Source organism: Streptomyces chlorus (genome assembly GCF_042655885.1).
Classification (GTDB): domain Bacteria; phylum Actinomycetota; class Actinomycetes; order Streptomycetales; family Streptomycetaceae; genus Streptomyces; species Streptomyces chlorus.
On record NZ_JBHSOA010000009.1, the window covers coordinates 1 to 226,993 of the forward strand.

A 226,993-nucleotide genomic window follows, 5' to 3' on the forward strand; every position below is an offset into this window, starting at 1 on the left:
GGACGCCGCCGAACAATTCTTACAGGAAAGCCCCGTGCCCATGGCACGGGGCTTTCCGCGTTTAGGGTCGGGGTCATGCGCTATGACCTGGTTATTTTTGACAACGACGGTGTTCTCGTCGACAGCGAGCCCCTTTCCAACCGGCTCCTGGCCGGCTATCTCACCGAGCTCGGGCATCCGACGTCGTACGACGACTCCATCCGTGACTACATGGGGTCCGCCATGCATCGGGTGCACGACCTGGTGGAGGAGCGGACCGGGCAGCGGTTGCCGGACGACTTCGACGATGTCTTCCATGCCCGTGTCTTCGCCGCGTTCGAGCGGGAGTTGAAGCCGGTGGCCGGTGCTGTCGAGGTGCTGGAGACGCTGGCGGCTGATGGGGTGCCGTACTGCGTGGCCTCGTCCGGGAGCCATGAGCGGATCCGGGTGGGGCACCGTACGACCGGGCTCGACCGGTGGTTCGACGACGAACGGATCTTCAGCTCCCAGGACGTCGGGCGAGGCAAGCCGGCACCGGACCTGTTCCTGTACGCGGCCGAGCGGATGGGCGTCGCGCCGGAGCGGTGTGCCGTGGTGGAGGACAGTCCACTGGGCGTACAGGCGGCGGTCGCGGCAGGGATGGATGTGTACGGGTTCGCCTCGATGACACCGGCCGACAAGCTGGCGGAGGCCACGCAACTCTTCGCGGATCTGCGTGAGGTGCCGGGACTGCTGCGACGGAACTGAGCGGAATTCATCTTTGGCCGGAGCTACCCACCAGTACGCCGGGGCCCTACGCTCGCCGCCATGACTGATGTGCTGCGACGCGGCAGGGCCTCGCTGGCGTTCGGCTTCCTGGTCCAGGGTGTCGCGTTCGCTCTGCTCGTGACGCGGATCCCGGCCATCCAGGACCGGTACGGGGTCTCCGATGCGCTGTTGCCCGCCTTCCTCGCCGCGGTGCCGGTGCTCGCCGGTATCGGGAGTGTGGCGACGGAGCGGCTGGTGGAGGTGGTGCCGCCGAGCCGGGTGCTGCGGTGGTCGCAGCCGGTCGTGCTGCTGGCGCTGCTCGGGGTCGGGGCGGGGCGCCACATGGCCGGGCTGGCCGTGGCGCTGGCCGTGTTCGGGCTGGCCGTGGGGGCGCTGGACGCCTCGATGAACATGCTCGGGGTGAGTCTCCAACGGGCGTACGAGCGCAGCATCATGCTGAGTTTCCACGCCGCCTACAGTCTGGGCGGAATCGTCGGGGCGTCGCTCGCGTGGGTGGGGGCGCATTGGCAGCTGGCGCTGTGGGTGTCGTATCTGCCGGTCGTGCTGGTGCTGATGCCGGCGGCGCTGATCGGGAGCCGGTGGTACGTGGACCAGGAGCAGCAGGAGGGCCGGGGCAAGGGCCGGCATCAGGACCATGCTTCCGGGCCGGCCGCCGAGAGTGCGGACAGGACCGGGTCCGTCGCCTTCAAGCTGTTGCTGCCGTTGTGTCTGGTGATGACGGTGGCGTACATCGGGGACTCGACGGTCTCGAACTGGAGCGCGAAGTACCTTCAGGATGTGCTGGGGAGCTCGGAGCAGATGGCGACCGTTCCGTACAACGTCTACATGGTCACCACGTTGCTGGGGCGGACGATCGGGGACTTCGGGGTGCGGCGCTTCGGCGCTGTGGCGGTGGTGCGGGCCGGGGCACTGGTGGCGGCGGCGGGGTTCGCCGTGCTCTCCGGGGCGCCGGGGGAGTGGGTGGGGATGCTGGGGTTCACGCTGCTGGGGCTGGGGCTCTGTGTGCTGGTGCCGCAGACTTTCGCGGCGGCGGGGCGGCTGTTCCCGGGGGCGTCGGACGCGGCCGTCGCGCGGCTCAACGTCTTCAACTATGTGGGGTTCCTGATCGGCTCCCCACTGGTCGGGGTGCTCGGGGACGTCTGGAGCTATCGCGGGGCGATGCTTGTGCCGATGGTGTTGGTGCTGGTGACACTCGTGTACGCCAGGTCGTTCGCTCCTGAACCGGACCGATACGGTGGCGGGCATGAGCGGCCGCACACAGCTGATGTGGGACGAGGCAGTCACGGGCTATGACTTCGGCCGGGGCCATCCAATGGACCCGGTCCGGCTCGTGCTGACCCGGAGCCTGGTGGGAGCCCTGGGGCTGGACCGCGAGGTCACGGTGGTCGCCGCGAAGACGGCTGGTGAGTCGACGCTGCGGCTGGTGCACCGCGAGGACTACATCGGCGCGGTCCGGGCGGCGTCGGCGGACCCGGCGGCAGCGGACCAGTCGTACGGGCTGGGGACGACGGACGATCCCGCCTTCGCCGGGATGCACGAGGCGTCGGCGCTGATCGCGGGGCAGTCGGTGGGCGCGGCGGAGGCCGTGTGGCGCGGCGAGGCGCTGCACGCGGTGAACTTCGCGGGCGGGCTGCACCACGCGATGCCGGGGGCGGCCTCGGGGTTCTGCGTGTACAACGACGCGGCGCTGGCCATCGCCCGGCTGCTGGAGCTGGGTGCCGAACGCGTCGCGTACATCGACGTCGACGTGCATCACGGGGACGGGGTGCAGGCGGCGTTCTGGGAGGACCCGCGGGTCCTCACGGTGTCGCTGCACGAGCATCCCCGGACCCTGTTCCCGCAGACCGGGTGGCCGGAGGAGACCGGGGCGGACAGCGCGCAGGGCAGCGCGGTCAATGTCGCCCTGCCGGCCGGGACCGGGGACGAGGGATGGCTTCGGGCGTTCCACGCCGTGGTGCCGGAGCTGCTCGCCGACTTCCGGCCGCAGGTGCTGGTGACGCAGCACGGTGCCGACACGCACTTCGAGGATCCGCTGGCACATCTGGCGGTGTCGCTGGACGCGCAGCGCGCGGTGCAGGTGGCGTGCCACGAGCTGGCGCACGAGTACGCCGACGGCCGGTGGGTGGCGCTGGGCGGCGGCGGTTACGCGGTGGTGGAGGTCGTCCCGCGGTCCTGGACGCATCTGGTGGGGATCGCGGCCGAGAAGCCGGTGGATCCGGTGACGATGATCCCCGAGAGCTGGCGGCAGGAGGTGTACGCCCGGACCCGGCAGCTGGGGCCGATGCGGATGACCGACGGCCGGTGGCCCGTGTCCTGGGCCTCCTGGGAGGACGGCTACGACCCGGCGGACCGGCTGGACCAGGCGGTACTGGCGACCCGGCGCGCGGTGTTCCCGCTGCGGGGGCTGCTGGCCTAGTGCCTCGCAGGCAACGTCTGCCCGTCAAGGAGCGGCGTCATGGGGGTGCCCCCTGCTCATGGGGGTCCCCCCGCTCGAGCGAAGCCGAGAGCTTGGAGGAGCGTGCCGGGCGTCGCGACGGGGCGAACGTTGCCTGTTGCGGCACCAGCTCGGCGGCCGTGGCTGTATCGCGGCCCTGCGGGGTCGGCCTGCCCTGTTGTCCCGGCGTGGTTACGCCGACCGTGCGGTGTTTCCCGGGTTCCCGGGGTGGGCCGGGGCAGGATCGCGCACCATCGCTGCCGTGCCGACCACGACCGACCCTCCCACCGCCCCTCCCACCGGCCTATCCACCGGTCTATCCGCCGACCCTCCCGCCGATCCTCCCGCCGATTCGCACGCCGCCCCTCCCACCGGTCTATCCACCGGTCTATCCACCGGTCTATCCACCGGTCTATCCGCCGACCCTCCCGCCGATTCGCACGCCGCCCCTCCCACCGGTCTATCCACCGGTCTATCCGCCGACCCTCCCGCCGACCCTCCCGCCGATTCGCACGCCGCCCCTCCCACCGGCCTATCCACCGGTCTATCCGCCGATCCTCCCGCCGGTCTATCCGCCGATCCGCACGCCGGCCCGAGCGTCGCCGGTCTTCGTGCGCATCTGCTGGCCGCCCGGCTGTCCGGGACCGTGGCCACCACGAGGGAGGAGAGCCTGCGGAGCTACCGGCTCTTCGCCGCCCGGGACCCGCGCGCACTGATCGGCCTCGACCCGGAAGGGATATGGGGGCAGCGGGAACTGATCGAGTTGATGTCGGTCAGGTGTGGTGTTTCGGCCGATCCTCATCACGTTTCCGGGCATGATGTGATCGCCCCGGAGCGGACTCTGGCCGCCCTGGATGCCTATGCGGAGCGGATCGCGGCCGCGGCCCGGAGCGGTGCGCCCGTGCTGCTCGGCACCGGTCACCCGCACCGGCTGCTCGGTTTCTACGGAGCTCTGGCAGACGCTCTGTCGGCGGCGGGATGTGAGGTCCTCACCCCCGCGCAGGGTCGCTGTGTCGACATAACGACCCGGTTCGGTCTACGCACGCACCACCTCGACTACGTACGAGGAGTCGCGCTGGTCCGGGGCGCACGTCCCGAACGCCCCGGTGGTGAACCCGGCGCACATACGCACTCCCCGCTCCCGGTTCGGACCGCGCTCGCCGCGGCCGCCGAGGCCGGCGGGCCGCTTCCCGGGCTGGTGATCGGAGATCACGGCTGGGCCTGCGGGGCAGGTCAGCTGGGGTTCGAGGCCATCGCGCTGGCCGATGTGAACGACCCCGCCCCGTTCGTGGGGGAGGCCGAGGGGTGCCTCTCGGTGGTCGTTCCACTTGAGGACGGCGCGCGGTCCGCTTACTACCTGCCGCTGACCCGCTACGTACTCAATCGAGCGTGTCTGTCACAGTAGGCCGCCGATGGGTGCACCTCTTCCCCACTCGCATCACCCGCCCCTACATTGGGGAGTGAGCACGCAACGACGAAGAGTCACCGGAAGGGGAAGCCGGTGCCCGTCGAGTGCGGAAGGTTCAGGTGTGTCATGGCTGCAGCTGGCGAGAGGCCTCTGAACGAGGTCCAATTCCTTACCGTGGCGGAAGTCGCCTCGGTGATGCGAGTGTCGAAGATGACCGTGTACCGCCTGGTGCACAGTGGTCATCTGCCCGCGATCCGGGTGGGGCGGTCCTTCCGCGTCCCGGAGCAAGCGGTTCACGAGTACCTCCGCGAGAGTTATGTGGGGGTGGAAACGGCCTGACGGTGAGCCGGGGAGATCCGAGCAAGGCACTCACGGGCCTCCCCGGCCGCCTCGATTACGACCTCAGCGCTCGGGCGGGTAGGCTGGCCCCTCGTAGGTCGTGTGGGCCCATGGCGCCCAAACACCGAGTGATGAGAAGTGAGCGAGGGTAGTCGTGGGCTCTGTTATCAAGAAGCGGCGCAAGCGGATGGCCAAGAAGAAGCACCGCAAGCTGCTCAAGCGCACGCGCGTTCAGCGTCGCAACAAGAAGTAAGCGACGACGCGGAAGCGTGTTCAGTGGCCCCCCACCGCATCGGTGGGGGGCCACTGTCATCACATGGGTCGGACTCGTGGCGAAGGCAAGAGGAAGGCGCTGTCGTGGGGAAAGTCGTGCTGGTGACCGGAGTGGCCCGTCCGCTGGGGGGCCGTTTTGTCCGGCGGATCCAGCGTGATCCGGACGTGGACCGGGTCGTCGCCGTGGACGCGGTCCGGCCCGCGCACCACCTCGGCGGCGCCGACTTCGTCCAGACCGACATCCGGCAGCCCACCGTCGCGCGCGTGCTCGCCGAGGCCGGCGCCGACACCGTCGTGCATCTCGACGTCACGGGCACGCCGCTCGGCAACGGCAGCAGCCGGACAGCGCTCAAGGAGACCAACGTCATCGGCACCATGCAGCTGCTCGGTGCCTGCCAGAAGTCCCCGACCGTCAAGCGGCTGGTCGTGAAGTCCAGTACGAACGTCTACGGCTCCGCGCCCCGCGACCCGGCGGTCTTCACCGAGACGACCGGGCCCAAGTCCCTGCCCAGCGGTGGCTTCGCGAAGGACGCCGTCGAGGTCGAGGGCTATGTGCGCGGCTTCGCGCGCCGCCGCCCGGATGTCGCCGTGTGTGTGCTCAGGTTCGCCAACATCCTGGGCCCCGCCGCGGACAGCCCGCTCGCCGCGTACTTCTCGCTGCCGGTCCTGCCGACCGTGTTCGGCTACGACCCGCGTCTGCAGTTCGTGCACGAGGACGATGTGATCGACGTCCTGCGCCTCGCCTCGTACGAACCCCGGCGCTCCACGCTCAACAGCGGCACCTTCAACATCGCCGGGGACGGCGTCCTGCTGCTGTCCCAGTGCTCGAGGCGGCTCGGCCGGCCGACCGTGCCCCTGCTCCTCCCGGCGGTCACCTGGGCGGGCTCGCTGGTGCGTACGCTGGGGATGTCGGACTTCTCACCCGAGCAGATCCGGCTGCTCACGCACGGCCGGGTGGTGGCGACGGACCAGATGCGCGAGACGCTGGGCTTCACGGCGAAGTACACGACAGCAGAAACGTTCGCGGACTTCGTGCGCAGCCGCGGCCCCGGGCTGCTTCCGCCGGAGGCCCTCGCGGGGGCCGTCGACCGGATCGCCGCGCTGTCCCTGCCGGGCACGGGCAGCGGTCACCCCCCGAAGCAGAGTGCCAACTGAGGAGCGCAGCAACGATGGCGGACGCCAAGGTCATTCCGTTCGACGACGACCGCTCCCGTGGGGGAGCAGGGGGCGTGGGGGGCGCCGCGCAGCGCCCGTCGCGCCGCCGGGGTGCGGGAAGCCGGCGCCAGGGCGCGGGGGCTGCCGCGATGGGCGACGTCCAGCCCCTGCCGGGGCGGGCGTCCGTCGGGGACGATGCTCCGGTGTCCCGTGAGTCCCGTGCAGAGCGTGACGGCGGTGCCGCCGCATCCGGCACTGCCCCTGGTGCAGAATCCGGTTCCGGGGACGAAGCCGACGGCCTGGAGCAGCGGGTCGCGAGCGGGCTGGCCTTCCTGCGCCGCCGGCTCACCGGGGACTACGCGGTGGACGACTTCGGCTACGACGAGGAACTCACCGACCAGGTCCTGATGTCCCTGCTGCGCCCGGTGTACGAGAAGTACTTCCGGGTCGAGGTGAAGGGCATCGAGAACATCCCCTCCGAGGGCGGTGCCCTGATCGTCGCCAACCACTCCGGGACGCTGCCGCTGGACGGTTTGATGATGCAGGTCGCCGTCCACGACCACCACCCCGCCGACCGGCATCTGCGACTGCTCGCGGCGGACCTGGTGTTCATGCTGCCGGTGGTCAACGAACTCGCCCGCAAGCTCGGTCACACCCTGGCCTGCGCCGAGGACGCGGCACGGCTGCTGGAGCAGGGGGAACTGGTGGGGGTGATGCCGGAGGGCTTCAAGGGCCTCGGCAAGCCCTTCGCCGACCGCTACAAGCTGCAGCGCTTCGGCCGTGGCGGCTTCGTGTCCACGGCGCTGCGCACGCGGACGCCGATCATTCCGTGCTCGATCGTCGGGGCAGAGGAGATCTACCCGATGATCGGCAACGGCAGGACCATCGCGCGGCTGCTCGGGTTCCCGTACTTCCCGCTGACGCCGACGTTCCCGTGGCTCGGCCCGCTCGGCGCGATCCCGCTGCCGACGAAGTGGACCATCCAGTTCGGCGAGCCGATCCACACGGAGAGCTACCCGCCGGAGGCGGCCGAGGACCCGATGCTGATGTTCAACCTGACCGACCAGGTCCGGGAACAGATCCAGCACACCCTCTACAAGCTGCTGGTGCAGCGACGGTCGGTGTTCTTCTAGGAAGCCCTGTACGTGGTGTTGGCGGGTCCCCCAGCGACTGGGGGACCCGCCAACACCACCGTACGGCTCTACAGCTTCCTGCTCGACGTCCTCACTCCGCGTCCTCGCTGTCGATGCCCAGTCCCGGGAGCAGGCCGGGGAGGAGGGGCGGGAGGGTGACGTCGGGCGGGGCCGGTGCGGTCGCGCCGCCGCCGGCCGGCGGGGAGGTGCCGGCGGCGCCGCTCTCTGCCGGCGGGTCGAGCAGCCCACCGGTGTTGCCGCCGAGCAGGCCCTCGCTCTTGTCACCGGAGTCGGCGGACCCGCTGGGGGCGCTGCTGCCGGTGTGGTCCTCGTCCGCGGTGCCGTCGGTGCCGGTGCTGGGCATCTGGGAGCGGTCCGTACCGGACGGGCCGCTCGGGGTGGAACCGGAGTCGCCGCGCCGTCCCCTGCCGTCGCCGCCGCCCTCCCTGGACGAGGGCTCGGGGAGCAGGGACTGCAGCGGGGCGACGTCCTCGTCTATGGCGTCGAACACCGACGAGACCTGTTCGCTGACGTCACCGAGCTGCGGGGGCAGCCGGTCGCGGAGGGAGCCCCAGACCTGCCGGTGCGCGTCCGAGAAGGAGGAGAGGGCCTGCATGGGGCGCAGGGAGCCCGGGTCGTGCCGGTACGCCTCGCGCAGCAGTCGATGGCCCTCGGACGCGTCGTGCCGCATGCCGGACAGGGCACGGCGGATCTCGCCGAGGGATTCGTGGTCGAGGTGGCCGCTGCGGCCGCGCTCCATCAGCCGGCGGGCCTCGCCGAGGCGGGTGGAGGCGTGGTCGAGGAAGACGCGGCCCCGCTCGTTGTTGCCGTCGGCCAGGCCGAGCTTGACGTCCTCTATGCCGCGCTTGAGACCGTAGAGCGAGTCGCCGGGCAGGGCGTCGGAGCTGGCGGCGGCGACTCCGCCGAAGGCGCCCGCGGCCACGGTGATGCCGAGTCCGCCCGCGGTGAGGCCCTTGGCCAGGCGCGAGCGCGGTCTCAGCTTCCCCAACGGGGTTGCCCGGTGTGCGCCCCGGGCGCGGCGTGAACGCTGATCGGGTACGGACGAATCCGCTGCCTCGCCCGCGGCGGTGCCTTCTTGGAGCATGGCCTCGAACGCGGCCACCAGTCGGGCCCGCTGGACGACCTTGACCTCGGGATCCAGCTCCGGCTTGGGCAGCTCGCCGAGACCGGCGGCCAGCGTGAGCAGCCGCGCCTGTTCGGTCTCCGCGGCGGCCGGGGCCGATCCTTCGGACTGCTCGGCCGCCGTGCCCCGATCGGACTGCTCCTCCAAGGCCTGGGCGAAGGCGTTCGCCCGCCTGTGCGCCGATACGTTTGCGATCACTGGCGGCACCTCCTCTCATCATGACGGTCGACTCCCCAGGGGATCCTGAGGGTTCCACCCCCTGACCATGTCCACACGATCGGGTGATCGGAGTCGATCGGGGATTGACCACAGGGAGCCTGCATCCCGCACAACGAGCGGCACGGCACTTGGGTTACGCGCGCCGGTGGGCCGGTTCGGGAAGTCAACGGAGTGTCACTCAAAGTGTGTCGGATGTCACTGATAGTGACGCGTTGGTAGCGGGTCCGCTCCGTTCGGTGGGCCGCTCAACGCGTGTCCTCGGGGAGGAGCCGGGCGAGGGTACGGACGGCCCGGTACTGGAGGGTCTTGATCGCTCCCTCGTTCTTGCCCATCACGCGGGCGGTCTCCGCGACGGAGAGACCCTGGAGGAATCGGAGCGTGACGCATTCGCGCTGTTGGGGGTTGAGACGTTGTACGGCGTCGAGGAGGGCGGCATTGGACAGGTATTCGAGGACGGAGTCCTCGGGGGACCGCGCGACCTCGTTGGCGTCGAGCATCTCCCCGGTGGTGACCTCGAGGCGGAAGCGGCTGGACTTGAAGTGGTCGGCTACGAGATTGCGGGCGATGGTGACGAGCCAGGCGCCGAAGTCGCGCCCCTGCCAGGTGAAGGTGCCGATGCGGCGCAGTGCCCGCAGGAAGGTCTCGCTGGTGAGGTCCTCGGCGGTCGCCTTGCTGCCCACCCGGTAGTAGATGTAGCGGTACACGGTGTCGCTGTACTGGTCGTAGAGCCGTCCGAAGGCGTCGGCCTCGCCCGCCTGGGCGCGCTCCACGAGCTCCATCATCCTGGCGCTGTCACTGTCCGCGGCGGGACGGCGGGTGGTGGTGGCGGTGCCGGAGGAGCGTCCGCGTCTGCCCACAGCGGTGCTGTCCTCCGCGAGGGCGTAGCAAGGGCCGACGGGCGTGTCGGCGGCGGTGGGGCAGGGGTCGGCGGACGCGGTGGCGTAGGCGGGGGCGGTGTGTGCGGGGACGGCGTATGCGGGGACGGCGTATGCGGTGGGGACGAAGCCGCGCAGCAACTCCCGGGCCGCCGTGACTGCTGTGCGCAGTGCGGTCAGGCCCGGGTCGTCAACCCCGACGTGTGGGTACACGGGACTCCCAGAGGCAGAGCTTCCATCACGTGCAGTGCGGAACCTTTCACCCGTCGTGGCGACGGAGGGGCACCGGTTTGCGTCTGAGGAGAATAACGCTTCGTGCGGACCCTGCTACGCCGAGTTGCCAAAATCATCGATTACGTCGTTTCCGTGACCTATTGACGATTGGTCAAGCACCCGGCGGTGACCGAATGTTGACCGAAATGCTTCGCATTTCGGTTCGGTACGGGACGTGTTGTGGCCGTGTGCAGCCAAGAGGACTGGACAGCGGGGTTGTGGGGTGAGGCAGTTGGATTGGCCGGGTTTAGGGGTGGGGCGCCACTTCTGTTCCCCGTTGATCGGACCGGCGGCCGTACGGGTGTCCGTCGCCGCGGAGTTGACCGGTCGGCCGGGGGTGGCCGGGTCGGCCGGGGGTGGCCGGGTCGGCCGGGGGTGGCCGGCACCGGCACCCGGGCCGTGCCGCGCGCCGGATTCGGCGCCGGATTCAGCGCCGGCGTCGGTGCATCGCGATGGCGGCCGCCGTGCCGCCGGCCACCGCGCCCACACCCGCCGCCGCGGGAATGCCGACCTTCGCGGCCTTGCGCCCTGTGCGGTAGTCCCGCAGGCGCCAGTCCATGGCGCGGGCGTGCTTACGCAGCTTGGAGTCCGGGTTGATCGCGTACGGGTGCCCGACCAGCGAGAGCATCGGGATGTCGTTGTGGGAGTCGCTGTAGGCCGCGCAGCGGCTCAGGTCCAGGTTCTCCGCGGCCGCCAGTGCGCGCACGGCCTCGGCCTTCGCCGGGCCGTGCAGCGGCTCGCCCACCAGTTTGCCGGTGTACACGCCACCGAGGGACTCGGCCACCGTCCCGAGCGCCCCGGTCAGGTCCAGCCGGCGCGCGATCACCTGGGCGATCTCCACCGGCGCCGCCGTGACCAGCCACACCCGTTGGCCCGCGTCCAGGTGCGCCTGCGCCAGCGCCCGCGTGCCCGGCCAGATCCGCTCGGCCATGTATTCGTCGTAGATCTCCTCGCCGATGGACTTCAGCTCGGAGACCTGGTGGCCCTTGACGATGGAGAGCGCGGAGTCGCGCGCGTCCTGCATGTGCTCGGGGTCCTCGACGCCGGCCAGCCGGAACCACGCCTGCTGCCATGCGAAGCGGGCGAGGTCGCGGGTCTCGAAGAACTTCCGCTTGTACAGGCCTTTGCCGAAGTGGAACAGGGCCGCGCCCTGCATCACGGTGTTGTCCAGGTCGAAGAACGCGGCAGCCCGTTCGTCGCCGTGAACCGGGAACTCCGGTTCGCGGTCGGAAACTTCCTGGGTGGACTTGCGAGCGGCCTCCGCCGAGGCCTCGCCTGCCAACACGCTCCGCGCCGTGGCGGAGCGCCTACGGGGGGTGAGCCATCCGAGAGCGGCCATGGCGCGAGCATAACCAGTCCGCCCGGCAGTTCCGGAGTCGAGAGGTTTGGACACCGTGAACTCTGCACGTCCGTGTCGTTAAAGCACACCTCCCGGCCCACCGGGACCGCATCGTGGGAGCCGGTCCGTACAGCACTTCATACGCCGCTTCGCGTGCCGCTTCGTGCGCCGTTCCGGACGCCGGCGGGCACGCCCTCGTACACCGCTTTGCGTCCCGGTGGTCGCAGGGGGGTTCCCCTGTCCCGTCGCGGGGCGAGAATGGCTGACATGAGTCCGCTCTTTGGCCGCAAGGCTCCGCAGGATCGTCTCGTCACCCTCGTCCGCAAGCCCGGCTGTCATCTGTGTGACGACGCCCAGGCCGTGGTGGAGAAGGTGTGCGGTGACCTCGGGGTCGCATGGGAGGGGAAGGACATCACTCAGGACCCGGAACTGCACGAGCAGTACTGGGAGCAGATTCCCGTCGTTCTCGTCGACGGCCGTCAGCACACGTTCTGGCGCGTTGACGAGGTCCGCCTCCGCAAGGCCCTGGCCGACTGAGGGTGTGACTGACCGGCCAGTACAAAGCGGCTGGAAAGTCGCTTAGGATCGATGGTGGCTAGGTCTCGGGGGCGGGATACACAGAGGAGAGTGTGCGGTTTTGCCCCCAGAACAAAGGGAGCGATGGTGCTCGCGCGCCGGTTCCGTATGCGTGCGCCGGGGGCGCGTGACCCCGGTCACTTTGGGTGGACAAAACGGACACCATCTTTGTGCACGCGTTCACAAAGACATAGCCTGCATGCGACGGGGCGGTCCGGGGACGTGTGACCGCCTGAAGCCCCGCTCTACCCGCAGGAGCACCGTGGCAACTGGCCGAACTCACCGACCGGCGACCCGTAGCCGAGGGATTCCCGAGGCCACCGTCGCCAGGCTTCCGCTGTACCTCCGCGCCCTCACCGCGCTGTCCGAGCGCTCGGTTCCCACGGTCTCCTCGGAGGAGCTGGCGGCTGCCGCGGGCGTCAACTCCGCGAAGCTGCGCAAGGACTTCTCCTACCTGGGTTCCTACGGGACCCGGGGCGTCGGCTACGACGTCGAGTATCTCGTGTACCAGATCTCCCGTGAACTCGGCCTGACCCAGGACTGGCCGGTTGTGATCGTCGGTGTCGGTAACCTCGGTGCCGCGCTCGCCAACTACGGCGGGTTCGCCTCCCGCGGATTCCGGGTCGCCGCGCTCATAGACGCCGATCCCGCGATGGCCGGAAAGCCCGTCGCCGGGATCCCGGTGCAGCACACCGACGAACTCGAGAAGATCGTCCAGGACGAGGGCGTGTCGATCGGCGTCATCGCGACGCCCGCCGGTGCCGCCCAGCAGGTCTGCGAGCGTCTCGTGGCCGCGGGGGTCACCTCCATTCTGAACTTCGCGCCGACCGTGCTGTCCGTCCCGGACGGTGTCGACGTGCGCAAGGTGGATCTCTCCATCGAGCTGCAGATCCTCGCCTTCCACGAGCAGCGCAAGGCCGGGGAGCTGGCCGCCGCCGGGACCGTCGTCCCGGCCGCCGCCTCCCACCAGGGGCCCGCTGTCGCGCGCCGTGCGGCGGACCAGGAGCCCGTCACCGACCAGGGACCCGATGGGGACGTGCCCGCCGTGATGCCGACATGAGTCTCCTCGTCGTCGGACTGAGCCACCGCAGCGCGCCGGTCAGTGTGCTGGACCGGGCCTCGCTGAGCATGGAAGCGCAGACCAAGCTGCTGCAGGACACGGTCGCCGCCGAGCCGGCCACCGAGGCCGCGGTGCTCGCCACCTGCAACCGCATCGAGCTGTACGCCGACGTGGACAAGTTCCACGCCGGTGTCGCCGAGCTGTCCACGCTGCTGGCCCAGCACAGCGGGGTCGGCCTGGAGGAGCTCACTCCCTATCTCTATGTGCACTATGAGGACCGAGCCGTCCACCACATGTTCTCGGTGGCCTGCGGATTGGACTCGATGGTGGTGGGCGAGGGGCAGATCCTCGGCCAGATCAAGGACTCGCTGGCGCGTGCGCAGGGACTGCACAGCGCAGGCCGGCTGATGAACGACCTGTTCCAGCAGTCGCTCCGGGTCGGCAAGCGTGCTCACTCGGAGACCGGCATCGACCGCGCCGGGCAGTCCCTGGTCACCTTCGGCCTGGAGCAGCTGGCCCTCGGCACGCCCGTCGCGACCTGGGCGCAGGGCAAGAAGGCCCTGGTCATCGGCGCCGGTTCGATGTCGTCGCTGGCCGCGGCCACGCTCGCGCGGGCCGGTGTCTCCGAGATCGTGATCGCCAACCGCACCGCCGACCGTGCCGAGCGCCTCGCCGACCTGCTCGGAGAGCAGTATGGGCAACGCCTGGCCGAGGACGACGACACGGACGTGCTGGCCCGCGCGGTACCGATGGGATCGGTGCAGTTCGAGCTGACACGTGCCGACGTCGTTGTTTCCTGCACGGGCGCGACCGGGCTCGTCCTCACCGCCGACGCGCTCGCCGCCGGTGTCGAGGACCGGGTCGGGGCGCAGCCGGACACCGTGCGCGGCGAGGTGCCGGAGGCGCGGACGGCCCCCCTGCCTCCCGTGAGCACCGGTACCGACGAGGACTGCCCGCTGGACCTGGCCTCCGTGCCGCCCGGCTTCTCCGTGATGGGCGAGGCGGCCGTCGCCGGCATGGACGCGGCGACACTGGAGCAGCACGCGACGTGGGCCGCGGGCAGCGCCGTCGACCGCCACCAGAGCGGCCGGCGCGGCGTCGACGCGGACGGGACGGCCCAGGCGGACCCCGAGCTGATCGGCGCGCTGGCCGCGACCGCGGCGAGCGTCGGCCGGATCCCCGAGCGGCGCCGTCCGGAGCCGGTGGCCGAGCCGCCGCGCCCGGAGCCCGTGCTGCACCTGCTCGACCTCGCGATGCCCCGCGACATCGACGCTGCCGCGCACCGCCTCGCAGGGGTGCGGCTGGTCGACATCGAGACGCTCGCCCAGGCGTCCGCGGACGCTCCGATGGCTGCCGATGTGGACCAGGTCCGGCGTATCGTTTCCGACGAGGTGGCGGCATTCGGGGCGGCACAGCGGGCCGCGCACATCACGCCGACCGTGGTCGCCCTGCGCACCATGGCCGCGGATGTGGTGTCCGGCGAGATCGCCCGCCTCGAGGGCCGGTTGCCCGGCCTGGACGACAAGCACCGCGCGGAGATCACCCAGGCCGTACGGCGGGTGGTCGACAAGCTGTTGCACGCGCCGACCGTGCGGGTCAAACAGCTCGCGGCCGAACCCGGCGGCGCCGGGTACGCGGACGCGTTGCGCACCCTGTTCGACCTCGAGCCCGAGACGGTGGCCTCCGTCTCCCGAGCCGAGGAAAGTACCGAGAAGAACGCGACGAACGCGACGAACGCGAACATCGCAGAGAACCGAGGGCCGGCATGACTGGAAAGGCACTGAGGCTCGGGACCAGGCGGAGCAAGCTCGCCATGGCCCAGTCCGGGCAGGTGGCGGATGCCGTGAGCCAGGTGACCGGACGGCCTGTCGAGCTCGTCCCGATCACCACGTACGGTGACACGTCGCGCGAGCATCTGGCGCAGATCGGCGGTACGGGCGTCTTCGTGGCCGCGCTGCGTGACGCCCTGGTGCGCGGCGAGGTGGACTTCGCGGTGCACTCGCTCAAGGACCTGCCGACCACGCCGCACGACGAGCTGGTCCTGGCCGCCGTACCGGTGCGCGAGGACCCGCGGGACGTGATGATCGCCCGGGACGCGCTCAAGCTCACCGACCTCCCGCGCGGCGCCCGCATCGGCACCGGCTCGGCGCGTCGGATGGCCCAGCTGAACGCGTACGCGGCCGGCCACGGCCTGGAGTTCGAGACGGTGCCGATCCGCGGGAACGTCGACACCCGGATCGGGTACGTCACCAGCGGTGAGCTGGACGCCGTCGTGCTGGCCGCCGCCGGACTGAACCGGGTCGGACGCAGCGACGAGGTGACCGACTTCCTGTCGGTCGACACTGTTTTGCCCGCCCCCGGCCAGGGGGCCCTGGCGGTCGAGTGTTCCGTGCGCGACACGGAGCTGATCGCCGCGCTCGCCGAGCTCGACGACCCGTTCACACGGGCCGCCGTGACGGCCGAGCGGTCTCTGCTCGCCGCTCTGGAGGCCGGCTGCACCGCCCCTGTGGGGGCGCTCGCCGACCTGCTGACGGACGGGCCGATTGTCAAGGAAATGCGCCTGCGGGGCGTCGTCGGCACGACCGACGGCACCACGCTGGTGCAGTTGTCCACCACCGGTCCCGTGCCTGAGACGCATGAGGCGGCGATGGCGCTCGGTCGCGAACTCGCCACCGAGATGCTCGCGCAGGGCGCGGCCGGTCTGATGGGGGAGCGAGCACAGTGAGCCCCACCACCCTTCCACCTCCTCCGGAACACGGGCACGTCACCTTCCTCGGTGCCGGACCCGGGGATCCGGGGCTGCTGACTCTGCGCGCCGTCGAAGCGCTGGCGAACGCGGACGTTCTCGTCGCCGGGCACGAGGTGCTCGACGTCGTACGACGGCATGCCAGGCAGGGCGTCGCCGAGGTGCCCACGGAAACGGACTCGGCGGGTTCCTCCGCGCTGTCCGCTCCGGGCACAGGCACGCCTCAGCTCACGGTTGTTGACGGCGCGTCAACAACCGTAGGCGCACCCGCGGTGCGGGATGCGGCACATCTTGTCATGGAGGCCGCACGGGGCGGCAGGCGGGTCGTCCGTGCGGTGCCCGGTGATCCCGGCCTCGACGCATACGCCACCGAGGAGATGCTGGCGTGCGTGGCGGCCGGGGTGCCCTTCGAGGTCGTCCCCGGTATCGCGGCCGCGGTCGGCGTACCCGCGTACGCCGGTGTGCCGCTGCGGGACGCGCACGGCGCGGACGTACGGTTCGTGGACGCGCGCACCGCGTCCGACCGGTGCTGGACCGAGGTCGGGGCGTCGGACGGCACGGTGGTCGTCTCCACGACGCTCGACTCGGTGGGCGCGACGGCGGGCGAACTGGTGTCCGCCGGTCGCAAGCCCGACACCCCGCTGACGGTGACCGTCGCGGGCACGACGACCCGGCAGCGCACCTGGACGGCGACGCTCGGCACGATCGCGCAGACGCTGAAGCAGGCGAAGGTGCTGCCGTCGCCCGAGGGCGGCCGGCCGGTCATAGCCGTGGTCGGTGAGCGTTCCGCCCCCGCCCAGCGCGACCGGCTGTCGTGGTTCGAGTCCAAGCCGATGTTCGGCTGGAAGGTGCTCGTGCCGCGGACGAGGGAGCAGGCGGCGTCGCTCTCCGACCAACTGCGCTCCTACGGAGCGGTGCCGCACGAGGTGCCGACCATCGCCGTCGAACCCCCGCGTACCCCGCAGCAGATGGAACGCGCGGTCAAGGGCCTGGTCACGGGCCGCTACGAGTGGATCGCCTTCACCTCGGTCAACGCGGTCAAGGCGGTGCGGGAGAAGTTCGAGGAATACGGTCTCGACGCCCGTGCGTTCGCCGGGATCAAGGTCGCCGCGGTGGGCGACCAGACCGCCAAGGCGCTGATCGCCTTCGGCGTGAAGCCGGACCTGGTGCCGAGCGGCGAGCAGTCGGCCGCGGGGCTGCTGGACGACTGGCCGCCGTACGACCCGGTCTTCGACCCGATCGACAGGGTTTTCCTGCCGCGCGCCGACATCGCCACCGAGACACTGGTGGCCGGTCTCATCGACCTGGGCTGGGAGGTCGACGACGTCACCGCCTACCGCACGGTGCGCGCCTCGCCCCCGCCCGCGGAGACCCGCGAGGCGATCAAGGGCGGCGGCTTCGACGCGGTGCTCTTCACCTCGTCGTCGACGGTACGGAACCTGGTCGGCATCGCGGGCAAGCCGCACAACGTGACGGTCATCGCCTGTATCGGCCCGGCGACCGCGAAGACGGCCGAGGAACACGGGCTGCGGGTCGACGTCATGGCCCCGGAGCCGTCGGTGCACAAGCTGGCGGAGGCCCTGGCCGACTTCGGCGCCCGCCGCCGGCTGGCCGCACTGGAGGCCGGCGACCCGGTGACCCGGCCGAGCGAACGGCGCCCGGGGGCGCGCAGGCGCCGGTCGACGACCTGACGTTTCACCCGTGGTGACTCCGTGCCCCGGGAACTGCCGTCCGGCAGTTCCCGGGGCACGGAGTCGTTTCTCCGCAGCCCGCAGCCCGCAGCCCGCAGCCCGCAGCCCGCAGCCCGCAGCCCGCAGCCCGCAGCCCGTCCGGCATCTGCTCGCTTTCGACAGCCGTGGTCCCGGACTGGTCACCGAGATCCTCGGCGACCTCGCGCACGCCGACCGCGTCGCCGTCCTGGTCCCCGGTTCCGACACCACCGGCCTCGACGCCTTCGGCCGGTTCCGCCGTGGTGCGGAGGGGCGCGCGGGCTCGGCGTCCGGCCCCGTGGGGTCCGTCACCGGCACGGAGTACCAGCAACCGCTCGACGGCGTGGTGCCGTTCCGTCGTGCCGGGAACGCCGGGAACAGGCGTCCGGGCAGGGCCCGCGTGGCCATTCGGGCCCTGCCCGTCCCGGGATGGCCGAATATCAGGCGCGAAGCAGTGTCGTGCGATGCCGTTCGGTTGAGTACCTTTCAAGTGATCAGTCCGAAAAATCATGTGTGCCCCCTCTGGCGGAGGGTTCCGGGGCTGGGGTGTCCGCTTCATCCGTGAACGGCCGGCTCGTGGGCAGAGCCGATTCTTGAGAGAGCAGGCCAACGTGAGCGGCGGCTACGAGCTCCAACGAACCGACGCCAAGGGTGAAGGCGTGTTCGCCACCCGGTTCTTTCAGGCAGGCGAGACGGTGATGGTCGGCACCATCGACCATGAGCTGGACCACAACCATGCACACGCCTCCCAGGTCAGCGAGGGACGGTTCGTGCTGCACGGCGGGCTCATCCCCAAGGTGAACCACTCGTGCGAGCCGAACTGCGGAATCCGCCTCAACGCCGACGGTGCGCACGACCTCGTCGCGCGCCGGCCCATCCCGGCAGAACACGAGATCACGTTCGACTACGCCATGCGGAATTACTCGGTCGATCACTTCGCCGCCCACTGCCGGTGCGGCTCACCACGCTGTCGTGACCGCATCACCGGCTGGAAGGATCTCCCCGCCGAGCGCAAGGCGGCTTACCTGGGTTTCACCGCCCCGTATCTCACCGACTACGACAGCCGCCGCGCCACCGAGTCCGCCGGCCGACTCGCGCGGACCGCCGGGGCCGGTACCGACCGGCCACCACTGGCCGAGGTGGCCAACCACGATTGAGATCGTCGACGGCTCCCGCCAGCGCGGTCGCGCCGGTGCGGCGGGCGCCTGCCGCGAAAGAGCTCCGAGCCCTGCCGCTCACCCGAGACCTGCCCCGAACCGCCGGGTAGTGGCGGTTCGGGGCAGGTCTCGGGTGTTGGTAGTCCTTGCGGAATCGATGACACTTGCCACTCAACTGTTGGTTGTGCGCACATATGAGCGGGATGTGCACAAGGTGAGGCAAAGTGCTCACGCCGAACGAGGTGAGGGTGTCGGGGAGCCACTTGAGTTCGTTGGCGACCGCCGAACCCGGTCGGCCCGGTCGGCGGGACGTCGCCCGCAGCCGGGACTCTCATACGCCGGAGTCCGGAAGACGGTGCCGCGACTGCCGTAGCGCCGCAGTCGCGGCCGACATCAGTAGCTCGTTTCGCTCCGTCAGTGCCCGGAGGCGTACGGCAGGAAGGTCGCCCAGGTGGTGGGGGTGAGGATGAGCCGGGGGCCGCTGGGGTTCTTGGAGTCGCGGACGAGGATGTGGTCGGGGACGGCCGCGACCTCGACGCAGGACGGACCGTCCGCTGTGCTGTAGCTGCTCTTTATCCACTCCAGCTCGGTGATGTTTCCACCAGAGGGCTTGAGGGTCATGTCTCTCCCCGGATTTTCTCGATGAGGGCCAGCGACTCTTGAGGCGTGAGAGCTTGAGCCCGGATGATTCCGTAGCGCATGTCGAGGACAGTGGTCTCCTTGGGGTTACAGAAGACGCGGCTTGTGAGTGGCGCTTCGCTGAGTCCCACAGTGGCCCCGTCCTTGAGGTTGAGCAGTCGGAACGAGCCGTCGATCCCCGAGTTCTCCTCCCGGTTGAGGGGCAGGACCTGAAGATCGACGTTGCGCAACCGGGCCACCTCCAAAAGGCGTTCGAGTTGCCCACGCATCACCATCTTGCCCCCGATCAAACGGCGTAGCGTCGCTTCACACAGCACAAAACTGAAAAGCGGGCGTGCCGTTGCGGTGCCGAGGATCTCCTGACGAGCCAGCCGCGCAGTCACTTGCTGCTCCAACTCCTCCTCTGTGAACGGCGGGCGTCGGGAGCTGAACACGGCCCGCGCGTACTCCTTGGTCTGCAACAACCCGTCGATGACCGAGTTGTTGTAGGAGCAGATCTCGACGGCTTCCGCCTCCAGGCGCTTCACATCCCGCACCTTTTTCGGGTAGCGGGCTTCCGCCACGTCCCCCTTCATCGCAGCGATCTTGCCGCCCGCGCCCAACACCTCGTCCGCCGCGGCCAAGTACTCCGGCCGAGGAATCCGCCGCCCCCGTTCCACCGAGGACACCAGTTCCTCCCCGTACCCGATGGCCGTCCCGAACTCCGCCTGGGTGAGGCCGACCGACTCTCGCCACAGCTTCAACTGCCGTGTAACGGTGCGCATCACGGCGCCGGCCTCTTCGTCGTCCAGTCCCGCTTCCCACCCGTTCATGCCTGTCGCCCTTCCGCCACGCGCCCTTCCCCGGACCAACTCCGGACGCCCGCGCCCGGTCACCCCGTGCAGCCCGGACGGAACCGGACACCCCACGGACAGCCACCGGCCGTACGAGCTGTCAGGCTTCACAGATTACGCACGAGTGAACACACTCAGTGATGTGAATCAAGGAATCGCCGCACCGCGCACTGGTCGGGGTGGCAGCGAGCCGCCGATTTCGCTTATAGGGCAGCCACTCGGCTGCCTGCTCCCGCATCAGAGAAGGGACACCGCATGACACCGCTCGTTTCCGAGGCTCCGTGGGCGATGCGCCTGGTCACCGACCGGCTTCCGGTCGGTCCGCCGCCGTACGCGACGGTGACGCTCGACCCCGCCACGCAGACCGCCCGCTACGCCGACACGGCCGGGCGGCCGGTCAAGATGGGCAAGCACGGCACGTCGAAGACGACGGGCACCGCGTCGGTGTCCGGGGGCGGTGACGGGAACGGTCCGCAGCCCCAGAAGCAGGACGACAGCACCACCGACTACGAGTCGGACTGACCGATGGCCTCCACCGTCCTGGTCGTCACCGCGCTGGAGGACGTCACCGCGGACTGGGTGATCACCGCGCTGAACGAGCGTACGGTGCCCGTCGTGCGCGTCGACCCGGCCGACATCGGGCCCGCCCTGACGTTCGGCTTCCGCATCGGCGCGGACGGCCCGACGTGGAGCGGGCGGTTGCGTACGGCGAGCCGGGAGGTGGAGCCGGGGGAGGTGGCGGCGGTCTACTACCGCCGCCCCACTCCGTACGGCGCCCGGTTCGCGCACCTCCCCTGTCAGCAGCGGGACTTCGCCGCCGCCGAGGCGAGGCACGGGCTCGGCGGGGTCCTGAACGACCTGCCCGGCGCCCTGTACGTCAACCACCCGGCCGCCGTGGCCCGTGCGGACTTCAAGCCCGCCCAGCTCCGGACGTTCGCCCGACTCGGCCTGAGGATCCCGCCGACGCTGATCACCAACGACGTCAAGGCGGCGGAGGAGTTCGCCGCCGACCACGGCCCCGTCGTCTGCAAGACGTTCCGTGGTCTGCCCGGTGACGACGACGGGCACACCGGGGCGATCTGGACCCAGCGCGTCGCCCCGGAGACCTTCGACGACACGCTCGCCGTGACCGCGCACCTGTTCCAGGCCGAGATCCCCAAAACCGGTGACGTACGGGTGACCGTGGTCGGCCGTCGTGTCTTCGCCCAGCAGGTTGCCGCACCGGACGGCGCGCTGGACTGGCGTCGGGGCGACTGGGACGCCCTGCTCCACGCCCCCATCGTCGTGCCGTCTCCCGTCGAGGCGGCGCTGCACAGCTACCTGGCCTCGTTCGGTCTGGTCTTCGGCTGTTTCGACTTCGCGCTCACCGGCGACGGGGACGACCCGGAACACTGGACGGCGATCGAGTGCAATCCGAACGGACAGTGGGGCTGGCTTCCCGACGCCCCGGCCATCACCGAGGCGTTCGCCGACATCCTGGACATGGAAGGAGAGGATAGATCATGACGATGCCCGTCGATCCCGAGACCGATGCCGCGCGGATGCGCGGGGCCATGGCGGAGGACCTCGCCGCACGCGGGTTCCTGGACGACGATCCGGCCTGGCGTGCGGCGGTGGAGACGGTGCCCCGGCACCGGTTCGTGCCGGGCTTCTACCTGCCCGCCGACGAGCGCGACGGACGGGGGCTGACCGTGTGGCGGCCCGTCACCGCCCAGCTCGACCACGGGCGCTGGCTGGCCGCCGCGTACTCCGACACCACGCTCATCACCCAGTTCGACGGTGACGAACCCGACTGGAAGAACCCGGCCGAGCGCTGCGGAGGGGCCCCGACCTCGTCCTCCACCCTGCCGTCGCTCGTGCTGAGGATGTGGGCCGACGCCGACCTCCGGGAAGGGCACACGGTGCTGGAGATCGGCACGGGGACGGGTTACTCGACCGCGCTCGCCTGCGAGCGCCTCGGTTCCGCCGGCATCACGAGCATCGACGTGGACGCGCACCGGCTGGAGCAGGCCGCGAGCGCGTTGCACGCCTGCGGCTACACACCGACTCTCGCGGTCGCGGACGGGCTGTACGGATACTGGCCCGAGGCCTCGTTCGACCGGATCGTGGCGGCCTGCTCCTTCCGGGCCGTGCCGCCGGCCCTGGTCGCCCAGACCCGGCCGGGAGGCACGATCCTCCTGACGCTCTCGGGCTGGCTCTACGGGTACGCCCGCGTCCTGCTCACGGTCGCCGAGGACGGCACCGCCGAGGGCCGCCTGCTGGGCGGCACGGTCTCCTTCATGTCGGCGCGTACGCACGCGGCGCCGGCCTTCGGCAACCCCGGCCACTGGGCCGCGGAGCTGCCGGGCAAGCCGCGGGCCGGCCGGCACGGTCCCGAGCGGATCACCGCCGCGACCGAGGAAGCCTTTCACCTGCGTTTCCTCGTGCAGAGCGCCGTACCCGACGCACAACTGGTCACGGTCGGCGACGTCGTGCACGTGGTCGACGTGGTGAGCGGGTCGGCCGCCACCCTGACCCCGGACGACGGCGGTTGGCAGGTGCGGGAGAGAGGCCCGGTGGGACTGTGGGAACGCGTCGAGCGGGTCCTCGACGCCTACGACACGGCCGGACGGCCGGGACCGGAGACCTTCACCCTGTGCATCCACGAAGGCGGGCAGCACCTGCGGCACCCGCAGTTGCCCTGTCTGTCGCTGCCGTCGATCTGACGGGTCGAGGTTCTCACCTACAGATCTCCCTCGTGCTCAGCGACGGAGGGCGGTGCGACCTCGATGATCACGGCCGCGCCGACAACCGGCCTGCCCTCGTGCATGGTGATCACGTCCCCGGGCTCGACATGGCGCCATTGTTCGGGGCTGAGGGGAGCCAAGCGAACCGTCGCACTCTCTCCCGGGGCCAGCCCGGGCACGCCCTCCACCCACAGCCGCGCAATGCTCACCGCCTGCCCGCCATCGGGTGCTCGGTTACCGATGTCCCAGAGCGGCCGCAGCTGCCCCTGCCCGGAGAACGCGGTCCGGCGTCCACCCTCCTCCGTGCTCAGGAGACTCAACCTGGCCCGGAAGGTGCCGTGCTGCAACTCCCAGGCCCGCCAATCGCACCAGCAGGCGCTGTGCTCCAGCATCATCTGGCGGGCAGCGTCCGCGAGTAGCGACCAGAACCGTAAGGGAACAAGGTGCTCATCCCCGATCTCCATCAAGAGGTCGAGGACGAGCTCCCACTCTTGGTGCCGCTGGTAGTCGCGCACATCGTCGACCATCATGCCGTTTTCGGCCCGGGCACCCTCGGAGAGCAGATCAGTCGCTCGTCGAAGGAGCGTGAAAGCGTCGTCCATGAGGGCATTGTCCAAGGCCCCGCCAACATCCTTGTCGGGCACCTTGGCGAGATCGGCCTCAGCGACATGCCCGAAGGCCGCTGATCCTCAAGAATTCCGACCGCTACTCTCGGCGACCGCTTCAGCGGACGGACGGCCCCGGGCGGTCAGGTTGCCAAGTTCGGACAAGGCCAGATCGGTGCACTCGGCCTGGTCTTCAGCGCCGTCGTACTGTGGAACACCCGCTACCTGGACGCCGCCGTCACCCAGCTCCGCGCCGACGGCTTCGAGGTTCGCGACGAGGGCTTCCCCGTCTCTCCCCGTTCGTCTGTCACCACGTCAACATGCTCGGCCGATACTCCTCCCAACTCCCCGACCTGCCCGGCGGAATGCGGTCTTTGAGCGCCCCGGACGCCGACGAATGGTGATCTACACCTTGGAACGGGGCGGGCGGCAGCCGCTTCCACCGCATGCCCTGCAGCGGGGATCAGAGGCACACGTGGAGACCACCACGCCCTATGCCGGCGAAGCGCGGTCGGTTGACGGGCTCAATCCGGATGCGATGACAGATCACGCTCAGGCACACTGCGCGGATGAGCGCTGACACGCCCCGGCCATCGCAAGAGCGAGCCCTGCGTCATGTCCAGGCCTTGTCGTCGGGAAAGCCGCTCGACGCTCACCTGCGTGTGACGCTGAACTTTCATCCTGATCGACTGATCGGCGGCCTACCGATCCTTGCAAAGCTCGCGGACGATGGCGTCTACGTATCGCAGTTCGTCACGGGAACCAGCAACGGAGGGATGACAGCGCACCCGGGTGGAGACCGGTGGCGCTGGGAGAGCCGCATCTTCGGCGGCGCATATGACTGCGCACCCGCCCACGAGCGCCCTGTCTACGGAGCGCTGAATTTTCGACGAAAGCCCGTCGGTGCGGCTCCCCGATTCGGATCCGCCCACTTCCGGCTGGCTGCGGACACTCTTCCACGCTCCACATTCTGCTACCCGGACAGCTTCTTCGAGCCGTCCGCCTTCGGCGTCGCATCCCGCATGGCACTCATCGAGCTGGCCGAGGACGACTGCCAGGACGCGTTGGACGATTACATAGAAACCCAAGTGCACGGACCGGTCCGGCTCGATCGTGATGTGGAAGCTCTGGTGCTGGACCCGAGCTATCGGGGCACAGCCGTGGAAGCTGCGGCTCATCGGTTCCCGTGCCTCATCGAATGGCATGCCGGATTCCGGCTCACCACCGAGCACTTGCGACGCCATCCGGACTACCGCGGACAGCAGTACGTGGACCTGGGCACCGAGATAGCCGAGAGCGGGCGCCTCGATCCCAGGGTCATAGGAGAAGCGGCCTGTACAGGACGCTATGACCCGCAGGCGCTCAAGAAGGTGTGGCACTACCTGGCGCGATTCGGCTCGGTGGCCTCGGCCGAGGCGCCGACTGCGATCAGCGCCCGCCGTTCCCAGGAGCCGGCAAGCTCGTGAGCTCGGCGGTCTTGCCGACCCCGATCCCGTAGTTCCGGACCGTGTTCGGGTTGCCGAGCGAGTCGAGGAACACGTCGGCCGCCGCCCGGACGGTCAACGCCTTCCCGGTCGGCAGTTGCACGACGGTGGACACCACTTCCCCCTTTCCCCCTTGCCGCAGATAACAGGGGCGCTTCACCCCCAGACCGCGCTGGAGGAGTTCGCCGCGATCTTGCCGCCCGCGCCCAGGACCTCGTCCGCCGCGTCCAGGTACTCGGGGCGGGGGATGCGGCGGCCCCGTTCCACGGAGGAGACGAGTTCCTGGCCGTAGCCGATCGCCGTGCCGAACTCCGCCTGGGTCATGCCGGCGGCCTCGCGCCAGAGCTTCAACTGCCGGATGACCGCCCGCATCACGGCACCGGCCTCTTCGTCCTCCGGGTCCGTGTTCCACTCGCTCACGTCCCTCACCGCCCTTCGCCGAACCTGTATGTCCAACTTCGGCCGTACGCGGACCGTCACCACGGACGGACCGGACGGAAACCGGGCCGGGCCCGGACGGTCGCGCTCCGCACGGACACGGGTGCTTCACAGGCTAGGCATACGCGAACACGCTGGGTGACATGAGTGGAGAAATCACCCGAACCGAAAGTTCCGTTACGGGCCCCGCATTTTTTGGGCCGCGCTTCACGGTTCCGCTGTCCGCCACCCGGCGCGGGGCCCGGCTGGCGAGGCTGCTGGCGACGGAGCAACTTCGGTCATGGGGCATGCCGGTGGATCCGGCCCGGCTGATCGTGGCCGAACTCGCGACGAACGCCGCCCTGCACGGCCGTGTACCCGGCCGTAGTTTTCGGCTCACCCTCGCCATCGCGCCCGGCACGCCGATCGTGCTCCGCGTCGAGCTGACGGACACCCGGGGAGACCGTTGGCCGGAGCGCGGGGAGAAGGGCGACGACGAGGCGCCCCGCGAGTCCGGCTACGGACTGTTGCTGGTCGAGGAAATGGCCGATCGCTGGGGCGTGTGCGACGGCCCGGTGCCCTCCAAGACGGTGTGGGCGGAGTTGGATCTGAGTAGATGACCTCCCACGTCGTCATGTGGCGGAGTCATCACCGATCGGGCGTTCGTTCACCCACTGCTGTGCTGCGGTGAGGTCGTCGGCTGCCCCGACCACCTGATGGGTAAAGCCGTCCCATTCCTCCAGGGCGCGCGGCTCGTCGGGCCGACGGTGGCCGGCGCCGTCGTGTACGGGACGGTGACGGCGGTACTGGTCCATCGGCGGCCGGCGTCGCTTGTCGAACGCGGCGAGCGGGGCGTTGGCGTCAATGTGAGGGACGGCGCGGGACGGCTGGTTCGGAGGTCCGGGGCGGTGGTGTTTGCCCATGGGCTCGATGGTCTCAGGCGGCGATCGTGGTCAGTCGTGCGGCGGCGAGATCACGTGCCCTGTTGTGTACGTCTTCCACTGCTGACGTCTTGTACGGGTAGGCCGACCGGAACCTCTACGACGCGAAGGAGGCGTTGAGGTGAGCTCGGGCGCGGGTTCGTCACCCCAAGTGTCCGAGAACCGACAGTCCAGGTCCTTCAGCTGGATCGGCACTGGCGTGTGTGCGGTCGTGCTCGCTCTGGACCCTGGTGACGGGCTATGTCGTGCTCATGGCTCACGTGGTCGAGCCGGATGGTCCCTGGGATGAGCAAGCCGTCACCCATTTCGGTTTCGCGGCCGGCTTCGGCTTGGCGTTCTCCGTCGTGATGGCGCTGCTGACATGGGTGTTCGTCAAGGCTGAGTGGCTGCGCAGGTGGTGGTAAGCCATCCCCGTGGTGCCGGCCGTCGCCGCGTTGCTGAGGCTTACCCTGCTCGCACCGGTGCTCCGCCCCTCACGGCTCAGCGGCAGAGTTCCTCGATGTTGTGGGTGAAGGTCGGGAATTCGGCACGGGCCTCGGTGATGATGTCCTGGGCCGGACGGCGCGGGGTGGTGGCGTGTCGCTCGGCGCGCCGGGTGAGGCTCGCGTCCGGACGTGACTCGTGCTCCTCGTACAGCACGGACTCCAGCGGTCCGATGCCGTCGGCCGGCACCCACCGGAAGTCGGACAGATTGCCGGCCACCACGCCGCACTCACCCTCCGACCCCATGAACACCACCGGCTGTTCGGCCAGAGGACGACCGGGCCGTCCGTACCAGACGGCCGCGAGACCGCCGGTGCCGTCCTGCCCGAACAGCCGGTAGGCGTCGCCGTCGAGTTCGGGGTTTCCGGTCCATTGGCGTAGCCGGTCGGTGGTTTCCTCGGCCGTGTCGAAGGCGCCGTAGGGCTCGAAGTCGATCCCGTCACCGTCGGCGTAGTCGAACTCGACGCGGGCCACGTCGGCGAGGGCGGGCGGAAGGCGGCGGTCGTCGCCGGTCATCTCGGTCACGGGCGTACCGTAGCTGCCCGCACTGACGTTCGGCCTTCGCGTCGGCGTGCCGGGCAGGCGGCCCATCGGCGCCGGGAAACGCAGGCTGACGAGCCGTCCCCGGCCGTGGCGACTCCGCGTCGGCGAGTGCTGGTGCGCCCCTGGGACACGCCGCGGCCCGTCCTCTTTCCGAGGGGCAGGCCACGCGTGTGGTGGAAAGAGGTGTCAGCCGAGGCGGCGGATGGGTGCGCCGGCCAGGTAGGCCTCGATGTCCTCGACGGCCTGGCCGTAGTAGGTGCGGTAGTTGAGCTGCGAGACGTAGCCGAGGTGCGGGGTGGCCAGCAGTCGGGGTGCGGTGCGCAGGGGGTGGTCCGCGGGCAGCGGCTCGATGTCGAAGACGTCGACGCCCGCGCCGGCGATCCGGCCCTCGTGCAGCGCGGTGAGCAGGGCGTCCTGGTCGACGAGCGCCGAGCGGGAGGTGTTGATCAGGTACGCGGTCGGTTTCATCATGGCCAGTTCGGCGGCGCCCAGCAGGCCCCGGGTGCTCTCCCCGAGTACGAGGTGGACCGAGATGAAGTCATTGCTGTGCAGCAACTCCTCCTTGGAGGAGGCCAGTTCGACGCCCACCTCGTTTGTGCGCTCCTTGGTCAGATGCCGGCTCCAGGCGGTGACCTCCATACCGAAGGCGAGCCCGACCCGTGCCACCCCGCTGCCCACCTTTCCCAGGCCGAGCAGGCCGAGGCGGCTGCCGTGCAGATCGGCGCCGACGGTCGACTGCCAAGGACCACCCGTGCGCAGGGCGCTGTTCTCGGTGACGAGGCCACGGGCGAGGCCGAGCAGGAGCGCCCAGGTCAGCTCCACCGGCGGGGTGGAGGAGCTCTGGGTGCCGCAGACGGTGACTCCGTTGCGCTCGGCGGCCGCGTAGTCGATGACCGAGTTGCGCATGCCGGAAGCGATGAGCAGCCTGAGTCGGGGGAGCCGGTCGAGCAGGGAGGCGCGGAACGGGATGCGCTCCCGCAGCGTCACGGCGATGTCGAAGTCGGCCAACGCCGCGACCAGTTCGTCCTCCGAAGCGAAGTGCTCGGTGAAGCCGACGACCTCCACCCGGTCATGGACAGGGCTCCAGTCGACGATGCTGGTGGCGATGTTCTGGAAGTCGTCGAGCACGGCGCAGCGAAGCCGCATGTCGTTCCTCTCCGTGGATTCTGTGGGCGGGCGCGGACGGGGGGATCCGGGTCAGCCGGTGAAGCCCTGGTCGCTCAGCGCCTTCTCTATGCGGGCGCGGTGGTTCTCCTCCCAGGCGTCGAGGGATTCCTCGGCCTCCTTGGTGAGCCTGGACCGAGCGGCCTCGAGGACTTCCTCTTCGCGCGCGGCGGGGACGACGACGATGCCCTCCTCGTCGGCGACCACGATGTCCCCGGGGTGCACCAGGACACCGCCGACCCGGGCCGGCTCACCGAGCGCGCCGATCTTCTTCTTGGTGCCGGGGATCGGGATGACGCCGCGCGAGAAGACCGGGAAGCCGGCCTCGCGCACCTCGCCGAGGTCGCGTATGACGCCGTCGACCACGAAGGCCGCGATGCCCCGGCGCTGGGCGACGGCACAGACGTTGCCGCCGGCGAGCGCGTGGTCCGCGTCGCCCGACTCCACGACGATGACCGAGCCCGGTTCGGCCCGGTAGATCGCGGCGTGCAGCATCAGGTTGTCGCCGGGTTCGCACCGCACCGTGTACGCGGGTCCTGCGACGCGCGGTGAGTCCCACAGCGGGCGGATGCCGATGTCCATGACCTGCGCGCGGCCCAGCAGGTCGGCGAGGGTGGTGGGGGGAACGTGCGTGAATGCGTGGTCCATTGCTTCCTCTGTTTCAAAGACGCCGCGGTCAGGGAACGGAGCATTCGGAGCGTACGGGAACTGGTTACGGCGTTAGGTGAGGACGACCAGTTGCTGGGTCGCCCGGGTCATCGCCACGTAGCGGTCGACCGCCCCCTCGATGCCCTTGCCGAACCTCTCCGGGTCGACGAGGACCACCAGGTCGAACTCCAGGCCCTTCGACAGTTCCGGGGTCAGTGACCGGACGCGGGACGTGCCCCGGAACGTGGGGTCGCCGATGACGCAGGCGATTCCGTTGCCGTCGGAGTGCTCGGCGAGCCAGGTGTCGAGGATCGTCTCCAGGTCGGAGACCGGGCCGTGGACGACGGGGAGGCCGCCTGCGCGGATGGAGGTCGGGACGTTGGCGTCCGGGAGGGCGGCGCGGATGACCGGCTCGGCCTCCGTCATCACCTCCTGCGGGGTGCGGTAGTTGATGTTCAGGGTGGCGACATCGATCCGGTCGAGGCCGATCCGCTCGAGCCGTTCCCGCCACGACTCCGTGAAGCCGTGCCGGGCCTGGGCACGGTCCCCGACGATGGTGAAGCTGCGGGACGGGCAGCGCAGGAGCAGCATCTGCCACTGGGCGTCGGTGAGTTCCTGGGCCTCGTCCACGACGACGTGGGCGAACGGGCCCGCGAGCACGTCCGGTTCGGCCGTGGGCAGGGCACTCCTGTCGATCAGGCTGTCCCGCAGGTCCTGGCCGTGCAGCATCGTCACCGCGCCCTCGCCGTCGTCGTCGGAGGCGATGACGTTGTCGATGACGCCGGCCATGCGTTCGCGCTGGGCGGCGACGGAGGCGTCGTGGCGGAGCTTGCGCAGGGACGCCTTCGGGTCGCCGAGCCGCTGCCGGGCCGCGTCCAGGAGCGGGAGGTCGGACACCGTCCAGACCTGGGCGTCCTCGCCCACGCGCCGCAGGCGCTCGACCTCGTCGGGGCCGAGCCAGGGGGCACACATGCGCAGGTAGGCGGGGACCGACCAGAGGTCGGAGACGACGTCGGTGGGTTCGAGGAGCGGCCAGGCGTTGTTGAGGGTGGTGACCAGTTCGTGGTTGCTTCGCAGGGCTCGCCGGAACAGGTTCGGCGGGACCTCGCCGTCGTGCTTGTCCCCGAGGATCGTGACCAGCTCGTCCCAGATCTGGGCGCGTGCCTCGTTGTGCGGGGTGCCCGGTTCCGCCGCCTGGAAGGCCTCGGCCCAGTCCTCGGCGGTCAGGGGGACGGAGGCCCAGGGGGTGGTCACCGTCATGCCCCGGGCGGGCGGGTCCTCGTAGAACCGTACGGCCGTCTCGATCGCCTTCACCATGTCGGCGGACGACTTCAGGCGGGCCACCTCGGGGTCGGTCTCGGCCACCGCCCCGGCCCCCTCGGGGACGAGGTCGCGCAGTGTGCAGGTCTGCACGCCCTCCTCGCCGAGGCTGGGGAGGACGTCGGCGACGTACGCCAGGTACGGCTGGTGCGGGCCGACGAACAGCACGCCGCCCCGACGGTGACCGAGGCGGGGGTCGGAGTAGAGCAGGTACGCGGAGCGGTGCAGGGCGACGACGGTCTTGCCCGTACCCGGGCCGCCGTCGACGACCAGGGCGCCGCGCGAGCCCGCGCGGATGATGGCGTCCTGGTCGGCCTGGATGGTGCCGAGCACGTCCCGCATCCGGGCCGACCGGTCGCCGCCCAGGCTGGCGACGAAGGCGGAATGGTCGTCGAGCGCGGCGGCGTGATCCTCGAGTCCGTCGGCGGTGAACACCTCGTCCCAGTAGTCGCTGATCCGGCCGCCGGTCCAGCGGTACCGGCGGCGACTCGCCAGACCCATCGGGTCGGCGTGGGTGGCCGCGAAGAACGGCTCCGCCGCGGGGGAGCGCCAGTCGAGCAGGAGGCGGCGGCCTGTGCTGTCGGTGAGGCCGAGCCGTCCGATGTATACGGGCTCGGGGTCGTCCGCGCTCACGATGTGCCCCAGGCACAGGTCCAGGCCGAAGCGGCGCAGGGCACGCAGGCGGGCGGACAGCCGGTGCACCTCCAGGTCCCGGTCCATCGCCTCCCGCCCCACGCCGCCGGGTGCCCTGAGCGTGGCGTCCCGGAGGTCGGACAGCTCGGCGATCGCCTGCTCCAGGCTCTCCGCGATGGCCGTGAAGTGCACCTCGTCGCCGGAGATCAGCTTCGGGTCGGCCTTGGCGGAAAGACGCTCGGGGAGATCGAACACGCTGGTAGGGCTGATGGTCGGGTGGTTAATCGGCTTCACGAGGATCGATTCTGCGCCATGCCGGGGGCCTTGCCGCAAGCCCCCCGGTGCGCTATACGTTGAGAGTGGCAAGGAGTGGGTTCGCCTCCTTGCCTTCTTGCAGCCCTTTCGCAGGGCTCCCTCGCCGGCCCTCCTCACCGCCTCGATCGTCACCGCGGGTGGGCAAGCCCTCCTCGCCGTGGCGCGGTGCCTCGGGCGTGCCTCCTGCGCTCACGTCCTTCAGCGCTCATTCGATGTCTCCGGACACGGCGCGCTCTTCGGCACCGGGGCCGCAGCCCGGGATCGGTCCGGCGACGCACGCCGTTCCTGTCCCTGCGGAACCGGGTGAAGGGAAGGCGTCCACCCCCCCGTGCCCCGCCGGCCTTGTTACCCACTTTCTGGTGAACGTCAAGGTGGCGCGCGCAGTGGCGCACCAGGGCGCGACCCTGGCTGAACGACGACGGACCCGCACAGGCCACGGGTCGATGCGTGGCGCATTGATTCGAACTCTGTATTCGAACGATATATGTGCATCTGGCAACCGAGTGTTGTGGATATGTCCGCATTCTGTCACCTGTAGGGGGGCTTCCTACGAAAGAACCTGCTACGGCGGCAGAGTGTGGGACCTCGGCAGTCAGCCGGGACGTACCACTCGGAGAGCGCCGCCCGTCCGTACGCTGGGTGGGCCGGCGCACGAATGCGAAGGGGACCACGTGTCTGCTTCTTCCGCCGCTCGCCGTCTGACCGCTGTCGCCCTGGTGACCGGTTCCGTCGTGGCGGCCGCCGCCCTGCCGGCGTCCGCCGCCCAGGACAGGGCCCCCGACCGTCAGCAGGTCGTCATCAGCGACGTCCAGTACAACGCTCCCGGCCCGGACACCCGCAGCAACCGTTCGCTGAACGGCGAGTGGGTGAACATCACCAACCGGTCCCGCCAGAGCGTCGACCTGAAGGGCTGGACCCTGCGCAACAGCGAGGGAGACAAGTACACCTTCCGCCACCTGCGGTTGGACGGCCGTTCGACGGTCAAGGTGCACACGGGATCCGGCCGTGACACCCGCCATGACGTCTACCAGGACCGTCGCGAGCACATCTGGGACAACCGCTCCGACCGGGCCACCCTGTCGAACCGCCGTGGCTCGGTCGTCGACACCGAGAGCTGGGGGCGTGACCGCGGCCACGACCGTGACCGTGGCAACGACCGTGACCGGGGCCACGACCGCGACCGTGACCGTGGCAACGACCGTGACCGGGGCCACGACCGCGACCGTGACCGTGGCAACGACCGTGACCGGGGCCACGACCGCGACCGTGACCGTGGCAACGACCGTGACAGGGGCCACGACCGCGACCGTGACCGCGGCAGCGACCGCGGCCACAACCAGCGCTGATTCACCGTCCCGAGGGCGTGTCACGGCAGCCGGCCGTGACACGCCCTCCGGCGTTCCTCGGGCCGCCCTGCGACGGGCCTACCCCGCACAGCGGGGGAAGCTCAGTGGCGCTACGAAGCACGGCCACGCACGTCGAACAGGCGCGATTACGGCGCTTCTCTTGGGACGTCTGCCCGTTGCGGGCCCGGGCCCACGGCTGACAGCCCGGCTAGGCCACCGTGCGGATCAGTTTCTTGTTGACGAACTCCTCGGTGCCCGGGCGGCCGAGTTCGCGGCCGAAGCCGGAGCGCTTGATGCCGCCGAAGGGGAGTTCCGCGCCCTCGGCGCCGACGCCGTTGACGAAGACCATGCCGGCCTCGATGCGGTCGGCGACGCGTTCGGCCTGGGCGGGGTCGTTGGTGAAGACGTAGGAGCCGAGACCGTAGGGGGTGTCGTTGGCGATGCGCACGGCGTCATCCTCGTCGGCGGCCGGGAAGACCATGGCGACGGGGCCGAAGAGTTCCTGGCGGGCGGCCGCGTGGTCGGTGGTGAGGCCCGTGAGGACACCGGCCGGGAAGTACGCGCCGTGGCGCTCGCCCTCGGAGTGCAGCGTGGCACCCTCGGCGACCGCCGCGTCGACCTGGCGGCCCAGGTTCTCGGCCGCCGCCACCGAGGACAGGGGCGCGCCGGTCGCGCCGGCCAGGAGGCGGGCGGTGAACTTCTCCACGAAGGCGTCGTAGAGGTCCTGGACGACGACGAACCGCTTGGCCGCGTTGCACGCCTGACCGGTGTTGTCGAGACGGGCGGCGACGGCGGAGTCGACGACCGCGTCCAGGTCGTCGGTGGACAGCACGAGGAACGGGTCGGAGCCGCCCAGCTCCAGGACGACCTTCTTCAGGTGGCGTCCGGCGATCTCGGCGACGGCCGAACCGGCCCGCTCCGAGCCGGTGAGCGAGACGCCCTGGACGCGCGGGTCGGCGATCACCTCGGCGATCTGCTCGTTGGTGGCGTACACGTTGACGTACGCGCCCTCCGGGAAGCCCGCCTTCGTGAACAGCCGCTCCAGCAGGGCCGCGGTGGCCGGGCACTGCGGGGCGTGCTTGAGCACGATGGTGTTGCCGATGGCGAGGTTCGGGGCGGCGAAACGGGCCACCTGGTAGGCGGGGAAGTTCCACGGCATGATGCCCAGCAGTACGCCCAGCGGGCTGCGCCGGATGACGGCGGTGCCGGGGCCCGAGGTGACGTCGAGCGGTTCGTCGGCGAGGAACTCCTCGACGTGGTCGGCGTAGTAGTGGTAGATGTCGGCGCAGAAGCCGACCTCGCCCTCGGCCTCCGCGAGCGGCTTGCCCATCTCGCGCACGATGCTCGCCGCCAGTTCGGCCTGGTGCTCCGTGTGGAGGTCGCCCAGTCGGCGCAGCAGGGTGGAGCGTTCGGCGACGGTGCTCGTACGGCCCCACGCGGTGGCGGCGTGGGCGGCGGTGAGGGCCGCCTCGACCTCGGCGTCACTGGCGGTCGGGTAGAGCTCGGCGACTTCGCCGGTGGTGGGGTCGGTGACGGCGTACATCAGCGCTCCGGAGAAAGTGGGGTGCGGGGGTGGCGTGGCAGCGGTGCTGTGGGGCGGCTGAGGCCACACATATTGGTGTATGCCCCATTGTTTTATTGGTCGCTTACTCAATAACATCTCCGGCATGACGTCAAGGGGTCCGGAAAAGCGTGTCCGCAAGGCGCCGGCCGAGCGCCGCAGCGAGATGGTCACCGCCGCCGCACGGGTCGGGCTCACCGAAGGGCTGGAGTGCGTCACCCTGCGCCGGGTCGCCGACGAGCTCGGCGTCCGGTCCGGGCTCGTCGGCCACTACTTCCCCGCGGCCGACAGGCTCGTCGCAGAGGCCTTCACCAACGCCACCATGGCGGAGCTCGACAGCCTGCTGCCGGAGATGTCCGCCGACCCCGGCCCCGGCGGTGCGGTGCGCGCGTTGCGGCGGCTCTTCTCGCTCACCTCGAGCGCCGACTTCGACAACGTCAGCAGGCTCTGGCTCAACGCCCGGCATCTGGCACGCTACCGGCCCGTGCTCCGTGATCACGTCGTCGAGCAGGACACGCTCTGGTGCCGGCGTATCGAGCGGGTCGTCGCCGCCGGGGTGGAGGCGCGGGACTTCCGCTGCGCCGACCCCTGGGCCGCGGCCGCGCGCATCCTCGTCGCGATCGACGGGACCAGCGCCTACGTCAACACCGGCGCCGGGCACCGTGCCGCCCCGATCGCCGGCATGGCCCGTACGTTCGCGGAGACCGAACTCGGCCTGCCGGTCGGCACGCTCGAGTCCTCCTGACGCGGTGTCAGTCAGGCTGACCGGCCCCTGACTCGGTTCTCCGCCCGGTGGGGATTTCACCCCTGTCGGGGCGTCCCGGCGGGCGGCTGCAGCTCGCTCGCCGGGCGGCGGCCCTCGTCACCCGGGTACGGGTTCCTTGCTGTCACATGCCTCCGCCCGGCTCTCCGGGGGCCGTTTTCGGCGAGCCCCGTTGTTCCGGCGAACCACTCCTCGGTCGACCTCTTGACACCCGGATCGGCGCTCAGGAGGATGTGAACCGTTGGTTCGCTTACTGAACCAAAGAGCCTGATCCTTGGAGGAGAGCCGTGCGCATTCGGGTCCGCAAGATCATCAAGCACATCGACGAGACGAGGCTGGAGAACGGCCGTGTCGTGGACCCGGTGCACCGGGTCGCGTTCGTCGGGGCCGTCATCGAGAACCCGTACCCCAGCGAGTACGTCCAGGACCTCGTCACCCTCGCCGACGAGCTGGGCGAGGAGATCGGCAAGCTGATCGGCCCCGCCTGTGTGGAGCTGCTGGGCGGCGAGGTCGAAGCGTTCGGCAAGGCCGCGCTCGTCGGCATCGAGGGGGAGGTCGAGCACGGTTCGGCGCTCATCCACAACCTGCGTTTCGGCAACGTCTTCCGTACCGCCGCCGGCGGCACCGAGCTGCTGCCGGCCGCCGAGAAGGTCGGCCTCCCGGGCAGCCCGATCGACATCCCGCTGAAGCACAAGACGGATGCCAAGACCCGTTCCCACCACCAGACGGTGACGCTCCAGGTCGCCGATGTCCCCCGGCCGCGCGAGATCTTCGTCGTCTGCGCCGCCGCGAACGCCGGCCGCCCTCTGGCCCGTCTCGCCGCCTTCGGCGCCGAGACGAAGAACCAGTAGCCGACCCGGTGCGCAGCAGCAGTCGACGAACGACGAGAACGACGAGGAGGGCAGTCCGTTGACCATCACCGAGACCGATACGTGGACCGGGCAGCGCGTCAAGGAAGCCGACACCGAATACGTCATCCACTCCTGGTCCGTCCAGGGCGCGCTCAACCCCATCCCGGTGGCCGGCGGTTCCGGGTCCTGGTTCTGGGACTACGAGGGGAACCGATACCTCGACTTCCAGTCCCAGCTCGTCAACCTCAACCTGGGCCACCAGCACCCGAAGCTGGTCGAGGCCATCCGCGAGCAGGCGGACAAGCTCTGCTACATCGGCCCCGGGTTCGCCGAACGCTCCCGCGCCGAACTGGCCGAGATGCTGGCCGGGCTCACCCCCGGTGACCTGAAGATGAGCTTCTTCACCACCGGCGGCGCCGCGGCCAACGAGAACGCGATCCGGCTCGCCCGCCATGTGACCGGACGCCACAAGGTGATCGCCCGCTACCGCTCCTACCACGGCGCCACCGCCGGGGCGATGTCGCTGACCGGCGACCCCCGCCGCTGGTCCGCCGAACCGGGCGGGATGCCCGGCGTGGTGCGGATGCTCGACCCGTACACCTACCGCTGCCCGGCCGGACACCCGGACCCGTGCCCGGTCTGCTCCGGGGGGCCGCACCTGGAGGAGATCCTCCAGTACGAGAACCCGAACACCGTCGCCGCCGTGATCGTCGAGCCGGTCACCGGGACCAACGGACTGCTCTACCCGCCCGACGGCTATCTGCGCTCGCTGCGCGAGGTCTGCGACCGGTACGGCATCCTGCTCATCTTCGACGAGGTCATGGCCGGCTTCGGCCGCACCGGTGAGTGGTTCGCCTGCAACCACTGGGACGTCACCCCCGACATCCTCACCACCGCCAAGGGCCTCAACTCGGGATACGTGCCGCTCGGTGCGATGACCGTCTCGGCCCGCGTCTCCGAGTGGCTCAGGGACAACATGTTCTGGGGCGGACTCACCTACGCCGGACATCCGCTGGCCTGCGCCTCCGGCGTCGCCTCCCTGCGCATCATGCAGGAGGAGAACATCGTGGAGAACGCGCGGGCGCGCGGCGAGCACCTCGGTGCCGGGCTGGCCAAGCTCGCCGAGAAGCACCCGAGCATCGGCGAGATCCGCGGGCGCGGCCTGTTCTACGGCGTCGAACTGGTGAAGAACCGGGAGACCCGCGAACCGCTGGTGCCGTTCAACGCGAAGGGCCCGGCCGCCGCCCCGGTCGGCCGGATCGTGAAGGAGGCCATGGCCCGCGGCCTCTACCTCACGGCCAACTTCAACGTGCTCCGGCTGACCCCTCCGCTCGTCATCACGGATTCCGAGATCGATGTCGCGCTCGGTGTGCTGGACGACGTCCTGAGCCTCGCCGACGAGCACTACGTAGGGTGAGGCGTAGTGGTCAGGAGCACGCAGAAGCGCTCTGGGAAGGGGAGGGCAGCATGGGGTCCACGCTGATCAAGGGCGGTACGGTCGTCAACGCCGACGCCGCCGTCCGGGCCGACGTACTGATCCGCGACGGGGTCGTCGCCGCGCTCGGCACGGGCACGGACGACTGGAGCGCCGACCGGGTGATCGACGCGGAGGGGATGCTCGTGATGCCCGGCGGCATCGACGCGCACACCCACCTCGAATATCCCATCGACGGCTTCACCACCCGCACCGCGGACGACTTCCACAGCGGGACGGTGGCCGCCGCCCACGGCGGGACGACCACGGTCCTGGACTTCGTGAAGAAGGAACCGGAGCGGAGCCTGCTCGACACCTACCGCTCCCGGCGCGACGTCGCCGCGGCCAAGGCGGTGGTCGACTTCGGGCTGCACGCGATCGTCCCGCCCCGCGAACAGCAGCCCGACGTCCTCGACGACCTGCGGAAGCTCGCCGGGGAGGGCGCCACGAGCTGGAAGTTCTTCATGGCCTACCCCGGCACCCAGATGGTGGACGACGGGGAGCTGCTGGAGGGTTTCGAACTCGCCCTGGAGCACGGCGTACTGCCGATGGTGCACGCCGAGAACGGCCACATGATCGCCCGGGAGACCCAGCGGCTGCTGGCCGACGGCCGCACCGCCGAGGTCTTCCACGCCACCGCCCACGGCCACGACGCCGAGGCGGAGGCCGTGCACCGCGCGGTGGTGCTCGCCGAGTCCGTCGGCGCCCCGCTCTACGTCGTGCACGTCTCCAGCGCCGCCGCGGCCGACGAGATCAGCCGGGCCAGGGCAGCCGGGGCCCGGGTGTGGGGCGAGACCTGCCCCCAGTACCTGGCCGTCGCCTACGAGGACTACGCCGAACTCGGCGAGAAGGCCGCCGCCTACCTCTGCTCGCCCCCGATCCGGGAGCGCGGCAACCAGGAGGGACTGTGGCGGTCCCTGGTCACCGGGGCGATGTCGACGGTGGCCACCGACCACGCCGGCTTCTGCCTCCACCAGCCCGAGGACCTGCCGCCGCAGAAGCTGCGCAGCCCCGGGTACTTCCCGAAGGTCCCCAACGGGGTCCCCGGGATCGAGGACCGGCTCATGGTGCTCTGGCAGACCGGGGTCGCGAGCGGCCGGTTCGACGCCTGCCGGTTCGTGGACCTGGTCTCCACCCGCCCGGCCAAACTGTTCGGGATGTTCCCGCACAAGGGCGCCGTCGCCGTGGGCGCCGACGCCGACCTGCTCGTGTGGGACCCGGCCGCCGACCATGTGATCACCGCGGCCGGCAGCCACATGCGCACCGACTACAACCTCTACGAGGGGATGCGCGTGACCGGCCGTCCGGTCCGCGTCTTCTCCCGGGGCGAGCAACTCGTGGGCCCCGACGGGTCCTTCGACGGGGCCGCGGGCCGAGGACGCTTCCTCACCCGGGGTAAGCCCCAGCTGCACTGAGAACACCCCCCCACACTCTTGACGCGTACGCCAACTGACACGTGTCCGTGGTTGCGGAATCCCCGGCAGGTGGGTTCCGCGCCCCGGCGCGCGTCACGCAACACGAACGGAACGGTGGCTCGATGAAACTCCCCCTGGGCATCCACGTCGGCGAACGGCTGAGCCTGGAGCAGACGTACTGGCAGGCCGAGCTGGCCGACCAGAACGGGTTCGAATCCGTGTGGGTCGCGGAGGGACGGCTGGCGCGCGACGGCATCGTCCCCGCCGCCGTCATCGCCAGCAAGACCCGCAACGTCAAGATCGGCACCGGCGTCGTCAACAACAAGAGCCGGAACGCCTCCCTGATGGCGGTCACCTTCAAGACCCTCGACGAGCTGGCCCCCGGCCGTGCCATCCTCGGCATCGGCGCCTGGTGGGAGCCGCTGGCCACCAAGGTCGGCCAGCCGCTGCGCAAGCCCGTCGCCTCGATGCGCGAGTACATCACCGTGCTGCAGACCTTCTTCCGTAACGAAGTCGTCTCCTTCGACGGCGAGTTCGTGCAGATGCAGGACGTGCGCTTCGACAGCATGTACCGGGAGAACAAGCCGGTCGACATCCCCATCTACATCGGAGCCGTCGGCCCGCGCATGCTGGAGCTGGCCGGTGAGATCAGCGACGGCGTGCACATGGACTTCCTGCTGCCGCCCTCGTACCTGGTGGGCGCGAAGGAGGCGATCGACAAGGGCATTGCCAAGCGGACCGACGGCAAGGACTCGATCGACCTCACGCAGATCGTCGCCTGCAGCGTCAACGACGACGACCCGCAGGAAGCGATCGACGCCTGCAAGGCGTTCCTCACCCTCTACCTCGCCCAGCAGCCGCACATCGCCGAGCACTGCGGCGTGGAACGCGAACTGGTGGACCGCATCCAGGAGCGGGCCGGCTGGCCCGCCACCCCCGAGGCGATCAAGAAGGCCATGCCACTGGTCCCCAACAGCCTGGTGCAGAACGTCACCGCCTGCGGCACCACGGACGAGGTATTCGCGAAGCTCATGGAGTACCACGAGGCCGGGGTCCGCTGCCCGGTCGTCTCCACCCTGGGCGACAAGGAGCAGACCCTGACCCGTATCGCCCAGGCTGCGAAGGGCTGAGGACGATGAGCGACTTCTCCTCCGCCGCGATCGCCGTGGTCGGGGGCACCGGCCCCCAGGGCAAGGGCCTGGCCTACCGGCTCGCCCGCGCCGGCCACCCGGTGGTGCTCGGTTCGCGCGACGCGGGCCGGGCTGCCGAGGCGGCCGAGGCGTTGCGCGCCCTGCCGGGTGTGGCCGCGCCGATCGAGGGGACCGGCAACGAGGACGCCGTCCGGCAGGCCGGAACCGTCCTGCTGGCCGTCCCCTACCAGGGCCACGCCGAACTGGTGACCTCGCTGGCCGACGGCCTCGCCGGCAAGGTGGTCATCTCCTGCGTCAACCCGTTGGGCTTCGACAAGGGCGGCCCCTACGGTCTGCCCGTCGCGGCCGGAAGCGCCGCCGAGGAGGCCGCCGGGATTGTCCCGTCCGCCACCCTCGTCGGCGCCTTCCACCACCTGGCCGCCCCGCTGCTGCTCGACCCCGAGGCCGATCTGCGCCATGAGGACGTCCTGGTCTGCGGGGACGACGCCGACGCGAAGGCCCGGGTGCTGGCCCTGGCCGCCGACGTCACCGGGGGCCGGGCGGTGGACGCGGGCCGGCTGCGGCTGGCCGCCCAGCTCGAACCGCTCACCGCGGTGCTGATCTCCGTCAACAAGCGCTACAAGACCAGGTCCGGTGTCGCCCTCACCGGCCTGGCCCCCGCCGCCGCCAAGGAGGAAGTGGCATGAAACTCGCCGCAGTCCAGCTTCGGGCCACCGACGACCGGGCCGAGACCGTCGAACGCGCCGGCGACCTGGTGGACGCCGCCGTCGACCAGGGCGCCGGGATCGTTCTGCTGCCCGAGCTGTTCGCCGTCCCGTTCGTCCAGCCCGACCCCGACCCGGAGTACTTCCGGCTCGCCGAGAGCATCGACGGACCGTCCAACACCATGGCGGCGGAACGTTCCCGCAGGGCCGGTATCACCGTCGTCTCCTCCATCTTCGAGGAGGGCGAGGTGCCCGGCGTCTACTACAACACCGCCTGCACCTACGTACGCGGCGAACTGAAGTCGGTCTACCGCAAGTCCCACCTGCCGTTCTCCAACGGCTTTCCCGAGAAGTTCTACTTCCGGCCCGGCGGGACCGAGCCCGAGGTTGTGGACACCGGCGAGACCGGCGTCGGCACGATCATCTGCTACGAACGGCACTTCCCCGAGCTGAGCCGGATCGTCGCCCTGCGCGGCGGCTCCGTGCTCTGCGTGCCGGTGGCCTCGGCGAGCGCGCCGATGCGCGAGGTGTTCCAGCTCGAACTGCGCGCCCACGCCGTCTTCAACGGGATGTTCGTCATCTGCTCCAACCGCGTCGGCACGGAGGGTGTCAAGGAGTACTTCGGGCTCAGTGCCGTCTACGGCCCCGACGGTGACGTCCTCGCCCAGGCCGCCGACGACCGCGACGACGTCGCCGTCGCCGAGGTCGACCTGGAGCGCGTGGCGGCCACCCGGCGCAGCCGCCCGTTCCTGCGCGACCGCCGCCCGGAACTGTACGGCCGACTGACCGGCATGGGCCCGGCGACGTCATGACCGTGCCGCGGACCGCGCCATGACCACCGAGTGGATCGCCCTCGTACCGACCAAGGCCTTCACCCGGGCCAAGAGCCGGTGTGTCGGGCTCACCCCCGACGCCCGGCGCCTGCTGGCCAGGGCCATGCTGACCGATACGGTGCGGCGGCTGCGTGCGGTGCCCGCTGTCCGCTCGGTCGTCGTGGTGACGACGGACCCCGAGGTGACGGGCCTGGCCCTCGCCGAGGGGGCCGCCGTCACCGGCTCGGGACGCTTCCCCGGACTCAACGGCGAGGCCGGGGAAGCCCTCGAGCTGATCGGCGGTACCGCCCCCGCTGCCGCGCTCGCCCTGATCATGGGCGACCTCGCGGGGGCGGGCACCGCCGACTACACGAGGGCCCTCACCCTGGCCGTCCGCCACCGGCGGGCGGTCGTCGGGGACGCCGACGGCACCGGGACGACCCTGCTCACCCTGCGCGAGGCGGCGGACTTCCGGCCGTTCCTCGGCCCCGGCTCCCTCGCCCGGTTCCACGCCGCCGGATACCACCACCTCGGCGTGGGACCCGCGTCCCCGCTGCGCCGGGACGTCGACACCGTCGACCACCTGCTGGCGCTGCCCCCGCACACGCTCGGTCCCGCCACCCGGGAATGGCTCGCCGCCTTCCGGCCCGGCGGACCCCAGCCGCGCACGACCGCGCACGAACGAAAGGTCGGAGCACTGTGAACGGCCTTCCCAGCCCCACCCGCTCAGCGATGAACCGGGCACTGCGCCGGGCCACCGACGCCGTGACGCTCGACGCCGCCGAGGCCGAGGTCCTGCTGCACGCCCGCGGCGCCGACCTCGACCGGCTCTGCGCCGCGGCGAGCCGGGTACGCGACGCCGGCCTCGAGGCCGCGGGCCGGCCGGGCGTGATCACCTACTCCCGCAAGGTGTTCATTCCGCTCACCCGGCTGTGCCGGGACCGCTGCCACTACTGCACCTTCGCCACCGTCCCGGGGCGGCTGGCCGCGCCCTACCTCAGCCCCGACGAGGTGCTGGACATCGCCCGTGCGGGAGCGGCGGCGGGGTGCAAGGAGGCGCTGTTCACCCTGGGCGACCGGCCCGAGGAACGCTGGCCCGCGGCCCGCGCCTGGCTGGACGCGCACGGCTACGACGACACGCTCAGCTACGTACGGGCCATGGCGATCCGGGTGCTGGAGGAGACCGGCCTGCTGCCGCACCTCAACCCCGGGGTGCTGTCCTGGACCGACCTCCAGCGGCTGAAGCCGGTCGCGCCCAGCATGGGCATGATGCTGGAGACCACGGCGACCCGGCTGTGGTCCGAGCCCGGAGGCCCGCACTACGGCTCACCCGACAAGGAGCCCGCCGTGCGGCTGCGGGTGCTCGAGGACGCGGGCCGCAGCAACGTGCCGTTCACCACCGGCATCCTCATCGGCATCGGGGAGACCCCCGCCGAACGGATCGACGCGCTCCGGGAGATCCGCCGGATCTCCCGGACGTACGGCGGGATCCAGGAAGTGATCGTGCAGAACTTCCGGGCCAAGCCGGACACGGCGATGCGCGACGCGCCCGATGCCGCCCCGTTCGAACTGGCCGCCGCCGTCGCGGTGGCGCGCCTGCTGCTCGGCCCTTCCGCCCGCATCCAGGCACCGCCGAACCTGGTGGGCGACGAGTTCGCCCTGATGCTGCGGGCCGGCATCGACGACTGGGGCGGGGTGTCCCCGGTGACCGACGACCACGTCAACCCCGAGCGGCCCTGGCCGGTGATCGAGGAACTGGCCGCACACACCGAGGCCGAGGGCTTCACCCTCCGCGAGCGGCTGACGGTCCACCCCGAGCACCTGCGGCGCGGTGAGCCCTGGCTCGACCCCCGGTTGGCTCCCCATGTGGCGGCGCTCGCCGATCCCGTGACCGGCCTGGCGGCCGAGGGAGTGCGGCCCCGCGGCCTGCCCTGGCAGGAACCGGAGACACCGCTCGTCGCCGCCGGCCGCACCGACCTGTTCGCCGCCATCGACACCGAGGGCCGCACCACCGACCGGCGGGCGGACTTCGACGCGGTGTACGGGGACTGGGCGGCGATCGCCCAGGCGGTGCCCGAGGCCGCGCGGGCCTCCGGACGGCCGGGCGGCGAGGACGGGCCCGTGCCGTCCCCGGCCGGCCGGCCGGAGCGGCTGCGTCCGGAGTTCGCGGGGGCGCTGCGGGCGGCGGAGGCCGATCCCGCGGGGCTCGCCTCCGCGTCCGCCCTGACCCTGCTCGGTGCCGCGCCGGGAGCGGAGATCGAGGCGCTGGCCGCGCTCGCGGACGCACTGCGGGCCGAGGCGGCCGGGAACGAGATCACCTATGTGGTCACCCGGAACATCAACTTCACCAACGTCTGTTACACCGGCTGCCGCTTCTGTGCCTTCGCCCAGCGCCGCACCGACGCCGACGCCTACACCCTCTCCCTGGAGCAGATCGGTGTGCGGGCCGAGGAGGCGTGGGCGGTCGGGGCGAGCGAGGTCTGCCTGCAGGGCGGCATCCACCCGGACCTGCCGGGCAGCGCGTACTTCGACATCGCCGCCGAGGTCAAACGGCGTACCCCGGACCTGCACGTGCACGCCTTCTCGCCGATGGAGGTCGTCAACGGCGCGACCCGGATGGACCTGTCGGTACGGGAGTGGCTCCAGACGGCTCGGGAAGCAGGTGTCGACTCGCTGCCCGGCACGGCTGCCGAGATCCTCGACGACGAGGTCCGCTGGGTGCTCACCAAGGGGAAACTCCCCGCGGCGCAGTGGATCGACGTGGTCACCACCGCCCACACGCTGGGCATTCCGACGACGGCGACGATGATGTACGGCCATGTGGACACTCCGCGCCACTGGGTGGACCACATCAAGCTGATCGGACGCCTGCAGGAGGAGACGGGGGGCTTCACCGAGTTCGTCCTGCTGCCGTTCGTCCATACCAACTCCCCGGTCTATCTGGCCGGAATCGCCCGGTCGGGGCCGACCGCCCTGGAGAACCGGGCGGTGCACGCCCTGGCGCGGATCCTCCTCCACGGCAGGATCCGCAACATCCAGACGAGCTGGGTGAAGCTGGCGCGCCACAGCGTCCTCGACGTCCTGCGGGGCGGGGTCAACGACCTCGGCGGAACGCTGATGGAGGAGACCATCAGCCGGATGGCGGGCTCGGAGCAGGGCAGTCACAAGAGCATCACCGACCTGGAGGCGCTGGCCCACGACGCCGGCCGCCCGGCCCGGATGAGGACGACCACCTATGGCACCGTCAGCGCGGAGCGAGAGGCGGTGGCCCGCACGCACGACGGAGTGTGGCGGCCGTCGAGGCCACCGCTGACCCTGCTGAATTCCTAGCGGACGGCCGTCCCGCTCAACTGCCGGGACGGCCGTGCTCCACCATGCGCCACGGAAATCGGGCAACCCCCGTGGATTCGCCCGGGTATCCCGGTGGATTCCCTTCGTCGACGCCCCGCGGATTCTCTGTGCATCGTCCTGCCCATTGTCCCTGGAACGGTGGCCGACACGTATGGCCGTGCCTTGATTCGACCGTGTTCCGAGGCTCCGGGAACGCGGGATTCAGTTCCTTGCAGAAACCGGTCGCGCATTTCGGCCAAACCGTTGACGGGGACCAGACCTGGCTCTAGCGTGAACCATCAGTTCACTCAGTGATCCAGTGGCTGAGTGCCCCGACAGGTTGGCAGGGCGACGTGGATCCCCTCCCTGGACGACACATCCGAAGGATTCGGAGAGTGCCTGAGCATGACTGCGACCAACATCTCTGCATCGCCCAGACCACCCGCGGCTCGTGAGGAGCAGGCGGATCCGGCGGCACTCCGTGGGCGGGGGCGCGGCGGCGCCCTCGCGCGTCGACTCGTCGATCCGCTCGGCGCGCTCCTTGTCGTGGTCGTCCTCGCCGGACTGTGGGAGGGGTATAAGGCGCTCGGCCGGGCCGTCGACGACCGGATCCTCGGGATCGGCCTGCCGGTCGCCACCGACGACCTGTCGATGCCGCACCTGTGGACGATCTTCGGCTCGCTCACCGCGCCGGCCCGCGCGGGCGACCCGACCTCGCTCGCGGTGTACCTCATCGGCGAGACCACCGTGACGCTCCGCGAAGCCCTCTACGGCCTGGCGGCCGGATCGCTCCTCGGTCTCGCGCTCGCGGTGCTCTTCCTTCATCTGGCACCGGTGAGCAGGGGCCTGATGCCCTGGCTGGTCGCCTCCCAGACGGTTCCGCTGGTCGCCATCGCCCCGATGATCGTGATCTGGGGCGGCAAGGCCGGTCTGCAGCCGTGGGTCGCGGTCACCGGCATCGCCGCGTACCTCGCGTTCTTCCCCGTCACCATCAACTCCCTGCGCGGACTGAAGTCCCCGCCGAAGGTGCAGCTCGAGTTCATGCGCAGCGTGGGCGCCGGGCGCGCCCGTGTGCTGTGGTCGCTCCGGTTCCCCGCGGCCCTTCCGTACGTCTTCGCCGGGCTGCGGCTCGCCGCCACCGCGAGCGTGGTGGGCGCCATCGTGGGTGAGTTGTCGGCCGGCACCGGCCGCGGTATCGGCCGCGCCATCCTCACCTCCGCCTACTACTACTCGAACGGCCCGGAGAAGCTGTACGCCGCCGTTCTCGTCGCCGCGATCGCCGGAATCCTCTTCGTGCAGGTCCTTGCCCTGCTGGAGCGGTTCGCGCTCCGCAACCGGCACGCCCGCTAGCCGAGCATCCACAATCTCTGGAGCCTCTGATGGCCGAGCATGCAATCATCTCCGTCCGCGGAGTCGACAAAGTCTTCAACGGCGGTTCCGACCGCGCGGTCACCGCTCTGCAGGACATCGACCTGACCATAGGGCGGGGCGAGTTCATCTCCCTGCTCGGGCCCAGCGGCTGCGGCAAGTCCACTCTGCTGCGGGTGATGGCGGACCTCACCGGACCCACGAGCGGCACCGTCACCGTCAACGGCAAGACGCCGGGTGCGGCCCGCGCCGGCCGCGACTACGGCATGGTCTTCCAGCAGGCCGGACTCTTCGAGTGGCGCAATGTGCTGCGCAACGTCGAACTGCCGCTCCAGGTGGCAGGGGTGAAGAAGGAGGTCCACCGGGCCAAGGCCCTGGAGATGCTGGAACTGGTCCGCCTCAGCGATTTCGCCGGGCACTATCCCTGGCAGCTCTCCGGCGGTATGCAGCAGCGCGTCGCGATTGCCCGTGCCCTCTCCGCAGACCCCGAGATCCTCTTCATGGACGAACCGCTCGGGGCCCTCGATGAGATGAACCGCGAACGGCTTCAGGGAGAGCTTCTGCGTATCTGGGGCGACACCCGCACGACCGTCGTGTTCGTCACGCACAGCATCTCCGAGGCCGTTTTCCTCTCCTCGCGGGTGGTGGTGATGTCCGCGCGGCCCGGCCGGGTCGCGGCCTGTATCGACGTGGACCTGCCCCACCCCAGGACCGCCGAGACCCGCACCACGCCGGAATTCTTCGAGAAAGTGAAGGAAGTCCGCCAGGCCCTCCACGGGGCTCCGAGTGAGCAGGCGGCGGCATGAGCACCGTCCGGCTCTCCCGCCCCGGCCGCCCCGCGCTCACGTCACGGGCCCTGCGGCTCACGCCGGTCGCGGTGACCGCCGTACTCCTGCTCGGTCTGTGGCAATCGGTCGTCGTGCTGTTCGACGTGCCCGTGTTCATCATGCCGAGCCCGGTCATGATCGCCGAAGCGTTCCAGCAGGACTTCGGGGTGATCATGTCCGCATCCCGGTCCACTGTCGAGGCCGTCCTGCTCGGACTCGTCCTGGGCTCCCTCGGGGGCGTCGCCGTGGCGCTCGTCGTCAGCCGCTTCCCCCGGATGTCGGGCCCGGTTCTCAACGCCGCCGTGCTGGTCAACTGCGCGCCCATCGTGGCCCTGGCCCCGATCTTCAACAACTGGTTCGGCGTGACCAGCATGCTCTCCAAGGCGGGGGTGGCCGCCGTCATGGTGTTCTTCCCGGTGTTCGTCAACACCACCCGGGGGCTCCTCCAGATCGCGCCCCTGCACGTGGAGATCATGGAGTCCCTCGCGGCCCGCCCGCGCCAGGTGGCCCTCCTGCTACGACTGCCCAATGCCCTCCCGTTCATCTTCAACGCACTGAAGCTCGGCACCACGCTCGCCGTCATTGGCGTGATCGTCAGCGAATACTTCGGTGGCAGCACCGAGGCGCTCGGTGTGTACATCGCCTATCAGGCGGCCCTTCCCCGTTTTGATTACGCCTGGGCCGGAATTCTGGTATCCGGTGCGCTCGGACTCGCCATGTTCGGAGCCGTGACTCTCCTGGAGCGATTCCTCATGCCCTGGCACGAATCCCTGCACGAAGAAGAATCCTGACCGCGGCAGCTGCATTCCCGATTCCCCTCTCTCCGTTCTTCCCATCCCTTCCTCTTTTCCTTCCCCTGCGGAGGTAACGTGTCCAGAAAACGAGCACCATTTCCCGGAACAGGCCGCCGTCGCGTCCGGGCGACCGCGGGTCTCTCCGCCGCCGTGCTGCTGCTCTCCGCCTGCGGGGGCATGTCCGAGCCGACCAGCGAGGCCGCTGCGGAGGCCGGCAAGGACTGCGAGTCCAGGACGAAGGTCCGAGTCGTCCTCCAGTGGGTCGCCCAGGCCCAGTTCGCTGGTTACTACGCGGCGAAGGAGAAAGGCTTCTACGACAAGGCGTGCCTGGACGTAACGATCCAGGAGGGTGGCGTGAACATCGTGCCCCAGCAGGTCCTGTCGGCCGGCAACGCCGAGTTCGCCGTCTCCCACGTCACCAAGACCATGGTGACCCGTGAGCAGGGCGCCGACCTGGTCAACATCGGCCAGGAGTTCCAGCGCGGCGCCTACCTCCAGGTCGCCTGGGCCGACTCCGGCATCAAGACCCTCGCCGACCTCAAGGGCAAGCGGGTCGGAAGCTGGGGCTACGGCAACGAACTGACCCTCTTCGCCGCGATGCAGGGCTCCGGCGTCGACCCGAAGAAGGATGCCGAGATCATCCAGCAGCCGTTCGACATGTCGCTGCTGCTCAAGCGCGAGGTCGACGCGGCCCAGGCCAAGACCTTCAACGAGTACGCGCAGCTCCTGGAGACCACGAACCCGAAGACCGGGAAGCTCTACCAGCCGTCGGACTTCGTCGCGATCAACCTCCAGGACGCCGGATACCAGACGCTGGAGGACGGCGTCTACGCCAAGGAGGACTGGCTGGCGAAGAAGGAGAACCAGGAGACCGCGGTCAGGTTCCTCAAGGCCACCTACGAGGGCTGGGGTTACTGCCGGGACGAACTCAAGGGCTGTGTCGACGTCGTGCTCAAGAACGGCAGCGCGCTCGGCGAGGGTCACCAGACCTGGATGCTCAACGAGGTCAACAAGGTCATCTGGCCCGCCAAGAACGGCATCGGGACGATGGACGAGGCCGCCTGGGACCAGACCATCGACATCGCGGTGAAGGCCGGCGTCCTCAAGGCACCGCCCACGGACGGGGCGTACCGCACCGACCTGACCGAGCGGGCGCTCAAGGAGCTGAAGGGCGAAGGGTTCGACATCACCGGTGAGTCCTACAAGCCGGAAACGGTCACCGTCACCCCGGGTGGCAAATAAGAGACGCCCCCGCCGCACGCCGGGTCCCGCGGCACACGGCAGCAGGGTCGGGCTTCCCTGCCAGGATGGTCGGACCGCCCGCAGTGATCTCGACGTGACAGACGGAGGAACAATGGCACCCAGTGAAGCAGGTCTCGTCCGAAGGACGATCTGGCTGCTACGTACGGTCGCGGCGCACCCGGACGGGGTCGGTCTCAGCGAGATCGCGCGGGAGTCCGGCATCCCCAAGGCCACCTGCTACCGGGTCCTCACCGTCCTCGAACGCGAGAGCTGGCTGAACCTGGACCCGGTCACCCGCCGTTACCGCGTCTCGCTGGGCCTGCTGTCCATCGTCGGCGGACTGCTGGACGGTGGCGGCGCCTACGGGCACATGCGGGACGTGCTGCGGGATCTGGCGAAGGAGACCAGGGAGACCGCCGGCTTCGACGTCTTGCTCGCCCCCAACGTCATGGTCGTCGCCCAGGTGCCGGGCCCGTCCCTGATCGGACAGACCCTCAAACCCGTACCGAGGACCCAGCCCGTCTGGGCCACCTCCACCGGCAAGGTCCTGCTCAGTGCGCTCGACCCGGCGCAAGTCCGCGCCGAGTTCGGCGAGGAGTTCGAGGCCAACGCGCCCGAACAACTCGGCGGGCTCGACGCGTTCATCGACTCCATGGCCGAGGTGCGGGCCCGCGGCTACGCCCTCGCCTACGACGAACTGGAGGTGGGTGCGGCCTCCGTCGCCGCCCCGGTCCGTGTCGGCGACGCCACCACCTATGCCGTGTGGATCGGTGGACCCACCTATCGGCTGACCCGCGCACGCATCGACGAGGTCGCCGAGTCCGTGATGAAGGCGGCCCGTCAGCTCAGCGAGCTGCTGAGCGTCACCGGCATCGAACTGCCCACGGGATTCACCGAGCACTAGGGCACCACAGAGAGCAACCACCGCCCAGCGCGGTGGCCCGATCAGGAGGAAGCGAATGGCGGCACTTCAGGAGCGGCTCCACGCCGCCCGAGCGGTCGTGGACCGGATACCCAAGGGCCTGCACGTCGACGGCGAATGGCGCCCGTCCCGCAGCGGTGCGACCGTCTCCGTCGAGGACCCGGGCACCGGAACGGTGATCGCCGAGGTCGCCGACGCCGGCCCGGCGGACGCCGTGGACGCCCTCGACGCCGCCGTACGGGCGCAGGCATCCTGGGCGGCGACGCCTCCCCGCGAGCGCGGCGAGGTGCTGCGCCGGGCCTTCGAGACGATCATGGCCCGCAAGGACGACCTGGCCCTGCTGATGACCCTGGAGATGGGCAAGCCCTTCGCCGAGTCCCAGGCCGAGGTGGCCTACGCGGCCGAGTTCCTGCGCTGGTTCGCCGAGGAGGCCGTCCGGATCGACGGCGGATACATGACCGCACCGGGCGGGGGCTCTCGGGTGGTGACGATGCGTCAGCCGGTGGGCCCCTGCCTGCTGATCACCCCGTGGAACTTCCCCATGGCGATGGGCACCCGCAAGATCGGTCCGGCGCTCGCGGCCGGCTGCACCGTCGTCGTCAAACCGGCCAAGCAGACCCCGCTGTCCATGCTGGCCCTGGTGGACATCCTGCGGGAGGCCGGGGCACCCGACGGCGTGGTGAACGTCTTCACCACCAACCGCTCGGGCGAGGTCACCGACCACCTGCTGAACGATTCCCGGCTGCGCAAGCTGTCCTTCACCGGGTCCACCGAGGTCGGCCGCGCGCTGCTCGCCGCGTCGTCGCGGAACGTGCTGCGTACCTCCATGGAACTCGGCGGCAACGCCCCCTTCCTGGTCTTTGCCGACGCCGACCTCGACGCGGCGGTGGAGGGCGCGTTCCAGGCGAAGATGCGCAACATCGGCGAGGCGTGCACGGCCGCCAACCGGTTCTACGTCCACTCCTCGGTCGCCGACGAGTTCGGGCGCCGCCTGGCCGAGCGGCTGGCCGCGCTGACGGTCGGGCACGGTCTCGACCCGGACAGCCACGTCGGCCCGCTGATCGACGCGAACGCGGTGAAGAACGTCACCGCCCTGGTCGCCGAGGCCACCGCCGCCGGTGCGACCGTGCTCACCGGGGACGGGCCGGTCCCCTCGGACGGTCACTTCTTCGCACCGACCGTGCTCGGCGGCGTGCCGCTCGGAGCCCGCACCCTCGCGGAGGAGATCTTCGGACCGGTCGCGCCGATCGTCACCTTCGACGACGAGGAGACGGCGGTGGCCCTGGCGAACGACTCCGAGTACGGACTGGCCGGCTATCTGTTCACCGAGAGCCTGAGCCGTGGCCTGCGGGTGAGTGAGCGGCTGGAATGCGGCATGGTCGGACTCAACCAGGGGGTCATCTCCAACCCCGCCGCTCCGTTCGGCGGGATCAAGCAGTCCGGGCTCGGCCGGGAGGGCGGAGCGGTGGGCATCGACGAGTACCTGAGCGTCAAGTACCTGGCGATCAAGGCGGACCGATGACGGGCTTCATTCTGGCGGGTCTCCAGTTCGAACCGGCCTTTCGCGATCCCGCGGCGAACATCGAGACGTCCTCGCGGCTCATTCGCGAGGCGGCGGCCGCCGGGGCCCGGCTGGTCGTCCTGCCCGAAGCCGCCTCGGCCGGATACATGTTCACCGACCGTGCGGACGCCCGCAGGAACGCCGAGCCCGTCCCCGGCGGTCCGGTCTGCTCGGCCTGGGCCGCGCTCGCCGCCGAACTGGATCTGTGGATCGTCGCCGGGATTATCGAGCTGGCGGGCGAGAAGGTGTACAACGCGGCGGTCCTGATCGGCCCCGAGGGGCACGTCGGCACCTTCCGCAAGGCGCACCTGTGGAACTTCGAGAAGGAGCTCTACGACCGTCAGGAGGACGGCTTCCCCGTCTTCCGCACCCCGCTCGGCAACATCGCCATCGGCATCTGTTACGACGCGTGGTTCCCGGAGACGTTCCGCAGTGCCGCGCTCGGCGGAGCCGACCTGCTGGCCCTCCCGTCGAACTGGGTGCCCGTACCCGGGCAGCCCGAGGACGCGCCGGTGATGGCCAACCTGATGTGCATGACCGCAGCGCACAGCAACCAGTTCTTCGTCGCCGGGGTCAGCCGTGTCGGCACCGAGCGCGACCAGCCCTTCATCGGCCGGTCGCTGATCGTGGGCCCGGACGGCTGGCCGCTGGCCGGACCGGCCGGCGGTGACGAGGAAGCCGTCGTCCTCGCGGAGGTGGACCTGATCGGTTCCCGCGGGGAGCGGCTGGGCAACCCCTTCAACCAGCCGCTCGGCGACCGGCGTACGGACGTCTACCAGACCGGCGACTTCGTCCCGGACCCCTCCCGCACCAGCGCCTGACGAACCGCCCCGCCCCCTCGGCGCGGGCTGTTCGGCCCTCTTCCGGGCGTCTCCTCACCCCATGGGGCCCCGGACGTCCTCCCGTGCCCGGAAACTCCCCGGCAGTCCTCGAGGCCCTGACACAGGCGTCCCGTAACACCCTCTTCCGCGTCCCTTGGTGGATACACCTACATCTCTTGACACGTTGGTGGTCCTACCAGAGACTCTTCCCACTCTCTGAACCCTTGGTTCACTCAATGGACCCAAAGGTGAAACGGCCTATGCGAGCGAACGAGCGCACCAGCGCACAGGTAGAGCTCTCCGACCCGAGTAGCATCGAGGGGAGCCCGCTCTACAACGAGGACCTGGCGCCCGTACCCCTCTCCCGCAGGACCTGGGGCACGTACAACTACGCGGCGCTGTGGATGGGCATCGCCCACGGCATCCCCACGTACTACCTGGCCAGTGGCCTCATCGGCCTCGGCATGAGCTGGTACCAGGCGGTCATGACGATCGCCCTGGGCAACCTGATCGTCCTGGGTCCCATCCTGCTCAACAGTCACGCCGGCACCAAGTACGGCATCCCCTACCCCGTCTTCGCCCGTGCCGCCTTCGGCACCCTCGGCGCCAACGTGCCCGCCCTGATGCGCGCCCTGTCCGCGTGCGGCTGGTTCGGCATCCAGACCTGGATCGGCGGCCAGGCCATCTACACCATCACCGGTGCCTTCGCCGGTGACGCGTGGCTCAACGCGGGCGAGGTGTGGGGCCACCCCAAGACCCTCTGGCTGTCCTTCGCGGTCTTCTGGCTGCTGCAGATCGCCCTCATCGTCCGCGGCATCGAATCCATCCGTCGCCTCGAGAACTGGTCCGCGCCGCTCATCCTGGTCGTTGCCGCGTTCCTACTGGTCTGGATGGTCCTCCAGGCCGACGGCTTCGGCCCGCTCGCCACCGAGCCGTCCAAGCTCGGCTGGGGCGCCGACTTCTGGCTGCTGTTCGCGCCCTCCCTGATGGGCATGATCGCGTACTTCGCCACCATGTCCGTCAACATCGCGGACTTCACCCGCTACTCCAAGGGGCAGCGGGAACAGATGATCGGCCAGTCGCTGGGCCTGCCCCCGACGATCACCCTGTTCTCCATGATCGGCGCCCTCACCACCTCGGCCACCATCGTCGTCTACGGACACGCGATCTGGGACCCCGTCGAGCTGGTCAGCCGCTTCTCCAACCCGGTCGTCGTCGTCTTCGCCCTGCTGTGCGTCATCGTGGCCACCATCGCCGTCAACGTCGCGGCGAACGTCGTGGGCCCCGCCTTCGACTTCTCCAACGCCCTCCCGCGCTTCATCAGCTTCCGCACCGGCGGCGTCATCGCCGGCGTCATCGGCATCCTGATGCAGCCCTGGCGGCTGCTGTCCTCGCCCGAGCTGTACATCTTCAGCTGGCTCGGTGTGACCGGCGCCGTCCTCGGCAGTGTCGCCGGGGTTCTCGCCGCCGAGTACTGGCTGCTGCGCAAGCGTCAGCTCGACCTCGCCGGGCTGTACACGCGCGGCGGACCGTACGAGTACGCCAAGGGCTTCAACTGGCGTCCCCTCCTCACGCTCGGGATCGTCCTGTTCCTGTCCCTCGCCGGCGCGTACTCCGAGAACGGGAACGGTCCCTTCCCCGCGGACGGATTCGTCCCCTTCCTCAAGCCGCTGTTCGACTACGGCTGGGCCGTCGCCTTCCTCGGCGGTATCGCCCTGCACACCGCGTTCAGCAGACTCTTCCCGCACCGTGCCGCTGTTCCGGCGGCGGTGGAGGAGGAAAAGGACCGGATCACGGTCTGATCCGACGGGGCAGGCCGGCGTGCGCCGGTCTGCCCCGTCCCGTCTGCCTTTCCCCGTCGTCTGTTCCACCGTTCTTTTCGTTGTGTACGTCCCTTTCACGGTGCCTACGCCGCCGTCTCCCCCTGGAGGGCCCCCGATGAAGACCCGTGCCGCCGTCATGACCGCCCCCGGCAAGGACTGGGAGATCACCGAACTCGAACTCGCCCCGCCCCGGGCGGGCGAGGTCCTGGTCCGCTTCACCCACGCCGGACTCTGCTACTCGGACGAGCACGTCCGCACCGGCAACATGGCCCCGCTGCCCATCATCGGCGGGCACGAGGGCTCCGGGATCGTCGAAGCCGTCGGTGAGGGCGTGTCCAAGCTCGCCCCCGGCGACCATGTGGCCGCCTCCTTCAAACCGTCCTGCGGGCACTGCCGCTGGTGCGCGGGAGGCCGGTCCAACCTGTGCGACGCCGCGGCCTTCGGCCCCGAGGGCAAACTCCCCGACGGCACCTACCGGTTCACCAGCCCCGACGGGCCCATCGGTGCCAACTGCTCGCTGGGCACCTTCGCCGAGCACTCCGTCGTCTCCCAGGACTCCCTGGTCCGGGTCGACCCCGACCTGCCGCTCTCGGTGGTCGCGCTGGTGAGCTGCGGCGTCCTCACCGGCTGGGGCGCAGCCGTGTATGCCGCTGATCCCGAGCCCGGTGACACCGTCATCGTCGTCGGCGCGGGCGGCGTGGGCATCAACGCCGTACAGGGAGCCCGGCTCTCCGGCGCCGGCAGCGTCATCCTGGTCGACCCCAACGAGGCCAAGCACGCCCTCGCCCGTGACCTCGGGGCCTCGCACGTCTGCCGCACCCTCGACGAGGCGGCGGCCCTCGCCGCCGAGCTCAACCCCAGTGCGATGGGAGCCGATTCCACCCTCGTCTGCACCGGCGAGACCACCGCCCCCATCGTCCGCGCCGCCTTCGAGGCCACCGGCAAGGGCGGCACGATCGTCCTCGCCGGCATGTCCGAGGACGTCCACGACATCAACATCCAGCTCCCCGGAACACAGCTCGTCTTCGCCGAGAAGCGCCTCCAGGGCACCATCTTCGGCTCGTGCAGCCCCATCCGGGACGTCCCCCGGGTGCTGTCCCTGTACCGCCAGGGCCTGATCAAGCTCGACGAGCTGGTCAGCCGCACCTACAGCCTCGACGAGATCAACCAGGGCTTCGAGGACCTGCGGTCCGGCCGCAACCTGCGCGGCATCGTCGCCCACGGCCCCGCGCAGTGAACCGGAGCCCGGAGCAACGAGAGCACCCCATGCGAGTACAGCAGGATCAGCGGCAAGAGCTGCACCTGAAGGAGCAGAAGGAGCACCCCGCCATGTCCCACGGGACCGACCGTGACACGCTCTACATCGACGGCGACTGGCGCACCCCCGCCACCGACCGCACGTTCACCGCGGTCAGCGCCGCCACCGAGGAGCCCTTCGGCGCCTTTCCCGAGGCCGACCGTGCCGATGTCGACGCCGCCGTCGCCGCCGCACGCCGCGCCCTGGGCGGCGTCCGCGGGTGGGGTTCGGCCGAGGAGCGGGCCGCCGCGATGGAACGCCTGGCCCTCGCCCTGGAGTCCCGCACCGAAGCCCTCGGCACCGTGATCGCCCAGGAGGTCGGCACGCCCCTGGCACGGGCGATCGAAGCCAACGTCGGCGCCGCGGCCGGACTGCTCCGCTTCTACGCCCCGCTCGCCGACGTCCTGTACGCGGAGGACCTGCGTCCCGCCGGGGTGGGCCACAGCCTGGTCCGCCGTGAGCCGGTCGGCGTGGTCGCCATGATCGCGCCGTGGAACTACCCGCTCAGCACCCTGTTCTTCAAACTGGCGCCCGCGCTGGCCATGGGCTGCACCGCCGTGATCAAGCCCTCACCCACCACCGGGCTCGACTCGTTCCTCGTCGCCGACGCGGTCCACGAGGCGGGATTCCCCCCGGGCGTGATCAACGTCCTGCCCGCCGAGCGGGAGGTGGGGGAGTACCTGGTCACCCACCCCGGAGTGGACAAGGTCGCCTTCACCGGCTCCACCGCGGCCGGACGCCGCCTCGGCGCGCTCTGCGGCGAACTGCTACGCCCGATCACCCTGGAACTGGGCGGCAAGTCCGCCGCGATCCTTCTGGAGGACGCGCCGCTTCCCCTCTTCCTCGACCACCTGCTCGGGCTGTCGTTCAACAACAACGGCCAGACCTGCACCAACAACACCCGGCTGCTGGTGCCCCGCTCGCGCTACGACGAGATCGTGGACGCCGTCACCGCGACGGTCGAGGGCTGGACGGTCGGCGACCCGCTGGATCCGTCCACGGTGATCGGCCCGGTCGCCGGGGCCGCGCACCGCGACCGGATCGAGGGCTACCTCCGCAAGGGCCGAGAGGAAGGGGCGCGCGTCACCACCGGCGGCGGCCGTCCCGCCGGCCTCGACCGGGGCTTCTACATCGAGCCCACGGTCTTCGCCGACGTGGACCCCGCGATGGTCGTCGCCCGGGAGGAGATCTTCGGCCCCGTCGTGACCATCTCCGCCTACGACGGCTCCGTCGAGGGCGCCGTCGTCATGGCCAACGACTCCGACTACGGCCTGGCCGGCAGCGTCTGGACGGCCGACGAGGCGCTGGGGCGCCAGGTGGCCCGCGCGGTGGACACCGGAACCTTCAGCGTCAACCACGCCAACTTCGACATCGGCGCACCCATGGGCGGGCGGAAGGACAGCGGTCTGGGCCTCGAACTGGGGCGCGAGGCGATCGAGGCGTACATCCAGTACAAGACGATCTTCGTGACCGAGCCGCCCACGGACAACGACGCACGGGCGGCCTAACGCACGGTCAGCACCGCACCCTCGGGCAGCAGCCGGCGCACGATCGGATGGGACAGCGAGATGCCCGGGATGCCCGGGTTCCAGCGAGCGCGGGAGAAGAAGGCGTGCGCACGGTCGTGGGACCAGGCCCTCGTCGACCCCGCGCCGGTGAGCACCCCGGTCACCGTGCACCGCCCGGTCTGCGCGATCAGCCCCGTGGCCAGCGCGGCGAAGGTGCGAAAGATCGGCGCGGTGAAGGTGCCCCGCACCAACTCCAGGACGGCGAGGGGTGAAGCGGGTACGGTCGGATCCGGAAGCATCGGCGGGTCCCTCACAGCAGGCGACGTAAGCACTGCCGATGCTTCTCTGCTGTCCACACCCCCCGCGGTCGGATGACGTCACATCACCCACCTGAGCGACCCCGACGGCGATCAACGAAAACGTCGAAAGCCGAGGATGGGCATGGGTGGTCGTGAATCCATGCTGACCAGGGACAAGTCCGTCTTGCCCTGGCGGGCGGCCTCGGCGATCAACCCCTCCAGCAGGGAGGTGAAGACACCGGCGTTCCGCCAGACCCGGAAGCGTCCGTAAACGGTCGACCAGGGCCCGAACTCTCCCGGTATCTCACGCCGCTGGGCGCCCGACCTGAACCGCCGGATCACCTCCTCGAGCTGATCCCGCAGTCGCTCGGGATGCGGGCCGTACTCGCCTATCGGCAGGTACGACTCGATCAACCTCCAGTTTTCATCGGCGAGTTGACGAAGCGCCAGGATTGACTTCCCGCCGGATCCGCCTTCCACGCGGATCCGGATCGGCAAGATTGATCACGCCTTCACACAGACCCTGGGCCCTGTCGTCGCAGCGGGGAAGCAGCAGGTGCGGGGCGGGTCGGGAGACCCGCCCCGCACCTTTCGTATGCCAAGACGCCTGTACGAGCGGTCCGTTGCCGGCCAACGCGGTGCCCGGATGCGTCCGACCGTGAGCGGAACCCGTCGGCCGGGGCGGCGGCGACCTTCCCCGTTCGGCGCCCGTCTTTCCGTGAAAGGAACTTCTTGTCCAAGGTCTTGACTCCCCGGGTAGCCGCCCGTACGGTCATCGCACATCGCGTGATAGAGCGTTATTACGCCTTGATAAGACGCCGCTCGACCGTTCCCCGGTTGCTCCCGGTGTGCAGGTAGGAGTTAGTGCATGGAAAACATGAGTATTTCTGCGCGTCATATCGGGATGCGTTTCGGGCGTCGCGGCTCGGAACAGACGGTCTTGGAGAGTCTCGATATCGACATTGCGCCCGGAAGTTTTGTGACTCTACTCGGGCCTTCCGGTTGTGGAAAAAGCACCCTGCTCAAGATCCTGGGCGGGATCCTTGCTCCCACCACGGGCGAGGTGCTCATCGGCGGGCAACCGGCGGCAGCCGCCGTCCGCCGCCGGCAGATCGGCCTGGTACCGCAGCGTCCGGCACTGCTGCCCTGGAAGTCTGCCCTGCAGAACGCGAGCATGCTGCGCCAACTCGCCACCGGCGAGCGGCTCGCCGACGCCGCTCCGGCCGCGGAACGCGCCCTTGAACTGGTAGGCCTCGTCGAGGCACGCGACAAACTGCCCCACGAACTGTCCGGCGGCATGGCCCAGCGCGTGTCCATCGCCCGGGCCCTCGCCATGGACCCGGCCATCCTGCTGATGGACGAGCCCTTCGGGGCACTGGACGCCATCACCCGCGACCAGATGAACGAGAACCTGGCCGAGATCTGGGCGGCCACGGGCAAGACCATCCTCTTCGTCACCCACTCGATCTCCGAGGCCATCTTCCTTTCCGACACGGTGCACGTGATGGGCGTCAAGCCCGGACGCATCGTGGAGACGCTGGAGATCGGCCTGGGCAGGCCGCGCACCCGCCAGGTCTTCGACGACCCCCTGTTCAGTGAGTACGCCGCTCGGTCACGCGAGCTTCTCGAACCGAAAGTGACGGTCTGACATGGCGACCGCACAGCAGACCCGCCCGAAGGCGGAGACCGCACCCAAGGGTCCCGGCGGCGAAGAGTTCCGCGCGTGGCTCTCCCGGACCTGGCCGAGCGTTCTGGTACTCATCGGCGCTTTGCTCGCCTGGGAACTGGCCGTGGAGATATTCAATGTCTCCAGCTTCGTGCTCGCCAAGCCGAGCGAGTTCATCGCCGCCACCATCGAACAGCACGAATTGCTGCTTGCGGCCACATGGGTGACGACCGAGGAAATCCTCTATGGATTCCTGTTGAGTGTTGTCGTCGGCGTCGTACTCGCCGTCGCAATCGCCCGGTTCCCGTGGCTGGAGCGCGCGGTCTACCCGTTGGTCGTCCTTTTCCAGGTCGTGCCGAAGGTCGCTCTGGCGCCCATCTTCATCCTCTGGTTCGGCTACGGACTCGCGCCCAAACTTCTGCTGATCGTGGTGATAGCGTTCTTCCCGATCACACTCAACATGATCGTGGGACTGAAGGCGGTCGACCAGGACCTGCTCCTGCTCATGAAGTCGGTGGGCTCCAGCCGCAACCAGATCATGGCCAGGATCCAGTTTCCCACCTCACTGCCCTACCTCTTCGCCGGCATGCGCATCGCCATCACCCTGGCCGTCATCGGCGCTGTGGTGGCGGAGTTCGCCGGAGCCAGGGACGGACTGGGCTACCTCATCCAGTTCGCCTCCACCCAGCTCGACACCCCGCTGATGTTCGCCGCGCTCACGCTCGTGTCTCTGCTCGGGCTCGTCCTGTACTACGGGATGTCTCTCCTGGAGTTCCTCCTGCGCAGGCGGTTCCCCCACATCAAGTCTCCCGAGAGCGCCTGACCGGCTGAGCCCTCTTCGCATCCACCCTCGAACACCAAGGAGCGCCCATGCCTTCGTCAAGCATGCCTTCAACAAGAAAGAAGAGAGCCGTCGCGTTCACCGCCGCAGCGATGCTGGCCCTTTCCGCCTGCGGCGGAGAGTCGGGAAGCGACGGCGAGTCCGCCTCGTCCGGCAAGCCCGACACCGTCACCGTCCAACTCGACTACCAGCTGCGCGGCAACCACGGAATCTTCCACGTTGCCAAGGAGATGGGCTACTTCGAGGACGAGGGCATCAAGGTTGAGGACATCGCCACCGGCACCGGCTCGCCGGATGCCCTGCGCATCGTCGGCGCGGGGAAGGCCGACTTCGGCTTCGGTGACCTTCCCTCGCTGGTGACCGCGCGTTCCCAGAACGTCCCGGTCAAGGCCTTGGCCGCCGTCAACCAGGTCTCGCCACTGGGCATGTGCTCGGTGAAGAAGCGGACCGAGCTGGGCAAGATCGACGACCTCAAGGGCAGGACGGTGGGTGTGCACCCCGCCGGTTCGACCTTCATCTTCTACCAGGCGCTGCTCGCCACGAACGGCATGAAGCGCAGTGACGTGGAAGAGGTCACGGTGACTCCGCCGTACGAGAACTACCTGGTCTCCGGCAAGGTCGACGCCGTCGTCTGCTACATCGACGCCGAGGTTCCGCTGCTGGAGGACGCTGCGGGCGGACCGGGATCGCTCAGTATCCTTCTCGGCTCGGACGCCGGCTACAACGCCTACGGCTCCGGCCTGTTCACCAGCGACAAAATGATCAAGGAGAGGCCGGACGTCGTCCAGCGCTTCACCAACGCCTACCTCAAGGCCTTCGACTACGTCCTGAAGAACCCGGACAAGACGGCTGACCTGCTCGCCAAGACCTCCCCGGAGTTGGCCAAGAAGGCACCGGTGTTCAAGCGCCAACTGCAGGCGGACGTCGATCACTCCTTCACCAGTGGCGCCACCGACAAGCAGGGGCTGGGCGCGATGGACGAAGCCCGGTGGAAGGCGACCATCGACGTCCTCGCCGACCAGGGAGTACTCAAGGGCGAGGCGCCCGCGACCAAGGACGTGTACGACCCGACCTTCGTCGAGAAGCGCAACACCGGCAAGTGACGGTGCATCAGCCGCAGCTGGAATACCGGGAGATAGCGAGAGCGAGAGAATGAGCAGCACGATTGACCGCAACGGGCGCCACGCCGAGATCTCGGGGGCGGGTTTCGCCGGCCTGACCGCCGCTGCCGCGCTGGCGCAGCGCGGCTGGACGGTACGGGTCCATGAGAAGGGCAAGGAGCTTCGGGAACAGGGCGCCGGCATCGTCCTGTGGCACAACAGCCTGCAGGTACTGAAGGCCATCGGCGCCTGGGACCGGGCCCTGGCCGACTCGATGGTCCCGCCGTTCTACGAGACGCGGGTGCAGGGCAGGACCGTCTCCCAGGAGGACTTCAGCGGTCTGCCCTGGCGCACAATGACGCGCCCCCACCTGCACAAGACACTGCTGGAGACGGCACTCGAGGCAGGGGTGGAGATCCGCACCGACTCGGAGGTCGTCTCGGCGGACCCGCGCGGCGAGGTCACCTTGGCCTCGGGCGAGATGCTGAAGGCGGATCTGGTCGTCGGTGCCGACGGGGTGAAGTCCGCGGTGCGCGAATCGATCGGGTTCGAGCAGGAGCGGTGGAAGTCACGGGACGGGATCACCCGGTTCCTGGTGCCCAGGTGCAAGGACGAGCTCGGGCCCGGCGAGTGGGACAACGTCATCGACTTCTGGAACCTGGAGCCCCGCTACCTGAGGGTGCTGTACGTCCCCTGCAATGAGCGCGAGCTGTACATCGCGCTGGGCGCGCCGCGGGACGACGAACAGGGCAGCCGCACGCCGATCGACCTCGACCTGTGGACCTCCGCCTTCCCGGAGCTGACCCCCGTTCTGAAGGAAGCCGCGGTGGCCGACGACCCCAAGTACTACGGCTACGAGACCACAGTGGTGAGCGAGTGGAGCCGGGGCCGAGTGGCCCTGGTGGGCGACTCGGCGCACGCGATGTGCCCGGCCCTGGCCCAGGGCGCCGGTACCGCGATGACCAACGCCTACACCCTCGCCGTAGCGGCCTCCGAGGCGGCCGACGCCGACTTCGAGGACGCGCTCACCCGGTGGTGGCACACCGAGAGGCCGATCACCGACCGCGTGCAGAAACGTTCCGCCGACTACGCGGCAACCCGCGGGATGTCCAAGGGCAACCAGTTCGACGAGGTGAACCTGGAGACCGCCCAGTACGACCCCACGGACATCAACCGCCACGCCACGGCATGAGAAACAGGAGTGAAGCGATGAACGCCGACGAAGCTGTTCGCAGCGCCTACCAGGTTCGCCGCTGGGTGGGCCTGGTCGAGGAGACCTATCACGAGGGAGGCGCGGTCGGAAACGAACCGCTGGTCAAGGCCGTCGCCGGCGTGGTCGTCAAGAACCCGTTCGCCGGCCGCTACGAGGCCGACCTGTCCCCGCTGATCGACCCGAGCCCGGCACTGGGCACCGCACTGGGCAAGCGGGCGGTCGCCCTGCTCGGCGGGCGCGAGGTCCAAAGCTACGGCAAGGCCGGGATCGCCGGCCTGGCCGGCGAGCAGGAGCACGTCGTGGCCTGCGTCACCACCGTCTTCGGCAACGCCTTCCGTGAGGCCGTGGGCGGCGCCGCCGCCTGGATCTCCTCGACCACCAAGACCGCCTCGGCCGGGGCGGGCATCGACATCCCGCTCGCCTTCAAGGACGAGGTCTACGTCCGCTCGCACTACGACGCGATCCACGTGGCCTTCCCCGACGTGCCGCGCCCTGACGAACTGTTCATCTGCGTGGCGGTCGCCAGCGGCGGCCGGCTCCACCACCGCGTCGGCGGGATGACCGTCGAAGAGACACACGCCGCCAAGGCCTGAGAGTCCACGGCACGTCCATCCGGGCGCCCGCCGCCGTCGGGCGCCCGTACAGCACACCACCACTGATCGCGAGAGGTTCCACGTGTCGGACAACGACAGCCTGTACCACCAGGACGAATCCATCGAGAACGTCCTCCACCACCTTGCCCGGGCCCACCGGATCCTGGAGCTCGAAGGTCACGGCGACATGTCGATGGGCCACCTGTCCTACCGCGACCCGCACGGGCGCGGTATCTGGCTCAAGCGCGGCAACCTGGCACTGCGCGAGGTCACCGCGGCGGACTTCATCCTCATCGACTTCGACGGCAACGTCCTGGAGGGACAGGGGCTGCGCCACCTGGAGTGGCCGCTGCACACCGAGATCATGCTCGCCCGCCCCGACGTCAACGTGGTGGGACACTCGCACCCCCACTACGCGACCGTCTTCGGCGCCACCAAGGCCGAGTTGGGCCCGTACAACAACCACGGCGTGTGGTTCGCCGACCACGGGGCCCCCCGGTTCGACTCCACCAGCCACATCATCACCACGCAGGACCTCGGCAAGGAGCTCGCCCTGACCCTCGGGTCCGCCTACGCGGTGCTGCAGGCCAACCACGGTGCCTCGTTCGTCGGCGCCGACGTCAAGGACGCACTGCTGTCCGGGATCTTCCTGGAGAAGGCGGCGAAGTTCCAGCTCGACCTGGCCTCCTCCGGCCTCGAACACGACCGGCCGGACCACGACGAGACCGTCGAGAAGAACCGCAGGATCTACCCCGAGCGGGCCCGGCAGAACTACTGGATGTATTTCAACCGCACGCTCGACGCCCACGAGGGCCGCGCCTGACGGCTCCTCGCGCTCTCCACGGCCGGCGGCGCGTCACCGCCGCGAGCGCGCCGCCGCCACCGCAAGCAGACCACCCAGAAGAAGAGGGATCAGTCATGAGCATTCCCAAGGTCGCTACCGTCATCGGTGCGGGAAGCATGGGACCGGGCATCGCCGCGCTGCTCGCACGCCACGGCTCCCAGGTCCGCATCAACGACATCAGCGAGGAAGTCCTCGCCCGAGCGGAGAAGATGGCCGCGGGTGCGAGTGCGACGCTGGACGAGCTGGACGTCCCGACGGTGCCCGGCGGCTCGGTCGCCTTCGAAGTCGACCAGGCCAAGGCGCTCGACGGCACCGAGCTGGTGATCGAGGCGATCCCGGAGAAGATCGAGCTGAAGAAGACCCTGCTGGCGCAGGTCGAGGCGGTCGTCGGCGACGACGTCATCATCGCCACCAACACCTCCGGCATCCCGATCTCGGACATGGGCAAGGAGATGGCCCATCCCGAGCGGCTGATCGGCATGCACTGGTCCAACCCGCCGCACCTGATCCCCATGATCGAGGTGATCAAGGGCGAGCACACCACCGACGCGGTGCAGGACAAGCTCATCGAGATCGTCAAGGCCTTCGGCTACGAGGCGGTCGTTGAGAAGGAGGTGCCCGGCTTCATCGAGAACCGGGTGCTGTACGCGATCATGCGCGAGTGCCTGTCCCTCATCGAGCAGGGCGTGGCCACCCAGCGGGACCTGGACACCTGCATCAAGTGGGGCATCGGCTACAAGCTCGCCGTCATCGGCCCGATGCGCCTGCTGGACATGGCCGGACTCGACATCTACGAGTCGGTGGCGAGCTACCTCAACCAGGACCTGTCGAACGAGTCCGGTGTCTCCACCCGAATCACCGAGCTGACCAGCCAGAAGAAGCTCGGCATGAAGACCGGGGAGGGCATGTACACCTACGGCGAGGGCGAGGTGGACACCAAGCGGGACGACATCGTCCGCGGCCTTGTCGCCACGCGCAAGGTGCTGTCCGAGATCAAGCCGGTCTGATCGGCATGACGACCGGCACCCCGGAGGAGGGGAGCATGCTGAACGGCCTTCGGCGTATCCGCGTGGGAGAGGCCGAGTTGTGCCTGCGCGACCGTGGATCAGGGCACGTGGTCGTCCTGCTCCATGGAACCACGGCGAATCTCGGGGTGTGGGACGCGGTCGTGGACCGGCTGGGCGACGGCGTCAGGACCATCGCCGTCGACCAGCGCGGCCACGGCCGCAGCTCCAAGCCCGCCTCCGGCTACGGCGCGGCCGAGTACTGCGGTGACGTCATGGCGCTGATCGAGGCGCTGGGATGCGGCCCGGTGGTCCTGGCCGGTCACTCGCTGGGAGCCCGCAACTCCGTGGTCGTCGGCGCGCGGCGGCCGGACCTGGTCACGGGCGTCGTGGCGGTGGACTACACCCCGTTCGTCGAACCCGAAGTCCTGGACGAACTGGGGACCAGGGTGCGCGGCGGGGACCGCACCTTCGCCTCGGCCGGCGAGATCGAGGAGTACCTGCGGGCCCGCTACCCCCTCATGCCCGCCGACGCCGTACGGCGCCGGACCGCCTACGGGTACGTCCGGGAGGGGGAGGCCTACCGACCGCTGGCCGACCCCAGGGCCATGGCGGGCACTGTCGAGGGCCTCAGGGCGGACTTCGACGGTGCCGCCCGGGACATCGGGGTGCCGGTCACCCTGGTCCGCGGCGAGCACAGCAGGATCGTTTCCGAGCGGGCGTTCGCCGCCACCGGGGAACTGCGCCCGGACTTCCGCGCCGTCACCGTCCTGGGCGCCGACCACTACGTACCCGAGGAGGCCCCGGACACCGTGGCCGACGAGATCGCCCGAATGCTCAAGCAGGTCGGCTGAGCACGCGACTGAGCGTGCGTCGCCGACCGTCCGTTCCACCCGTTGTGAAGTGAGGACAATGCCACTCAACATCAAGGACCTTGCGATCAAGGCCCGTGACTTCGGTACAGGAGAGCGCATCCCGGACCGGTACGCCGCCGACCACGGCAACCTGGTACCGGAGCTGGAGATCAGCGGAGTGCCCGAGGGCACGGTCGAACTCGCGCTGGTCGTGAACGACCCCGACGCCCCGCTGCCCAACGGTTTCACCCACTGGGTCGTCTACGGCATCGACCCTGCTGCCAAGACCATCGGAGGCCAGGCGCGGGGAACGTGGCGCGAGGGCCCCAACGGGATCGGGCAGAAGGCCTACACAGGTCCTCAACCGCCTGCGGGGCACGGCACCCATCACTACTATTTCTGGCTGTACGCGCTTGACACCTCCGTCTCCGGAGAACCCACACGGGAGGAGTTCCTGGCCGCGTACGGGAACAACATCATCGAGCAGAACAGGACAGTGGGTACCTTCTCCGCCTGACCCAGCGGGCCGGCCCGCAGACTCGGGCCGGCCCGCCGCCGTTCCGGCGCCCAGACAACGAGGAAACGAAGCGTGAAAGGCACAACGGAGCCCCGAGGCCGAACCCCCGGCGTGGACAGCGCCAGGCGGGTCCTCAAGATCCTCCTGCTGTTCTCCGAGGAACGGCCAGGGCTGAGTGTGGAGGAGATCGCCCAAGAGGTCGACATCTCCATCCCCTCCGCTTACCGCTTCCTGTCCCTGCTGCGCGAGATGGAGCTTGTCGAGGACAACGGCGACGGTACCTGTATCCTCTCGCCGAGGATCCTTCTGCTGGCCCGAAGCGCGGAGAAGGGCCTGCAGATCGGCAAGCCCCTGCGCCCGCTGATCGAACGGCTCACGCGGGCCACCGGTGAGGCGGCACTGGTGATCCAGCGAGTCGGTGACTACGCCACCTGCGTGGAGATATGCCAGACCGACAACCTCATCCGACTGTCCTTCACCCCCGGCCAGATCATGAGCCTGTACCGCGGCGCGGGACCGAAGGTCCTCCTCGCGGCCATGGGCGAAAGCTGGGCGCTGCGCTGCTTCGAGCGGCTCAACCCGTTCCCGCCGCAGCAGGAACGGGAAGCGTTCCTGGCGGAGATCGCCGCCATCACCGCACAGGGATGGTCGAAGAGCGCGGCCGAAGTCGACGAAGGCGTATGGGCCGTGGCGGCACCGATCAAGATCGCGGACAAGGTGGTGGCCGCCTTGTCGGTCGCCGGACCGCAGTTCCGCATCGACGAGCAGCGTGCCGACCACATCCTCAAAGAGGTGCTGTCGAGCGCCGCTGAAGCATCGCGGACCCTGACTACTCGGACCGGCTGATCCGCAAGCACATCCGCGGCGCCGACGGCAGGCCCTGGAGCGGGGACGACGGCACGGGGTGCCGGTGGCCATCCCGGGCCGACTCGCCGTCGGCAAAGGCAGGGGGCGGGCGGGCGTAGCGTGGGAGGTATGACGACGTACGGATCTTTTCCCGGCACCCGCCCCCGGCGTCTGCGGACCACCCCCGTCATGCGCCGGATGGTGGCCGAGACCCGGCTGCACCCCGCCGACTTCATCCTCCCCGCCTTCGTGCGCGAGGGGGTCGGTGAGCCGGTGCCGATCGAGGCGATGCCGGGCGTGGTGCAGCACACCCGGGACACCCTGAAGAAGGCGGCCGCGGAGGCCGTGGCGGCCGGGATCTCCGGGATCATGCTGTTCGGCGTGCCCGAGGAGTCCAAGAAGGACGCCCTGGGCACCCCCGGCACCGACCCGGACGGCATTCTCCAGGTCGCCCTGCGGGACGTACGGGCCGAGGTCGGGGACGACCTGCTCGTCATGTCCGACCTGTGTCTCGACGAGACGACGGAACACGGGCACTGCGGAGTCCTGGACGAGAAGGGTCGCGTCGACAACGACGCCACCCTCGAGCGGTACGCCGAGATGGCGCAGGTCCAAGCCGACGCGGGCGCCCATGTGGTCGGGCCCAGCGGGATGATGGACGGGCAGATCGGCGTCATCCGTGACGCTCTCGACCAGATCGGCCGCGAGGACGTCGCGATCCTCGCCTACACCGCCAAGTACGCCTCCGCCTTCTACGGGCCCTTCCGCGAGGCCGTCGGCTCGTCGCTCAAGGGCGACCGCAAGACGTATCAGCAGGACCCGGCCAACATCCGTGAGTCGATGCGCGAGCTGGCGCTCGACCTGGAGGAGGGTGCCGACATGGTGATGGTCAAGCCGGCCGGGCCCTACCTCGACATCCTCGCCAAGGTCGCCGACGCCGTGGACGTGCCCGTCGCCGCGTACCAGATCTCCGGCGAGTACGCGATGATCGAGGCCGCCGCCGAGAAGGGCTGGATCGACCGGGACCGTGCGGTCCTGGAGGCTCTGACCGGCATCAAGCGGGCCGGCGCGCAGAACATCCTCACCTACTGGGCCACCGAGTTCGCCCGGAAGCTCGACGTGTAGCGCGGAGGACGGAGGGCGGAGGGCAGGACGGCGGCGCGGGTCAGCGTACGGTCGCCTCGAAGCACTCCTCCCGCCGTGTCTGCCCGGCGGGGTGGAAGCAGGCCCGTACGAGAGTGCCCGGAGCCGTTCTCGTCATCGGGGTGTAGATGTACGCCTTCGCGTCCAGGGCGTCCGCGATCTCGGCGGAGCGGAGCGGGTCGGGCCGGCCGCGGTCGCCCACCCGGGTGCCCCGGACGCGGCCCCAACTCGTCCCGCACTTGGGGCTGTACCGCACTTGCAGGTGGGCGCCGGAGGCGGTGCGGTGCTCGAGGAGGGTGTCCAGAGGGATGCCGCAGAGCGTGTTCACCGGGTCCCTGCCCTCGCAGGCGGTTCCCTGGCAGCGGAGCGGGGCAGGGGTGGTCCCGGTCGCGGTTCCCGTGCCGGTTTCGGCTCCGGTCGTGGGTGGTGTCCGTGCTGCGTCGGGTGCCCGGTCCGATGGCAGGAGGAGGGCGGCCGCGGTCACGCCTTCGGCCGTCACCGCCGGCACGGCCGGCTAGGACGGACGCGGAGCGCCAGGGACGCCTGCGGGGCTCCGGCCCGTCTGCCGGATACGGGGCGGCCGGGTCAGGTGCCGGGGGTGCGGCCGCTGCCGGGGCACGGGCACGGGCCTGGGCCGCTCGGCCGCTGCTCTCCGACTCCGCGAGCTCCCACAGGGCCAGGCAGTGCGCGTCCGGTTCACCCGCCAGGCGGCACAGCTCCCGCACGGCATCTCGGGGCGGCAGCGTTTCGCCCTCAAGATAGCGGCCCCAGGAGGACTTGCTGAACGGCGTGTGTTCCTCCAGCCCGGTCAGGCTCAGGCCCGCGCGTTCCTTGAGGCCACGCAGGGCGGCGGTCAGCCGGGCGCGCTCCGGTGACGGCGTACTCGGCGTACTCGGCGTGCGCGGTGTACCCGGAGTACCTGGTGCGCCCGGCGGGCGCCGCGTGTCCCCGGAACCGTTCGGCGACCTCATCCCCGTAAGGCCCCCCAGGCGTACGGGCCGACGATGCCGTCCACGACCAACTCGGCGTCCTTTTACAGGCGTTTGACGGCGCGCTCGGTCAACGGGCCGAAAATGCCGTCGATGTCGCCCGGTGAGTGACCCGCTCGTTCCAGCAGGCACTGCACCTCGGCGACCTCCGGCCCGGCGTAGCCGTTCGCCAGGATCTTGTCCCGCGTATCGCTCTGGCCCGCGTACCAGAGGCCGTCGATCCGCTCCACCCGGCAGGTGTACGCGGGTACGGACCGCGGTGACGCCGCCGCCGGTGCGGCCGACGAGGCGAGCGGCGCGACGGCGCCGTGATCGCGGTCCGCGCCCGTCCTGGCGACCAGCCCCGCCACCGCCGACGAGGCCAGCGCGACGGCAACCACTCCAGCGGCGACCGCCACGTGGAAGGCCCGCCCGCGCGTCGGTTCAGCCGCGGGGGCGGCGGGACCGATCGGATCGGTGGGTTCGACGGGTTCCGTCCTGCCGGGTTCCGCCATGGATTCCGGAGCCTGAGTCTGAGCCCCGGCCGGAGCGGCAGCCGCGATCGGGCCCGGAGGCACCGTCGCCGTGCGGCCGCTCCATGCCTCCGCCGCGACCTCCCACACGGCCAGCAGCCGGGTCGGCTCCTCGCCGATGACCGACGCCAGCGCCTCGACAGCGTCCCGGGGCGGCAGCGACCTGCCGCCGAGGTAGCGCTCCCACGACGAAGAGCTGTACCCGGTCTTCGCCGTGAGCTGACGCAGACTCAGCCCGCTGTGGTCCTTCAGCCGCCGTAATCGCACCACCAAGTTCCGGACGCTCGGGTCGAGTTCCGCAGGCAGGCCCTTCCAACGCGACATGCTCCCCCCACTCGCGTGTGCTTGGTTCCGTACGCCTGTCGCATGGTGCGACAGCATTCACAGTGTGCCCGGTGATGCGGTTCTCGCACCCGCGTCGATTCGGCCATCGCTCGTCCCGCTCCGTCCCGCGGCACCGTCCCGGTGGGGCGAGGCCCCGCAGGTCGCGGGAGAGGGTGTCCCATGCCGTCGTCACTTCTGCGGCAATCATGGCCGGACCCGGCACCGACCCGGCAGTCTCGTTGCCGAACCGGCCGCTTCGGCCGGCACCGCCCATTCGAAGGGGGATAGGCATGCGAGCCATGACCAAGGCGCTCGTCAGTGTCACTACGGCCGTGGGGATCGCCGCCGGCGGCCTGGCCACCGCGGGCACCAGCTTCGCGGCTCCGACGCAGGACACCAAGGCCGTGGCGAGCGCCGAGGCGGTCGCTCCGCTCGCGGTGGTCAACCTCGGTCTGAACGCCACCCAGGCCAAGGGTGTCCAGCGCTGGCTGCGGGCGCACTGGAGCTACACCGACTCGATCGACGGCGAACTCGGCCCCAACAGCTGGAAGGCCTTCCAGCGCATGCTCAAGGCGCACCACGGCTACACCGGCGCCATCGACGGATCCGTCGGCAGCGGCACGGTCTCGGCGCTGCAGCGCTTCCTGAAGAACAACGGCTGGGGCTACACCGGCGCGATCGACGGAGTCGCCGGCTCGGGCACCCAGGCGGCGTTCAAGACCTTCGCCGACTGGTGCGTCAACACGTACTAGGCACCACCGGCACCGACGGCCGCGGCCCGTCCTCCCAGCGGGGGAGAGGACGGGCCGCGTGCGTGCGTGTGCGTCGTGCTTTCAGGGCGCTCAGAGCCGCTCGGGCGTCCTGATGCCCAGCAGTGCCATGCCCCGGTGCAGCGTGCGGGCCGTGATGTCGCACAGGAACAGGCGGTTGGCCACCTGGTCCGGCGACTCGGCCTTCAGCACCGGGCACTTGTCGTAGAACGACGTGTACAGGGACGCCAGTTGGTACAGGTACGCGGCCAGCTTGTGCGGGGCGTACTCGCGTGCCGCGTCCGCCACCGTCTCCGCGAACGCGTCCATGTGCAGGCCCAGCGCCCGCTCGGCCTCGTGCAGGGCCAACTCCGGGTGCGCGGAAGGGCGTACGCCTTCGGGAGCCTTGCGCAGGATCGACCGGATACGGGCGTAGGCGTACTGGAGGTACACCGACGTGTCGCCGTTCAGCGAGACCATCTGGTCGAGGTCGAACTTGTAGTCCCGGTTCGCCGACGTCGACAGGTCCGCGTACTTCACCGCGCCGACGCCCACCTGGGTGCCCCGCTCGGCGATCTCCTCCTCGGACAGGTCCTGCGCCTTCTCCCGGACCACCGCGGAGGCGCGGTCGATCGCCTCGTCGAGCAGGTCCACCAGCTTCACCGTCTCGCCCTCACGGGTCTTGAACGGCTTGCCGTCCTTGCCGAGGACCGTGCCGAACGCGAGCTGGACCGCCTTCACGTCCTCGCCGAGCCAGCCGGCCCGGCGCGCGGTCTCGAAGACCATCTTGAAGTGCAGCGCCTGCCGGGCGTCCACCACGTACAGCAGGGTGTCCGCCTTCAGGTGGAACACGCGGTCCCGGATCGCGGACAGGTCGGTCGCCGCGTAGCCGTAGCCGCCGTCCGACTTCTGGACGATCAACGGGACCTGCTTGCCGTCCGGGCCCAGGACGTCCTCGAAGAACACGCACAGCGCGCCCTCGGAGCGGACCGCGACACCCTTGTCCTCCAGCAGGCGGCAGGTCTCGGCGAGCATGTCGTTGTAGCCGGACTCGCCGACGATGTCCGCGTCCCGGATCTCCATGTCCAGCTTCTCGAAGACGGAGAAGAAGTAGATCTTCGACTCGTCGACGAACTTCTGCCAGATGGAGAGCGTGTGCGCATCGCCCGCCTGGAGGTCGACCACCCGGCGCCGGGAGCGCGTCTTGAACTCCTCGTCGGAGTCGAACAGCTTGCGCGCGGTCTTGTAGAGGCGGTCCAGGTTCGACATCGCCTCCTCGCCGGAGATCGCGCCGTCCTCGGAGGACTTGTGGTCCAACTCGTGCGGGTGCTCGTCCAGATACTGGATGAGCATGCCGAACTGGGTGCCCCAGTCGCCGATGTGGTGGCGGCGCACCACGGTCTCCCCGGTGAACTCCAGGAGTTGGACCACCGAGTCGCCGATCACCGCGGACCGCAGATGGCCGACGTGCATCTCCTTCGCCACGTTCGGCTGGGCGTAGTCGATCACCGTGGTGCCGGGGTTCGCGGCCACCGGCACGCCGAGGCGCTCGGGGTCCGCGTACCGCGCGGCGAGGTTCGCGGTGATCGCCCGGTCGGCGATCGTGATGTTGAGGAAGCCGGGGCCGGAGACCTCGACATCCTTGATCAGCTCGTCACCGGTGACGACGTGCGAGACGACCTCAGCCGCCAGTTCCCGCGGGTTCGCCTTCGCCTTCTTGGCCAGCGCCAGGATGCCGTTGGCCTGGTAGTCCGCCCGGTCGCTTCGGCGCAGCAGCGGGTCCGCGCCGGCGGCCTCCGGCCGGGTGGCCGAGAGCGCGGACGCGAGATGCTGCTGGACGGAGTCGCTGAGGGACGTGACCGAGGCCATGGAGTGGCTGCCGTTCTGCTCGGATTTCGGAGCTGTTGACTTCTACGGATGGTTACTACAGGTGACTACTACTGAAGCCGAGTATCCCACGCGGTGAAAAGCGGTTTTCGCAGATGCGGTCCGGACTGGGAGAATGGAGAGGCCAGCCGTGCGACCGTACCGGCTGCCCGAGCAGAAAGAAGGACGTGCCGATCGTGGCTCAGAGCACCGAGACCACCGACTGGGTCTCCCGTTTCGCGGACGAGGTCATCGCCGAGTCGGAGCAGCGTGCCCCGGGCAAACCTGTGGTCGTCGCGTCCGGACTGTCCCCGTCGGGCCCGATCCACCTGGGCAACCTCCGCGAGGTCATGACCCCGCACCTGGTCGCCGACGAGATCCGCCGCCGCGGCCACCAGGTCCGCCACCTGATCTCCTGGGACGACTACGACCGGTACCGCAAGGTCCCGGCCGGGGTCGAGGGTGTCGACGAGACGTGGTCCGAGCACATCGGCAAGCCGCTCACCTCGGTCCCCGCCCCCAAGGGCTCCCCGTACCCGAACTGGGCCGAGCACTTCAAGGCCACCATGGTCGAGTCGCTCGCCGAGCTGGGCGTGGAGTTCGACGGGATCAGTCAGACGGAGCAGTACACCTCCGGTGTCTACCGCGAGCAGATCCTGCACGCCATGAGGCACCGCGGCGACATCGACGCGATCCTCGACCAGTACCGCACCAAGAAGGCCCCGGCGAAGAAGCAGCAGCAGAAGGCGGTCGACGAGGCCGAGCTGGAGGCGGCGGAGGGCTCCGGCGCCGCGGCCGAGGACGACGGCAGCATCGGCTCCGCCGGCTACTTCCCGTACAAGCCCTACTGCGGCAACTGCGAGAAGGACCTCACCACCGTCACCTCCTACGACGACGACACCACCGAGCTGACCTACTCCTGCACCGCCTGCGGCTTCTCCGAGACGGTCCGGCTCAGCGAGTTCAACCGCGGCAAGCTGGTCTGGAAGGTCGACTGGCCGATGCGCTGGGCGTACGAGGGCGTGATCTTCGAGCCGAGCGGCGTCGACCACTCGTCGCCCGGCTCGTCGTTCCAGGTCGGCGGGCAGATCGTCGGCATCTTCGGCGGCAAGCAGCCCATCGGCCCCATGTACGCCTTCGTCGGCATCAGCGGCATGGCCAAGATGTCGTCCTCGCGCGGCGGCGTGCCCACGCCCGCCGACGCGCTGAAGATCATGGAACCCCAGCTGCTGCGCTGGCTGTACGCGCGGCGCCGGCCCAACCAGTCCTTCAAGGTCGCCTTCGACCAGGAGATCCAGCGCCTCTACGACGAGTGGGACCGGCTCGACGCCAAGGTCACCGAGGGTTCCGCACTGCCCGGCGACATCGCCGCGCACTCCCGCGCGGTGGGCACGGCGAGCGGTGCGCTGCCCAGGACGCCCCGGCCGCTGCCGTACCGCACCCTCGCCTCCATCGCCGACATCACCGGCGGGCACGCGGACCAGGCGCTGCGCATCCTCAGCGACCTCGACCCCGCCCGCCCGCTCGCCTCGCTCGACGAGGCCCGGCCGCGCTACGACAAGGCCGAGGCGTGGATCTCCCTCCACGTCCCGGTCGACCAGCGCACCATCGTGCGTACGGAACCGGACGAGGAACTGCTGAAGTCCCTGGACGAGCAGGGCCGCCGGTCGCTGCGACTGCTCCTCGACGGGCTGGCCGACCACTGGTCCCTGGACGGGCTCACCCACCACGTGTACGGCGTCCCCAAGGTCCAGGCCGGCTTCCCCGCCGACGCCACGCCCAAGGAGCTGCCGGCGGAGATCAAGACCGCGCAGCGGTCGTTCTTCGCGCTGCTCTACCACCTGCTGGTCGGGCGGGACACGGGCCCGCGTCTGCCCACCCTGCTGCTCGCGGTGGGCCAGGAGCGGGTGCGGCGGCTGCTCGGGGACTGACCGGCGTATCGACGCATACGACGGCGGGGCGCCCGGTGTTTCACCGGGCGCCCCGCCGTCGTCCTACTGCGCGCTCGTTCGCGTGCGGGTCACACGAACGTGGTCTTCCTTCAGCTCGGCGAAGTGTTTCTTCGGCGTTGTCACGTTGGCTGACCGGCCTGGGATGATCTTAGAGTTGGTCGTGCCGCGCAGCGGACCGCGCACGACTGGGCCGCCGTGCGGGGGCCGAGGGCCGGGTTCTGGGATCTGGTGCCGACGCTGTGCTTCGGCGCGGGCGCGGGCGCGGGCCTGGTGATGGGACTGCCTGTGTACGCCGCGGCGGTCAGGGTTCGGCGGCGGGCCCGGACTCCGGGGCTCGCCGTACGAGGCGGCCCCGACCGCTCCTACCTGTATCTCCCGCACCACGGCACGCAAGCCGGTCCGTATCGGCTCCGTTGGCCCGGGACAGGGCCAGCGCTGCCAGAGCCTCGGGAGCGCCCGACTGGCCCCGGATGCCGGGGAAGGCGTTGATGTCCACGATCAGTGGGGCGCCGTGGCCGCGGTCGATGATGTCCACGCCGTAGACGTCGAGGGAGAACACCTCTCCGACGCGGTGCACCAGGGCCGGCCATCCGGGCGGCAGGTCGTCGAGGCGGAGCGCTCGTGTGGGGCCGCGTCCCTCGGGGGAGAGTTCGGAGCGGCGCAGGCCGGCGAAGAGCCGGTCGCCGATCGCCCAGAGCTTGTAATCCCAGCCGTCGTTGGGGGCGAAATCCTGGACCACGACCGGCTCGTTCGGATGGGCGGCGGCCAAGTCCCGCAGGTGCGAGGGGCTGTCGACGCGGGCCACCACATCGTGCCGCCGGCTGTGGCGGCTCTTGACCACCGCGGGTCCGGACAGCGCCGGCCCGGACGCCAGCCGGGCGAGGGTGGTGAAGGTGCGCGTGGCCGCGAAGGGGAGGTCGGCACTCAGGGCCAGTGCGGCCATGGACGTGCGGTCCTGGCACAGCGCGGTCGCGGTGGCCGAGTTGATCACGCAGGCGCGACGTTGCTCCAGAACCCGGGCGAGTGCGAGAGCATGTGGCGTACGTGCCTTCAGCAGGTAGACGTCAGCGAGCGGTTCGGGGACGGGCAGCGGCGTACGCGGATCCAGCACATCCACGTGGTGGTCGGGCGCGAGCAGGGCCGTAGTGAGGCTCAGTAGCGGATGGCTGGGCTCGGACGTGATCAGGCCGATTCTCATGCCGTCTTGCCTGCCGTCATGGGGACCGGAACGGCGCCGAGCGGCGGCTGCGCGGCCGCGGTCGCCCCGCCCGCGCCGGCCGCCAGGGCGAGGACGGCTCTTGCCAGGCGTACCGGCGCGTCGGGGACCTGGCGGAAGCTGGGAAAGTCGTTCACGTCGACGACCACAGGGCCATTCGGTCCCAGGACCACGTCCACACCGTACAGATCGAGGCCGTAGACCACGCCGACCTGACCAGCAATCGCGGCGATCTCGGCCGACAGCGGCACGCGGCGCTCCCGTACAGCGTGGTCCGGGTGGAGCGGGGAACGGCGCTCGGTGGCGTACAGCTCGTCGCCGACGCTGTACACCTTGATGTCAACGCCAGAGTTGGGCACGTACGGTTGGGCAATAAGCATGCCCTCCCCCGCCAGTTCGGGGAGCATCTCGGCGAGCCGGCGCGGGGAGGACACCAAGTGCACGGCCCGGCCCGAACTGCCGTCAGCGGGCTTGACCACGATCGGATACTCCGACTCGGGTATCTCCACGAGCAGTTCGGGCAGCGCGGCCGCGTAGGTCGCAGGCAGGGGCAGCCCGCGGCTGAGGCCGATGGCGGCGGCCAGTGCCTTGTCCCTTACGCCTCGTATCGCCCGGGCGTTGTTGATCGTCGTCAGGCCGACCGAGGCCGCCGCTTCGAGAAGGGTGAGGCCCGGGCCGCCGGAGACCGTCTTGAGTACCCATGCGTCATGGATGCTCGTCTGTACGGCCTCTGTCAGGCGCAACAGGGAGCCGCCGGGGCGCAACACGTCCACTTGGTGTCCCCAGGAGGCGAGTTGGCGGATCACTCCGACGGGCATACCGTCGTGGCGATACTGCTCCTCCACCAGAAAGCAGAGTTTCATCGTTCTTCCCCGTCACCGCCGGGCGCCCGTCTTACCGCCTGTCGTCCGGCATTCCATAATGTCTTGTGGCGTTACAGGATGTCATGACCGGGCGTCCAGGAAGTCGTCTGCTGTCACGGAGGCACTGTCACGTTGGTGAGGGTGGGGTGTCTGATGATGTGTCGGGGTGTGGGTCGGCCTCGGGCGGCGGTCCGGGGCAGGCTGTTGTGGGCAGGGCGGCGGCGCCGGTGACCTGGTCCCAGATCGTGAATCGGGCGTTCATCTCGGTGCGGTACTCGGCGGCGGTCATCAGGTCGCGGCGGGGCCTGAAGTGGGGTGAGATGCCGCTGAACGCGGACAGGAAACTCTGTGCCCCGCAGACCGAGCGGAAGCCCTTCATCGCGCGTTCGCGCTGCCGAGTGGGCTGGTGGGAGTTCTCGGCCCGGTTGTTCAGGCCCTTGTGGGAGCGGTGCTCCACCGACGGCATCGCCTCGCGGTGGGCGGCGCCGTAGGAGCGGAGCTTGTCGGTGACGATCACTCGTGGCACCGACCGGGTGGCCTTCATCAGCTTCCTGAAGAACCGCTTGGCCGCGGGCCTTGGCACGGCGATTCTGCGCGAGTATGTCCAGCACGTTGCCATCGGCGTCCACCGCCCGCCCCGGGGCCTGTGCGGCGTATGGGGCGGTGGGTCGGAGGTACGGGCGGCGACGCGCACCCGGTTCGAAGCGAGGACGCGCCTCGGCCAGGTAGTGCTCCAGCACCTCCACGATCCAGTCCATCTCCGGGGACGGGGGTGCCCGGTGAGAACACCGGGCACCCCCTCGCCGTTCGCGTGCGGTCACGCGATGCGGCTCACGCGATGTGGTCTTCCTCCAGCTCCGCGGAGTGGCGGTTCTGGAAGTCCAGGACCAGGCGCTTGGCCTCGGCGTCCAGCAGGGTGTGGCCGTACGTCGCCCGGACGTTGTCGCCGAACTCGCGCGGAGTCGGGTAGCCGCTGCCGCTTATCGACTGTTTGAAGACCTGGTAGTAGGCCTCCTCGTCCGGGAGCGGGGCCTCCGGGGTGCCGCCGCCCTCGCCCAGCTCACGGGTGCGGCCCGGTCCGACCGGGATGGGGAAGGTGCCGGTGTCCTCCGGGGACGGCTCCTGCACCGGGGGCGCCTCCTCGAACTGCCCGCGGTACTGCTCGGCCCGCTCCTGTTCCGCGGCCCACTCGGCGTACTGAGGGTCGTTGGCGGGGTCGTAGGAGGGGTCGTAGCCGCCGTGGTACTCGACGGACTGCGGGTCCCGGGCGTGCAGCCACGAGCTCTGGTCCGGGTCGGGCGGCTGCTGCTCGTACGGCGCGTTCGGGTCGTGCTGCTCGTACGGGGGCATGAACTGCGCGTCCGGGACGTCCCGGGGGCCAGGGGCGTTGCGGGGGCCGCGGGCGTTGCGAAAGGCCCGGGGGTCCTGGGCGTCGCGGTGGTCGCCGTCGCGGTGGTCCTCGCCGTACGCGCCGCCGTCGTTCTCGTCGCCGAAGGCGCCGTGGTTACCGCGGCCGCCGTGGCTGCCCGTCAGCTCGGGGCGCTGTTCGGCGGGCGGGGCCGCCTTCTGCAGGGAGAGCGCCGGTGCCCCGGTGGCCGGGCCGTCCACGGTGGCCCGGTGCTCGGGGGCCGGCGGGATCAGCGCCGGTTCGATGCCGGCCGCCGCCAGACCCGCCGGGGCCGTCTCGGCGAGGGGGACGCCGAACTTGGCCAGGCGCAGCGGCATCAGGGACTCCACCGGGGCCTTGCGGCGCCAGCTCCGGCCGAAGCGGGAGCGCATCCGGGCCTGGTAGACGAGGCGTTCCTGCTCCAGCTTGATGACCTGCTCGTAGGACCGCAGTTCCCACAGCTTCATCCGCCGCCACAGCAGGAACGTGGGTATCGGCGAGAGCAGCCACCGGGTGAGGCGGACGCCCTCCATGTGCTTGTCGGCGGTGATGTCGGCGATCCGGCCGACCGCGTGCCGGGCGGCCTCCACGGACACCACGAACAGGATGGGGATCACGCTGTGCATCCCCACGCCGAGCGGATCCGGCCAGGCGGCCGCGCCGTTGAAGGCGATCGTCGCCGTCGTCAGCAGCCACGCCGTCTGACGCAGCAGCGGGAAGGGGATACGGATCCAGGTCAGCAGCAGATCCAGGGCGAGCAGGACGCAGATGCCCGCGTCGATGCCGATCGGGAACACGTAGCTGAAGTTCCCGAAGCCCTTCTGCAGGGCCAGTTCGCGGACGGCCGCGTACGACCCCGCGAAGCCGATGCCGGCGATGACCACGGCTCCGGCGACGACCACGCCGATGAGGACCCGGTGCGTCCGTGTCAGCTGAATGGGCTCGGCCACCCGTACTCCCCTCTTCAAGCGTGTTGTTGCGCGCAACAGAGTGGCACATGTGTGCGGAGAACGAGTGGCCGGTTCCGTATCGGGGCTTCACCGTCCGCCTTCAGGCCCCTCTTCGGGCCCGGCTTCGGGCCCGTCGCCGTGGCCGCCGGACCTCAGTCCTTCGCCGGCGCCGAGGAGGACGCCGGCTTCGACGGCGAACCGCTCCCGGCGGCCCCGCCGGAGCTCTTGCCGCCGTTGGACTCGTCGGTCACGGACTTCACCGCTTCCTTCGCCGCCTTCTTCGCGTCCTTCATCAGGTCGTCGGCGCTCGGCGCCTTGTCACCGGCGAGACCCGCCCCGTTGTAGTCGAGGGTGATGACCACGTTCTCGACGCGGGCCACGACCGTCTGCTGCTTGAAGGAGCCTTCCTTCTTCTTCAGGTCGTAGCGCACGGCCGTCGCCTCGTCGCCGGTGCCCGTGACGGGTTCGGACTTCGTGCCCGTGGCGTCCTCGGCGGCCTGGACGTCCTTGACCTGCTTGTCGTAGTAGCCCTTGGCCAGTTCGTCGCCCGCGCCACGCGTGGTGTCCGACTCGAAGCGCAGCATCGACACGCTCAGCCAGCGGAACTGCGAACCGTCCACACCGTTGTTGGCGAGGCTGTCCCAGGAACAGCCGGCGCGCGTCGAGATGTCGTCGGACAAGCTCTCCTTGCCCGGCTTCGCCTTCGGTACGAGGTCGTCCAGGGTCTTCTTCGACAGGACGTCGCACGCGTCCGGCAGGTCCTTGTACACCGCCGCCCGCACCGTCGGGGAGGGGCTCGCGGACGCGGACGCCGTCGCCGAGCTGTCGGCCGCCTTGTCCTTGCCGTCGTCGGAGCCGGAGTCCGAGGAGCAGCCGGCGACGATCAGCATCGCGGGGACGGCCGCCGCGCCGGCAAGGACGCGGTGGAGGCGCTTGGCTCTCCCCCACTGTCTGGACGACGTGGGTGGTGCCCCCATGTCTCGCTGTGCTCGTCGCTGCATGGTTCCTTCACTCATGACGCTTGTGTTCCCTGCGGTCAGAACGGGGTCCAGGGGGTCACGGTACGCGGTGAGCCATCCGGGTGGTCTTCCTTCGGATGCTTTGCGCAGGGCTGTGAAGGAGGCGCGTACGGGACTCAGCCGCCCAGCGAATCGGCCAGCAGGGAGGCCAGTTTCCGCGCCCTGTCCTGCATTTCCTTGCTGTCGGGGACGGTGCCGACGGTCGCCGGCTGCTCCGCGTACTCGATCGTCACGATCACGTTGGACGTGCGGAACGCCACAGTCACCGAGCGCTGCTTGACGGTCGATCCGGAGCTGCTCAGCTCGTCGTCGATGAAGGCCTCGTCACCGAATCCGTCCAGGATGCGGGGCTGGAGGTCGACGGGCGGGACGGACGGCGACGCGGGGGAGGACTCACCCTCGGACGGTGAGCCGGAGCCGGAGCCGGAGCCGGAGGGCTTGGTGACCGCCGCGGCGTCGGCACTGGAGGAACCGGAGGAACCGGAGGAACCGGAGGGTTCGGAGGGTTCGGAGGAACCGGAGGGGCGGGCCGAAGGGGACGAGGACGCGTCCGGATCGGTGGACGGGCTGCCGTCGTCCTTGTCGGCGTCGTCGTCCGTGTCCGTGGAACCGGACGCGGTGGCCGTCGGCTCCGGAAGGTCCGCCGCCGTCCGCTTCGTCGCGAAGAGCTCCTCGGCCTGGCTGTCGTCGCTGACGGAGTTGTCGTAGGAGACGACCCGTTCGAGGGCGATCACCAGGCGGTTGGTGGCGTCGGCCGACTCCACCTTCCAACTGCAGCCCACCTTGCGGTCGGTGTCGTAGGTGAGCGCCGCCTCGCCCACGTACGCCTTCTTCCGCTGGGCCTCGTCGGTCAACTCCCTGATGCCAGGGAGTAGTTCGTCGAGCGTCCTGGTGCTGACCACGCCGCAGGGCTCCGGGAGCGTGGCGTACCTGCCGGGCTGGGCCGCCTGTGAGGCCGTATCGGCGTTGCCCAGGTTGGAGTGGTCCGACTGGCTCCCGTCGTCCGAACTGCCGGTGCATCCGGCCAGCAGGGCCGCGAGGAGCGCGGCGACGCCGGGTACGTAGGCCCTCCGTTGCACGGCCGGGCTCCTCTCGACGGTGGGCGCGGGCCTCGGCCCGCCGGGTCTACCAGTGTCCCCGCTGGTTAATCGCTTGCCGCACGGGGGCACCCCAGGCAGACAATGTGTATCGCACGCACTGCCGTGAACGCCGGTCCGAAGTCCCTTTCGTCGATCCTGGCGCCGGTTTTTGCGCTTTTTGCACTTCTGCTGCTTTCCGGGGGAATGAGGAAGATATGTCGTACGTGGAAATGCCGGGTGCGAAGGTGCCGATCCGCATGTGGACGGACCCGGCGTCGGTGGAGGAGGTCGCCCTCCAGCAGCTGCGGAACGTGGCGACCCTGCCCTGGATCAAGGGCCTCGCCGTGATGCCGGACGTGCATTACGGCAAGGGGGCGACGGTCGGCTCGGTCATCGCGATGCGGGGTGCGGTGTGCCCGGCGGCGGTGGGGGTCGACATCGGCTGCGGGATGTCGGCGGTGAGGACGTCCCTGACGGCGAACGACCTGCCGGGCGACCTGTCCCGGCTGCGCTCGAAGGTCGAGCAGGTGATCCCGGTCGGGCGCGGGATGCACGACACCCCCGTGGACCCGGCCCGCCTGCACGGGTTCGCGACCGGCGGGTGGGACGACTTCTGGGGGCGGTTCGACGGGGTGGCGGAAGCGGTCAAGTTCCGTCAGGAGCGGGCCGGAAAGCAGATGGGAACGCTTGGATCCGGGAATCACTTCGTTGAGGTGTGCACGGATACGACCGGTGCTGTCTGGCTGATGCTGCACTCCGGTTCCCGGAACATCGGCAAGGAACTCGCCGAGCACCACATCGGTGTGGCCCAGAAGCTCCCGCACAACCAGGGCCTGGTCGACCGTGACCTCGCCGTCTTCGTGGCGGACACCCCGCAGATGGCGGCGTACCGCAACGACCTGTTCTGGGCGCAGGAGTACGCGAAGCGCAACCGTTCGATCATGATGGCGCTGCTGAAGGACGTCGTCCGCAAGGAGTTCAAGAAGGCGAAGCCGACCTTCGAGACGGAGATCAGCGCGCACCACAACTACGTGGCCGAGGAGCGCTACGACGGCATGGACCTGCTCGTCACCCGCAAGGGTGCGATCCGCGCGGGCTCCGGCGAGTTCGGGATCATCCCGGGCTCCATGGGCACGGGTTCGTACATCGTCAGGGGCCTCGGGAACGCCGCCTCCTTCAACTCGGCGTCCCACGGCGCCGGCCGCCGGATGAGCCGCAACGCGGCGAAGCGGCGTTTCTCGACCAAGGACCTGGAGGAGCAGACGCGGGGCGTGGAGTGCCGCAAGGACTCCGGTGTCGTGGACGAGATTCCGGGCGCGTACAAGCCGATCGAGCAGGTCATGGAGCAGCAGCGGGACCTCGTGGAGGTCGTGGCGAAGCTGAAGCAGGTCGTCTGTGTGAAGGGCTGAGCAGGCATCGGCGCTGCCCTCAGCGCTCCCGGTGGACCTTGCTGTTCGACGCCTGGGCGCGGGGGCGGACGACCAGCAGGTCGATGTTGACGTGACTGGGGCGGGTCACCGCCCAGGTGATGGTGTCGGCGACGTCCGCCGCGGTGAGGGGCTCGGCGACGCCCTCGTAGACCTTGGCGGCCTTCGCCTCGTCGCCGCCGAAGCGGGTCAGGGCGAACTCGTCGGTCTTCACCATGCCGGGCGCGATCTCGATGACGCGGACAGGCCGGCCGACGATCTCCAGGCGGAGGGTCTCGGCGAGGACGTGGGCGCCGTGCTTGGCGGCGACATAGCCGGCGCCGCCCTCGTAGGTGGCGTGCCCGGCGGTCGAGGACACGACGACGACCGTGCCGTCGCCGCTCGCCTCCAGCCTGGGCAGCAGGGCCTGGGTGAGGTGCAGGGTGCCGATGACGTTGGTCTCGTACATCGTGCGCCAGTCCTCCGGGTCGCCGGTCGCGACCGGGTCGGCGCCCAGCGCGCCGCCGGCGTTGTTGACCAGGACGCCGATGGTCTTGAACGCGGTGGCGAACTCGTCGACGGCCGCGCGGTCGGTGACGTCGAGCGGGTACGCGGTCGCCGTGTGGCCCGCCGCGTTCAGCTCCTCGGCGAGTACCTCGATCCGGTCCTTGCGGCGGGCGGTGAGGACGACGCGGTATCCGGCCTCGGCGAGTCCGCGTGCCGTGGCGGCCCCGATCCCGCTGCTCGCGCCGGTGACGACGGCGATACGCGACGCTGCGGACGGTGGTGCGGCGGCCATGGGGTTCCTCCATGCGGGCGACTGCGGTGCCGGGCCCGGCCAGGATATGCGGGAGCGGGCGGTCCGGCGGGGCGGCCCGGGCCCGCGCGGGCGCGGGTGCGTCGGGTGGTGCGGGTGCGTCGGGTGTGCGGGTGCGCGGGTGTGCCGGGTGTGCGGATGTGGGGGTGCGCGGGTGCGGTCGGGTGTGACTGTGTGAGGGCGGTGGCCGTGTGGGTGCGGCGGGTACGTGCGGGCGGCTGTGTGCGGTGGGCCTGTGGGGTCAGCCGTTGCGTGGGGTGGGTCCGTGGGGTCAGCCGTTGCGCGGGGCCCACATGATCACGGCCATTCCGGCCAGGCAGATCAGCGCGCCGGCGATGTCCCAGCGGTCCGGGCGGTAGCCGTCGGCGACCGCGCCCCACAGGAGCGAACCGGCGACGAAGATGCCCCCGTACGCGGCGAGGACCCGGCCGAAGTGCGCGTCGGGCTGGAAGGTCGCGACGAATCCGTACGCGCCGAGCGCGAGGACACCGCCGGCCGCCCACATCCAGCCGCGCTGGTCCCGTACGCCCTGCCAGACCAGCCAGGCGCCGCCGATCTCCAGGATCGCGGCGAGGACGAAGAGGGCGGCGGAGCGGGCGATCAGCATGCGGGCAGCTTCGCACGCGGGGTTTCGGAATAACGGGAGCAGGGGACCCGTTTACGGGTATAGTTGAACCGTCAACAACCTGGAAGGTGAGCGACCATGCAGTTCGGGATCTTCAGCGTCGGTGACGTCACGCCCGACCCGACCACGGGGCGTACCCCCACCGAGCGCGAGCGGATCAAGGCCATGGTCGCGATCGCGCTGAAGGCGGAAGAGGTGGGCCTGGACGTGTTCGCCACCGGCGAGCACCACAACCCGCCGTTCGTGCCGTCCTCGCCGACGACCATGCTCGGCTACATCGCCGCGCGCACGGAGAAGCTGATCCTCTCCACCTCGACCACCCTGATCACCACCAACGACCCGGTGAAGATCGCCGAGGACTTCGCGATGCTCCAGCACCTGGCCGACGGCCGGGTGGACGTGATGATGGGACGCGGCAACACCGGGCCGGTCTACCCCTGGTTCGGCAAGGACATCCGCGAGGGCATCAACCTCGCGGTCGAGAACTACGCCCTGCTGCACCGCCTGTGGCGCGAGGACGTCGTCAACTGGGAGGGCAAGTTCCGCACCCCGCTGCAGGGCTTCACCTCCACGCCCCGCCCGCTGGACGACGTACCGCCGTTCGTCTGGCACGGGTCGATCCGCTCGCCCGAGATCGCCGAGCAGGCCGCGTACTACGGTGACGGCTTCTTCCACAACAACATCTTCTGGCCGGCCGACCACACCAAGCGGATGATCGAGCTGTACCGGGCCCGGTACGCGCACTACGGGCACGGCACGCCCGAGCAGGCCATCGTCGGCCTCGGCGGCCAGGCGTTCATGCGGAAGAACTCGCAGGACGCGGTGCGCGAGTTCCGGCCGTACTTCGACGCCGCCCCCGTCTACGGGCACGGGCCCTCGCTGGAGGAGTTCACCCGGCAGACCCCGCTGACCGTGGGCTCCCCGCAGCAGGTCATCGAGAAGACGCTGTCCTTCCGCGACTACGCGGGCGACTACCAGCGCCAGCTGTTCCTCATGGACCACGCGGGCCTGCCGCTGAAGACCGTGCTCGAGCAGCTCGACCTGCTCGGCGAGGAAGTCGTGCCGGTGCTGCGCAAGGAGTTCGCCAAGGACCGCCCGGCCGACGTGCCGGACGCCCCGATCCACTCCTCGCTGCTGGCCGGCCGGGAAGTGAGCACGGTATGAACATCGTCGTCGTATCGGCCGGGCTGAGCGTGCCGTCGTCCACCCGGCTGCTCGGGGAGCGGCTGGCCGCCGCGGCCACCGGGCAGGCCCCGGCGGGCACGCGGGTGATCGAGCTGCGGGACCTCGCGGTCGACATCGCGCACAACTTCACCAGCGGTTTCCCGGCGCCGGCCCTCGCCGACGCGATGGACGCGGTGACCGGGGCGGACGGGCTGATCGTGGTCACGCCGGTGTTCTCGGGGTCGTACAGCGGGCTGTTCAAGTCGTTCTTCGACGTGCTCGGCGTACGGGACCGGGAGGCGCTGGCCGGCAAGCCGGTGCTGATCGCCGCGACCGGGGGCACGCCCCGGCACTCGCTGGTACTGGAGCACGCCCTGCGCCCCCTCTTCGCCCACCTGCGCGCGGTCGTCGTCCCCACGGCGGTGTACGCCGCGTCCCAGGACTGGGGCGACAAGGGCCTGGACACCCGGATCGAGCGGGCGGCGGGCGAGCTGGCCGCCCTGACGGGCGCACTGTCGGCCGCCTCCGGCGGTACGGACGGCGGTACGGATGCCAGTACGGGCGGCGGCCCGATCAGCGTCACGCGCGGGGGCGCGGCCGACGACAAGTTCGACGCGCGCAACGTGGTGCCGTTCGAGGAGCAGCTGGCCGCGCTGCGGTCGGCGGGCTGAGCGCACCAGGGCGCCCGACGCGCCCAACGCGCCGCAGATGCTGAAGGCGCCGAGTACAGGACTCCCGGCGGTCTTCCCTGGACAGTGGCCGTCGGGTGAGGCGACCGGTTCCGTCCGGTTCCGGTCGCTCGCGAGGATCCGGTCGCGGGCGGGGACGCCTGCGACCGGCCCGCGGGCAGGGCCGTACGTCGGACCGCGACCGGATCACGGGTCGTACGGCAGTCCGGGTGGAGGGCGACAGGGCCAGGAAGGCGGCGGTGTCCGGGCCACCGGCCGTTCGCCGCGGCGGCGGTCCTTGGCAGACTGGCACCGTGCCCCCTACCGCGTCCCACACCCCCACCGTGCTGCTCGCCGAGGACGACCGTGCCATCCGCAACGCCCTGGAGCGCGCCCTGACCCTGGAGGGCTACCGGGTCACCGCGGTCGCCGACGGCGTCGAGGCGCTGGCGCAGGCCCACCGCAGCCCACCCGACGTCCTCGTGCTGGACGTGATGATGCCCGGCATCGACGGGCTCCAGGTGTGCCGGGTGCTGCGTGCCGAGGGCGATCGCACCCCCGTACTGATGCTGACGGCGCTGGTGGAGACCGCCGACCGGATCGCGGGGCTGGACGCGGGCGCCGACGACTACGTCGTCAAGCCGTTCGACGTCGAGGAGGTCTTCGCCCGGCTGCGTGCCCTGCTGCGCCGGGTGGCACCCGAGCCCGTGCCCGTCGAGTCGTCGACGCGGGAGACGGCGCCCGAGACCCCTGAAACGCCCGGGAACTCCGGGACGCCCGGGAACTCCGGGACGCCCGGGAACTCCGGGACACCCAGGACGCCGGACGGGCGGCCGGACGACCCGGCGGCAGGGCGGTTCGTCGACGCGGCCGGGCTGCGCATGGACCCGCGGGCGCGCCGGGCCTGGCGGGGCCGGCGGGAGCTGGAGCTGACCCGGACCGAGTTCGAGCTGCTGGAGCTGCTGATCCGGCACGCGGACATCGTCCTCGACCACTCGACCATCTACGACCGCATCTGGGGCTACAACTTCGGCCCCGGCTCCAAGAACCTCGCCGTCTACGTCGGCTATCTGCGCCGCAAACTCGACGAACCCGGGGCGCCGCAGCTGATCCACACGGTGCGCGGGGTGGGTTACGTGCTGCGGGAGGACTGAGTGGCGCGCGACACCGCTGACGCCCCGGGCGCCTCACGTACCCCGGGCGCCTCACGCCCCTCGGGTACGTCGCGTACTCCGGGTACGTCGCGCGCTCTGGGTGCCCCGGCCGGACGGCGTCGGCTGCGGTTGCTGTCGCTCGGCACCAAGTTCGCGGTGGCCTTCGCCGCCGTGACGGCCACGGTCACCGTCCTGGTCGGCATCCTGTCGTACAGCACCGCCGCCCGGCTGCTGCGGGTGGACCAGCAGATGGTGTTCGACGAGGTCGTGCAGGACCTGCGGGGCGAGGTCCGGGCGAACCGGATGTCACCGGTCGACTTCTCCTCCGCCGCCCCCGGCCACGACCTGGTGCGGCCCGCCCGGACGGACGTCCAGGTGCTCGGGCCGGACGGCCGGATCGTCGACCCGGGCGACCCGGGGCTGCCGGTGGTCGCCGCCGACCGCGCGGTCGCGGGCGCCGCCACGGCCGGGCGGGTGGTCGAGCACGCGGAGGTCGACGTCGGCGACGACATCTATCGCGTCGCGACCGTCGCGCTGGGCGACGGCCGGGGCGCGGTACAGGTCGCGCAGGAGTTCAGCGACACCGAGGACCTGCTGCGGGCCCTCCAGCGGCGCACGCTCGGCCTGATGGCGGCGGTGGTGATCGCGGCCGGTCTCTTCGGCTGGTGGCTGGCCCGGCGGATCACCCGCCGTCTGGTCGTCCTCACCGCCGCCGCCGAGGACGTCGCCCGCACCCGCAGGCTCGGCATCCAGGTGCCCGTCACCGGTCACGACGAGGTGGGGCGGCTCGGCCGCGCCTTCGACCGGATGCTCGGCCGGCTCGCCCAGTCCGAGGACGACCAGCGCCGTCTCGTCCAGGACGCGGGCCACGAACTGCGCACCCCGCTCACCTCCCTGCGGACCAACATCTCCCTGCTGCGCCGTATCGACGAGCTCCCTCCCGACACCCGTGAGGAACTCGTCGCCGACCTCACCCAGGAGGCCCGTGAGCTGACCGACCTGGTCAACGAACTCGTCGAACTCGCGGCCGGCCAGTCCGGCACCGAACCGCCGTGCCGGGTCGACCTCGCCGACATCGCCGAGGACGTGGCCGAACTGGCCCGGCGCCGGGGCGGACGCGAGATCACCGTCCACGCGAGCGGCGACACCACGACCGACGGACGGCCCGGAATGCTGACACGGGCGGTGTCCAACCTGGTCGAGAACGCCGTCAAGTTCGACCGGAACGGCACCGCGCCCATCGACATCACGGTCGCGGGGCCCGCGCGGCCGGGCACGGTACGGGTGGAGGTCCGCGACCGGGGGCCCGGCATCGCCGCAGGTGATCTGATCCGTGTCTTCGACCGCTTCTTCCGCGCCGCCGACGCCCGTTCCCTCCCCGGTTCGGGCCTCGGCCTGTCCATCGTCCGCGAGGTGGCCCTGACCCACGGGGGTGCTCCGTACGCCGTCCGCCGGCCCGGCGGCGGAACGGTGATCGGTTTCACGGTGGGCGGCGGCCCGCTGACGGACCCCGCCGACGAGGCCCTGGGCCCCTGACACGCCGGTGCCGGTGCCGGTGACATGCCGCCCCCGTCGCCGCGTACGGACCGTCGAAGGTGAGCATGTATGCGAGCGGGGGCGCTCCGCACGCGCCCCGGAAGGGGAGGAGTGGCGACGTGCTGACCGATGAGGAGGCCGCCGCGCTGGCGGCGATCGACGAGGCGGCCCTGGGGCGGACCCTGCTGGAGCTGATCGGTGTGCCGAGCGTGACCGGGAGTGCCGCCGAGTCCGAACTCCAGCACCAGCTGGCCGGTCGGCTGGAGTGGCTGGGGATGGAGGTCGACCTGTGGTCCATGGACCTGCCCGCGCTGCGCGCCCACCCCGGCTTCCCGGGCATGGAGGTGCCCCGCGAGGAGGCGTGGGGCCTGGTCGGGACCACCCCCGGCGGCGGTGACGGGCCCACCCTGATCCTTCAGGGCCATGTCGACGTCGTACCGCCCGGCGACCTCGAGGCATGGGGGGACGGCGACCCGTTCGTACCGCGCGTGACCGGGGACGTCGTGCACGGGCGCGGTGCCTGCGACATGAAGGCGGGGCTCGCCGCGCACCTCGCCGCCCTCGCCGCGATACGGGCGGCCGGGATACGGCTGCGCGGCCGGGTCGCCGCCCACTTCGTCGTCGGCGAGGAGGACGGGGGCATCGGCGCGTTCGGCACCCTGGAGCGCGGACACGGGGGCGACGCCTGCGTCATCGCCGAGCCCACCGGATCCACCCTGATCACCGCGAACGCGGGCGCCCTGACGTTCCGGCTCGCGGTGCCCGGCAAGGCGGCGCACGGCAGTGCGCGGGAGCAGGGGGTGAGCGCGGTCGACGCGTATCTGCCCCTGCACCGGGCGCTGGCCGACCTGGAGGCCGAACGGAACAGGAACCCGTCCCCGCTGCTCGCCGAGTACCCGATCCCGTACGCGCTGTCGGTGGGCACCGTACGGTCCGGGGACTGGGCGAGCAGCGTGCCGGACCTGCTGGTCGCCGAGGGCCGGCTCGGCGTACGCCTCGGCGAGGCCCCGGCCGAGGCGCGCGCCGGTCTGGAGCGGTGCGTGGCGCGGGCCTGCGCCGCCGACCCCTGGCTGCGCGACCACCCGGCGACGGTGACCTGGCCGGGCGGCCAGTTCGCGAGCGGACGGCTGCCGGAGGGCCACCCGCTGCCGGACGTCGTCGGCGCCGCGTACACGGACGCGACGGGCGGCCCGGCCCCCCGGCAGCGCGGCGCGACGTACGGCAGCGACCTGCGGCACTACACCGGCGCGGGGATACCGACGCTGCAGTTCGGGCCGGGGGACATCGCGGTGGCGCACAGCGCGCGCGAGCAGGTGTCCCTGCGGGAGACGGTGGCGGCGGCCCGGACCCTGGTGCTCACGGTGCTGCGGACGGTGGGGATCAAGTAGGTGAGGACCAAGTAGCGGCGCGTCGAGCGGGTACGCCTGGAGCACACACGGCGACTCCTCGAAGACATGGCCGACGGTATCGGGCAGACCTCCCGCGCCTGCGGCTGTGGCACCCCGGAGGCGATGCGCCGCGCCTTCGTGAAAGCTCCGGGCCCTCGCATTTCCATCGGTCCTGTGGGCGCGTCAGGCCGGCGCTGCGTGCTCCAGGCGTACCCTTCGCGAAAAGCGTGAGCACTCAACCGATCAAGTGTTCACGCTTTTCGCAGGACGTGCCGACCCCGCACACCCTGCCCGAACTCCATGAGGCCCAGGTCAGGGCCACACCAGGCAGTACGGCTGATGCCCCGCCTCGTGCAGCCGGTGGCTGAGGTCCTGCCATTCGCGCAGCGATTGGAGGCATGCGGGAGCTGACCTGGAGTTTCTGGGCTAAAGGCGGGTTGACCTGCGAAAACATGTCTCCGCAGTTCTCACTGGTCGACGCTGTTTCCCAGGCGCATGTGCCCTGGATGTGCCCTCGCCGGCTGCTGATGTCGTCAGCCGGGCGGCGGTGGGCCGCTCAGTCGGCGGCCTGTTCGGCGATCCAGGTGATGCGTGGTGGCACGACCAGTGCACACCACGACCAGTGCACACCACGACCCGTGCACGCAGGGCGCCGTCGCGCGTCGGTCAGAGCAAGGCGGCCTACCGGCAAACCGATGTCTGCGGCTGCGTCGAGGACCTCCATGCGGGCCACAGTCGAGGCGGTGGAGCACTACCGTGGGTCCATGACGGCACCCCTGGACGTGCTGGTGGTCGGTGGGGGCCCCACAGGGCTCGCGCTCGCCGCGCAACTGCGCACCTACGGCACGTCTTTCCGGATCGTCGACCGCTCCTTGGACCGGGTCCGTGAGTCGCGCGCGTTGGCCATCCAGCCGCGCACGCTGGAGATGCTCGCCGGGTTCGGGGTGACGGACGAACTCATCGCATGCGGCAACCCTGCCGTGGAGCTCAGGATGCATCTGCCGCGGCGGGTGGTGCGGATGCCGTTGTTCGACATCGGGCTGGCCGATACCGCGTACCCCTTCCTGCTGTTCCTTTCCCAGGCGGAGACCGAGCGTATTCTTTCGGAGCATCTGGCGGGGCAGGGTGTGACCGTGGAGCGCGGTACCGAGCTGGCCCGTCTGGAGCGCACGGGTACGTCCGTCTCGTGTCGGCTTCGGAACATTGACGGCGCCGAGGAGACGGTGGTCGCACGGTACGTCGTGGGCTGCGACGGCGCGCACAGCACGGTGCGGGCCCAGGCGGGCATCGGTTTCCAGGGGTACAGCTATCCGCAGACGTTCCTGCTCGCCGACCTGGAGGTCGACGGGCTGGAACCCGGGGCCGTCCACACCTACATGTCCGGAGCCGGGATGCTGCTCTTCTTCCCGCTCGGCTCACCGGCCACCTGGCGGATGCTCGCGATGCGCCCACCGAACGCCCCGGACACCGAGGTAGGGCTGCGGCTCCTGCAGGACACCGCGGACGAGTACACCGAGGACCGGCTGGTATTGCGGGACCCGGTGTGGATGACCGACTTCCGGCTCCACAACCGCGGCGCCGCCCACTACCGCTCGGGACCTTTCTTCCTCGCCGGGGACGCAGCGCACATCCACAGCCCGGCCGGCGCGCAGGGCATGAACACCGGCATCCAGGACGCACTCAACCTGGGCTGGAAGCTCGCCCTCGTGTGTCGGGGCGCGGCACCTGAGAACTTGCTGGAGACGTACGAGGCCGAGCGCACTCCGGTCGGCCGCAGCGTGCTGCGCTTCACCGACCGCGCCTTCACCCTCGGTACCAGCGGCAACCCGGTCATCCGCTTCGCCCGCACCCGACTTGCGCCGCGCCTGGCTCCGTTGGCGCTGCGCGCGAGCGGCCCGCGTGGACGCGTCTTCCGTACGGTGTCGGAGCTGGGCATCCACTACCGGCGCAGCCCTGCCACGGTCGCAGGTCCGCAGCTGCCGAGACGCGGTCCGCGGGCGGGCGACCGGCTGCCGGACCTGCCGAGCGGGCTGCAAGCGCGGACAGCCGGTCCGGGCTGGCACCTGCTCCTGTCCGGGCCGCCCGCGCTGTGGAGCGGCGAGCTGCTCGCCTCAGTGGTGCGCGGACGGGACGACCTGATCAGCGTGCACCGCCTCGGCCAGGAGAGCCCGTGGCCCGCCGTGGCTCATGGACTCGTACGTCCCGACGGCTACCTCGGCTACGTCGCTCGGGGGGCAGACCTGGAAAGGCTGCGCGCGTATCTCGACCGCTGGCTGCCCCCACAACGCCGCTGACCTCGTGTACGCGTCGTGGTTCCAGCCCCGCCCAGGCGCTTCAGGCGGCGCCGACAACTGCCTCAGCATCGCCGGGGCGGCCACTGAGGTCACGCCTCCTGCGTGGCGTCGATCTCGGCGATGAGCGCCTCGATGCGGGTCTTGATCTCGTCGCGGATCGGGCGGACGGCTTCGACGCCCTTGCCCGCCGGGTCCTCCAGGGCCCAGTCGAGGTACTTCTTGCCGGGGAAGACGGGGCAGGCGTCGCCGCAGCCCATGGTGATGACGTAGTCGGACGCCTGGACGGCCTCTGTGGTGAGAATCTTCGGCTGGGCGTCGGCGATGTCGACGCCGACTTCCTGCATCGCCTCGACGGCGGCCGGGTTGACCTGGTCGCCGGGGATGGAGCCGGCGGAGCGGACCTCCACGCGGTCGCCTGCGAGGTGGTTGAGGAATCCGGCGGCCATCTGCGAGCGGCCGGCGTTGTGGACGCAGACGAACAGCACGGAGGCGAGCGGGGCGGCGGACATGTGTTCTTCCTTCACGAAGTGGTGGCAGGTGGTGCGGGGCGGTTCAGGTGCTCGGCAGGCCGGCGAGCAGGTCGGTGATGCGGGTGTCGATGTCGTCGCGGATCTGGCGGACGACTTCGATCGGTGCGCCGTCGGGGTCGGCCACGGGCCAGTCCAGGGAGCGGCGGCCGGGCACGATCGGGCAGGCATCCCCGCAGCCCATGGTGATGACGATGTCGGCGGCCCGCACGACCTCGTCGGTCAGCGGCTTGGGGAACGCTCCGGCCGGATCGGCGCCGGCCTCGGTGAGGACCTGCGCGATGTACGGCTCGATCTCGGGCCCGGGGTGGGTGCCCGCGGAGGAGACGGTGACCCGGCCGGCCGCCCGGCGCTCCAGGAGTGCGGCGGCGAGCTGGGAGCGTCCGGCGTCGTGGCTGCACACGAACAGCACCCGCGGCAGCCCGGAACCCGGCGCGCCCTGGACGTGGGCGAGGGCGTCGAGGCGTTCGGCGGTCAGGCGCTCGGCGAGCACGACCAGGTGCGTGGTGATCGAGGCGGTCTCGGCCAGGCGCCGGTAGGAGTCGGTGAGCAGGAGCTGCACGGTCTCGGCCGCGAAGCGGCCGGCGTGCCGGGTGGCGTGCCGGGTGGCGAGGCGGGCGGTGCCGGTGGCCAGGCGCTCGTCGGGCAGGGCGGGGGAGGGGGCGGCGGACATGGGAGACCCCTTCGGCGGGCCTATAGGTCAGCCCCGGCTGGTATCAGTGTCGGGTGATGTGAGAGTATCAGCCCATGATGATGTCAGTCGACACTGATCTGATGCGGGTTCTCGCGGACCCGCTCCGGCTCCAGATCGTCACCCTGCTCGCCAGGGAGACGCTGTGCAGCACGCACCTGATCGAGGAGACGGGGGCCAAGCAGACCAACCTCTCCAACCATCTGAAGGTGCTGCGCGAGGCCGGGGTCGTGGAGACGGAGCCGTGCGGCCGGTTCACCTACTACCGGCTCAAGCCCGACGTCATCGCCTCTCTCGCGGGCCAGTTCGCCGATCTGGCGGAGACCGCGCGCGCCACCGCCGAGAACGACGTCAAGCGGTCCTGCCCCTGATTCCGGTGCCGGTCCGTCGCCGCGGTCCGTCGCCATCCCGCATGCACCGAGGAGTCCTGTTGACCGCCACCGAGGCCACTGAGCACGACAGAGCCGGCCAGTCCGCCATAGTCGCCGCTGAGCCGCAGCCCGCCCCGGGGGTCACCCCGCCCCGGACTCCTCCGCTGATCGCCAAGGCCACGGCCGAACTGATCGGCGCCGCGGCCCTGGTGGCGGTGGTGGTCGGCTCCGGCATCCAGGCCACCGAACTGACCAAGGACGTCGGCCTGCAGCTGCTGGCCAACTCCACGGCCACCGTCTTCGGCCTCGGCGTCCTGATCACCCTGCTCGGCCCGGTCTCCGGCGCGCACTTCAACCCCGTCGTCACCCTGGCCGAGTTGTGGACCACCCGCCGCGGCGGCGCGGGCGTATCGCTCCGCGAAGCAGCCGCCTATGTCCCGGCCCAGATCGTCGGGGCCGTCGCGGGCGCGATCCTGGCCGATGCGATGTTCGGCGAACCGCTGGTGGAGTGGTCCACTCACGACCGGTCCGCCGGGCACCTGCTGCTCGGTGAGGTCGTCGCCACGGCCGGTCTGATCCTGCTGATCTTCGGTCTGGCCCGTACCGACCGGCTTCGGTTTGCGCCCGTCGCGGTCGCCTCGTACATCGGTGCCGCGTACTGGTTCACCTCGTCCACGTCCTTCGCCAACCCGGCGGTGACCATCGGCCGCGCCTTCACCGACACCTTCGCCGGCATCGCCCCCGGTTCGGTCGTGGGCTTCATCGGCATGCAGCTCGTCGGCGCCGTGGTCGGGCTCGCGCTGGTGGGCGTCATCTTCATGCCCGGCCGGAAAGCCGCCGAGTGACGCGTACGTCCCAGGTGGTGGTGATCGGCGGCGGCCAGGCCGGGCTCGCCGCCGGCTACCACCTGCGCCGCCAGGGCATCGACTTCACCATCCTCGACGCCGATCCCGCGCCGGGCGGGGCCTGGCAGCACATGGGGGACTCGCTGCACCTGTTCTCCCCGGCCGACCACTCCTCCCTGCCCGGGCGACTCATGCCCACCCAGCCCGGCGAGACCTACCCGGATGCCGGGCACGTGGTGGACTACCTCGCCGACTACGAGGAGCGCTACGACTTGCCCGTCCAGCACGGCACCAGCGTGGGCGCCGTACGCCGCGACGGCGACCGGCTCCTGGTCGAGGCCGACCCGAGCACCTGGCGGGCCCGGGCGGTGGTCAGCGCGACCGGCACCTGGTCGCGGCCTTTCGTTCCCGCCGTCCCCGGCCGTGACATCTTCACCGGGCGGCAGCTGCACACGGTGAACTACCGCCGCCCGGCCGACTTCGCCGGACAGCATGTCGTGGTGGTCGGCGGCGGCAACTCCGGCGCCCAGATCGCCGCCGACCTCGCCCTGGCAGGCGACGTGACGGTGACGTGGGCGACCCAGCGTCCGCCCCGCTTCCTGCCCGACGACATCGACGGCCGCATCCTGTTCGACGTCGCCACCGCCCTCCCCCAAACTCTCGACGTCGCTCGAGCAGGGGGACCCTCATCCGTGCCCTCGACGACGGCCGCAGCGACACCGGCGGAGTCGCCTCACTCGGCGACATCGTCGCCGTGCCGCCCGTCCGCGCCGCCCGCGACGCCGGACTCCTGCGAGCCCAGCCGATGTTCAGCCGGCTCACCGTCACTGGCATCCAGGGGGCCGACGGCAGCCGCGCCGAGGCGGACGCGGTCATCTGGTGCACCGGCTTCCGCCCGGCCCTGGCCCACCTCGCACCGCTGAACCTGCGGGGGCCGCGCGGCCACATCCCGACCTCCGGCACCCGTGCCGTCGCCGAGCCGCGCCTGCATCTGCTGGGGTACGGCGACTGGACCGGCCCGGCCTCCGCCACCCTGATCGGTGTGGGCCGCCCCGCGCGCGACGCCGCCCGGGACATCGCGCAGCTGCTGAGCAGGTGACGCCGCGCACCGTGCGTCAGGGCCGGGCGAGGATCGTGCAGATGTCGCCGGCCGAGCAGGTGTCCGGGTCGGTCACGGCGGCTCGGCGGGCCAGCTCACGCAAGGCCGTGCGAGCCTGGCGGAGCTCGGCCAGGCGCCGGTCGATCTCCGCCAAGTGCTCGTCGATGAGCACGCCGACCTGGGCGCACGGCGCCTGGCCACTGTCCCGCAGGGCAAGGACGGAACGGATCTCGGCGAGTGTGAGCCCGGCGGCCTGGGCATCGTGGACGAACGAGAGCCGGGCGACGGTGTGGGTCGGATAGTCGCGGTAGCCGCCGGGGGTACGCGGGGGCTCAGGCAGCAGGCCGGCCTGCTCATAGAAGCGGATCGTCTTCGTGGTCAGCCCCGTCTCGGCGGCGAGCTCCCCGATGCGCATGTCCTCAGCGTACGGCTTGACCTTCCAGTGCACTGGAAGGTCTACGGTCGGTCTCATGAGGATCACCGTGCTGACCGTGCCGGACTGCCCCAACGCCCCGCTCGTCCGCGAACGGATCACCGCAGCCCTGGACGGGAAGCAGGCCCAGGTAGAGCTGATCGAGGTGAGTGAGGAGGGGGAGGCGGCCCGGTGGCAGATGACCGGCTCGCCCACGGTCCTGGTGGACGGCGTCGACCTCTTCGCCGTGGCCGGTACTCCGGCGAGCGTGTCCTGCCGCCTGTACCGGGACAAGGAAGGCCGGTCCGGCGGGGCGCCGAGCATCGAGGCCCTGCGGCAGGCGTTCGCCGGCACCGGGGCGTCCGCGACCGCGCCTGTCGAAGAGTGCTGCGGGGCCCACCGCCCCTGATGCCGCGCAGGTTCGGGACGTGAGGACGCCTTGAGCCTCGGGCCGGACGTCAGGACCCGACGGAGGGAGCTGCCTCCGGCAGGCGTCCTCGGAGGGTGGCGGCGAAGTCCTCCGCGCGGCGCAGCTGGACGCGCAGTTTTTCGACCTGTTCGGTGGCGGCCCGCTCGTATCCGCGCACCCTGTCCAGCAGGGCTTCCCGCTCGTCGTCGTCGAGTGTGTCGTCGCTGTCCAGGCGGTCGGTGGCGTCGAGCAGATCGCGCATCTGGTCCAGGGTGAAGCCGAGCGGCTTCATGCGGCGGATGACCATGAGCCGCTGCACGTCGGTCTCGGTGTAGAGGCGAAAGCCACCCTGGGAGCGGGCGGAGGGGACGACCAGGCCGGTCTCCTCGTAGTGGCGGATGGTGCGCAGGGACAGTTCGGTCCGTGCGGCGACTTCGCCGATCTGCATGTGCTTGTCGTCCACGCCCGTGGCCCTGGCCCTTCTCGTAGTGGCGGGCCGCGTGCCGTGCGACCTACCGACTCTACTCTAACGTTAGGGTAGAGTTCGTGACGGTGAGGGCGGCCCGGCTGCCCCACTACTGCCGTTCCGGGGCCGATGGCGCCCCCGGCGAAGACCCGATTCTTGCAGGAGAGAGCGTGCGCGAGCCCATGACGCCGACCGCCGCCTGCCCGCCGTGACCCTTCGCCCCCGGGTGTGAGCCGCTCAGCCGCGTCACCGCGCCGGCTCCCGGCTTCGTCCCTCTTCGACTTCCCGGCCCGCTTCCCGCAGGCCGTCCGCGGGGCGCCGCTCAGTCTCCCGCGTCCTTCCCCGCACGCCCCGGCCTGCCAGTGGGGTGTGCCCGAGCACGACAGGTACGCCTCTCCTTGTCTTCTTCCGCTGTGTCCCCTGCCGCGCGGCTGCGCGCACTGCGCCCCGACTGGCTGAACAACCCGAAGGTCTGGCGCACCGAGATCCTGGCCGGCCTGGTTGTCGCCCTGGCCCTGATCCCGGAGGCGATCTCGTTCTCGATCATCGCCGGGGTCGACCCGGCGGTCGGCCTGTTCACCTCCTTCACCATGGCCGTGGTCATCTCGATCGTCGGCGGCCGCCGCGCGATGATCTCCGCCGCCACCGGCGCCATCGCGCTCGTGATCGCACCACTGAACCGCGAGCACGGCCTCGGCTACCTGATCGCCGCCGTCATCCTGGCCGGTGTCATCCAGGTCGCGCTCGGTGCGCTCGGCGTCGCGAAGCTGATGCGGTTCGTGCCGCGTTCGGTGATGGTCGGCTTCGTCAACGCGCTGGCGATCCTGATCTTCATGGCCCAGGTCCCCGAGATGCACGATGTCCCGTGGGCCGTGTACCCGCTGATCATCGGCGGCCTGGCACTGATGGTGTTCTTCCCGAAGGTCACCAAGGTGATCCCGGCCCCGCTGGTCTCCATCGTCATCCTCACCGTCATCACGGTCGCGGCCGGGATCGCCGTGCCGACCGTGGGCGACAAGGGCGCCCTGCCGTCCTCGTTGCCGGTCCCGGGCCTGCCCGACGTGCCCTTCACGATGGACACCCTGACGACGATCGCCCCCTACGCGTTCGCGATGGCGCTGGTGGGTCTGATGGAGTCGCTGATGACGGCGAAGCTGGTCGACGACATCACCGACACCCACTCCTCCAAGACCCGCGAGTCCATCGGCCAGGGCATCGCCAACGTCGTCACCGGGTTCTTCGGCGGCATGGGCGGCTGCGCCATGATCGGCCAGACGATGATCAACGTGAAGGTGTCCGGTGCCCGCACCCGGCTGTCCACCTTCCTGGCGGGCGTATTCCTGATGGTGCTGTGCATCGCCTTCGGCCCGGTCGTCTCCGACATCCCGATGGCCGCCCTGGTCGCCGTCATGGTGATGGTGTCGTTCGCGACGTTCGACTGGCACTCCATCGCACCCAAGACCCTCAAGCGGATGCCGGCGGGTGAGATCGCCGTCATGGCCATCACCGTGATCTGCGTGGTCGCCACCGACAACCTCGCCATCGGCGTGGTCGTCGGCTCCGTCACCGCGATGGTCATCTTCGCCAAGCGCGTCGCCCACCTCGCCAACGTCACCGCGGTCACCGACCCCGACGGCACCAGCGTGGTCTACTCCGTGACCGGCGAGCTGTTCTTCGCCTCCTCCAACGACCTCGTCGGCCAGTTCAACTACGCCACCGACCCGGACAAGGTCGTCATCGACCTGTCTGCCGCCCACGTGTGGGACGCCTCCTCGGTGGCCGCCCTGGACGTCATCGAGACCAAGTACGCCCAGCGCGGCAAGAGCGTGGAGATCGTCGGCCTGAACGACCCGAGCGCGGACCTCCACGGCAGGCTCACCGGCGAACTCACCAGCCACTGACCCCAGCCCCACAAAACCGTAAGGACCCCGGCGCCCGACGCCGGGGTCCTTCGTCGTTCTCACTCACGGCTTGAAGGCGGCCATGCCCTTTTCGGTTCCCGCCTGGTGGATTCCCAGCACCTTCCTCGACATGCTCCCCACGAGCGGCACGACCACGAACTTAACGCCCCGCTCGCCACGGCTTCCCCTGGTTCTCAGACCGCAGCCGGCATGGCCAGCAGCTTGCCCATCGCGGCCAGCACGGACGGCTCGACCCGGTAGTAGACCCAGGTGCCGCGCCGCTCGGAGGTGAGCAGCCCGGCTTCCTTGAGCTTCTTCAGGTGGTGGGAGACCGTCGGCTGGGACACGCCGACGTCGGAGATGTCGCACACGCACGCCTCGCCGTCCTCATGGGAGGCCACGGCGGAGAACAGCCGCAGGCGCACCGGGTCGCCGAGCGCCTTGAACATCCGCGCGGCCGTCTCGGCCTCGTCGGCGGTCATCGGCCGCTCGGTCAGCGGTGGGCAGCACGGCACCACGTCCTGGCCGTCGGCGGGCTCGAGCAGCGGCAGCACCTTCGCGTTCGACATGCGTCTATGTTGACACATGTCGAACCAGGTGGCGAGGGTCGTCAGGAGCGCGCGAGAGGGGCGGCCAGGCGACGGGCGATGCGGGCCGCGTCCCGGCCGACGCCGCGCAGGGAGTTCGACGACAGGCTGCGCTGCCACTCCAGCCCGACGAACGCCAGCCCTGGCGCCCCGACCGCGAGCCCCTCGCGGTGCCGCGGGTTGCCCGATTCGTTGAGGGCGCCGTCGAGGCGGGCAAGGTAGGGCAGGTCAGGGCGGTAGCCGGTGGCGAGCACGAGCGCGTCGACCTCTTCCCGCACCCCGTTCGGCCAGACGAGCCTGGCTCCGTCGGCGCCGGTGAACAGCGGCTGGCGCTCCGGCCGTCCGGCGGCCGGGGTCGTCCGGTAGCGGCCGTCGTCGAGAACCGGCTGAGCCGGCGGGCGAGGAAGGAGCCGGCCGAGCGGGGCGATGTCCAGGCCGGTGCGCGTCAGCCAGAAGTGCAGATCGCGGCCGAGGAGGTGCTGTGCCGCGAACTTCACCGGCCCCCGGGTGGCGAGCGTGACGCGGGCGGTCCCGGCGAGCTCGGCGGCGATCTGAACCGCCGAGTTGCCCGTCCCGACCACAACCACCCGGCGGCCGGTAAATAGGACCGGCCTGCGGTAGTCGGCGGCGTGCAGCACCTGGCCGGTGAACTCCTCCAGGCCCGGCAGCGCCGGCCGGTGCGGGTGCCCGAACGACCCCGAGGCCGCCACGACGGCCTGCGCGGACAGCGGGCTGCCGCCCTCCAGTTCCACCTCGAAGGTGCTGCCGGTGCGGCGGACCGCGGCGACTCGGTGGCCGGTGCGGATGTCGGCGTCCAGGCGGTCGGCGTACGCGGTGAGGTAGTCGACGACCTCGTCGCGGTGCGGGTAGCGGTCCGGATCGGCGCCGGGGAACGGCATCCCGGGAAGCGAGCTGTACCGGGCGGGCGAGAACAGGGTGAGGCTGTCGTAGTAGCGCGGCCACGACCCGGCCACCCGGCCGGACGCCTCCAGCACCACCGGCCGAAGCCCGTGGCGCAGCAGGGCGTGGGTGGTGGCGAGTCCGGACTGGCCACCGCCAATCACGACGACGTCGACGTGCTCCATCAGCAATCCCCCTGGATTCGACGACTATCTATGTTGACGCTCATCAATGCAAGTGTCATGCTGGGTCGCGCAGGCCATCGACAGATATCGAAACACGCAAGGAGTCGCCGTGACCGCGCCCGCCACCACCGAGCTGCCCGTCGTCGTGATCGGAGCAGGACCCGCCGGTCTGGCCGCCGCCGCCCACCTGACCGGCCGCGGCATCGAACCGCTGGTCCTGGAGGCCGGCACGGCCGCCGCAGCGGCGGTGCGCGACTGGTCGCACGTGCGCCTGTTCTCCGCCTGGGGCGAAGTGGTCGACCCCGTCGCCGAGAAGCTCCTCGCCCCGACCGGCTGGATCCGCCCCGACCCGGCGACGTACCCGTCCGGCGGGGACTGGGCGGAGCAGTACCTGCAGCCACTCGCCGGCGTTCTCGGCGACCGCGTACGCCTGGGCGCCACGGTCACCGGGGTCTCCCGGGCCGGCCGTGACCGGATCGTCGACGCCGACCGCGCGGCTCAGCCCTTCGTCGTGCACGTTGCCTACGCCGACGGCCGTGAGGAGCGGATCTTCGCCCGCGCGGTGATCGACGCCTCCGGTACCTGGACCTCCCCGTCTCCGGCCGGCGGCAGCGGTCTGCCGGCGCTCGGCGAGAAGGCGGCGGCCGACCGGATCACCTACCGCGTCCCCGACCTGGAGGACCCCGCCGTCCGCGCCCGGTACGCGGGCAGGCGCACTGCCGTGATCGGCTCCGGTGCCTCGGCCTTCACCGCGCTGGCCCACCTGGCGACCCTCGCCGAGACCGATGAGGGCGCCGGCACGAAGGCCCTGTGGGTCCTGCGCCGGGGCATTTCCGGCTCCACCTTCGGCGGCGGCGAGGCCGACGAGCTGCCGGCCCGCGGCGCGCTCGGCCTGGCGGCCAAGGCGGCCGTCGAGGCCGGGCACGCCGACGCGGTCACCGGCTTCCGTACCGAGGCGGTCGAGCGGGACGGCTACGGGCGTCTCGTTCTCGTGGCGGAGGACGGCCGGCGGTTGGAGCCGGTGGACGAAGTGATCGTGCTGACCGGTTTCCGCCCCGAGCTGTCCTTCCTGTCCGAGCTGCGGCTCGGCCTGGACGAGCGGCTCCAGGCCCCGGTGACACTCGCCCCGCTGATCGACCCCAACCAGCACTCCTGCGGCACCGTCTACCCGCACGGCCACCGCGAGCTGTCCCACCCCGAACAGGGCGTCTACCTCGTCGGCATGAAGTCCTACGGCCGCGCCCCGACCTTCCTCGCCATGACCGGCTATGAGCAGGTCCGCTCCGTCGCCGCCGCGATCGCCGGCGACCTCGAGGCCGCCGACCGCGTCGAACTCACCCTCCCCGAGACCGGAGTCTGCGGCGGCGCCGGCCTCTTCGACGCCCCCGACACCCAGCAGGCCGACGGCGGTGGCTGCTGCGCCCCGGCGCCCGAGCCGCAGCTCGTCCAGCTCGGCACGCTTGCGGCAGTAGGCACGGCTGCTGAGGAGACCCCGGCAGGCGGCTGCTGCGGCTGACCCGAACCCCTGTCCACCCACCCAGGAGGAGGTACGTCATGTCCCGCGTGCAACTCGCCCTCCGCGTCCCCGATCTCCAGGCGGCGATCACCTTCTACAGCAGGCTGTTCGACACCGAGCCCGCCAAACTCCGCGACGGCTACGCCAACTTCGCCATCGCCGAGCCCCCGCTCAAGCTCGTCCTCTTCCAGGGCGAGCCGGACGAGGACACCCGCATGGACCACCTCGGCGTCGAGGTAGCCACCACCGACGAGGTCCATGCCGCCACCGCCCGTCTCGCCGACGCGGGCCTCGCCACCCGGGAGGAGAACGACACCACCTGCTGCCACGCCCTCCAGGACAAGGTCTGGGTCCAGGGCCCCGGCAGCGAACGCTGGGAGGTGTACGTCGTGAAGGCCGACGCCCCAGCGCCGGCATCACCACCACAGAGCGCCTGCTGCGCCGGCTCCGCGTCGGCGAAGGAGGCCGCCGCAGCCGGTGGCTGCTGCTGACCATCCATGACCGACGCGCTCACACCTCGGCGGCCTCACTACCGCCGACTTCGCCGCGGTGTCCGGCCCTTATCCCTTGCCGACCGCCTGACGACCCCTCCGGGAACATGACGAGGGCGGGACTCGAAAGCCCCGCCCGCACACCACGAAACCCCAGGTCAGGGCCACACCAGGCAATACGGCTGGTGCCCCGCCTCGTGCAGGCGGTGGCTGAAGTCCTGCCACTCGTGCAGCAGCTGGTAGACGTTGAACGCGTCGCGGGGGCCGCCGCGGTCGGGGACCGTGGACCAGATGAAGGCGGCCGCGCCCACTGTCTCCTCGCCTATGTCGCGGAGGGGGTCGACGGCTGTCATCGGGAGCTTCACGACCGCGTAGTCGGGGTGCAGGACGACCAGCTCCAGCGGCGGCACCTTGTGCAGGGGGACGCCTTCTATGCCGGTGAGGACCATGGCGGCCATCGTCTCCGGCTTGATCTTGGTGAACATGCCGCCCATGCCGAGCTCGTCGCCGCCGAGCTCCTCGGGGCGCATCGAGATCGGGACACGGGCGGCGGTGGCGCCGTCCGGCGCGCCGAAGTACTTGTAGGTCACCCCCACTCGACCACCATTCCTGCTCCCCGCACTCGACGGGTCGATCGACTCGGCCCCGCCCGGAGCACCGTGTGCCCGACGGGCCTCGTCCACCTCTTCCGCCTCGCGCCGGTGCCTTCCCCGCCGGGAACGTCGAGGACCGAGGTCGTCAGTCCCCTCGCCCAGTCCGCCACCGCGATGCATATCTCCACCCGACTGCTTTTCTAGGCCGCGTGGCCCCGCCGCGCAACCCGATCATCGTGTCAGTGACCTCCCCCACGGCCGCCCGCCGAAACGTGCGGTGCTGCATCTGCCCGCGGGTCCTTCTCAGCGCCCGGCCGCCCGGGACCGGGTGAGCTGTGTGCACTCCGACGTCAGTTTCGCAGATCACGGGCGATTCGGGACCGGATGCCCTTGTGGGGGGCCGAATACCCGCGTCCGTGAACGGCCGCGCGGGGCGGACCGTACGAAACAGGCGTACGAAATGGTTGTACGAATGGGTGGTACGGGCAGGTGGGGCCGGATTACTCACTCGGTCCCGCCGAGGGCTTCGGGCGAGAGCCGTCGGCCCCGCCCCGAGCCCCGGCAGACGCCGGCCTCCGGTTCCCCGCCCGCGTCTGGCCTACCCTGAACAGGTCACTCGCAGCCCGAGTCCGAGATGTCGGAGATGCCGGAGAAGTCGCAGGTCATGAGCGAACTGCCCTACCCGTACGAAGCCCAAGCCTCGCAGGCGCTGTTCGATCGTGCCGCGGCCGTCACTCCCGGTGGCGTGAATTCGCCGGTGCGTGCCTTCCGGGCCGTCGGCGGCACGCCCCGGTTCATGGTGTCCGGCACCGGCCCGTACCTGACCGACGCCGACGGGCGGGAGTACGTCGACCTCGTCTGCTCCTGGGGGCCGATGATCCTCGGGCACGCGCACCCCGAGGTGATCGCCGCCGTGCAGGACGCCGTCGCGCGCGGTACCTCCTTCGGAACGCCCGGTGAGGGCGAGGTCACGCTCGCCGAGGAGATGGTCGCCCGGATCGAGCCGCTGGAGCAGGTCCGGCTCGTGTCCAGCGGCACCGAGGCCACCATGTCCGCCATCCGGCTCGCCCGCGGCTTCACGCGGCGCGCCAAGGTGATCAAGTTCGCCGGGTGCTACCACGGCCACGTCGACGCGCTGCTCGCCGCCGCCGGATCGGGCGTCGCCACCTTCGCCCTGCCGGACACCCCCGGTGTCACCGGCGCCCAGGCCGGCGACACGATCGTCCTGCCCTACAACGACCTCGACGCCGTGCGTGCCGCCTTCGCCGCGCACCCCGGTGAGATCGCCTGCGTGATCACCGAGGCGTCCCCGGGCAACATGGGCGTCGTACCGCCGCTGCCCGGGTTCAACCAGGGGCTCAAGGACGCCTGCGCCGCGAACGGCGCGCTGTACATCTCCGACGAGGTCATGACCGGGTTCCGTACCAGCCGCGCCGGATGGTTCGGCGTCGACGGCGTACGGCCCGACCTGATGACCTTCGGCAAGGTGATGGGCGGCGGCTTCCCGGCCGCGGCCTTCGGTGGGCGGGCCGACGTCATGGCCCACCTCGCCCCCGCCGGGCCCGTCTACCAGGCCGGCACCCTCTCCGGGAACCCCGTCGCCACCGCCGCCGGGCTCGCCCAGCTGCGGCTGCTCGACGACGCCGCGTACGCGAAGGTCGACGCCGTCTCGGAGCGGATCCGCTCCCTCGTCACCGAGGCGCTCACCAAGGAGGGCGTCGCGCACACGCTGCAGAACGCCTCCAACATGTTCTCCGTCTTCTTCACCGACCGGCCGGTGAAGAACTACGAGGACGCCAAGGCGCAGGAGTCGTTCCGCTTCACCGCCTTCTTCCACTCCCTCCTCGAGAACGGTGTCTACCTGCCGCCCTCGTCCTTCGAGTCCTGGTTCGTGTCCACCGCGCACGACGACCGGGCCGTCCAGCGGATCGCCGACGCCCTCCCCGCGGCGGCCCGAGCGGCAGCGGAGGCGACGGCATGAGCGACGGCACGGACAACGGCACGGGCAACGGCACGGGCACGGGGGACGGGGACCTCACCGTCGTCCACCTCATGCGGCACGGCGAGGTCCACAACCCGGAGGGTGTCCTCTACGGCCGGCTCCCCGGTTACCAGCTCTCCGAACTGGGCCGGCGGATGGCCGACCGGGTCGGCGAGCACCTCGCCTCCCGCGACATCGTCCACGTCGGCGCCTCCCCGCTGGAGCGGGCTCAGGAAACGGCCCAGCCGATCGCCAAGGCCCACGGCCTGGACATCGCCACCGACGACCGGCTCCTCGAGGCCGAGAACGTCTTCCAGGGCAAGACCTTCGGCGTCGGCGACGGCGCGCTGCGCCGGCCCGAGAACTGGAAGCACCTCGTCAACCCGTTCAAGCCGTCCTGGGGCGAGCCGTACGTCGAGCAGGTCGTCCGCATGATGGGCGCGCTCGACGCGGCCAGGGACGCGGCGCGCGGTCACGAGGCGGTGCTGGTCAGCCATCAGTTGCCGATCTGGATCGTGCGGTCCTACGTCGAGAAGCGGCGGCTGTGGCACGACCCGCGCAAGCGGCAGTGCACCCTCGCCTCGCTGACCACCTTCACCTACCTGGGCGACAAAATCGTTTCCGTCGGCTACAGCGAGCCGGCCCGCGATCTCGTCCCCGCCCATCTCCTCGCCGGCGCCAAGCCGGTGAAGGGCAAGGGCGGTGCCCCGCAGGGCAAGGCCTTCGGGGCGTAGCCCGCCCTGTCCCGGTGTCAGGTGCGCGGCCCACCCGAGTGGGCCGCGCACCTGACGGCCCGGGACACCCTCGTGACGTTCGTTGCGGAACCTTCGCACGGGGTAGGGAACTTTTGTTCCCGTCGTGTCCTCTGAAGGAGTGAACATCAGAGGACGTGACGATCGGGGATGTCATGCGTGCGCTCACCCGCAGGGGAATGCTCGGACTCGGCGCAGGGGCCGCCGCGGCCGTCTCGTTGGCCGGCTGCGGCGGCGACACGGGCTCGGGGAGCAGGGGCTCGGGGAGTACCGGCGGGCCCAAGGGCGGCGACCGCCCGGGGAAACCCAAGCCGACGAAGACCGCCCGGCCGATCGGCGACGGCTCCACCGCCTTCACCGGCAAGCAGCCCCACCAGCCCTCCCGGCCGGTGCCGCTGGAGCCGGGTCAGGCCCCGCCGCAGTTCGTCGTCTTCTCCTGGGACGGGGCCGGCGAGGTCGGCAACGGGCTCTTCCCGCGCTTCCTGGACCTCGCCGAGGAACACGACGCGCACATGACGTTCTTCCTCTCCGGCGTCTATCTGCTGCCCGAGTCGAAGAAGCGGCTGTACGACCCGCCGAACAACCCGCGCGGTGCCTCCGACATCGGCTACCTCACCGACGACCACATCAAGGACACGCTGAAGAACGTCCGCCGCGCCTGGCTCGAGGGCCACGAGATCGGCACCCACTTCAACGGCCACTTCTGCGCCGGTTCCGGCAGCGTCGGCAACTGGACGCCGCAGCAGTGGCGCAGCGAGATAGACCAGGCGAAGTCGTTCGTGAAGGAGTGGCGGACCAACTCCGGCTGGACGGACCTGCCGTCGCTGCCGTTCGACTACGACAAGGAACTCGTCGGCGGCCGTGCGCCCTGTCTGCTCGGCCAGGACAACCTGCTGACCACCGCCCGCGACCTGGGCTGGCGCTACGACGCCTCCTCGCCCGGCGGCCTTCAGGTCTGGCCGTCCAAGCGCCAGGGCATATGGGACCTGCCCCTGCAGCAGATACCGTTCCCCGGACGGTCCTTCGAGGTCCTGTCGATGGACTACAACATCCTCGCCAACCAGTCCGTCAACTCCACCAACGCGCCCGCGCGCCACCACCCCGCCTGGCGGGAACAGGCCACCCAGGCGCTCATATCGGGCTTCAAGCGGGCGTACGAGACGAACCGGGCACCTTTCTTCGTCGGCAACCACTTCGAACAGTGGAACGGCGGCATCTACATGGACGCCGTCGAGGACGCCCTCAAGTACATCGCACGGGAGAAGGAGAAGGGCGGCGACGTCCGCATGGTCTCCTTCCGACAGTTCACCGACTGGCTGGACGTGCAGAAGCCCGAGGTGCTGGAGCAGTTGCGCACGCTGGGGGTCGGGCAGGAACCGGCCGGTGGCTGGAAGGGCTTCCTGGGCGGCTCCGGCGGTACGGGCGGCTCCGGCGACACCGCCGGGACAGGGGCCGGGACGGGCGCGGGGGTGGGCGCCACGAGCGGCGCCTGATATGCGGGTTTCCACCCGCGAGGGGGGTGCCCAAGATCCACGGAACGGACATGCGAAACTTTTCACATGAGTGCCGCCAGCCGCGCCCCCCAGCGCTCGAACCGCGCCACCGGCGTCCGTGACACCCGCGAGCGCGCCCCGCGCGCCCGCGCCCGCCGCCGTGCCGCCCTGACCGCCGGCGCCGCGGTGGCCGCACTGCTGCTCACCGCGTGCGGTTCCGGTGGAACGTCCGGCGGGGGCGGCAACACCAACTTCGTCACCGGCACCGACGGCATCTCCACCGCCGCCAAGGGCGAGCGCGCCGCCGCGCCCGAGCTGTCCGGCAAGACGCTCGAGGGCGAACACCTCGACGTCGCCGACTTCCAGGGCAAGGTCGTCGTCCTCAACATGTGGGGCTCCTGGTGCAACCCGTGCCGCGCGGAGGCCAAGTACTTCGCCAAGGTGTCCGAGGACTACGCCGACCAGGACGTGCAGTTCGTCGGCATCAACACCCGCGACAGCAGCACCGGCTCGGCGCTCGCCTTCGAGAAGGACTTCGGCATCACCTACCCGAGCCTGTACGACCCCACGGGCAAGCTGATGCTCCGCTTCGAGAAGGGCACCCTCCACCCGCAGGCGATCCCCTCCACCCTGATCCTGGACCGGGACGGGAAGATCGCCGCCCGCTCGCTCACCGCGCTCAGCGAGGAACGGCTGCTGAAGATGCTCGAGCCGGTCCTCGCGGAGAAGTGACGTGACCGTCCTCACCACCCTCGCGGCCGAGGCAGGCGCCCTCTCCGCCGGGACGGGACACCTCGCCGCCGACCCGGCCTACAACGGCACGGTGCTCAACGGCGCCCTGCTGGTGGCACTGCCCATCGCCCTGCTCGGCGGGCTCATCTCCTTCTTCTCGCCCTGCGTCCTGCCGCTGGTCCCCGGCTACCTCTCCTACGTCACCGGCGTGTCCGGCACCGACCTGGCCGAGGCCCGGCGCGGCCGGATGATCGCCGGTGCCTCGCTCTTCGTCCTCGGCTTCACCGTCGTGTTCGTCTCCGGCGGGGCCTTCTTCGGCTACTTCGGGCAGACGCTGCAGGAACAGTCGGGCATCCTCACCAAGGTGCTCGGCGTCTTCATGATCCTCATGGGCGTCTTCTTCATGGGGATGATGCCCTGGCTGACCCAGCGCGAGTTCCGCTTCCACAAGCGTCCGGCGGCCGGACTGGCCGGCGCGCCCGTCCTCGGCGCCCTCTTCGGCATCGGCTGGACGCCCTGCATCGGCCCCACCCTCGCCTCCGTACTGACGCTTTCCGCACAGCAGGAGAGCGCCGGACGCGGGGCCGTACTGACGGTCGCGTACTGTCTGGGGCTGGGTCTGCCCTTCGTCCTCGCGGCCGTGGCCTTCCGCAAGGCCCTCGGTGCCTTCGGCTGGGTCAAGCGGCACTACGTCTGGGTCATGCGGATCGGCGGCACGATGATGATCGTGACCGGAGTGCTGCTGCTCACCGGCGTGTGGGACAGCCTCGTGGTGGAGATGCAGACCTGGTCCAACGGCTTCACTGTGGGGATCTGACGGCGATGAGCACGACATCCGAAACCGGGCCGGGACACACCCCGGCGGGATCCGAGGGCGACGCGGCCGACGCCGCCGCCCGGGAGCAGGACCAGGATCTGGGCGAGGCCGGCTCCCAGCTGTCCACCGCGCCCAAGGAGGACCTGCCGAACCTGCCCGCCCTGGGCGTCCTCGGCTGGGCCCGCTGGTTCTGGCGGCAGCTCACCTCCATGCGGGTCGCGCTGCTGCTGCTCCTGCTGCTGTCGCTCGCCGCGATCCCCGGCTCGCTGATCCCGCAGACCGGTGTCGACGAGACCCGGGTCGCCGGCTTCCGCGAGCAGCACGAGTTCCTCGCGCCGCTCTACGACCAGCTCGGCCTGTTCAACGTCTACAGCTCGGTGTGGTTCTCGGCGATCTACATCCTGCTGTTCATCTCCCTCATCGGCTGCATCGCGCCCCGCACCCTGCAGTTCGTGGGCCAGCTGCGCGGACGCCCGCCGGGCGCCCCCAAACGCCTGACCCGGCTGCCCGCGTACACCACCTGGCGCACCGAGACCGATCCCGAGCAGGTCCGCGAGGCCGCGCTCGCCCTGCTGCGCAAGCGCCGCTTCCGCGCCCACCTCGCCGGTGACGCCGTCGCCGCCGAGAAGGGCTATCTGCGCGAGGCGGGCAACCTCGCCTTCCACCTCGCCCTGATCGTGATGCTGATCGCCTTCGCCTGGGGCCAGTTGTTCAAGTCCGAGGGCAACAAGCTGATCGTCGAGGGCAACGGCTTCGCCAACACGCTCACGCAGTACGACGACTTCAAGTCCGGCAACCTCTTCGACGTCGCCGACCTGGAGCCGTTCAGCTTCGACGTGAAGTCCTTCACCGGCACCTACGAGCGCAGCGGCCCCAACAAGGGAACGCCGCGCACCTACGAGACCGAGCTCGTCTACACCGAGGGCGCCTACGGCGAGGAGAGGACGACCACCGTCAAGGTGAACGAGCCGCTGGTGATCGGCGACTCCAAGATCTACCTCGTCAGCCACGGCTACGCGCCCGTGGTCACCGTTCGCGACGGCGACGGCAAGGTCGTCTTCAAGGACGCCGTGCCGCTGCTGCCGCTCGACTCCAACGTCACCTCGTCCGGTGTGGTCAAGGTCCTCGACGGCTACCGCAACGCCGAGGGCAAGAAGGAGCAGCTCGGCTTCAACGCCTTCTTCGTGCCCACCTTCGGCGGCTCTCAGAGCGGCACGATGCTCTCCCAGTTCCCGGGCCTCGACTATCCCGTACTCGCCCTGTCCGCCTACCACGGCGACCTGAAGGCCGACTCCGGCATTCCGCAGAGCGTGTACCAGATGGACAAGACCAAGATGAAGGAGTTCAAGGACTCCGACGGCGAGCTGTTCAAGAAGATGCTGACGCCCGGCGAGACCATGACCCTCCCGGACGGGGCGGGCTCGGTCACCTTCGAGAAGGACGTCATGGAATGGGCCGGCTTCCAGATGGTCCAGGAGCCGGGCGGCGGCTGGGCCCTCGGCGGCGCCCTCGTCGCCATCGCCGGTCTGGCCGGCTCCCTGTTCATCCAGCGGCGCCGGGTGTGGGTGCGCGCGGTCGAGGGCCCCGACGGCGTCACCGTCGTCGAGATGGCCGGGCTCGGCCGCAGCGAGTCCGCCACCGTGCCCGAGGAACTCGGCGACCTCGCCGGAACCCTCTACGACCAGGCCCCGGGCGCCCCGGAGCCCGGCCCGGAGCCCGACCCGGACCCGGACCAGGACCCCGAGCCTTCCTCCGACGTGCCAGATTCCTCCGCATCCCCCGATCCTCGAGCCGTACCTGCCGAAGGGGCTGAGAAGCCGTGACTCTCGCCGCCGCAACCGACCTGGTCGCCGCCACGAGCCTGGCCGCCGCGAAGAACGAGAACCTCGCGGAGATCAGCAACGTTCTGATCTACTCCGCGATGGCGGTCTACACCCTGGCCTTCTTCGCGTACATCGCCGAATGGATCTTCGGCAGCCGCAGCAAGGTCGCCCGCACCGCCGCCGCGCTCACCTCCCGCGAGGAGGCGGCGAAGAAGGCGCCCGCCGTCACCGTGAAGCAGGCGGGCGGCACCGCCGTACTCGAGCGGCCGAAGGTCGTCGTACGGGCCGCGGCCGGCGCGCGGGACGTGCCCGACGGGCCGGGAGCACACGGCGGGGACGCGCAGGGCGACCTCTACGGGCGGATCGCCGTCTCCCTCACCGTGCTCGCCTTCCTGGTCGAGTTCGGCGGAGTGCTCACCCGGGCGCTGTCCGTGCAGCGGGCGCCCTGGGGCAACATGTACGAGTTCAACATCACCTTCACCACGACCGCCGTCGGCGTGTACCTCCTGCTGCTGGCCCTGAAGAAGAACGTGCGCTGGCTCGGCCTGTTCCTGACCACCACGGTCCTCCTCGACCTCGGCCTGGCCGTCACCGTCCTGTACACCGAGAGCGACCAGCTGGTCCCCGCGCTCGACTCGTACTGGCTGTACATCCACGTCTCCACCGCGATCCTGTGCGGCGCGGTCTTCTACGTCGGCGCGGTCGGCACGATCCTGTACCTGTTCAAGGACTCCTACGAGAGCAAGCTCGCGCGCGGTGGCAAGCCCGGCAGCTTCGCCACCTCGGTCCTGGAACGGCTGCCCGCCTCCGCCTCCCTCGACAAGTTCTCCTACCGCGTCAACGCGGCCGTCTTCCCGCTGTGGACGTTCACGATCATCGCGGGCGCCATCTGGGCCGGCGACGCCTGGGGCCGCTACTGGGGCTGGGACCCCAAGGAGACCTGGTCCTTCATCACCTGGGTCGCCTACGCCTGCTACCTGCACGCCCGCGCCACCGCCGGCTGGAAGGGCCGCAAGGCCGCCTACCTGGCCCTGGCCGCCTTCGGCTGCTGGCTGTTCAACTACTACGGCGTGAACATCTTCGTCTCCGGCAAGCACTCCTACGCCGATGTCGGCATGAGCGCCCTCACCGCGATCGGCTTCTGAGCGGCACAACGAGGCACCGCCTGCGAGGGCCGGTTCCCCTGCCCGATCACCGGGCACGGGAACCGGCCCTCGTCATCTCCCGATGTCCTCGTTCCACACCTCGGGGCGCCGCGCGATGAAGTCCCGCATCATCGCGGCGCACTCGGGATCGTCCAGCAGCACGATGCCTACGCCGTGCTCGGCCAGCCAGTCGTGCCCGCCGTGGAAGGTGGCCGCCTCGCCGATCACCATCCGCGGGATGCCGAACTGCCGGACCAGCCCGGAGCAGTACCAGCACGGCGACAGGGTCGTCACCATCGTCGTCCCGCGGTACGAACGCTGCCGTCCCGCCGCCCGGAAGGCGGCCGTCTCCGCGTGCGCCGACGGATCACCGTCCTGCACACGGCGGTTGCGGCCCCGGCCGAGCAGGGTCCCGTCGGCTCCGTACAGCGCGGCGCCGACGGGAACACCGCCCTCGGCGAGACCGGCACGGGCCTCCGCGACGGCGGTGGCGAGCCAGGCGCGGGCCGTTTCCGCATCGATCGACTCCATGGCGGCCAGTCTCCCCGAACCCGCTTGCTTTCCCCGGCCGGCGACGGGCCGGCCGGGCGCCGGAAGTCAATCCCCGACAGAACCCCCAGCAGAACCCCCAGCAGAACCCCCAGCAGTGACCAGCCCCAGGTAGGTGTGGAGGGCCCCCGCGCCCTCCAGCATCGTCCACGTGCGTGCGGTGAGCGCCTCGCCGCGCGTGACGAGGGCCATCCGCAGCGCCTCGCTGCTGCCCTCCCGCCGCAGTCCGTCCAGCACCGGGCGGATCCGGTCGAACAGGTAGTGGCTGCTCCGCAGGGTGTGGACGAGCCGGGCGTCGCGGACGTCGGCGGGGTCGAACAGGCGGTACCCGGTTCCGCGTTCCCGCCGGGGCGTCAGCAGCCCGGCGGCCTCCCACACCCGCAGCGCCGACGTCCGTACGCCCAGCAGCCCGGCCACCTCCCCGATGCGCAGCGCCGGACGGCTGGAGACCGCGGAGCAGGGCGCGTTCCTCCTGGCCGTGGAGGCCCAGGGCAAGAAGGTCCCGAACAAACCGGCCGACTGGGCGTACTACACCGCCCACCTGTGGACGAAGTACCGGCTGCCGACGGCGCTCCTCGTCGTCTGCCAGGACCACGCCACGGCCCGCTGGGCCCAGCAGCCGGTGTGCAGCGGGCCGCCGCAGCTGCCCACGCTCACCCTGACGCCCCTGGTCGCGGGCCCGCACAACATGCCGGTGATCACCGACCCGGAGGAGGCCCGTGCCGACCTGGTCCTGGCCAGCCTGGCGGCCATCACACACGCCGGCGATACGGCCGTCAATGAGATACTGAAGGCTCTTTCCACAGCACTGCGGGGCACCCCCGAAGACATCGCGGATCCCCTCGTCGAATTCACCGCACAAGGGCTGGGCAACGGCCCGGCCGAGCATCTCTGGAGGAATCTGGTGGCCGTGGACCTCTCCTTCTACAAGTCCTCCATCTCCGAGGAAATCCGGGACGAAGGGCGCGCACAGGGGCTCGAGCAGGGGCACGTGCAGCGGGCAGCCGAAGACGTGCTGCTCGTGCTCGAGCAGCGCGGGCTTGAGGTCTCCGACGAGGTGCGCGGGCGGATCACCGGATGCGGTGACACGGAGCTCCTCCGAGCGTGGCTCGTCCGGGCGGTCGTCGTGTCGGAGACGGAGGAGATCTTCGAAGGCGAGTGACCCCAGCCCTCACGGGTTCGGACCGGCCCGCCCCTGCCGGCGTGCGGTCCGCCCGTCGGACGGGGGACGAGCGGGCTGCCGGCGGTGCAGTGGCCAGGCGGCCGGCCTGCCGCTGGTGAAGTGATCGATCGGGCCGGACCAGCCCTCCGTCCCGTCCCTCAGTCGGTCTCGGGCTTCTCGTCCCGTTCCTTGCCCTTGTCCTTGCTCGGGTCCGGGTCCGGGTCGGTGTTCTTCTCCCCGGGTCCGTTCTTCTCTTCGCCGAGCGACTTCAGGAAGTCGGGGTTGTCGTCCGGGGCCACCCACTGCTGCCGGCTGCCGCCCCGGCTCCAGGCGGAGCCGACGGTGCCGTCGGCGCCCACGGGGTGCCGCTTCTTGCCGGCGATGATCCACGAGATCGAACCGACGAGCGGGAACAGCAGCACGAGGATCGCCCACAGCGGCTTGGGCATGTGGCGAATGTCCTCGTCCGTCGTGCTGATGCAGTCGATGAACGCGTAGACGCTCAGCGCGAGGGGGATGAGGAACATCAGCACCCGGAGCATGGGCCTCTCCAGAGAAGGGGTCGTCGGGGACGTCGGCTCAGCCACAGCCCCCAGGTACAGGGCAAGGGTAGCCGCTCGGGGATACTTGGCCTCATGGCTTACGACGATCTTCGCTCCCTGCTGAGGGCTCTGGACCGCGAGGGCGACCTCAAACGAGTCAAGACCGAGGTCGACCCGTACCTCGAGGTCGGTGAGATCGTCGACCGGGTGCAGAAGGCCGGCGGCCCCGCGCTGCTCTTCGAGAACGTGCGCGGTTCGAGCATGCCCCTCGCGATGAACGTGTACGGCACCGACCGCCGTCTGCTGAAGGCGCTCGGCCTGAAGTCGTACGCCGAGATCAGCGAGAAGATCGGTGGTCTGCTCAAGCCCGAGCTGCCGAACGGCTTCGTGGGCATGCGCGAGGCGTTCGGCAAGCTCGGCTCGATGACCCACGTACCGCCGAAGAAGGTGAAGGACGCACCGGTGCACGAGGTCGTCCTCCAGGGTGACGACGTGGACCTCGAACAGCTCCCCGCCCTGTTCACCTGGCCCAAGGACGGCGGCTCCTTCTTCAACCTGGGCCTCACCCACACCAAGCACCCCGAGACGGGCATCCGCAACCTCGGCCTGTACCGGCTCCAGCGCCACGACAAGCGCACCATCGGCATGCACTGGCAGATCCACAAGGACAGCCGGAACCACTACCAGGTGGCGGCCCGGCGCGGTGAGCGACTGCCGGTCGCCATCGCCTTCGGCTGCCCGCCCGCCGTGACGTACGCCTCCACCGCGCCGCTCCCCGGCGACATCGATGAGTACCTCTTCGCCGGGTTCCTGCAGGGCAAGCGGATCGAGATGGTCGACTGCAAGACGGTCCCGCTCCAGGTCCCGGCGCACGCCGAGGTCGTCATCGAGGGCTGGCTGGAGCCGGGCGAGATGCTCCCCGAGGGCCCGTTCGGCGACCACACCGGGTTCTACACCCCGCAGGAACCGTTCCCCGCACTGACGATCGACTGCGTCACCATGCGCAAGCGTCCGCTGCTCCAGTCGATCGTCGTCGGCCGTCCGCCGACCGAGGACGGGCCGCTGGGCCGCGCCACCGAGCGCTTCTTCCTCCCGCTCCTCAAGATCATCATTCCGGACATCGTGGACTACCACCTCCCCGAGGCCGGCGGCTTCCACAACTGCGCGATCCTCTCGATCGACAAGAAGTACCCCAAGCACGCGCAGAAGGTGATGCACGCGGTCTGGGGCGCCCACATGATGTCGCTGACCAAGCTGATCGTGGTCGTCGACTCCGACTGCGATGTCCACGACCTGCACGAAGTCGCCTGGCGGGCCCTCGGCAACACCGACTACGCCCGCGACCTCAGCATCGTCGAAGGCCCGGTCGACCACCTCGACCACTCCTCCTACCAGCAGTTCTGGGGCGGCAAGGCGGGTATCGACGCGACGAAGAAGTGGCCCGAGGAGGGGTACACGCGCGACGGCGGCTGGCCCGACATGGTCGAGTCCGACCCGGACACGGCCGCGCTGGTCGACCGCCGCTGGAAGGAGTACGGACTGTGAGTCCCGTCGCCGTGGGCGGCCCGGCCCTCTTCATCGGCACCGACACCGACTACGTGGCCCTCGTGCGCCCCGAGCTGGACCCGGCCGACCCCGGAGTCCGGCAGGCCGCCGAGCAGGCGGGCGTCACGCCGGAGGAGTTCGCGGGCCCCGGTGACACCTGGGCGGTCCTGATCGAGCACGACGGCGAGGGGGGCGGCTTCGAACTGCCCGGGGTGCGCGACGCGGAACCCGCCGACTTCGCCGAGCGGCTGCGCGCCGAACTCGCCGCCGCGACGGGCGGGCCGTTCACGGTCGACGGCGGCGCGCTGCTGCGGCTGGACGCCCGCCCGGCCGGCACGACGACGGACGAGGACGAGGACAGGGACGCGGGCGGCACGGGCGGGAACGCGGGCACGTACGCGTACGTCTTCACCGCGCACGTCACCCCGCCCGACGACCCGTCCGACGACGACGCCGGGACACCGCTGACCGTGGAGACGGGTCCGCTGCCCGTCGCCGGCCTCCTGGCCGACCTCGACACGTTCCTCGGGAGCCTCGCATGATGACCACCGCCGACGGGATCATGGACTCGGGCGCGGCACCGAGGCCGGCCGGCCGGGTGAAGGCCTTCCTGCGCCTGGTGATGATCGAGCACTCCGTGTTCGCGCTGCCCTTCGCCTACATCGCCGCCCTCACCGCGATGTACGAGTGGGACGAGAACATCCACTGGGGCCGGCTGCTCCTGGTCACGATCGCCATGGTCGGCCTGCGCACCTTCGCGATGGCCGCCAACCGGATCATCGACCGCGAGGTCGACGCCCGTAACCCGCGCACCGCCCACCGCGAGCTGGTCACCGGCGCGATGTCGGTCAGGCACGCGTGGACCGGCGCGATCATCGCCCTGGTGGTGTTCCTGGGCGCGGCGGCACTGCTCAACCCGCTCTGCCTGGCCCTCGCGCCGGTCGCGGTGATCCCCATGGTGGTCTATCCGTACGGCAAGCGGTTCACCAACTTCCCGCAGGCCATCCTCGGGCTCGCCCAGGCCATGGGGCCGGTCGGCGGCTGGCTGGCCGTCACCGGTTCCTGGTCCTGGGACGCGGTCGTCCTCGGCCTCGCGGTCGGCATCTGGATCGGCGGCTTCGACCTCATCTACGCCTGCCAGGACGTGGAGACCGACCGCGAGGTCGGCGTGAAGTCGGTCCCGGCCCGCTTCGGCATCCCCGCCGCCATCTGGGGCGCCCGCGCCTGCCACGCCGTGACGACGGCCCTGTTCGTCTGGTTCGCGGTCCTCACCGGCGCCGGCGCGTTCTTCTGGCTCGGCCTGGTGATCGTCGCGGCGGCCTTCGTCTACGAGCACACCATCGTCCGCCCGAACGACCTGACCCGCCTGAACCGGGCGTTCTTCTCGACGAATGGCTTCATCGGCATCAGCCTCTTCGTCTGCGCACTGATCGACCTCCTGGTGCGGGGGCTCACCTTGTAGCCCTTTCAGTGGTCGTGCTCGATTTCCGGCCGCGGGAGAGTGGGCGGGCCGTAGGTTCCCCTCGTGCTCCCTGATCCGGGGATGTTCCGAGGGCTATGCCCAGGAACCCGTTCACGCTCACCTGCTCCCCGCACACGCGGGGATGACCGTTCGGAGCCGCCGGCCCGGGCAGGGCGCACGTACCAGGACTCGCCTCACGCGGTGAGCGCGTCCCGGTGTTCGGGTTTGCGCCGGAACAGGAAGGCCGCCGCCACGCCGGCCAGCAGGCCGATGAGGTGGCCCTGCCAGCTCACGCCGGTCTGACCGGGCGCGATGCCCGCGAGGATCGAGCCGCCCCAGACCGCGCCGACCAGTACGGCGACGACGACGCCCATCGGCCGGCGTTCCACGAAGCCGCTGCACAGCAGGAAGCCGAAGAGGCCGAAGACCAGGCCGGAGGCGCCCGCCGTGTTGGTGTGCGCCGGGGCTATGAGCCACACCCCCAGACCGTCGCAGACGATGATCAGCGCGCACACGGCGGCGAACCGGCGCAGGCCGCCGAGGGCGGCGAGGAAACCGAGCGCCAGCAGCGGCACACTGTTCGCCGCGACATGGGCGAAGCCGAAGTGGATGAAGGCGGAGGGGACGACGTCGACCAGCTCCGAGGCCGTGCGCGGCACGACGCCGAAGCCGTCCAGGGCATGACCGAAGGCCACGTCGGCCACTTCCAGCAGCCACAGCAGCGCCACCCAGGCCGTCATCACCACGGCCGCCGTCTTCGCCCGCTCGCGCCCCGACCACCGCACATCCGTGTTGGACACGGCAACCCCCTCGCCTTGATCGTCCCCCGGAAACGGATCGATCGTCCGCTCGCGCGGCGCATCGACCGTCCGCCTGGGAAACGGACCGGACCCCTTGGCCGGTTCCCCTCCCACGATGCCGGATAGGCTCGGTCTCGTGAACCATCTCAAGCCAGGGGAGACGACCCGAACGCCTTGGATCCTGGGGGTGTCCGGCGCTTCCGGCACGCCATATGCGGCAGCCGTCCTCCGTGCGCTCCTCCAGGCGGGGGAGAGCGTCGACCTCGTCGTCAGCCGTGCCTCGCGGCTCACCCTGCTGGACGAGACCGGCATCTCCTTCCGGGACGCCCACTGGCGCGACGACCTGCGGGAATGGCTGTCCCGTGGAGCGGACGGCAAGCCGGACACCTTCACCGTGGACCTCGACGGCGTACGGCACTGGGCCGCCGGTGACCTCGCCGCGGGCCCCTCCTCCGGTTCGTATCCGAGCAAGGGCATGCTGATCGTGCCCGCCTCCACGGCCTGCGTGGCCGGGGTGGCGCTCGGGCTGTCCAAGGACCTGCTGCAACGGGCGGCGAGCGTGACCCTCAAGGAGGGGCGCACACTGGTCGTGGCCGTACGGGAGACCCCGCTGAACGGCCAGACCCTGCGGCACCTGGTCTCCCTCGACGACGCGGGCGCGACCGTGGTGCCCGCCTCGCCGGCCTTCTACGCGGGCGCGACGCACATCCAGGACCTGGTGGACTTCGTCGCCGGCCGCGTACTCGACGCGGCGGGTGTCGAGCACCGGCTGTACCGCCGCTGGAAGGGCGAGCTCGGGGGTGGATCATCACCGTCCCGTACCGCCTGAGCAGCACCCGCATCCCCGGTGCGCTCCCCGTGCACCCCAGTACCCCCCGGTACACCCCGACGTACCACTCACCGATTCTCAATCACGTGCAGACCTCTTCAGCGGAAGGCTTCGATCGCATGGACGCGGTGGACAGGCAGCTCATCCAGGCCCTGAGAGAGAACGGCCGGGCCTCCTACGCCGAGCTGGGGCGCCTCGTCGGCCTGTCGGGGCCCAGCGTCACCGACCGGATCAACCGGCTGGAGGCGGCCGGTGTCATCACCGGCTACCGCGCCACCGTGGACGCCGCCTCGCTCGGCCTCGGGGTGACCGCCCTGATCGGCATCTCGCTCTCCGACGCCGCCGACCACGAGGACGTGGCGCAGCGGCTGAAGGACCTGAGGGAGATCGAGGACTGCTGGTTCATCGCCGGCGAGGACTCCTTCATGCTCAAGGTGCGGGCGGCCGACGTGGACGGGCTGGAGCGGATCATCCGCCGGCTGTCCGGCACCAAGGGCGTCTCCCGGACCCGTACCACCATCGTGCTCTCCACGAAGTGGGAGAACCGCGTCGGTGAGCTGCCCGAAGAGGTCCAGTAGCCGGGGCGTTACGGTTGGCGGAGTCTGTCTCAGGAAAGAGGTATCGGCATGGACGTCGGACTCAAGCGCGAGCTGGAGGAGAAGGTCCGCTCCGGTGAGCGGCTGTCCCGCGAGGACGGCATCGCGCTGTACGAGTCGGACGACCTGGCCTGGTTGGGCGGGCTGGCGCACGAGGTGCGGACGAGGAAGAACGGCGACGTCGTCCACTTCAACGTCAACCGCCACCTCAACATGACGAACGTGTGTACCGCCTCCTGCGCGTACTGCTCCTTCCAGCGCAAGCCGGGGGAGAAGGACGCGTACACGATGCGGATCGAGGAGGCGGTGAAGCTCGCCAAGTCGATGGAGGCGGAGAACCTCACCGAGCTGCACATCGTCAACGGGCTTCACCCCAACCTGCCCTGGCGCTACTACCCGCGCTCCCTGCGCGAGCTGAAGGCCGCGCTGCCGGACGTGTCGCTGAAGGCGTTCACCGCCACCGAGATCCACCACTTCGAGACCATCTCCGGGATGTCCGCGTCCGAGATCCTCGACGAGCTGATCGACGCCGGGCTCGAGTCCCTCACCGGCGGCGGCGCGGAGATCTTCGACTGGGAGGTCCGGCAGCACATCGTCGACCACCGCACCCACTGGGAGGACTGGTCGCGGATCCACCGGCTGGCGCACGAGAAGGGGCTGAAGACCCCCTGCACCATGCTCTACGGCCACATCGAGGAGCCCCGCCACCGCGTCGACCACGTGCTGCGGCTGCGTGAGCTCCAGGACGAGACCGGCGGTTTCCAGGTCTTCATCCCGCTGCGCTACCAGCACGACTTCGTGGACATGAAGGACGGCAAGATCCGCAACCGCCTCCAGTCCAGGACGCAGATGGCGACCGGCGCCGAGGCGCTGAAGACGTTCGCCGTCTCCCGTCTCCTCTTCGACAACGTCCCGCACGTCAAGGTCTTCTGGGTGATGCACGGCGTCAACACCGCCCAGCTCGCCCTCCAGCACGGCGCGGACGACATGGACGGCTCGGTCGTCGAGTACAAGATCACGCACGACGCGGACGACTTCGGCACGCCGAACAAGCTCACCCGCGACGACCTGCTGGACCTGATCCGCGACGCCGGTTTCCGCCCGGTGGAGCGCAACACGCGGTACGAGATCATCCGCGAGTACGATGCCGCCGACCCCGCCCGCCGCGAGTCCCCGCAGCCGATGCGGGTCTGAGGGAGAACCCCCGTTCCATGCCGGAGAGCCCCCGCCCCGTGCCGCTGACCTTCATACTGGATCCGCCCGTCACTCCCGAACTCCGTGACGGCATCCTGGAGTTGTGGGTGGACGTCACCCACGCGGGCGGAGCCGTCGGCTTCGTGCCGCCGGTGACACGGGAGGACGTCCGGCCGGAGCTGGTACGGCAGTTCGTGGCGATGGAGGAGCAACGGTCCCGGCTCCTCGTCGGGTTCGACGAGGAGGGGCGGGTCGCCGCGACGGCGTTCCTCACCCTCAACACCCACCGCCTGATGACGCACTGGATCTGGCTGTACACGGTGATGGTCCACCCCCGCCACCAGGGCAAGGGGTACGGCCGTGACCTGCTCGCCGCCGCCGAACGGGCCGCTCGCGCCCTGCCCGGCATAGAGGCGATCCGGCTCACCTGCCGCGGAGGCCTCGGCCTGGAGCGCTTCTACGGTTCCTGCGACTACAAGGAGGTCGGCCGGGTCCCCGGCGCGATCCGGGTGGCCCCGGGCGACGACCGGGACGACGTCGTCATGCTGCTGTCGCTGACCTGACCCCGGGCCGGATCCGGGTCCGGGGTCAGGGTCGGGGTCGGGGTCGGGGTCGAGGTGCTGTCATGTACGCGCCCGCGCATGGGCCCCGCCGCGGGAGTACGGGGGCGGGCGTGCTTCACTGGAGGTGTCCCATTGGGAACCCCTTGGGGTACGTTCTGGCCGTTCGTCCGGGAGAGTGGAAGAAGATGCTCCGCTACACGTTGATGCGCTTCGGGATCTTCGTGGGCTGCCTCCTGGTCGTCTGGTGCCTCGTCTACTCCGGCCTCGCCCCGCGCGGCCTGGGCGACTCCAACGGGCTGTGGATCATCCTGCTCGCCCTGGTGTTCTCGGCGCCGATCAGCTTCGTCGTGCTGCGCAAACAGCGGGACCTGGCCTCCGAGAACATCGTGCGCCGGGTCGACCGGGCGAAGGCCAACCTGGAGGCCAACCGTAGCCAGGAGGACGACGCCGACGACGACGCCCGCGGCACGCAGGCGCAGGAGCAGGCGAAGGCCTCGTAGGACCCCGGGGGGCGTGTGCCCGGTTCGGACGGGGCGGGTTTCCCGCGCGGGCGGGTGAGGGTGCCACCGCCCCGTAGGCTGATCCGTATGGGTGCTGTGAAGAGCAAGCGGATGCCGCGTGCGGTCCGCGAACAGCAGATGCTGGACGCCGCCGTACAGACCTTCGGCCAGCGCGGATACATGGCCGCGTCGATGGACGAGATCGCCGAACTGGCGGGTGTCTCGAAGCCGTTGGTCTACCTGTATCTGAACTCCAAGGAAGACCTGTTCATCGCGTGCATCCGCCGCGAGGCGAAGGCTCTCGTCGAGACGGTGCGCGCCGGTGCCCGTCCCGCGCTCCCCGCGGACCGCCAGCTCTGGGCGGGGCTGACGGCGTTCTTCACCCACACCGCGCGGCACCCGGACGGCTGGGCCGTGCTGCATCTCCAGGCCCGTACGCACGGAGAGGTGTTCGCCGCCGAAGTCGCCGCGATGCGCGCGGACATCGTGACGTTCGTGACCGAGCTGATCCTCGCCGCCGCCCGAGAAGCACACCCCCAAGCTCTCGGCTGCTCCCCCAAGTTCTCGACTTCGCTCGAGCAGGGGGGACCCCCACGAGCAGGGGGGACCCCCATGGACCCCCACCTCCCCGGCGGCGAGGTCGCCGGGCTCGCGGAGGCACTGGTCGGCGCCGCCGAGGCGCTCGCGGACTGGGCCAACAGCGCCCCGGGCGTCACCGCCCGGCAGGCGTCGGCCACCCTGATGAACTTCGCCTGGGCGGGACTGGGCGACCTGATGGCGGGCCGCCCCTGGTCACCGCCCGACGGCGAAGCCTTGGGCGCCGGCGCCGGTGCCGGTGCCGAAGACGCCGGGGTCGGGGCCGGCGCGGTCGTTCACGCCGGGCGGACCTCCCTGGTGGGGTGAAGGCGGCCGCCGGCGCCGCCCGCTTCGACGAGCCCGGCGAATCCGGCCAGCAGTGCCAGCTCCAGGGGCTGGGCGGCGAAAACGTCACGGAAGCGGTCGGCGTAGTCCTCGGCCACGGCGTCGTAGAAGGCGCGGGTGGCGGCGATGTGGTCGGGGGCCGGGGCGGTGGCGGGGGCGGTGTCCGTCATGGGCGGGGAGCCCAGTGCCTGTTGCGGCACTAGCCGGGCTCACGCCGTTGCGAGGGGGTTCTGCCGTGGTTCCGTGGTGGTTCCGTGCGGGGAAAAAAGGCAGGAGCCCCTTTCGCCTGACGGCGGGGGGCTCCTTGGGTACTGCTAGTCGTTCCCGGATCGGAGAGGATTAGACCGGGGTGACGTTCTCCGCCTGCGGGCCCTTGGGACCCTGCGTGACGTCGAAGGACACCTGCTGGTTCTCCTCGAGGGAGCGGAAGCCGCTCGCGTTGATCGCGGAGTAGTGGACGAAGACGTCGGGGCCGCCGCCTTCTTGGGCGATGAAACCAAAGCCCTTTTCGGCGTTGAACCACTTCACGGTTCCGGTAGCCATAAGCCCTCCTTGGGCCCAAAGGGTTGCCCTGCTCCAGAACCCAGCAAGTGTGAAGACCAATTCTGCACAATCGCATCCGTCTGAGAACGACGAGAGCCCGCGGTCACATGCTCCGCAGGCTCTGTACTGCAAGGGAAACCAAACTGCAACTTGCGGACGAGCCTAGCACGCGACCGCCCGCGCGCAATAGAGGTCAAGATCACGTCACCCGAAAGTTTGAATGCCACTTCCGCCATGTGCTCCGACGCCCCAGCCGGGCTGATGCCGGGGCCCGGAGAGCCCGCCCCGCGGCATGAGGGCTAGCCTCGCGATGTGGACAATCCTCGCACCCGGCCGCGCGTCGGACACATTCAGTTCCTGAACTGCATGCCCCTCTACTGGGGGCTTGCGAGAACGGGTACTCTCCTCGATTTCGAGCTGTCGAAGGACACCCCCGAGAAGCTCAGCGAGAAACTCGTGCAGGGAGATCTCGACATCGGGCCGATCACCCTGGTCGAGTTCCTCAAGCACGCCGACCAGCTCGTCGCCTTCCCCGACATCGCCGTCGGCTGCGACGGCCCGGTGATGTCGTGCGTGATCGTCTCGCAGGTCCCGCTGGACCGGCTGGACGGCGCCCGGGTCGCCCTCGGGTCGACCTCGCGCACCTCCGTACGCCTCGCCCAGCTCCTGCTCGCCGAGCGGTACGGCGTGCAGCCCGACTACTACACGTGCCCGCCCGACCTCAGCCTGATGATGCAGGACGCCGACGCGGCCGTCCTCATCGGCGACGCGGCCCTGCGCGCGACCATGATCGACGGACCTCGCTTCGGGCTCGACGTACACGACCTGGGCGCGCTGTGGAAGGAATGGACGGGGCTGCCGTTCGTCTTCGCCGTCTGGGCGGCACGCCGCGACTACCTGGAGCGCGAGCCGGTCATCACCCGGAAGGTGCACGAGACGTTCCTCGCCTCCCGCGACCTCTCCCTGGAGGAGGTCGGCAAGGTCGCCGAACAGGCGGCCCGCTGGGAGGCCTTCGACGAGGAGACGCTGGCCACGTACTTCACCACGCTCGACTTCAGCTTCGGCCCGCCGCAACTGGCGGCGGTCGCGGAGTTCGCGCGCAGGGTGGGACCGACGACGGGCTTCGCGGCGGACGTGAAGGTCGACCTGCTCCAGCCGTGAAGGCCGACCTGTTCCGGCCGTGACGGACGCCGCCGTGGAGGCCGGGCGCCCGCCGCGGCTGTGAGGACGCGGGAGCCGCCCCTGCGCGGGGCCTCCCACTACCCTGCTGGCAGACGCCCGCGTACGGGTGGGACGGGGGAGGGGTGGACGGGGTGGACTCCATGCGGCCGCTCGACGTCGACGAGCCCACGACGGCGGGGCCGTACCGGCTGCTGGGCAGGCTCGGTGCCGGCGGCATGGGCCGGGTCTACCTGGGCCGCAGCGCCGGCGGCCGCACGGTCGCGGTGAAGATCGTGCATCCGCACTTCGCACTGGACGAGGAGTTCCGCGCCCGGTTCCGGCGCGAGGTCGAGGCCGCGCGCCGGGTGGGCGGTGCCTGGACGGCCCCGGTCCTGGACGCCGACCCCGAGGCGCGCGTGCCATGGGTCGCCACGGCCTACGTGGCGGGCCCGTCACTCACGGCGGCGGTCGCGCACGGCGGCCCCCTGCCCGCCCACACCGTAAGGGCGTTGGGCGCGGGCCTGGCCGAGGCACTGACGGCGGTGCACGAACTGGGACTGGTGCACAGGGACGTGAAGCCGTCGAACGTCCTCCTCACCCTCGACGGCCCGCTGCTGATCGACTTCGGCATCACCCGCGCGATGGACGGCACGGCTTCCCTCACCTCGACCGGTGTGTCGATCGGCTCGCCCGGCTACATGTCGCCCGAGCAGATCCTGGGCAAGGGCGCCACGGGCGCGGCGGACGTCTTCTCCCTGGGCGCCGTACTGGCGTACGCGGCGACGGGCGAGCCCCCGTTCTCCGGCGACTCCTCGGCAGCGCTGCTGTACAAGGTCGTCCACGAGCAGCCGGAACTTGGGGCGTTGGAGGACGCGGGCGGCTCGGGCGACTCCGGGAGTTCGGGCGACGCGGGTGGTGCGGGCAGCGGTGGGCTTCGGGACCTGGTGGCGGCCTGCCTGAGCAGGGACCCCGGCGCCCGTCCCACCCCGGCCGAGGTGGGACGGCGGCTGGCCCCCGAGGGCGGTGCGGCCCGACTGGTGGCGGGCGGATGGCTGCCGGGTGCACTGGTGGAACAGGTGAGCCGGTCGGCGGTGCGGTTACTGAACCTGGAGGCGGGGCAGGGAAGTTCGGCGGGCGGCCCGGTGTCCGGCCCCGTGGACTTCGGCAGCCCGTCGGTGGACGGGCCCCCGACCGGGAGCGACACCGTCCCCCAACGGCCGCCGGAGCTTCGGCAACCCGACGGTCATCGACGGTGTGCTCTACACCAGCGACCACGACGACGGCGTGTGGGCCGTGGATGTCGAGAGCGGCAAACGGACGTGGTTGTGCGACGAGTTGGACGTCGAGGGGCCCGAGACGTTTCTGCGGGCCGGGACGGCACTGTACGGCGCCACCGGATCCCTGGACGGCGGCATAGTGGCCCTGGAGGCCAAGACGGGCAAGCTCCGTTGGACCTACAGCGACAGCAAGGCCGTCGGCGAGCCGTGGCAGGTCGCCATCTTCGGAAACCGGCTGCTGGTCACGCACGGGCCGGAGATCTACGCGCTGCCGGCGGTCTGAAACACGAGCGGCTGAGCCTGCAGTAGGAGACTGACAGTAGTCTCCGTTGCCGGAGCAACGGATAGGGCTGGAAAGGCCGACGGGGGAGGAAGACCACCATGCGGATGCTGGTCACGGTCGTCAGCGGAGGTGGTGAGCCGCACGACGTCGTCATCATCGCGGACGACACCGCGACAGCAGGCGACGTCGCTGAGGCGCTGTCGACGGAACTGGGCCGAAGAGGAGCCCCGGCGGACATGCCGGCGAACGTCAGTGTCCTGCCCTCCACGGTGGCGCCCCGGTCCCCTGGTTACGGGACCGGCGGGCCGTCCCTGTGGGCCGACGGCGTGCTCTGCGACCCGGCGGCACCCGTGGCCCAGGTACTGCAGGATGGCATGCGGGTCACCGTGGACGACTCCATGGGTCCGTTGCTGCGCAAGGGCGAGCCCGTCGGCCAGTTGGAGCTGAGGGTGGCCGGCGGCCCTGTCTCGGGGCGCGTGGTCCGGCTCGGGGTCGGCGTGACCACTCTGGGCTCGGCGCCCACCTCCTCGCTTCCCCTGCCAGGTGCCTCGCTGCCGGCGATCGCGCTCCGGGTGGAGGTCGACATGCGGGGCAAGGCCACGCTCAGCCCTCAGGACGGGGCCCGGATCCAGCTCGACGACGTACCGGTGGCGGCGTCCGGGACGCCGTGGCCGCCGGACGGCGTCGTCCGGATCGGAGATTCGCTTCTGGTCCTGGCCCGTGTCTCCGAGCCGGACGCGCACCTGTCCGCGATGAGTGAAGGCGGCCTGGCCTACAACCGTCCGCCAAGGCTGTCCCCCCTGCGGCCCCGCCGACGGATCGTGGTGCCGGTGGCGCCGAACAAGGGGGAGCGGGCCCGGTTCCAGCTCCTCATGGCGGTCATGCCCATGGCCTTCGGACTGGGCATGTACTTCCTCACCAAGCAGATCTACATGCTGCTCTTCTGTCTGATGAGCCCGCTGATGATGGCTGCCCAGTGGATCAGCGAGAACCGTGAGGGCAAGAAGAAACATCGGACGTCGCTCAAGCAGTACAAGAAGGACCTCGTGGCCCACGAGGCCGAACTGGCCGCCCTTGCCAAGGAGGAGCAGCGCGCCCGCCGGGCGGATGCTCCCGATCCGGCCGAGATCCTGCTCTTCGCCACCGGACCCCGGCGTCGCCTGTGGGAGCGCCGGCTCACCGATCCTGACGCCATGCAGCTGAGGATCGGGGTCGGTGACCTGCCCTCGGACGTGGAACTCGTCATGGGCCGCGGCGGCTCCCTGCACGAGGAGGACGGTCCGGAACCGCCGGTACTCACCGATGTCCCGGTCACCCTCCCCTTCGCCGAGCTCGGTGTGGTCGGCGTCGCCGGCGACCGGGACCGAGCGCTGGCCACGGCCCGCTGGCTCGCTGTGCAGGCCACGGTCCTGCACAGCCCGCGGGACCTCTCCCTGGTGTCGCTCACCGCCGCCCCGAGTGCCGGTGCCGCGTGGCAGTGGCTCCACTGGCTGCCCCACACCAGTCCCGATCAGGGGCAGGACTGCGTAGCGTTGGTCGGCTTCGACTCCGAGACCGTCACTCGCCGCGTCAACGAGTTGCTGAACGAACTGGCCCGGCGGAAGGCGGCCCGCGAGCAGAACACCATGACGGGCCAGCTCTATCCGGATCCCAACGTCCTGCTGATCCTCGACGGGGCACGTCTGCTGCGCCGCGTGCCCGGTGTTCCGCAACTCCTCAGCGAAGGACCGCGGTACGGCATTCTCGCCCTCTGCGTCGACGAGGACGAGCGGCTGCTGCCGGAGGAGTGCAAGGCCGTCGTCGCCTGGTCCCCGGACGTCCGGCACTACGTCCGCGTGCGCGGCCACGGGCTGGAATCCGTCGGTGACGTCCTGGCCGACCGGGCCGCGCCCGAGTGGTGCGAGCTGCTCGCCCGTTCCCTCGCGCCGGTACGCGACGTCAGCCGCGACGACGCCGGCAGCGCGCTGCCGACCTCCGCGCGGCTGCTGTCGCTGCTGGGCATGCCCGACCCGGCCGGGACCGACGTGGAGCGCGTCTGGCGGGCGGGTGGTTCGACGACCGCCGCACCCGTCGGCATCGCCGCGGACGGCCCATTCGTGCTGGACATCCGGCGGGACGGCCCGCACGCGCTGGTCGCGGGCACCACAGGTGCCGGTAAGTCCGAGCTGCTGCAGACCATCATCACCTCGCTCGCCGTCGTGAACCGGCCGGACGCACTGAACTACGTGCTGATCGACTACAAGGGTGGCAGCGCCTTCATGGACTGCGCCCGACTGCCGCATACGGTCGGCATGGTCAGCGACCTCGACGCCCATCTGACCGAGCGGGCCCTCGCCTCGCTCGCGGCCGAGCTGCACCGCCGGGAGAAGATCCTCTTCGACGCCGCCGCCAAGGACATCGAGGACTACAACGACACGCGCAAGCTCCGCCCGGAACTGGAGCCGATGCCTCGACTCGTCCTGGTCATCGACGAGTTCGCCTCCCTGGTCGCCGAACTCCCGGACTTCGTCGCGGGCCTGGTCGACATCGCCCGCCGTGGCCGTTCCCTGGGCGTGCACCTGATCCTGGCCACCCAGCGGCCCGCCGGCGTCGTCAGCGCGGACATCCGTGCCAACACCAACCTGCGCATCGCGCTGAGGGTGACGGACGCCTCGGAGTCCATCGACGTCATCGACGCCCCCGACTCGGGCGCGATCGCCAAGTCGACCCCCGGCCGCATGTATGTGCGCTCCGGTGCGCAGTCCCTGGTCGGCGTACAGTCCGCCCGCATCGGTGGCCGCCGTCCCGCGACGGGCGGGACCGGCCCGAAGGCGACCCTGCTGCCGCTGCCGTGGCATGCCTACGGCCGCCCGCTGCCCAAACGGGACGAGGCCGAGGACGACGGCACCATGGTCACCGACCTGGCCGTTCTCGTGGAGGCCGTGTGCGACGGCGCGCGGCGGATGGGTTTCGGCGAGCAGCGCAGCCCGTGGCTGGACCCCCTGTCCGAACTGGTCACCCTCGACGAGGTGGTGGCGTACGCCCCGGCGCACGAGGCCGAACCGGCCACCGCGCCTCCCGCCGACGTCGCGCCGATCCCGTACGGCCTGATCGACCTGCCGGCGAAGCAGGCCCGTATGCCACTGTCCCTGGACCTGGTGCATGGCGAGCACACCATGATCCTGGGCGGAGCCCGCTCGGGCCGCTCGACGGCCCTGCGGTCCCTGGCGGGTTCGCTGGCCCGCAGCACCTCTCCGCATGACGTCCATCTCTACGGCATCGACTGCGGCTCCAACGCGCTGCTGCCGCTGATGCGCCTGCCCCACGTGGGCGCCGTGGTCACGCGCGACGAGCCGGACCGGGTTCGCCGCCTCATCGAGCGCCTGCTGGCGGAGATCGCCCGACGGCAGCAACTGCTCGCCATGGAAGGAGCGTCGAGCGCCGCCGAGCAACGCGCGACGGCCGCGCCGCAGGACCGTCTCCCCTGGATGGTGCTGCTGCTGGACGGTTGGGAGGGCTTCGCCTCGACCTTCGAGGCGTACAACTACGGCCAGCTTCTCGAAGCAGCCCAGCGCATCTTCCGTGAAGGCTCCGCCGTCGGCCTCAAGGTCGTCATGAGCGCCGACCGCAGTGGCCTGAGCGGCCACGTCTCGTCCGCCTTCGCCGACCGGCTGGTCCTGCGTTTCGCCGACCCGAACGACTACTCCACGGCGGGACTCCACGCCCGCGAGGTCCCGAAGAACATGCCCCCGGGCCGTGCCCTGCGGATCACGGACACCGGCGTGGACGAAACGCAGATCGGTCTGCTCTCGGCGGACCGGGCCGGCCAGGCCCAGGTACGTGCGCTCCGTGAGATCGCCGAGGAGGCCGCCGCCCGCCACGGCCGGGCGCCCGCGGGCCGCCGCCCGATGCGCGTGGACGCACTTCCCTCGAACATCACGGCGTCCGACGCCCTCGCCCTCGACCCCGACTTCACGCCGCCGTCCGCCCTGTGGGCGCTGCTCGGCGTGGGCGGCGACGAACTGCACCCGATCGGCGTCGACCTGGAGGAGAACGGCCCCGGCTTCGTCATCGCGGGCCCGCCGAAGTCCGGCCGCTCGACGACCCTGATGGCCGCGACGGAGTCGCTGCTGCGCGTCGGCACGCCGGTGGTACTCGTCGCTCCGCGCCGCTCGCCACTGCGCGGCCTGGAGGGGCGGGAAGGAGTGCTGGGCCTCCTGAACGCGGACAGCCGCGAGGACGACCTGGAGGAACTGGTGGACAAGGCGTCCGACGGCTCGTACGTCGTGATCGTCGACGACGCCGAACTCCTCTATGACACCAGCCTCGACGAGGCCCTGGAAGCCGTGGTCCGCAAGGCCGCCGACGGCGGCATCGGCCTCATCGCGGCCGGCTCCACCGACAGCCTCTCGGGTCAGTACCGCGGCTTCGCCGTCGAGGCCCGCAAGTCCCGCAACGGCCTGCTCCTGACGCCCCAGAGCCCGTCGGAGGGCGAACTCTTCGGCATCCGACTCCCGTCCAACAGCGGCGGCGGCCCCGCGGGCAGCGGCCTGTTCGTGACCGGCGGGTCGTTCATGCCGGTTCAGACGGTGCTGAACGGCTGACGTGGGTGCGGAGGATCCGGCGGCGGAGCGTCATAACGACTGTCCCAGTCAGGAAAAAGGTAGTGAGGGCGGAGATACCATACGCAGGCACATTGAAGGGAGGATCGATGACCCAGCTGTGGGAGAGACTGCGAGATGGGTTTTTGGGGTCGTACGTGACCAGCATTATGTCGCCGGTCTGGGTGTCGGGGTACATGCCAGCGTAGTCCCCCAGTTTGACTTCGGTTCCTGACTTGGGGCCCTGGGCGAGCCTGACCTTCACATACTTGGGTTTGTTGTCGACTCCGGTTACCACGGCAGCGACGGTGATCCCGCGAGCGCGCAGGTCACGCAACAGGAAGTGTGGAGGAAGCCATAGGGCCAGGGACAAGACGAGACCGAGCAAGAAAATGCCGAAGATGCCGAGAATCAGGCGGCGTTGTGGTAGTTCTGGACAAGGCATCCATACGGCGCGCATGGCGGCCAGTCGTTGTTCTTTTGCGACATGGGGTGGCAAATGGTATTGATCCGAGGGGTGCTTCTTCTTAGTCATCGTTGATCCATCTCACGAGAACCAACCGCTCACCGTTTTTTTGACGCTGGACGTCGTTTTACTGATTGCTTCACCCGTTTCTTTTGCTGCACTCGTGGCAGCATTGACTGCTTCCCTGCCAATTGGGCTCTTGATCACGTAAGAAGTGCCGTAGCCAATTCCGAATCCAGCCACCACTCCGGCCGCAATGCCCCATCCGACGGGGCCCCCGACCAGCGCCATCGCTCCCAGGGTGCCGCCAGCCCCGGCGGCCATTCCCCCGAGATTGGCCGCCACGGCGACGTCCTTCTCCTCCCCATGACCGATGTCCCACCCGATGGCCCCGACGGTGAGGACCGTGCCCACCAGTGGCAGCTTGCCGCCCGTGTGGAGTGCACGGCCGAAGAGGGTTGCCGAGCTGGGGGGTCTGAGGCCGGGAACCTTGCCGATCAGCCAACTGCCGCCATCGGCGATGGAGACCTCCAACAACCGGGAGAACGAGCCCATACCGTACTTGGTGAGAATACGTTCGGCCTCGCGAGCGGACTGTCTGGCGGCTCGAGCCGCTCGCCTGGTGTCCTTCTTGAACTTTCTCCGGTCTTCCGGGCTCATGCTGTTGATGCGCCGCTGGTAGAGCCGACTCGCTTCGTCGGAGAACTTTTGCGACCGCTCCCATAAGTGACCGGCGTACTTCGCCTGCATACCGATGACGGAGGCCAGCAGCCCTGCTGTGTCGGACCACGTGTCCGCCGGATCGCCGAGCTTTGTCACAGCGATCTTCGTGTGCTTCCAGGCGATTGCCCAAAGGTCGGTGTCGTCGCCTTGCATGAGCGCCCGGTTGAACACGGCCGTGGGCTCGTCCTTGCCGATGTCGCCGTGGAACAGGGCCGCTGTCCTGTCGAAGCCGGGTGCGGGGGAGGCGGCCTCGACCGCGGTGGTGAATGCGGAACCGAAGACCTTGACGTCGTTCTCGGCGGAAGGCGCGTCGGCGGCGGCGACTGCCACCGGCAGGATCTCGAGCAGTTGCGGTTTCATCCTGGCATAGAACGCCGAAGCGAAATCGGGGTCCCCTTTGTGGTTGGCCAACTCCACCGCGATCCGGTGGAATTCCGCGCCGGCCTTGCCCGGGTCGAGGTCGGCTGCCTTGTTGATCTCCTCGGCGAGCTTCTTTCCGTCCTCCCGTGCCTCGCCGACACCTGGGACGGGCTCACGCAACTGGACCATGGTCCCGCGCTCGAGTCCTCCTGGGTCCGTCTCCATGGCCGCTGCCAGAGCCTGCCTCCGACGCAGTATGGGAAGTTCGTCATCCGTCCAGCCGGCGATCTTTCCGATCTCCGTCAGGTCCGCCGTGTCCAGACCGAATTTCTGGAATCTGGAGAAATAAGAGGTCTTCGCGCTGTGCAGCGCCTTGCTGCCGGATTCCAGGTTCTTGATGGTCCGCAGCAGGTTGTCCGGGTTGATTCCGGAAAAGTTCGGGTCGACCACTGGTGGATTCCTCTTCTTGTTCCTGTGCCGAGCAGACGGCGAGCCGGGGATCGACCAGGACGGCCCGGGCGCCCGATCCCTTCAGGGCCCCCTCGACCTCGCCGGTGAGGACGACACCCCGGGGCTGCTGCTCTCCCATCGCCTCGACCAGCAGGCACACCGAGGTGAACGTGAGTGCGACGAGCTGCTCCTGGCCCTTGGCCGCGGCTACGGGAACGAGGGACACCTCGATGGAACTGTCGCCAAGAGGGGAGCCGTCGGATGACTTCCGCACCTCGCTCATGGTGGACAGAGCGAGGTGTTCGGGATTACTTTCGAGCGTGCCGCTGGAGGCCATTGGCTTAGATTATGAGGCGCTGAGAGCAGGGGCAATTCCGAGCGCGACATGGAATTCAGAAGGTAATATTAATAGCGGAATCTGAATCGAGCGCACCCTATCCCAGAAAGGCAGACCCGCAGAAGTTGCGCGGTGAGCTCGCCGAGGAGGCGGAGAATCTCAGGCGAGCCCTCAAGGAGCCTGCCGAGGACATCGGAGGCGACAAGGTGGGGGGGAGAACGCCCGAGCCTGGCATCAGGAGCCGACCGGACGGCATCGGAAGCCGGGCGAACAGGTGGGCAAGTTGCTGCCGGTCATTGACGCGGCCATCTGCGGCCATCCGCGGCGAGCCCGAGAAGGTGACGGCGCCGGAGACCCGTTCGCACCACAACGGCGCCTGACGCCGGATCTCGTACGAACGCCGACGGGGCGCCGGGACCAAGCCCGGACGGGTTGTGGTCCCGGCGCCCCGGCCGGTTGCGCACTCCGCGCGATTCGCCCTGGAATCAGGTGGCGCGCTCGATGTTGTCGGCGCTGGTGTTCGCGGCCTTGCTGGCGTCGTTCAGTGTGGTGACCCACTTGTCGAAGGTCGGCTTCACATCACGCCAGTCGTCCCGGAAACGGTCGGCCTTCGGACCCTTCCAGTAGCCGGAGCTGTCCGCCGTGCCCGACTGCAGGTCCTTGATCAGGAGCTGCAGGTCGTGGGCCTTGCGGGCGTACAGCTTCGACAGTTCCCGGAGCCGTGCGAGATCTGCACCGCGATCCATGGGCGTTCCTCCCCGTGTCATCAGAGGCAAGCGGACTGTCCGTTCGCAACAGTGGACGCTACAACACCGATAACAGTCCCCGTCCATTGCTGTTGTGGAAGAGATCTTCCAGTGAACAACCGGTGTGCACCGGGTGGGACGCGGTAAGGTCACGACTCCTGCTGGGGCTCAGGGGATGCGTCAGTTTCCTGGGGCTCCAAAGACGGCGGGGAGAGCTGTTGTGGCAAGTCCTGACATACAGGAACTCAACCAGCGCGCCAGTCAGTTGAGGTCTCTGGCCGACCACATCGATGGGCTTGTCGACGCTGCCAAGAACCACAGCACCACGGGTATGAAAACCTGGGCGGGGCCGAACGCGGACGATGTGCGCGGCAAGCTGAAGAGCTGGAAGGCGAAGTGCGGCACGGTCGCTGAGACCTTGCGTGACGAGGCGCGGAAGTGCGCTCAGGACGCCAAGGAGCTCCAGGACAAGAAGAAATGAAGACGAAGAAGTGACGGCAGCCGCTGCCTTCAGGGGAGGGAACCCGGTCCAGTGCCCTCGTACGACAGCTCCCGAGCACGCTTCCGGCTCGCCGACCGCCACATTGCCGTCTTCGCCCATCTCCTGGACGGCGAGACGCCGCCGGAGGAGCTGGGGGAGTCGCTGACCGAGCTCCAACACATCGGTCTGGTGGGCGAGGAAGGGGAACTGGCCCCGCTGCTCGGCGACCTGCTCCGCGCGCTCGCCGACCCCGTCGTCATGATCCAGGTGGAGATCACCGGCGCGCACGGCCCCGTGAACCACGGCGTGGTGGTGGGCCAGGACGCCGTGATCGCCCACGACGGGTGGCCGGGCGAGGAGGAGTCGGAGTATGTCTCCATCGAGCCCAACACCCTTGTCTGGGAGCTCGCCCGCAAGGTCAACCTGCACCGGGGCGAAAAGCCCGAGGAGGGCGCCCCCGAGGTCCGCATCGAGACGACGATGGCCGCCCTGGACACCGCGTTCGTCGCTCTGAAGGAGCCTGGTCCGGACGACGACGCCACCCGCGAACTCGTCCGCAAGGCCCTCGTCGAGGCCGACACCGGTCTCAGGGACCAGGCGCTCGACCGCTTCCGTCACCTGGTCGTCTCCCTGAACGCGACCTGGCGCATCACCATGGCCTGGGACGGCGAGCACGACGGCGAACGCGCCGCGATGGTCCGAGCCCTCGCCGTCTGGGACTGCGGCCCGCTGGGTCACTGGATCCGGGAGCAGCCGGAAGAGCCCATCATGCCGGGACAGGTCGGCCCCGACAGCCCGCTGGTGCTGGTGCGCTCCCACGCGGCGGAAGTCTGGCAAAAGATCACCGACCTGCTCCCCGACCGGGAGGAGCTGCTGGTCGAGGGCGGCCCCACCGCATGACGACGCCGCCCACCGGCGTGGAAGTGCGTCGTACCCGGTCGCGGTGCCCGGCGGTCCGAGCAAGACGGTGCTCGCGGAGTGGCTCACTTTTCATCGGTCGGCCATGGAACGTGGCGGGCCTGGCCCGATGTTTCCATGGCAGCCGCTCTTCGCTCTGACTGCATATTCTGAGTTGCTGGCGGCGAAGGCCAAGCCGGCTGTCGAGGGACGGGGGTGGGAATGTCGTTCCGCGGGGCAGATCCCGAGGACCTGGAGCATTTGGCGGAACTCCTGGACGGGCGTGGCGGCATGGAGGACCGTCTTGACGAGGCCTTCACCCGGGCCACCCGGCTAGGAGTGAGCGGGCATCTGTCGACGCTGAAGCCGATGAGGTCCTGGACCGGCAGCGAGGCCCAGGATCTGCGTAAGCGCGCCCTCATCCTGCGCCTGGAGAACGGCGACCCGACAGCCGGCCTGCTGTGGGCGGGATTCACTGCGAAGGACCTGGAGAACTACAAGGGCGAGGGGATCAAGCCGGAGACGCTGCTGCTGGCCAATTCGGTGGCGGCGAGCGGCGATCCGAATGCGAAGGGCTTGGAGCGACAGCCGGGGGAGAAGCTCGGCGACTGGGTGACACGGCTCGAGGCGCACGCACTCTCGAAGATCCCTGCTCTGGAGCCGCACGAAGAGACCCTCACCGAGATGATCAAGTTCGGCAGCGACGCGTTCAACGTCGCGGCAGCGACCCAAGTCGTGACGGCGAGTGGCTTCTCGGGGACCAAGGTGCTGTTGGGCAATGCGGTGAAGACCGGCAGGCTGGGACCGATGAAGGACGCCCTTGCGAGACGGTGGACTGCGACAGGAAGTAACCCCATCTTGCGTTGGGCGGGAAGGCGGCTGAGGGCGTACGACCCGCCGATACGCTCCTTGGCCGCCCCGGGTAGCTGGTTTCCCGGACAGCTCGGCAACATGGCCTCCCGGAGCCAGACGTACCAAAGGGTGGCCAACGTGCCCTTCAGCTCCGGTTTTCTGGACGACCGTTGGGGCAGCGGATGGGACGCGCTGCGCCGACGCGGCGTCATGAACTCCAAGCTTCTGGGCTTCACTCCCAACCAGGCCATCAACTTCTTCGCCGGGTCGGATGACATGGCCCGCTTGTACGGCGGTTACACACACGCCGGCCAGGAAGTGACACGCGCGGGGCAGGCCAGCCTCGTTCAGGTGGGGAAGGCCGGTGGGTTCAAGGCAGCGGCGAAGACTGCCGGACTGTGGCGGGGAGCCGGAATCGTCGGCTCGGCGGGGGCGACGGTGTTCTCCGTGGCCAACATCGCCACCATGGACCACGCGAAGGAGTGGGAGAAGAGCAAGGCCGGCTACCTGGCCAACTACGCGGAGGTGGGTTTCAACGCTTCCCTGACCGCGGCGATGGTCGCCCCCAACCCGGTCACGATCGGCCTCGCCGTGGGCACCGGAATCGTCTACGGGGGACTGAAGGTCGTCGAGCACTGGGACGACATCACGGAAGGCGCCGAGAAGGCGGCCGACTGGGTGGGCGACAAGGCGAGCGACCTCGGGAACGAGATCGCCGACGGCGCCAAGAAGTTGGGCAGCGCGCTCAACCCGTTCGATTAGCCAGACGCTAGAGATGAGAACCTTTGTCGCCATGGATGCGAGTAGTGAGTCCTTGAAGTTCGAGTTGCTGCCGTACAGAACCAAGCCGAAGAAGCGGGAGCGGCCCAAGGCCGGGCTCGAGGGAAGTGTGGGGCATTTCGGCCCCGTTGTCGTAGAGCGCTGCCCGCTCTACCGGCCAGTTGAAAAGGGAATGGACATCGCTCGGCTGAGCGGCCCCGCCTTTCCGGAGACGGTCTTCCGGGGGAAACGCCGGTCGGGACGGCCGTCGCTGTTCAAGGCCGAACTCACCCTCGACGGACGGCGTGCGGAGCTGTGGTTCAACGCCAGGGCTCTGAAGCGCGAAGACCGGGCGCTGCGCATCGCGTACGACGGCCGGGAGTATGTGTACTCATCAGTGGGTCTGGGCAAGGCGAAATTTCTGGAGAGGGAGGGAGTCCGGGCCACCATCGAACCCGGTCGGCAAATCCCACCGGCCGATATCGCCAGCGCGGGTACGGCCACCGGCCCGGTGGACGCCGTGGACCTCGCCATTGCCATCGTGCTGGAGGAGGTGGACACCGATGTCCTCACTCTTGCCGGCGCCGCGTTGTCGTCCCCCTTCGCCCTGATGCAGCGTTTCTCGGACGAAGCGGAATAGGGGACGCAGCCGGTCCCCGTTCAGCGCGGGCCCAGCTCCTTCTTCTCCGTCAACAGGCCGACCGGATTCCGCCATATTCCCGCCGGCCCTCGAGCGCCCCAGGTAGCCGTGCCGGCGGGCAGGTGTGACGGGGCGGGGAAGGTAGGGGGTGAAGGGGCTGTAAGGCGGTGAGGCCTCTCTCCGGCTGCCTTCCGTACGTTCGCCGAACGACTCCGCCCGGGCGCTTCGCCGGTACCGGATTCTCCGCTACGTGCTCGTGCGGGTGAGCTGGACGGCCTGTTCCGTCAGCGCCGACACCTCGAACAGCACCCCCGCGAACTCCACTGTCTCCCCGACCCGTACGTCCTTGTAGCCGGCGACCGGGATCGCGGCGCAGTTCGCGTCGACGCCGGCTGTTCCGGCGGCGGGGTCGATGGAGGAGACCGTGAGGGACAGGCCCGTGGGGAAGCGCTGCACCCCGCCGTTGTCGAGCAGGGAGAGCGTGTTGCCCTCGGCCGGGAAGCCCTTGGCGGCGGTGGCCAGGACGGTGCGGTCTGTGGTGAAGCAGAGACCGTCGTCGGTGGCGCCCTGCCGGGGTTCGAGTGACTTCGGTGCGGCGGCGAGCGCGGTCCGGTCCTCGGCGGCCTTCGGCTCGAGGACCACGCGGTAGGAGCAGATCTGCCGCACGGCGTAGTCGTGGCCGGGGACGGTGACCTCCGCCCCGGGCTCGACGGTCCACTCCCGTTGCCCCGACGCGTACTTCGCGCCGTCGCGCAGTGTCGCCGTACGTGTCGTGCCGTCCGCGTCGGCCCCGGCGTACTGCACGCCACCGCCGCCGGGCAGTTTGAAGCCGCCGCCGCGCAGGACGTGCGCCCCGTCGGCCGGGGCGGTGCCCACACATGCCGGGCCCTTGTCCCGCGCCGCGGGGGTCGCGCCACCGTCGCCGCCTTCGTCACCGCCGTCGGACGACGCACCGCATCCGGTCAGCGCCAGCAGGGCCAGGAAAGTGACCGATCCCGTGATGCCGTACCTACTCACCGGCCTGGACACTGGTCTCCTCCTCCACGGCGTCGGCCGCGCGTTCCAGGACGACGCGGGTGCGGTAGTCGACCTCCGCGCCCCGCCACATGTCGCCGGTGATCTCCACGGCGTCGCCCGCCGTCAACCCGTCGGGCGGCCGACCCTCGCAGCTGACTTGGATGCGGCCGTGCACCGACGGCTGCGCGAAGACCGTGTAGAAGGCGAGGTCCTTGGGTGATGCCTTGATCATGAACGCGTCCAGCTCGGCCGCGGTGAGCCCGTCCAGCCCACCGGAGACCTTCTCCAGGTCGTCCCGGTTGCCGCTGGCGCCGAAGTCCTTCAGCAGAGCCGTGCCCATGCTGTTCAGCGTGTGCTGCCGCTGCTGGAGCGTGTCGGTGCACTCGTCGGCGAACGGACCTTGCCAGATCGCGCCTTCGTCGTCACCGGTACGGAAACCGCCGGCGCGGGGCGTGGCCTTCTTCACCACGTCGTCGAGGTACGGCCCGAGGCGACGGGAAAGCACCCGCGCTTCCCGAGCGCACTCCCGCAGCCTTTTCGCACGTCTCTTCAACTCGGTGGCGTCCTCGCTGAGCCCCACGTCCGGCTTCCCCCGTTGTGGTTATTTGCTGACATTTCGCGCGGGTGACTCCATGACAGTTCCGTTGCAGCATACGAGAGCTGGTTCCGTCCCACGGCTTACGTAATGAAATCTCCCCGATTGCCACCGCTCCACCGCATTGGTTCTTCGGGATTGTCTTCGGACGGTCCGCGGGTAGCCGTTCAGCAGGGTGCGAGCGGTTCACCGACCGGGCGGGAACGGCTCGTTCGTCGTCCCGCCGGTCGCACTCGGTGAGCGTGCCGTCCAACAGGGCGTGGTCCGGATCGGTCTCCCACAGGGCCCTGAGCAAGCCCGGCACGCGGTCGGCAGGCAGGTCGCACCTGCAATTGCCCCGCACTCAGGCGTCCTCATAGTCTGTGCGGATGGATTCGGCTCAGTCTCTTCAAGAAGCCCCGGAAGTCCTTGTGGTTCCCACCATGACGGATGTGTCACGGGACGACGACGGCGCGCCTCTTCTGGAGGGCACGGTCGATGTGATGCTCATCCCTCTGGAAGCCGAGTCGGGCGGGACGCAGCTCGTCGCTCTCGCTTTTTCCACCGTGGTCGGCCTGGTGGAGGCGATGGGAGAGGAGCAATCGTGGGTCGCGATCCCCAGCGGCAAGCTCGAAGAAGCGCTGCGGGGGTCGGGTGCCCAGGCGGTTCTCCTCGACCCGCAGCCGGCGGAGGGCGCGGGGGGCGCAAAGAATGGTTGATCCGAATTTCTCGGGGATAAACCCCGCAAACCTGATGAAGACGATAAACGGTCTGGTTTCCGGCGGCAAGACACTTCATCAGGGAAAGGCCGCCTACTTCAGTCGCTTTCAGGAATTTGGGCTGGACACGAGGCATCTCACGGAGCTCGGGAAGATAGCTTCCTGGGTCGACGACGAACTGCCCATGCTGCGCCGCCGCCAAGCGCTCGCCGCTGCCATGGAGTTCGAGGGCGTGGGGCCCAAGCCGCCCATGGTTCAGCTGCGTGAGCCGGTGTGGACCGTGAAGCAGGCGCACGACGAGGGCGAGAAACTGGCCAAGGAGGCCAACGAGCTCGCGGACATGGGCCCTGACGAGGCGGGCCCCGCGTTCCACCGCATCGCCGAGGAACTGGCCAAACGCAGCAAGGATCCGGACTACACCTCGGCGTTCTACGCCGGCATGGATCCTGATCTCGTCAAGAACCTCCCCATGGCGATCGCGGTGGCCAACGCGCCGACGGCCAAGGAGGACGCCAAGGTGTTCGGCACCGCGTTCACCACCGCGGCGAACGCCGAGAAACCCGCGCCGGGCTTCAACAAGGTGCTGGATCTGTTCCACGGCGAACTTCCCGAGGACGAACCCGGCGCCATCTTCAACCGTGCGCTGATGCAGGGGGACGATCCCGACCTCTGGGACACCGCCTGGAAACATCTCCAGAAGGCGGTCACGGACCTCGGCGACCCGAAGGCGACCTGGACCGTGCACGCGGGTCTCGTGGCCGGCGTCATCGGTGTCCAGTCGAAACTGGCGGACCAACTCTGGGACGAGGCCGGCAAGTTCTCACAGGCGGCGAAGGCGGCCTATGAGCGACGCATCAATGCCATGACGCCTAAGGATCGGGCCGATTTCAAGAAGGATACGCGGACCAACGCCAAGGCTTCGAAGGCCGCGTCCCGGCAGGCCGAGCGGCTCTTCGCCAAGTACGGCATGGGATCGTTCTCGCGCCTGATGGAGGCGTCCCTCGGTGACTCCGCCCGCTGGCTCGCCGACAAGGTCCCCTACATCAAGGCGCCCACGGCCGTGAAGGGCGGTTGGCTCGGCAAGGTCTTCAGGACCGGAGGGCGGGTGCCCCTGGTCGGCTCATTGCTCACCGTCGGCGGCATCGCGTACGACATCAAGGTCAACGGCAATGACACGGACGTGGCCGTGATCTCGAATACTGCGTCCCTTGGGGCCGGAATGGCTGCGACTTGGGGGACCGTGGCGCTAGTCGCGGCTGCTAGCGGGCCGGTCGGCTGGGGCATTGCTGCGGGTATCGTGGTGGGCGCAGGTATTGGTTATTTTGCGTACTATACCCTCAACACGCCTACGGGTGAAAAAGTCTGTCATGCCGTCAGCGACGCAGCTAAGAAAGTTGGTGAGGAAATAAGTGGAGCGGCCAAAAAGGTCGGTGGATGGCTAGGATTCTGATACTCGCAGGGGTCAAATTTCATGGGAAAGAAGAAAAAAAGGTCACGGGTGGGCTGGACGTCGCCACCGAAGTCTGCTGAGCAGGTTTCTTCTGAGGCGGAGTCGCGCAGGCGGCACTTGCAGTTGAAGCAGCCTCCTGTGCCGAAGCGGCGAGTGATTCTGGGGGTGTTCGCGCTGTCCCTGGTGATCGGCGGAATGTTCCTCTCTCTCTTGCTCCCGTCGGAGTCGCTGGTGAGCGACTTGCGTTCTCGTGGGATTTCCGTCTGGGCGGAGGTCACAGCCTCGCCGAGGGACAAATACGGCAACCCGGGAAATATTAAGGTCAAGTTCGATGGGCCCGGGGGTGAGATGGAGACGTCACTCTATGACTGGGGTGGCATGCGTCCGGAGGGGTTGGTTCCGGGCGGCTTGGTGTCTGTGACGTATGACCCTCGGGATCCCGCGCGAGTGCTGACGACGGCTTGGGTGAAGAGTCCGCCAATGATGACGATGCCGCTGTTGGTCGGGCTGTTGGGGTTCCTTTTCTTCTTGGCCGGCACGGTTTTCATCACGATACGGCGACGTGTTTTGCTGAAAAGAAGAGAACAGATCGCGGCGAGTTGACTGTATTCTGTCGAACTCAAGGGAGCGGTAAGGGTTCTGATATTCGTAGGGATCGAATTTCATGGGAAAGAAGAAAAGGAGGTCGCGGGGAGACTGGACGCCGCCGCCGAAGTCTGCTGAGCAGGTTGCTTTTGAGGCGGATTCGCGCAGGCGGCACTTGCAGTTGAGGCAGCCTCCTGTGCCGAAGCGGCGAGTGATTCTGGGGGTGTTCGCGATGGCGCTGATGACCGGCGGGATTTTCCTCGGTTTCTTGCTGCCGTCGGAGTCGCTGGTGAGCGACTTGCGTTCTCGCGGCGTTTCCGTCTGGGCGGAGGTCACGGCTTCGCCGAGGGATAAATATGGAAATCCGGGAAATATTAAGGTCAAGTTCGATGGGCCCGAGGGTGAGATGGAGACGTCACTCTATGACTGGGGTGGCATGCGTCCGGAGGGGTTGGTTCCCGGTGGCTTGGTGTCTGTGACGTATGACCCTCGTGATCCCGCGCGAGTGCTGACGACGGCTTGGGCGAAGAATCCGCCAATGATGACGATGCCGATGCTGGTCGTGCTGTTGGCGTTCTTTTTCTCCTTGATCTGCTCCATTGCCGGTGTGATACGGCGACGTGTTTTGCTCAAGAGGAGAGAGCAGATTGCGGCGAGTTGACTTTATTCTGTCGAACTCAAGAGAACAGTAGGGGGCGTTTGTGGCAGATCCCGAGCCCAAGGTGGACAATCCGAGGAAGGCGGATCTGGAGAAGCTCCGCCGTGATCTGGCCAAAGAGGTCGAGCACCTCAGAAAGGCGCTGAAGGGACCGACCGAGGACATCGGCGGCGACAAGGTGTGGGTGGGGAAGAACGCTCGCGCCTGGCACCGGGAACTGCAGGGCCGTCACAAGAAGTTGGGCGAGCAGGTCGACAAGCTGCTCCCCCTGGTCGACGCGGCCATCCGGAACGAGCCCGAGAAGGTGACGGCGGCGGAGGCCCGTTCGTACCGCAACAGCACCTGACACCGGAGTTCCGGTGCGGGTTTCTGCCGGTGGGCGGGGGCGACCGCCGGGCGGCCGTCCCGGCGGTAGGGAGGCCCCGGGTCCTGGAGCGTGGACGGCAGGGCAACGCAGGTCAGGTGCGCAGGCGGCAGCCGTGGCTGTCCATAGGGCCTTGAAGGCGTTCTGCCACGTTCGCGGCGACGTTCCCCGACGGCAGGTGGGCCGACGCCGAGTTCGCCAGGTGGGCGAAGGCATGCTCGACGATCGCGTGCGCGCGGTGACACCGCTCTGCTGCGACGATCGGGAACAACGGGACAATCCCATACCACTGCGGGCGTGTGCTTGCGTTCCTTCAGCGGTTGACGGCCTGGATCTCCTGGACGGTGACCGCCTGTTCGTCACCGAAGGTCCCGTCGGGCAGGTCGCCGCCGGCGCCGCCGGTGCCGGTCCAGGCGATCTCCCAGGTGATGGTGGCCCGGAGGGCGTAGGTCCCGTCGCCGGAGGAGCGGAGGTACTCGATTCCGCAGGGCGGGGTCTGGTCGGCCTTGCCCTTGGCGTAGGGCTCGCCGATGGAACCGTCGGCGTTGAAGGTGCATTCGCCGGAGGCCGGGTAGGGCTCGGCGTCCTCGGTGCCCGGCTCCAGTTTCAGGGACACCGGCTTGGCGGTCGTCGTGGCCTGGACGGCGAAGCCGGGGACGTTGAGGGCCGCCGTGGCCCGGACCTCGTCGAAGACGGCTCTGTCGAGCCAGGCCCAGGTCGGCAGGTTCACCTTCGTGGTCTCCTCGGGGGCGAGGCTCACCTCGGTGTCGGGAAGCTGCATGTGCTGGTAGGCGAGGGCGGCGAGTATCTCCGGGGTGATGGCCTCCTCGTACCGGGGTGGCGGGGCCTCGCCGTTGTCGACCCAGAAGGGGAGGGCGGTGCAGGAACTCCGCTTGAGTACGTCAGGCTCGTTGGGATTCTCGACACCGGCCCAGAACATTCCCTCGCCGTCCTTCTCGACGTTGTAGTCCTTGTAGCCGGGGTTGTCGGTCCATCCGTACTCGTCCTCGTAGTGGCGCTTCGTCTCGCCGATCGCCGCGCCTGCGTGCCCGGTCATGCCGGGTGCGCTCGCGGCGTTCTCGATGTCCTTGGACATCTTCTTCTTGAAGTCCTCGGCACCGAGGTAGGGGGCGTACCAGCAGGGTGGTGGAGTCCAGTTGACGTCGGAGGACGTCACGTTTCCCGTGCCGCCGCCCTTGGCGACGGATCCGGAGTACGTAATCCGGGCGGCGGCGTAGATGCCGGTGTCGTTGCTTCCGCCCTTTTGTTCCGTGCTACCGCCCTTGCCGGTATCCACCGGCTCCGCCGCGGCGTTGGGAGCCGCGAGGACGAGTGTGCTGGTTGCGAGGACCAAGACGGCAGCGCCGCTTCTGAGGAACTTACGCGGTGGTCCACTCACTGACACTTCTCGGCCTCCGTCTCGACGAACACCTGGGACGCCTGCCACAAGCTTTCGCTTGTGGGGTACTTGACCATGATGACCTTGTAGTGGTTGAAGTCCTTGGGGCTGGGGTCGGACTTCAGTACCTTCCCTGTTTTGATCTCCTTCCCGAGGAACTTTCCGGTATCCGCGCAGAATGCGACTTCCACGGATGTGCCATTCGGGGCGGATCGTGTGGTGGCGTCATAGTGACGACGGGTGCCGGTGGCGGTCCAGCCGCCCTTGATCCATTCGTTGATCTGTGTCTCCGCGTAGTGGAGTCCCTCGCCGGTGGCGTAGGCGATCACGGCAGCCTCTTTGGTCGTGCGCTTGTCGACGCCTCGGTAGATGGCCCGGAAGAAGTTGGCCGTGTCGTCCATCGCCGCCGCCTCGTTCTCGTTCTTCGGCTTCTCCCAGTCGAAGACCAGGTTCATGTCCTTGGGAAGCGACACGTCCACGCCGTCCGGCTTGTCCTCTGCCGGTGATCCCGAGGGCTCCGCCGACTTCTTCGGCTTCTCCGCGCCGTGGTCGGCCCCAGCGATCTTGTCAGCGGCCTTGCCGTTGTCGTCCCCGCTCCCGCACGCGGTCAGCAGTAGGGCCGCGGTTGCGGCAAACGTGGCAGCGGCGGACAGTGTGCGGCGCTTCACAGTGGCTCCCCGTGAGACAGATGTGTGGTTACGAGCAACGACGGTATCGGTGAGCTTCCCGGTTTCGCCACAGCGAACTTCGCGGAGGTCCTGGTCAATTGCGTACCTGGCGGACCCATGTGACGCGCTGTGTCTCACCCGTGTCCGGTAGCGGGAGCTTGCACGGGAGAGTTGCTCACGGACGGTCTCAGCTCAGTTCAGCTTCGCGTTCTGGGCCTTCACCACCGCTGGTTCCAGCTTCGCGTCGCTCGGGCTGCTGTTGGCGATGGCGAGGCCGTCGACGGAGAAGATGACGGCGAGGACGTCGTCGTTGCGTACGGCCTGGGTGTGCAGGGTGTGGGTCGCGCCGCGGAAGGTCAGCTTCGACGCGAAGGCCAGGGTCTCGTCGCCGGTCTCCTCCGCCGGATCCTCGGCCGTGACCGAGTCGTACGCGCTCGTGCCGTCTGCCTTCGCGGTGAAACCGGAGCCGCAGGCGGCCACCGCCTTCTCCAGGCCGGCCAGCGCCGTCTTCGCGCCGCCGGACGCGTAGGTGGTGAGCGTGATGTAGGTGTACGCGTCGTTGAGTCCGCTCTCCTTGTTCGACAGTACCCGTGTCAGGTCGGCCTTCGGTTCGCCCAGGGGGAGTTGGTTCATTGCGTACGCCAGTGGGGCGCAGGCCGGTTTGTCCACCGTGACGTCGTCCTGGGACTTGGCGAAGACGAAGTCGTCGGAGGGCGGCTCCACGTCGTATCCGGAGACGTCCGCGTCGGCGACCATGAGCTTGGCGAGCTGCTGGTCGGGCGTGAGCTCCTTCGCCCGGGATGCGGACGGCGAACTCTCCGGCTTGGCAACCGTGGCGTCGGGTTCGGGGCTGGAGCAGGCCGTCAGCACGGAGGTCAGTGCCAGGGCGGCTGCGGAGGCGGCGGCCAGGGGCGCTGTGCGCTTCATCGGAGGGGCTCCTCGGGCTTGCGGAGTTCGTGGGGGTGCAGGTGGAGCGTCGGCCGCCGAGTGGGTGGGCCGGACCGTCGATCATGGCATGGCCCGGTACGGGGCCTCGTGAGCGATTCGTGCAGACCTCATGGGTGGGGCGTGTTGAACCGGGTTGCTGTGGTGGGCACTTGGACGTCTCGTCGGTTCGCTCTCGCACAGGCGGCGACCTGCTCGTTCACGCATTCCTCAACGGGAGTGTTCCAGTTCGCGGTTGAGGCTGTAGTTGCAGAAGAACAGCAGCGTTCCCTGTGGTTCCTGTGACGTTGGGTGTGCCTTGAGGGGCTGATGTGCGACTGGTACGGTGCCATGGCTTGACACTCGCCTCGGCGCTGGGTATCGGCCAAGGTCGAGCCGGTAAGTCCGGCCGCGTCCCGCATGTCTGTGCGCGAGTGGACGTGGAGGAAGTGCCCCGATTTCCGGGGTGCTTGGCAGACATCATCTTGGGTGTACGGGGAGCGGTTGCGTGAAGATCCAGGAGCGTACGGGGGCGGGCGCGGGGCGTTCCGCGGCTCAGCCGTCGGTCGGTGACCGGCTTCCCGCTCCGCCTCGCGAGCGCAAACCCGCGTTGGCCGCGCTCGCGGTGCTGCTGATCCTCGTGGGCGCGCTCGGTGCCACGATGCTGGTGCTCCAGGTGGGGGACCGGATCGAGGTCGTGAAGGTCACCGAGGAGATTCCGGCGGGGCAGGCTGTCACGGACAGTAACGTGACGTCGGTACTCGTCGTCGAGGATCCCGGGATTCACTACATCGAGTGGACCCAGCTGGCCGCGCTGAAGAAGCTCAAGGCCGTCAGCAACATCCCGAAGAACGTGGTCGCCGTAGGCGAGATGTTCGGGGAGGGGGCCAAGGTTCCGGAGGGCAAGGCCGTCGTCGGCCTGTCCCTCAAGGAAGGGCGGTACCCGGCCGGGATCAAGGGCGGCGACACCGTTGCCGCGTACCGCGTCGGCAGCAGGGGATCGAGTTCCGGGAGCGATGCCGACGAGGACGGCGGCTCCGCGGCCGGCAACAGCGGTTCCGTGATCGTCGAGCAGGCTCGTGTGGACTTCGTGCCCAAGCAGGAGGGCGGCGACGGCAGCATTGTCAGCAGCGCCAATCTGCCCGTGACGCTGGTCGTCGACAGTGCCCAGGCCGCCGCACTCGCCCAGGCCGCCTCCAACGGCGAGGTGGCTCTCGTCCTCGTTCCTGGCAACTAGAAGGCGGCGCTTCGCTCATGGCCCTGATCGCTCTCGCCGCCGACAAGGGTTCCCCCGGCGTCACCACCGCGGCCGTCGCTCTCGCGGCGGTCTGGCCGCGGCGTGTGCTGCTCGCCGAGACCGACCCGGCGGGCGGTGACCTCGTCTACCGCAGCGCCGCCGCCCACGGCGGTCCGCTCAACCCCAACACCGGCATGCTGTCCATCGCCGCCACCGCGCGGCGCGGGCTCGTGCCCGACCAACTGTGGGACCACGTCCAGCCGTTGAGCGGCGGTCTCGAAGTACTCGTCGGACTCGGCAACTCCGAGCAGGCCGCCGGCCTCGCCGGGCTGTGGCCGACCCTCGGGCGCGCCTTCGCCTCCCTCGCCGACTCCCCGCACGCGGCCGCCGACGTCATCGCCGACTGCGGGCGGATCAGCGGCGACACGCCGGCGGCCGAGCTGTTCCCGCACGCCTCCCTCGTCCTGCTCGTCTCGCGTACCGAACCGGAGGCGCTCGCCCGGGTCCGGGACCGTGCCGCCGCCCTGGCAGGCAAGCTGAACGGCGGATCGCGCGTCGCCGGGCCGGGCAGCCCGATGGTCGGTGTCGTCCTGATCGCCGACACCGGCAGTGCGGCCAAGCTCGCCTCGCAGGTCAACGACATGCTCGTGCACGCCCAGACCGGCGCCCGCGTGGTCGGCACCCTCGCCGACGACCCGGCCGGCGCCGAGCAGCTGGCGGGCCGCAGGCGGGGCCGGCTCGACAAGTCGCTGCTGATCCGCACCGCCCGCAAGGTGACCGCCGACCTGTACCAGCAGTACGGCGCCGCCTGGGCTGCCTCCGCTCACGCCGCGCAGTCCCATCAGCCTCAGCACCCGCAGCAGTCCCAGCGCCAGTCCCAGTCCCAGCCCCAGCAGCAGGGCCAGTACGCACCGTCGGCCCAGCAGTACCAGCCCGGTCAGCCCGGTCAGCCCGGTCAGCCCGGTCAGCCGGGTCAGCAGGCCGCCCCGCAGGGAAGCCCGCAGGGCGGCCGGCCGTCCGACGGCCGTGCCGGAGCCGGACGATGACCGCCGTCGACCATCAACTGGTCAAGCGGTTCCGCCAGGACGCCGGCGACCGCATCTCCGAACAGCGCCGCCTCGACCAGGTCAACGGCGTCACGCCGATGTCCACCGAGGACGAGCGCCAGTTCGCGCGGGCCGTCATAGCCCAGATCCTCGAGGAGCAGGCCCGCTCCGAGATCAACGCGGGCCGTACGCCGCTGGACGCCGAGACCGAGGAGCAGTACGCGGCCGCCGTGCACGCCGCGCTGTTCGGCGTCGGGCGGCTCCAGCCGCTGCTCGACGACCCCGAGGTCGAGAACATCGACATCAACGGCTGCGACCAGGTGTTCGTCGGCTATGCGGACGGCCACGAGGTGCAGGGCGAGCCCGTCGCCGAGACCGACGAGGAGCTCATCGAGCTCATCCAGGTACTCGGCGCGTACTCCGGCCTCTCCTCCCGGCCCTTCGACTCCGCGAACCCGCAGCTCGACCTGCGGCTGCCGGACGGTTCCCGGCTCTCCGCCGTCATGGATGTGACGAGGCGCCCCGCGCTGTCCATCCGACGGGCCCGTATGGGCAAGGTGTTCATCTCCGACATGGTCGGAAACGGCACGCTCGCACCCGAGTTGGGGCACTTCCTGGCCTGTGCGGTGCGGGCCCGCAAGAACATCATGATCGCGGGTGCCACGAACGCCGGTAAGACGACACTGCTGCGCGCTCTCGCCAACGAGATTCCGCCGCACGAACGTCTCATCACCGTCGAACGCGCCCTGGAGCTCGGCCTCGACTCCTTCCCCGAACTTCACCCGAACGTCGTGGCGTTCGAGGAGCGCCTGCCCAACTCCGAGGGGCAGGGCACCATTTCCATGGCCGAGCTGGTGCGCCGGTCGCTGCGTATGAACCCTTCGCGGGTCATCGTCGGTGAGGTGCTCGGCGACGAGATCGTGACGATGCTGAACGCGATGTCGCAGGGCAACGACGGTTCGCTGTCCACGATTCACGCCAACAGCTCCAGCGAGGTCTTCAACCGTATTTCGACGTACGCCCTGCAGGCGACGGAGCGACTGCCCATCGAGGCCAGCCAGATGCTGATCGCGGGCGCGGTGAACTTCGTCGTCTTCATCGAGCAGCGCAACGAGTTCCAGAACGGCGGCCGGCTCCAGCGCATGGTCACCTCCGTCCGCGAGGTCAACGGCGTCGACGGACGCGTCCTGTCCAGCGAGGTGTTCGCCCAGTCGCCCGACGGCCGGGTCCTGCCGCACGCCCCCATCGCCTGCCTGGAGGAACTGATGGCCTACGGCTACCGGCCCAGCGGAACGTGGGGGTGACCCGGTGACCCGTACGACCACGGACCTCGCCGCGACTGCCTCGCTCGGCTCGATGGGCAGCCTGTTCTCCACCACGGTCCTGTACGCGCTCGGGTGCGGCGTCGCCGTCGGCGGCGGCCTCGCGCTGCTCGTCGTCGCCGTGCGCGGACTGCCCGCCAAGCCGGAGCACGAGAAGCAGAAGTCGAGCCGACGCGCCGCCGAGCTGGTCCGGTTCGCGGGGCAGCGTGGTTCCCTCGCCGCGATCGTCGGACTCGCCGTGCTGCTGCTGACCCGCTGGACCGTCGCCGGTGTCGCCGCCGCCGTCCTCGTCTTCTTCTGGGACCGCCTCTTCGGCGGAGCCGCGGAGGAGCGGGCCGCCATGCGGCGCGTGGAGGCCCTGGCCTCCTGGACGGAGTCGCTGCGTGACACCATCGCCGGCGCGGTGGGACTGGAGCAGGCCATCCCGGCGTCGGCACGGGCGGCCGCGCCCGTCCTGCGTCCCCATCTCGACGCGCTCGTCGACCGGTTGCGCTCCCGGACCCCGCTGCCCGAGGCGCTCCAGCATCTCGCCGACGAGATCGACGACGCCTCCGCCGACATCATCGTCGCCGCGCTCATCCTCAACGCCAAGCTGCGCGGCCCCGGTCTGCGGCAGGTGCTGGGCGCACTGGCCAAGTCGGCGCGCGAAGAGGTCGACATGCGGCAGCGCGTCATGGCCCAACGGGCCTCCACCCGGCGGTCGGTGCAGATCGTCGTCGCGGTCACGATCGCGTTCGTCCTCGGACTGGCCATCTTCAACCGGGAATTCGTCGAGCCGTACGGAACGGCCGTGGGGCAACTCGTACTCGCCTGTGTCTGTGGGTTGTTCGCGCTCGGCTTCTGGTGGTTGCGCAAGCTGTCCACCATCGAGACACCCGAACGCTTCCTGGTGCGCGACGAGTCGGCGGTCCAGTTCGTACGGCCCCGCACTCCGGGGGCGGCGACCGCCACGGCGCAGCAGCGGACGGAGCAGGGGAACGCGCCGTCGCTGCGGCTCCCGCACCAGCAGGGCAGGGACCAGCAGGGCAGGGGGGGACGACGGTGAACGACGAACTGACGATGCCGGTGGTCGTCGGCGCGGTCCTCGGTCTGGGCGTCTACGTCCTGGTCCGGGCCCTGATGCCGACCAAGCGCAGCGCGGTCGCCCAGGTCGCCCGGATCGACGCGATGCGGGCGCGGGGCGCGGCGTACGAGTCGGCCCGCACGCAGAAGGACACCGGACGGTTCGCGTCACTGCGCGGCGAAGTGGGCGCGCGCATCGCCGAGTTCTATCTCCAGCAGGGCTGGGAACAGCGTTCGCTGCGCGCCGATCTGGCCGTACTGGAACGCGGCTGGGAGAAGTTCCTGGCGACGAAGGTGCTGCTGGCGGCGGGGGGCCTGTTCTTCGGGCCGTTCCTCTTCGCGATCGTCTGGACGCTCGGCTTCAGTCGCAGCCCGATCGTCCCGGTCTGGCTGGCCCTGCTCTGTGCGGTCGTCTTCTTCTTCCTGCCCGACCTGGAGGTACGCCGGGACGCCGCCGAGAAGCGGCGCGACCTGCGTCGGGTCATCGGCGCCTACCTGGACCTGGTATCGATGAGCCTGGCCGGCGGACGCGGTCTCCCCGAGGCGCTGATGGCGGCGGCCGAGGTGTCCGACGGCTGGGCGACGCAGCGCATCCGCAACGCCCTCGCCGACGCCCGGATCACCGGTATCAGCCAGTGGCAGGCGCTCGGGCAGCTCGGTGAGGAGCTGGGCGTCGAGGAGCTGAAGGACCTCTCCGCCTCCCTCGCCCTGGTCGCGGACGACGGCGCCAAGGTCCGCGAGTCCCTCGCCTCCCGCGCGGAGACCATGCGCCACCGCGAACTCTCCGAGATCGAGGGCAGCGCGGGCGAGAAGTCCCAGTCGATGCTCGTGGCGCAGCTGCTGCTGTGCGCGGGGTTCCTCGTGTTCCTGATCTTCCCGGCGGCGATGCGGGTGTTCCAGGTGTGAGAACCGTGAACGGAAGGACGTGGCGCTGTGAACCATGGGCCACCCATCGCCCCTTGCGAACCGACAGCCGTGAACCGTACGTCAGAGCATCTGTGAACCGAACACGAGAGGACGAAGCGTCATGAACGGACGTACCTTCCACACCGGCATCCCCGCCGTCGACTTCCTGGTCACCTTCATGCGGGCCCGTGTGGAGCGTGCCCGCTCCGGCGAACTGGACCGCGGTGCCTCCGCGGTGGAGTGGGTCATCATCTCGGCGGTCGTCGTGGCGATCGTCGGCGTGGTCGCCGCCATCATCAACGCCGCGCTGAGCGAGGGCGCCAACAAGGTCGGCGACTGCATCAAGGGCGCGAACGCGGGCAGCACCTGCTGAGCGTACGTACGCCGAGGTCGAGGACAGGACTGGAACGGGACTGGGACGGGGAATGCCGGTGCGCGTACGTCGCTGGGTACGCCGACGGGTGGAGGCCGCCTCCGCCCGCGGCGACTCCGGCATGACCGCGATCGAGTTCGTGCTGCTCACGCCCGTCCTGTTCTTCATGATCTTCGCGACGGTGCAGTTCGCGCTGTACTTCTTCGCGGACCACGTCGCCCAGGCGGCGGCGCAGGCGGGCGCGCGCAAGGCGCGGGCGACGGCGGACGCCCAGCCGGGCGGCTGGCAGGGGGAGGCGCGGGACGTGGTGGACAGCTACATCCGGCAACTGGGACCGCAGCTGGTGCTGTCGCCGGACGTGAGGATGCTCCAGCCGGAGCAGGACACGGTGGGCGTGGAGATCACGGCCCGCATCCCGACGGTGTTCCCGGGCTTCGACCTGACGGTGCACGCCCGGTCGGCGGGCCCGGTGGAGCGGTTCGTGGAAGAGGGGGAGAACTAGATGGACGCCCCCCTTCGGCCGGAGCACCGGGGACCGGTGGACGGGGACGGCCAGGGCCCGTCCCGCCGGATACCTGTGGACGACCGCGGCCTGTCCACCATCGAGGTGGTGATCCTCGCCCCGGTGATGATCCTGTTCATCCTGGTGCTGGTGGCGTTCGGCCAGCTGGCCAGCGGTCGCGGTGCGCTGGACGGCGCCGCCCGGGACGCGGCACGCGCGGGCTCCATCCAGAAGGACCATGGACGGGCGATGGCCGAAGCACGCCAGGCGGCGGAGGCGAACCTCGCGGACATCTGCTCGGGCCCGGTGAGCGTCGTGCAGACCAGCCAGGGCTTCGAACCGGACACCCTCTTCACGGTCGAGGTGAGCTGCGAGGTGCGCGGGCTGGCCACCCTGGGCCTGAACATTCCGACGACCCTGTCCGCGACCTTCAGTTCACCGCTGGATCCGTACCGGAGGACGGCGTGAGAGCACGTGTGCGTACGTGGCTGACGTATCGCGGGCCGGGATTCGACGACCGCGGCTCGGGTGCCGGCGCGGTCATCGTCTTCGCGCTGGTCTTCATCTCCCTCGCGGCCTTCGTCATCGACGGCGGCCTCTCCATCTCCCAGCGCGAGCGCGCCGCCGACATCGCCGAACAGGCTGCCCGCTACGCCGCCCAGGACATCGACCGCGAGGCCCTGTACGAGAACGTGGACGAGCCCGCGCCCATCAACTACGAGAACTGCGACGCCCGGGTGAAGGCCTTCGCCCGCGAGATGGACATGTCCGGCGCGGACGTCGCCGGTACGCACTGCGTGGCGGCCAGTGCCCAAGGCGTGCAGGTGCAGGTCCAGTTGACGTACTCGCCCGTCTTCACCGGCGTGTTCTACGGCGGTGACGTGGTGGTGCGCGGCCAGGCGGTGGCGGAGAACGAGGTCGGCTGACGCGAAAGGGCCGGCGGCGCTGCGCGTGCGCTGGTCGGCCGGCGTGCACCGACCTGGTGCAGCTCGAGGTCTGGGCGCAGCGGGCGGTGCACGCCGAGACGGCGGAGGACCTGTTCCGCTGACGGGTCCCGCGTGGTTGCCGGCACCGCCGTTCCTGAGCGGTGCCGGCATACGACGTCGGGGACTTGGGTGCGTTCAGAGTTGTGCGGGAAGTGTGGCGTGGTGGGTGCGAAGGTGGCCTTCGACGGGGGAGGCGCGAGTCAATAGGATCTCTGTGGTTCTGTAGCTCCCTTTCGCTCGGTAGTTCAGACCGACCCGCCTCTCGCCGTCGCTTCTGCTCCTTCCTCCTCCCACACCCACACGACCCGGGACACCCGCCATGCCACGACGCCGTAGTTCAAGCTCGTCCAGCGCGACGGGAGACCGCAGCGGGGGTTCCGCCGTGACTCCGCGGAACCGGACGCCTCAGCCCGTGCGGATACGAAGGCGGACCTTCGGGGACTTCGTCAAGGCGTTCTTCGCCTTCGTGGCGTTGCTCGTGCTGGTGGTGGGGGTTCCGGCCGCACTCGCGATGGCGGCGGGCCGGCCGTTGCCGAGCACGTTCGAGCCGATGGAGTGGCTCAAGGCGGACGTCTCCGTCAAGACCTTCCAGAGCATCCTGGTGTTCTTCGTCTGGCTCGCCTGGGCCCAGTTCACCGCCTGCGTGCTCGTAGAGATGAAGGCCGCGCTGTCCGGGGTCGGCGTGCCCGGGCGGGTGCCCGGGGCCGGACCCAGTCAGCTGCTCGCGCGTCAACTCGTGGCCGCGCTGCTGCTCGTCGGTGCCGCCACGGCGAGTTTCACGCCGGGGCTCTCGCAGTTGGGGCAGGGCGTCGAGGGGAACCAGCAGGCTACGGCCGCCACCGCCCAGCAGACGCCGGGGCTCTTCGCGCAGCAGCAGGAGCAGGCCGCCGGGGCCGCCGCCGCCCTCGCCGAGCAGGCGTCCCACGCCGCCGCACAGGCCGAGGCGGGTGGCGGCACCGCCCAGCAGGACGACACGAAGTTCTACCGGATCCAGCCGCCCGAGGGGCGTCACCACGACTCCCTCTGGGAGGTGGCCGAGCGGCACCTCGGGGACGGGCGCCGGTACAAGGAGATCTTCGCCCTCAACAAGGACCGCACCCAGCCGGACGGTTCCAAGCTCTCCGAGGCCAGTCTCATCCGGCCCGGCTGGATCATGGAGATGCCCGGCGACGCGCGCGGCGGCGACCTGGTCGAGATGCCCGACGAGGCACCCGAGGTCTCGCCCGAGGCGCAGCAGCAGATCCACGACTACGCCCGGACCGGGGAGCACGCGCAAGGGAGCGGGGGAGCCGGAGCCCGGGGTGGCGGCAGCGACGCCCACGTCTCCCTTCCCGAACAGCGGCCCGCGCCCGCCCCGGCGAACCCGGCTCCCGCTCCTGCCCCCGCCCCCAGCGCTGGGCAGGAGCACGTCACCCCTGCCGCCGAGGCCGGGCACTCCTTCGGCCTGCCCGAAGCCCTGCTCGCCGCGCCCCTCCTCGCCGCCGGCCTCCTCGGCGCCCTCGGGCGCCGGCGTCGGCAGGCGCTGTGGCAGTCGGCGTTCGGGGGGATCGGGGGGCGGCGCGGGATGGAGCCGCCCACGCCGCACGGCGACGCCCAGGACGTCCAGGACGCGCTGCTCGTCGGCGCCGACCCCGAAGGCGTACGGCTGCTCGACCGGTCCCTGCGCGGGCTCGCCGCCTCCCTCGCCGCCGAGTCGCGCGCCCTGCCGACCGTGTACGCGGCCTGGCTCAGCGCCGGCGACCTGCACCTCCAGCTAGCCCAGCCGGCCGGCAAGCCCCCGGCGCCGTGGCGGCTCGGGCAGGACCAGACGTTCTGGATGCTGGCCAAGGACGACGCCGGGCAGTACGAGGACGCCGACACCGCCGCCCCCTACCCCGGTCTGGTCAGTCTCGGCACCATGGACGACTCGCGGCTGCTGCTCAACCTGGAGTCCGTCCCCGGCATCGTCTCGCTGAGCGGCAGCGAGGCCGACCGGGCCGCCGTGTTCGCCTCCGTCGCCGCCGAACTGGCGACCAACGGATGGTCGGACCGTATGACCATCACCCTTGTCGGGTTCGGCGAGGACCTGACCCCGCTCGCCCCCAACCGGCTCCGCCACCTCGACGACATCGAGGCACTCCTCGAGACCATGGAGGCGGAGACCCGGCAGCGGCGGGGCGCGCTGGGCGCCGCCGGGCACGACTCCGTCCTCACCGGACGTACCGGCCCGGCCCAGCACACCCGTTGGGCCCCGCAGCTCGTCCTGCTCGCCGCCGAGCCGTCCGCCGAGGACGCCGTCAAGCTCGCCGAACTCGCCGCCGACGCGAGCCGCCTCGGCATCGGCTACCTCGTCGGCACCGGAAGCGGCGATCTGCCGGGCGCCGCCTGGGAGATGGAGATCACCGGCGAGGGCAAGCTGCTCGCGCCCCTGCTCGGCCTCGAACTCGACGCGCAGCTCCTGCCCGCCGCCCAGCAGCGGGCGGTCGTCGAACTCTTCGTGGAGGCCGACCCGGACCGCGGACCCGACGGGCCGGTCAACACCCCGCCGTTCCTCGTCGACATCAGTGAGCAGGGCCGGCCGGCCGTGTACGCGCGTCTCGTCGGGCCGTACGAGATCATCGGCCTCGACACCCCGGACGGGGAGCGCAGCCCCCTGCTCCACGAGGCGCTCGCCCTGCTGCTCCTGCACCGTGAGGGCGTGCACCCGCGCGTGCTGTCCTCCGCGCTGTGGCCGCGCGGTGTCACCGACGACGTGCGCGAGGCGCTCCTCGACCGGCTGCGCGCCTGGCTCGGCACCGACGCCGACGGCACCCCCCGCCTCGGCACCGACAGCACCGGCCGGCTCACCCTCGCCAAGTCCGTCGTCTCCGACCTGGACGTGCTGCGGTCGCTGTACCACGAGGCGACCCAGGGCAAGGGCGTCGACAGCCGGGCCGTCCGCGGACGGCTGCTCACCGACGCGCTGGTGCTGGTGCGGGGACCGCTGTTCGCCGACCGGCCCGAGGGCCGCTACCGCTGGCTCACCCACGAGATCGTCGACGCCCAGCTTCCGCTGCTCGTCGCCGACACCGGTCTCGCCCTCTCCGAGTTCCACATGGAGAAGGGCCGCGCGGAGAAGGCCATCGAGGCGCTCGACGCGGCCCTGCGCACCGCCCCGGTCGACGAGCGGCTGTGGAACGAGTTGCTGCGCGCCACCCACGCCCTCGACGACCCCTCCCGGCTCACCGCCCTCGCCACCGACCTCATCGGCCGCGGCGGCGCCCGCGGGCTGCCGCCGCGCACCGAGGCACTGCTCGACGAACTGCTGCCGACCTGGCGCGACGCGGTCGCGGCCGCGGGATGAGTGATCTGCCGGTGCCGTCGGTCGCGGTCGTCGTCCTGGTCGCCGTGCTGTGGGGTGCGGTGGCGGGTGCGCTGCTGCCCCGCGCGGTGTACCGGTTCGCCGTCCCGGCGGGGGAGGCGTGGCGCGCCCAGTGCCCCGAGGGGCATCCGCTGCGCGGGTGGCTCGGACGGGCCCGGTGCGGACAGTGCGTCCGGTGCGGACAGGGTGCCCGGCGCGAGGAGGGCGTCCCGCGCGGAGACGGAGAGAGGGCTGCCGGGACGTCGTACGGCACCGGGCCCGCCGTCCCCGCAGCCGTCACCGCGCTCGTGTGCGCCGTCCTCGCCGCCGCCACCGGGACCCGCCCCGAGCTGGCCGTCTGGCTGCTGCTCGCGCCCGTCGGGGTGCTGCTGGCGGTCGTCGACTTCCGGGTCCAGCGGCTGCCCGACCCGCTCACCCTCCCCTTCGCCGCGGCCGCCCTCGCCCTGCTCGGCATCGTCGCCCTCCTCCCCGAGCACGCGGGCACCTGGACGACCGCCCTGCTGGGCGCCCTGGCGCTCGGCGCCGGCTACTTCGTCCTGTTCCTCATCAACCCGGCCGGCATGGGCTTCGGCGACGTGAAGCTCGCCCTCGGCGCGGGGGCCGTCCTCGGCTGGTACGGCTGGCCCACCGCGATGCTCGGCACCTTCGCCGGGTTCCTGTTCGGGGCGCTGTACGGCGGTGCCCTCGTCGTCGCGCGGCGGGCGGGGCGCGGGACTGCCCTCCCGTTCGGGCCGTTCCTGATCGCCGGGGTGTTCGCCGGGTTGCTGATCGGCGCGTATACGGCGTGACGCATCCGGCGTCACCGACCGGGTGCGTACCCCCTCCGAGGCGTACCCCCTCCGACAGTGCCCGGCCCACCGCGTGCCCGGTCCGACGGGTGCCCGGCCCGCCGCGTGACGCACATTCGGCAGCGGTGTGACGCACTCCGGCCGTCGTGTGACGCATTCCGGCCGCCGCCGGCGCGTACACGATGTGACGGTTGGGCAGGTGCGACGGGGCGCCCATCGGCCTGACGTCGGGCGTCGTGGGCCGCTGGCGTAGGCTGGTTCAGCCCGTCCACAACCCTTACGAACCTTACGAAAGGGACGCCCGGTGACCGAGAAGGCCGACCTTCAGCCCATCCTCGACCGTGCCGCCGCCGGTGGGCGGATCACCCCCGAAGAGGCGCTCGACCTCTACCGCGACGCCCCGCTGCACGCGCTGGGCGCCGCCGCCGACGCCGTACGCAGGCGGAAGTACGCCGGCACCGAGCACATCGCCACGTACATCATCGAGCGCAACATCAACTACACGAACGTGTGCGTCACGGCGTGCAGATTCTGCGCCTTCTATGCCGCGCCCAAGGACACCGCCAAGGGCTGGACCCGCGACCTCGACGACATCCTGCGCCGCTGCGCGGAGACGATCGAGCTGGGCGGCACGCAGATCATGTTCCAGGGCGGCCACCACCCGGACTACGGCGTCGAGTACTACGAGAAGCACTTCGCCGCCATCAAGAAGGAGTTTCCGCAGCTCGTCATCCACAGCCTGGGGGCGAGCGAGGTCGAGCACATGGCCCGGATCTCGAAGGTGTCGGTCGAGGAGGCCATCACCCGGATCCACCAGGCCGGGCTCGACTCCTTCGCCGGGGCCGGTGCCGAGCTGCTGCCCGAACGCCCGCGCAAGGCCATCGCGCCGCTGAAGGAGTCCGGCGAGCGCTGGCTGGAGATCATGGAGATCGCGCACGGGCTGGGCGTCGAGTCGACGTCCACCATGCTGATGGGCACCGGCGAGACCAACGCCGAGCGCATCGAGCACCTGCGCATGATCCGGGACGTGCAGGACCGCACCGGCGGCTTCCGTGCCTTCATCCCGTACACCTACCAGCCCGAGAACAACCACCTGAAGGGCCGGACGCAGGCCACCCTCTTCGAGTACCTGCGGATGATCGCCATCGCCCGCGTCTTCCTCGACAACGTGGCCCACATCCAGGGCTCGTGGCTGACCACCGGCAAGGAGGTCGGCCAGCTCTCCCTGCACTACGGCGCCGACGACCTCGGCTCGATCATGCTGGAGGAGAACGTCGTGTCGTCGGCCGGCGCCAAGCACCGCTCCAACCGGCTGGAGATCATCGACCTCATCCGCCGCGCCGGACGGGTACCCGCCCAGCGGTCGACCACGTACGAGCACCTCGTCGTGCACGACGACCCGGCCGACGACCCCGTCGACGACCGCGTGGCCTCCCACATCTCCTCCACGGCGATCGAGGGCGGCACGGCCCACCCGGAGCTGAAGCTCCTGGCCTCCAACTAGGTTTCGTATGCCGACACTTCACGCCGCCGACCTGTTGATCACGGGGGACGGGCGGCCGTCGGTGCCGCAGGGTGCGGCACTCGTCGACGGGCGGACGGTCGCGGCCGTCGGCCCGTACGGCGAACTGGCGGCCGCACATCCCACGGCCCGGGTACGACGCTGGCCGGGACTGCTCGCCCCCGGGCTCCTGAACCCGTACGGGCCCGAACTGCTGGAGCACGCCTACCATCCAGACCCGCGCGAGGCCGACGAACTGGGTACCGAACCACTCGTCGGCGCGGCGCTCGCGGCGCTGGCGATGACCGACGCCCGCTGGGGCGCGAGCGCGCGGCGCGGGGTGCAGCGGATGCTGGCGCACGGGACCGTCGCCGTCGCCGGGGAACTGCGCCGGCCCGCCGTGGTGGACGCGGTGCGCCGGGCCGGGCTGAGCGTGCAGCCGAGGCCGGCCGGAGTCGCTGTCGGAGCTGCCGGAAGAGCCGCTGCGGGGGTACGTTCCGGGGCCGTTCCGGAAGGGCCGGCGGCTCCTGACGGTGGGCCGGGCCTCGATCCGCTGGCCGGCGGCCGGGGTCTGACGGAGGCGCTTGTGGCCCCGTTCCCGAGCCCGGGTGCGGCGGCGACGTTCGCCGTGTTCGACGTCCCCGACGAGGCCGCGCTGAGCGAACGGGGAGCCGTCACGTGCGTGGCGACGGTCCTGAGCGGACGGCTGGTGCACCGGCGCCGGTAGACCGGCCTGCCGCCGGCACCCCGGGGGCTCCGGGGCCGCGGCGGGGCCGTCCTGCCACAATGGGCCCGTGACCCGCGCATCCTTGAACAAGCAGCCGCACGAAGTCGCCTCGATGTTCGACCACGTCGCGGAACGGTACGACCTGACCAACGACGTGCTGTCGCTCGGTCAGGACCGGATCTGGCGCAAGGAGGTGGCGAAGGCGGTCGACGCGCGCCCCGCGGAGAAGGTCCTGGACCTGGCGGCCGGTACGGGGACGTCCTCGCTGCCCTTCGCGCAGGCCGGTGCCTACGTCGTCCCCTGCGATTTCTCCCTCGGCATGCTCCAGGTCGGCAAGCAGCGCCGGAACTGGCTGCCGTACACCGCCGGCGACGCGACCCGGCTGCCCTTCAAGGACGACGTCTTCGACGCCGTCACCATCTCCTTCGGGCTCCGCAACGTCCAGGACACGGACGCGGCGCTGCGTGAGATGCACCGGGTGACCCGGCCCGGCGGACGCATCCTCATCTGCGAGTTCTCCCACCCCACCTGGACGCCGTTCCGCACCGTGTACACCGAGTACCTGATGCGCGCCCTGCCGCCGGTGGCCCGCACGGTGTCGTCCAACCCCGACGCGTACGTCTACCTCGCCGAGTCCATCCGGGACTGGCCCGACCAGCCCGCCCTGGCCGAGCGGCTGCAGGGCGCCGGCTGGACGAAGGTGGCCTGGCGCAACCTCACGGGCGGCGTGGTCGCGCTGCACCGGGGCTCCAAGGCGAGCTGAGGCGAGGCGGGCCGGGCCCGGGGAAGGCCGGGGCCGGCCAGGGAGGGCCGGGGAAGGCAGCCCTGACCGGTCGGGACGAGCCGGGGAAGGCCCTGACCGGTCAGGGCGGGCCGAGGATCGCCGTCGCCGCGCGGGAGGCGGCCGCGCCGGGGGCGCCGGATTCGTCCAGCTCCCGCCGGAGGCCGCCGCCGGGCGGTACGGGCCCGCGCGGCTCGCGCACGCCTCCTCCGCCGTCCCCCTCATCGAAGTCGAACCACACGTGCACCAGGGAGTCCCGCGGCACCTCGGCACCGGGCTGCGGATACTGGCGTACGACGTACTCGACGACGGTCAGATGGAAGTCCGGCCGGTCCGGCGCCTCGAGATGCAGGCCACGCGCACGGGCCGACTCGCGCGCGTCCACGGCCATCAGGCCGACCATGCGCGGAACGCGCACCTCGGGTGTCCTGTCGAGTGTCCTGGGTGTCATATGCACGGACGTCACCCCCCAGCGGTACCGGCAGAGTAGACGCGGCCACGCGCCGACAGGAAGCACCGCGTGGCTATCTGTGACAATTGATTACAGGGTGTAGCGGAAGTGATGGCTCATGCTTCCGCTCGCACTTGTGCGTCCGCTTTCACAGGGTCAGCCGGTAACAATGCCCCTCCCGGCGCGAGGCCGGGATCGTGAACGTCTCGGCGAGGCGCATCCCGAGCCGCCGGGTGACGGCCGTCGAGCGGGTGTTGCGGGCGTCGACCATCGCGACCACGTCCCGCACGCCGGTGGCGCGCACCCGTTCCAGCGTCTGGTGCGCCGCGGCGGTGGCGTACCCCTTGCCCCAGTGCTCCCGGCCGAGGCGCCAGCCGATCTCGATCTCGCCCGTCGGACCCCAGTCCCGCTCCCAGGGCTGGGCGCCCGTGAAACCGATGACGCGGTCCGCCCCGTCGACCATGGTCCACAGGCAGAAGCCGAGTTCGGCGTCGTGCCGCCGCTGGCGGGCGGTGAGCTCCTCGTAGACCGACAACTCCGCGGCCCTGCCGCCGTGGAATTCCATGACGTCCGGGTCGGCGAAGGTCCGGTGCCAGGTGAAGGCGTCCTCGTGAGTGGGTACGCGGAGCCGTACAGCGGGCAGAGCTCGGTTCATGAGGCGGCCCTTCAGTCGGGTGATCAATCCTGCTGCATAGACTGCCCATGTCCAGTGCCCGTCGGCACGTAGATTTCGAATCTTGGGGAGAACCCGCGTGACCGAGCCCCTCTCCGACAACACCGCCGATGTGATCGTCGTGGGCGCGGGGCCGGCCGGCTCCGCCACCGCGTACCACCTGGCCAGGTCCGGTCTCGACGTGCTCCTGCTGGAGAAGACCGCGTTCCCGCGGGAGAAGGTCTGCGGCGACGGCCTCACCCCGCGCGCCACCAAGCAGCTCGTGTCGATGGGCATCGACATCTCCGAGGAGGCGGGCTGGCTGCGCAACAAGGGCCTGCGCATCATCGGCGGCGGGGTCCGCCTCCAGCTCGACTGGCCGGAACTCGCCTCCTTCCCCGACTACGGTCTGGTCCGCAAGCGGGACGACTTCGACGAACAGCTCGCCCGGCAGGCCCAGAAGGCCGGCGCGCGCCTGTACGAACGCTGCAACGTGGGCGCGCCGATCATCGACGACCGCACCGGCCGCATCACCGGTGTGAAGGCCAAGCTCGGCGAGGAGAAGCGGGAAGTCACCTTCCAGGCCCCGCTGGTGGTGGCCGCCGACGGCAACTCCACGCGGCTGTCCCTGGCCATGGGCCTGCACCGCCGCGAGGACCGCCCGATGGGCGTCGCGGTCCGTACGTACTTCACCTCGCCGCGCCACGACGACGACTACCTGGAGTCCTGGCTGGAGCTGTGGGACCGCCGCGGTCCGCAGGACCGGCTGCTGCCCGGCTACGGCTGGATCTTCGGCATGGGCGACGGGACGAGCAACGTCGGCCTCGGGGTGCTCAACACCTCGGCCTCCTTCAAGGAACTGGACTGGCGCGAGATCCTGAAGGCATGGTGCGCGTCGCTGCCCGAGGACTGGGGCTACACCCCGGACAACATGACCGGCCCGATCCGCGGCGCCGCGCTCCCGATGGCCTTCAACCGCCAGCCGCACTACACGCGCGGACTGCTGCTCGTGGGTGACGCGGGCGGCCTGGTGAACCCGTTCAACGGCGAGGGCATCGCCTACGCCATGGAATCCGGGCAGATCGCCGCCGAGGTCATCGTCCAGGCACACGCGCGGGCGACGCCGGCCCAGCGGGAGATCGCCCTCCAGCGCTACCCGCGCGTCCTGAAGGACACCTACGGCGGCTACTACACGCTCGGCCGCGCGTTCGTGAAGCTCATCGGCAACCCGAAGATCATGCAGATCGCCGCCCAGCGCGGGCTGACGCACCCGATGCTGATGAAGTTCACCCTGAAACTGCTCGCCAACCTGACGGACCCCACGGGCGGCGACGCGATGGACCGCATCATCAACGGTCTGAGCAAGGTGGCACCGAAGGCGTGACGCGGGGCGCGCCTCGCGTCACACATACGCGGGAGCCGTGAGGGGCGCTGTGGGCGGCCGGGGCCGGATGGACGGGCTCGCGGGCCGCCGACGCGTGTCCGGAGCGCTGTGAGGGCCTGCCACACGGCTGTACGTGGGCTCGGCCGGAGTATTCCGCCCGCCAATCCCCGCGCCACGGGCGACAATTCGGGCATGCGGGCGATCTCGCCCGGCCGGGGCGAGGAAGAAGCGCGGGGCGGGTGGCGCGCGGGTGGGGGCGCGTGAGGGCATACGGCCGCATACGGGGAGAGCCGCTGCCCCCGAGTCGCAGCGGCCCCCCGGCCCAGGCGAACCGGGGCCCGTGTGAACCGAGCCCGTGTGAACCGAGCCCGACGACCCGGACCGCTATGGGTCCGGGTCCTTGTCCGGGTTCGTGCAGGTGTCGCTCAGAGCACGCGCACGGCACCCGACGCGGGGTAGCCGGAGAGGTTCTGGATGACGACGCCCTTGGACGGGTTGGCGGCGTCCAGGTACTGGCCGTTACCGATGTAGACACCTGTGTGATACGCGGAGCCCTTGCCGCCCCAGTACAGGATGTCGCCGACCTGGAGGTTGGACAGCGAGACGTCGGTGCCGACCGTCGACTGGTCCTGCGAGACGCGCGGGAGGTCCACGCCGACCTGGCGGAACGCGGCCTGCACCAGGCTGGAGCAGTCCCAGGCGTTGGGGCCCGTGGCCCCCATGACGTAGGCGTCGCCCACCTGCGCCTTGAGGAAGGAGATCACCGTTCCGACGCTGCCATTGGCCGGCGCGGAGGCGGTGGTCGTGGTGGCCGTCGTGCTCGTGGTGGCCGAGTCGGCGGTGAGGGTGGTGCGCTCGGCGTCGCGCGTGGCGCGCTCGGCGGCGGCCTTGCGAGCGTCCTCGGCGGCCTTCTGCCTCGCCTCGGCCTTCTGCTTGGCCTCGGCGAGGTCGGCCTTCGCCTCCTTTGCGGCCTTGGCCGCGGCGGCGTCACGCTCGGCCTGCAGCTGGTAGTTCGCGGCGGCCTGCTGGGTGGCCTCCGCGGACTGGGCCACCTGAGTGGACAGGTCGGCCGTCAGGGTGGGCAGTTCGAGGGTCTGGGTCACCGGCTCGGCGGCGACCGCCGAGGCCGACGCCCCGGCCACTGCCAGAGTGCCGAGGACGCCACCGGCAACTCCGGCCCGCATCGCCATCGTGGTCTGCGCGGTGCGGCGGGGTTTCCGGTGGCTTCGTATGTGAGCGGTGTGGGACATGGGAACAACCGGTACCAGGGGCTCCTTCATATCCACAAGAAACGTGTGCTGCGCCACAATTGTTCAATCGTGGCGCCGAACCCCGGGCGTGTCGTTCTTTATTGACGCCATAACGGACATTATGGGCGCGGCGTAATGGGCCCGTGATCACGGTCTTTCATCTTTACGTCCGAATTGCCCTCCACCTACCATCGGTTGAAACGATTGGCCAAGCCCTCCTTCTGCGCCGCCCCGGCGGATGTGGCGGAGGTCACGGAACGGTCACCCCTGTCGTCGCGTCCGGTGTGCGAGCCCCGACCGGATTGCGGGTGTATTGCGGCGGTGTCGCGGTCGGGTCGCGACGGGAGTCGGGTCCGGGGTGCCCTCGGGGGCGAGTTCGGGGTGCGCCCCGGGTCGGGTTCGGGATGGGCTGTGGGTCGGGTTCGGGGGTGCGCGTCGGTCCGGGTTCGGGGGTGCGCCCCGGGTCGGGTTCGGGATGGGCTGTGGGTCGGGTTCGGGGGTGCGTCGGCCCGCACGTGGGCAGCGTCGGAATGGATGCGGTTCGCATCCGGGTCGTCACGGTTCGCATCCGGGTCGTCACGAATCGCGTCCGGAGGGCGTCCGGTTCGCGGCCGGCTTGCGGCCGAAGGTGTCGCCGAGGCTGCCGCTCGGTTTCCGGCCGGGCTCGCGCCCGGACTCGCGCTCCGACCGGCGGCGGGCCGGCCGCGAACCGGACGGACTTCGTGAACGAGTGCACACGTCCACATCGCGCCCCGCATCCCTCCGATGTGTGAACGCGTCCTCTAGCAAGTGATCACATCCAGCACCAATTTGCATGCAGAGGAACCCTCTTGATATGGAGACGATCCCTCTGACCTGCACTGACGCGGCAGAATGTCACTTCTGGTGACGGCGTGGACGCTTCGCGTGCGAAGATCACCGCTCCTCCGGCTTCATGATCGTTCGTCAGGTGGTGGAGATCACAAAGCTTGTGCAATACCCCGTGTCGCAGATCACAGACCGGCGGGCATAGGATGCGGAGCGGTTGGGCTTGTGACCTGCTTCACATGTTCTCGATCTTCGCCGGGGCGGGCGTGGTTCGCGGGACGCGTGGGGCACAAGTGAGCCCGGCTCGCCAGCAGTCAGTGCCGAGTGAGAGGAGCGAGGAGCGGTGAACGCGTATGCGCCCATCCTCGTACTGGGAGCCCTCGGGGCAGGCTTTGCGATCTTCTCCGTGGTCATGGCCACGCTGATCGGTCCGAAGCGGTACAACCGCGCCAGGCTCGAAGCCTACGAGTGCGGTATCGAACCGACCCCTACGCCGGCCGGCGGCGGGCGCTTCCCCATCAAGTACTACCTGACGGCGATGCTCTTCATCGTCTTCGACATCGAGATCGTCTTCCTTTATCCCTGGGCCGTCACCTTCGACGCCCTGGGGATTTTCGGGCTCGTGGAGATGCTGCTCTTCGTGCTCACCGTCTTCGTCGCCTACGCGTACGTATGGCGGCGCGGCGGCCTGGAATGGGACTGAGGGGCTTCTGACCATGGGACTCGAAGAAAAGCTGCCGAGCGGATTCCTGCTGACCACCGTCGAGCAGGCCGCGGGCTGGGTGCGCAAGTCGTCCATGTTCCCCGCCACGTTCGGACTCGCCTGCTGTGCCATCGAGATGATGACCACCGGCGCCGGCCGCTACGACCTGGCGCGCTTCGGCATGGAGGTCTTCCGCGGCTCGCCGCGGCAGGCGGACCTGATGATCGTGGCCGGCCGGGTCAGCCAGAAGATGGCGCCGGTGCTGCGGCAGGTCTACGACCAGATGCCGAACCCCAAGTGGGTGATCTCCATGGGGGTCTGCGCCTCGTCGGGCGGCATGTTCAACAACTACGCGATCGTCCAGGGCGTCGACCACATCGTTCCGGTCGACATCTACCTGCCGGGCTGCCCGCCCCGGCCCGAGATGCTGCTGGACGCCATCCTCAAGCTCCATCAGAAGATCCAGAGCTCCAAGCTCGGTGTGAACGCCGAGGAGGCGGCCCGCGAGGCGGAAGAGGCGGCGCTCAAGGCCCTGCCCACCATCGAGATGAAGGGGCTGCTGCGATGAGCGACGCGAACGACACCGCGGGCGACGGCGTGAACCCCGAGAAGGACCTCTCCGCCGAGAACCTCCCCGGCCAGCGGGGCGAGGGGGGTGAGGAGATCCGCGTCCAGCGCGGCATGTTCGGCGCCAACAACGGCGGCGACACCTCCGGTTACGGCGGCCTGGTCCGCTCGATCCGGTTCCCGGGAGCGTCGAACCGCCCCTACGGCGGCTGGTTCGACGAGGTCGCCGACGAACTGGAGGGCGCGCTGGAGGAGCAGGACCTGCTCCCCGAGAACGCCATCGGGAAGACGGTCGTCGACCGCGGCGAACTCACCTTCCACATCGAGCGCGAGCACCTGGTCCGGGTCGCGACGACCCTGCGCGACGATCCCGCGCTCCGCTTCGAACTGTGCACCGGCGTCAGCGGCGTGCACTACCCGAACGAGAAGGGCCGCGAGCTGCACGCCGTGTACCACCTGCGGTCGATCACCCACAACCGGCTGATCCGCCTGGAAGTCAGCGCTCCCGACAGCGACCCGCACATCCCGTCGCTGGTCTCCGTCTACCCGACGAACGACTGGCACGAGCGCGAGACGTACGACTTCTTCGGCATCGTCTTCGACGGTCACCCGGCCCTGACGCGGATCCTGATGCCGGACGACTGGCAGGGCCATCCGCAGCGCAAGGACTATCCCCTCGGCGGCATTCCCGTCGAGTACAAGGGCGCCCGGATCCCGGCTCCGGACCAGCGGAGGTCGTACTCATGAGCATGTCGAACGCCTCCGCCGCCTCGGCGCGCGAGACCACGGAAGGCACCGTCTACACCGTCACCGGCGGCGACTGGGACGAGGTCGTCGAGACGGCGCAGCGCAGTGACGACGAGCGCATCATCGTCAACATGGGCCCGCAGCACCCGTCCACGCACGGCGTGCTCCGGCTGATCCTGGAGATCGACGGCGAGACGGTCTCCGAGGCCCGCTGCGGCATCGGCTACCTCCACACCGGCATCGAGAAGAACCTCGAGTACCGGACCTGGACCCAGGGCACCACGTTCGTGACGCGTATGGACTACCTGACGCCGTTCTTCAACGAGACGGCGTACTGCCTCGGCGTCGAGAAGCTCCTCGGCATCGAGGAGCAGATCCCCGACCGCGCCTCGGTCATCCGCGTGCTCCTGATGGAGCTGAACCGGCTTTCCTCCCATCTGGTGTGCATCGCCACCGGAGGCATGGAACTCGGCGCCACAACGATCATGATCTACGGATTCCGTGATCGTGAACTCATTCTCGACGCCTTCGAGCTCATCACCGGCCTGCGGATGAACCACGCGTACATCCGCCCCGGCGGACTCGCCCAGGACCTGCCGCCCGGCGCGGTGGACCAGATCCGCGAGCTGGTGAAGAAGCTGCGCAAGAACCTCCCGGAGTACGACGCGCTCGCCACCGGGAACCCCATCTTCAAGGCCCGTATGCAGGACGTCGGCTATCTGGACCTGGCCGGCTGCATGGCCCTCGGAGCGACCGGCCCGGTCCTGCGCTCCACCGGCCTGCCGCACGACCTGCGCAAGGCGCAGCCGTACTGCGGTTACGAGACGTACGACTTCGAGATCCCCACCGCGGACACCTGCGACTCCTACGGCCGTTTCCTGATCCGGCTGGAGGAGATGCGCCAGTCGCTGCGCATCGTCGAGCAGTGCCTGGACCGGCTCCAGCCCGGACCGGTCATGGTCGCCGACAAGAAGATCGCCTGGCCCGCCCAGCTCGCCATGGGCCCGGACGGACTGGGCAACTCCCTCGACCACATCAAGAAGATCATGGGCACCTCCATGGAGGCCCTGATCCACCACTTCAAGCTGGTCACCGAGGGCTTCCGGGTACCGCCGGGACAGACGTACGCGGCGGTCGAGTCGCCCAAGGGCGAGCTCGGGGCGCATGTCGTCTCCGACGGCGGCACCCGCCCCTTCCGGGTCCATTTCCGCGACCCGTCCTTCACCAACCTTCAGTCCATGGCAGCGATGTGCGAGGGCGGCCAGGTCGCCGACGTCATCGTCGCCGTGGCATCCCTCGACCCCGTGATGGGAGGCGTCGACCGGTGACCACCACACCTTCGGAGCGGGGCGTCAGCCTGGGCATGCCCCAACTGCCCGCGCCCGCCTACCCGGACGAGGTCCGGGCCCGGCTGGAGACCGACGCGCGCGAGATCATCGCCCGCTACCCGGACTCCCGGTCCGCTCTCCTGCCGCTGCTGCACCTCATGCAGGCGGAGGAGGGCCATGTCACGCGCACCGGGATGCAGTTCTGCGCGGACGTGCTCGGTCTGACCACGGCCGAGGTCACCGCCGTCGCCACCTTCTACTCCATGTACCGGCGCCGGCCGAGCGGCGACTACCAGGTCGGGGTGTGCACCAACACCCTGTGTGCCGTCATGGGCGGCGATGCCATCTTCGAGGAGCTCCAGGAGCACCTGGGCGTCGGCAACGGCGAGACCACCGACGACGGCAAGGTCACCCTCGAGCACATCGAGTGCAACGCGGCCTGCGACTTCGCGCCCGTCGTGATGGTCAACTGGGAGTTCTTCGACAACCAGGACCCGCAGAGCGCCAAGCGCCTCGTCGACGACCTGCGGGCCGGCCGCCCGGTGTCGCCCACGCGCGGGGCGCCCCTGTGCACGTTCAAGGAGACCGCCCGGATCCTGGCCGGCTTCCCCGACGAGCGGGACGGTGCCGTCGACGCCACGGGAAGCGCGGGACCCGCCTCCCTGGCCGGCCTGAAGCTGGCCAAGGGGGAGGCCGCCCCCGCGCGCGTGGTGCACCCGCGCGGTGAGGCACCCCGGGACACCCCGCCGCACGACCCGTCACCGGCGGAGCACCTCAGCTCGCACGACGCGCCGCAGGACACGTCGGCCTCCGATCCGGCGCATCCGGCCGGACCCACCGCCGAGGAGGGGGAGTGATGACCTTGGCACCCGAACTCAAGGACACCGGCCCGGAGAAGCTGCTCGCACCCGTGCTGTCGGCCTTCTGGGACGAGGACAAGTCCTGGACACTGGACGTCTACAAGAGGCACGAGGGATACGAGGGGCTCCGCAAGGCGCTCGCCATGTCACCGGACGACGTCATCGCGTACGTCAAGGAGTCCGGTCTGCGGGGGCGTGGAGGCGCGGGCTTCCCGACGGGAATGAAATGGCAGTTCATTCCCCAGGGAGATGGAAAACCACACTATCTAGTTGTCAACGCCGACGAGTCGGAGCCCGGAACGTGCAAGGATATTCCGCTCCTCTTCGCGAACCCGCATAGCCTCATCGAGGGCATTGTCATCGCCTGTTACGCCATCAGGTCGTCTCATGCCTTCATTTATCTGCGTGGTGAAGTCGTTCCCGTGCTGCGGCGGTTGCACGAGGCCGTGCGCGAGGCCTACGCGGCGGGTCTCCTCGGCGAGAACGTGCTGGGCAGCGGACTCGACCTCGAACTCACCGTGCACGCGGGCGCCGGCGCGTACATCTGCGGTGAGGAGACCGCACTGCTCGACTCGCTCGAAGGCCGCCGTGGTCAACCGCGGCTCCGTCCCCCCTTTCCGGCCGTCGCGGGCCTCTACGCGTGCCCGACTGTGGTGAACAACGTCGAGTCGATCGCATCGGTTCCCACCATCATGAACCGGGGCAAGGATTGGTTCCGCTCGATGGGCAGCGAGAAGTCGCCCGGCTTCACTCTCTATTCCCTCAGCGGCCACGTCGTACGCCCCGGTCAGTACGAGGCGCCGATGGGCATCACACTGCGCCAGCTGCTCGACATGAGCGGCGGCATGCGGCCGGGGCACCGCCTGAAGTTCTGGACGCCGGGCGGCTCCTCCACGCCGATGTTCACCGACGAGCACCTCGACGTCCCCCTCGACTACGAGGGAGTGGGCGCCGCCGGTTCCATGCTCGGCACCAAGGCCCTCCAGTGCTTCGACGAGACGACGTGCGTCGTACGGGCCGTCACCCGCTGGACCGAGTTCTACGCCCACGAGTCCTGCGGCAAGTGCACGCCCTGCCGCGAAGGCACGTACTGGCTCGTGCAGCTGATGCGCGACATCGAGGCCGGCAAGGGCCGGATGTCCGACCTCGACAAGCTGAACGACATCGCCGACAACATCAACGGCAAGGCGTTCTGCGCCCTCGGCGACGGCGCCGCCTCGCCGATCTTCTCCTCGCTCAAGTACTTCCGTGAGGAGTACGAGCAGCACATCACGGGCCGGGGCTGCCCCTTCGACCCCGCGAGGTCGACGGCCTGGGCCGACCGCACGGAGGTGCACGCATGACCGTGACCACCAACGCCGCCTCCGGCGGGGGTCGGGCGGCGGTCCCGCCAAAGGACCTCGTCACGCTGACGATCGACGGCGTCGAGATCAGCGTGCCCAAGGGCACCCTGGTCATCCGGGCCGCCGAACAGCTCGGCATCGAGATCCCCCGGTTCTGTGACCACCCCCTCCTCGACCCGGTCGGCGCCTGCCGCCAGTGCATCGTCGAGGTCGAGGGCCAGCGCAAGCCCATGGCCTCCTGCACCATCACCTGCACCGACGGGATGGTGGTGCGGACCCAGCTCACCTCGCCCGTGGCCGAGAAGGCCCAGCACGGTGTGATGGAGCTGCTGCTCATCAACCACCCGCTGGACTGCCCGGTCTGCGACAAGGGCGGCGAGTGCCCGCTGCAGAACCAGGCGATGTCGCACGGCAACCCCGAGTCCCGCTTCGACGGCAAGAAGCGGACCTACGAGAAGCCCGTCCCGATCTCCACGCAGGTGCTGCTGGACCGCGAGCGGTGCGTGCTGTGCGCCCGCTGCACCCGGTTCTCGAACCAGATCGCGGGCGACCCGATGATCGAGATGGTCGAGCGGGGCGCGCTCCAGCAGATCGGCACCGGCGAGGGCGACCCCTTCGAGTCGTACTTCTCCGGCAACACCATCCAGATCTGCCCGGTCGGCGCGCTCACCTCGGCGGCCTACCGGTTCCGCTCCCGCCCCTTCGACCTGGTCTCCTCGCCGTCGGTGTGCGAGCACTGCTCCGGCGGCTGCGCCACGCGCACCGACCACCGGCGCGGCAAGGTCATGCGGCGGCTCGCCGCCCACGACCCCGAGGTCAACGAGGAGTGGATGTGCGACAAGGGCCGCTTCGGGTTCCGGTACGCACAGCAGCGGGACCGGCTGCAGACCCCGCTCGTGCGCAACGCCGAGGGTGAGCTGGAGCCCGCCTCCTGGCCCGACGCGCTGCAGATCGCGGCCCAGGGCCTGCTGGCCTCCCGCGGCCGCACCGGCGTCCTGACCGGCGGCCGGCTCACCGTCGAGGACGCCTACGCGTACAGCAAGTTCGCGCGCGTGGCCCTGGACACCAACGACATCGACTTCCGCGCGCGCGTGCACAGCGCCGAGGAGGCCGACTTCCTCGCCGCGCGGGTCGCGGGCCGCGGACGTGACCTCGGGGGCGCGTCCGGTACGGACTCCGCCGGCGGTGTCACGTACTCCTCGCTGGAGAAGGCGCCCGCCGTCCTCCTGGTCGGGTTCGAGGCCGAGGAGGAGGCGCCCGGCGTCTTCCTGCGGCTGCGCAAGGCATGGCGTACGCACGGGCAGCGGACCTTCTCGCTGGCCACGCACGCCACGCGCGGACTGGAGAAGGCCGGCGGCACGCTGCTGCCGGCGGCTCCCGGCACCGAGACCGAATGGCTCGACGCGCTCGCGAGCGGGGTCGGCCTGGAGGGCGACGGGGCCAGAGCCGCCGAAGCGCTGCGGGCCGAGGGCGCGGTGATCGTCGTCGGCGAGCGGATCGCCGCCGTCGAGGGCGGCCCGACCGCCGCCGTGCGGATCGCCACCGCGACCGGCGCCCGGCTGGTGTGGATCCCCCGGCGCGCCGGAGAGCGGGGCGCCGTCGAAGCGGGCGCGCTGCCGTCGCTGCTGCCGGGCGGGCGCCCGGCCACCGACCCGCGCGCGCGTGAGGAGGTCGCCGCCGTCTGGGGCGTCGCCGACCTGCCGCACCGCTACGGCCGCGACACCCGCGAGATCGTCGAGGCCGCGGCGACCGGCGAGCTGCAGGCGCTGCTGGTCGCCGGCGTCGAGGTCGCCGACCTGCCCGACCCCGCACGCGCGCGCACGGCACTCGCCGAGGCCGGGTTCGTGGTCTCGCTGGAGCTGCGGCCCAGCGAGGTCACCGAACTCGCCGACGTGGTGCTGCCGGTAGCGGCCGTCGTCGAGAAGGCCGGCGCCTTCCTCAACTGGGAAGGCAGGGTCCGGCCCTTCGAGTCGGCGCTCAAGCCCGACCAGATGACCCGCACCCTCCCACCGGCCGACGCGCGCGTGCTGCAGATGCTGGCCGACGCCATGGACGTGCACCTGGGCCTGCCGGACCTGCGCACCACCCGCGCGGAGCTCGAACGGCTCGGCGCCTGGGACGGCCCGCGGGCCGGCGAACCGCTGGAGACCGCGGGCGCGCTGCCCCGGCCGGCCGCCGGGGAGGCGGTGCTCGCAGGGCATCGCCTGCTGCTGGACCAGGGGCTCCTGCAGCAGGGCGACGAGGCGCTCGCCGGCACCCGGCACGCCGCGCACGCGCGTGTGTCGGCCGCCACGGCCGCCGAGGTCGGCGTCAAGGACGGCGACCCGATCGCCGTGACCGGACCCGTGGGGACGGCCGAACTGATCCTGAGCGTCACCGAGATGCCCGACCGCGTGGTGTGGCTCCCGCTGAACTCCGCCGGCGGCGGTGTCGCCTCCGACACCGGGGCGCTGCCCGGCTCCCTCGTCCGAATCGGCCCGGCGGGAATCGCCGGCGAGGCCCTCAAGGAGGTGGAGGCATGAGCCCGTACTTCGCCGCTGAAGACCTCTCGATGTTCGGCCGCGACCCCTGGTGGCTGGTCGTCGTCAAGGCGGTGTTCTGCTTCGCCTTCCTCATGGTGACGGTGCTGATCGCCATCGTGATGGAACGCAAGATCGTCGCCTGGATGCAGCTGCGCATCGGCCCCAACCGGAACGGCCCCTGGGGCATGCTCCAGTCGCTCGCCGACGGCGTGAAACTGATGCTCAAGGAAGACCTCGTCGTCAAACGCGCCGACAAGGCGGTGTACATCCTCGCGCCGATCGTCGCGGCCGTCCCGGCCTTCATGGCGATCGCGGTGATCCCCTTCGGGCCGTCCGGCAACGAGATCTCGATCTTCGGCCAGCGGACCACGATGCAGCTCACCGACCTGCCGATCGCGCTGCTCTACATCCTCGCGGTCGCCTCCATCGGCATCTACGGCATCGTCCTCGCCGGCTGGAGCTCCGGATCCACGTACCCGCTGCTGGGCGGACTGCGCTCGTGCGCGCAGATGATCTCCTACGAGATCGCCATGGGCGCCGCCTTCGCCTCCGTGTTCCTCTACTCGGGGTCGATGTCGACGTCGGCGATCGTCGAGCAGCAGGCCGACCGCTGGTACATCCTGCTGCTGCCGGTCTCCTTCATCATCTACATCGTGACGATGGTCGGCGAGACCAACCGCGCCCCCTTCGACATGCCCGAGTCCGAGGGCGACCTGGTCGGCGGCTTCAACACCGAGTACTCGTCGATCAAGTTCGCGATGTTCATGCTCGCCGAGTACATCAACATGGTGACCGTCTCCGCCGTCGCCGTCACCCTCTTCCTGGGCGGCTGGCGCGCTCCATGGCCGGTCAGCACCTTCTGGGAGGGCGCGAACCACGGCTGGTGGCCGATGCTCTGGTTCATCGTCAAGGTCCAGTTGCTGCTGTTCATGTTCGTCTGGCTGCGCGGCACGCTCCCGCGCGTGCGGTACGACCAGCTGATGAAGCTCGGCTGGAAGGTCCTCATCCCGGTCTCCCTGGTATGGCTGATGGCCGTCGCCACGGTGCGGGCCCTGAAGAACGAGAACTACGGCTTCGCGGACATCGCCCTCTACATCGCCGCCGGGGTCCTCGTCCTGCTGCTGCTGTCCTTCGTCGCCGACATGTTCCGGGCGAAGGGCAAGGAGGGCAAGGAGGCCGAGGGCGCCGGGGGACCGGGCGGTGAACCGGCCGCCTTCGACCCGATGGCAGGCGGATTCCCCGTACCGCCGCTGCCCGGACAGGAACTTCCGCCGGTGCCGCGACGCCGCTCGCGCCAGGAGCGGGAGCTCATTGTCAGTGGTGGGCCCGATACTCACAGTGACGGATCTCAGGATGGAAAGGAGGCGTCCGATGGCTGAGGAACCCAAGGAGACCAAGCCCGGTTTCCAGAACCCCGTGGCCGGCTTCGGTGTGACCTTCAAGGCGATGTTCAAGAAGCGGCTGACCGAGCAGTACCCGGAGCAGCAGAAGACCACGGCCCCGCGCTTCCACGGACGGCACCAGCTCAACCGCCATCCGGACGGCCTGGAGAAGTGCGTCGGCTGCGAGCTGTGCGCCTGGGCCTGTCCCGCCGACGCGATCTACGTCGAGGGCGCGGACAACACCGAGGAGGAGCGCTACTCGCCCGGCGAGCGGTACGGCCGCGTCTACCAGATCAACTACGCCCGCTGCATCCTGTGCGGCCTGTGCATCGAGGCGTGCCCCACGCGCGCGCTGACGATGACCAACGAGTTCGAGCTGGCCGACTCCAGCCGCGCCAACCTCATCTACACCAAGGAGCAGCTGCTCGCCGGTCTCGAGGAGGGCATGGTCGACAGCCCGCACGCCATGTACCCGGGCACCGACGAGCAGGACTACTACCGGGGCCTGGTGACCGAGGCCGCCCCCGGCACGGAGCGGCAGACCGCCCATTCCAAGGGCGAGGTCGTGCAGGAGGCGGACTCCACCTTCGGCGAGGACGAACCGGCGTCGGAGAAGGTGATCCGCCGATGACCGAGTACCTCGCCGCCTACTCCACCTCCACCGGAGAGGCCGTCCAGTTCTGGATCCTCGGCACCGTCGCCGTGATCGGCGCCCTGGGCACGATCCTGATGCGGCGGGCCGTGCACAGCGCGCTCTTCCTGGCCGGGACCATGATCGTTCTGGCGGTGTTCTACCTCGCCAACGGCGCCTACTTCCTGGGCGTCGTCCAGATCATCGTCTACACCGGCGCGATCATGATGCTGTTCCTGTTCGTGGTGATGCTGGTGGGTGTCACCGCGGCGGACTCCCTGAAGGAGACCATCAAGGGGCAGCGCTGGCTCGCCCTCCTGTGCGGGCTCGGCTTCGGCAGCCTGCTCGTCGGCGGCATCGGCAACGCCGCGCTCACCGAGTTCAACGGCCTCGGCCAGGCGAACGCGAACGGCAACGTGGAGGGCCTCGCCGCCCTCCTCTTCACCAAGTACGTCTTCGCCTTCGAGATCACCGGCGCCCTGCTCATCACGGCCGTCGTCGGCGCCATGGTGCTCACCCACCGCGAACGCACCGAACGCGTCCTGACCCAGCGGGAGCTGGCCGAACAGCGCGTCCGCGAGGGCAAGCAGCTCCCGCCGCTGCCGGCCCCGGGCGTGTACGCCCGGCACAACGCGGTGGACATCCCGGGCCTGCTGCCCGACGGTACGACGTCCGACCTCACCGTCAGCAGGACACTGCGCGACCGCGGCCAGATCCGGGACGTGTCCCAGGAGGCGCTCAGTGACCTGCGGGCGCTGGAGCGGCGCTCCGAGGAGCGGCTCGAGCGCACGGAGATCGAGCCGACGACGTCGAAGCGGGCCGAGGAGGAATCGAAGTGAACCCGGTCAACTACCTGTATCTCGCTGCCCTGTTGTTCACGATCGGCGCCACCGGTGTCCTCATCCGGCGCAACGCGATCGTCGTCTTCATGTGCATCGAGCTGATGCTCAACGCCTGCAACCTCGCGTTCGTCGCCTTCTCCCGTATGCACGGCAACCTCGACGGCCAGATCATCGCCTTCTTCACGATGGTCGTCGCCGCCGCGGAGGTCGTGGTCGGACTGGCGATCATCGTGTCCCTGTTCCGTTCCCGCCACTCGGCCTCGGTCGACGACGCCAGCCTGATGAAGCTGTGAGGGGTCGCTGAATCGTGGAGAATCTGATTGCGCTGCTGGTGGCGGCGCCCCTGCTCGGAGCGGCGGTCCTGCTGTGCGGCGGCCGCCGGCTGGACGCCGTCGGTCACTGGATCGGCACGGTGCTCGCCGCAACGTCCTTCCTGATCGGCGTCGTCCTCTTCGCCGGCATGCTGGGCAGCGCCGCCGACGACCGCACCCTGACGCAGCATCTGTTCAGCTGGATCCCGGTGGAGGGATTCCAGGCCGACGTCGCCTTCCGGCTCGACCAGCTGTCGATGACGTTCGTCCTGCTGATCACCGGCGTCGGCTCGCTCATCCACCTGTACTCGATCGGGTACATGGAGCACGACGAGCGGCGCCGCCGCTTCTTCGGCTTCCTGAACCTGTTCCTCGCGGCGATGCTGATCCTCGTCCTCGCCGACAACTACCTGCTGCTGTACCTCGGCTGGGAGGGCGTCGGTCTCGCCTCCTACCTGCTGATCGGTTTCTGGCAGCACAAGCCCAGCGCCGCCACCGCGGCGAAGAAGGCCTTCCTGGTCAACCGCGTCGGCGACATGGGCCTGTCGATCGCGATCATGCTGATGTTCCTGTGGTTCGGCACCTTCGCCTTCGGGCCGGTGCTCGGCAGCCACGACGAGGCCGGGCTCGCGGGCGCCGCCGGTGAGGGAAAGCTCACCGTGATCGCCCTCATGCTGCTGCTCGCCGCCTGCGGCAAGTCCGCCCAGGTGCCGCTGCAGTCCTGGCTCGGGGACGCGATGGAGGGCCCGACCCCGGTCTCGGCCCTGATCCACGCCGCGACCATGGTGACGGCGGGCGTCTATCTGATCGTCCGCTCCGGCGCCATCTTCAACGGCGCCCCGGACGCGCAACTGGTCGTCACCATCGTCGGCGCGGTCACGCTGCTGTTCGGTGCGATCGTCGGTTGCGCGAAGGACGACATCAAAAAGGCGCTGGCCGGTTCGACGATGTCGCAGATCGGCTACATGGTGCTCGCGGCGGGCCTCGGCCCCATCGGCTACGTCTTCGCGATCATGCACCTGGTGACGCACGGCTTCTTCAAGGCCGGGCTGTTCCTCGGCGCCGGTTCGGTCATGCACGGCATGAACGACGAGGTCGACATGCGCCGCTACGGCGGACTGCGCACGTACATGCCGGTCACCTTCGTCACCTTCGGGCTCGGCTACCTCGCCATCATCGGGTTCCCGGGTCTGTCCGGCTTCTTCTCCAAGGACATGATCATCGAGTCGGCGTTCGCCAAGGGCGGCACCGAGGGCTGGATCCTCGGTGGCGTGGCCCTGCTGGGCGCCGCGATCACCGCGTACTACATGACGCGCGTGATGCTGATGACGTTCTTCGGCGAGGAGCGCTGGCGCAAGGCCCCGGAGCCGTCCCCGTCCTCGGCACCCGGCGTGGAGCCGGCCGCCGCGACGAGCGGCGGGTACACCCCGCCGCACCCGCACGAGTCGCCGAGGAGCATGACGATCCCGATGATCGTGCTCGCCTTCGGCTCCGTGTTCGCCGGCGCGTTCTTCGGCATCGGCGACCGGTTCGTGCACTGGCTGGAGCCCATCACCGGGCACGACCACGGCCAGGCGCCGATCAGCGCGCTGACGGTCACGCTGTCCACGGTGGCCGTCATGGTCATCGGCGTGGCGATCGCCTGGGGCCAGTACGGGCGCCGTCCGGTCCCGGCCGTCGCCCCGCGCGGATCGCTGCTCACCCGGGCCGCCCGGCGCGACCTGCTCCAGGACGACTTCAACCACGTGGTCCTGGTGCGCGGCGGCGAGCACCTCACGCGCTCGCTGGTGTACGTCGACCACACCCTGGTCGACGGGGTCGTCAACGGAACGGCGGCCTCGTTCGGGGGCCTGTCCGGGCGGATGCGCAAGCTGCAGAACGGCTTCGCGCGGTCCTACGCGGTCTCGATGTTCGGCGGCGCGGCCGTCCTGGTCGCCGCGACCCTGCTGATGAGGGCGGTCTGATCCGATGTCCTTTCCTCTGCTGACAGCGACGGCGGTGCTCCCGGCCCTCGGGGCGATCGCCACGGCCGCCGTACCGGCCACGAAACGCACCGCCGCCAAGTGGCTGGCCCTGCTGGTCTCGATCGCCACCCTGGCGCTGGCGGTCGTCGTCGTGGTGCGCTTCGACCCGGGCGGCGACCGCTACCAGCTCACCGAATCCCACTCCTGGATCGCGGACTTCGGAGTCCGCTACGAGCTGGGGGTGGACGGCATCGGGGTCGCGCTGATCGCGCTGACCGCCCTGCTGATCCCGTTCATCATCCTGGCGGGCTGGCACGACGCCGATCCCCTCGAAACCGGCAGTAAACGGTGGCGGCCCACGCAGGGCTTCTTCGCCCTGATCCTGGCCGTCGAGGCGATGGTGATCATCTCCTTCGAGGCCACCGACGTCTTCCTCTTCTACATCTTCTTCGAAGCCATGCTGATCCCGCTGTACTTCCTCATCGGCGGCTTCGGGGACCGGGCCCACCAGGACGGCGAGAAGGCGGCGGCGGCACAACGGTCGTACGCGGCGGTCAAGTTCCTGCTCTACAACCTGGCCGGCGGTCTGGTCATGCTGGCCGCGGTGATCGGGCTCTACGTGGTCGCCGGGAACTTCTCGCTCACCGAGATCGCCGAGGCGCGGGCCAACGGCTCGCTCGACATGTCGACGAGCACCGAACGCTGGCTGTTCCTCGGCTTCTTCCTCGCCTTCGCGGTGAAGGCGCCGATGTGGCCGCTGCACACCTGGCTGCCCAACGCCATGCAGGAGTCCACCGCCCCGGTCGCCGTGCTCATCACGGCCGTCGTGGACAAGGTGGGCACGTTCGCGATGCTCCGCTTCTGCCTCCAGCTCTTCCCCGAGGCGAGCAAGTGGGCGACCCCCGCGATCATGGTGCTGGCGGTCATCAGCATCATCTACGGGGCCCTGCTCGCGGTCGGCCAGCGCGACATCAAGCGGCTGATCGCGTACGCGTCGATCTCGCACTTCGGCTTCATCATCATGGGCATCTTCGCGATGACCAGCCAGGGCCAGTCCGGGGCGACGCTCTACATGGTCAACCACGGGATCTCGACCGCCGTCCTGCTGCTGGTGGCCGGATTCCTCATCTCGCGGCGCGGCTCCCGGCTCATCGCCGACTACGGCGGGGTGCAGAAGGTCGCGCCGGTACTCGCCGGCACGTTCCTCATCGGTGGCCTGGCGACGCTGTCGCTGCCCGGACTCGCTCCGTTCGTCAGCGAGTTCCTGGTCCTGGTCGGCACGTTCACCCGCTATCCGGTGATCGGCGTCATCGCCACCTTCGGCATCGTGCTCGCCGCGCTCTACACCCTCGTCCTCTACCAGCGGACGATGACGGGCCCCCTGCGGCCCGAGCTCGCCAGGATGCCCGACCTGCGGGTGCGTGAGATCGCCGTGGCCGCGCCGCTGATCGTGCTGCTGGTCTTCCTGGGTGTGTACCCGAAGCCCGTCACGGACATCGTGAACCCGGCGGTGAAGCAGACCATGTCAGACGTCCAGCAGAAGAACCCCCAGCCCGAGGTGGAGGCGGCCAAGTGAGCGCATCAGCCGTCCACAGCCTGTGGACAAGTGCGGCCGACCCGATCGCGAAGATCGACGCGCCGAAGATCGAGTACGCGCAGCTCGCGCCCATCCTGATCGTCGTCGGTGCGGCGGTCGTGGGGATCCTGATCGAGGGCTTCGTACCGCGCAAATCCCGTTACTACGCACAGGTGTTCGTCGCCTCGGTCGCGCTCGTCGCCGCGTTCGCCGCGGTCGTGGCGCTCGCGGCCGACGGATACGGCACGACCAAGGCGGGCATCGCGGCCATGGGCGCGATCGCCGTCGACGGCCCCGCCCTGTTCCTGCAGGGCACGATCCTCCTGACGGCCCTGGTCGGCCTGTTCACCTTCGCCGAGCGCCGGCTCGACCCGGAGGCGGAGGGCAACCGGGTCGACTCCTTCGCCGCGCAGGCCTCTTCCGTGCCGGGCAGCGACGGAGAGAAGAAGGCCGTCAAGGCGGGGTTCACCACCACCGAGGTGTTCCCGCTGCTGCTCTTCGCGGTCGCGGGCATGCTCGTCTTCCCCGCGGCCAACGACCTGCTGACGCTCTTCGTGGCGCTGGAGGTCCTCTCCCTCCCGCTGTACCTGCTCTGCGCGCTGGCCCGCCGCAAGCGGCTCATCTCGCAGGAAGCCGCGGTCAAGTACTTCCTGCTCGGCTCGTTCGCCTCCGCGTTCCTCCTCTTCGGGATCGCGCTGCTGTACGGCTACGCGGGCTCGATGTCGTACGCGACGATCGCGCAGGTCGTCGACGGCACGATCCAGGAGGTCGACCCGGCGCTCGTCAACACCATGGGCAACGACGTGCTGCTCCTGATGGGCGCGGGTCTGCTGATCATGGGCCTGCTGTTCAAGGTCGGTGCCGTCCCCTTCCACATGTGGACGCCGGACGTGTACCAGGGCGCGCCGACGCCGGTGACGGGCCTGATGGCGGCGGCGACCAAGGTGGCCGCGTTCGGCGCGCTGCTGCGAGTGCTGTACGTCCTGCTCCCCGGCCTGCGCTGGGACTGGCGACCGGTCATGTGGGCCGTCGCGATCGTCACCATGCTGGGCGGCGCGATCGTCGCGATCACCCAGACCGACATCAAGCGGCTGCTGGCGTACTCGGCGATCTCGCACGCGGGCTTCATCCTCGCGGGTGTCATCGCCACCACGCCGGAGGGCATCTCGTCCGTCCTCTTCTACCTGGCGGCGTACTCGTTCGTGACGATCGGCGCGTTCGCGGTGGTGACGCTGGTGCGGGATGCCGGCGGTGAGGCGACGCACCTGTCCAAGTGGGCGGGGCTCGGCCGCCGTTCGCCCCTGGTGGCGGCCGTGTTCGCGGTGTTCCTGCTCGCCTTCGCGGGTATTCCGCTGACGTCCGGCTTCGCCGGGAAGTTCGCCGTGTTCAAGGCGGCGGCGGAGGGCGGCGCGGTACCGCTGGTCGTGGTCGGTGTGATCGCGTCGGCGATCGCGGCGTTCTTCTACATCCGGGTGATCGTCCTGATGTTCTTCAGCGAGCCGAGGCCCGAGGGCCCGACCGTCGCGGTGCCGTCACCGCTGACGATGATGGCGATCGGGATGGGCGTGGTGGTCACGGTGGTGCTGGGCGTGGCACCGCAGTACTTCCTGGAGCTGGCGGGGAACGCGGGAGTGTTCGTGCGCTGACCCGGCGCCCGCCGACGGCAGGGCGGCCCGGCACCCGCTCGGGGGGTGCCGGGCCGTTGCCGTGCTGGGTCGTGGCGGGGCGTGGTCGATCGCGGTTGTTCAGAGGGTGGTCGGCCCGTGAACGTCGGTGTGCAGATGTGATGGGTGCGGGGGCCTGTGGATACGTCCGGGGTGGCGGTCTGTGGACAACTCCGGGGATGTCGGTGGAGGCGCCTATCGTGGGCGCAGTGGTCGAGAGCGGCCGCAGTGGACGCGGCGGCCGCGAGTGGTCGTACGGGGGGGCGGGACGATGAGTGGGACGGACGGTAGTGGTGGGATGGCAGTGATGGAGAGCGAGGCGCTGGCGGCGCTGCACCGGGTGTTCGGATTCGACGCCTTCCGCGGTGAGCAGCAGGCGGTGATCGAGCATGTGATCGCGGGTGGGGACGCCGTGGTGCTCATGCCGACCGGTGGCGGCAAGTCGCTGTGCTACCAGATTCCGGCCCTGGTCAGACCGGGTACGGGAGTCGTCGTCTCGCCACTGATCGCGCTGATGCAGGACCAGGTGGACGCGCTGCGGGCGCTCGGTGTGCGCGCCGGGTTCATGAACTCCACACAGGACTTCGAGGAGCGGCGCGTCGTCGAGGCCGAGTTCCTCGCCGGCGAGCTGGACCTGCTGTATCTCGCGCCGGAGCGGCTGCGGCTGAACAGCTCGCTGGATCTGCTGTCGCGGGGGAAGATCTCCGTCTTCGCGATCGACGAGGCGCACTGCGTGTCCCAGTGGGGGCACGACTTCCGGCCGGACTATCTCTCCCTGTCGCTGCTCGGCGAGCGCTGGCCGGACGTGCCCCGGATCGCGCTCACCGCGACGGCCACGCACGCCACGCACCAGGAGATCACCGAGCGGCTGGCCATGCCGGATGCCCGGCACTTCGTGGCGAGCTTCGACCGGCCCAACATCCAGTACCGGATCGTGCCCAAGGCCGATCCCAAGAAGCAGCTGCTGAACTTCCTGCGGGAGGAGCACGCGGGCGACGCGGGCATCGTCTACTGCCTCTCCCGCAACTCCGTGGAGAAGACCGCCGAGTTCCTCAGCCGCAACGGCGTCGAGGCGGTGCCGTACCACGCGGGACTGGACGCGGGGACGCGTGCCGCGCACCAGTCCCGCTTCCTGCGGGAGGACGGCCTGGTCGTGGTGGCGACCATCGCTTTCGGCATGGGCATCGACAAGCCGGACGTCCGGTTCGTCGCCCACCTCGACCTGCCCAAGTCCGTCGAGGGCTACTACCAGGAGACGGGCCGTGCGGGGCGCGACGGGCTGCCGTCCACGGCCTGGATGGCGTACGGGCTCAACGACGTCATCCAGCAGCGCAAGCTGATCCAGTCCGGTGAGGGCGACGAGGCCTTCCGGCGCCGGGCCGGCCAGCATCTGGACGCGATGCTCGCCCTGTGCGAGACGGTCCGGTGCCGGCGCGGGCAGCTCCTGGCCTACTTCGGCCAGGACAACCCCGACCCGGCGGGCTGCGGCAACTGCGACTCCTGCCTCACCCCGCCGGAGACGTGGGACGGAACCGTCGCGGCCCAGAAGGTGCTGTCGACGGTGGTCCGGCTGCAGCGGGAGCGCGGGCAGAAGTTCGGCGCGGTGCAGATCGTGGACATCCTGCTGGGCAAGCGCACGGCCAAGGTCATCCAGTTCGACCATGACCAGCTCTCCGTGTTCGGGATCGGTGACGATCTGGAAGAGGGCGAATGGCGGGGCGTCGTCCGGCAGGTGCTGGCCCAGGGGCTGCTCGCGGTCGAGGGGGACTACGGCACGCTGGTGCTGACCGAGGCCAGCGGGACCGTGCTGCGGCGCGAGCGGGAGGTGCCGCTGCGCAAGGAGCCGAAGAAGCCGGTGACCTCCCGGTCGGGAGCCTTGGGCTCGGGGAAGGGCAAGGCCAAGGCCGCGGCGGCCGAGCTGCCCGAGGAACTCCTGCCGGCCTTCGAGGCGCTGCGCGCCTGGCGTGCCGAACAGGCCCGCGAGCAGGGCGTCCCCGCGTACGTCATCTTCCATGACGCCACGCTCCGCGAGATCGCCACGGCCTGGCCCGGCTCGGTCGCCGAGCTCGGTGGGATCAGCGGAGTGGGCGAGAAGAAGCTCGCGACGTACGGGGAGGGCGTGGTGGGGGTGCTCAGGGGGCTGGGCGGGCCGCAGGGCGGACCAGAGGCAGAGACAGAGGCACAGGCACAGGCAGGCGCGCAGGACGGGGCAGAGGCCGGGACGCGGGACCCGGCTCAGGCGGCGGGGCCCGACGCGGCCCGTACCGACGCCGGGCGGATCGGTCGAGATCCCGCCGGTCCCGTGTCCGACCACGACTGGCCCGAGATGGACGCCGAGCCGGAGCCCGAGGACTGGATGTAGCCGTCAGCCGTCAGCCGTCAGCCGTTGGTCCTCGGCCGTCAGCTGTCCGGCCCCGGGCGGGCCGTGGTCAGTGCCTCGCCCGGCCGGGTGGCCGGGTGGGTGCCTGATGGGCGGTGCCGTGCGGGGATCGCGTACCGGGTCACGGCAGGGCGGTGAGGCCCGGGGCGAAAGTGATCAGGAGGGGGAGGAGAGGGATCAGGGCCGCCGCTGTCGTCGTCAGGGCGCGGTCGCGGCGGCCGAGGCGGGGTGAGGGCTTCAGGAGGCGGTCGACGCGCTCGCCGAGCAGGCGGTGGCTGGAGGCGCAGGACAGGACGCCTCGGTGCTGGTTGAGCTCGATCAGTGCCAGTGCCGTGGTCAGGTGACCGCAGCGGCGGGAGGCCGTGTCGTCGGCGGCCAGTTCGACCAGGCGGTGGGTCTGGTCGCGGAAGTGGGCGAAGAGCGGGACATGGGGGAAGCCGGTGGCCAGGGCGGTGGAGAGGTGCAGCAGCCAGTTGTGGTGGGCGCGGGCGTGGCCGCGTTCGTGGGTGAGGACGGCGTCGATCTGATGGTCGGTGAGGCGGCGCAGGGCACCGGTGGTGACGATCAGCTGGGGCGGGCTGCCCGGCATCCACCAGGCGTCCGGGTACTCGTCCTCGAGGACCAGCAGGGGGCCGTGGGCCGCGGGGAGACCGGCGGGCAGGTCGGGGGCGCGCTCCAGCAGATGTGCTCGTGCCTGGGCCCGGCGCCGGCGGGCGTCGACCAGTTCACGTCCGAGCATGGCCGTGGTCCAGGCCGCGCCGCAGGCCAGGAGCACGGTGAGGGCGGCCGCCCAAGACGGGGCGGCGGACAGGTCGTACGCCGCGGTCACAGCGGGCGGGGCCGGGGCGAAGAGCTGGGCGCGGACCGTGCCGAAGACGGCCGCGGCGGCCAGGGCCAGGGCGGCCACGCAGCACAACAGGACCGTGGCGACCAGACACTGCCAGACCCACAGGGCGACCACCGGCTCCCGCTCCGGCCACTTCGCCCGGGTCAGCACCCGAGGGACGGGCCCGGCGGCCGTCACGGCGACAACGCTCAGCAGGAGCAGGCAGAGGGTCATGCCACGGGCTCCGGATCCTGTCGGAAGAGGGCGGCTTCGGACGTGCGTGCGGGACGTGCGTGCGGTGCGGGCCTTGCATGACGTGCGGAGGGCATGAGGCGTGTGCCGCGTGCCGCGTACGTGCGGGGTACGTGTGGTGCGGGAGCCGCACACCGCCCGACGCCAAGTAAGTATGACGGCGAAGGGCGGTGCGAGGCAGGGGCCGACGTAGATCGGACGGCTTCGCCGACGTAGCCCGCGGGGCCGTCCCGCGGAGCCGACGCACGGGGCCGTCCCGCTGGGTCAGCCCGTGGGGTCAGCCCGCGGGGTCACCCGTCCCGTGACCTCGCCGAGGCCGACGCGGACTCCGCCCGGCCCCGGGGCCCAGGCCGACAGGGTCACCACATCGCCGTCCTCCAGGAAGGTCCGCTTGCCGTCGGGGAGCTCGAGGGCGTCGCGACCGTTCCAGGTCAGTTCCAACAGGGACCCGCGCTGCCCCTCGGCGGGCCCGCTCACCGTGCCGGAGCCGTAGAGGTCGCCGGTGCGCAGGGAGGCGCCGTTCACGGTCATGTGGGCGAGCTGCTGGGCGGCCGTCCAGTACATCGTGGAGAAGGGAGGTTCGGAGACGACGTGCCCGTTGACGGCCACGGAGATCCGCAGGTCGTAACCGCCGGGTTCCTCGTCCGTGTCGTCCAGGTACGGCAGCAGCGCGTGGGTGCGCTCCGGCGGCGCCACCCGGGCCTCTTCCAGGGCGTCCAGTGGGGTGATCCAGGCCGACACCGAGGTGGCGAAGGACTTGCCGAGGAACGGGCCGAGGGGGACGTACTCCCAGGCCTGGACATCGCGTGCGGACCAGTCGTTGAGGAGGCAGAGGCCGAAGACGTGGTCGCGGAAGTCGCCGAGCGGCACCGGCCGGCCCAGCTCGGACGGCGCCCCGACCACGAAGCCGACCTCGGCCTCGATGTCCAGCCGCACCGACGGGCCGAAGACCGGGGCGGGATCGGTGGGCGCCTTGCGTTGCCCCGAGGGGCGTACGACGTCGGTGCCGGACACCAGCACCGTGCCGGAGCGGCCGTGGTAGCCGATCGGCAGGTGCTTCCAGTTCGGGGTGAGGGAGTCGGCGGCGTCCGGGCGGAAGATCCGGCCGACGTTCCGGGCGTGGTTCTCGGAGGCGTAGAAGTCGACGTAGTCCGCGACCTCGAAGGGGAGGTGCAGGGTCACCGAAGACAGCGGGTGGAACAGCGGCTCGACGGTCTCCCGGTGCGCCGGCACGGTCACCCAGGCCGTGAGGGCGCGCCGGACGTCCGACCAGGCCGTACGGCCCGCCGCCAGCAGCGGGTTGAGGGTCGGGCGGGCGAGCAGGGAGGCGTAAGGGGAGCCCAGGGCGTGTGCGGCCGCGCCGGCGTCGAGGACGTGGTCGCCGAGCCGGACGCCCACCCTCTGCTCCGACGAGCCGGGGGGCGAGAACACGCCGTACGGCAGATTGTGCGGGCCGAAGGGATCGCCCTCGGGGACATCGAAGGGGGGCATCGGGTGCTGCCTCGCTTTCGTGTGCGCAGGTGCTCCACGTGTCCGTGGCGTGCCACACGTTACGGGTGTCGCGATGGTCTTGGGCAGAGGCGGAAGGGCGGGTCCGGGGCGCGGGAGGCGTGGCGTGCGCGTCCGGGACGGCATGACGCGTGCGCTGCTCCCCCTTGCGTACCGGAAGTTGTCCACAGGGCGGATACGCAATCTTGACGGAGCGGTGCGAACGGGGCGACTCTGGGCGGGTGCCGGAAGGCCTCGGGGAGGGGGCGTTCCGATGGCACAACAGGGGGACGGATGGCCATTGGGGAGGCCGGCCCGGGATCGGCGCGTTCGGGCATGCAGCCGAAGAGGCTGGAAGATGCCATGCGCGGCCGGCTCGGCCGGGAATGTGTGTATGTGCCGTCGTGCAGGTTCGGGCTGTTCGTGGCGCTGCGCCACTGGTGCCCGCCGGGCGGCAGGGTGCTGATGTCGCCGGTCAACGACGACGTCATCTTCTTCGTGGTGCTCGCGGCGGGCCTGCGCCCGGTGCAGGCGCCGCTCAACCCGTTCGACGCGTCCATCGACATCGACGCGGTGCCGGACGAGACATGGGGCTCGCTGTCCGCCGTACTGACCACGAACCTGTACGGCAACCCGGATCCGGCACCCGAACTGCGGGCCCGCTGCGATGCGTTGGGCATCCCGTTGTTCGAGGACGGGGCGCACGCCATCGGCAGCGAGGTCGGCGGCCGGCCGGTCGGGGCATGGGGAGACGCCTCCGTTTTCAGCCTTTCCAAGCATGTCGGCGCCCAGACGGGGGGCATCCTCGCGCTGGCCGATCCGGACCGGAGCACAGCGGTGCGTGAGGCCTGCGCCGAACTGCTCACCCCACGGCGCATGACGTCCGAACTCGCCTACGCGGTACGGCCGTACGCCGAGGCCGCCGTACGGCGGCTGGGGCTGCGCCGGGCCGCCTGGGCCACGATGGAGCTGCTGGGGCTGACGGAGCGCGAGGGGATCCGGATGCCGCTGCGTCCGGACGCGCTGGCCGGCGCCGTGCGCTCCGCGCCGGACCTGGTCGCGCACGACCCCTGGGTGCGGGTCGACATGCACGAATACCGGCGGGAGCCGGGCCCCGTACGGTTGCGCCGCGTTCACCGCAGTCTCGGGCGGCTGGACGACGTCTTACGGGCCTCACGGGCGGGCACGGAGCTGCTGCTGTCGACGCCGTGGGCCCGGCCGCCGGCGGACGGCGCGGTGCAACCGCTGTTCCGGGTGCCCTTGCTGGTGGCGGACCGGGACGCGGCGATCGCGGCACTGGCCCGGCGCCGCATCGTGGTCGGCTACCTCTACGACCCGCCCCTGGACGACTATGCGGGAGCGGCGTTCACGGACCCGTCGTCCGCCCCCGGGAATGCCCGCTGGTTCGCGCGGCACGCGCTGCCGGTGGACCCGCTGCGGGCGCGTGAGGCGGCAGAGGCGCTGGAGCGGTCCGGGGCACAGCCGGCCGAGCCACCGGAGCCACCGTCAAAGGCACCGGAGCCGTCGGAGGCCGCGCAGGGGTCACAGGAGTCAGGGGCTTGTGAGGCGCCGGACGGACCGACGGGGCAAGGCACCGGACGGTCGGGGACCGCGGCGAGAGGGCTGGGGCCGCCTCGTGGCTGAGATCCAGGTGCACGAGCCCGCCGCGGTGCGCACGGGCGGCGGCGGACCCGAACCTGCCGACGACAAACACGGCTCCGACAGCTCCGACTCGCTTTTCAAGAACGCCTACTTCCTGATGCTCAGCACCGGCGTGTCCGCCGTCCTCGGGCTGGGCTTCTGGCTCGTGGCCGCGCGCTACTACTCCGAGGACGCGGTCGGCCAGGGCTCCGCGGCCATCGCCGCGATGCGGCTGCTCGCCAGTATCACCGCGACCACGATGATCGGCGCGGTGGTCCGCTTCGTGCCGCGCGCCGGGCGCGAGACCGGGCGCCTTGTGTGGGGCGTGTACGGGGCGAGTTCGCTGGTCGTCGCGCTGGCCGCGGGTGTCTTCCTGCTCACGCTCGACCTGTGGGGCGCGTCGTACGAGCCCCTCGGCACACCGCTGGCGGGCGCGCTGTTCGTCGCGGCGTGCGTGGCGTGGGCACTGCTCACCCTGCAGGACGGGGTGCTCACGGGCCTGCGCAGGACCGCCTGGGTGCCCGTCGGGAACGCCGTCTTCTCCACCGGGAAGCTGGTCCTGCTGGCCGTCTTCGCGAGCGCGCTGCCCGTGCTGGGCATCTTCGTGTCCTGGGCCGTCGCGATCGCGTTCTCCACGCTGCCGCTCGGCTGGCTGATCTTCCGTCGGCTCATCCCGCGCCAGGCCGCCGCCGACCGCGACCGGGAACCGCCCAGGATCCGCGACATGGGCCGGTTCCTCGCCGGTGACTCGCTCGGCGCGCTGTTCAGCCTGACGATGATCAATCTCCTGCCGGTGATGGTCGCGGTCCGCTTCAGCGCCGCCGAGAACGGCTATTTCTACGTGGCGTACACCGTCGGCGGAACCATGGAGTTCATGGCCATCAACATGGCCGCGTCGCTCACCGCCCACGCCTCGCACGACCCGCGCCGGCTCGCGGACGGGGTCCGCGGGGCGCTGCGCCGGATGACGCTGCTCCTGGTGCCGGTCGTGCTGGTGCTGGTGGTGTTCGCGCCGCTGATCCTCACGCCGTTCAGCGCGGACTACGCCGAGCACGGCTCGATGGTGCTGCGGCTGCTCGCGCTCGGGGCGCTGCCCCGGGTGGTCGTGGAGCTGTACATCGGGGTGCTGCGGGTGCAGGGGCGCACCGGTGTGCTCGCCGTGCTCCAAGGGGCCATGTGCGTACTGGTACTGGGCGGCGCGGCCGTGCTGTTCACCCCGGCGGGCATCGCGGGCGCCGGGTGGGCGGTGCTGATCGGCATGACGGTGGTCGCCGTCGTCTCGGTGTTCGGCCTGCGCTCGGCGCTGCGCGATACGCGCGACGGGCACGGTGGGCTCGTCGACCGGACGGGCGGGGCCGGCGGCAAGGACGGTACGACGAGCGGGACGGGACGGACGGGGAGCGCCTCCGCCGGTCCCGCGTACGGCACGCGCTGGGCGCAGCTGAACGCCACCGCCGGGTACGGCACGGGCTGGGGCCGCCGGGCCCCGTACGAGGACGGGGGCCGGGGACAGGACGACGCGGACACCGTCACGCTGTTCATCGGCCGCCCCGGTTACGAACGGGAGGCCCTCCAGGCGGACACGATGGCGTTCATCGTCCGGCCCCGCCCCACGGACGTGGGCCCCGGGCCGGACGTGGGCCTGGACGGGGAATCGGAGCCGGTTACGGACGCGGGTGCCGGGCCGAGCGCCGAGCCCGGGGAGCACCCGGGCGCCGAGGCGCACGAGCGCGAGGCCGAGGGCGATCCGGCGGCCGGCGCTCACGCGGGGCACACTTCACGGAACGCGCACGCACCGGTCCGGGACGAGACACCGCACGAGCGCGGCGAGCGCGATGAGCAGGACGGACGGGGTGGAGAGGACGAGGGCCGGGACGGCGCGGGTGCCGCCGGCCGGCCCGGCCGGTCCGCCGAAGCGTCCGTGAGCACGGCCGGCCGTGTCACCCCGTCGCCGGCCGGCGGCGGGTCCGACCGACGGCTGCGGGACATCCTCTGGGGGTTGCTCGGACTCGCCACCGTCGCCTTCTGGGCGTCGACACGCCCGCTGCACCGGCTCGGCGGACCGGCGCCGGAGGAACAGGGTGAACTGACGGGGCGGCAGTTGCTGGAAGGGCTGCCGCTCGTGGCGCTCGCGGCGGGCGGAGTGCTGCTCCTGGTCTTCGTCGCCGCGGTGACGCTGTGCACGGCACCCGACCCCTGGCTCCCCGGCACCGCGCTGGGTTCGGCCCTGCTCGCCCTGTACGCCGCACCGGTCGCGCTCGGCTGGGAACCATCGCCGGTGGGCGGTGCGTGGTACGTCCGGACAGCCGAATTCCTCGCGGACGCGGTGGGAACCGACGGGCCGGAGCCGCTGCTGCGCTGGACGCCGTCGGTGTGCCAGGTGCTGTGCCTCGGCGCGCTGTGGCTGCTGCTCGAGCGGGTGGGCGGTGACCGGCTGTCCTGGGCGGGGTGCTGGGGGGCGCTGTATCTCGTCGCCGTGGCCGGCTGGGTGTGGCGGGACGCGCTCGCCCCCGTGTCACCGCCGCTGCTCGCCGCCCTGCTTCTGCTGCTGCTCCTTCTCCGACTTCCGCCGCTCCGCCGTGCCGTCCCGGCGTCGTGGTTGCCCGACCACAGACAACCGAACGGCTGAACCAGCGAACGAATCAAGCTTTGGAGCCGAACCGCCAGGGGGCAACCACCGTGCGTCCGCCAGCCACTCCACGCGAGAGATCCGCGTCCGAGCCCGCACCAGAGAGCACATCGGCGCCCGTCACCCCTGCGGGCACCCGTAGGGAACCGCCTTCGCGGACCGAGTCGCGGACCCGTCCCTCCTCGGAGTCGTCGACCCCGGTCCATGAACCCGTGACGGATCTTTCCGACCTGCCGCCCCTCTGGTCCGCACGCCACGCCCTCGCGCTCTGGCCCGCCCTGCCGCTGCTCGCGGCGCTCGCACTGTGGCTGTACGCGGTACGGCACACCGATGTGTCGCAGCTCGACGACTACGGCCTGGTCACCGCGCTCCACCCGAGCTTCTGGGCCGGCCTCGTCGTCCTCACCACCGGCTTCTGGTTCACGGTCCGAGACCGCCGCCGGCCCGGCGGCTGGCCGGCGGCGTACGTGCTCGGTCTGCTGGTGATGGAGCGGGCCACACAGGCCGTGCTCTACCCGACCCCGCTGTACGCCTGGGCGTGGAAGCACGACGGTGTCATCGACCACCTGCTGACCGCGGGCGGGCTCCAGACCGCCGACCGGATCGGTGACATGGCGGTCTACGACCAGTGGCCGGGCTTCTTCGCCGCGCAGGCGGCGCTGGTGCGGCTGCTGGGCGTGGATTCGGCTGCGATGTACATGGCGTGGTGGCCGCTGGCGTCCAGCCTGCTGCTGCTGTTCCCGCTGCTGCTGATCTACCGCACCTTCACCGAGGACCGACGGCTGGTCTGGACCGCGGTCTGGCTCTTCTTCGTCGCCGACTGGGTGGGCCAGGACTACTTCTCCCCGCAGTCCGTCGCTTTCGCGCTGCACCTCGGAGTGCTGGCCGTGGTACTGCGCCGGTACGGCCGTTTGGGCGCGGGCAGCGGGCGGCGGGGGCAGGCGCTCTGGACCGTCGTGCTCACCGTGCTGGTGATGGCGATCGTCATCTCGCACCAGCTCACCCCGGCCATGCTGGTCGTGTCGCTGCTCGCGCTGGTCCTGCTCCGCCGCCACCGGGACTGGGTGCCGGTGGCCACCACGGTCGTCATCTTCCTGGCCTGGTGCGTGACGGCCGCGCTGCCCTTCCTGTCCGCCGCGATGCCGGACATGATCCGCGCCGTGGGCGACGTCGGCGGCAACGTCGAGGCGGGGTACGGCGCCACCCCGACCGGCGCCGGCGCGATCGCGACCTCGTGGGCGGCCAGGCTGCTCTCGGGCTCCGTTCTGCTGCTGGCGGCGGTCGGGGTCTGGCGGCAGCCCGTACTGCGGTACCGCGCGATGCCGCTGCTGGTGATCACGGCGGCACCGCTGCCGATGTTCGTCGCGAGCAGCTACGGCAGCGAGATGATCTTCCGAGTCCTGATGTTCATGCTGCCCGGTGTCGCCTTCTTCGCCGCCGCCGCACTGTTGCCCAAGGCGCGCACCCTCGCCGCCGCGGAGGCGGCGGCGGAGGCCAGGGCCCGCCGGAAGGCCGGAATGCCCGGTGGGGCGCGCGGTGGCGAGGCCCGCAGCGACGTCCACGCGCACGGTGAGGCCGAGCCACCCGCGCGCCGCGGCATCGGCGCCCGGCTGCGCACCGGCTTCGGCATCCGGGTCTGGGGCCCGCTGCTCGTGCTGCTCGCCGGGACCCTGGCGTTCGTCCCGAGCTACTCGGGCAAGGACCGGATCAACTACTTCCCGCCGCAGGAGGTGGCCCTGGTGGGGCAGCTCTTCGACGAGGCGCCCGAGGGCTCGCTGGTCGTCGCCGCCAACCGCAACTACCCGCTCGCCTATGCCTCGTACGGAAGCATCGACCACTACTGGTTCCTCGAGGACGACCGGAGCCATGTCGACGAGATCGTGCGGGACCCGGCCGGCACCCTCGCCACCGACATGGCGGGAGTGGATCGCCCGAGCCGGGCCTACTTCCTCTTCACTCAGGGCCAGTTGGCGAACTCCGAAATGAACGGGCAGCTCACCGGTGCCCAGTTGAACAGCGTCCTGGAGTCCGTCGCCGCGTCGCCGCGGTTCCGGCTGGTGACGGAGAACAGCGCGGGGGCGGTCTACGAACTGAGGCAACCGGAGGAAGCAGAGGGGCCAGAGAGGTCAGAGGAAATAGAGGGGACAGAGGGAGAAGGGGGAGGGGAGCGATGACACCGCAGGATCTGGTGATCCGGATGCTCCCGCCGTTCGCCGGCTGGCTGGCGCTCGCCGCGCTCGCCCTGCCCGGCGGTTCGCCGCTGCGCGGGGCGGCCGTCGTCTTCTTCCTGGCGGCGGGGCCGGGCACGGCCCTGGTCGGCCTCTGCGGTCCCGCACTGCGCGTACGGTCCGCACGGAGTCCCGTCGAGCGGCGCGACCCCGTTTTTGTCCGCCATTCCGACCTGCTGGAACGGATGATGCTGGCCGTCTTCGTCAGCATCGCCGCGGTGATGATCGTCGCGACGGTGCTGATCGCCACGCACACCTTCAGCGCCCAGCGGGTGCTGGTGGCCCTGACCCTGCTGACCACGCTCGCCGCGTTCTGCCCGCGGCTGCGTGCCTCCCCGCCGTCGAGGACACGGAAGGGTTCCCTCCTGTGAGGCTCGCTCGCCCTCTTCGCCGTATCACCGCTGTCCTGCGCGGTGTTCGACCAGGGACCGGCCCGACCACCGGCCCTCCTGCGGGCCGCCCGACCAGCGGCCCGACCACCGGCCCTCCTGCCGGCCCCGAATCCCGCACAGGCACCGGCGGCACAGGCACCGGCGGCGCAGGAACCGGCGGCGCAGGAACCGGCGGCGCAGGAACCGGCGGCGCAGGAACCGGTCAGCACCGCAGGCCGAAGGCGGGGCGGCCGGCCGCGAGCCGCCGTCGGACGCTGATCACCTCGGCCGCGGTCGTCTGCGCGGTACTGGTCGCCGTACTCGCGCTGCGGAACGTCTCGGAGCCCTCCGGGGCGGACGAGGAGTGCCGGCCCACGGAACTGCTCGAACCACCGTGCGGCGCCTGGTTCGGAGCCTTCGTGCCGCACGAACGGGTCAACCTGGAGGAGAAGGTGAAGGCCTACGAGGAGAAGGTGGGCCGCAAGCTCGACATCGTCTACACGTACCACGACATGTCCCTGCCCAAAGGAAACCGCAGGGAAGGGCAGTTGCTGAGCCCGGAGGAGCGACGGGTCGGTGAGGACCGCATGTTGCTGCTGTCCTGGGAGAGCAAGTGGTGGGGCGGCACGAAGGGGCAGCAGCCGAGGTGGGCGGAGATAGCAGCCGGTGACCTGGACACGACCGTGATCGACGTCCAGGCGCAGCGCATCAAGGACTACGGGCAGCGCACGGGGAAGAAGGTCTTCCTCTCCTTCGACCTCGAAATGGACACGCGCACCCCGGCCAACGGCACCCCGGCCCAGTACGTGCAGGCGTACCGGCACATCCACGACCGGTTTCGGGAACTCGGCGTGGACAACGTGGTGTGGACCTGGATCATCACCGGCTACCTGAGCCACGGGGACCTGTTCAAGGGCATGTATCCGGGGGACGAGTACGTCGACTGGATCGGCTACAACCAGTACAACTACTACCGCTGCCACAAGACGGAGTGGCTGACCTTCGAACAGACCCAGACGGCCACGCACGAGTGGATACGTAAGAACATCTCCGCCGACAAGCCGCTGATGCTCTCCGAGTTCGGCAGCGCGGTCGACTCCACCCGGCCGCAGCGGCAGGCCGAGTGGTACGCACAGGTGCCGCCCGTGCTGAAAGGGCTGGAGGGAGTCAAGGCCGCGCTCCAGTGGAACTACCGTGACCCCGGGCCGCACTGCAACCTGGCCGTGGCCAACGAGGCGGCGTGGGAGAGCCTGCGCGAGGTGGCGGCCGACCCGTATCTGCACCAGCCGACGAAGTGACCGGGCGGGCGACCGCGACCGCCCGCCCACTCGATCCGTTCAGCCTGCCGAGTCAGCCTGCCGAGTCAGCTCGCGAGCCGGCCGGTGAGTCAGCCCGCGAACTCCGGTCCACGGACCGCCGCCCGGGTGTGCCGGTACCAGCGCCAGGCGATCGTCTTCGGGCCGTCGCGGTAGGGGGCGACGCGGGCGCCGTTGCCCGCCAGCCAGGCCCTGACGTCGGCGACGGTGTGGCTGCGGCGGACGATGAGCCGGGCGATGCGGTAGCGCTCGTCCCGGTCCGAGCTCAGCGCGTGCCGCACCGCGGTCGCCGTCTCGTACCCGGCGCGGGACGCCATGGCCCTCACCCGGGGGCTGTTGTAGCCGTGCGGGTAGGCGAGATGAGGGACCGGATGGCCGAGGGTGTCCTCCAACACAGCTTTGGAATCGAATAGTTCGGCGCGCAGTTGCTTCCCGGTCAGCGTGTCCAGCTGGGCGTGGCTGACCGTATGGCTGCCGATCTCCATGCCGGAACGCTCCAGCTCCGTCACCCGGTCCAGGGTCATCATCGGCGCCGGCGGAAGCAGGCTGCGGCCGCCCGGGGTGATGGCGCCGGTGGTGAGGTACGCGGTGGCCGGCAGGGAGCGTCGGGCCAGGAGGTCGGCGGTGGGGCCGGGCAGGTCCGCGAAGCCGTCGTCGAAGGTGAGGAGCACCGGCCGGGGCGGAAGGGGCGCCCGCCCGGTGAGACGGCCGGCGAGGGTGCTGATGGTGACGGGGGTGCGGCCGCTGTCCTCGATGGCGTCTAGATGCGCCGCGAACTCCTTTGGCGTGACGGTGAACTCGGCGATCCAGTCGGGCGGGTCGTCCATCACGGCGTGGTAGAGGAACACCGGGATGGCCGGACGCTTCGCGGCCTCCCCGCCGCCCAGGTCACCCGATCCGTTCCGGGCTCTTCGCACCGCCGGGTCCGGCGAGGACGACGCCGTCATCGCGCACCCCCGGCCGTCCGGCCGCCGGGGGACGCCTTCCCCGTCGTACCGCCCGCCGCCCGCCGGGCCCGCAGATAGCCGACGGGGCCGTACAGCATCCCCTTGCGCTGCAACCGTGAGAGGCGGCGCGGCCAGGGATGGGTGGTGCGGGTGTCGTGGTTGCCCGGAACGGCCGAGCCGGCCCCGGTGTGCCCGGTGTCCCCGGTCTCCCGTACGGCGGTGAGGCCGCGGGCGTGGGACAGGCCGCGGGGCAGCCGGGCGAGGAACGCGGGCAGCAGCGCGGGCCGGTTGACCAGGATCGCCGTGAGGTAGGCGGTGAGGCCGGCGCCGTAGCCGAACGCCTGGGTCTCCAGATCGGCCCAGGTCTCCCGGTGGTGGTGCCACACCAACGCCCGGGGCGTGTAGCGGAGCCTGTGTCCCTGGGCGAGGACCCGGACGAACCCGTACAGGTCGTCGCCGCCCCGGGCGGGCGTCCCGGCGCCGGTGGCCGGGTCGAAACCGCCGACCGCGCGCAGCACCTCCGTACGGAACGCCATGTTCGCCCCGGAGCCGAACCGGCCCGCGGTGAAGGGGAACAGCGGTTCGTCGCGGGGCGGGTTCCGCGGGTCGTACGTCGTCGGTGTGAACCCCTTCGCGAAGCCGCCGTGGCTCTCCAGCAGGACCTGGGCCGGGGTGCGCAGCCGGGCGGGGAGGATCAGGCCGGTGGCACAGCCGAGTTCCGGGTCGGCGGCGAAGGGCGCGGTCAGCTCGATGAGCCAGCGGGCGTCGGCGACGACATCGTCGTCGGTGAACGCGATCACCTCGCCCAGGACGTGGGCGAGTCCGGTGTTGTGCGCGGTCGCGAGTCCGGGGACCGGCTCGCGCACGTACCGCACGCGCTCCCCGTACTTCCGCTGCACCAGGTCGCGTGTCTCGTCCGTCACGGGCGTGTTGTCGATGACGACGATCTCGAAGTGCGGATGGTCCTGTGCGAGGAGCGAGTCGAGGGCGCGGGCGAGTTGTCCGGCCCGCTCCCGGGTGGCCACGACGACCGAGGTGAAGGGCGGCGGCGGCCCGGCGGTCTCCACGGCTGCCTCCGCCGTGTCGTGCCCTTGCTCTTGCCCTTGCGCCTGCGCCTGTGCCTGCGCCTGTGCCTGCGCCTGTGCCTGCGCCTGTGCCTGTGCCTGCGCCTGTGCCTGCGCCTGTGCCTGCGCCTGTGCCTGTGCCTGCGTCTGCGCCTGTGCCTGCGTCTGCCGTGCGAGCGCCTGCCGTGCGAGCGCGGCCAGGACCGTCGTCGGATCGGCCCCCTCCGGGACCCTTCCCAGCAGTGTGCCCACCGGCAGGCCGTCTCTCCTGACCAGCAGGAACACCTCGCCGTGCGTCACCGGCGGACTGCCCGGACCGGGTCTCAGGGCGGTTTCCTCACCGCTCAGGTCCAGTTCGGCGACCTGAACCGCGCCGATGTCCAGGAACCGCCGTATCTCCTCCTGCGTACGTGCTGTGCGGGACATGGGCCCTCCCCCTCCCCTCCTCACGAACGGTTGTCACCAGCGGCCATTGCCGTCCCGAGCGGTTCTCGCGACCGGGAACCACTCACGGCCGGCGCAGCCGCGCCGCCCCCTTCAACGTCCGCGACGCCAGCGAGGCGAGACGCGGCCGGGCGACGACGAAGCCGTGCGCGCGGCGCGCGGGCTCGCGGCGCAGCAGCTGAAGCGTGGCGCCCAGGCCCGGACGCGTCGCCTCCCCTTCGTAGACGGCACGTTCGCCCGTCTTCAGCGAATCCTTGTACTCGGCCGGGCCGCGGCCCATGTCGAGCAGGCCGATGCCCTCGCCGGCCGCCGCCTCGGCCATCCGCAGATGCAGCACGAGCCCCGGCGAGAACTTCGCGAACTCCGGTTCGTACGCCGGGAACCAGCAGGCCAGCACCGAGGCCGAACGCAGGCCGAAGTGGGCGGCCACGGGACGGTCCCCGGCGTACAGGACGGACAGCGTGCCCGTGCACTCCGGAGCCCGGGTCCCGGCCAGGCGGCCCACGAGCAGGGTGATCCACTCCTGCGCGAACCGGTCGCGGCGCCCGGTCCTGCGGTACTGCGCCGACTTCCACCCGATGAGCGCGCGGAGCGCGGCCGGGTCGCGTTCGTCGAACACGAACCGCACAGGTCCGGCCTGGCGGCCGAGCCGGCGCTCCTTGGCCAGGGTGGTCTTCAGGAACTTCGGAGACTGGGCGCGCAGTACGGACTCGTAGGTCTCGTAGCCCTTCTCCACGTCGATGACGAAGGTGGCGTGCTCCTTGGCCGCGTGCGGGACGAACAGGGCTTGGTCCGCCTCCAGGTTGTCGAAGGCGAAGCTCGACACCGAGCAGGCGTGCAGCAGTTCACCGGTCTCCAGCGCGAGACCCGGACTCAGGACGGCGCCCTGGCAGTCCGAGACGCCGAGCCCGATCGCCCGGCCCTGCCCCAACGCGCCCCGCTCGTACGGCAGGAAGCCGGCCGGCTCGGTGGACGCCCCCTCGTACAGCACCGCGACCCGGGCCCGCGGCCGCACCCTGGACACGGCGGTGGCGAACTCCGGTTCCATGAAAGGGCTGCGCGGTGCCTCCGTCGCGGCGCGCAGCTCACGCCACCGTTCCCGCTCTCCCTCGCCGAGCTCCTCGAGCCTCAGCACACGCGTGCGTCCACTGCTCACCTGACCCCCCGATCAAGTCCCCCCTGGACACTTGTGAAGGTACCGCCCAAGACCACGAGGGCGGTAGGTAGCGGAGCATGTTGTTGCCAAGTGGTGCAGAGGCCGCGGACGGCACCCCGGGCGTGGTGCCCCGGGCGGAGCGAGCCGGGTGAGGTGAGCCGGGCGGAGCGGGACGGGCGGGGTGAGTTCGGGCGCGGTGAGTCGGGCGGGCGCGGTGTCCGTATTCTCTGATCATGGCCGCACCCACCGATTGCTCGCTCATCGCCACCGACCTGGACGGGACGCTGCTGCGCGGCGACGACACCCTCTCCGACCGCTCCCTCGCCGCACTGGCGCTGGCGGCGCGGGCCGGTGTCCGGCATCTCGTGGTGACGGGGCGCCCGGCGCCCGGAGTGCGGCCGCTCCTGGACGACCTGGGGGCCACCGGGCTCGCGGTGTGCGGACAGGGCGCGCAGGTGTACGACGCCGGCACGGACCGGATGCTGTGGTCGGTCACCCTGGACCGGGAACTGGCGGAGACCGCGCTCGGCAAGATCGAGGCCGAGGTCGGGGAGCTGTATGCCGCGGTCGACCAGGACGGGGTGGACGGGCTCACCCTGATCGAGCCGGGCTATCTGATGCCGCACCCGACGCTGCCCGCCGTGCGGGTCGAACGGCGGGACGATCTGTGGGTCCGGCCGATCAGCAAGGTGCTGCTGCGCCATCCCCACCTGACCGACGACGAATTGGCGGCGACGGCCCGTTCGGCGGTCGGCTCGCTGGCCACGGTCACCATGTCGGGTCCGGGCACCGTGGAACTCCAGCCGCGCGGTGTCACCAAGGCGACCGGTCTCGCGCTGGCCGCCGAGCACCTGGGGCTGGAACCCGAGCGGACCATCGCCTTCGGCGACATGCCCAACGACATCCCGATGTTCGACTGGGCGGCCCACGGGGTCGCCATGGCCAACGCGCACCCCGAACTCACGGCGGTGGCCGACGAGGTCACCACGTCGAACGAGGACGACGGCGTGGCCGTCGTCCTCGAGCGGTTGTTCGGCGGAGCGGAGGCGTACGTGCCCCCACACGTGCTGCCTCGCCCCAGGTCCGGGAGGGTGTCCCGGTAGGCCGCGGTGCCGCCGGTGTCCCGGCGTCCCGATGGGCCCGGGTGTCTCAGTAGGCGCCGAAGACGTTGTCGATGGAGCCGTAGCGGTCCGCCGCGTAGTTGCAGGCCGCCGCGATGTTCGCGACCGGGTCGAACGGGTCGAAGGCCGTGCCGGGCACGTGGTACGCCTGGAAGGTCGGGTCGATGACCTGGAGCAGGCCCTTCGACGGGGTGCCGGCCACGGCGTTGGAGTCCCACAGGTTGATGGCCTGCGGGTTGCCGGACGACTCGCGCAGGATGTTGCGGTGGATGGAGTCGTAGCTGCCGGGGATGCCGTGCTGCGCCATGACGGACAGCGACTCGCGGATCCAGCCGTCGAGGTTGTCCGGGTACGCGGTCACGGTGCCGGCGGCGGGGGCGGACGTCGCGGCAGCGGCGGGCGCGGCGGAGGCGGCGGTGGCGCCGAACAGCGGGAGGGCGACCGCCGCGACGCCGGCGACGGCGAAGGAGCGGACGAGGCGGGAGCGGCCGAAGCGGCGGGGCGGACCGGATGCGGGCATGTCTGTGTTCCTCTCCTACGCCTGCGAGGTGAGCTGTCGGGTTCGGGCGGGAGAGTGCCCGGCCGTGCCCCTGCGGGCATGGCTTCACCCCGAGCCGTTCCGGGTGCGAACCGGTCCGGCGGCTTACCTGGGTCCCCCGCTCCTGCCGTGCGTGAGTGAGTTCATTGATGGGTGGCGCGGGCGGTGGCAGGATTCGGCGTCCGCCCGACAGGCCGGGAACGTATGCGAGTGCACTTGTCGGGAACAAGTGCGACCGTCACAGATCATGCTGCTTGATCTTGCATTGGGGTGTTTGGGGCGCTTGCCCCTTTGCGGTTGCCAAGGGTCAACTCGCTCTCGGGGCAAGGGGAATCGCCGGTGTGTGCGAGGGGTGGGCGTGCCGGGGTGCGCGTGACGTACTTCACTGGCCGTATCGCGTGGGCATATTTGCCACCAGAGGGGATTTACTTGGCAATTACGGCAAATCGGTCGCCTGGGCAGGCAGGATGGTCTGCGTGCCGGATCGCGTGCCGGATCCCGGTTCGGGATGCGGTTCGGGGCGCGGCCCGGACGGCGGCCCGGACGGCGGTCTGGGCTGGGGTCGGATCGTGGTTCGGGTGCGTCCCGAGGGTGGGCTGTCGTGCCTGAAAGGCGAGGAATATTCTTTATTGCCAACTGATCAGAAACGATCGGATTGTGATCCGATATAGGAGGGTGCCGTGAGACGCGGTGCACGCGTGCGCAGGTGAGTCTGGGGAATGTGGGTGCTGGCGGTGATCGAAACATGACCGGATACGCTGACTCGAGTGATGTCAGCGACCTATCGACAAACTTTGCAAGACGTCTAAGAGCCAGTGGACACCAGCAGACAGGAGACCCCTCGTGACCGTCGTCGGGCCGTTCGGGCTGAGCGTGCGGGACCAGGCTCTGGAGGCCGATGTCCAGGCCGGAATGACGGCTGTCGAAGAAGGGCTGCTCGAGGCCACGAAGAGTGAGGTCCCCTTCATCACCGAGGCCGCCCAGCACCTGGTGCGGGCCGGTGGCAAGCGGTTCCGGCCCCTGCTCGTGATGCTCGCCGCCCAGTTCGGCGACCCCTACACTCCCGGCGTCGTGCCGTCAGCCGTGGTCGTGGAGCTGACCCACCTGGCCACGCTGTACCACGACGACGTGATGGACGACGCCGCCGTACGGCGCGGGGTGCCCAGCGCCAACACCCGCTGGGGCAACTCCGTCGCGGTCCTCACCGGCGACTTCCTGTTCGCGCGCGCGTCGCACATCCTGGCCGATCTCGGACCGGAGGCCGTACGGGTGCAGGCCGAGGCGTTCGAGCGGCTGGTCACCGGTCAGATCCTGGAGACCGCGGGGCCGCAGGACGGCCGGGACCCGGTCGACCACTACCTGGACGTCCTCGGCGGCAAGACCGGCTCGCTGGTCGCCGTCGCCTGCCGGTTCGGCGCCATGATGTCCGGCGCGGACGACACGGTCGTGGACGTGCTGACCCAGTACGGCGAGCGACTCGGGGTGGCCTTCCAGCTCGCCGACGACGTCCTGGACATCGCCTCCGACTCCCACGAGTCCGGCAAGACCCCTGGCACCGACCTGCGTGAGGGCATCCCGACGCTGCCCGTGCTGCGGCTGCGCGAGCGGGCGGCCCGGCTGGGGCTGGCCGAGGACATCGCCCTGTGCGAGTTGCTCGACTCCGACCTCAGCGACAACGCCCGGCACGCCGAGGCGCTGCGGCTGCTGCGCGCCCACCCCGCGCTGGAGCAGGCCCGCCGGGACACCGTGCGCTATGCGCAAGAGGCGCGCTCGGCGCTGGCTCCGTTGCCGGAGTGCGAGTCGAGGACGGCCCTGGTCGAGCTGTGCGACGCGGTGGTGCACCGGGCCGGCTGACCCGCCTCCCGTCCCACGCCGCCGCCCGCCGCCCGTGGCCCTCCGCCTGCCGCCCCTTCGGCGTTCGCCCGGACCCTCACCGGCCCTCACCGGCCCTCACCGGCCCTCACCGGCCCTCACGGCAGCGCCCTCCGACCCCTACTGGTCGGGGGGCAAAACAGCGCCTCGTGTCATACCGCAGCAGTACACGGAGTTGCGTCCGGGGTCTGACGCATCTGCCCGCCGGGTTTGGTCAGATGGAACACGACGGACATCACCACTCCTCACCGATTCGGGTGAGAATGGCGGCTCAGGGTGTGACTGGTGCGAGCGACACGAGACGCAGGCCGCCGCCGACCACGGAGGTAGGGCACACATGGCACCGTACGAATCCGACGACACGACGACCGCTCGTGAGGCCGGCGAGCCGGGCGCGGGCCGGAGAAGGGCGACGCGGTACATCGTCCCGGTCACGGTGATGGGAGTGGCGGCCGCGACCATCGGGCTCGTCCCCGCGATCGCCGACTCCGGCGACCCGGACCTGCCGAAGATCACCGCCGCGCAGCTGATCGAGAAGATCGCCCAGTCGGATGTCGAGCAGCTGTCCGGCACCGTGAAGATCACCACTGACCTCGGGCTGCCGGACCTCGGCGGCCTGGAGAGCAGCCTGGCCTCCGGCGCCATGGGCCGGGGGGAGGGCGGCGGTTCCTCCGCCGACCCGACGGCCAAGCTCACCGAGCTGGCCTCCGGCACGCACACCCTGCGCATCGCGGCCGACGGCCCCGACCGGCAGAAGGTGTCGCTGCTCGGGAACGCCTCCGAGTACAGCCTGATCCACAACGGCAAGGACGTCTGGGGCTACGACAGCGAGTCCAACGAGGTCTTCCACAGCACCACCGAGGAGTCCGCCGGGGACAAGGACCGGGAGCACCAGCCTCCGGCCACGCCGAAGGACTTCGCCGAGGAGGCGCTGAAGTCGGTCGACGACACCACGTCCGTCACCGTCGACGGCACCGCGCAGGTGGCCGGCCGGGACGCGTACAAGCTGGTCGTCAAGCCCAAGCAGTCCGGCTCCACGGTCGGCGCCATCAGCATCGCGGTGGATCACAGGACCGGTACGCCGCTGAAGTTCACGCTGACCCCGGCGAGCGGCGGTGCCGCCGTCGTGGACGTCGGCTTCACCAAGGTCAGCTTCGACCGGCCGGCCGCGTCGACCTTCGACTTCACCCCGCCCAAGGGCGCCAAGGTGACCGAGGAGGGCGAGCTGGGCAGCGGTGAGAAGGACAGTGGTGAGAAGGGAAGCGGTGAGAAGGGCAGGGAGCACGGGAAGCCGGAGGGCGCCCCGAAGTCCGAGGAGGACCTGGCCAAGGGCCTCGACGGGCTGAAGGTGCTCGGCGAGGGCTGGAACTCCGTCGCCACCTTCGACACCGGCGGCGAGGGCGGTCTGCCGACCGGCTCCGGAGGCGGTGACCTCGACGGCTTCCTCGGCTCGCTCGGCGACCAGGTGAAGGGCGAGTTCGGCACGGGCACCGTGTTCAGTACCCGCCTGGTCAACGCCCTGTTCACCGAGGACGGCAAGGTCTACGTGGGCACCGTCACCAAGGACGCGTTGGTGAAGGCGGCCAACGAGGGGAAGTAACCCGGGGAAGTAACCCGGGGAAGTGACGAGGCGAAGTATCGGGGGGGAGCAGGGGAAGCGACGGGCGCCACGGGGGAACGGCGCCACGGGGAACAGCACGACAGGGAACGAGGGAGCTGATGGGCGAGGCGTCCGCCACGCGGAGCACGGGTGACGGCGTCATCGTCACCCGCGCGCTCACCAAGCGCTACCGCGGCGGACAGTTCGCCGTCGACGGTCTCGATCTGACCGTCCCGACGGGCAGCGTCTTCGGCTTCCTCGGTCCCAACGGCTCCGGCAAGACCACCACCATCCGCATGCTGATGGGCCTGATCGAGCCCACCTCGGGCACGGCGCACGTCCTGGGTCGGCCCATGCCGCGCTCCGCGCGCGCCGTGCTCCCGCGGGTGGGCGCCCTCATCGAGGGCCCCGCCCTGTACGGCTTCCTCTCCGGCCGCGACAACCTCCTGCGCTACGACGCCGCCGACCCGACCGCCGATCCGCGCACCCGGCACGCACGCGTCGCCGCCGCCCTGGACCGGGTGGGCCTCACGGCCGCCGCGGGCAAGAAGGCGAAGGCGTACTCCCTCGGCATGAAGCAGCGCCTCGGGCTGGGAGCGGCCCTGCTCCAGCCCCGTCGACTGCTCGTCCTGGACGAGCCGACCAACGGACTCGACCCGCAGGGCATGCGGGAGATCCGCGCCCTGGTACGGGAGTTGGCGTCGGACGGCACGACCGTCTTCCTCTCCTCGCACCTGCTCGACGAGATCGAGCAGGTGTGCACGCATGCCGCCGTGATGGCGCGCGGCCGGCTGCTCACCCAAGGACCCGTCGCCGACCTGGCCGCGGGCAGCCGAGGCCGGCTGGTGGTGACCACACCGGACCCGGCGGACGCGGCGCGGGTGCTGAAGGAGAAGGGGATCGGCGATGTCGTGGTCACCGACGACCGGGTGACCGGTGAGGTGCCCGAGCGCGACCTCGCCGAGGTGAACGCCGCGCTGGTGACGGGCGGCGTCCGGGTGCGCGGCTTCGGGGTCGAACGGGCCTCGCTGGAGGACGCGTTCGTGGCGCTGACCGGGGAGGGTTTCGATGTCGCGGGCTGAGAGTGTCCGGGAGCCGGAGGGGGCAGCGGGGCCGGAACCACGGGGAGTTCCGGGTGAACCGGACAGGCCGGGGACGCGGACCGTGCGCGCCCTCGGGGCCTTCGGTCTGTTCCGCAGCGAACTACTGACCACCTTCCGGCGCTGGCGCACCCTCGCCCTGCTCGGGGTCCTGGCCGCCGTGCCGGTCCTGGTCGGGATCGCCGTGAAGATCGAGACCGGTGACGGTTCCGCGGCCGGCGGCGGGGGAGGGGGCGGCGCGGGGCCGGCCTTCATCTCGCAGATCACCAACAACGGCCTGTTCCTGGTCTTCACCGCGCTGGCGGCCACGCTGCCGTTCTTCCTGCCCATGGCGATCGGTGTGGTCGCGGGCGACTCCCTCGCCGGCGAGGCGAACGCCGGCACCCTCCGCTACCTCCTCGTCGCCCCCGCCGGCCGTACCCGGCTGCTGCTCACCAAATACGCCACCGTCATCGCCTTCTGCCTGGCCGCCACTCTCGTGGTGGCCCTCTCCGCCCTGGCCGTGGGGGCGCTCCTGTTCCCGCTCGGCGACCTCACGACCATCTCCGGCACCCGGATCGGCTTCGCGGAGGGACTGGGCAGAGCCCTGCTGATCGCCCTGGTCGTCGCCGCGTCGCTGATCGGGGTAGCGGCGCTCGGCCTGTTCGTGTCCACGTTGACCAGCAGCGGCATCGCGGCGATGGCGACGACGGTGGGGCTGCTGATCACCGTCCAGATCCTCGACCAGATCCCGCAGCTCGACGCCCTCCACCCGTACTTCTTCTCCCACTACTGGCTGTCCTTCGCCGACCTGATGCGCGAACCGGTCTACTGGGACGACCTGACGAAGAACCTCGGCCTCCAGGCCCTGTACGCGCTGGTGTTCGGCTCGGCGGCCTGGGCGAGATTCACGACGAAGGACATCACCGCGTAGACCCGGCTTCGTAGGGGAAGCGGGCGAGCGGGGCGGGGGCGTCCGGTGCGAAGAACGTCTTCGCGCGGGCGAGGGCTTCGGTGTCCTTCAGTACGTCACCGGGCTTGCTGCCGTTGCCGAGGAGCACCCCGCCGAAGCACATGCCCAGGTACGCGGCGGAGTGGTGGAGCGTGCCGATCAGCGGATCGGCGACCACCGGTTCGTCGTCCGCGAGCGCTGTGACGCCCCAGAGCGTGCGTCCCGCCATCGTCGCCTTGAAGTCCAGGCCGGGGGTGCGCAGCCAGCCCGACCAGTGGTCCAGGTAGCGCTTGGTCTGGGCGGACACCGAGTACCAGTAGAGCGGCGAGACGATCACCAGGTCCGTCGCCGCGACGGTGGCGTCGAGCAGCAGGGCGACATCGCCCTCCGGGGGGCGGACGTGGCCGCTGTCGTGACGGAGGTCCTCGAAGTCGGGCAGAGGACGCTCGGTGAGGTCGATCCAGTGCTGCTCCGTACCCGCGGGCAGCTGTTCGGCGGCCCGGCGGGCCAGCAGCGCGGAGTTGCCGTCGCGTCGGGTGCTTCCCAGAACGAAGAGGAAACGGCGTGTCATGGTCATCCCCCAGATGATCGGCGTACGCCAATTACAGGCACGTGCATCATATGTACATGCAAGTAAATGTCCAAGGGGATTTCAGGGGGCGGCCCCGGCTCCGAAGGACGCCCTTCAGGCCCTCGGCCGCTCGATCCTTCAGCCCTTCCCACCGCTCAGGCCGCTCAGCTTCTCCGCCGCCCCTGCCACGGCGAGCAGCAGCGCCTCCCGCCCGTGCGGTGCCACCAGTTGGAGCCCGGCCGGGCAGCCGTCGATGCCGAACCCGGCCGGGAGGCTCAGCGCCGGGTGCCCGCTCACGTTGAACGCCCAGGTGAGCGCGGTGGAGTAGACATCGCCCGGCCCTTCGTGGCCGTGCGGCGCGGTGGGCGCCGTAGGCGTCAGCAGCAGCTCGGCGCCGGTGAAGAGGCGGGCCAGGCGCCGACCGTTCTCCGCCCGGACGCGGTGGGCGTCGGCGAGTCCGGCGGGGTCCGTGCCGGGGTCGCGCAGGGCCGGCCAGGCCGGGGTCGGGTCCAGGAGCAGTGGCGGCGCCGGCGGCCGTACGAGCCGTACGATTCCGGCGTCGGCGAGCCGGTCGACCGCTGCCCGTGCCAGCGCGACGGGCTCCGGGTCGGGGCCGGCGAAGCCGAGGTCGGGGGACCAGACAGCGGTGCGGGGGAGGAACGGCTGCGCGTCGACGACGGTGGACGGCGGCACGTTGACGGCGGCGGGACGGGGCGCGTCGGCGGTGGTCGGCGGCGAAACCGCCCGCCACCAGGCCGCCGCGTCGGCCGCCGTACGGGCGAGGACTCCGGGTGCCGCGAGGCCCGTGCGGTCGGGCGACGGGAGCAGGCCGTTGGTGACCTTGAGACCGACGACCCCGCACCACGCCGCCGGGATGCGCACCGATCCCGCCCCGTCGCTGCCCGTCGCCAGCGGCACCAGACCGGCCGCCACCGCGACCGCGGCCCCGGCCGAGGAACCGCCCGGCGTACGGTCGGCCCGCCACGGATTGACGGTACGTCCGCGTGCCCCGAGACCCCAGGTCTGCCAGGGGGTGCCGGGCCCGGGTACCGCGGTGGCGCCCACCGCGACACACCCGGCAGCGAGCAGCGGACCCGCTGCCCGCAGCCCGTGCCGCCCCTTCACGGCGACCGGCACCCCGGCCAGCGGCAGCCACGCGCGAGCCCCGGGACCTTCGCCCCCGCTCGGACCGGATGGACGCGGCGGACCCGTCTCGATCAGGGTGTCCACCTCACCCGCCCGCCGCAGCGCCTCCTCGGCCCACACCTCGGTGAACGCGCACAGCACCGGATCGGCCCGCTCGATCCGCTCCAGCGCCTTGGCGACCACATCGACGGCCCGCACCGTCCCCGCGCGCACCGCGGAGGCGATCTCCGCCACTGAGGCGGACGTCCGAGCCCCGGCTCCCTCACTGCTCAGCGCATTGATCCCATCGGTCCCATCAATCCCCACGGCTTCATCAGCCCCATCAGCCCCATCAGCCTCATCAGCCCCAACAGTCCTGCCAGTCCTGCCAGTCCTGCCAGTCCTTACTGGACCCGCCCATCTCCCCCGCGAGAGAAATAAAGATGGGTGGGTGCGGGGGTGGTGCTCCGTACCTGACCTTTCAGCTTGCCGATCCCGTCAGGCGGGCCAGTGGCTCGGTCTCGCGCGGCAGGCGGCCGCTCAGGTTGCCCAGACGCCACTCGGGCACCCACGGCACGCGGTAGACGTCGATCACCGACTCGATGCGCCGGATCCGCTGGGAGAGGGGGCGCGGGAGGCGGCCCGGCGCGTCCGCCACCAGGACCACGGCATCGAGATCGAGGCCGTACGGGACCTCCCCGCGCCGGAACATCTCCACGGCCGGGACGACGGTCTCCAGCCCGGACGCGTGCGTCCGGGCGACGAGCAGCACCGACTGCGGATCGCCTGGTCCGGGCCAGGCGCGGCCGCTGTCGTGACCGCCGTGTACCGCGGCGAGCGTGGAGACCCCGGCGCCGCCATGGGTGCCGACCCAGGAGAAGCGCCGGGCTGCCGCATGGGCGTGGGCGGGCTCCGGCGGGCCCGGTTCCAGCACTCCCACCGGCCCTTGGATCCATATCTCCGGTCCCTGTCGCATGCCTGTACGCATGCCCACTCTCCTGCCTCGCCATCCCGGTCCTCATGCCGGCGGACAGCGGACAGCGGACAGCGGACACGGGGAGAGGAAACGAGGAGAGGACACGAGGAGGGAGCCGGATGCGGGACGGCCGTTGGGACGAGCCTGTGACAACGTGGTGACGTGAGAAGCAGGGCTCAGCGGACAGACTCGTCGGTAGGTTTACGACCCGAATGAGGCAACGATGGCGCGACTCAGCCGCGAGAAGAAGCAGGAACAGCAGCAGGCCGCACACGCGGCGAATCTTGCGGCAGCGCCGATCGACGTCCATGTACCCGTCGCCGTGGGGGGCGACGCGGGCACGCGGAGGGCGTCCGTCGGCGGGGTGCTGGTGATCGCCGGACCCGATGAGGAGGTTCAGCAGGCCGTACTGAACCGGCTCCACCGCATCGCCGTCGCCTCGGGACACGCCGTCCTGGCCACCATCCGCGACGAACGCATCGGCTACGTCGTCCCGCTCCAGGTCGACCCGGACGGCGCCAGCCGCTTCACGGGGGAGCCGGCGCCGATGACACCGGAGCCGAGGCCGGAGTCCGTGTCGGGGCCCGCGTCGCAGTCGGCACAGGCGCCGGGCCGGGACGTAGCCCAGGAGCAGCCGGTGGCCGCGCCGCACGACGACGCCCTGCCCTTCTCCGCAGCCCCGGCTCCGGCGGCCGTCCCGTCACCGCGCCCCGGGCGCGACCGGTCCACCCACGTCCTGCGCCCCGTACCGGACCCGACTTCAGCACCGGCACCGGCGTCACCCCCTGCCCCGGCACCTGACCTCGTACGGGACTCCGCACCCACCTTCCGGCTGCGGCCGATACCCGGGGCGGCGGCGGGAGCGACACCCCTGGGAACGGTCGCGCCGCCGACGGGTGAGTTCGGCCCGCCCCCGTCCATGGATGCGCGGCCGCACCCCGACCCCGAAGCCGACGGCCTCTCCCGGACCCCGCCGGCACCCCCGAAGCCCCCGGCGCTTCCCCTCCCTCCGGTCGACCGGATACCGAGCCCCCTGCCTGCGGCGGCCGGCCCGGCGCCGGAAGCGGTTCGTCCGCGGACATCCGCCCCGCTTCCGGGGGCTGTGTACGGCACCGGCACCGGCACTGACATCAACCCGGATCCCAAGCCGACCCCGCCCCGCGGCTTCGACGCAGTGGCGGAGGCGGTGCTCGGGGACGAGCCGCCGGCCGTCCCGGGCGAGACCCGTCTGGCCGAGCCCATGGGCCGGATCAACGGCGCCATCCGGGCGGGTCGGATCGACACGGCGGCGCGACTGGCCGGGGAGACGGCGACCGAGGCCTCGCAGACTCTGGGGCCCGAGCACCCCGAGGTACTCCGGCTGCGCGAGCTGACCGCGTACATCGCCTACCTCGGCGACGAGCCGCTGCACGCCTTCCGGCTCTCCCTCGAGCTCGCCGGAATCCACCGCCGGGCGGGCGACGCGGAGGCCGCCTACGGCAACGTCCGCAGCGCGGACACCGCCTGGCGTGCGGTGCGCGACCCGCTGCGCGGGCTGGAGCTGGGGCGCGACCTGATCGAGCTGTGGACCGGACTTGCCGCCGAGGACGGTCCGGCCGCCGACGAGATCGAGGAGCTGGAGTCCGCCCGCGCCCGCATGACCCGCCTGACCGACCGTGCCCGCGCCCAGCACGGGTGAACGGGTGAGGCTCACCCGGGCCGTGAAGGCCTCAGTGCACGCAATACTCGTTCCCTTCCGGGTCCGTCATCACCGTCCATGAACCGGACGGCTCCTCCACCCGCCGCAGCACCCTCGCCCCGAGCCGCTCCAGCCGTGCGACCTCCGCCTCGCGGCGCCCCTCACCGGGGTGCAGATCGAGGTGGAGCCGGTTCTTGACCGCCTTCGGCTCCGGCACCCGCTGGAACAGCAGCCGCCGCCCCAGACCCGTGCCGCTCTCCTCCTCGTACGGGTCGTCGGGGTGCCGCACCGCGATCAGGTCCCGGAAGGCGCGGCGGTCGTGGTGCTCGACGGTGAGGTCGGCCGGTACGGCGCCCAGACCGAGCAGTTTCTCAATGAGCGCGCTGTTGTCCTCGACCGTGTACCCGAGGGCGGCGGCCCAGAAGTCGGCCTGCGCGTGCGGGTCGGCCGTGTCGATGACGAGCTTCCAGTGCACGGGGGTGACAGGGGTGGCGGGATCGGTAGGACCGTCGTCGGGAGCGGGTGATGCCGGCGGATGCGTCATGGCGTCATTCAAACGCCCTGAGCTGCTCTACGGCCTGACTTTCGGCGCATCCACCGTGTCCACCGCATCGACCGGAGCCACCGTGTTCACCGCGTTCACCGCGCCGGCCACGACCGCCGGGTTCGCCGCGATCGCCGGATCTGTCACGACCACCGGATCCACCGGACTCGTCGCCATGGCGGCGGAGGTCGTAGCCGTACCGGCCGTGGCGGTAGCCGCTGCCGCCACCTTCGCCCGCTCCCTGGCGAGCGCGCGGGCGGTGCGGCGGGCGGTGCGCAGTGCGTCCCAGGTCAGCAGCATCAGCGCCAGCCACACCAGTGCGAATCCGGCCCAGCGCTCGGGCGGCATGGCCTCCTTGAAGTAGAGGATGCCGAGCAGGAACTGGAACACCGGGGCCAGATACTGGAGCAGCCCCATCGTGGACAGCGGCACACGGATCGCGGCGGCGCCGAAGCAGACCATGGGGAGCGCGGTGACGATCCCGGTGGCGGCGAGCAGCGCCGCGTGTCCCGCGCCCTCGGCGGCGAACGTGGAATCGCCCTGGCTGCTCAGCCACAGCAGATAGCCGAGCGCGGGCAGGAACTGGATGGCCGTCTCGGCGGCCAGCGACTCGATGCCGCCGAGGTTGATCTTCTTCTTCACCAGCCCGTAGACGGCGAAGGAGAAGGCGAGGCAGAGCGAGATCCACGGCGGGCGGCCGTAGCCGACGGTGAGGACGAGCACCGCGGCGAAGCCGACCCCGACCGCCGTCCACTGCACGGGCCGCAGGCGTTCCTTCAGCAGCAGCACGCCGATGGCGATGGTGACCAGCGGGTTGATGAAGTAGCCGAGGGATGCCTCGACGACGTGCCCGGAGTTCACCGACCAGATGTAGACGCCCCAGTTCACGGTGATGACCGCCGCGGCGACCGTGACCAGGGCCAGCCGGCGAGGTTGCCGCAGCAGCTCCCCGAGCCAGGCCCAGCGGCGTATGACGAGCAGGGCGGCGCCCACGAAGAACAGCGACCAGACCATCCGGTGGGCCAGGATCTCCACGGCCCCCGAGGGCTTGAGCAGAGGCCAGAAGAGGGGGACGAGTCCCCACATGCCGTATGCCGCGAAGCCGTTCAGCAGTCCCTTGCGCCGCTCGCCGGCCGACTTCTCGGTCACGGGCCCTCCTTCTCACCTGATGCACCGGACGTGCTCGACGCGCCCGACGCGCCCGACGCGTGCCCTGCGGCGAACGACGCCGACGCTCGACGCCCGCCGGACGACGGTAACGTCGGACGCCCCCGCATGTCATGCTCGTATCGAAATACGGTCATGACATGCGGGGGCGTCCGGGCTGCAGCCCTGCGCGGAGGTCAGTTCTTCAGCGCGGCGGCGATGGCGTCCGCGAGCGGGGTGGCCGGGCGGCCGATCAGGCGGGCCAGGTCGCCGCTGGTGACGACCAGCTCACCCTTCGCGATGGAGGCGTCCACACCGGCGAAGATGGCGGCCACGGGCTCGGGCAGTCCGGCACCGGCCAGGATGCCGGTGAGCTCCTCGACCGTGACCGGCTTGTAGGCGATCTCCTTGCCGGTCTGCCGGCTCAGCTCGGCCGCGTACTCGGCGAGGCTCCACGCCTCGTCGCCGCCCAGCTCGTACGTCTTGTTCTCGTGGCCCTCACCGGTGAGTACGGCGACGGCGGCCGCGGCGTAGTCGGCGCGCGCGGCGGAGGAGATACGGCCCTCACCGGCGGCGGCGACGACCGCGTTGTGCTTCAGCACCGGGGCGAGGTTCTCGGTGTAGACCTCGTGGTACCAGCCGTTGCGCAGCAGGACGTACGGCACGCCGGAGTCCAGCAGAGCCTTCTCGGTGCCGCGGTGGTCGTCGGCGAGCGTGGCGGTCAGCGTTTTGGGGGCGCTGGTGTAGGCGAGCAGGGCGACACCAGCGGCCTTGGCGGCCTCGATGACCCTCCGGTGCTGCTGCACCCGGCCCTTGTCGAACTCGTTGCCCGAGATCAGCAGCACCTTGTCGCCCGCCGCGAACACGCCGTCGAGGCTCTCGGGAACGTTGTAGTCGGCGACCGCGAGCCGGACGCCGCGCTCCGCCAGATCGGCGGCCTTCTCCGGGCTGCGTACGACGGCGGTGACCTGCTCGGCCGGAACCTTCTCCAGCAACTGCTCCACGACGTGGCGGCCGAGGTTTCCGGTGGCGCCGGTGACGACGATGCTCATGCTCAGAACTCCTTGTGGGGTGCGGTGGCATCAACGCTAGGGCTCACACTAACTTTTTGTAAGTACCCACTTTGAAGTAAGGTACCGGTATGGCAGTAAGTGAGGGTGTGTCCCCGTCCGCGTCCCCGGCGCCCGTTCCTGGGCCTCTGCTGAGCGAGCAGGAGGCGATGTGCCCGCACCGCCTGGTCCTGGAGCATGTGACGAGCCGCTGGGGGGTGCTCGTGCTGATCCGGCTCCAGGAGCGGCCCCACCGCTTCAGCGAGCTGCGCCGAGCGATCGGCAGGGTCAGCGAGAAGATGCTCACCCAGACCCTCCAGACGCTGGAGCGCGACGGCCTCGTCCATCGTGACGCCAAACCGGTGATCCCGCCACGTGTCGACTACTCCCTCACCGACTTGGGGCGCGAGGCCGCCGAACAGGTGTGCGCGCTGGCCTTGTGGACCGAGCGGCGCATGGACGGCGTACTGGCCGCCCGCCAGGCGTACGACGAAGCCCGGCGGACGCATGACGAAGCCCGGCGGGCACGCGACGAGGCCCGGACGCTCTGAAGCGTCCGGGCCTCGTGCGGGGCGTTCCGCGTGCGACCGTCCCATGAGCGGCCGTACATCAGGTGGCCGTACGCCAGGTGATTGCTCAGCCGACGACCGTCCACGTGTCGTTGCCCGCCAGCAGCGCGCCGAGTTCGCCCTTGCCGTGCTGCTCGACGGCGGTGTCCAACTGCTCCGCCATCAGCGTGTCGTAGACCGGACGGTCCACGGAGCGGAAGACGCCGATCGGGGTGCGGTGCAGGGTCTCCGGATCGGCGAGCCGGGACAGCGCGAACGCGGTGGTCGGGGACGCCGAGTGCGCGTCGTGGACCACGATCTCCGCCTCGTTCTCCGGTGTCACCGCGACCACCTTCAGATCACCGGTGGCCCGGTCCCGGACGATGCCCTTCGCACGGTCCGCGCCGAAGCGGATCGGGCTGCCGTGCTCCAGCCGGATCACCGCCTCCTCGGCCTGCCGGCGGTCCTTGAGTACCTCGAACGCGCCGTCGTTGAAGATGTTGCAGTTCTGGTAGATCTCGACCAGGGCCGTGCCCGGATGGGCGGCGGCCTGCCGCAGCACCTCGGTCAGATGCTTGCGGTCCGAGTCGACCGTACGGGCCACGAAGGACGCCTCCGCGCCGATCGCCAGCGACACCGGGTTGAAGGGCGCGTCCAGCGAACCCACCGGCGTCGACTTGGTGATCTTGCCGATCTCGGAGGTCGGCGAGTACTGGCCCTTGGTCAGGCCGTAGATCCGGTTGTTGAACAGCAGGATCTTCAGATTGACGTTACGGCGCAGCGCGTGGATCAGATGGTTGCCGCCGATGGACAGCGCGTCCCCGTCACCGGTGACGACCCACACGCTCAGATCGCGCCGGGACGCCGCCAGGCCCGTCGCGATCGCGGGGGCGCGGCCGTGGATGGAGTGCATCCCGTAGGTGTTCATGTAGTACGGGAAGCGGGACGAGCAGCCGATGCCGGAGACGAAGACGATGTTCTCCTTCGCCAGTCCGAGCTGGGGCATGAAGCCCTGCACGGCGGCCAGGACGGCGTAGTCGCCGCAGCCGGGGCACCAGCGCACCTCCTGGTCGGACTTGAAGTCCTTCATCGACTGCTTGGCCTCGGCCTTGGGCACCAGGGAGAGCGCCTCGACCGTGCCCCCGCCTTCCGTAGACGTCTCAGTCATCGATGGCCTCCTTCAGCGCCTTGGCAAGCTGCTCCGCCTTGAACGGCATGCCGTTGACCTGGTTGTAGGAGTGGGCGTCGACCAGGTACTTCGCCCGGATCAGGGTGGCGAGCTGGCCGAGGTTCATCTCCGGTACGACCACCTTCTCGTAACGCTTCAGGACCTCCCCCAGATTCCGCGGGAAGGGGTTGACGTGGCGCAGATGGGCCTGCGCGATTGCGCCCCCTGCGCCCCTGATACGCCGTACGGCCGCGGTGATGGGCCCGTAGGTGGATCCCCAGCCGAGCACGAGCACCCGGGCGTCGCCGTCCGCGTCGTCGACCTCCAGGTCGGGGACATCGACGCCGTCGATCTTCGCCTGCCGGGTGCGCACCATGAAGTCGTGGTTGGCCGGGTCGTACGAGATGTTGCCCGTGCCGTCCTGCTTCTCGATGCCGCCGATCCGGTGCTCCAGACCCGGTGTGCCCGGGATCGCCCACGGCCGGGCCAGCGTGCGCGGGTCCCGCTGGTACGGCCAGAACACCTCGGTGCCGTCGTCCATCGTGTGGTTGGGTCCCTGCGCGAACCGCACTCTCAGGTCCGGCAGCTCCTCCGTGTCCGGGATGCGCCACGGCTCGCTGCCGTTGGCCAGATAGCCGTCGGAGAGCAGGAACACCGGCGTCCGGTACGTCAGCGCGATCCGGGCCGCCTCGAGCGCCGCGTCGAAGCAGTCGGCCGGCGTGCGCGGCGCCACCACCGGGACCGGCGCCTCCCCGTTGCGCCCGTACATCGCCTGGAGCAGATCAGCCTGCTCGGTCTTGGTGGGCAGGCCCGTGGACGGGCCGCCGCGCTGGATGTCCACGATCAGCAGCGGCAGCTCCAGCGACACCGCGAGACCGATCGTCTCGGACTTCAGCGCCACACCCGGACCCGACGTCGTCGTCACGGCCAGCGAACCGCCGAAGGCCGCCCCCAGCGCGGCGCCGATGCCGGCGATCTCGTCCTCGGCCTGGAAGGTCCGCACGCCGAAGTTCTTGTGCCGGCTCAGCTCGTGCAGGATGTCCGACGCCGGGGTGATCGGGTACGACCCCAAAAACAGCGGCAGATCCGCCTGCCGGGACGCCGCGATCAGCCCGTACGCCAGGGCCAGGTTGCCGGAGATGTTCCGGTACACGCCCGGCGGGAACGCCGTGACGGCCGGGGCCACCTCGTAGGAGACGGCGAAGTCCTCCGTCGTCTCCCCGAAGTTCCAGCCCGCCCGGTACGCGGCGATGTTGGCCGCCGCGATGTCCGGCTTCTTCGCGAACTTCGAGTTCAGGAACCTCTCCGTGCCCTCGGTGGGCCGGTGGTACATCCAGCTCAGCAGGCCGAGCGCGAACATGTTCTTGCTGCGCTCGGCCTCCTTGCGGGTGAGGTCGAACTCCCTCAGCGCTTCGATCGTCAGCGTCGTCAGCGGCACCGGATGGAGGCTGTAGCCGTCGAGTGAGCCGTCCTCCAGTGGGTTGCTCGCGTAGCCGACCTTCTGCATCGCCCGCTTGGTGAACTCGTCCGTGTTGACGATGATCTCCGCGCCGCGCGGCAGATCCCCGATGTTCGCCTTCAGGGCGGCCGGGTTCATCGCCACCAGCACGTTCGGCGCGTCACCGGGGGTGAGGATGTCGTGGTCGGCGAAGTGGAGCTGGAAGGACGAGACGCCCGGCAGGGTGCCGGCCGGGGCGCGGATTTCGGCGGGGAAGTTCGGCAGGGTCGACAGGTCGTTGCCGAAGGAGGCCGTCTCCGAGGTGAAGCGGTCACCGGTGAGCTGCATACCGTCACCCGAGTCCCCCGCGAACCTGATGATCACCCGGTTCAGACGGCGGACGTCCTTCGCACCCGCCGCCTTGCGCTGCTCTCCTAGGACTGTTCCGTCGGCCTGCTCTGCTGGGCTGCTGACCTGGCTGGTCACTGAACTGGACCTCCTCGAGGGCGGCTGTCCGGGACCGGCCCTCCCGCGGGCCGTCCCTGGATCAACCCTACGTCCGTAAGGGTCGCCTTCCTCGGGTCATTCGTATCTTGGACACGACTTCGCGCTGTCCCGCGCGGCATCGGCACGACGTCCGGAGCACCGACGTGTCCCGCACCCTGCCCGGATTCCCCCTGGTTGCCGACCCACCGGCTCTTGCCTTCCAGGACGCCGCCCGCGCGTCGGCGGTTCAGCCGTCGGCGTCGGCGTCGGCGTCGGGGTTCCGGGGTTCCGGGGTTCCGGGGTTTTGGGTTCAGGAGTTGAGGTAGGTGAGGACCGCGAGCACCCGGCGGTGATCTCCGTCGCTCGGGGACAGCCCCAGCTTCAGGAAGATGTTGCTGACGTGCTTCTCCACGGCTCCGTCGCTCACCACCAGCTGCCGGGCGATCGCCGAGTTCGTCCGCCCCTCGGCCATCAGTCCCAGGACCTCCCGCTCACGCGGGGTGAGTCCCGCGACAACGTCCTGCTTGCGGCTGCGGCCGAGCAGTTGCGCCACCACCTCGGGGTCCAGCGCCGTACCGCCCTCGGCCACGCGCACCACCGCGTCCACGAACTCCCGTACATCGGCCACCCGGTCCTTGAGCAGGTAGCCGATGCCGCGGCTGGAACTGGCGAGCAGCTCCGTGGCGTAGCGCTCCTCCACGTACTGCGACAGCACCAGCACCCCGACCCCCGGATGCGTCTTGCGCAGCTGAACGGCGGCCCGCACCCCCTCGTCGGTGTGCGTCGGCGGCATTCTTACGTCGGCCACCACGACGTCCGGCAGCTCCCCCTGATCGTTCAGTTCGGTGATCGTCTTGATCAGTGCTTCGCCGTCGCCGACCCCGGCCACGACATCGTGCCCCCGGTCGGTCAGCAGCCGTGTCAGGCCCTCCCGCAGCAGCACTGAATCCTCGGCGATGACCACGCGCACTCTGTCCTCCATGATTCCTCGGCCCCCCACACCCCTCCTCCGCGCCCACCCATGCGGCGGGCCCGGTTGACGGGACCAGCATCCCAGCATCCGGCGGGCGATGCGGAGGGGCGTAGGAGAGAGGCTTTCGCGGGCCGGGGCACACACCGGTCGCAGGGCCATGTCCTGGTACGGGGCAGGGGCATTTCTGGCACAGGAGTGTGTGCGGGTACGGACCCACCGCCCGTACCCGCACACCTGTCGGTCGCTTCCGCGTCTTCAGCCGCCGCTCATCCGCTCACCCGCCGGCTTGCTGACCTGCTGACCTGCTGATGTGCTGACCGCCGGCTTGCTCACCCGCCGGCGGGCTCACCTGCTCACCGCATCCGCTCCGCCCGCCAGGGCAGCTCCGCCGTCACCCGGGTCGGGCCGCCGGCCGGCGAGTCGACCACCAGGATTCCGTCCACCGCGTCCAGCCGCTCCGCGAGACCGGCGAGCCCGGAACCCTCGGACACGTCGGCACCGCCCACGCCGTCGTCCTCGACCTGCACCATCAGCCGGTTCTCCGTCCGCCACACCTCCACGGTCGCCCGGGCCGCCCGTGCGTGCTTGCTGATGTTCTGCAGCAGCTCCGAGACCGTGAAGTACGCGATACCCTCGATCGCCGGCGCCGGGCGCTCCGTCAGATCCACCTCGACCTGCACCGGGACCGCGCACCGGGAGGCCACCGACGACAGTGCCGCGTCAAGACCCCGGTCGGTCAGCACGGCCGGGTGGATGCCGCGAGCCAGGTCCCGCAGCTCCTGCAGGGCCGTCTTCACCTCGCCGTGTGCCTCGTCGACCATGTGTGCCGCGGCCTGCGGGTCCTCCCTCAGCTTCTCCTTCGCCAGCCCCAGGTCCATGGCCAGCGCCACCAGCCGGGCCTGCGCCCCGTCGTGCAGATCGCGCTCGATGCGCCGCAGGTCCGCCGCCGCGGTGTCCACCACGGCGCCCCGGCCGGTCTCCAGCTCGACCACCCGCGTCGCCAGCCGCGACGGCCCGAGCAGCCCGTGCACCAGCAGCCGGTCCACCATGGTCAGCGCCCGCACGATCCACGGCGTGGCGAGGGTGAACAGCAGTCCGATCAGCGCGGTCACCGTGATCTCGAACGGGTTGTCCAGATAGATCTGGTGCTGTCCGTCGCCGTACAGCTGTATCCCGCCCTGACCGGCGTACATCGGGAACAGCCAGAACCACAGGGGGTACGTCAGCAGCGACCAGCCGATCGACCAGACGGTCACCGCGACGGTGAAGGCGAACACTGCCCACGGCAGGTGCAGCACCGCGTACAGCAGCGACCGCCACGAGGCGCCGTTCTTCAGCACCGCCCCCATCCAGGCCACGAACCCCTGACGCTTCATCCGCAGCGGCTCCGGCTCGGCCACGTCCAGGCCCAGCAGCCCCCGCGCCCGCATCCGCTCCAGTGCCCCGAACCCGCGGCATCCGGCGAGCCCGGCGGCCAGCACCGGTACGCCGAGGAACGTCACCAGCAGACCGGCCCCCAGCGACACCATCGTGACCGCGTAGGTGAAGAGCAGAATGCTGATCGGCAGACTCAGCAGGACGTACACCAGCTCGCGCCAGGTCCGTCCCTCGACCGGTGCCCGCAGCACGGCCGGCACCCGGTGCCGCCGCTCACCGGCCCTCCCGGCGCCGCCGGTACTCCCGGAGTGCCCGGTGGGCGTGCTGTAGAGCCCGTAGCCCTGTTCGTACTCGGTGGCCATCGGCGTCGTCCTTCTCCTCGTCCGGCGGCTGTGCTGTCGTATCTCCAGACTCCTCGGCAGCAGGCCGGTGGACCATGGAGTACGTCGCAGTCTTGGACGGGGGGTTTTCCCTACCTCCGACCGGGGCGGACGGCCGTGCGCGCGGGGTTGCGTCGCGCGCGGCCGTGTGGGGCGCGGCTGCGTCGGGCGCGGACACGCGGTGGACGGCCGTGCGGGCGCGGTGGCGCCGGGCGCGTTACGTGGCCGGCCGTACGGAGTTCTGCGTGGGCGCGGGCGTACGCGTGTCCTTGGCGAGGGCGCCGGAACGGTCCCGCCACGGCAGCTCCGCTGTCACCGTCGTCGGGCCGCCCTCCGGCGACTCCACGACGAACAGACCGTCGACCGCGCCCAGCCGGTCCGCGAGACCCCGCATCCCCGTACCGCCGTCCAGGCTCGCGCCGCCGTGGCCGTCGTCCTCCACCTGGATGAGCAGGCGGCCGTCCGAACGCCACACCTCGACCGAGGCCGTACGCGCCGCACTGTGCTTGCTGACGTTCTGCAGCAGCTCGGAGACGGTGAAGTAGGCGATGCCCTCGATGGCCGCGGCCGGCCGTTCGGTGAGATCGACCGTCACCCTCACCGGCACCGTGCAGCGCGAGGCGACCGACGACAGGGCGGCGTCGAGACCGCGGTCGGTCAGCACCGCGGGATGGATGCCGCGGGCCAGGTCCCGCAGCTCCTGCAGCGCCAGTTTCACCTCGCCGTGCGCCTCCTCGACCATCGACGCCGCCGCGTCGGGATCCTCCAGCAGCTTCTCCTTGGCCAGGCCCAGCCCCATGGCCAGGTTGACCAGCCGGGCCTGCGCGCCGTCGTGCAAGTCGCGCTCGATCCGCCGCAGATCCGCCGCGGCCGTGTCGACCACGACACCCCGGTCGGACTCCAACTCGGCTATGCGCCGCTCCAGCTCGTCGGACGGCGACAGCAGGCCGCGCACCATCGCCCGGTCCGCGTTGGCCAGCCCTCGCGCGATGAACGGCAGCACCGGCCACAGCACGAACAGCGAGGTCAGCGTGACGGTGAAGGTGACGATGCCCCACGGCAGGCGTATCACCTCGTACAGTGCCGTGCGCCAGCCCACCGGGTCCTTCAGCGCCATCCACAACCGCGGCAGGAACCCTCCGGCACCGTGCAGCGGCAGCCGGCTCGGCTCCTCCACCCGCACCCCGAGCAGCGCCCTGGCCCGCGCACGCTCCCCCCTGCCCAGCAGCCGCGTCCCCATCAGACCGGCCGCGAGCAGCGGGAACCCGACCACCGTGACGGTCAGCCCGAGACCCAGGAGCAGGATGGTCACGACATAGGTGAAGCCCACCAGCGACACCGGAAGGTTCGCCAGGAGGTGGGCGATCTCCTTCCAGGTGTGCCGGTCGTAGGCGAAACGCGCCGGTGGGCGGTCGGCGGGAGAAGGGAAGGGCTCGGTCATGTGTCATAGCGTGCACGGCCACGGGGGGCCCACGCCATGAGGTGGGCCCCTGATATCCACGGGGGAAATCCCCACCCCGCGTACCAGGGGGTGACGGGCTGCTTACGGGGCACTTATCAGGGCCTAGACTCCCGTGCGTACAGATCGTCGAACAGCGAGGGGCGGACGTGCGGCAATCGACCGGCGTCGAACCGACCGGCTTCGACCCGACCGGCATCGGCATGGCCGACTTCGACATGACCGGCATCGGCATGACCGGCAGCGAACCGACTGCCGCGATCGCTTCGAACCAGGTCGAGGCGGCAGACTACTTCCAGGCGTACTCGGTCGTCGGACTGCTCGCCGTCGTCGGCGTGCTGTTCGTCGCCCTCGCCTTCGGTGCGGGCCGCTTGCTGCGGCCGGTGGTTCCCACGCCCGAGAAGCTCATGACGTACGAGTGCGGAGTCGACCCCGTCGGCGAGGGCTGGGCCCACACCCAGGTCCGCTACTACGTCTACGCCTTCCTCTACGTGATCTTCGCTGTCGACTCGATCTTCCTCTTCCCCTGGGCGACCGTCTTCGCCGCCGACGGCTACGGCGCGACCACGCTCGTGGAGATGTTCATCTTCCTCGGCTTCCTCGCCGTCGGCCTGCTGTACGCATACAAGAAGGGCGTCCTGACATGGACGTGACCCCCACCCACTCACCGGGTGCCGCCACCCCGTCGGGCGCGGGTTCGGTCCCGGGCCCGGATTCCGGACCGGTGCTGCTGCCCGAGCCCGTCGTGCTCCCCGCCGAAGGCAGCGGAAAGCTCGGCGCGCTCGCCCGGCTCGCCCCCGAGCCGATGAAGGTGATCCTCAACTGGGGTCGCCGCTACTCCCTCTGGGTCTTCAACTTCGGCCTTGCCTGCTGCGCGATCGAGTTCATCGCTGCGTCGATGGCCCGCCACGACTTCATCCGCCTCGGCGTCATCCCCTTCGCACCGGGACCGCGCCAGGCCGACCTGATGGTTGTCTCCGGAACGGTCACGGACAAGATGGCACCCGCGGTGAAGCGTCTGTACGAGCAGATGCCCGAGCCGAAGTACGTCATCTCGTTCGGCGCGTGCAGCAACTGCGGAGGCCCGTACTGGGACTCCTACTCCGTCACCAAGGGCGTCGACCAGATCATCCCGGTCGACGTCTACGTCCCCGGCTGCCCGCCGCGGCCCGAGGCACTGCTCCAGGGGATCCTGAAGCTCCAGGAGAAGATCGCACGGGAGTCGCTGGGGGAGCGGTACGGGTCCGGTGGGCGAGGTGCTTCGGCGACGGCGCTGCAGAGCGGGTTGGTGAAGCCGCCGGCGCCGGGGGAGCCCGGTGCGGTGCAGTCCGGCCGGGGGGAGGACCGATGACCGCGGTCGGCTGGCTCCCCGCCGACGCCGAGGAGCTGTTCGGTACGGAGGCCGCGGCCGAGGAGTCGTACAACGTCCTCACCGTCGACGTCCCGCCCGCCTCCTGGCTCTCAGCCTTGGAGATCGCGCGCGACCGGCTCGACTGCACGTACTTCGACTGGTTGAGCGCGGTCGACGAGCCCGGCACGGGCTTCCGCGTCACCGCCCACGTCGTGGCACTCTCCCCGGTACGGCGCCTGCTCCTGCGTACGACCGTCCCGCACGAGGCCCCGGCGCTGCCCTCCGCGGTGGGCGTCTACGCGGGGGCCGCCTGGCACGAGCGCGAGACGTACGAGATGTTCGGCGTCGACTTCACCGGCCACCCCGCACTCGACCACCTGCTCCTGCCGGACACCTTCGAGGGCCACCCCCTGCGCAAGGACTTCGTCCTCGCCGCCCGCGTTGCCAAGGCCTGGCCCGGCGCCAAGGAACCCGGCGAGTCCGAACACGGCGGCCCCAAGCGCCGCCAGATGCTTCCCCCGGGGGTTCCCGACCCCAATGAGTGGGGCCCCCTGAAGGGCCGGCTTCCCCCGGCCCCGTCCCGTCCGGCCCGGGGCGCGGGCAGGGCGGCCACCGGCACCGGTCCCGGACCCGCCGCAGGACGAGTACCCGGCGACCGTCCGCTGCGCCGAACCCGTACGGCGGCGGAGGGCTCCGCGAGCCAGTCGGCCCCCGCGGGGACGGAGGGCGAGGGCCGTCCCGCACCGCCGCCGCGCCGGAACCGCACGGCGGCCGAGGGCTCCGCGAGCCAACAGGTCGCGCCCGCCCCCGAGCCCCCGGCCGCCGACACCGCGGCACAGCCCGGGACACCCCCGTCGACCACACCCCGGACGCGCCGTGCCCGGAGCGCGAGCGAGGGCTCGGCATCCCAGCGCGAGCAGTCGACGGCAGCCGCGTCCGGGAAGACGGAGAAGGCCGCGGAGGGCACTGTCGGCTCTGCTGCCGGTCCCGGCACCGACGCGCCCGAAGCGCCGGCCATCGGACGCCGCACCCGAAGCGCATCCGAAGGCTCCGCGAGCCAACGCCCCCAGGCGTCACCGTCGAAGCCCACCGATGAACGGGGCCCCCGCCGGGCACGCAGCGCGTCGGAAGGCTCCGCAAGCCGCCCGACCACGCCGCCGGACACGACCGGGGCGTCAAAAGAGACGGAGGCGCCGGACCGGACCGGAGCATCGGGCACCAAGCCCTCCACCGCACCGCGCAGTCCGGACGCCCCCTGGCACAACGCCCGCCCGGCCCACGCCGAACCCGAGCCCGACGAGGCAGGCGAATCCGAGCCCGGGCCCGGCGCGGCAGGCGAATCCGAGTCCGAGGCCGAGCCCGACGCGACAAGCGAATCCGAGCCCGAGGCCGAAGCACCGGCTGAACCCGAGTCCGCCCCGGACCCGTACCCCAACCCGGAGTCGGGCTCCGCGGGGCCCGCGGCCCCCGACACCCCCTCAGGAGGCCCGCGGTGAACGACGTACTCGACGTCGCCCTGCGACTTCTGATCGTTTTCGTCGTCTTCCTCACCTTCCCCCTGATCGTCGGTCAGACCGAGCACAAGGTGATGGCGCACATGCAGGGCCGCCTGGGCCCGATGTACGCGGGCGGCTTCCACGGCTGGGCCCAGCTCGTCGCTGACGGCGTGAAGTTCGCGCAGAAGGAGGACGTGGTCCCGGCCGGTGCCGACCGCCGCGTCTTCCAACTCGCCCCCGCCGTCGCCCTCCTGCCGTATCTCCTTGTCCTGCTCGCCATCCCGATCGGGCCGGGCGAGGGCGCCGTCGGACAGGTGCTGGACGCAGGCGTGTTCTTCGTGCTCGCGGTGATGGGCGTAGGCGTCCTCGGCTCGCTGATGGCCGGGTGGGCCTCCGCCAACAAGTTCTCCCTCCTCGGCGGCCTGCGCACCGCCGCTCAGCTCCTCGCCTATGAACTGCCGATGCTGCTCACCGCCGCCTCGGTGGCGATGGCGGCCGGCACCGTCTCGCTCGTCGGCATCCTCGACGCGTTCGAGTGGTGGTGGCTGCCCTGGCAGATCGTCGGCGCGATCATCTTCTTCGTCGCCGGCCTCGCCGAACTCCAGCGGCCGCCCTTCGACATGCCCGTCGCCGACTCGGAGATCATCTTCGGTGCGTACACCGAGTACACCGGCCTGCGGTTCGCGCTCTTCCTCCTCGCCGAGTACGCCGGGATCGTCGTCCTGTGCGGCCTGACCACCGTCCTCTTCCTGGGCGGCTGGCACGGTCCGTGGGGCGCCGACGGCCTCGGCTGGGTCTGGACCCTGCTGAAGACCGCGGTCCTCGCCTTCGTCGTCATCTGGCTCCGCGTCAGCTATCCCCGTCTGCGCGAGGACCAGCTGCAGAAACTGTCCTGGACCTTCCTTGTTCCCCTCGCCCTCGCCCAGATCGCCCTCACCGGCGTCGTCAAGGTGGTGATCTCCTAGCCATGCCTCCTCTTCCTGGCTTCCCCGGCTCCGGCCTGGCCAAGGGCCTGGCCGTCACCCTGCGGACGATGACGAAGAAATCCGTCACCGCCCAGTACCCGGACACCCAGCCCGACCTCGCACCCCGCACCCGAGGGGTGATCGGCCTGTTCGAGGAGAACTGCACGGTCTGCATGCTGTGCGCCCGCGAGTGCCCGGACTGGTGCATCTACATCGACTCCCACAAGGAGACCGTCCCGGCGGCGACGCCCGGCGGCCGTGATCGCAGCCGCAACGTCCTCGACCGGTTCGCCATCGACTTCTCCCTGTGCATGTACTGCGGTATCTGCATCGAGGTCTGTCCTTTCGACGCCCTGTTCTGGTCACCCGAGTTCGAGTACGCCGAGACCGACATCCGCGAACTCACCCACGAACGCGACAAGCTCCGCGAGTGGATGTGGACGGTCCCGGCCCCGCCGGCCCTCGACCCCGCCGCCGAGGAACCGAAGGAACTCGCCGCCGCCCGCAAGACAGCCGACAAACTGGCCGCCACCCAGCCCGACCCGCAGGCAGACCCGAAGGGGGAGGAGCCGTGACCCCCGCCGCAGCCGCCGGCACGGTCGCGCACGCCACGACCGCCACCGTCACCACCACCGCCGAGGCGCAGGGCTTCCTCTCCCCGACCGGTGTGGAGATCGCCTTCCTCCTCGTCGGCCTGGTCACCTTCGGTGCCGCCGTCGTCACCGTCACCACCAGGCAGCTGGTGCACGCCGCTCTGTGGCTGGTGGTGGCCCTCGGTGGGCTCGCCGTCGAATACCTCTTGCTCACCGCCGAGTTCATCGCCTGGGTGCAGGTCCTGATCTACGTGGGTTCGGTCGTTGTCCTGCTCCTGTTCGGTCTGATGCTCACCAGAGCGCCCATCGGCCGCTCCCCGGACGCCGACTCCGGCAACCGCTGGGTCGCCCTCGCCGTGGCCGTCACCGCGGCCGTCGCCCTGGTCTGGGTCGTCGTCGACGCCTTCCGCACGACCTGGATCGACCTGGGCGGCCCGCCCGCCGGCTCCCCCGACGTGACCGGCGCCAGCCTCTTCCAGCACTGGGTCCTCCCCTTCGAGGCCCTCTCCGTCCTCCTCCTGGCCGCCCTCGTCGGCGCGATCGTCCTCTCCCGCAGGGCGAAGACGGCCGCCGGGGCACGGGAAACCGGGGCACGGGAAACGGCCGCCGGAGCCACCAATGGATCGCCCTCGGGACCAGCCCCTGGACCGGCCCGCGCGTCGACTGCCCGCCGCCGCGACGCGGAAGGGAACCGCTGATGCACCTCGCCTATCCCGTCGTGCTGTCCGCCCTCCTCTTCTGCACCGGCCTGTACGGAGTCCTCGCCCGCCGCAACGCGATCCTGGTCCTGATGTCGGTCGAGCTGATGCTCAACGCCGTCAACCTCAACCTGGTCGCCTTCGACGTCTGGCTCAGTAAGACCGCCGAGGAGACCCTGCACTCCGGTCAGGCCCTCGCCCTGTTCACCATCGCCATCGCTGCTGCCGAGATCGGCATCGGTCTGGCGATCGTCCTCGCCGTCCACCGCAACCGCGGCACCGCGGACATCGACAAGCTCCGCGACACCGCCGAGGGCCACGACCCCGACGACCCCGACGACCCCGACGGCCCCGACGGCGCGGGCAGTCCCGGCGGGCCGGGCGGCCCCGTATCCGACAGCGACGCCGACGCCCCCACGACCCGGGCGGCCGTCACGAAGGCTGAGGCCACCGCGTGACCACGACCACCCTCGCCGTCCTCGTCCTCCTCCTTCCGTTCCTCGGCGCGATCGCCGGACTGCTCCTGGGCCGAACGGCTCCGGGGTTCGCCCGCCCGCTCGCCGTCCTGCCCACGCTCACCGCCCTCGCACTGGCCGTCGTGGTCGCCATGCGCCAGGGCGGCGGCCGGGCCGTCGACGCCGCCACCGAGCTCACCCCCACCGGTTCCATCCCCATCGAACTCGCCCTGCACATCGACGGCTTCGCCGCCCTCACCGCCGTGGTCGTCGGTGTCGTCGCCACCTGCGTGCAGATCTACTCGATGGGTTACCTCCGCGACGACCCGCGCTACCCCTCCTACGCGGCCCTCGTCTCCCTGTTCACCTCCGCGATGCTCCTCGTCGTCTACTCCGGCGACCTGATGGTGCTGTTGGTCGGCTGGGAAGTCATGGGCATCTGCTCCTACTTCCTCGTCGGCCACTACTGGGAGACCCCCGAGGCCCGCGCCGCCTCCCTCAAGGCCTTCCTGGTCACCAAGCTCGGCGACGTCCCCTTCCTCATCGGCCTGTTCGCCATCGCCGGCGAGGCAGGCTCCTTCCGGATCACACACGTCCTCGACGCCGTCGCGAACGGCGGTATCGAGCACCCCACCCTGATCGCCCTGCTCCTTCTGGCGGGCGTGGCGGGCAAGTCGGCGCAGTTCCCGCTGCACACCTGGCTCCCCGACGCGATGGCGGGCCCGACTCCCGTCTCCGCGCTGATCCACGCCGCGACGATGGTCGCCGCCGGTGTCTACTTCGTCGCCCGTCTCCTCCCGCTCTTCGCGGCCTCCCAGGCCGCGATGACCGTCCTCGCCGTCATGGCCGCCGTCACCATGGCCGGCTCGGCGCTCGCCGCGCTCGCCCAGGACGACATCAAACGCGTCCTCGCCTACTCGACGATCGGCCAGCTCGGCTACATGACCGGCGCCCTCGCCGTCGGCGAACGCGGAGCCGCCGTCTTCCACCTCCTGTCCCACGGCGCCTTCAAGGCGCTGCTGTTCCTCGCCGCCGGCGTGATCATCCACGCCACCGGCACCAACTCACTGGCCGCCATGTCCCGCATGAGCCACCTGCGCGACCGCGTCCCCGACGCCTACTGGACGATGACCGTGGCGCTCCTCGCGCTGGCCGCGATCCCGCCGTTCAGCGGCTTCTTCTCCAAGGAGGCCGTCCTCGGAGCCGCCGAGCACGTCGTCACCGGCCACCACGGGCAGGCCCCCGCCGCAGCGGGCTGGATCGTCCTCCTCGCCGGCCTGGTCACCGCCCTGCTCACCGCCGCGTACGCGACGCGGCTGTGGCTGCTGGCCTTCCGGGGACACGGCACCGAGGTCCCCGACCACGGCAGGCAGCCCCTCACCATGACCGTCGTGCTGTGGGTGCTCGCGATCCCCTCCCTCGCACTGGGCGGCCTCGCCTTCCGCGTGCTGCCCGACTGGTTCGACGGTCACGACCTCACCCCGACCCTCACCACCTCGGTGCTCGGTACCGGCGTGGCCCTGGTCGGCGGCATCGTCACCTACACCACCTGGCGGCACACCACTGCCCACGCCGCCCGCTTCCCCCTCGGCGCTGTCGCCGCCCACCCGGAGCGCGACGCCGGACAGGTCGAGGCAGAGGCGATCGCCAGTCACGAGCCCGTCTACGGGGACATCGCGTACGCACCCGACCCGTCGGACCCCGGGCGGCTGCTGCTCGGCCCCCTGCACCGCCACGCGGCCGTCGGCTTCCACCTCGACGCCGTGTACACGGCCCTCTTCGTCCGGCCCGTCCAGTCCGCGGCCGGTCTGGTCCGGTTCCTCGACCGTGAGGTCGTCGACACATACGTACGCGGTGCGGGAACGCTGCCCCGGTGGCTCGGCACCGCCGTACGACGTGCCCAGACCGGCAATCTGCAGACCTATGTGAGCGCGCTGCTCGCCGGCACCGTCGTCCTCGC

Annotated in this window: 208 protein-coding genes, 13 pseudogenes and 1 riboswitch (1 of these 222 cut by a window edge); of the genes and pseudogenes, 151 read left to right on the forward strand and 70 right to left on the reverse strand. The window is 70.4% G+C overall.

The features are described from left to right. The first annotated feature begins 75 nt into the window (after positions 1-75). The 8 genes from ACFPZI_RS04290 to ACFPZI_RS04325 all read left to right on the forward strand — a co-directional run bounded on the left by ACFPZI_RS04290 (position 76) and on the right by ACFPZI_RS04325 (position 7,489). Entirely contained in the window at positions 76-726 is a 651-nt protein-coding gene (locus ACFPZI_RS04290; RefSeq protein WP_381358410.1) for an HAD family hydrolase, read from the forward strand. A 60-nt stretch (positions 727-786) separates the two neighbouring features. Beyond that, positions 787-2,040, forward strand: coding sequence for an MFS transporter (locus tag ACFPZI_RS04295; RefSeq protein WP_381358413.1), 1,254 nt, complete (start codon positions 787-789; stop codon positions 2,038-2,040). Beyond that, entirely contained in the window at positions 1,991-3,163 is a 1,173-nt protein-coding gene (locus tag ACFPZI_RS04300; RefSeq protein ID WP_381358415.1) for an acetoin utilization protein AcuC, read from the forward strand. Before ACFPZI_RS04295 ends, ACFPZI_RS04300 begins: the two co-directional genes overlap by 50 nt. Before the next feature lie 637 nt (positions 3,164-3,800). Continuing rightward, positions 3,801-4,586, forward strand: a complete 786-nt coding sequence (locus ACFPZI_RS04305; RefSeq protein ID WP_381359469.1) for a phosphatase — start codon at positions 3,801-3,803, stop codon at positions 4,584-4,586. A 129-nt stretch (positions 4,587-4,715) separates the two neighbouring features. Continuing rightward, complete coding sequence (locus tag ACFPZI_RS04310) at positions 4,716-4,928, forward strand: helix-turn-helix domain-containing protein (RefSeq protein WP_004984898.1); 213 nt, start codon at positions 4,716-4,718, stop codon at positions 4,926-4,928. 154 nt (positions 4,929-5,082) lie between these two features. Continuing rightward, complete coding sequence (locus ACFPZI_RS04315) at positions 5,083-5,181, forward strand: 30S ribosomal protein bS22 (protein ID WP_003948845.1); 99 nt, start codon at positions 5,083-5,085, stop codon at positions 5,179-5,181. A 104-nt stretch (positions 5,182-5,285) separates the two neighbouring features. Further along, positions 5,286-6,356 (forward strand): NAD-dependent epimerase/dehydratase family protein, encoded by a 1,071-nt coding sequence (locus tag ACFPZI_RS04320; RefSeq protein ID WP_381358418.1) that lies wholly within the window; start codon positions 5,286-5,288, stop codon positions 6,354-6,356. Positions 6,357-6,370: 14 nt separating this feature from the next. Further along, a complete protein-coding gene (locus ACFPZI_RS04325; protein WP_381358421.1) occupies positions 6,371-7,489 on the forward strand; it encodes a lysophospholipid acyltransferase family protein in 1,119 nt (372 codons plus the stop codon). Between the two features lie 91 nt (positions 7,490-7,580). On the opposite strand, the gene ACFPZI_RS04330 is transcribed toward ACFPZI_RS04325, so the two are convergent. The 3 genes from ACFPZI_RS04330 to ACFPZI_RS04340 all read right to left on the reverse strand — a co-directional run bounded on the left by ACFPZI_RS04330 (position 7,581) and on the right by ACFPZI_RS04340 (position 11,339). Further along, positions 7,581-8,831: a DUF5667 domain-containing protein gene (locus ACFPZI_RS04330; protein ID WP_381358424.1), complete on the reverse strand. Its 1,251-nt coding sequence runs from the start codon at positions 8,829-8,831 to the stop codon at positions 7,581-7,583. A gap of 266 nt (positions 8,832-9,097) precedes the next feature. Next, the gene (locus tag ACFPZI_RS04335; protein WP_381358426.1) at positions 9,098-9,940 is read right to left on the reverse strand and encodes an ECF subfamily RNA polymerase sigma factor, BldN family; all 843 of its coding nucleotides are present in this window, start codon (positions 9,938-9,940) and stop codon (positions 9,098-9,100) included. A 487-nt stretch (positions 9,941-10,427) separates the two neighbouring features. After that, positions 10,428-11,339 carry an HAD family hydrolase gene (locus ACFPZI_RS04340; protein ID WP_381358428.1) on the reverse strand — a complete coding sequence of 304 codons (912 nt, stop codon included), beginning with the start codon at positions 11,337-11,339 and terminating at the stop codon, positions 10,428-10,430. Between the two features lie 258 nt (positions 11,340-11,597). Between ACFPZI_RS04340 and ACFPZI_RS04345 the strand changes: the two genes are divergently transcribed. From ACFPZI_RS04345 to ACFPZI_RS04375, 7 genes are all read left to right on the forward strand, one after another. Then, positions 11,598-11,876, forward strand: a complete 279-nt coding sequence (locus ACFPZI_RS04345) for a glutaredoxin family protein (RefSeq protein ID WP_381358431.1) — start codon at positions 11,598-11,600, stop codon at positions 11,874-11,876. 301 nt (positions 11,877-12,177) lie between these two features. Then, entirely contained in the window at positions 12,178-12,975 is a 798-nt protein-coding gene (locus tag ACFPZI_RS04350) for a redox-sensing transcriptional repressor Rex (RefSeq protein WP_381358433.1), read from the forward strand. Then, entirely contained in the window at positions 12,972-14,744 is a 1,773-nt protein-coding gene (locus ACFPZI_RS04355; protein WP_381358436.1) for a glutamyl-tRNA reductase, read from the forward strand. Before ACFPZI_RS04350 ends, ACFPZI_RS04355 begins: the two co-directional genes overlap by 4 nt. Next, a complete protein-coding gene (gene hemC, locus ACFPZI_RS04360) occupies positions 14,741-15,700 on the forward strand; it encodes a hydroxymethylbilane synthase (protein ID WP_381358438.1) in 960 nt (319 codons plus the stop codon). Before ACFPZI_RS04355 ends, hemC begins: the two co-directional genes overlap by 4 nt. Then, the gene (locus ACFPZI_RS04365; RefSeq protein ID WP_381358441.1) at positions 15,697-17,412 is read left to right on the forward strand and encodes a bifunctional uroporphyrinogen-III C-methyltransferase/uroporphyrinogen-III synthase; all 1,716 of its coding nucleotides are present in this window, start codon (positions 15,697-15,699) and stop codon (positions 17,410-17,412) included. The genes hemC and ACFPZI_RS04365 overlap by 4 nt, the downstream gene beginning before the upstream one ends. 13 nt (positions 17,413-17,425) lie before the next feature. Further along, entirely contained in the window at positions 17,426-17,995 is a 570-nt protein-coding gene (locus tag ACFPZI_RS04370; RefSeq protein WP_381359472.1) for an alpha/beta hydrolase, read from the forward strand. A 28-nt stretch (positions 17,996-18,023) separates the two neighbouring features. Then, positions 18,024-18,587, forward strand: coding sequence for an SET domain-containing protein-lysine N-methyltransferase (locus tag ACFPZI_RS04375; RefSeq protein WP_381358443.1), 564 nt, complete (start codon positions 18,024-18,026; stop codon positions 18,585-18,587). A gap of 414 nt (positions 18,588-19,001) precedes the next feature. Here the strand turns inward: ACFPZI_RS04375 and ACFPZI_RS04380 are convergent, their stop codons facing one another. Beyond that, on the reverse strand, positions 19,002-19,208 hold the full coding sequence (locus ACFPZI_RS04380; protein ID WP_381358446.1) for a DUF397 domain-containing protein: 207 nt from the start codon (positions 19,206-19,208) through the stop codon (positions 19,002-19,004). Then, complete coding sequence (locus tag ACFPZI_RS04385) at positions 19,205-20,038, reverse strand: helix-turn-helix domain-containing protein (RefSeq protein WP_381358449.1); 834 nt, start codon at positions 20,036-20,038, stop codon at positions 19,205-19,207. Before ACFPZI_RS04385 ends, ACFPZI_RS04380 begins: the two co-directional genes overlap by 4 nt. Positions 20,039-20,314: 276 nt before the next feature. Here ACFPZI_RS04385 and ACFPZI_RS04390 point away from each other — a divergent pair, with 276 nt between their 5' ends. From ACFPZI_RS04390 to tgmC, 3 genes are read left to right on the forward strand one after another with little or no spacing between them, the layout of a single operon-like run. Next, entirely contained in the window at positions 20,315-20,581 is a 267-nt protein-coding gene (locus ACFPZI_RS04390) for a putative ATP-grasp-modified RiPP (protein ID WP_381358452.1), read from the forward strand. Positions 20,582-20,584: 3 nt separating this feature from the next. Then, entirely contained in the window at positions 20,585-21,565 is a 981-nt protein-coding gene (gene tgmB / locus ACFPZI_RS04395) for an ATP-grasp ribosomal peptide maturase (RefSeq protein ID WP_381358454.1), read from the forward strand. Further along, positions 21,562-22,764 carry an ATP-grasp peptide maturase system methyltransferase gene (gene tgmC, locus ACFPZI_RS04400; RefSeq protein WP_381358456.1) on the forward strand — a complete coding sequence of 401 codons (1,203 nt, stop codon included), beginning with the start codon at positions 21,562-21,564 and terminating at the stop codon, positions 22,762-22,764. The genes tgmB and tgmC overlap by 4 nt, the downstream gene beginning before the upstream one ends. Before the next feature lie 17 nt (positions 22,765-22,781). Here the strand turns inward: tgmC and ACFPZI_RS04405 are convergent, their stop codons facing one another. After that, a complete protein-coding gene (locus ACFPZI_RS04405; RefSeq protein ID WP_381358458.1) occupies positions 22,782-23,387 on the reverse strand; it encodes a hypothetical protein in 606 nt (201 codons plus the stop codon). A gap of 165 nt (positions 23,388-23,552) precedes the next feature. On the opposite strand from ACFPZI_RS04405, the pseudogene ACFPZI_RS04410 reads away from it, so the two are divergent. After that, positions 23,553-23,794 (forward strand): annotated as a pseudogene (locus ACFPZI_RS04410) (Tn3 family transposase); the annotation flags it as partial. Between the two features lie 165 nt (positions 23,795-23,959). Then, the gene (locus tag ACFPZI_RS04415) at positions 23,960-24,856 is read left to right on the forward strand and encodes a DUF3626 domain-containing protein (RefSeq protein WP_381358461.1); all 897 of its coding nucleotides are present in this window, start codon (positions 23,960-23,962) and stop codon (positions 24,854-24,856) included. A gap of 1 nt (position 24,857) precedes the next feature. On the opposite strand, the pseudogene ACFPZI_RS04420 reads toward ACFPZI_RS04415, so the two are convergent. After that, positions 24,858-24,989 (reverse strand): annotated as a pseudogene (locus tag ACFPZI_RS04420) (site-specific integrase); the annotation flags it as partial. A 68-nt stretch (positions 24,990-25,057) separates the two neighbouring features. Beyond that, a pseudogene (locus ACFPZI_RS04425) lies at positions 25,058-25,246 on the reverse strand (helix-turn-helix domain-containing protein); the annotation flags it as partial. Between the two features lie 209 nt (positions 25,247-25,455). Here ACFPZI_RS04425 and ACFPZI_RS04430 point away from each other — a divergent pair. Further along, entirely contained in the window at positions 25,456-25,911 is a 456-nt protein-coding gene (locus ACFPZI_RS04430; protein ID WP_381358463.1) for an ATP-binding protein, read from the forward strand. A 12-nt stretch (positions 25,912-25,923) separates the two neighbouring features. On the opposite strand, the gene ACFPZI_RS04435 is transcribed toward ACFPZI_RS04430, so the two are convergent. Next, positions 25,924-26,214 carry a DUF6087 family protein gene (locus ACFPZI_RS04435; protein WP_381358466.1) on the reverse strand — a complete coding sequence of 97 codons (291 nt, stop codon included), beginning with the start codon at positions 26,212-26,214 and terminating at the stop codon, positions 25,924-25,926. A 269-nt stretch (positions 26,215-26,483) separates the two neighbouring features. Between ACFPZI_RS04435 and ACFPZI_RS04440 the strand changes: the two genes are divergently transcribed. Next, complete coding sequence (locus ACFPZI_RS04440; protein WP_381358468.1) at positions 26,484-26,636, forward strand: hypothetical protein; 153 nt, start codon at positions 26,484-26,486, stop codon at positions 26,634-26,636. 76 nt (positions 26,637-26,712) lie between these two features. On the opposite strand, the gene ACFPZI_RS04445 is transcribed toward ACFPZI_RS04440, so the two are convergent. The 4 genes from ACFPZI_RS04445 to helR all read right to left on the reverse strand — a co-directional run bounded on the left by ACFPZI_RS04445 (position 26,713) and on the right by helR (position 31,278). After that, a complete protein-coding gene (locus tag ACFPZI_RS04445) occupies positions 26,713-27,240 on the reverse strand; it encodes an SMI1/KNR4 family protein (RefSeq protein ID WP_381358470.1) in 528 nt (175 codons plus the stop codon). A 204-nt stretch (positions 27,241-27,444) separates the two neighbouring features. Beyond that, on the reverse strand, positions 27,445-28,404 hold the full coding sequence (locus tag ACFPZI_RS04450; protein ID WP_381358473.1) for a D-2-hydroxyacid dehydrogenase family protein: 960 nt from the start codon (positions 28,402-28,404) through the stop codon (positions 27,445-27,447). Between the two features lie 51 nt (positions 28,405-28,455). Continuing rightward, a complete protein-coding gene (locus ACFPZI_RS04455; protein ID WP_381358476.1) occupies positions 28,456-29,070 on the reverse strand; it encodes an RraA family protein in 615 nt (204 codons plus the stop codon). Between the two features lie 72 nt (positions 29,071-29,142). Further along, entirely contained in the window at positions 29,143-31,278 is a 2,136-nt protein-coding gene (helR, locus tag ACFPZI_RS04460; RefSeq protein WP_381358478.1) for an RNA polymerase recycling motor ATPase HelR, read from the reverse strand. A gap of 731 nt (positions 31,279-32,009) precedes the next feature. Between helR and ACFPZI_RS04465 the strand changes: the two genes are divergently transcribed. Beyond that, positions 32,010-32,684, forward strand: a complete 675-nt coding sequence (locus ACFPZI_RS04465) for a lamin tail domain-containing protein (protein ID WP_381358482.1) — start codon at positions 32,010-32,012, stop codon at positions 32,682-32,684. 208 nt (positions 32,685-32,892) lie between these two features. On the opposite strand, the gene ACFPZI_RS04470 is transcribed toward ACFPZI_RS04465, so the two are convergent. After that, positions 32,893-34,227, reverse strand: a complete 1,335-nt coding sequence (locus ACFPZI_RS04470) for an NAD-dependent succinate-semialdehyde dehydrogenase (RefSeq protein WP_381358484.1) — start codon at positions 34,225-34,227, stop codon at positions 32,893-32,895. Between the two features lie 124 nt (positions 34,228-34,351). Here ACFPZI_RS04470 and ACFPZI_RS04475 point away from each other — a divergent pair, with 124 nt between their 5' ends. The 19 genes from ACFPZI_RS04475 to ACFPZI_RS04565 all read left to right on the forward strand — a co-directional run bounded on the left by ACFPZI_RS04475 (position 34,352) and on the right by ACFPZI_RS04565 (position 56,908). Continuing rightward, positions 34,352-34,990: a TetR/AcrR family transcriptional regulator gene (locus ACFPZI_RS04475; RefSeq protein ID WP_381358487.1), complete on the forward strand. Its 639-nt coding sequence runs from the start codon at positions 34,352-34,354 to the stop codon at positions 34,988-34,990. A 305-nt stretch (positions 34,991-35,295) separates the two neighbouring features. Then, complete coding sequence (locus tag ACFPZI_RS04480; RefSeq protein WP_381358490.1) at positions 35,296-35,859, forward strand: amino acid synthesis family protein; 564 nt, start codon at positions 35,296-35,298, stop codon at positions 35,857-35,859. Positions 35,860-35,917: 58 nt separating this feature from the next. Then, positions 35,918-37,276, forward strand: a complete 1,359-nt coding sequence (locus ACFPZI_RS04485) for an aminotransferase class III-fold pyridoxal phosphate-dependent enzyme (protein ID WP_055594308.1) — start codon at positions 35,918-35,920, stop codon at positions 37,274-37,276. A 50-nt stretch (positions 37,277-37,326) separates the two neighbouring features. After that, complete coding sequence (gene hydA / locus ACFPZI_RS04490) at positions 37,327-38,748, forward strand: dihydropyrimidinase (protein WP_381358493.1); 1,422 nt, start codon at positions 37,327-37,329, stop codon at positions 38,746-38,748. A gap of 122 nt (positions 38,749-38,870) precedes the next feature. After that, on the forward strand, positions 38,871-39,878 hold the full coding sequence (locus ACFPZI_RS04495; RefSeq protein ID WP_055594306.1) for an LLM class flavin-dependent oxidoreductase: 1,008 nt from the start codon (positions 38,871-38,873) through the stop codon (positions 39,876-39,878). Between the two features lie 5 nt (positions 39,879-39,883). Then, positions 39,884-40,585 (forward strand): NADPH-dependent F420 reductase, encoded by a 702-nt coding sequence (gene npdG, locus ACFPZI_RS04500; RefSeq protein WP_350856851.1) that lies wholly within the window; start codon positions 39,884-39,886, stop codon positions 40,583-40,585. Then, a complete protein-coding gene (locus ACFPZI_RS04505; protein ID WP_350856854.1) occupies positions 40,582-41,415 on the forward strand; it encodes a nitrilase-related carbon-nitrogen hydrolase in 834 nt (277 codons plus the stop codon). Before npdG ends, ACFPZI_RS04505 begins: the two co-directional genes overlap by 4 nt. Positions 41,416-41,434: 19 nt before the next feature. Then, positions 41,435-42,118 carry a CofC family guanylyltransferase gene (locus ACFPZI_RS04510; protein WP_381358496.1) on the forward strand — a complete coding sequence of 228 codons (684 nt, stop codon included), beginning with the start codon at positions 41,435-41,437 and terminating at the stop codon, positions 42,116-42,118. Positions 42,119-42,147: 29 nt separating this feature from the next. Continuing rightward, on the forward strand, positions 42,148-44,745 hold the full coding sequence (locus ACFPZI_RS04515) for a bifunctional FO biosynthesis protein CofGH (protein WP_381358499.1): 2,598 nt from the start codon (positions 42,148-42,150) through the stop codon (positions 44,743-44,745). 405 nt (positions 44,746-45,150) lie between these two features. Next, the gene (locus ACFPZI_RS04520; protein ID WP_381358501.1) at positions 45,151-46,095 is read left to right on the forward strand and encodes an ABC transporter permease; all 945 of its coding nucleotides are present in this window, start codon (positions 45,151-45,153) and stop codon (positions 46,093-46,095) included. A gap of 29 nt (positions 46,096-46,124) precedes the next feature. Beyond that, the gene (locus ACFPZI_RS04525; protein WP_381358504.1) at positions 46,125-46,919 is read left to right on the forward strand and encodes an ABC transporter ATP-binding protein; all 795 of its coding nucleotides are present in this window, start codon (positions 46,125-46,127) and stop codon (positions 46,917-46,919) included. After that, the gene (locus tag ACFPZI_RS04530; RefSeq protein ID WP_381358506.1) at positions 46,916-47,731 is read left to right on the forward strand and encodes an ABC transporter permease; all 816 of its coding nucleotides are present in this window, start codon (positions 46,916-46,918) and stop codon (positions 47,729-47,731) included. Before ACFPZI_RS04525 ends, ACFPZI_RS04530 begins: the two co-directional genes overlap by 4 nt. Before the next feature lie 180 nt (positions 47,732-47,911). Next, on the forward strand, positions 47,912-48,976 hold the full coding sequence (locus ACFPZI_RS04535; protein ID WP_381358507.1) for an ABC transporter substrate-binding protein: 1,065 nt from the start codon (positions 47,912-47,914) through the stop codon (positions 48,974-48,976). A gap of 112 nt (positions 48,977-49,088) precedes the next feature. Continuing rightward, a complete protein-coding gene (locus ACFPZI_RS04540; protein ID WP_381358510.1) occupies positions 49,089-49,880 on the forward strand; it encodes an IclR family transcriptional regulator in 792 nt (263 codons plus the stop codon). Positions 49,881-49,935: 55 nt separating this feature from the next. Beyond that, positions 49,936-51,420 (forward strand): NAD-dependent succinate-semialdehyde dehydrogenase, encoded by a 1,485-nt coding sequence (locus tag ACFPZI_RS04545; RefSeq protein WP_381358513.1) that lies wholly within the window; start codon positions 49,936-49,938, stop codon positions 51,418-51,420. Next, positions 51,417-52,280, forward strand: a complete 864-nt coding sequence (locus ACFPZI_RS04550) for a nitrilase family protein (protein WP_381358516.1) — start codon at positions 51,417-51,419, stop codon at positions 52,278-52,280. The genes ACFPZI_RS04545 and ACFPZI_RS04550 overlap by 4 nt, the downstream gene beginning before the upstream one ends. Positions 52,281-52,540: 260 nt before the next feature. Next, positions 52,541-54,082: an NCS1 family nucleobase:cation symporter-1 gene (locus ACFPZI_RS04555; RefSeq protein WP_381358519.1), complete on the forward strand. Its 1,542-nt coding sequence runs from the start codon at positions 52,541-52,543 to the stop codon at positions 54,080-54,082. A 136-nt stretch (positions 54,083-54,218) separates the two neighbouring features. After that, positions 54,219-55,340 (forward strand): Zn-dependent alcohol dehydrogenase, encoded by a 1,122-nt coding sequence (locus ACFPZI_RS04560; protein ID WP_381358521.1) that lies wholly within the window; start codon positions 54,219-54,221, stop codon positions 55,338-55,340. A gap of 29 nt (positions 55,341-55,369) precedes the next feature. Further along, the gene (locus tag ACFPZI_RS04565) at positions 55,370-56,908 is read left to right on the forward strand and encodes an aldehyde dehydrogenase (protein ID WP_381358524.1); all 1,539 of its coding nucleotides are present in this window, start codon (positions 55,370-55,372) and stop codon (positions 56,906-56,908) included. Here the strand turns inward: ACFPZI_RS04565 and ACFPZI_RS04570 are convergent. Further along, positions 56,905-57,207 carry a hypothetical protein gene (locus ACFPZI_RS04570; RefSeq protein WP_381358526.1) on the reverse strand — a complete coding sequence of 101 codons (303 nt, stop codon included), beginning with the start codon at positions 57,205-57,207 and terminating at the stop codon, positions 56,905-56,907. The genes ACFPZI_RS04565 and ACFPZI_RS04570 overlap by 4 nt on opposite strands. Positions 57,208-57,360: 153 nt before the next feature. Further along, positions 57,361-57,657: pseudogene (locus tag ACFPZI_RS04575) on the reverse strand (transposase); the annotation flags it as partial. 418 nt (positions 57,658-58,075) lie between these two features. On the opposite strand from ACFPZI_RS04575, the gene ACFPZI_RS04580 reads away from it, so the two are divergent. The 11 genes from ACFPZI_RS04580 (at position 58,076) to hemB (ending at position 67,810) form a co-directional block, all read left to right on the forward strand. Further along, complete coding sequence (locus ACFPZI_RS04580) at positions 58,076-58,855, forward strand: ABC transporter ATP-binding protein (protein ID WP_381358529.1); 780 nt, start codon at positions 58,076-58,078, stop codon at positions 58,853-58,855. A 1-nt stretch (position 58,856) separates the two neighbouring features. Then, positions 58,857-59,696 carry an ABC transporter permease gene (locus ACFPZI_RS04585; protein WP_381358532.1) on the forward strand — a complete coding sequence of 280 codons (840 nt, stop codon included), beginning with the start codon at positions 58,857-58,859 and terminating at the stop codon, positions 59,694-59,696. 47 nt (positions 59,697-59,743) lie between these two features. Beyond that, a complete protein-coding gene (locus ACFPZI_RS04590; RefSeq protein WP_381358535.1) occupies positions 59,744-60,817 on the forward strand; it encodes an ABC transporter substrate-binding protein in 1,074 nt (357 codons plus the stop codon). Positions 60,818-60,866: 49 nt separating this feature from the next. Further along, positions 60,867-62,006, forward strand: coding sequence for an FAD-dependent oxidoreductase (locus ACFPZI_RS04595; protein ID WP_381358538.1), 1,140 nt, complete (start codon positions 60,867-60,869; stop codon positions 62,004-62,006). A 17-nt stretch (positions 62,007-62,023) separates the two neighbouring features. Continuing rightward, complete coding sequence (locus ACFPZI_RS04600) at positions 62,024-62,620, forward strand: amino acid synthesis family protein (RefSeq protein WP_381358541.1); 597 nt, start codon at positions 62,024-62,026, stop codon at positions 62,618-62,620. Positions 62,621-62,702: 82 nt separating this feature from the next. After that, positions 62,703-63,443 (forward strand): class II aldolase/adducin family protein, encoded by a 741-nt coding sequence (locus tag ACFPZI_RS04605; protein WP_381358544.1) that lies wholly within the window; start codon positions 62,703-62,705, stop codon positions 63,441-63,443. 95 nt (positions 63,444-63,538) lie between these two features. After that, positions 63,539-64,471, forward strand: a complete 933-nt coding sequence (locus ACFPZI_RS04610) for a 3-hydroxyacyl-CoA dehydrogenase NAD-binding domain-containing protein (protein ID WP_381358547.1) — start codon at positions 63,539-63,541, stop codon at positions 64,469-64,471. Positions 64,472-64,506: 35 nt separating this feature from the next. Beyond that, positions 64,507-65,322 carry an alpha/beta fold hydrolase gene (locus ACFPZI_RS04615; RefSeq protein WP_381358550.1) on the forward strand — a complete coding sequence of 272 codons (816 nt, stop codon included), beginning with the start codon at positions 64,507-64,509 and terminating at the stop codon, positions 65,320-65,322. A gap of 58 nt (positions 65,323-65,380) precedes the next feature. Continuing rightward, positions 65,381-65,839 carry a YbhB/YbcL family Raf kinase inhibitor-like protein gene (locus tag ACFPZI_RS04620; protein WP_381358553.1) on the forward strand — a complete coding sequence of 153 codons (459 nt, stop codon included), beginning with the start codon at positions 65,381-65,383 and terminating at the stop codon, positions 65,837-65,839. Positions 65,840-65,911: 72 nt separating this feature from the next. Continuing rightward, a complete protein-coding gene (locus ACFPZI_RS04625) occupies positions 65,912-66,685 on the forward strand; it encodes an IclR family transcriptional regulator (RefSeq protein WP_381358556.1) in 774 nt (257 codons plus the stop codon). Between the two features lie 129 nt (positions 66,686-66,814). Continuing rightward, positions 66,815-67,810: a porphobilinogen synthase gene (gene hemB / locus ACFPZI_RS04630; RefSeq protein ID WP_381358558.1), complete on the forward strand. Its 996-nt coding sequence runs from the start codon at positions 66,815-66,817 to the stop codon at positions 67,808-67,810. A 40-nt stretch (positions 67,811-67,850) separates the two neighbouring features. On the opposite strand, the gene ACFPZI_RS04635 is transcribed toward hemB, so the two are convergent. From ACFPZI_RS04635 to ACFPZI_RS04645, 3 genes and pseudogenes are all read right to left on the reverse strand, one after another. Then, positions 67,851-68,156, reverse strand: coding sequence for a DUF2690 domain-containing protein (locus tag ACFPZI_RS04635; RefSeq protein WP_381358561.1), 306 nt, complete (start codon positions 68,154-68,156; stop codon positions 67,851-67,853). 418 nt (positions 68,157-68,574) lie between these two features. After that, positions 68,575-68,799 (reverse strand): annotated as a pseudogene (locus tag ACFPZI_RS04640) (helix-turn-helix domain-containing protein); the annotation flags it as partial. 62 nt (positions 68,800-68,861) lie between these two features. Continuing rightward, entirely contained in the window at positions 68,862-69,653 is a 792-nt protein-coding gene (locus ACFPZI_RS04645; RefSeq protein ID WP_381358564.1) for a helix-turn-helix domain-containing protein, read from the reverse strand. 290 nt (positions 69,654-69,943) lie between these two features. On the opposite strand from ACFPZI_RS04645, the gene ACFPZI_RS04650 reads away from it, so the two are divergent. After that, positions 69,944-70,405, forward strand: a complete 462-nt coding sequence (locus ACFPZI_RS04650; RefSeq protein WP_381358566.1) for a peptidoglycan-binding protein — start codon at positions 69,944-69,946, stop codon at positions 70,403-70,405. A gap of 90 nt (positions 70,406-70,495) precedes the next feature. On the opposite strand, the gene argS is transcribed toward ACFPZI_RS04650, so the two are convergent. Then, positions 70,496-72,271 (reverse strand): arginine--tRNA ligase, encoded by a 1,776-nt coding sequence (argS, locus tag ACFPZI_RS04655; RefSeq protein WP_381358569.1) that lies wholly within the window; start codon positions 72,269-72,271, stop codon positions 70,496-70,498. A 185-nt stretch (positions 72,272-72,456) separates the two neighbouring features. Here argS and lysS point away from each other — a divergent pair, with 185 nt between their 5' ends. After that, a complete protein-coding gene (lysS, locus tag ACFPZI_RS04660) occupies positions 72,457-74,199 on the forward strand; it encodes a lysine--tRNA ligase (protein WP_381358572.1) in 1,743 nt (580 codons plus the stop codon). Positions 74,200-74,521: 322 nt separating this feature from the next. Here lysS and ACFPZI_RS04665 read toward each other — a convergent pair whose 3' ends face one another. The 6 genes and pseudogenes from ACFPZI_RS04665 to ACFPZI_RS04690 form a co-directional block, all read right to left on the reverse strand. Next, on the reverse strand, positions 74,522-75,418 hold the full coding sequence (locus ACFPZI_RS04665; protein ID WP_381358575.1) for an ATP-grasp domain-containing protein: 897 nt from the start codon (positions 75,416-75,418) through the stop codon (positions 74,522-74,524). Beyond that, the gene (locus tag ACFPZI_RS04670) at positions 75,415-76,299 is read right to left on the reverse strand and encodes an ATP-grasp domain-containing protein (protein ID WP_381358577.1); all 885 of its coding nucleotides are present in this window, start codon (positions 76,297-76,299) and stop codon (positions 75,415-75,417) included. Before ACFPZI_RS04670 ends, ACFPZI_RS04665 begins: the two co-directional genes overlap by 4 nt. A gap of 199 nt (positions 76,300-76,498) precedes the next feature. After that, a pseudogene (locus ACFPZI_RS04675) lies at positions 76,499-76,934 on the reverse strand (IS6 family transposase); the annotation flags it as partial. Positions 76,935-77,130: 196 nt separating this feature from the next. Beyond that, positions 77,131-78,636, reverse strand: a complete 1,506-nt coding sequence (locus ACFPZI_RS04680) for a DUF2637 domain-containing protein (RefSeq protein ID WP_381358580.1) — start codon at positions 78,634-78,636, stop codon at positions 77,131-77,133. A gap of 152 nt (positions 78,637-78,788) precedes the next feature. After that, positions 78,789-79,637 carry a DUF3558 family protein gene (locus ACFPZI_RS04685; protein WP_381358583.1) on the reverse strand — a complete coding sequence of 283 codons (849 nt, stop codon included), beginning with the start codon at positions 79,635-79,637 and terminating at the stop codon, positions 78,789-78,791. Between the two features lie 134 nt (positions 79,638-79,771). Further along, complete coding sequence (locus tag ACFPZI_RS04690) at positions 79,772-80,734, reverse strand: DUF3558 domain-containing protein (RefSeq protein ID WP_381358586.1); 963 nt, start codon at positions 80,732-80,734, stop codon at positions 79,772-79,774. A gap of 215 nt (positions 80,735-80,949) precedes the next feature. Here ACFPZI_RS04690 and ACFPZI_RS04695 point away from each other — a divergent pair, with 215 nt between their 5' ends. Continuing rightward, positions 80,950-82,143 carry an RtcB family protein gene (locus ACFPZI_RS04695; RefSeq protein WP_381358588.1) on the forward strand — a complete coding sequence of 398 codons (1,194 nt, stop codon included), beginning with the start codon at positions 80,950-80,952 and terminating at the stop codon, positions 82,141-82,143. A 19-nt stretch (positions 82,144-82,162) separates the two neighbouring features. Here ACFPZI_RS04695 and ACFPZI_RS04700 read toward each other — a convergent pair whose 3' ends face one another. Both ACFPZI_RS04700 and ACFPZI_RS04705 read right to left on the reverse strand, forming a co-directional pair. Next, entirely contained in the window at positions 82,163-82,939 is a 777-nt protein-coding gene (locus tag ACFPZI_RS04700) for an SDR family NAD(P)-dependent oxidoreductase (RefSeq protein ID WP_381358590.1), read from the reverse strand. 289 nt (positions 82,940-83,228) lie between these two features. Further along, positions 83,229-83,564 (reverse strand): YnfA family protein, encoded by a 336-nt coding sequence (locus ACFPZI_RS04705; RefSeq protein WP_381358592.1) that lies wholly within the window; start codon positions 83,562-83,564, stop codon positions 83,229-83,231. A gap of 96 nt (positions 83,565-83,660) precedes the next feature. Here ACFPZI_RS04705 and ACFPZI_RS04710 point away from each other — a divergent pair, with 96 nt between their 5' ends. The 7 genes and pseudogenes from ACFPZI_RS04710 to ACFPZI_RS04740 all read left to right on the forward strand — a co-directional run bounded on the left by ACFPZI_RS04710 (position 83,661) and on the right by ACFPZI_RS04740 (position 91,786). Then, entirely contained in the window at positions 83,661-84,746 is a 1,086-nt protein-coding gene (locus ACFPZI_RS04710; protein WP_381358595.1) for an LLM class flavin-dependent oxidoreductase, read from the forward strand. Next, positions 84,743-85,417: a CE1759 family FMN reductase gene (locus ACFPZI_RS04715; protein WP_381358598.1), complete on the forward strand. Its 675-nt coding sequence runs from the start codon at positions 84,743-84,745 to the stop codon at positions 85,415-85,417. Before ACFPZI_RS04710 ends, ACFPZI_RS04715 begins: the two co-directional genes overlap by 4 nt. A 311-nt stretch (positions 85,418-85,728) precedes the next feature. Next, positions 85,729-86,568: a response regulator transcription factor gene (locus tag ACFPZI_RS04720; protein WP_381358600.1), complete on the forward strand. Its 840-nt coding sequence runs from the start codon at positions 85,729-85,731 to the stop codon at positions 86,566-86,568. Between the two features lie 96 nt (positions 86,569-86,664). Further along, positions 86,665-88,104 carry a HAMP domain-containing sensor histidine kinase gene (locus tag ACFPZI_RS04725; protein ID WP_381359475.1) on the forward strand — a complete coding sequence of 480 codons (1,440 nt, stop codon included), beginning with the start codon at positions 86,665-86,667 and terminating at the stop codon, positions 88,102-88,104. Positions 88,105-88,223: 119 nt separating this feature from the next. After that, entirely contained in the window at positions 88,224-89,492 is a 1,269-nt protein-coding gene (locus ACFPZI_RS04730) for an ArgE/DapE family deacylase (protein WP_381358603.1), read from the forward strand. Between the two features lie 15 nt (positions 89,493-89,507). Then, positions 89,508-89,723 (forward strand): annotated as a pseudogene (locus tag ACFPZI_RS04735) (hypothetical protein); the annotation flags it as partial. Between the two features lie 533 nt (positions 89,724-90,256). Continuing rightward, complete coding sequence (locus tag ACFPZI_RS04740) at positions 90,257-91,786, forward strand: FAD-dependent monooxygenase (RefSeq protein ID WP_381358606.1); 1,530 nt, start codon at positions 90,257-90,259, stop codon at positions 91,784-91,786. A gap of 89 nt (positions 91,787-91,875) precedes the next feature. Here ACFPZI_RS04740 and ACFPZI_RS04745 read toward each other — a convergent pair whose 3' ends face one another. After that, complete coding sequence (locus ACFPZI_RS04745; protein ID WP_381358609.1) at positions 91,876-92,295, reverse strand: arsenate reductase ArsC; 420 nt, start codon at positions 92,293-92,295, stop codon at positions 91,876-91,878. 43 nt (positions 92,296-92,338) lie between these two features. After that, positions 92,339-92,986 (reverse strand): arsenate-mycothiol transferase ArsC, encoded by a 648-nt coding sequence (locus tag ACFPZI_RS04750; RefSeq protein WP_381358611.1) that lies wholly within the window; start codon positions 92,984-92,986, stop codon positions 92,339-92,341. A gap of 74 nt (positions 92,987-93,060) precedes the next feature. Between ACFPZI_RS04750 and ACFPZI_RS04755 the strand changes: the two genes are divergently transcribed. The 3 genes and pseudogenes from ACFPZI_RS04755 (at position 93,061) to ACFPZI_RS04765 (ending at position 95,319) form a co-directional block, all read left to right on the forward strand. Continuing rightward, positions 93,061-93,375, forward strand: coding sequence for an ArsR/SmtB family transcription factor (locus ACFPZI_RS04755; RefSeq protein WP_381358613.1), 315 nt, complete (start codon positions 93,061-93,063; stop codon positions 93,373-93,375). A 59-nt stretch (positions 93,376-93,434) separates the two neighbouring features. Further along, positions 93,435-94,220 (forward strand): aquaporin, encoded by a 786-nt coding sequence (locus ACFPZI_RS04760; RefSeq protein WP_381358616.1) that lies wholly within the window; start codon positions 93,435-93,437, stop codon positions 94,218-94,220. After that, a pseudogene (locus ACFPZI_RS04765) lies at positions 94,217-95,319 on the forward strand (ArsO family NAD(P)H-dependent flavin-containing monooxygenase). Before ACFPZI_RS04760 ends, ACFPZI_RS04765 begins: the two are co-directional and overlap by 4 nt. Before the next feature lie 16 nt (positions 95,320-95,335). Here ACFPZI_RS04765 and ACFPZI_RS04770 read toward each other — a convergent pair. Then, positions 95,336-95,734 carry a heavy metal-responsive transcriptional regulator gene (locus ACFPZI_RS04770; RefSeq protein ID WP_381358619.1) on the reverse strand — a complete coding sequence of 133 codons (399 nt, stop codon included), beginning with the start codon at positions 95,732-95,734 and terminating at the stop codon, positions 95,336-95,338. Positions 95,735-95,789: 55 nt separating this feature from the next. Here ACFPZI_RS04770 and ACFPZI_RS04775 point away from each other — a divergent pair, with 55 nt between their 5' ends. Continuing rightward, positions 95,790-96,140: an alkylmercury lyase gene (locus ACFPZI_RS04775; RefSeq protein ID WP_381358621.1), complete on the forward strand. Its 351-nt coding sequence runs from the start codon at positions 95,790-95,792 to the stop codon at positions 96,138-96,140. Positions 96,141-96,189: 49 nt separating this feature from the next. On the opposite strand, the gene ACFPZI_RS04780 is transcribed toward ACFPZI_RS04775, so the two are convergent. Beyond that, entirely contained in the window at positions 96,190-96,603 is a 414-nt protein-coding gene (locus ACFPZI_RS04780) for a MerR family transcriptional regulator (RefSeq protein ID WP_381358624.1), read from the reverse strand. Between the two features lie 416 nt (positions 96,604-97,019). Between ACFPZI_RS04780 and ACFPZI_RS04785 the strand changes: the two genes are divergently transcribed. After that, positions 97,020-98,507, forward strand: coding sequence for a SulP family inorganic anion transporter (locus ACFPZI_RS04785; protein WP_381358627.1), 1,488 nt, complete (start codon positions 97,020-97,022; stop codon positions 98,505-98,507). A 194-nt stretch (positions 98,508-98,701) separates the two neighbouring features. Here the strand turns inward: ACFPZI_RS04785 and ACFPZI_RS04790 are convergent, their stop codons facing one another. Beyond that, positions 98,702-99,076, reverse strand: coding sequence for an ArsR/SmtB family transcription factor (locus ACFPZI_RS04790; protein ID WP_381358628.1), 375 nt, complete (start codon positions 99,074-99,076; stop codon positions 98,702-98,704). A 41-nt stretch (positions 99,077-99,117) separates the two neighbouring features. After that, a complete protein-coding gene (locus tag ACFPZI_RS04795) occupies positions 99,118-100,179 on the reverse strand; it encodes a flavin-containing monooxygenase (RefSeq protein WP_381358630.1) in 1,062 nt (353 codons plus the stop codon). A 109-nt stretch (positions 100,180-100,288) separates the two neighbouring features. Here ACFPZI_RS04795 and ACFPZI_RS04800 point away from each other — a divergent pair, with 109 nt between their 5' ends. Both ACFPZI_RS04800 and ACFPZI_RS04805 read left to right on the forward strand, forming a co-directional pair. Then, complete coding sequence (locus ACFPZI_RS04800; protein WP_381358632.1) at positions 100,289-101,695, forward strand: FAD-dependent oxidoreductase; 1,407 nt, start codon at positions 100,289-100,291, stop codon at positions 101,693-101,695. Between the two features lie 38 nt (positions 101,696-101,733). Then, positions 101,734-102,186: an ArsI/CadI family heavy metal resistance metalloenzyme gene (locus ACFPZI_RS04805; RefSeq protein WP_381358635.1), complete on the forward strand. Its 453-nt coding sequence runs from the start codon at positions 101,734-101,736 to the stop codon at positions 102,184-102,186. Positions 102,187-102,344: 158 nt separating this feature from the next. On the opposite strand, the gene ACFPZI_RS04810 is transcribed toward ACFPZI_RS04805, so the two are convergent. Next, the gene (locus ACFPZI_RS04810) at positions 102,345-102,959 is read right to left on the reverse strand and encodes a hypothetical protein (RefSeq protein WP_381358637.1); all 615 of its coding nucleotides are present in this window, start codon (positions 102,957-102,959) and stop codon (positions 102,345-102,347) included. A gap of 484 nt (positions 102,960-103,443) precedes the next feature. Between ACFPZI_RS04810 and hemL the strand changes: the two genes are divergently transcribed. The 7 genes from hemL (at position 103,444) to ccsB (ending at position 111,522) form a co-directional block, all read left to right on the forward strand. After that, positions 103,444-104,760 (forward strand): glutamate-1-semialdehyde 2,1-aminomutase, encoded by a 1,317-nt coding sequence (gene hemL / locus ACFPZI_RS04815; protein WP_381359478.1) that lies wholly within the window; start codon positions 103,444-103,446, stop codon positions 104,758-104,760. Then, positions 104,757-105,494 (forward strand): histidine phosphatase family protein, encoded by a 738-nt coding sequence (locus ACFPZI_RS04820; RefSeq protein ID WP_381358639.1) that lies wholly within the window; start codon positions 104,757-104,759, stop codon positions 105,492-105,494. Before hemL ends, ACFPZI_RS04820 begins: the two co-directional genes overlap by 4 nt. 197 nt (positions 105,495-105,691) lie before the next feature. Beyond that, positions 105,692-107,005 (forward strand): polysaccharide deacetylase family protein, encoded by a 1,314-nt coding sequence (locus ACFPZI_RS04825; RefSeq protein WP_381359481.1) that lies wholly within the window; start codon positions 105,692-105,694, stop codon positions 107,003-107,005. A 66-nt stretch (positions 107,006-107,071) separates the two neighbouring features. Then, positions 107,072-107,737: a TlpA family protein disulfide reductase gene (locus ACFPZI_RS04830; RefSeq protein WP_381358642.1), complete on the forward strand. Its 666-nt coding sequence runs from the start codon at positions 107,072-107,074 to the stop codon at positions 107,735-107,737. Position 107,738: 1 nt separating this feature from the next. Beyond that, positions 107,739-108,554: a cytochrome c biogenesis CcdA family protein gene (locus tag ACFPZI_RS04835; RefSeq protein ID WP_381358643.1), complete on the forward strand. Its 816-nt coding sequence runs from the start codon at positions 107,739-107,741 to the stop codon at positions 108,552-108,554. A 5-nt stretch (positions 108,555-108,559) separates the two neighbouring features. After that, a complete protein-coding gene (resB, locus tag ACFPZI_RS04840; RefSeq protein WP_381358646.1) occupies positions 108,560-110,377 on the forward strand; it encodes a cytochrome c biogenesis protein ResB in 1,818 nt (605 codons plus the stop codon). After that, on the forward strand, positions 110,374-111,522 hold the full coding sequence (gene ccsB / locus ACFPZI_RS04845; RefSeq protein WP_381358648.1) for a c-type cytochrome biogenesis protein CcsB: 1,149 nt from the start codon (positions 110,374-110,376) through the stop codon (positions 111,520-111,522). Before resB ends, ccsB begins: the two co-directional genes overlap by 4 nt. A gap of 72 nt (positions 111,523-111,594) precedes the next feature. Here the strand turns inward: ccsB and ACFPZI_RS04850 are convergent, their stop codons facing one another. Both ACFPZI_RS04850 and ACFPZI_RS04855 read right to left on the reverse strand, forming a co-directional pair. Next, positions 111,595-112,053 (reverse strand): nucleoside deaminase, encoded by a 459-nt coding sequence (locus ACFPZI_RS04850; protein WP_381358651.1) that lies wholly within the window; start codon positions 112,051-112,053, stop codon positions 111,595-111,597. Between the two features lie 66 nt (positions 112,054-112,119). Next, a pseudogene (locus ACFPZI_RS04855) lies at positions 112,120-112,506 on the reverse strand (MerR family transcriptional regulator); the annotation flags it as partial. Here ACFPZI_RS04855 and ACFPZI_RS04860 point away from each other — a divergent pair. Then, positions 112,469-113,233: pseudogene (locus tag ACFPZI_RS04860) on the forward strand (RpnC/YadD family protein); the annotation flags it as partial. The pseudogenes ACFPZI_RS04855 and ACFPZI_RS04860 overlap by 38 nt on opposite strands. Positions 113,234-113,391: 158 nt before the next feature. On the opposite strand, the gene ACFPZI_RS04865 reads toward ACFPZI_RS04860, so the two are convergent. Beyond that, complete coding sequence (locus ACFPZI_RS04865; protein WP_381358653.1) at positions 113,392-113,775, reverse strand: PLD nuclease N-terminal domain-containing protein; 384 nt, start codon at positions 113,773-113,775, stop codon at positions 113,392-113,394. Between the two features lie 93 nt (positions 113,776-113,868). Here ACFPZI_RS04865 and ACFPZI_RS04870 point away from each other — a divergent pair, with 93 nt between their 5' ends. From ACFPZI_RS04870 to mqnP, 3 genes are read left to right on the forward strand one after another with little or no spacing between them, the layout of a single operon-like run. Beyond that, positions 113,869-115,320 carry a menaquinone biosynthesis decarboxylase gene (locus tag ACFPZI_RS04870; RefSeq protein ID WP_381358656.1) on the forward strand — a complete coding sequence of 484 codons (1,452 nt, stop codon included), beginning with the start codon at positions 113,869-113,871 and terminating at the stop codon, positions 115,318-115,320. Continuing rightward, positions 115,317-115,862 (forward strand): hypothetical protein, encoded by a 546-nt coding sequence (locus ACFPZI_RS04875; RefSeq protein WP_381358658.1) that lies wholly within the window; start codon positions 115,317-115,319, stop codon positions 115,860-115,862. The genes ACFPZI_RS04870 and ACFPZI_RS04875 overlap by 4 nt, the downstream gene beginning before the upstream one ends. After that, positions 115,859-116,782, forward strand: a complete 924-nt coding sequence (gene mqnP, locus ACFPZI_RS04880) for a menaquinone biosynthesis prenyltransferase MqnP (protein WP_381358661.1) — start codon at positions 115,859-115,861, stop codon at positions 116,780-116,782. The genes ACFPZI_RS04875 and mqnP overlap by 4 nt, the downstream gene beginning before the upstream one ends. Positions 116,783-116,976: 194 nt before the next feature. Here mqnP and ACFPZI_RS04885 read toward each other — a convergent pair whose 3' ends face one another. Further along, a complete protein-coding gene (locus ACFPZI_RS04885) occupies positions 116,977-117,522 on the reverse strand; it encodes a rhomboid family intramembrane serine protease (RefSeq protein ID WP_381359483.1) in 546 nt (181 codons plus the stop codon). Between the two features lie 196 nt (positions 117,523-117,718). Here ACFPZI_RS04885 and ACFPZI_RS04890 point away from each other — a divergent pair, with 196 nt between their 5' ends. The 6 genes from ACFPZI_RS04890 (at position 117,719) to ACFPZI_RS04915 (ending at position 122,167) form a co-directional block, all read left to right on the forward strand. Next, positions 117,719-118,411: a UbiX family flavin prenyltransferase gene (locus ACFPZI_RS04890; protein ID WP_381358663.1), complete on the forward strand. Its 693-nt coding sequence runs from the start codon at positions 117,719-117,721 to the stop codon at positions 118,409-118,411. A gap of 119 nt (positions 118,412-118,530) precedes the next feature. After that, the gene (locus tag ACFPZI_RS04895) at positions 118,531-118,989 is read left to right on the forward strand and encodes an Lrp/AsnC family transcriptional regulator (protein ID WP_381359486.1); all 459 of its coding nucleotides are present in this window, start codon (positions 118,531-118,533) and stop codon (positions 118,987-118,989) included. A gap of 48 nt (positions 118,990-119,037) precedes the next feature. Beyond that, a complete protein-coding gene (mqnE, locus tag ACFPZI_RS04900) occupies positions 119,038-120,201 on the forward strand; it encodes an aminofutalosine synthase MqnE (RefSeq protein WP_381358665.1) in 1,164 nt (387 codons plus the stop codon). 38 nt (positions 120,202-120,239) lie between these two features. Beyond that, on the forward strand, positions 120,240-120,764 hold the full coding sequence (locus tag ACFPZI_RS04905; protein ID WP_381359489.1) for a GNAT family N-acetyltransferase: 525 nt from the start codon (positions 120,240-120,242) through the stop codon (positions 120,762-120,764). Between the two features lie 185 nt (positions 120,765-120,949). Next, complete coding sequence (locus ACFPZI_RS04910) at positions 120,950-121,264, forward strand: DUF4229 domain-containing protein (RefSeq protein WP_381359492.1); 315 nt, start codon at positions 120,950-120,952, stop codon at positions 121,262-121,264. 87 nt (positions 121,265-121,351) lie between these two features. Beyond that, positions 121,352-122,167, forward strand: coding sequence for a TetR/AcrR family transcriptional regulator (locus ACFPZI_RS04915; protein ID WP_381358667.1), 816 nt, complete (start codon positions 121,352-121,354; stop codon positions 122,165-122,167). Here the strand turns inward: ACFPZI_RS04915 and ACFPZI_RS04920 are convergent. Both ACFPZI_RS04920 and ACFPZI_RS04925 read right to left on the reverse strand, forming a co-directional pair. Further along, the gene (locus ACFPZI_RS04920; RefSeq protein ID WP_381358669.1) at positions 122,137-122,355 is read right to left on the reverse strand and encodes a hypothetical protein; all 219 of its coding nucleotides are present in this window, start codon (positions 122,353-122,355) and stop codon (positions 122,137-122,139) included. The genes ACFPZI_RS04915 and ACFPZI_RS04920 overlap by 31 nt on opposite strands. A 169-nt stretch (positions 122,356-122,524) precedes the next feature. After that, positions 122,525-122,728 carry a cold-shock protein gene (locus ACFPZI_RS04925; protein WP_003992177.1) on the reverse strand — a complete coding sequence of 68 codons (204 nt, stop codon included), beginning with the start codon at positions 122,726-122,728 and terminating at the stop codon, positions 122,525-122,527. Positions 122,729-123,040: 312 nt separating this feature from the next. Between ACFPZI_RS04925 and ACFPZI_RS04930 the strand changes: the two genes are divergently transcribed. The 4 genes and pseudogenes from ACFPZI_RS04930 (at position 123,041) to ACFPZI_RS04945 (ending at position 130,032) form a co-directional block, all read left to right on the forward strand. Then, positions 123,041-123,889: a menaquinone biosynthetic enzyme MqnA/MqnD family protein gene (locus ACFPZI_RS04930; protein WP_381358673.1), complete on the forward strand. Its 849-nt coding sequence runs from the start codon at positions 123,041-123,043 to the stop codon at positions 123,887-123,889. Positions 123,890-124,050: 161 nt separating this feature from the next. Then, positions 124,051-125,091 (forward strand): annotated as a pseudogene (locus tag ACFPZI_RS04935) (serine/threonine-protein kinase); the annotation flags it as partial. Positions 125,092-125,173: 82 nt separating this feature from the next. After that, positions 125,174-125,449, forward strand: a complete 276-nt coding sequence (locus ACFPZI_RS04940) for a hypothetical protein (protein ID WP_465269177.1) — start codon at positions 125,174-125,176, stop codon at positions 125,447-125,449. 98 nt (positions 125,450-125,547) lie between these two features. After that, positions 125,548-130,032: an FtsK/SpoIIIE domain-containing protein gene (locus ACFPZI_RS04945; RefSeq protein ID WP_381358675.1), complete on the forward strand. Its 4,485-nt coding sequence runs from the start codon at positions 125,548-125,550 to the stop codon at positions 130,030-130,032. On the opposite strand, the gene ACFPZI_RS04950 is transcribed toward ACFPZI_RS04945, so the two are convergent. Together ACFPZI_RS04950 and ACFPZI_RS04955 are read right to left on the reverse strand one after the other, a co-directional pair. Continuing rightward, on the reverse strand, positions 130,001-130,564 hold the full coding sequence (locus ACFPZI_RS04950) for a hypothetical protein (RefSeq protein ID WP_381358678.1): 564 nt from the start codon (positions 130,562-130,564) through the stop codon (positions 130,001-130,003). The two genes, ACFPZI_RS04945 and ACFPZI_RS04950, sit on opposite strands and share 32 nt — an antisense overlap. Positions 130,565-130,576: 12 nt before the next feature. Then, entirely contained in the window at positions 130,577-132,028 is a 1,452-nt protein-coding gene (locus ACFPZI_RS04955) for a hypothetical protein (protein WP_381358681.1), read from the reverse strand. A 16-nt stretch (positions 132,029-132,044) separates the two neighbouring features. On the opposite strand from ACFPZI_RS04955, the gene ACFPZI_RS04960 reads away from it, so the two are divergent. Beyond that, positions 132,045-132,293 carry a hypothetical protein gene (locus ACFPZI_RS04960; RefSeq protein WP_381358684.1) on the forward strand — a complete coding sequence of 83 codons (249 nt, stop codon included), beginning with the start codon at positions 132,045-132,047 and terminating at the stop codon, positions 132,291-132,293. Between the two features lie 557 nt (positions 132,294-132,850). Here ACFPZI_RS04960 and ACFPZI_RS04965 read toward each other — a convergent pair. Next, positions 132,851-133,111 carry a WXG100 family type VII secretion target gene (locus tag ACFPZI_RS04965; protein ID WP_381358687.1) on the reverse strand — a complete coding sequence of 87 codons (261 nt, stop codon included), beginning with the start codon at positions 133,109-133,111 and terminating at the stop codon, positions 132,851-132,853. A gap of 220 nt (positions 133,112-133,331) precedes the next feature. On the opposite strand from ACFPZI_RS04965, the gene ACFPZI_RS04970 reads away from it, so the two are divergent. The 4 genes from ACFPZI_RS04970 (at position 133,332) to ACFPZI_RS04985 (ending at position 136,740) form a co-directional block, all read left to right on the forward strand. Further along, complete coding sequence (locus ACFPZI_RS04970; RefSeq protein ID WP_381358690.1) at positions 133,332-133,592, forward strand: hypothetical protein; 261 nt, start codon at positions 133,332-133,334, stop codon at positions 133,590-133,592. Between the two features lie 51 nt (positions 133,593-133,643). Further along, complete coding sequence (locus tag ACFPZI_RS04975; RefSeq protein ID WP_381358693.1) at positions 133,644-134,492, forward strand: hypothetical protein; 849 nt, start codon at positions 133,644-133,646, stop codon at positions 134,490-134,492. A gap of 219 nt (positions 134,493-134,711) precedes the next feature. Next, positions 134,712-136,103, forward strand: coding sequence for a PE-PGRS family protein (locus ACFPZI_RS04980; RefSeq protein WP_381358696.1), 1,392 nt, complete (start codon positions 134,712-134,714; stop codon positions 136,101-136,103). A gap of 52 nt (positions 136,104-136,155) precedes the next feature. Next, on the forward strand, positions 136,156-136,740 hold the full coding sequence (locus ACFPZI_RS04985; protein ID WP_381358698.1) for a hypothetical protein: 585 nt from the start codon (positions 136,156-136,158) through the stop codon (positions 136,738-136,740). A gap of 246 nt (positions 136,741-136,986) precedes the next feature. Here ACFPZI_RS04985 and ACFPZI_RS04990 read toward each other — a convergent pair whose 3' ends face one another. From ACFPZI_RS04990 to ACFPZI_RS05000, 3 genes and pseudogenes are all read right to left on the reverse strand, one after another. Next, complete coding sequence (locus tag ACFPZI_RS04990) at positions 136,987-137,757, reverse strand: hypothetical protein (protein ID WP_381358699.1); 771 nt, start codon at positions 137,755-137,757, stop codon at positions 136,987-136,989. Beyond that, positions 137,750-138,262 (reverse strand): hypothetical protein, encoded by a 513-nt coding sequence (locus ACFPZI_RS04995; protein ID WP_381359572.1) that lies wholly within the window; start codon positions 138,260-138,262, stop codon positions 137,750-137,752. The genes ACFPZI_RS04990 and ACFPZI_RS04995 overlap by 8 nt, the downstream gene beginning before the upstream one ends. A gap of 295 nt (positions 138,263-138,557) precedes the next feature. Next, a pseudogene (locus ACFPZI_RS05000) lies at positions 138,558-138,671 on the reverse strand (IS5/IS1182 family transposase); the annotation flags it as partial. 49 nt (positions 138,672-138,720) lie between these two features. Between ACFPZI_RS05000 and ACFPZI_RS05005 the strand changes: the two are divergent. The 5 genes from ACFPZI_RS05005 (at position 138,721) to ACFPZI_RS05025 (ending at position 142,089) form a co-directional block, all read left to right on the forward strand. Then, a complete protein-coding gene (locus ACFPZI_RS05005) occupies positions 138,721-139,050 on the forward strand; it encodes an SAV_915 family protein (protein WP_381358701.1) in 330 nt (109 codons plus the stop codon). Beyond that, positions 139,043-140,500, forward strand: coding sequence for a hypothetical protein (locus ACFPZI_RS05010; RefSeq protein WP_381358704.1), 1,458 nt, complete (start codon positions 139,043-139,045; stop codon positions 140,498-140,500). Before ACFPZI_RS05005 ends, ACFPZI_RS05010 begins: the two co-directional genes overlap by 8 nt. A 21-nt stretch (positions 140,501-140,521) precedes the next feature. Beyond that, complete coding sequence (locus ACFPZI_RS05015) at positions 140,522-141,103, forward strand: DUF3592 domain-containing protein (RefSeq protein ID WP_381358707.1); 582 nt, start codon at positions 140,522-140,524, stop codon at positions 141,101-141,103. A 61-nt stretch (positions 141,104-141,164) separates the two neighbouring features. Then, a complete protein-coding gene (locus ACFPZI_RS05020) occupies positions 141,165-141,746 on the forward strand; it encodes a DUF3592 domain-containing protein (protein WP_381358709.1) in 582 nt (193 codons plus the stop codon). A gap of 40 nt (positions 141,747-141,786) precedes the next feature. Further along, positions 141,787-142,089, forward strand: a complete 303-nt coding sequence (locus tag ACFPZI_RS05025) for a hypothetical protein (protein WP_381358711.1) — start codon at positions 141,787-141,789, stop codon at positions 142,087-142,089. 331 nt (positions 142,090-142,420) lie between these two features. On the opposite strand, the gene ACFPZI_RS05030 is transcribed toward ACFPZI_RS05025, so the two are convergent. The 3 genes from ACFPZI_RS05030 to ACFPZI_RS05040 all read right to left on the reverse strand — a co-directional run bounded on the left by ACFPZI_RS05030 (position 142,421) and on the right by ACFPZI_RS05040 (position 145,101). Then, positions 142,421-143,461, reverse strand: coding sequence for a hypothetical protein (locus ACFPZI_RS05030; protein WP_381358713.1), 1,041 nt, complete (start codon positions 143,459-143,461; stop codon positions 142,421-142,423). A gap of 41 nt (positions 143,462-143,502) precedes the next feature. Next, positions 143,503-144,174: a hypothetical protein gene (locus ACFPZI_RS05035; RefSeq protein ID WP_381358716.1), complete on the reverse strand. Its 672-nt coding sequence runs from the start codon at positions 144,172-144,174 to the stop codon at positions 143,503-143,505. Positions 144,175-144,366: 192 nt separating this feature from the next. After that, the gene (locus ACFPZI_RS05040) at positions 144,367-145,101 is read right to left on the reverse strand and encodes a hypothetical protein (RefSeq protein WP_381358718.1); all 735 of its coding nucleotides are present in this window, start codon (positions 145,099-145,101) and stop codon (positions 144,367-144,369) included. A 505-nt stretch (positions 145,102-145,606) separates the two neighbouring features. Between ACFPZI_RS05040 and ACFPZI_RS05045 the strand changes: the two genes are divergently transcribed. From ACFPZI_RS05045 to ACFPZI_RS05110, 14 genes and pseudogenes are all read left to right on the forward strand, one after another. Continuing rightward, positions 145,607-146,335 (forward strand): hypothetical protein, encoded by a 729-nt coding sequence (locus tag ACFPZI_RS05045; RefSeq protein ID WP_381358721.1) that lies wholly within the window; start codon positions 145,607-145,609, stop codon positions 146,333-146,335. A 17-nt stretch (positions 146,336-146,352) separates the two neighbouring features. After that, a pseudogene (locus tag ACFPZI_RS05050) lies at positions 146,353-147,189 on the forward strand (hypothetical protein); the annotation flags it as partial. Between the two features lie 188 nt (positions 147,190-147,377). Next, positions 147,378-148,685, forward strand: coding sequence for a CpaF family protein (locus ACFPZI_RS05055; RefSeq protein WP_381358724.1), 1,308 nt, complete (start codon positions 147,378-147,380; stop codon positions 148,683-148,685). A 52-nt stretch (positions 148,686-148,737) separates the two neighbouring features. Beyond that, the gene (locus tag ACFPZI_RS05060; protein WP_381359498.1) at positions 148,738-149,748 is read left to right on the forward strand and encodes a type II secretion system F family protein; all 1,011 of its coding nucleotides are present in this window, start codon (positions 148,738-148,740) and stop codon (positions 149,746-149,748) included. Between the two features lie 14 nt (positions 149,749-149,762). Then, entirely contained in the window at positions 149,763-150,671 is a 909-nt protein-coding gene (locus ACFPZI_RS05065; RefSeq protein ID WP_381359501.1) for a type II secretion system F family protein, read from the forward strand. A gap of 121 nt (positions 150,672-150,792) precedes the next feature. Beyond that, positions 150,793-151,044, forward strand: a complete 252-nt coding sequence (locus tag ACFPZI_RS05070) for a hypothetical protein (protein WP_055594189.1) — start codon at positions 150,793-150,795, stop codon at positions 151,042-151,044. A 52-nt stretch (positions 151,045-151,096) separates the two neighbouring features. Beyond that, the gene (locus tag ACFPZI_RS05075) at positions 151,097-151,546 is read left to right on the forward strand and encodes a TadE family protein (protein ID WP_381358727.1); all 450 of its coding nucleotides are present in this window, start codon (positions 151,097-151,099) and stop codon (positions 151,544-151,546) included. Continuing rightward, a complete protein-coding gene (locus ACFPZI_RS05080) occupies positions 151,547-152,014 on the forward strand; it encodes a TadE/TadG family type IV pilus assembly protein (RefSeq protein WP_381358730.1) in 468 nt (155 codons plus the stop codon). Beyond that, complete coding sequence (locus ACFPZI_RS05085) at positions 152,011-152,472, forward strand: Tad domain-containing protein (RefSeq protein ID WP_381358732.1); 462 nt, start codon at positions 152,011-152,013, stop codon at positions 152,470-152,472. Before ACFPZI_RS05080 ends, ACFPZI_RS05085 begins: the two co-directional genes overlap by 4 nt. 379 nt (positions 152,473-152,851) lie before the next feature. Beyond that, entirely contained in the window at positions 152,852-155,854 is a 3,003-nt protein-coding gene (locus tag ACFPZI_RS05090) for a BTAD domain-containing putative transcriptional regulator (RefSeq protein ID WP_381358735.1), read from the forward strand. Then, the gene (locus tag ACFPZI_RS05095; RefSeq protein WP_381358737.1) at positions 155,851-156,660 is read left to right on the forward strand and encodes a prepilin peptidase; all 810 of its coding nucleotides are present in this window, start codon (positions 155,851-155,853) and stop codon (positions 156,658-156,660) included. Before ACFPZI_RS05090 ends, ACFPZI_RS05095 begins: the two co-directional genes overlap by 4 nt. 304 nt (positions 156,661-156,964) lie before the next feature. Then, positions 156,965-158,164, forward strand: coding sequence for a cyclic dehypoxanthinyl futalosine synthase (gene mqnC, locus ACFPZI_RS05100; protein ID WP_381358740.1), 1,200 nt, complete (start codon positions 156,965-156,967; stop codon positions 158,162-158,164). A gap of 7 nt (positions 158,165-158,171) precedes the next feature. Continuing rightward, positions 158,172-158,888 (forward strand): imidazolonepropionase-like domain-containing protein, encoded by a 717-nt coding sequence (locus ACFPZI_RS05105; RefSeq protein WP_381358742.1) that lies wholly within the window; start codon positions 158,172-158,174, stop codon positions 158,886-158,888. A gap of 67 nt (positions 158,889-158,955) precedes the next feature. Continuing rightward, positions 158,956-159,651 (forward strand): demethylmenaquinone methyltransferase, encoded by a 696-nt coding sequence (locus ACFPZI_RS05110; protein WP_381358745.1) that lies wholly within the window; start codon positions 158,956-158,958, stop codon positions 159,649-159,651. 100 nt (positions 159,652-159,751) lie between these two features. Here the strand turns inward: ACFPZI_RS05110 and ACFPZI_RS05115 are convergent, their stop codons facing one another. Together ACFPZI_RS05115 and ACFPZI_RS05120 are read right to left on the reverse strand one after the other, a co-directional pair. Then, a complete protein-coding gene (locus ACFPZI_RS05115) occupies positions 159,752-160,120 on the reverse strand; it encodes a PASTA domain-containing protein (RefSeq protein ID WP_381358747.1) in 369 nt (122 codons plus the stop codon). 148 nt (positions 160,121-160,268) lie between these two features. Then, positions 160,269-160,775 (reverse strand): GNAT family N-acetyltransferase, encoded by a 507-nt coding sequence (locus ACFPZI_RS05120; protein ID WP_381358750.1) that lies wholly within the window; start codon positions 160,773-160,775, stop codon positions 160,269-160,271. Positions 160,776-160,872: 97 nt separating this feature from the next. On the opposite strand from ACFPZI_RS05120, the gene ACFPZI_RS05125 reads away from it, so the two are divergent. Next, on the forward strand, positions 160,873-162,156 hold the full coding sequence (locus ACFPZI_RS05125; protein WP_381358753.1) for a geranylgeranyl reductase family protein: 1,284 nt from the start codon (positions 160,873-160,875) through the stop codon (positions 162,154-162,156). A 425-nt stretch (positions 162,157-162,581) separates the two neighbouring features. Here the strand turns inward: ACFPZI_RS05125 and ACFPZI_RS05130 are convergent, their stop codons facing one another. Further along, a complete protein-coding gene (locus tag ACFPZI_RS05130) occupies positions 162,582-163,436 on the reverse strand; it encodes a C40 family peptidase (protein WP_381358756.1) in 855 nt (284 codons plus the stop codon). A gap of 1,120 nt (positions 163,437-164,556) precedes the next feature. Between ACFPZI_RS05130 and ACFPZI_RS05135 the strand changes: the two genes are divergently transcribed. The 15 genes from ACFPZI_RS05135 (at position 164,557) to recQ (ending at position 183,015) form a co-directional block, all read left to right on the forward strand. Continuing rightward, entirely contained in the window at positions 164,557-164,916 is a 360-nt protein-coding gene (locus ACFPZI_RS05135) for an NADH-quinone oxidoreductase subunit A (protein ID WP_030420561.1), read from the forward strand. Between the two features lie 13 nt (positions 164,917-164,929). Continuing rightward, positions 164,930-165,484: a NuoB/complex I 20 kDa subunit family protein gene (locus tag ACFPZI_RS05140; RefSeq protein WP_381218668.1), complete on the forward strand. Its 555-nt coding sequence runs from the start codon at positions 164,930-164,932 to the stop codon at positions 165,482-165,484. Further along, a complete protein-coding gene (locus ACFPZI_RS05145) occupies positions 165,481-166,230 on the forward strand; it encodes an NADH-quinone oxidoreductase subunit C (protein WP_381358759.1) in 750 nt (249 codons plus the stop codon). Before ACFPZI_RS05140 ends, ACFPZI_RS05145 begins: the two co-directional genes overlap by 4 nt. Continuing rightward, the gene (locus ACFPZI_RS05150) at positions 166,227-167,558 is read left to right on the forward strand and encodes an NADH-quinone oxidoreductase subunit D (protein WP_381358762.1); all 1,332 of its coding nucleotides are present in this window, start codon (positions 166,227-166,229) and stop codon (positions 167,556-167,558) included. Before ACFPZI_RS05145 ends, ACFPZI_RS05150 begins: the two co-directional genes overlap by 4 nt. Next, positions 167,555-168,415, forward strand: a complete 861-nt coding sequence (gene nuoE / locus ACFPZI_RS05155; protein ID WP_381358765.1) for an NADH-quinone oxidoreductase subunit NuoE — start codon at positions 167,555-167,557, stop codon at positions 168,413-168,415. Before ACFPZI_RS05150 ends, nuoE begins: the two co-directional genes overlap by 4 nt. Beyond that, the gene (gene nuoF, locus ACFPZI_RS05160; RefSeq protein ID WP_381358768.1) at positions 168,415-169,761 is read left to right on the forward strand and encodes an NADH-quinone oxidoreductase subunit NuoF; all 1,347 of its coding nucleotides are present in this window, start codon (positions 168,415-168,417) and stop codon (positions 169,759-169,761) included. The genes nuoE and nuoF overlap by 1 nt, the downstream gene beginning before the upstream one ends. After that, complete coding sequence (locus tag ACFPZI_RS05165) at positions 169,758-172,283, forward strand: NADH-quinone oxidoreductase subunit G (RefSeq protein WP_381358771.1); 2,526 nt, start codon at positions 169,758-169,760, stop codon at positions 172,281-172,283. Before nuoF ends, ACFPZI_RS05165 begins: the two co-directional genes overlap by 4 nt. Next, entirely contained in the window at positions 172,280-173,662 is a 1,383-nt protein-coding gene (gene nuoH, locus ACFPZI_RS05170; protein ID WP_381358774.1) for an NADH-quinone oxidoreductase subunit NuoH, read from the forward strand. Before ACFPZI_RS05165 ends, nuoH begins: the two co-directional genes overlap by 4 nt. Beyond that, complete coding sequence (gene nuoI / locus ACFPZI_RS05175) at positions 173,655-174,296, forward strand: NADH-quinone oxidoreductase subunit NuoI (RefSeq protein WP_381358776.1); 642 nt, start codon at positions 173,655-173,657, stop codon at positions 174,294-174,296. The genes nuoH and nuoI overlap by 8 nt, the downstream gene beginning before the upstream one ends. Then, positions 174,293-175,135, forward strand: coding sequence for an NADH-quinone oxidoreductase subunit J (locus tag ACFPZI_RS05180; protein WP_381358779.1), 843 nt, complete (start codon positions 174,293-174,295; stop codon positions 175,133-175,135). The genes nuoI and ACFPZI_RS05180 overlap by 4 nt, the downstream gene beginning before the upstream one ends. Beyond that, positions 175,132-175,431, forward strand: coding sequence for an NADH-quinone oxidoreductase subunit NuoK (gene nuoK, locus ACFPZI_RS05185; RefSeq protein ID WP_003974374.1), 300 nt, complete (start codon positions 175,132-175,134; stop codon positions 175,429-175,431). The genes ACFPZI_RS05180 and nuoK (ACFPZI_RS05185) overlap by 4 nt, the downstream gene beginning before the upstream one ends. 14 nt (positions 175,432-175,445) lie before the next feature. Then, positions 175,446-177,413: an NADH-quinone oxidoreductase subunit L gene (nuoL, locus tag ACFPZI_RS05190; RefSeq protein WP_381358783.1), complete on the forward strand. Its 1,968-nt coding sequence runs from the start codon at positions 175,446-175,448 to the stop codon at positions 177,411-177,413. Between the two features lie 4 nt (positions 177,414-177,417). Further along, positions 177,418-178,989, forward strand: a complete 1,572-nt coding sequence (locus ACFPZI_RS05195; protein ID WP_381358786.1) for an NADH-quinone oxidoreductase subunit M — start codon at positions 177,418-177,420, stop codon at positions 178,987-178,989. Continuing rightward, positions 178,986-180,635, forward strand: coding sequence for an NADH-quinone oxidoreductase subunit NuoN (gene nuoN, locus ACFPZI_RS05200; protein ID WP_381358788.1), 1,650 nt, complete (start codon positions 178,986-178,988; stop codon positions 180,633-180,635). The genes ACFPZI_RS05195 and nuoN overlap by 4 nt, the downstream gene beginning before the upstream one ends. A 316-nt stretch (positions 180,636-180,951) precedes the next feature. Continuing rightward, positions 180,952-183,015, forward strand: coding sequence for a DNA helicase RecQ (gene recQ, locus ACFPZI_RS05205; RefSeq protein ID WP_381358791.1), 2,064 nt, complete (start codon positions 180,952-180,954; stop codon positions 183,013-183,015). A gap of 139 nt (positions 183,016-183,154) precedes the next feature. Here the strand turns inward: recQ and ACFPZI_RS05210 are convergent, their stop codons facing one another. Beyond that, a complete protein-coding gene (locus ACFPZI_RS05210) occupies positions 183,155-184,093 on the reverse strand; it encodes a M56 family metallopeptidase (RefSeq protein ID WP_381358794.1) in 939 nt (312 codons plus the stop codon). Between the two features lie 282 nt (positions 184,094-184,375). Beyond that, a complete protein-coding gene (gene fahA, locus ACFPZI_RS05215) occupies positions 184,376-185,602 on the reverse strand; it encodes a fumarylacetoacetase (protein WP_381358797.1) in 1,227 nt (408 codons plus the stop codon). A gap of 291 nt (positions 185,603-185,893) precedes the next feature. On the opposite strand from fahA, the gene ACFPZI_RS05220 reads away from it, so the two are divergent. The 5 genes from ACFPZI_RS05220 (at position 185,894) to ACFPZI_RS05240 (ending at position 193,766) form a co-directional block, all read left to right on the forward strand. Next, on the forward strand, positions 185,894-187,243 hold the full coding sequence (locus tag ACFPZI_RS05220; RefSeq protein WP_381358798.1) for a DegT/DnrJ/EryC1/StrS family aminotransferase: 1,350 nt from the start codon (positions 185,894-185,896) through the stop codon (positions 187,241-187,243). After that, positions 187,236-189,869, forward strand: a complete 2,634-nt coding sequence (locus tag ACFPZI_RS05225; protein ID WP_381358801.1) for a lipopolysaccharide biosynthesis protein — start codon at positions 187,236-187,238, stop codon at positions 189,867-189,869. Before ACFPZI_RS05220 ends, ACFPZI_RS05225 begins: the two co-directional genes overlap by 8 nt. 212 nt (positions 189,870-190,081) lie before the next feature. Next, a complete protein-coding gene (locus ACFPZI_RS05230) occupies positions 190,082-192,043 on the forward strand; it encodes a glycosyltransferase (RefSeq protein WP_381358804.1) in 1,962 nt (653 codons plus the stop codon). Continuing rightward, positions 192,040-192,468 (forward strand): hypothetical protein, encoded by a 429-nt coding sequence (locus tag ACFPZI_RS05235; protein ID WP_381358806.1) that lies wholly within the window; start codon positions 192,040-192,042, stop codon positions 192,466-192,468. The genes ACFPZI_RS05230 and ACFPZI_RS05235 overlap by 4 nt, the downstream gene beginning before the upstream one ends. Further along, positions 192,465-193,766 (forward strand): glycoside hydrolase family 26 protein, encoded by a 1,302-nt coding sequence (locus ACFPZI_RS05240; RefSeq protein WP_381358809.1) that lies wholly within the window; start codon positions 192,465-192,467, stop codon positions 193,764-193,766. Before ACFPZI_RS05235 ends, ACFPZI_RS05240 begins: the two co-directional genes overlap by 4 nt. Before the next feature lie 89 nt (positions 193,767-193,855). Here the strand turns inward: ACFPZI_RS05240 and ACFPZI_RS05245 are convergent, their stop codons facing one another. From ACFPZI_RS05245 to ACFPZI_RS05255, 3 genes are all read right to left on the reverse strand, one after another. Beyond that, a complete protein-coding gene (locus ACFPZI_RS05245) occupies positions 193,856-194,611 on the reverse strand; it encodes a polysaccharide deacetylase family protein (RefSeq protein WP_381359504.1) in 756 nt (251 codons plus the stop codon). A 116-nt stretch (positions 194,612-194,727) separates the two neighbouring features. After that, positions 194,728-196,221 carry a glycosyltransferase family 2 protein gene (locus ACFPZI_RS05250; RefSeq protein ID WP_381358812.1) on the reverse strand — a complete coding sequence of 498 codons (1,494 nt, stop codon included), beginning with the start codon at positions 196,219-196,221 and terminating at the stop codon, positions 194,728-194,730. A gap of 82 nt (positions 196,222-196,303) precedes the next feature. Next, entirely contained in the window at positions 196,304-197,374 is a 1,071-nt protein-coding gene (locus ACFPZI_RS05255; protein WP_381358814.1) for a GNAT family N-acetyltransferase, read from the reverse strand. 254 nt (positions 197,375-197,628) lie between these two features. Here ACFPZI_RS05255 and ACFPZI_RS05260 point away from each other — a divergent pair, with 254 nt between their 5' ends. Beyond that, positions 197,629-198,498: an HAD family hydrolase gene (locus tag ACFPZI_RS05260; RefSeq protein WP_381358817.1), complete on the forward strand. Its 870-nt coding sequence runs from the start codon at positions 197,629-197,631 to the stop codon at positions 198,496-198,498. 46 nt (positions 198,499-198,544) lie between these two features. On the opposite strand, the gene ACFPZI_RS05265 is transcribed toward ACFPZI_RS05260, so the two are convergent. Then, on the reverse strand, positions 198,545-199,036 hold the full coding sequence (locus ACFPZI_RS05265; RefSeq protein WP_381358820.1) for a transglycosylase SLT domain-containing protein: 492 nt from the start codon (positions 199,034-199,036) through the stop codon (positions 198,545-198,547). Positions 199,037-199,039: 3 nt separating this feature from the next. Continuing rightward, a riboswitch (cyclic di-AMP (ydaO/yuaA leader) is annotated at positions 199,040-199,204 on the reverse strand. A gap of 693 nt (positions 199,205-199,897) precedes the next feature. On the opposite strand from ACFPZI_RS05265, the gene ACFPZI_RS05270 reads away from it, so the two are divergent. From ACFPZI_RS05270 to ACFPZI_RS05285, 4 genes are all read left to right on the forward strand, one after another. Then, the gene (locus tag ACFPZI_RS05270) at positions 199,898-200,908 is read left to right on the forward strand and encodes a polyprenyl synthetase family protein (RefSeq protein WP_381358823.1); all 1,011 of its coding nucleotides are present in this window, start codon (positions 199,898-199,900) and stop codon (positions 200,906-200,908) included. A gap of 355 nt (positions 200,909-201,263) precedes the next feature. Further along, positions 201,264-202,526, forward strand: coding sequence for a LolA family protein (locus ACFPZI_RS05275; protein WP_381358826.1), 1,263 nt, complete (start codon positions 201,264-201,266; stop codon positions 202,524-202,526). A gap of 119 nt (positions 202,527-202,645) precedes the next feature. Then, entirely contained in the window at positions 202,646-203,608 is a 963-nt protein-coding gene (locus ACFPZI_RS05280) for an ATP-binding cassette domain-containing protein (RefSeq protein WP_381358829.1), read from the forward strand. Then, positions 203,595-204,539, forward strand: coding sequence for an ABC transporter permease (locus ACFPZI_RS05285; protein ID WP_381358832.1), 945 nt, complete (start codon positions 203,595-203,597; stop codon positions 204,537-204,539). Before ACFPZI_RS05280 ends, ACFPZI_RS05285 begins: the two co-directional genes overlap by 14 nt. Here ACFPZI_RS05285 and ACFPZI_RS05290 read toward each other — a convergent pair. The 3 genes from ACFPZI_RS05290 to ACFPZI_RS05300 form a co-directional block, all read right to left on the reverse strand. After that, entirely contained in the window at positions 204,529-205,128 is a 600-nt protein-coding gene (locus ACFPZI_RS05290) for a flavodoxin family protein (protein WP_381359506.1), read from the reverse strand. The two genes, ACFPZI_RS05285 and ACFPZI_RS05290, sit on opposite strands and share 11 nt — an antisense overlap. A 138-nt stretch (positions 205,129-205,266) precedes the next feature. Next, positions 205,267-206,508, reverse strand: coding sequence for an amidase family protein (locus tag ACFPZI_RS05295; RefSeq protein WP_381358835.1), 1,242 nt, complete (start codon positions 206,506-206,508; stop codon positions 205,267-205,269). Between the two features lie 226 nt (positions 206,509-206,734). Beyond that, complete coding sequence (locus tag ACFPZI_RS05300) at positions 206,735-207,241, reverse strand: DUF6668 family protein (protein ID WP_381358838.1); 507 nt, start codon at positions 207,239-207,241, stop codon at positions 206,735-206,737. Positions 207,242-207,452: 211 nt separating this feature from the next. On the opposite strand from ACFPZI_RS05300, the gene ACFPZI_RS05305 reads away from it, so the two are divergent. Next, positions 207,453-208,907: a tetratricopeptide repeat protein gene (locus ACFPZI_RS05305; protein ID WP_381358840.1), complete on the forward strand. Its 1,455-nt coding sequence runs from the start codon at positions 207,453-207,455 to the stop codon at positions 208,905-208,907. Positions 208,908-208,938: 31 nt separating this feature from the next. On the opposite strand, the gene ACFPZI_RS05310 is transcribed toward ACFPZI_RS05305, so the two are convergent. The 3 genes from ACFPZI_RS05310 to ACFPZI_RS05320 form a co-directional block, all read right to left on the reverse strand. After that, positions 208,939-209,451 (reverse strand): VOC family protein, encoded by a 513-nt coding sequence (locus ACFPZI_RS05310; protein ID WP_381358843.1) that lies wholly within the window; start codon positions 209,449-209,451, stop codon positions 208,939-208,941. Positions 209,452-209,478: 27 nt separating this feature from the next. Further along, the gene (gene rarD, locus ACFPZI_RS05315) at positions 209,479-210,537 is read right to left on the reverse strand and encodes an EamA family transporter RarD (RefSeq protein WP_381359509.1); all 1,059 of its coding nucleotides are present in this window, start codon (positions 210,535-210,537) and stop codon (positions 209,479-209,481) included. 257 nt (positions 210,538-210,794) lie between these two features. Continuing rightward, a complete protein-coding gene (locus ACFPZI_RS05320) occupies positions 210,795-211,649 on the reverse strand; it encodes an SDR family oxidoreductase (RefSeq protein WP_381358846.1) in 855 nt (284 codons plus the stop codon). Positions 211,650-211,738: 89 nt separating this feature from the next. Here ACFPZI_RS05320 and ACFPZI_RS05325 point away from each other — a divergent pair, with 89 nt between their 5' ends. Continuing rightward, positions 211,739-212,197, forward strand: coding sequence for a winged helix-turn-helix transcriptional regulator (locus tag ACFPZI_RS05325; RefSeq protein ID WP_381358849.1), 459 nt, complete (start codon positions 211,739-211,741; stop codon positions 212,195-212,197). A gap of 85 nt (positions 212,198-212,282) precedes the next feature. Here the strand turns inward: ACFPZI_RS05325 and ACFPZI_RS05330 are convergent, their stop codons facing one another. The 5 genes from ACFPZI_RS05330 to ACFPZI_RS05350 form a co-directional block, all read right to left on the reverse strand. After that, a complete protein-coding gene (locus tag ACFPZI_RS05330; RefSeq protein WP_381358852.1) occupies positions 212,283-213,362 on the reverse strand; it encodes a 2-oxoacid:ferredoxin oxidoreductase subunit beta in 1,080 nt (359 codons plus the stop codon). Further along, positions 213,355-215,286: a 2-oxoacid:acceptor oxidoreductase subunit alpha gene (locus ACFPZI_RS05335; protein ID WP_381358855.1), complete on the reverse strand. Its 1,932-nt coding sequence runs from the start codon at positions 215,284-215,286 to the stop codon at positions 213,355-213,357. Before ACFPZI_RS05335 ends, ACFPZI_RS05330 begins: the two co-directional genes overlap by 8 nt. 310 nt (positions 215,287-215,596) lie before the next feature. After that, complete coding sequence (locus tag ACFPZI_RS05340; RefSeq protein WP_381358858.1) at positions 215,597-216,268, reverse strand: LuxR C-terminal-related transcriptional regulator; 672 nt, start codon at positions 216,266-216,268, stop codon at positions 215,597-215,599. Positions 216,269-216,612: 344 nt separating this feature from the next. Beyond that, positions 216,613-217,998 (reverse strand): sensor histidine kinase, encoded by a 1,386-nt coding sequence (locus tag ACFPZI_RS05345; RefSeq protein WP_381358860.1) that lies wholly within the window; start codon positions 217,996-217,998, stop codon positions 216,613-216,615. A gap of 235 nt (positions 217,999-218,233) precedes the next feature. Then, positions 218,234-219,457 (reverse strand): sensor histidine kinase, encoded by a 1,224-nt coding sequence (locus ACFPZI_RS05350; protein WP_381358863.1) that lies wholly within the window; start codon positions 219,455-219,457, stop codon positions 218,234-218,236. 251 nt (positions 219,458-219,708) lie between these two features. Between ACFPZI_RS05350 and ACFPZI_RS05355 the strand changes: the two genes are divergently transcribed. The 8 genes in view from ACFPZI_RS05355 to ACFPZI_RS05390 are tightly spaced (at most 2 nt apart) and all read left to right on the forward strand, a layout consistent with a single transcriptional unit that may run on beyond the window. After that, a complete protein-coding gene (locus tag ACFPZI_RS05355) occupies positions 219,709-220,128 on the forward strand; it encodes an NADH-quinone oxidoreductase subunit A (RefSeq protein WP_381359512.1) in 420 nt (139 codons plus the stop codon). Continuing rightward, the gene (locus tag ACFPZI_RS05360) at positions 220,119-220,826 is read left to right on the forward strand and encodes an NADH-quinone oxidoreductase subunit B (RefSeq protein WP_381358866.1); all 708 of its coding nucleotides are present in this window, start codon (positions 220,119-220,121) and stop codon (positions 220,824-220,826) included. Before ACFPZI_RS05355 ends, ACFPZI_RS05360 begins: the two co-directional genes overlap by 10 nt. Further along, on the forward strand, positions 220,823-222,322 hold the full coding sequence (locus ACFPZI_RS05365) for an NADH-quinone oxidoreductase subunit C (protein WP_381358869.1): 1,500 nt from the start codon (positions 220,823-220,825) through the stop codon (positions 222,320-222,322). The genes ACFPZI_RS05360 and ACFPZI_RS05365 overlap by 4 nt, the downstream gene beginning before the upstream one ends. After that, complete coding sequence (locus tag ACFPZI_RS05370) at positions 222,319-223,287, forward strand: complex I subunit 1/NuoH family protein (protein ID WP_381358871.1); 969 nt, start codon at positions 222,319-222,321, stop codon at positions 223,285-223,287. The genes ACFPZI_RS05365 and ACFPZI_RS05370 overlap by 4 nt, the downstream gene beginning before the upstream one ends. A gap of 2 nt (positions 223,288-223,289) precedes the next feature. Then, positions 223,290-223,862: a NuoI/complex I 23 kDa subunit family protein gene (locus ACFPZI_RS05375; protein WP_381358872.1), complete on the forward strand. Its 573-nt coding sequence runs from the start codon at positions 223,290-223,292 to the stop codon at positions 223,860-223,862. Next, entirely contained in the window at positions 223,859-224,578 is a 720-nt protein-coding gene (locus ACFPZI_RS05380) for an NADH-quinone oxidoreductase subunit J family protein (RefSeq protein WP_381358874.1), read from the forward strand. The genes ACFPZI_RS05375 and ACFPZI_RS05380 overlap by 4 nt, the downstream gene beginning before the upstream one ends. Then, complete coding sequence (gene nuoK, locus ACFPZI_RS05385; protein ID WP_381358877.1) at positions 224,578-225,036, forward strand: NADH-quinone oxidoreductase subunit NuoK; 459 nt, start codon at positions 224,578-224,580, stop codon at positions 225,034-225,036. Before ACFPZI_RS05380 ends, nuoK (ACFPZI_RS05385) begins: the two co-directional genes overlap by 1 nt. Further along, positions 225,033-226,993 carry the 5' portion of an NADH-quinone oxidoreductase subunit 5 family protein gene (locus ACFPZI_RS05390; RefSeq protein WP_381358879.1) on the forward strand. The gene runs 34 nt beyond the window's last position, so 1,961 of the gene's 1,995 nt are visible here — the first part of the coding sequence; its start codon is at positions 225,033-225,035; its stop codon lies off the right edge, out of view. The genes nuoK (ACFPZI_RS05385) and ACFPZI_RS05390 overlap by 4 nt, the downstream gene beginning before the upstream one ends.

Coding starts and splice junctions, on each gene's coding strand:
- ACFPZI_RS05060 (WP_381359498.1), top strand. CDS start 148,738: ATGGGCAGCCTGTTCTCCACCACGGTCCTGTACGCGCTCGGGTGCGGC.
- ACFPZI_RS05310 (WP_381358843.1), bottom strand. CDS start 209,451: ATGACGCATCCGCCGGCATCACCCGCTCCCGACGACGGTCCTACCGAT.
- ACFPZI_RS04700 (WP_381358590.1), bottom strand. CDS start 82,939: ATGGCCGCCGCACCACCGTCCGCAGCGTCGCGTATCGCCGTCGTCACC.
- ACFPZI_RS04450 (WP_381358473.1), bottom strand. CDS start 28,404: ATGCGGCTTCGCTGCGCCGTGCTCGACGACTTCCAGAACATCGCCACC.
- ACFPZI_RS05095 (WP_381358737.1), top strand. CDS start 155,851: ATGAGTGATCTGCCGGTGCCGTCGGTCGCGGTCGTCGTCCTGGTCGCC.
- hydA (WP_381358493.1), top strand. CDS start 37,327: ATGGGGTCCACGCTGATCAAGGGCGGTACGGTCGTCAACGCCGACGCC.
- ACFPZI_RS04695 (WP_381358588.1), top strand. CDS start 80,950: ATGTCGTACGTGGAAATGCCGGGTGCGAAGGTGCCGATCCGCATGTGG.
- ACFPZI_RS04980 (WP_381358696.1), top strand. CDS start 134,712: ATGTCGTTCCGCGGGGCAGATCCCGAGGACCTGGAGCATTTGGCGGAA.
- ACFPZI_RS04470 (WP_381358484.1), bottom strand. CDS start 34,227: ATGTACGCCGTCACCGACCCCACCACCGGCGAAGTCGCCGAGCTCTAC.
- ACFPZI_RS04715 (WP_381358598.1), top strand. CDS start 84,743: ATGAACATCGTCGTCGTATCGGCCGGGCTGAGCGTGCCGTCGTCCACC.
- ACFPZI_RS04300 (WP_381358415.1), top strand. CDS start 1,991: ATGAGCGGCCGCACACAGCTGATGTGGGACGAGGCAGTCACGGGCTAT.
- ACFPZI_RS04620 (WP_381358553.1), top strand. CDS start 65,381: ATGCCACTCAACATCAAGGACCTTGCGATCAAGGCCCGTGACTTCGGT.
- ACFPZI_RS04545 (WP_381358513.1), top strand. CDS start 49,936: ATGGCGGCACTTCAGGAGCGGCTCCACGCCGCCCGAGCGGTCGTGGAC.
- ACFPZI_RS04520 (WP_381358501.1), top strand. CDS start 45,151: ATGACTGCGACCAACATCTCTGCATCGCCCAGACCACCCGCGGCTCGT.
- ACFPZI_RS04790 (WP_381358628.1), bottom strand. CDS start 99,076: ATGTCGAACGCGAAGGTGCTGCCGCTGCTCGAGCCCGCCGACGGCCAG.
- ACFPZI_RS04440 (WP_381358468.1), top strand. CDS start 26,484: ATGGCTCACGTGGTCGAGCCGGATGGTCCCTGGGATGAGCAAGCCGTC.
- ACFPZI_RS04850 (WP_381358651.1), bottom strand. CDS start 112,053: ATGGAGTCGATCGATGCGGAAACGGCCCGCGCCTGGCTCGCCACCGCC.
- npdG (WP_350856851.1), top strand. CDS start 39,884: ATGAGCGACTTCTCCTCCGCCGCGATCGCCGTGGTCGGGGGCACCGGC.
- ACFPZI_RS05330 (WP_381358852.1), bottom strand. CDS start 213,362: ATGACTGAGACGTCTACGGAAGGCGGGGGCACGGTCGAGGCGCTCTCC.
- ACFPZI_RS04945 (WP_381358675.1), top strand. CDS start 125,548: ATGCGGATGCTGGTCACGGTCGTCAGCGGAGGTGGTGAGCCGCACGAC.
- ACFPZI_RS04415 (WP_381358461.1), top strand. CDS start 23,960: ATGAGCGCTGACACGCCCCGGCCATCGCAAGAGCGAGCCCTGCGTCAT.
- ACFPZI_RS04525 (WP_381358504.1), top strand. CDS start 46,125: ATGGCCGAGCATGCAATCATCTCCGTCCGCGGAGTCGACAAAGTCTTC.
- ACFPZI_RS05285 (WP_381358832.1), top strand. CDS start 203,595: ATGTCGCGGGCTGAGAGTGTCCGGGAGCCGGAGGGGGCAGCGGGGCCG.
- ACFPZI_RS05145 (WP_381358759.1), top strand. CDS start 165,481: ATGAGCGACGCGAACGACACCGCGGGCGACGGCGTGAACCCCGAGAAG.
- ACFPZI_RS05280 (WP_381358829.1), top strand. CDS start 202,646: ATGGGCGAGGCGTCCGCCACGCGGAGCACGGGTGACGGCGTCATCGTC.
- ACFPZI_RS05290 (WP_381359506.1), bottom strand. CDS start 205,128: ATGACACGCCGTTTCCTCTTCGTTCTGGGAAGCACCCGACGCGACGGC.
- ACFPZI_RS05320 (WP_381358846.1), bottom strand. CDS start 211,649: ATGAGCATCGTCGTCACCGGCGCCACCGGAAACCTCGGCCGCCACGTC.
- ACFPZI_RS04295 (WP_381358413.1), top strand. CDS start 787: ATGACTGATGTGCTGCGACGCGGCAGGGCCTCGCTGGCGTTCGGCTTC.
- ACFPZI_RS04965 (WP_381358687.1), bottom strand. CDS start 133,111: ATGGATCGCGGTGCAGATCTCGCACGGCTCCGGGAACTGTCGAAGCTG.
- mqnP (WP_381358661.1), top strand. CDS start 115,859: ATGATGACCACCGCCGACGGGATCATGGACTCGGGCGCGGCACCGAGG.
- ACFPZI_RS05250 (WP_381358812.1), bottom strand. CDS start 196,221: ATGTCCCGCACAGCACGTACGCAGGAGGAGATACGGCGGTTCCTGGAC.
- ACFPZI_RS05010 (WP_381358704.1), top strand. CDS start 139,043: ATGGTTGATCCGAATTTCTCGGGGATAAACCCCGCAAACCTGATGAAG.
- ACFPZI_RS05235 (WP_381358806.1), top strand. CDS start 192,040: ATGACACCGCAGGATCTGGTGATCCGGATGCTCCCGCCGTTCGCCGGC.
- ACFPZI_RS04600 (WP_381358541.1), top strand. CDS start 62,024: ATGAACGCCGACGAAGCTGTTCGCAGCGCCTACCAGGTTCGCCGCTGG.
- ACFPZI_RS05080 (WP_381358730.1), top strand. CDS start 151,547: ATGGACGCCCCCCTTCGGCCGGAGCACCGGGGACCGGTGGACGGGGAC.
- ACFPZI_RS05245 (WP_381359504.1), bottom strand. CDS start 194,611: ATGGACGACCCGCCCGACTGGATCGCCGAGTTCACCGTCACGCCAAAG.
- ACFPZI_RS04560 (WP_381358521.1), top strand. CDS start 54,219: ATGAAGACCCGTGCCGCCGTCATGACCGCCCCCGGCAAGGACTGGGAG.
- nuoI (WP_381358776.1), top strand. CDS start 173,655: ATGGCTGAGGAACCCAAGGAGACCAAGCCCGGTTTCCAGAACCCCGTG.
- ACFPZI_RS04670 (WP_381358577.1), bottom strand. CDS start 76,299: ATGAAACTCTGCTTTCTGGTGGAGGAGCAGTATCGCCACGACGGTATG.
- ACFPZI_RS04795 (WP_381358630.1), bottom strand. CDS start 100,179: ATGGAGCACGTCGACGTCGTCGTGATTGGCGGTGGCCAGTCCGGACTC.
- ACFPZI_RS04740 (WP_381358606.1), top strand. CDS start 90,257: ATGACGGCACCCCTGGACGTGCTGGTGGTCGGTGGGGGCCCCACAGGG.
- ACFPZI_RS04590 (WP_381358535.1), top strand. CDS start 59,744: ATGCCTTCGTCAAGCATGCCTTCAACAAGAAAGAAGAGAGCCGTCGCG.
- ACFPZI_RS05015 (WP_381358707.1), top strand. CDS start 140,522: ATGGGAAAGAAGAAAAAAAGGTCACGGGTGGGCTGGACGTCGCCACCG.
- ACFPZI_RS04810 (WP_381358637.1), bottom strand. CDS start 102,959: ATGCATCGCGGTGGCGGACTGGGCGAGGGGACTGACGACCTCGGTCCT.
- ACFPZI_RS04685 (WP_381358583.1), bottom strand. CDS start 79,637: ATGCAGCGACGAGCACAGCGAGACATGGGGGCACCACCCACGTCGTCC.
- ACFPZI_RS04530 (WP_381358506.1), top strand. CDS start 46,916: ATGAGCACCGTCCGGCTCTCCCGCCCCGGCCGCCCCGCGCTCACGTCA.
- ACFPZI_RS05350 (WP_381358863.1), bottom strand. CDS start 219,457: ATGACCGAGCCCTTCCCTTCTCCCGCCGACCGCCCACCGGCGCGTTTC.
- mqnE (WP_381358665.1), top strand. CDS start 119,038: ATGGACGTCGGACTCAAGCGCGAGCTGGAGGAGAAGGTCCGCTCCGGT.
- ACFPZI_RS05180 (WP_381358779.1), top strand. CDS start 174,293: ATGACCGAGTACCTCGCCGCCTACTCCACCTCCACCGGAGAGGCCGTC.
- ACFPZI_RS05115 (WP_381358747.1), bottom strand. CDS start 160,120: ATGACACCCAGGACACTCGACAGGACACCCGAGGTGCGCGTTCCGCGC.
- ACFPZI_RS05090 (WP_381358735.1), top strand. CDS start 152,852: ATGCCACGACGCCGTAGTTCAAGCTCGTCCAGCGCGACGGGAGACCGC.
- ACFPZI_RS05220 (WP_381358798.1), top strand. CDS start 185,894: ATGGCCATTGGGGAGGCCGGCCCGGGATCGGCGCGTTCGGGCATGCAG.
- ACFPZI_RS05040 (WP_381358718.1), bottom strand. CDS start 145,101: ATGAAGCGCACAGCGCCCCTGGCCGCCGCCTCCGCAGCCGCCCTGGCA.
- ACFPZI_RS04710 (WP_381358595.1), top strand. CDS start 83,661: ATGCAGTTCGGGATCTTCAGCGTCGGTGACGTCACGCCCGACCCGACC.
- ACFPZI_RS04650 (WP_381358566.1), top strand. CDS start 69,944: ATGCGAGCCATGACCAAGGCGCTCGTCAGTGTCACTACGGCCGTGGGG.
- ACFPZI_RS04910 (WP_381359492.1), top strand. CDS start 120,950: ATGCTCCGCTACACGTTGATGCGCTTCGGGATCTTCGTGGGCTGCCTC.
- tgmC (WP_381358456.1), top strand. CDS start 21,562: ATGACGATGCCCGTCGATCCCGAGACCGATGCCGCGCGGATGCGCGGG.
- ACFPZI_RS05365 (WP_381358869.1), top strand. CDS start 220,823: ATGACCGCGGTCGGCTGGCTCCCCGCCGACGCCGAGGAGCTGTTCGGT.
- ACFPZI_RS04475 (WP_381358487.1), top strand. CDS start 34,352: ATGACGTCAAGGGGTCCGGAAAAGCGTGTCCGCAAGGCGCCGGCCGAG.
- nuoF (WP_381358768.1), top strand. CDS start 168,415: ATGACCTTGGCACCCGAACTCAAGGACACCGGCCCGGAGAAGCTGCTC.
- ACFPZI_RS05075 (WP_381358727.1), top strand. CDS start 151,097: ATGCCGGTGCGCGTACGTCGCTGGGTACGCCGACGGGTGGAGGCCGCC.
- ACFPZI_RS04555 (WP_381358519.1), top strand. CDS start 52,541: ATGCGAGCGAACGAGCGCACCAGCGCACAGGTAGAGCTCTCCGACCCG.
- ACFPZI_RS05375 (WP_381358872.1), top strand. CDS start 223,290: ATGCCTCCTCTTCCTGGCTTCCCCGGCTCCGGCCTGGCCAAGGGCCTG.
- ACFPZI_RS04775 (WP_381358621.1), top strand. CDS start 95,790: ATGAGGATCACCGTGCTGACCGTGCCGGACTGCCCCAACGCCCCGCTC.
- ACFPZI_RS04925 (WP_003992177.1), bottom strand. CDS start 122,728: ATGGCTACCGGAACCGTGAAGTGGTTCAACGCCGAAAAGGGCTTTGGT.
- ACFPZI_RS04515 (WP_381358499.1), top strand. CDS start 42,148: ATGAACCGGGCACTGCGCCGGGCCACCGACGCCGTGACGCTCGACGCC.
- ACFPZI_RS04610 (WP_381358547.1), top strand. CDS start 63,539: ATGAGCATTCCCAAGGTCGCTACCGTCATCGGTGCGGGAAGCATGGGA.
- ACFPZI_RS04750 (WP_381358611.1), bottom strand. CDS start 92,986: ATGTCCGCCGCCCCCTCCCCCGCCCTGCCCGACGAGCGCCTGGCCACC.
- ACFPZI_RS04580 (WP_381358529.1), top strand. CDS start 58,076: ATGGAAAACATGAGTATTTCTGCGCGTCATATCGGGATGCGTTTCGGG.
- hemC (WP_381358438.1), top strand. CDS start 14,741: ATGACTGGAAAGGCACTGAGGCTCGGGACCAGGCGGAGCAAGCTCGCC.
- ACFPZI_RS05355 (WP_381359512.1), top strand. CDS start 219,709: ATGACCGGCAGCGAACCGACTGCCGCGATCGCTTCGAACCAGGTCGAG.
- ACFPZI_RS04385 (WP_381358449.1), bottom strand. CDS start 20,038: ATGAACGGGTGGGAAGCGGGACTGGACGACGAAGAGGCCGGCGCCGTG.
- ACFPZI_RS04705 (WP_381358592.1), bottom strand. CDS start 83,564: ATGCTGATCGCCCGCTCCGCCGCCCTCTTCGTCCTCGCCGCGATCCTG.
- ACFPZI_RS04585 (WP_381358532.1), top strand. CDS start 58,857: ATGGCGACCGCACAGCAGACCCGCCCGAAGGCGGAGACCGCACCCAAG.
- ACFPZI_RS04310 (WP_004984898.1), top strand. CDS start 4,716: ATGGCTGCAGCTGGCGAGAGGCCTCTGAACGAGGTCCAATTCCTTACC.
- ACFPZI_RS04595 (WP_381358538.1), top strand. CDS start 60,867: ATGAGCAGCACGATTGACCGCAACGGGCGCCACGCCGAGATCTCGGGG.
- ACFPZI_RS05300 (WP_381358838.1), bottom strand. CDS start 207,241: ATGCGTACAGGCATGCGACAGGGACCGGAGATATGGATCCAAGGGCCG.
- tgmB (WP_381358454.1), top strand. CDS start 20,585: ATGGCCTCCACCGTCCTGGTCGTCACCGCGCTGGAGGACGTCACCGCG.
- ACFPZI_RS05105 (WP_381358742.1), top strand. CDS start 158,172: ATGCCGACACTTCACGCCGCCGACCTGTTGATCACGGGGGACGGGCGG.
- hemL (WP_381359478.1), top strand. CDS start 103,444: ATGAGCGAACTGCCCTACCCGTACGAAGCCCAAGCCTCGCAGGCGCTG.
- ACFPZI_RS04885 (WP_381359483.1), bottom strand. CDS start 117,522: ATGACGGCCTGGGTGGCGCTGCTGTGGCTGCTGGAAGTGGCCGACGTG.
- ACFPZI_RS04915 (WP_381358667.1), top strand. CDS start 121,352: ATGGGTGCTGTGAAGAGCAAGCGGATGCCGCGTGCGGTCCGCGAACAG.
- argS (WP_381358569.1), bottom strand. CDS start 72,271: ATGGCCTCGGTCACGTCCCTCAGCGACTCCGTCCAGCAGCATCTCGCG.
- ACFPZI_RS05210 (WP_381358794.1), bottom strand. CDS start 184,093: ATGACCCTCTGCCTGCTCCTGCTGAGCGTTGTCGCCGTGACGGCCGCC.
- recQ (WP_381358791.1), top strand. CDS start 180,952: ATGGCAGTGATGGAGAGCGAGGCGCTGGCGGCGCTGCACCGGGTGTTC.
- ACFPZI_RS05150 (WP_381358762.1), top strand. CDS start 166,227: ATGAGCATGTCGAACGCCTCCGCCGCCTCGGCGCGCGAGACCACGGAA.
- ACFPZI_RS04290 (WP_381358410.1), top strand. CDS start 76: ATGCGCTATGACCTGGTTATTTTTGACAACGACGGTGTTCTCGTCGAC.
- ACFPZI_RS04535 (WP_381358507.1), top strand. CDS start 47,912: ATGTCCGAGCCGACCAGCGAGGCCGCTGCGGAGGCCGGCAAGGACTGC.
- ACFPZI_RS04510 (WP_381358496.1), top strand. CDS start 41,435: ATGACCACCGAGTGGATCGCCCTCGTACCGACCAAGGCCTTCACCCGG.
- ACFPZI_RS04950 (WP_381358678.1), bottom strand. CDS start 130,564: ATGACTAAGAAGAAGCACCCCTCGGATCAATACCATTTGCCACCCCAT.
- ACFPZI_RS04830 (WP_381358642.1), top strand. CDS start 107,072: ATGAGTGCCGCCAGCCGCGCCCCCCAGCGCTCGAACCGCGCCACCGGC.
- ACFPZI_RS05265 (WP_381358820.1), bottom strand. CDS start 199,036: ATGCCCGCATCCGGTCCGCCCCGCCGCTTCGGCCGCTCCCGCCTCGTC.
- ACFPZI_RS04865 (WP_381358653.1), bottom strand. CDS start 113,775: ATGCTCCGGGTGCTGATGTTCCTCATCCCCCTCGCGCTGAGCGTCTAC.
- ACFPZI_RS04455 (WP_381358476.1), bottom strand. CDS start 29,070: ATGGACCACGCATTCACGCACGTTCCCCCCACCACCCTCGCCGACCTG.
- ACFPZI_RS04615 (WP_381358550.1), top strand. CDS start 64,507: ATGCTGAACGGCCTTCGGCGTATCCGCGTGGGAGAGGCCGAGTTGTGC.
- ACFPZI_RS04825 (WP_381359481.1), top strand. CDS start 105,692: ATGCTCGGACTCGGCGCAGGGGCCGCCGCGGCCGTCTCGTTGGCCGGC.
- nuoH (WP_381358774.1), top strand. CDS start 172,280: ATGAGCCCGTACTTCGCCGCTGAAGACCTCTCGATGTTCGGCCGCGAC.
- ACFPZI_RS05020 (WP_381358709.1), top strand. CDS start 141,165: ATGGGAAAGAAGAAAAGGAGGTCGCGGGGAGACTGGACGCCGCCGCCG.
- ACFPZI_RS04325 (WP_381358421.1), top strand. CDS start 6,371: ATGGCGGACGCCAAGGTCATTCCGTTCGACGACGACCGCTCCCGTGGG.
- ACFPZI_RS05070 (WP_055594189.1), top strand. CDS start 150,793: ATGAACGGACGTACCTTCCACACCGGCATCCCCGCCGTCGACTTCCTG.
- ACFPZI_RS04390 (WP_381358452.1), top strand. CDS start 20,315: ATGACACCGCTCGTTTCCGAGGCTCCGTGGGCGATGCGCCTGGTCACC.
- ACFPZI_RS04870 (WP_381358656.1), top strand. CDS start 113,869: ATGGCTTACGACGATCTTCGCTCCCTGCTGAGGGCTCTGGACCGCGAG.
- ACFPZI_RS05325 (WP_381358849.1), top strand. CDS start 211,739: ATGGCAGTAAGTGAGGGTGTGTCCCCGTCCGCGTCCCCGGCGCCCGTT.
- ACFPZI_RS05140 (WP_381218668.1), top strand. CDS start 164,930: ATGGGACTCGAAGAAAAGCTGCCGAGCGGATTCCTGCTGACCACCGTC.
- ACFPZI_RS04755 (WP_381358613.1), top strand. CDS start 93,061: ATGATGATGTCAGTCGACACTGATCTGATGCGGGTTCTCGCGGACCCG.
- ACFPZI_RS04380 (WP_381358446.1), bottom strand. CDS start 19,208: ATGACCCTCAAGCCCTCTGGTGGAAACATCACCGAGCTGGAGTGGATA.
- ACFPZI_RS04645 (WP_381358564.1), bottom strand. CDS start 69,653: ATGTCGCGTTGGAAGGGCCTGCCTGCGGAACTCGACCCGAGCGTCCGG.
- rarD (WP_381359509.1), bottom strand. CDS start 210,537: ATGTGGGGACTCGTCCCCCTCTTCTGGCCTCTGCTCAAGCCCTCGGGG.
- ACFPZI_RS05005 (WP_381358701.1), top strand. CDS start 138,721: ATGGATTCGGCTCAGTCTCTTCAAGAAGCCCCGGAAGTCCTTGTGGTT.
- ACFPZI_RS04505 (WP_350856854.1), top strand. CDS start 40,582: ATGAAACTCGCCGCAGTCCAGCTTCGGGCCACCGACGACCGGGCCGAG.
- ACFPZI_RS05305 (WP_381358840.1), top strand. CDS start 207,453: ATGGCGCGACTCAGCCGCGAGAAGAAGCAGGAACAGCAGCAGGCCGCA.
- ACFPZI_RS04920 (WP_381358669.1), bottom strand. CDS start 122,355: ATGACGGACACCGCCCCCGCCACCGCCCCGGCCCCCGACCACATCGCC.
- ACFPZI_RS04430 (WP_381358463.1), top strand. CDS start 25,456: ATGAGTGGAGAAATCACCCGAACCGAAAGTTCCGTTACGGGCCCCGCA.
- ACFPZI_RS05360 (WP_381358866.1), top strand. CDS start 220,119: ATGGACGTGACCCCCACCCACTCACCGGGTGCCGCCACCCCGTCGGGC.
- ACFPZI_RS05195 (WP_381358786.1), top strand. CDS start 177,418: ATGTCCTTTCCTCTGCTGACAGCGACGGCGGTGCTCCCGGCCCTCGGG.
- ACFPZI_RS04550 (WP_381358516.1), top strand. CDS start 51,417: ATGACGGGCTTCATTCTGGCGGGTCTCCAGTTCGAACCGGCCTTTCGC.
- ACFPZI_RS04895 (WP_381359486.1), top strand. CDS start 118,531: ATGGACGCGGTGGACAGGCAGCTCATCCAGGCCCTGAGAGAGAACGGC.
- ACFPZI_RS04345 (WP_381358431.1), top strand. CDS start 11,598: ATGGCTGACATGAGTCCGCTCTTTGGCCGCAAGGCTCCGCAGGATCGT.
- ACFPZI_RS05345 (WP_381358860.1), bottom strand. CDS start 217,998: ATGGCCACCGAGTACGAACAGGGCTACGGGCTCTACAGCACGCCCACC.
- ACFPZI_RS04495 (WP_055594306.1), top strand. CDS start 38,871: ATGAAACTCCCCCTGGGCATCCACGTCGGCGAACGGCTGAGCCTGGAG.
- ACFPZI_RS05275 (WP_381358826.1), top strand. CDS start 201,264: ATGGCACCGTACGAATCCGACGACACGACGACCGCTCGTGAGGCCGGC.
- resB (WP_381358646.1), top strand. CDS start 108,560: ATGAGCACGACATCCGAAACCGGGCCGGGACACACCCCGGCGGGATCC.
- ACFPZI_RS05130 (WP_381358756.1), bottom strand. CDS start 163,436: ATGAAGGAGCCCCTGGTACCGGTTGTTCCCATGTCCCACACCGCTCAC.
- ACFPZI_RS04435 (WP_381358466.1), bottom strand. CDS start 26,214: ATGGGCAAACACCACCGCCCCGGACCTCCGAACCAGCCGTCCCGCGCC.
- ACFPZI_RS05065 (WP_381359501.1), top strand. CDS start 149,763: ATGCCGGTGGTCGTCGGCGCGGTCCTCGGTCTGGGCGTCTACGTCCTG.
- ACFPZI_RS04820 (WP_381358639.1), top strand. CDS start 104,757: ATGAGCGACGGCACGGACAACGGCACGGGCAACGGCACGGGCACGGGG.
- ACFPZI_RS04570 (WP_381358526.1), bottom strand. CDS start 57,207: ATGCTTCCGGATCCGACCGTACCCGCTTCACCCCTCGCCGTCCTGGAG.
- fahA (WP_381358797.1), bottom strand. CDS start 185,602: ATGCCCCCCTTCGATGTCCCCGAGGGCGATCCCTTCGGCCCGCACAAT.
- ACFPZI_RS04805 (WP_381358635.1), top strand. CDS start 101,734: ATGTCCCGCGTGCAACTCGCCCTCCGCGTCCCCGATCTCCAGGCGGCG.
- hemB (WP_381358558.1), top strand. CDS start 66,815: ATGACGACGTACGGATCTTTTCCCGGCACCCGCCCCCGGCGTCTGCGG.
- ACFPZI_RS04405 (WP_381358458.1), bottom strand. CDS start 23,387: ATGGACGACGCTTTCACGCTCCTTCGACGAGCGACTGATCTGCTCTCC.
- ACFPZI_RS05120 (WP_381358750.1), bottom strand. CDS start 160,775: ATGAACCGAGCTCTGCCCGCTGTACGGCTCCGCGTACCCACTCACGAG.
- ACFPZI_RS04355 (WP_381358436.1), top strand. CDS start 12,972: ATGAGTCTCCTCGTCGTCGGACTGAGCCACCGCAGCGCGCCGGTCAGT.
- ACFPZI_RS04340 (WP_381358428.1), bottom strand. CDS start 11,339: ATGGCCGCTCTCGGATGGCTCACCCCCCGTAGGCGCTCCGCCACGGCG.
- ACFPZI_RS04745 (WP_381358609.1), bottom strand. CDS start 92,295: ATGTCCGCCGCCCCGCTCGCCTCCGTGCTGTTCGTCTGCGTCCACAAC.
- ACFPZI_RS04565 (WP_381358524.1), top strand. CDS start 55,370: ATGCGAGTACAGCAGGATCAGCGGCAAGAGCTGCACCTGAAGGAGCAG.
- nuoK (WP_381358877.1), top strand. CDS start 224,578: ATGCACCTCGCCTATCCCGTCGTGCTGTCCGCCCTCCTCTTCTGCACC.
- ACFPZI_RS04540 (WP_381358510.1), top strand. CDS start 49,089: ATGGCACCCAGTGAAGCAGGTCTCGTCCGAAGGACGATCTGGCTGCTA.
- ACFPZI_RS05165 (WP_381358771.1), top strand. CDS start 169,758: ATGACCGTGACCACCAACGCCGCCTCCGGCGGGGGTCGGGCGGCGGTC.
- ACFPZI_RS05260 (WP_381358817.1), top strand. CDS start 197,629: ATGGCCGCACCCACCGATTGCTCGCTCATCGCCACCGACCTGGACGGG.
- ACFPZI_RS05055 (WP_381358724.1), top strand. CDS start 147,378: ATGACCGCCGTCGACCATCAACTGGTCAAGCGGTTCCGCCAGGACGCC.
- ACFPZI_RS04665 (WP_381358575.1), bottom strand. CDS start 75,418: ATGAGAATCGGCCTGATCACGTCCGAGCCCAGCCATCCGCTACTGAGC.
- ACFPZI_RS05340 (WP_381358858.1), bottom strand. CDS start 216,268: ATGGAGGACAGAGTGCGCGTGGTCATCGCCGAGGATTCAGTGCTGCTG.
- ACFPZI_RS04770 (WP_381358619.1), bottom strand. CDS start 95,734: ATGCGCATCGGGGAGCTCGCCGCCGAGACGGGGCTGACCACGAAGACG.